142 protein-coding genes, 5 tRNA genes and 3 pseudogenes are annotated in these 183,056 nt (G+C 69.9%); 56 read left to right on the top strand and 94 right to left on the bottom strand.

Going from position 1 to position 183,056, the window contains the following annotated elements:
* Positions 1-149: 149 nt before the first annotated feature.
* From AB0D12_RS13730 to hrcA, 4 genes are all read right to left on the bottom strand, one after another.
* Positions 150-893 (bottom strand): 16S rRNA (uracil(1498)-N(3))-methyltransferase, encoded by a 744-nt coding sequence (locus AB0D12_RS13730; RefSeq protein WP_362680910.1) that lies wholly within the window; start codon positions 891-893, stop codon positions 150-152.
* Positions 893-1,963, bottom strand: a complete 1,071-nt coding sequence (locus tag AB0D12_RS13735; protein ID WP_362680913.1) for a nitronate monooxygenase — start codon at positions 1,961-1,963, stop codon at positions 893-895. Before AB0D12_RS13735 ends, AB0D12_RS13730 begins: the two co-directional genes overlap by 1 nt.
* A gap of 243 nt (positions 1,964-2,206) precedes the next feature.
* Complete coding sequence (dnaJ, locus tag AB0D12_RS13740; protein WP_362680916.1) at positions 2,207-3,343, bottom strand: molecular chaperone DnaJ; 1,137 nt, start codon at positions 3,341-3,343, stop codon at positions 2,207-2,209.
* Positions 3,344-4,366 carry a heat-inducible transcriptional repressor HrcA gene (hrcA, locus tag AB0D12_RS13745; protein WP_327323543.1) on the bottom strand — a complete coding sequence of 341 codons (1,023 nt, stop codon included), beginning with the start codon at positions 4,364-4,366 and terminating at the stop codon, positions 3,344-3,346.
* Positions 4,367-4,572: 206 nt separating this feature from the next.
* Here hrcA and AB0D12_RS13750 point away from each other — a divergent pair, with 206 nt between their 5' ends.
* A complete protein-coding gene (locus tag AB0D12_RS13750) occupies positions 4,573-5,307 on the top strand; it encodes an MBL fold metallo-hydrolase (RefSeq protein WP_362680920.1) in 735 nt (244 codons plus the stop codon).
* 10 nt (positions 5,308-5,317) lie between these two features.
* Positions 5,318-6,139 (top strand): DUF3097 domain-containing protein, encoded by an 822-nt coding sequence (locus AB0D12_RS13755; RefSeq protein WP_362680923.1) that lies wholly within the window; start codon positions 5,318-5,320, stop codon positions 6,137-6,139.
* A 208-nt stretch (positions 6,140-6,347) separates the two neighbouring features.
* On the opposite strand, the gene hemW is transcribed toward AB0D12_RS13755, so the two are convergent.
* Together hemW and AB0D12_RS13765 are read right to left on the bottom strand one after the other, a co-directional pair.
* A complete protein-coding gene (hemW, locus tag AB0D12_RS13760; protein ID WP_362680925.1) occupies positions 6,348-7,580 on the bottom strand; it encodes a radical SAM family heme chaperone HemW in 1,233 nt (410 codons plus the stop codon).
* A gap of 136 nt (positions 7,581-7,716) precedes the next feature.
* Entirely contained in the window at positions 7,717-9,678 is a 1,962-nt protein-coding gene (locus tag AB0D12_RS13765) for an ATP-binding SpoIIE family protein phosphatase (protein ID WP_362681288.1), read from the bottom strand.
* 240 nt (positions 9,679-9,918) lie between these two features.
* Between AB0D12_RS13765 and AB0D12_RS13770 the strand changes: the two genes are divergently transcribed.
* Both AB0D12_RS13770 and AB0D12_RS13775 read left to right on the top strand, forming a co-directional pair.
* The gene (locus AB0D12_RS13770; RefSeq protein ID WP_362681291.1) at positions 9,919-14,049 is read left to right on the top strand and encodes a HAMP domain-containing protein; all 4,131 of its coding nucleotides are present in this window, start codon (positions 9,919-9,921) and stop codon (positions 14,047-14,049) included.
* A 7-nt stretch (positions 14,050-14,056) separates the two neighbouring features.
* Positions 14,057-14,641 carry a response regulator gene (locus AB0D12_RS13775; RefSeq protein WP_362680928.1) on the top strand — a complete coding sequence of 195 codons (585 nt, stop codon included), beginning with the start codon at positions 14,057-14,059 and terminating at the stop codon, positions 14,639-14,641.
* 128 nt (positions 14,642-14,769) lie between these two features.
* Here the strand turns inward: AB0D12_RS13775 and AB0D12_RS13780 are convergent, their stop codons facing one another.
* Together AB0D12_RS13780 and lepA are read right to left on the bottom strand one after the other, a co-directional pair.
* Complete coding sequence (locus AB0D12_RS13780; RefSeq protein WP_362680931.1) at positions 14,770-16,659, bottom strand: AMP-dependent synthetase/ligase; 1,890 nt, start codon at positions 16,657-16,659, stop codon at positions 14,770-14,772.
* Between the two features lie 292 nt (positions 16,660-16,951).
* Positions 16,952-18,817, bottom strand: a complete 1,866-nt coding sequence (lepA, locus tag AB0D12_RS13785; protein WP_362680934.1) for a translation elongation factor 4 — start codon at positions 18,815-18,817, stop codon at positions 16,952-16,954.
* 204 nt (positions 18,818-19,021) lie between these two features.
* On the opposite strand from lepA, the gene rpsT reads away from it, so the two are divergent.
* Positions 19,022-19,288 (top strand): 30S ribosomal protein S20, encoded by a 267-nt coding sequence (rpsT, locus tag AB0D12_RS13790; protein ID WP_326649855.1) that lies wholly within the window; start codon positions 19,022-19,024, stop codon positions 19,286-19,288.
* A gap of 232 nt (positions 19,289-19,520) precedes the next feature.
* On the opposite strand, the gene holA is transcribed toward rpsT, so the two are convergent.
* The gene (gene holA / locus AB0D12_RS13795) at positions 19,521-20,516 is read right to left on the bottom strand and encodes a DNA polymerase III subunit delta (protein WP_362680937.1); all 996 of its coding nucleotides are present in this window, start codon (positions 20,514-20,516) and stop codon (positions 19,521-19,523) included.
* A 129-nt stretch (positions 20,517-20,645) separates the two neighbouring features.
* Here holA and AB0D12_RS13800 point away from each other — a divergent pair, with 129 nt between their 5' ends.
* Positions 20,646-20,888 (top strand): hypothetical protein, encoded by a 243-nt coding sequence (locus tag AB0D12_RS13800; RefSeq protein ID WP_362680940.1) that lies wholly within the window; start codon positions 20,646-20,648, stop codon positions 20,886-20,888.
* Between the two features lie 41 nt (positions 20,889-20,929).
* Here AB0D12_RS13800 and AB0D12_RS13805 read toward each other — a convergent pair whose 3' ends face one another.
* The 6 genes from AB0D12_RS13805 to leuS form a co-directional block, all read right to left on the bottom strand.
* Positions 20,930-21,721 carry an arylamine N-acetyltransferase gene (locus AB0D12_RS13805; RefSeq protein ID WP_362680943.1) on the bottom strand — a complete coding sequence of 264 codons (792 nt, stop codon included), beginning with the start codon at positions 21,719-21,721 and terminating at the stop codon, positions 20,930-20,932.
* A gap of 230 nt (positions 21,722-21,951) precedes the next feature.
* Positions 21,952-24,540: a ComEC/Rec2 family competence protein gene (locus AB0D12_RS13810; protein ID WP_362681294.1), complete on the bottom strand. Its 2,589-nt coding sequence runs from the start codon at positions 24,538-24,540 to the stop codon at positions 21,952-21,954.
* A gap of 5 nt (positions 24,541-24,545) precedes the next feature.
* Entirely contained in the window at positions 24,546-25,577 is a 1,032-nt protein-coding gene (locus AB0D12_RS13815; RefSeq protein WP_362680946.1) for a ComEA family DNA-binding protein, read from the bottom strand.
* 142 nt (positions 25,578-25,719) lie between these two features.
* Positions 25,720-26,565 carry a DegV family protein gene (locus tag AB0D12_RS13820; RefSeq protein ID WP_362680949.1) on the bottom strand — a complete coding sequence of 282 codons (846 nt, stop codon included), beginning with the start codon at positions 26,563-26,565 and terminating at the stop codon, positions 25,720-25,722.
* Positions 26,566-26,643: 78 nt separating this feature from the next.
* Complete coding sequence (locus tag AB0D12_RS13825) at positions 26,644-27,480, bottom strand: hypothetical protein (RefSeq protein WP_362680952.1); 837 nt, start codon at positions 27,478-27,480, stop codon at positions 26,644-26,646.
* A gap of 118 nt (positions 27,481-27,598) precedes the next feature.
* Positions 27,599-30,457 carry a leucine--tRNA ligase gene (gene leuS, locus AB0D12_RS13830; RefSeq protein ID WP_362680955.1) on the bottom strand — a complete coding sequence of 953 codons (2,859 nt, stop codon included), beginning with the start codon at positions 30,455-30,457 and terminating at the stop codon, positions 27,599-27,601.
* Between the two features lie 561 nt (positions 30,458-31,018).
* Between leuS and AB0D12_RS13835 the strand changes: the two genes are divergently transcribed.
* Positions 31,019-32,452 carry a hypothetical protein gene (locus AB0D12_RS13835; protein ID WP_362680958.1) on the top strand — a complete coding sequence of 478 codons (1,434 nt, stop codon included), beginning with the start codon at positions 31,019-31,021 and terminating at the stop codon, positions 32,450-32,452.
* The gene (locus tag AB0D12_RS13840; protein WP_362680962.1) at positions 32,449-34,044 is read left to right on the top strand and encodes an NADH-ubiquinone oxidoreductase-F iron-sulfur binding region domain-containing protein; all 1,596 of its coding nucleotides are present in this window, start codon (positions 32,449-32,451) and stop codon (positions 34,042-34,044) included. The genes AB0D12_RS13835 and AB0D12_RS13840 overlap by 4 nt, the downstream gene beginning before the upstream one ends.
* A gap of 64 nt (positions 34,045-34,108) precedes the next feature.
* Here AB0D12_RS13840 and AB0D12_RS13845 read toward each other — a convergent pair.
* The 10 genes from AB0D12_RS13845 to AB0D12_RS13890 all read right to left on the bottom strand — a co-directional run bounded on the left by AB0D12_RS13845 (position 34,109) and on the right by AB0D12_RS13890 (position 39,336).
* Positions 34,109-34,181 (bottom strand) — tRNA-Ala (locus tag AB0D12_RS13845).
* 165 nt (positions 34,182-34,346) lie between these two features.
* Positions 34,347-34,580, bottom strand: coding sequence for a hypothetical protein (locus tag AB0D12_RS13850; protein ID WP_147986417.1), 234 nt, complete (start codon positions 34,578-34,580; stop codon positions 34,347-34,349).
* Between the two features lie 3 nt (positions 34,581-34,583).
* Entirely contained in the window at positions 34,584-34,748 is a 165-nt protein-coding gene (locus AB0D12_RS13855; RefSeq protein ID WP_362680965.1) for a hypothetical protein, read from the bottom strand.
* 363 nt (positions 34,749-35,111) lie between these two features.
* A tRNA-Ala gene (locus AB0D12_RS13860) sits at positions 35,112-35,184 on the bottom strand.
* Between the two features lie 105 nt (positions 35,185-35,289).
* Positions 35,290-35,952, bottom strand: coding sequence for a histidine phosphatase family protein (locus AB0D12_RS13865; protein WP_362681297.1), 663 nt, complete (start codon positions 35,950-35,952; stop codon positions 35,290-35,292).
* Entirely contained in the window at positions 35,949-36,380 is a 432-nt protein-coding gene (rsfS, locus tag AB0D12_RS13870) for a ribosome silencing factor (protein ID WP_362680968.1), read from the bottom strand. Before rsfS ends, AB0D12_RS13865 begins: the two co-directional genes overlap by 4 nt.
* Positions 36,381-36,499: 119 nt before the next feature.
* Complete coding sequence (locus AB0D12_RS13875) at positions 36,500-38,221, bottom strand: LCP family protein (RefSeq protein ID WP_362680971.1); 1,722 nt, start codon at positions 38,219-38,221, stop codon at positions 36,500-36,502.
* Positions 38,222-38,240: 19 nt separating this feature from the next.
* Entirely contained in the window at positions 38,241-38,864 is a 624-nt protein-coding gene (nadD, locus tag AB0D12_RS13880) for a nicotinate-nucleotide adenylyltransferase (protein ID WP_362680974.1), read from the bottom strand.
* 37 nt (positions 38,865-38,901) lie between these two features.
* The gene (locus AB0D12_RS13885) at positions 38,902-39,063 is read right to left on the bottom strand and encodes a hypothetical protein (RefSeq protein WP_326649869.1); all 162 of its coding nucleotides are present in this window, start codon (positions 39,061-39,063) and stop codon (positions 38,902-38,904) included.
* A 108-nt stretch (positions 39,064-39,171) separates the two neighbouring features.
* Positions 39,172-39,336, bottom strand: a complete 165-nt coding sequence (locus AB0D12_RS13890; RefSeq protein WP_362680977.1) for a hypothetical protein — start codon at positions 39,334-39,336, stop codon at positions 39,172-39,174.
* 110 nt (positions 39,337-39,446) lie between these two features.
* Between AB0D12_RS13890 and AB0D12_RS13895 the strand changes: the two genes are divergently transcribed.
* The gene (locus tag AB0D12_RS13895) at positions 39,447-40,613 is read left to right on the top strand and encodes a M48 family metallopeptidase (RefSeq protein WP_362680980.1); all 1,167 of its coding nucleotides are present in this window, start codon (positions 39,447-39,449) and stop codon (positions 40,611-40,613) included.
* Here the strand turns inward: AB0D12_RS13895 and AB0D12_RS13900 are convergent.
* The 12 genes from AB0D12_RS13900 to rplU all read right to left on the bottom strand — a co-directional run bounded on the left by AB0D12_RS13900 (position 40,598) and on the right by rplU (position 55,793).
* Positions 40,598-41,674: a hypothetical protein gene (locus tag AB0D12_RS13900; RefSeq protein ID WP_362680982.1), complete on the bottom strand. Its 1,077-nt coding sequence runs from the start codon at positions 41,672-41,674 to the stop codon at positions 40,598-40,600. The two genes, AB0D12_RS13895 and AB0D12_RS13900, sit on opposite strands and share 16 nt — an antisense overlap.
* Before the next feature lie 89 nt (positions 41,675-41,763).
* Positions 41,764-42,375 carry a hypothetical protein gene (locus AB0D12_RS13905; protein ID WP_362680985.1) on the bottom strand — a complete coding sequence of 204 codons (612 nt, stop codon included), beginning with the start codon at positions 42,373-42,375 and terminating at the stop codon, positions 41,764-41,766.
* 331 nt (positions 42,376-42,706) lie between these two features.
* Positions 42,707-43,999 carry a glutamate-5-semialdehyde dehydrogenase gene (locus tag AB0D12_RS13910; RefSeq protein WP_362680988.1) on the bottom strand — a complete coding sequence of 431 codons (1,293 nt, stop codon included), beginning with the start codon at positions 43,997-43,999 and terminating at the stop codon, positions 42,707-42,709.
* A 64-nt stretch (positions 44,000-44,063) separates the two neighbouring features.
* Positions 44,064-44,582, bottom strand: coding sequence for a hypothetical protein (locus AB0D12_RS13915; protein WP_327323571.1), 519 nt, complete (start codon positions 44,580-44,582; stop codon positions 44,064-44,066).
* A gap of 133 nt (positions 44,583-44,715) precedes the next feature.
* Positions 44,716-45,843 carry a glutamate 5-kinase gene (proB, locus tag AB0D12_RS13920; protein ID WP_327323572.1) on the bottom strand — a complete coding sequence of 376 codons (1,128 nt, stop codon included), beginning with the start codon at positions 45,841-45,843 and terminating at the stop codon, positions 44,716-44,718.
* 353 nt (positions 45,844-46,196) lie between these two features.
* Positions 46,197-47,255 carry a glycosyltransferase family 2 protein gene (locus AB0D12_RS13925; RefSeq protein ID WP_362680992.1) on the bottom strand — a complete coding sequence of 353 codons (1,059 nt, stop codon included), beginning with the start codon at positions 47,253-47,255 and terminating at the stop codon, positions 46,197-46,199.
* A 140-nt stretch (positions 47,256-47,395) separates the two neighbouring features.
* Positions 47,396-49,567, bottom strand: coding sequence for a hypothetical protein (locus AB0D12_RS13930; protein WP_362680995.1), 2,172 nt, complete (start codon positions 49,565-49,567; stop codon positions 47,396-47,398).
* Positions 49,568-49,701: 134 nt separating this feature from the next.
* Positions 49,702-51,201, bottom strand: a complete 1,500-nt coding sequence (locus AB0D12_RS13935; protein WP_362680998.1) for a bifunctional cytidylyltransferase/SDR family oxidoreductase — start codon at positions 51,199-51,201, stop codon at positions 49,702-49,704.
* A gap of 188 nt (positions 51,202-51,389) precedes the next feature.
* Positions 51,390-53,471 carry a glycosyltransferase family 4 protein gene (locus tag AB0D12_RS13940; protein ID WP_362681001.1) on the bottom strand — a complete coding sequence of 694 codons (2,082 nt, stop codon included), beginning with the start codon at positions 53,469-53,471 and terminating at the stop codon, positions 51,390-51,392.
* Positions 53,472-53,644: 173 nt separating this feature from the next.
* Positions 53,645-55,081: a GTPase ObgE gene (gene obgE, locus AB0D12_RS13945; RefSeq protein WP_362681004.1), complete on the bottom strand. Its 1,437-nt coding sequence runs from the start codon at positions 55,079-55,081 to the stop codon at positions 53,645-53,647.
* A 119-nt stretch (positions 55,082-55,200) separates the two neighbouring features.
* Positions 55,201-55,458: a 50S ribosomal protein L27 gene (gene rpmA / locus AB0D12_RS13950; protein ID WP_327323578.1), complete on the bottom strand. Its 258-nt coding sequence runs from the start codon at positions 55,456-55,458 to the stop codon at positions 55,201-55,203.
* A gap of 14 nt (positions 55,459-55,472) precedes the next feature.
* On the bottom strand, positions 55,473-55,793 hold the full coding sequence (gene rplU, locus AB0D12_RS13955; protein WP_108148675.1) for a 50S ribosomal protein L21: 321 nt from the start codon (positions 55,791-55,793) through the stop codon (positions 55,473-55,475).
* 310 nt (positions 55,794-56,103) lie between these two features.
* On the opposite strand from rplU, the gene AB0D12_RS13960 reads away from it, so the two are divergent.
* Positions 56,104-57,945, top strand: a complete 1,842-nt coding sequence (locus AB0D12_RS13960) for a hypothetical protein (RefSeq protein ID WP_362681007.1) — start codon at positions 56,104-56,106, stop codon at positions 57,943-57,945.
* 54 nt (positions 57,946-57,999) lie between these two features.
* The gene (locus AB0D12_RS13965) at positions 58,000-58,602 is read left to right on the top strand and encodes an acyltransferase (protein ID WP_362681010.1); all 603 of its coding nucleotides are present in this window, start codon (positions 58,000-58,002) and stop codon (positions 58,600-58,602) included.
* Between the two features lie 93 nt (positions 58,603-58,695).
* Here the strand turns inward: AB0D12_RS13965 and AB0D12_RS13970 are convergent, their stop codons facing one another.
* Positions 58,696-59,754 (bottom strand): hypothetical protein, encoded by a 1,059-nt coding sequence (locus AB0D12_RS13970; RefSeq protein WP_362681012.1) that lies wholly within the window; start codon positions 59,752-59,754, stop codon positions 58,696-58,698.
* Between the two features lie 466 nt (positions 59,755-60,220).
* On the opposite strand from AB0D12_RS13970, the gene wecB reads away from it, so the two are divergent.
* The 3 genes from wecB to AB0D12_RS13985 all read left to right on the top strand — a co-directional run bounded on the left by wecB (position 60,221) and on the right by AB0D12_RS13985 (position 64,985).
* Positions 60,221-61,324, top strand: a complete 1,104-nt coding sequence (wecB, locus tag AB0D12_RS13975; protein ID WP_362681015.1) for a UDP-N-acetylglucosamine 2-epimerase (non-hydrolyzing) — start codon at positions 60,221-60,223, stop codon at positions 61,322-61,324.
* A gap of 167 nt (positions 61,325-61,491) precedes the next feature.
* On the top strand, positions 61,492-62,847 hold the full coding sequence (locus AB0D12_RS13980; RefSeq protein WP_362681018.1) for a glycosyltransferase: 1,356 nt from the start codon (positions 61,492-61,494) through the stop codon (positions 62,845-62,847).
* A complete protein-coding gene (locus AB0D12_RS13985) occupies positions 62,844-64,985 on the top strand; it encodes a glycosyltransferase family 1 protein (protein WP_362681021.1) in 2,142 nt (713 codons plus the stop codon). Before AB0D12_RS13980 ends, AB0D12_RS13985 begins: the two co-directional genes overlap by 4 nt.
* A 124-nt stretch (positions 64,986-65,109) precedes the next feature.
* Here AB0D12_RS13985 and galE read toward each other — a convergent pair whose 3' ends face one another.
* The 19 genes from galE to AB0D12_RS14080 all read right to left on the bottom strand — a co-directional run bounded on the left by galE (position 65,110) and on the right by AB0D12_RS14080 (position 93,243).
* Positions 65,110-66,090 carry a UDP-glucose 4-epimerase GalE gene (gene galE, locus AB0D12_RS13990; RefSeq protein WP_362681024.1) on the bottom strand — a complete coding sequence of 327 codons (981 nt, stop codon included), beginning with the start codon at positions 66,088-66,090 and terminating at the stop codon, positions 65,110-65,112.
* A 136-nt stretch (positions 66,091-66,226) separates the two neighbouring features.
* On the bottom strand, positions 66,227-67,510 hold the full coding sequence (locus AB0D12_RS13995) for a nucleotide sugar dehydrogenase (RefSeq protein WP_362681027.1): 1,284 nt from the start codon (positions 67,508-67,510) through the stop codon (positions 66,227-66,229).
* Positions 67,507-69,135, bottom strand: a complete 1,629-nt coding sequence (locus AB0D12_RS14000) for a glycosyltransferase (protein ID WP_362681030.1) — start codon at positions 69,133-69,135, stop codon at positions 67,507-67,509. The genes AB0D12_RS13995 and AB0D12_RS14000 overlap by 4 nt, the downstream gene beginning before the upstream one ends.
* A gap of 11 nt (positions 69,136-69,146) precedes the next feature.
* Entirely contained in the window at positions 69,147-70,160 is a 1,014-nt protein-coding gene (locus AB0D12_RS14005) for a Gfo/Idh/MocA family oxidoreductase (RefSeq protein WP_362681033.1), read from the bottom strand.
* A complete protein-coding gene (locus tag AB0D12_RS14010) occupies positions 70,157-71,275 on the bottom strand; it encodes a DegT/DnrJ/EryC1/StrS family aminotransferase (protein WP_362681036.1) in 1,119 nt (372 codons plus the stop codon). The genes AB0D12_RS14005 and AB0D12_RS14010 overlap by 4 nt, the downstream gene beginning before the upstream one ends.
* 340 nt (positions 71,276-71,615) lie before the next feature.
* Positions 71,616-75,560, bottom strand: coding sequence for an Rne/Rng family ribonuclease (locus tag AB0D12_RS14015; RefSeq protein WP_362681039.1), 3,945 nt, complete (start codon positions 75,558-75,560; stop codon positions 71,616-71,618).
* 231 nt (positions 75,561-75,791) lie between these two features.
* Positions 75,792-76,571 carry a TIGR03936 family radical SAM-associated protein gene (locus tag AB0D12_RS14020; RefSeq protein WP_362681042.1) on the bottom strand — a complete coding sequence of 260 codons (780 nt, stop codon included), beginning with the start codon at positions 76,569-76,571 and terminating at the stop codon, positions 75,792-75,794.
* Positions 76,572-76,695: 124 nt separating this feature from the next.
* Positions 76,696-77,871 (bottom strand): hypothetical protein, encoded by a 1,176-nt coding sequence (locus AB0D12_RS14025; RefSeq protein ID WP_362681045.1) that lies wholly within the window; start codon positions 77,869-77,871, stop codon positions 76,696-76,698.
* A gap of 132 nt (positions 77,872-78,003) precedes the next feature.
* Positions 78,004-79,929 (bottom strand): TIGR03960 family B12-binding radical SAM protein, encoded by a 1,926-nt coding sequence (locus AB0D12_RS14030; RefSeq protein WP_362681048.1) that lies wholly within the window; start codon positions 79,927-79,929, stop codon positions 78,004-78,006.
* Positions 79,930-79,980: 51 nt separating this feature from the next.
* A complete protein-coding gene (locus AB0D12_RS14035) occupies positions 79,981-81,528 on the bottom strand; it encodes a CYTH and CHAD domain-containing protein (protein WP_362681051.1) in 1,548 nt (515 codons plus the stop codon).
* 168 nt (positions 81,529-81,696) lie between these two features.
* Positions 81,697-82,899: a rod shape-determining protein RodA gene (rodA, locus tag AB0D12_RS14040; protein WP_362681054.1), complete on the bottom strand. Its 1,203-nt coding sequence runs from the start codon at positions 82,897-82,899 to the stop codon at positions 81,697-81,699.
* 3 nt (positions 82,900-82,902) lie between these two features.
* A complete protein-coding gene (gene mrdA / locus AB0D12_RS14045) occupies positions 82,903-85,071 on the bottom strand; it encodes a penicillin-binding protein 2 (RefSeq protein WP_362681057.1) in 2,169 nt (722 codons plus the stop codon).
* A 13-nt stretch (positions 85,072-85,084) separates the two neighbouring features.
* Positions 85,085-85,753 carry a rod shape-determining protein MreD gene (gene mreD / locus AB0D12_RS14050; RefSeq protein WP_362681060.1) on the bottom strand — a complete coding sequence of 223 codons (669 nt, stop codon included), beginning with the start codon at positions 85,751-85,753 and terminating at the stop codon, positions 85,085-85,087.
* Between the two features lie 17 nt (positions 85,754-85,770).
* Positions 85,771-86,784: a rod shape-determining protein MreC gene (gene mreC / locus AB0D12_RS14055; protein ID WP_362681063.1), complete on the bottom strand. Its 1,014-nt coding sequence runs from the start codon at positions 86,782-86,784 to the stop codon at positions 85,771-85,773.
* A gap of 114 nt (positions 86,785-86,898) precedes the next feature.
* Complete coding sequence (locus AB0D12_RS14060; protein WP_326655195.1) at positions 86,899-87,918, bottom strand: rod shape-determining protein; 1,020 nt, start codon at positions 87,916-87,918, stop codon at positions 86,899-86,901.
* A gap of 257 nt (positions 87,919-88,175) precedes the next feature.
* Positions 88,176-88,589, bottom strand: a complete 414-nt coding sequence (gene ndk / locus AB0D12_RS14065) for a nucleoside-diphosphate kinase (RefSeq protein WP_362681066.1) — start codon at positions 88,587-88,589, stop codon at positions 88,176-88,178.
* 64 nt (positions 88,590-88,653) lie between these two features.
* Positions 88,654-89,007, bottom strand: coding sequence for a DUF4233 domain-containing protein (locus AB0D12_RS14070; protein ID WP_327323600.1), 354 nt, complete (start codon positions 89,005-89,007; stop codon positions 88,654-88,656).
* Positions 89,008-89,013: 6 nt separating this feature from the next.
* Entirely contained in the window at positions 89,014-90,504 is a 1,491-nt protein-coding gene (locus tag AB0D12_RS14075; protein ID WP_362681069.1) for a folylpolyglutamate synthase/dihydrofolate synthase family protein, read from the bottom strand.
* 117 nt (positions 90,505-90,621) lie between these two features.
* Complete coding sequence (locus tag AB0D12_RS14080) at positions 90,622-93,243, bottom strand: valine--tRNA ligase (RefSeq protein WP_362681072.1); 2,622 nt, start codon at positions 93,241-93,243, stop codon at positions 90,622-90,624.
* A gap of 135 nt (positions 93,244-93,378) precedes the next feature.
* On the opposite strand from AB0D12_RS14080, the gene AB0D12_RS14085 reads away from it, so the two are divergent.
* Positions 93,379-94,350: a hypothetical protein gene (locus tag AB0D12_RS14085; RefSeq protein WP_362681074.1), complete on the top strand. Its 972-nt coding sequence runs from the start codon at positions 93,379-93,381 to the stop codon at positions 94,348-94,350.
* Positions 94,351-94,426: 76 nt separating this feature from the next.
* Here AB0D12_RS14085 and clpX read toward each other — a convergent pair whose 3' ends face one another.
* The 5 genes from clpX to AB0D12_RS14110 form a co-directional block, all read right to left on the bottom strand.
* The gene (clpX, locus tag AB0D12_RS14090; protein WP_327323604.1) at positions 94,427-95,719 is read right to left on the bottom strand and encodes an ATP-dependent Clp protease ATP-binding subunit ClpX; all 1,293 of its coding nucleotides are present in this window, start codon (positions 95,717-95,719) and stop codon (positions 94,427-94,429) included.
* A 145-nt stretch (positions 95,720-95,864) separates the two neighbouring features.
* Complete coding sequence (locus tag AB0D12_RS14095) at positions 95,865-96,548, bottom strand: ATP-dependent Clp protease proteolytic subunit (RefSeq protein ID WP_327323605.1); 684 nt, start codon at positions 96,546-96,548, stop codon at positions 95,865-95,867.
* A gap of 58 nt (positions 96,549-96,606) precedes the next feature.
* A complete protein-coding gene (locus AB0D12_RS14100) occupies positions 96,607-97,212 on the bottom strand; it encodes an ATP-dependent Clp protease proteolytic subunit (RefSeq protein ID WP_327328313.1) in 606 nt (201 codons plus the stop codon).
* A 239-nt stretch (positions 97,213-97,451) separates the two neighbouring features.
* Complete coding sequence (gene tig, locus AB0D12_RS14105) at positions 97,452-98,864, bottom strand: trigger factor (RefSeq protein WP_362681078.1); 1,413 nt, start codon at positions 98,862-98,864, stop codon at positions 97,452-97,454.
* A 192-nt stretch (positions 98,865-99,056) separates the two neighbouring features.
* Positions 99,057-99,133: transfer RNA gene (locus tag AB0D12_RS14110), tRNA-Pro, on the bottom strand.
* A gap of 154 nt (positions 99,134-99,287) precedes the next feature.
* Here AB0D12_RS14110 and AB0D12_RS14115 point away from each other — a divergent pair.
* Positions 99,288-99,358: transfer RNA gene (locus AB0D12_RS14115), tRNA-Gly, on the top strand.
* Between the two features lie 119 nt (positions 99,359-99,477).
* Here the strand turns inward: AB0D12_RS14115 and AB0D12_RS14120 are convergent.
* Positions 99,478-99,672 (bottom strand): hypothetical protein, encoded by a 195-nt coding sequence (locus AB0D12_RS14120; protein WP_362681081.1) that lies wholly within the window; start codon positions 99,670-99,672, stop codon positions 99,478-99,480.
* Positions 99,673-100,094: 422 nt separating this feature from the next.
* On the opposite strand from AB0D12_RS14120, the gene AB0D12_RS14125 reads away from it, so the two are divergent.
* The gene (locus AB0D12_RS14125) at positions 100,095-101,249 is read left to right on the top strand and encodes an acyltransferase family protein (protein WP_362681301.1); all 1,155 of its coding nucleotides are present in this window, start codon (positions 100,095-100,097) and stop codon (positions 101,247-101,249) included.
* An 82-nt stretch (positions 101,250-101,331) separates the two neighbouring features.
* Here the strand turns inward: AB0D12_RS14125 and AB0D12_RS14130 are convergent, their stop codons facing one another.
* Positions 101,332-101,781, bottom strand: coding sequence for an HD domain-containing protein (locus AB0D12_RS14130; protein WP_362681084.1), 450 nt, complete (start codon positions 101,779-101,781; stop codon positions 101,332-101,334).
* A 64-nt stretch (positions 101,782-101,845) separates the two neighbouring features.
* A pseudogene (locus tag AB0D12_RS14135) lies at positions 101,846-102,241 on the bottom strand (ATP-binding cassette domain-containing protein); the annotation flags it as partial.
* Position 102,242: 1 nt separating this feature from the next.
* Between AB0D12_RS14135 and AB0D12_RS14140 the strand changes: the two are divergent.
* Positions 102,243-102,410 (top strand): annotated as a pseudogene (locus tag AB0D12_RS14140) (XRE family transcriptional regulator); the annotation flags it as partial.
* A gap of 73 nt (positions 102,411-102,483) precedes the next feature.
* Positions 102,484-102,648, top strand: a pseudogene (locus AB0D12_RS14145) (DUF397 domain-containing protein); the annotation flags it as partial.
* On the opposite strand, the gene AB0D12_RS14150 reads toward AB0D12_RS14145, so the two are convergent.
* Together AB0D12_RS14150 and AB0D12_RS14155 are read right to left on the bottom strand one after the other, a co-directional pair.
* Positions 102,645-103,820: an amidase gene (locus AB0D12_RS14150; RefSeq protein ID WP_362681087.1), complete on the bottom strand. Its 1,176-nt coding sequence runs from the start codon at positions 103,818-103,820 to the stop codon at positions 102,645-102,647. The pseudogene AB0D12_RS14145 and the gene AB0D12_RS14150 overlap by 4 nt on opposite strands.
* Before the next feature lie 246 nt (positions 103,821-104,066).
* Positions 104,067-105,212 (bottom strand): PP2C family protein-serine/threonine phosphatase, encoded by a 1,146-nt coding sequence (locus AB0D12_RS14155; protein WP_362681090.1) that lies wholly within the window; start codon positions 105,210-105,212, stop codon positions 104,067-104,069.
* Between the two features lie 106 nt (positions 105,213-105,318).
* Between AB0D12_RS14155 and AB0D12_RS14160 the strand changes: the two genes are divergently transcribed.
* On the top strand, positions 105,319-106,548 hold the full coding sequence (locus tag AB0D12_RS14160) for a GNAT family N-acetyltransferase (protein WP_362681093.1): 1,230 nt from the start codon (positions 105,319-105,321) through the stop codon (positions 106,546-106,548).
* Between the two features lie 284 nt (positions 106,549-106,832).
* Here the strand turns inward: AB0D12_RS14160 and AB0D12_RS14165 are convergent, their stop codons facing one another.
* Together AB0D12_RS14165 and AB0D12_RS14170 are read right to left on the bottom strand one after the other, a co-directional pair.
* Entirely contained in the window at positions 106,833-107,642 is an 810-nt protein-coding gene (locus tag AB0D12_RS14165; RefSeq protein ID WP_362681096.1) for a DNA-formamidopyrimidine glycosylase family protein, read from the bottom strand.
* Entirely contained in the window at positions 107,642-108,130 is a 489-nt protein-coding gene (locus AB0D12_RS14170; RefSeq protein ID WP_362681099.1) for a ribose-5-phosphate isomerase, read from the bottom strand. Before AB0D12_RS14170 ends, AB0D12_RS14165 begins: the two co-directional genes overlap by 1 nt.
* Before the next feature lie 182 nt (positions 108,131-108,312).
* On the opposite strand from AB0D12_RS14170, the gene AB0D12_RS14175 reads away from it, so the two are divergent.
* Entirely contained in the window at positions 108,313-109,830 is a 1,518-nt protein-coding gene (locus AB0D12_RS14175; protein WP_362681102.1) for an amino acid permease, read from the top strand.
* A 153-nt stretch (positions 109,831-109,983) separates the two neighbouring features.
* The gene (locus AB0D12_RS14180; RefSeq protein WP_362681105.1) at positions 109,984-110,568 is read left to right on the top strand and encodes a BBE domain-containing protein; all 585 of its coding nucleotides are present in this window, start codon (positions 109,984-109,986) and stop codon (positions 110,566-110,568) included.
* On the opposite strand, the gene AB0D12_RS14185 is transcribed toward AB0D12_RS14180, so the two are convergent.
* Positions 110,549-111,133 carry a biotin transporter BioY gene (locus AB0D12_RS14185; RefSeq protein ID WP_362681107.1) on the bottom strand — a complete coding sequence of 195 codons (585 nt, stop codon included), beginning with the start codon at positions 111,131-111,133 and terminating at the stop codon, positions 110,549-110,551. The two genes, AB0D12_RS14180 and AB0D12_RS14185, sit on opposite strands and share 20 nt — an antisense overlap.
* A 435-nt stretch (positions 111,134-111,568) precedes the next feature.
* Here AB0D12_RS14185 and AB0D12_RS14190 point away from each other — a divergent pair, with 435 nt between their 5' ends.
* The 3 genes from AB0D12_RS14190 to AB0D12_RS14200 all read left to right on the top strand — a co-directional run bounded on the left by AB0D12_RS14190 (position 111,569) and on the right by AB0D12_RS14200 (position 114,570).
* Positions 111,569-112,996 carry an amino acid permease gene (locus AB0D12_RS14190; RefSeq protein ID WP_362681110.1) on the top strand — a complete coding sequence of 476 codons (1,428 nt, stop codon included), beginning with the start codon at positions 111,569-111,571 and terminating at the stop codon, positions 112,994-112,996.
* A gap of 525 nt (positions 112,997-113,521) precedes the next feature.
* A complete protein-coding gene (locus AB0D12_RS14195; protein ID WP_362681113.1) occupies positions 113,522-114,163 on the top strand; it encodes a superoxide dismutase in 642 nt (213 codons plus the stop codon).
* A gap of 197 nt (positions 114,164-114,360) precedes the next feature.
* Positions 114,361-114,570 carry a hypothetical protein gene (locus tag AB0D12_RS14200; RefSeq protein WP_362681116.1) on the top strand — a complete coding sequence of 70 codons (210 nt, stop codon included), beginning with the start codon at positions 114,361-114,363 and terminating at the stop codon, positions 114,568-114,570.
* A gap of 2 nt (positions 114,571-114,572) precedes the next feature.
* Here AB0D12_RS14200 and AB0D12_RS14205 read toward each other — a convergent pair whose 3' ends face one another.
* On the bottom strand, positions 114,573-115,217 hold the full coding sequence (locus AB0D12_RS14205) for a DsbA family protein (protein WP_327323628.1): 645 nt from the start codon (positions 115,215-115,217) through the stop codon (positions 114,573-114,575).
* 133 nt (positions 115,218-115,350) lie between these two features.
* Between AB0D12_RS14205 and pepN (AB0D12_RS14210) the strand changes: the two genes are divergently transcribed.
* Both pepN (AB0D12_RS14210) and AB0D12_RS14215 read left to right on the top strand, forming a co-directional pair.
* Positions 115,351-117,939, top strand: a complete 2,589-nt coding sequence (gene pepN / locus AB0D12_RS14210; protein ID WP_362681123.1) for an aminopeptidase N — start codon at positions 115,351-115,353, stop codon at positions 117,937-117,939.
* A gap of 543 nt (positions 117,940-118,482) precedes the next feature.
* Positions 118,483-119,514, top strand: coding sequence for a hypothetical protein (locus AB0D12_RS14215; RefSeq protein ID WP_362681126.1), 1,032 nt, complete (start codon positions 118,483-118,485; stop codon positions 119,512-119,514).
* Between the two features lie 13 nt (positions 119,515-119,527).
* Here the strand turns inward: AB0D12_RS14215 and AB0D12_RS14220 are convergent, their stop codons facing one another.
* The 4 genes from AB0D12_RS14220 to AB0D12_RS14235 all read right to left on the bottom strand — a co-directional run bounded on the left by AB0D12_RS14220 (position 119,528) and on the right by AB0D12_RS14235 (position 122,744).
* A complete protein-coding gene (locus tag AB0D12_RS14220; protein WP_362681129.1) occupies positions 119,528-120,697 on the bottom strand; it encodes a serine hydrolase domain-containing protein in 1,170 nt (389 codons plus the stop codon).
* A 120-nt stretch (positions 120,698-120,817) separates the two neighbouring features.
* The gene (locus tag AB0D12_RS14225) at positions 120,818-121,288 is read right to left on the bottom strand and encodes an NUDIX domain-containing protein (RefSeq protein ID WP_362681132.1); all 471 of its coding nucleotides are present in this window, start codon (positions 121,286-121,288) and stop codon (positions 120,818-120,820) included.
* A 92-nt stretch (positions 121,289-121,380) separates the two neighbouring features.
* Positions 121,381-122,274, bottom strand: a complete 894-nt coding sequence (locus AB0D12_RS14230; protein ID WP_362681135.1) for a pyridoxamine 5'-phosphate oxidase family protein — start codon at positions 122,272-122,274, stop codon at positions 121,381-121,383.
* Between the two features lie 14 nt (positions 122,275-122,288).
* The gene (locus AB0D12_RS14235; RefSeq protein ID WP_362681138.1) at positions 122,289-122,744 is read right to left on the bottom strand and encodes a VOC family protein; all 456 of its coding nucleotides are present in this window, start codon (positions 122,742-122,744) and stop codon (positions 122,289-122,291) included.
* A gap of 117 nt (positions 122,745-122,861) precedes the next feature.
* Here AB0D12_RS14235 and AB0D12_RS14240 point away from each other — a divergent pair, with 117 nt between their 5' ends.
* The 9 genes from AB0D12_RS14240 (at position 122,862) to AB0D12_RS14280 (ending at position 135,399) form a co-directional block, all read left to right on the top strand.
* On the top strand, positions 122,862-123,407 hold the full coding sequence (locus tag AB0D12_RS14240) for a CGNR zinc finger domain-containing protein (RefSeq protein WP_362681141.1): 546 nt from the start codon (positions 122,862-122,864) through the stop codon (positions 123,405-123,407).
* 316 nt (positions 123,408-123,723) lie between these two features.
* Entirely contained in the window at positions 123,724-127,050 is a 3,327-nt protein-coding gene (locus AB0D12_RS14245) for a S8 family serine peptidase (RefSeq protein WP_362681144.1), read from the top strand.
* Between the two features lie 183 nt (positions 127,051-127,233).
* On the top strand, positions 127,234-128,262 hold the full coding sequence (locus AB0D12_RS14250) for an aspartate-semialdehyde dehydrogenase (protein ID WP_362681147.1): 1,029 nt from the start codon (positions 127,234-127,236) through the stop codon (positions 128,260-128,262).
* A 195-nt stretch (positions 128,263-128,457) separates the two neighbouring features.
* A complete protein-coding gene (gene pepN / locus AB0D12_RS14255) occupies positions 128,458-131,043 on the top strand; it encodes an aminopeptidase N (protein WP_362681150.1) in 2,586 nt (861 codons plus the stop codon).
* Positions 131,044-131,228: 185 nt separating this feature from the next.
* Positions 131,229-132,665 carry an ATP-binding protein gene (locus tag AB0D12_RS14260; RefSeq protein WP_362681153.1) on the top strand — a complete coding sequence of 479 codons (1,437 nt, stop codon included), beginning with the start codon at positions 131,229-131,231 and terminating at the stop codon, positions 132,663-132,665.
* Positions 132,662-133,078: a roadblock/LC7 domain-containing protein gene (locus AB0D12_RS14265; RefSeq protein WP_362681156.1), complete on the top strand. Its 417-nt coding sequence runs from the start codon at positions 132,662-132,664 to the stop codon at positions 133,076-133,078. The genes AB0D12_RS14260 and AB0D12_RS14265 overlap by 4 nt, the downstream gene beginning before the upstream one ends.
* On the top strand, positions 133,075-133,434 hold the full coding sequence (locus AB0D12_RS14270; protein ID WP_362681158.1) for a DUF742 domain-containing protein: 360 nt from the start codon (positions 133,075-133,077) through the stop codon (positions 133,432-133,434). The genes AB0D12_RS14265 and AB0D12_RS14270 overlap by 4 nt, the downstream gene beginning before the upstream one ends.
* Complete coding sequence (locus AB0D12_RS14275; protein WP_362681161.1) at positions 133,415-134,035, top strand: ATP/GTP-binding protein; 621 nt, start codon at positions 133,415-133,417, stop codon at positions 134,033-134,035. Before AB0D12_RS14270 ends, AB0D12_RS14275 begins: the two co-directional genes overlap by 20 nt.
* A 266-nt stretch (positions 134,036-134,301) precedes the next feature.
* The gene (locus AB0D12_RS14280) at positions 134,302-135,399 is read left to right on the top strand and encodes a selina-4(15),7(11)-diene synthase (protein ID WP_362681164.1); all 1,098 of its coding nucleotides are present in this window, start codon (positions 134,302-134,304) and stop codon (positions 135,397-135,399) included.
* A 36-nt stretch (positions 135,400-135,435) separates the two neighbouring features.
* Here the strand turns inward: AB0D12_RS14280 and AB0D12_RS14285 are convergent, their stop codons facing one another.
* The 6 genes from AB0D12_RS14285 to AB0D12_RS14310 all read right to left on the bottom strand — a co-directional run bounded on the left by AB0D12_RS14285 (position 135,436) and on the right by AB0D12_RS14310 (position 142,308).
* Positions 135,436-136,350, bottom strand: a complete 915-nt coding sequence (locus AB0D12_RS14285) for a LysR family transcriptional regulator (protein WP_362681167.1) — start codon at positions 136,348-136,350, stop codon at positions 135,436-135,438.
* Between the two features lie 104 nt (positions 136,351-136,454).
* Complete coding sequence (locus tag AB0D12_RS14290; RefSeq protein ID WP_362681170.1) at positions 136,455-138,194, bottom strand: sel1 repeat family protein; 1,740 nt, start codon at positions 138,192-138,194, stop codon at positions 136,455-136,457.
* Between the two features lie 67 nt (positions 138,195-138,261).
* Positions 138,262-139,212 (bottom strand): DMT family transporter, encoded by a 951-nt coding sequence (locus AB0D12_RS14295; RefSeq protein ID WP_362681173.1) that lies wholly within the window; start codon positions 139,210-139,212, stop codon positions 138,262-138,264.
* A 316-nt stretch (positions 139,213-139,528) separates the two neighbouring features.
* Positions 139,529-139,759: a hypothetical protein gene (locus tag AB0D12_RS14300; protein WP_362681176.1), complete on the bottom strand. Its 231-nt coding sequence runs from the start codon at positions 139,757-139,759 to the stop codon at positions 139,529-139,531.
* A gap of 20 nt (positions 139,760-139,779) precedes the next feature.
* Positions 139,780-142,116, bottom strand: coding sequence for a 4-alpha-glucanotransferase (gene malQ / locus AB0D12_RS14305; protein WP_362681179.1), 2,337 nt, complete (start codon positions 142,114-142,116; stop codon positions 139,780-139,782).
* Complete coding sequence (locus AB0D12_RS14310; RefSeq protein WP_362681304.1) at positions 142,117-142,308, bottom strand: hypothetical protein; 192 nt, start codon at positions 142,306-142,308, stop codon at positions 142,117-142,119.
* Positions 142,309-142,561: 253 nt separating this feature from the next.
* Here AB0D12_RS14310 and AB0D12_RS14315 point away from each other — a divergent pair, with 253 nt between their 5' ends.
* Positions 142,562-145,510 (top strand): beta-N-acetylglucosaminidase domain-containing protein, encoded by a 2,949-nt coding sequence (locus AB0D12_RS14315; protein ID WP_362681182.1) that lies wholly within the window; start codon positions 142,562-142,564, stop codon positions 145,508-145,510.
* A gap of 466 nt (positions 145,511-145,976) precedes the next feature.
* On the opposite strand, the gene AB0D12_RS14320 is transcribed toward AB0D12_RS14315, so the two are convergent.
* On the bottom strand, positions 145,977-146,513 hold the full coding sequence (locus AB0D12_RS14320) for an HNH endonuclease (protein WP_142217192.1): 537 nt from the start codon (positions 146,511-146,513) through the stop codon (positions 145,977-145,979).
* Positions 146,514-146,754: 241 nt separating this feature from the next.
* Here AB0D12_RS14320 and AB0D12_RS14325 point away from each other — a divergent pair, with 241 nt between their 5' ends.
* On the top strand, positions 146,755-147,819 hold the full coding sequence (locus AB0D12_RS14325; protein ID WP_362681185.1) for a mechanosensitive ion channel family protein: 1,065 nt from the start codon (positions 146,755-146,757) through the stop codon (positions 147,817-147,819).
* 56 nt (positions 147,820-147,875) lie between these two features.
* On the opposite strand, the gene AB0D12_RS14330 is transcribed toward AB0D12_RS14325, so the two are convergent.
* Both AB0D12_RS14330 and AB0D12_RS14335 read right to left on the bottom strand, forming a co-directional pair.
* A complete protein-coding gene (locus tag AB0D12_RS14330) occupies positions 147,876-148,556 on the bottom strand; it encodes a LamG-like jellyroll fold domain-containing protein (protein ID WP_362681188.1) in 681 nt (226 codons plus the stop codon).
* The gene (locus tag AB0D12_RS14335; RefSeq protein WP_362681191.1) at positions 148,553-148,945 is read right to left on the bottom strand and encodes a hypothetical protein; all 393 of its coding nucleotides are present in this window, start codon (positions 148,943-148,945) and stop codon (positions 148,553-148,555) included. The genes AB0D12_RS14330 and AB0D12_RS14335 overlap by 4 nt, the downstream gene beginning before the upstream one ends.
* 428 nt (positions 148,946-149,373) lie before the next feature.
* Here AB0D12_RS14335 and AB0D12_RS14340 point away from each other — a divergent pair, with 428 nt between their 5' ends.
* The 15 genes from AB0D12_RS14340 to AB0D12_RS14410 all read left to right on the top strand — a co-directional run bounded on the left by AB0D12_RS14340 (position 149,374) and on the right by AB0D12_RS14410 (position 169,771).
* Entirely contained in the window at positions 149,374-151,161 is a 1,788-nt protein-coding gene (locus tag AB0D12_RS14340) for a D-glucuronyl C5-epimerase family protein (protein ID WP_362681194.1), read from the top strand.
* Between the two features lie 186 nt (positions 151,162-151,347).
* Complete coding sequence (locus AB0D12_RS14345) at positions 151,348-152,562, top strand: ROK family transcriptional regulator (protein WP_362681197.1); 1,215 nt, start codon at positions 151,348-151,350, stop codon at positions 152,560-152,562.
* 62 nt (positions 152,563-152,624) lie between these two features.
* Entirely contained in the window at positions 152,625-153,962 is a 1,338-nt protein-coding gene (locus AB0D12_RS14350; protein ID WP_362681200.1) for an ABC transporter substrate-binding protein, read from the top strand.
* Positions 153,963-154,095: 133 nt separating this feature from the next.
* Complete coding sequence (locus AB0D12_RS14355; RefSeq protein WP_362681307.1) at positions 154,096-154,977, top strand: sugar ABC transporter permease; 882 nt, start codon at positions 154,096-154,098, stop codon at positions 154,975-154,977.
* 5 nt (positions 154,978-154,982) lie between these two features.
* Positions 154,983-155,879 (top strand): carbohydrate ABC transporter permease, encoded by an 897-nt coding sequence (locus AB0D12_RS14360; RefSeq protein WP_362681203.1) that lies wholly within the window; start codon positions 154,983-154,985, stop codon positions 155,877-155,879.
* A 6-nt stretch (positions 155,880-155,885) separates the two neighbouring features.
* The gene (locus tag AB0D12_RS14365; RefSeq protein WP_362681206.1) at positions 155,886-157,151 is read left to right on the top strand and encodes a 6-phospho-beta-glucosidase; all 1,266 of its coding nucleotides are present in this window, start codon (positions 155,886-155,888) and stop codon (positions 157,149-157,151) included.
* Complete coding sequence (locus AB0D12_RS14370; protein WP_362681209.1) at positions 157,142-158,125, top strand: BadF/BadG/BcrA/BcrD ATPase family protein; 984 nt, start codon at positions 157,142-157,144, stop codon at positions 158,123-158,125. The genes AB0D12_RS14365 and AB0D12_RS14370 overlap by 10 nt, the downstream gene beginning before the upstream one ends.
* A 97-nt stretch (positions 158,126-158,222) precedes the next feature.
* On the top strand, positions 158,223-158,918 hold the full coding sequence (locus AB0D12_RS14375) for a phytanoyl-CoA dioxygenase family protein (protein ID WP_362681212.1): 696 nt from the start codon (positions 158,223-158,225) through the stop codon (positions 158,916-158,918).
* 354 nt (positions 158,919-159,272) lie between these two features.
* Positions 159,273-160,547 (top strand): hypothetical protein, encoded by a 1,275-nt coding sequence (locus AB0D12_RS14380; RefSeq protein WP_362681310.1) that lies wholly within the window; start codon positions 159,273-159,275, stop codon positions 160,545-160,547.
* An 11-nt stretch (positions 160,548-160,558) separates the two neighbouring features.
* Positions 160,559-161,569, top strand: coding sequence for a glutamate ABC transporter substrate-binding protein (locus AB0D12_RS14385; RefSeq protein WP_362681215.1), 1,011 nt, complete (start codon positions 160,559-160,561; stop codon positions 161,567-161,569).
* 44 nt (positions 161,570-161,613) lie between these two features.
* A complete protein-coding gene (locus AB0D12_RS14390) occupies positions 161,614-162,930 on the top strand; it encodes a hypothetical protein (protein WP_362681218.1) in 1,317 nt (438 codons plus the stop codon).
* Positions 162,931-162,980: 50 nt separating this feature from the next.
* The gene (locus AB0D12_RS14395; RefSeq protein WP_362681313.1) at positions 162,981-165,602 is read left to right on the top strand and encodes a tetratricopeptide repeat protein; all 2,622 of its coding nucleotides are present in this window, start codon (positions 162,981-162,983) and stop codon (positions 165,600-165,602) included.
* Positions 165,603-165,605: 3 nt separating this feature from the next.
* Complete coding sequence (locus AB0D12_RS14400; RefSeq protein WP_362681221.1) at positions 165,606-166,988, top strand: PP2C family serine/threonine-protein phosphatase; 1,383 nt, start codon at positions 165,606-165,608, stop codon at positions 166,986-166,988.
* Positions 166,989-167,074: 86 nt separating this feature from the next.
* The gene (locus tag AB0D12_RS14405) at positions 167,075-168,433 is read left to right on the top strand and encodes a VWA domain-containing protein (protein WP_362681224.1); all 1,359 of its coding nucleotides are present in this window, start codon (positions 167,075-167,077) and stop codon (positions 168,431-168,433) included.
* A gap of 60 nt (positions 168,434-168,493) precedes the next feature.
* Positions 168,494-169,771, top strand: coding sequence for an FHA domain-containing protein (locus AB0D12_RS14410; protein WP_362681227.1), 1,278 nt, complete (start codon positions 168,494-168,496; stop codon positions 169,769-169,771).
* Here the strand turns inward: AB0D12_RS14410 and AB0D12_RS14415 are convergent.
* Positions 169,768-170,787: a methyltransferase domain-containing protein gene (locus AB0D12_RS14415; RefSeq protein WP_362681230.1), complete on the bottom strand. Its 1,020-nt coding sequence runs from the start codon at positions 170,785-170,787 to the stop codon at positions 169,768-169,770. The genes AB0D12_RS14410 and AB0D12_RS14415 overlap by 4 nt on opposite strands.
* Positions 170,788-170,971: 184 nt before the next feature.
* On the opposite strand from AB0D12_RS14415, the gene AB0D12_RS14420 reads away from it, so the two are divergent.
* Positions 170,972-171,376 carry a globin gene (locus tag AB0D12_RS14420; protein WP_327323664.1) on the top strand — a complete coding sequence of 135 codons (405 nt, stop codon included), beginning with the start codon at positions 170,972-170,974 and terminating at the stop codon, positions 171,374-171,376.
* A gap of 77 nt (positions 171,377-171,453) precedes the next feature.
* Here AB0D12_RS14420 and AB0D12_RS14425 read toward each other — a convergent pair whose 3' ends face one another.
* The 3 genes from AB0D12_RS14425 to ettA are packed head-to-tail and all read right to left on the bottom strand — an operon-like array spanning position 171,454 to position 174,240.
* Positions 171,454-172,128 (bottom strand): hypothetical protein, encoded by a 675-nt coding sequence (locus AB0D12_RS14425; RefSeq protein WP_362681233.1) that lies wholly within the window; start codon positions 172,126-172,128, stop codon positions 171,454-171,456.
* Positions 172,125-172,568 carry a thioesterase family protein gene (locus AB0D12_RS14430; protein WP_362681236.1) on the bottom strand — a complete coding sequence of 148 codons (444 nt, stop codon included), beginning with the start codon at positions 172,566-172,568 and terminating at the stop codon, positions 172,125-172,127. The genes AB0D12_RS14425 and AB0D12_RS14430 overlap by 4 nt, the downstream gene beginning before the upstream one ends.
* 7 nt (positions 172,569-172,575) lie before the next feature.
* Positions 172,576-174,240, bottom strand: coding sequence for an energy-dependent translational throttle protein EttA (gene ettA / locus AB0D12_RS14435; protein WP_362681239.1), 1,665 nt, complete (start codon positions 174,238-174,240; stop codon positions 172,576-172,578).
* A gap of 217 nt (positions 174,241-174,457) precedes the next feature.
* Between ettA and AB0D12_RS14440 the strand changes: the two genes are divergently transcribed.
* The gene (locus AB0D12_RS14440) at positions 174,458-174,964 is read left to right on the top strand and encodes an amino acid permease (protein WP_362681242.1); all 507 of its coding nucleotides are present in this window, start codon (positions 174,458-174,460) and stop codon (positions 174,962-174,964) included.
* Positions 174,965-175,174: 210 nt separating this feature from the next.
* Here the strand turns inward: AB0D12_RS14440 and AB0D12_RS14445 are convergent, their stop codons facing one another.
* The 4 genes from AB0D12_RS14445 to AB0D12_RS14460 form a co-directional block, all read right to left on the bottom strand.
* Positions 175,175-176,524: an LAETG motif-containing sortase-dependent surface protein gene (locus AB0D12_RS14445; RefSeq protein ID WP_362681245.1), complete on the bottom strand. Its 1,350-nt coding sequence runs from the start codon at positions 176,522-176,524 to the stop codon at positions 175,175-175,177.
* Between the two features lie 307 nt (positions 176,525-176,831).
* On the bottom strand, positions 176,832-177,248 hold the full coding sequence (locus AB0D12_RS14450; RefSeq protein WP_362681248.1) for a single-stranded DNA-binding protein: 417 nt from the start codon (positions 177,246-177,248) through the stop codon (positions 176,832-176,834).
* A 98-nt stretch (positions 177,249-177,346) separates the two neighbouring features.
* The gene (locus tag AB0D12_RS14455) at positions 177,347-179,095 is read right to left on the bottom strand and encodes a GTP-binding protein (RefSeq protein ID WP_362681251.1); all 1,749 of its coding nucleotides are present in this window, start codon (positions 179,093-179,095) and stop codon (positions 177,347-177,349) included.
* 5 nt (positions 179,096-179,100) lie between these two features.
* Positions 179,101-180,702, bottom strand: a complete 1,602-nt coding sequence (locus AB0D12_RS14460; protein ID WP_362681316.1) for a dynamin family protein — start codon at positions 180,700-180,702, stop codon at positions 179,101-179,103.
* A gap of 318 nt (positions 180,703-181,020) precedes the next feature.
* Here AB0D12_RS14460 and AB0D12_RS14465 point away from each other — a divergent pair.
* Positions 181,021-181,093, top strand: a tRNA-Arg gene (locus tag AB0D12_RS14465).
* Between the two features lie 201 nt (positions 181,094-181,294).
* Here the strand turns inward: AB0D12_RS14465 and AB0D12_RS14470 are convergent.
* Both AB0D12_RS14470 and AB0D12_RS14475 read right to left on the bottom strand, forming a co-directional pair.
* Positions 181,295-182,686 (bottom strand): site-specific integrase, encoded by a 1,392-nt coding sequence (locus AB0D12_RS14470; RefSeq protein ID WP_362681254.1) that lies wholly within the window; start codon positions 182,684-182,686, stop codon positions 181,295-181,297.
* Positions 182,686-182,883, bottom strand: a complete 198-nt coding sequence (locus tag AB0D12_RS14475) for a helix-turn-helix domain-containing protein (protein ID WP_362681257.1) — start codon at positions 182,881-182,883, stop codon at positions 182,686-182,688. The genes AB0D12_RS14470 and AB0D12_RS14475 overlap by 1 nt, the downstream gene beginning before the upstream one ends.
* Positions 182,884-183,056 lie beyond the last annotated feature (173 nt).

The raw sequence follows: 183,056 nt of genomic DNA on the forward strand, positions 1-183,056 counted from the left end.
TCGGCACGGGCGACCAGGGCTCGGGCGTGTCCTAGCGAGGCAGCCGCCGCTTCAGGACCAGCGGCCGGTACGGCCCAGCAGCAGCGCCGTGGCGGCGGGCGGCACGGGCGACCAGGGCTCGGGCGTGTCCTAGCGAGGCAGCCGCCGTTTCAGGACCAGCGGCCGGTACGGCCCAGCAGCAGCGCCGTGGCGGCCGTGCCCGCGGTCGACGTGCGCAGCACGCTGCGCCCGAGCCGGAACGGCTTCGCGCCCGCCTCGGCAAATGCCGCCAACTCCTCCGGCGACACGCCCCCTTCGGGCCCGACGACCAGCACGATCGAGCCCTCGGCGGGCAGCTCCGCGGTGGCCAGCGGCTCGGCGCCCTCCTCGTGCAGCACTGCCGCGAAGTCGGCTTCGGCCAGAAGTGAGGCAACCTGCTTGGTCGTTGCGGCGTCCGCGACCTCCGGGAAGCGGAGCCTGCGCGACTGTTTGCCCGCCTCGCGCGCCGTGGCCCGCCACTTGGCGAGGGCCTTGGCGCCCCGCTCGCCCCTCCACTGCGTGATGCAGCGGGCGGCGGCCCACGGCACCACGGCGTCCACGCCGGTCTCCGTCATGGTCTCGACGGCGAGTTCGCCGCGGTCGCCCTTGGGGAGGGCCTGGACGACGGTGATACGAGGCGTGGGTTCGGGCTCCGTCGGGAACTCGAACGGCTCGACGATCAGCCGGTCCTTGCCCTCCGTCCGCAGCACAACACCGGCCGCGCCGCGCCCTCGCCCGTCCGTCAGCACGATGTCCTCACCGGACTGCAGCCTGCGTACGGAGACGGCGTGCCGTCCCTCGGGCCCGTCCAGGGTGAGGATCGCGCCAGGACCCACGCCCTCCAGCGAGTCGACGACGAATACGGGCGCGGTCATCACGCACCGCCCAGAGCCAGCGCGGCCCGCGCGGAGTCCAGTTCGGCGGCGAGTACCTCGACGAGCTGACCGGCGGGCAGCTCGCGCGCCATCCGGTGGCCCTGTCCGGCCCAGAGAGCCATGCCCTGCGGGTCGCCCGCCTTGGCCGCGGCCTTGCGCAGGCTGCTCGTCAGATGGTGCACCTGGGGGTAGGCGGCGGGGGCGTACGGACCGTGTTCCCGCATGAAGCGGTTGACGAGGCCGCGGGCGGGCCGCCCGGAGAAGGCGCGGGTGAGTTCGGTGCGGACGAACAGCGGATTGGTCATGGCCTGCTTGTGCAGCACATTGGCGCCGGACTCGGGACAGACCAGGAACGCGGTGCCGAGCTGCGCGGCGCTCGCACCGGCCGCGAGCACGGCGGCGATCTGGCTGCCGCGCATCAGTCCGCCGGCGGCGATGACCGGCAGCTGCACGGTCTCGCGGACCAGCCCGATGAGCGAGAGCAGCCCGATCCCGGAGCCGTCGGCGGCGGGGTCGTCCCGGTGCGTGCCCTGGTGGCCGCCGGCCTCGATGCCCTGCACGCACACGGCGTCGGCACCGGCCCACTGCGCGGCCTGCGCTTCCTCGGGCGTGGTGACGGTGACCACGGTGAAGGTGCCGGCCTTCGCGAAGGAGTCGAGCACATCGCGGGTCGGACAGCCAAAGGTGAAGGAGACGACAGGAACGGGGTCGTCGAGGAGGATCGCGAGCTTTGCCTCGTAGCCGTCGTCCCGTCCGCTGTCGGGGTCGCCGAGAGGCGTCTCGTACCAGGCGGCCTCACCGGCGAGCTGCTGCCGGTAGACACCGACGGCGGCGGGGTCGGCGGTGTTGGGCTGCGGCATGAAGAGATTGACGCCGAAGGGCTGACCGGTGAGCCCGCGGATCTGTTTGACCTCCTGGTACATGCCGTCCGCCGTCTTGTACCCGGCGGCGAGGAAGCCGAGCCCACCTGCGTCGGAAACGGCGGCGGCGAGCTGTGGACAGGAGGCGCCGCCCGCCATGGGGGCCTGCACGATCGGATACCGGCAGAGATCGCTCAGTGCGGAGGACATGCAGGCATGGTGCCATGTTGCTCGCGCGCGACCGAATCGGGCGTTCCGGGGGCCGTACGCCCTCCGGGGGTGTCCTCAAGCGCCGGACGGGCTTAAAAATCAGCCCCTCCGGCGCTTGAGAGCGGGGCTTGGGGCGGAGCCCCAACAAGAGCCTCGCCGGGCGGGAAAGTTCAGCCCCGCCGGCGATTGAGGCGCGGGGCCCGGGGCAAAGCCCCGGAAACGGGCAACCCGCGCCCTCAACGGCTACCGCCCGTTGAACGCGTCCTTCAGGCGGGAGAACAGCCCCTGCTGCCCCGGCTGGAACTGCCCCGTCGGCCTCTCCTCGCCGCGCAGCTTCGCCAGATCCCGCAGCAGCCGTTCCTGGTCCGCGTCCATCTTCGACGGCGTCATCACCTCGACGTGCACGATCAGATCGCCGCGGCCGCCGCCCCGCAGATGCGTGATGCCACGCCCGTGCAGCGGGATCGACTGGCCGGACTGTGTGCCCGGCCGGATGTCGACGTCCTCCATGCCGTCGAGCGTCTCCAGCGGGCACTTCGTGCCCAGCGCCGCCGCCGTCATCGGGATCGTCACCGTGCAGTGCAGATCGTCGCCACGCCGCTGGAAGACCGCGTGCGGCAGCTCGTGGATCTCGACGTACAGATCACCCGCCGGTCCGCCGCCCGGGCCGACCTCGCCCTCGCCCGCGAGCTGGATGCGCGTGCCGTTGTCGACGCCCGCCGGGATCTTCACGGTCAGCGTCCGGCGCGAGCGGATACGGCCGTCACCGGCGCACTCCGGGCACGGCGTCGGCACGACCGTGCCGAAGCCCTGGCACTGCGGGCACGGCCGCGAGGTCATGACCTGGCCCAGGAAGGACCGCGTCACCTGCGAGACCTCACCGCGTCCGCGGCACATGTCGCAGGTCTGCGCCGAGGTCCCCGGCGCCGCGCCCTCACCCGAACACGTCGTACAGACGACAGCCGTGTCGACCTGGATGTCCTTCGTCGTACCGAAGGCCGCTTCGTTGAGGTCGATCTCCAGCCGGATCATCGCGTCCTGGCCCCGTCGCGTACGCGACCTGGGGCCCCGCTGCGACGCCGTACCGAAGAACGCGTCCATGATGTCGGAGAAGTTGCCGAAGCCACCGGCTCCGAATCCGCCCGCGCCTCCGCCGCCCGCCTGGGACAACGGGTCTCCGCCGAGGTCGTAGACCTGCTTCTTCTGCGGGTCCGACAACACCTCGTACGCGGCGTTGATCTCCTTGAAGCGCTCCTGCGTCTTCGGGTCCGGATTCACATCCGGGTGAAGTTCACGCGCAAGCCGGCGGAAGGCCTTCTTGATCTCGTCCTGCGATGCGTCGCGGCGTACGCCGAGTACGGCGTAGTAGTCCGTGGCCACTTACGACTCCGCCAGGATCTGTCCGACGTAACGTGCCACTGCGCGTACCGCTCCCATCGTTCCGGGGTAGTCCATGCGGGTCGGTCCGACCACGCCGAGTTTGGCAACTGCCTCGTCGCCCGAACCGTAGCCGACCGCGACCACGGAAGTGGAGTTGAGGCCCTCGTGTGCGTTCTCATGACCGATACGTACGGTCATGCCCATGCCCGAGTCCTTGGCCTCGCCGAGCAGCTTGAGGAGCACCACATGCTCCTCGAGCGCTTCCAGCACCGGCCGGATGGTCAGCGGGAAGTCGTGCCCGAAGCGGGTGAGATTGGCCGTGCCGCCGATCACCAGCCGCTCCTCCGTCTCCTCGACCAGCGTCTCGAGCAGGGTCGCCAGCACCGTGGACACAGTGCCGCGGTCCTCCGTCTCGAAGGAGTCGGGCAGCTCCTGCACCAGGTGCGGCACATCCGCGAAGCGGCGCCCGACGATCCGGCTGTTGAGCCGGGCCCGCAGGTCGGCCAGCGAGGCCTCGCCGAACGGCGCGGGGCAGTCGATCATGCGCTGCTCGACCCGTCCGGTGTCCGTGATGAGCACGAGCATCAGCCGGGCGGGCGCGAGGGACAGAAGTTCCACATGCCGGACCGTGGACCGCGTCAGCGAGGGGTACTGGACGACGGCGACCTGCCGGGTCAGCTGCGCGAGCAGCCGTACCGTACGGCCCACGACGTCGTCCAGGTCGACGGCTCCGTCCAGGAAGTTCTGGATGGCGCGGCGCTCGGGCGCCGACAGGGGCTTGACGCCCGCCAGCTTGTCGACGAAGAGCCGGTAGCCCTTGTCCGTCGGGATGCGGCCGGCGCTGGTGTGCGGCTGGGCGATGAACCCTTCCTCTTCCAGCACCGCCATGTCGTTACGGACAGTAGCCGGGGAGACACCGAGCTTGTGCCGCTCGGTGAGGGCCTTGGAGCCGACGGGCTCCTCGGTGCCGACATAGTCCTGGACGATGGCGCGCAGCACCTCGAGTCTGCGTTCGCTGAGCATTTGCGCACACCTCCAGCCGTGGTTCCTTGTGGTGACTGCGTGGTGACTGCTTGGCACTCGTCATGTCCGAGTGCCAGCACTCCCCCGAGCCAGTGTACGGCTGTGGGGTACGCCCCTAGCAAGGGCCGTCCTGCAGGGCAGTCCTGCAATCGCGGCCGACCACGGTACCTCGCGACACCGCTGGTCCTTGCCGATAGCGTCGCGGTATGGACGTCAGTTGGGAAGACTTCGGCTGGGAGCGGTTGGCCGACGGGGTGGGGCGTCGGCGGCTGCCTGTCTGGGACGCGACCGTTGGGCTGGTCGCCGGTGAGGACCGTGTCCTCATGTACGACACGGGTTCGACACTCCGTGAGGGCGCCGAGCTCCGCACCCAGGCGCAGGCGCTGCTGGGCGGCCGCCGAGTGACGCATATCGCACTGAGTCATCCGCACTTCGACCATGTACTGGGGACCGCGGCGTTCTCCGGGGCCGAGGTGTTCGGCGCGGTCGGCGTCGACGATCTGATGAGGCGGGAGCGGGACGAGATCCGCGGCACGGCCGTACGGCACGGGGTCCCGGTGAAGGACGCCGCGGAGGCCGCCGATCTGCTGGTACTGCCGCACCATCTGGTGTGCGGGGAGTGGACGCTCGAGCTGGGCGGCCGCCAGGTGCTGCTGGCCAATGTCGGACCCGGTCACTCGGGCCACGACCTGGCGCTGCTGGTGCCGGGCGAAGGCCCGGGCAGCCCGGAGGTGGTCTTCTGCGGAGATCTGGTGGAGGAGTCGGGCGAACCGCAGGCGGGCCGGGACGCGATCCCGTCCCGCTGGCCGGCGGCGCTGGACCGGCTGCTGTCGCTGGGCGGCGAGGACGCGGTGTATGTCCCCGGGCACGGGGCGGCGGTCGACGCGGCTTTTGTACGCGCGCAGCGGGATTCGTTGGCGGAGCGCTTCGGCGTGTCGTAGCGTCGGCCAAATGCGCAGCTACAGCCCGGATCTGACGCCTCCTTGGAAGAAGCAGCAGCCGGCCCCGGAGGTCCCTGCCGAGTCCGACCTGGTCGTGGAGGAGGTCACGACGGGTTTCTGCGGTGCGGTGATCCGTACCGAGAAGACAGCGGAGGGCCCGACAGTCACGCTCGAGGACCGCTTCGGCAAGCACCGGGTGTTCCCGCTCGTCCCGCGGGGTTTTCTGCTGGAGGGCCGGGTGGTCACCCTGGTCCGCCCCTCGGCGACGGCCCCGGCCCGCCCGGCGCGTACGGCCTCCGGCTCGGTCGCGGTCCCGGGGGCACGGGCGAGGGTCGCGCGGGCGGGCCGCATCTACGTGGAAGGCCGCCACGACGCCGAGCTCGTCGAGCGGGTCTGGGGTGACGATCTGCGGATCGAGGGCGTGGTCGTGGAGTACCTGGAGGGCATCGACGACCTCCCGTCGATCGTCAAGGAATTCACACCGGGGCCGGACGCGCGCCTCGGGGTGCTGGTGGACCATCTGGTCCCCGGCTCGAAGGAGTCCCGTATCGCGTCCCAGGTCTCCAGCGACCACGCCTTGATCGTGGGCCACCCGTACATCGATGTGTGGGAGGCGGTGAAGCCGTCCTCGGTGGGCATCCGGGCGTGGCCGTCGGTGCCGCGCGGCCAGGACTGGAAGACGGGAGTCTGCCGCGCACTGGGCTGGCCGGAGAACACGGGAGCGGCGTGGCAGCGGATTCTGTCGGGCGTGCGGTCCTACAAGGACCTGGAGCCGGAGCTGCTGGGGCGAGTGGAGGAGCTGATCGACTTCGTGACGGCTCCGGGGGTGTGACCGGGGCTCCGCCCCGGACCTCGCGCCTCAATCGCCGGCGGGGCTTGAGTTGCCGGTCCGGCGAAATGTAGGCCCGTCCGGCGATTGAGGACAGGCCCGAAGGGCGTACGGGGGTCTGGGGCGGGAGCCCCCCACGCGCGGCGGAGCCGCACATCGGCACAGCCGGAAGGGGCGGGTAGGGGAACAGGCCCCGCAGGGCCCACCCCCGTCAGTCCACCAGGTCGCGTACCACCGCGTCCGCCAGCAAGCGGCCCCGCAGCGTCAGTACGGCCCGTCCCTCCTTGTACGGCCCCGGCGCCAGCAGGCCGTCCGACAGGGCCCGGCCCGCCGCCGCCAGGCCCGCCGGGCGCAGGAGCTCCAGCTCGCAGCCTTCCCGGAGCCGGAGCTCCAGCAGGATCCGCTCCACCCGGCGGTCCTCCGCCGAGAGGAGCTCGCGGCCCGCGCCCGGCGAGCGGCCCTCCGCCAGCGCCGCCGCGTACGCGCCCGGGTGCTTCACATTCCACCAGCGCACCCCTCCCACATGGCTGTGGGCTCCGGGGCCCGCGCCCCACCAGTCCGCGCCGCGCCAGTACAGCTCGTTGTGCAGGCACCGGCCCGCCTCGGTCGTGGCCCAGTTGGAGACCTCGTACCAGTCGAAGCCCGCGTCCCCGAGCACCGAGTCCGCGATCAGATACCGGTCCGCGTGGACGTCGTCGTCGGTCATCGGGACCTCGCCGCGGCGGATCCGCCGCGCAAGCTGCGTGCCTTCCTCGACGATCAGTGCGTACGCCGAGATGTGATCCGGACCCGCGCCCACCGCGGCCGCCAGGGAGGCGCGCCAGTCGTCGTCGCTCTCGCCGGGCGTGCCGTAGATCAGGTCGAGGTTCACATGGTCGAAGCCCGCAGCCCGCGCCTCCGCGACGCACGCCTCCGGACGGCCCGGCGTATGCGTACGGTCCAGCACCTTCAGCACATGCTGCCGCGCGCTCTGCATCCCGAAGGAGATCCGGTTGAAGCCGCCCTCCCGCAGCTCGGCGAGATACGCCGGGTCCACCGACTCCGGGTTCGCCTCGGTCGTGATCTCCGCACCGTCCGCGAGCCCGAACTCCTCGCGGACCGCGTCCAGCATCCGGACCAGATCCGAGGCCGCCAGCAGCGTCGGCGTACCACCTCCGACGAACACCGTCCGTACCTGCCGCGGGTCGTCGCCCAGGACCTTGCGGGCGAGGCGGACCTCCTCCGCGACCATCGCGGCGTAGTTGTCCCGGGAGGCGAGCACGCCGCCCGAGCCGCGCAGCTCGGTCGCCGTGTAGGTGTTGAAGTCGCAGTAGCCGCAGCGCGTCGCGCAGTACGGCACATGCAGATAGAAGGCGAGCGGCCGGTCCCCGGCGCCCGTCAGGGCGGACGCGGGCAGCGACCCGTCCTCGGGCATGGGCTCACCATCGGGCAGTACGGAAGGCATGCCCCCCATTGTCCGTCACCCCGCGGGTGCCCCGGGACGGCCACCGCACCGGGTGCCGGGACGACCACCGCACCGGGTGCCGGGCCGACCACCGCGCCGGGTGCCGGGACGGCCATCCCGCCGGCTGCCGGGACGGCTACCGCGCCTGGAGCACCAGCAGCGCCAGATCGTCCTCCGGCGGCGTCTCCCCGAACTCGTACACCACCTGCTTGATCCGCTCCGCGACCCCTTGCGCGGTCAGGCCCGCGCAGCCGGCGAGCACGCGGGCGAGCCCGTCCTCGTCGTCGAACATCCGCGACCCCGAGCGCCGCTCCGTGACCCCGTCCGTCACGCAGAGCAGGGTGTCGCCTGGCTCCAGGTCGAAAGTCTGGCTCTGGTACGCGACGTCCTCGACGACCCCGAGCAGCACCTGCGACTCGGCCGCCGTGACCACCCGGCCGTCGGGCCGCAGCAGCAGCGGCAGCGGATGCCCGGCGCTCGCCAGGGTGCAGCGCACACCTCCGCCGACCCGGGGCGAGGGCACGAGCTCGCCGTAGAGCAGGGACAGGAACCGCGCCTGCGGACCCTCCGGCACGCCCTGACCGCCCGCTGCCGCGACCATCAGCGCGGCTGATTCCGCCGCCTCCATCGCATCGTCGAGGAGCAGTCCGTTGAGCCGGTCCAGCACCTGGCCGACCTGGTACCCCTCGCGGGCGAGCAGCCGCAGCCAGGGCCGGGCGAGGCCGGTGACGACCGCGGCCTCGGGTCCGCTGCCCTGGACGTCGCCGAGCATGAAGCACCAGCGGCCGCCGGAGCCGGCCGGGAAGATGTCGTAGAAGTCGCCGCCCGCGACGCCGTCGTCGCTGGGCTCGTACACCAGGAACCGGTCGACGCCCGGGATCTGCCCGACCTTGCCGGGGAGCAGACCGCGCTGCAGAACGCGGCTGATGGTGGCCTGCCGGGTGTACTGGCGGGCCGCGCTGATCGCGAGAGCCACCCGGCGTGCGAAGTCCGCGATCAGCGCGGTCGCTTCGTCGGGTGCGCGTGCGAGGCCGTACCGCGCGATCAGCAGGGTGCCGAGCCCGCGTCCGCCCGCGGCGAGGCGGTATGCGACGGCCGTGCCCTCGTCGGCGCCCGGTTGGCCGTCACCGGGCCAGGGGATGGGTACGGGGCCGTTGCCCGCGGTCTCGGGCAGCAGCAGCGGCGGCTCCTTGTCCAGGGTCTCGCGCAGCTGCTCCGTAAGGGACTCGTCGCTGTGCCAGACCCGGGCGAGCCGCTGCGCGGTCCCCGCTCCGCCGCCCGTGCCCCATCCCGATCCCGGCCGTCCCGACTCGCTGTCCAGCCAGATCGCGCACCAGTCGGCGAGCCTCGGCACCAGCAGCTGCCCGGCGAGCGCCGCGACCATGTCCTCGTCGAGCTGTCCGGCGAGCAGGTCGGAGGCCTCGGCGAGGAAGGAGAGGGCGCCCCGGCTGATCCAGTCGGAGTCCTCGCGCACGGTGCGCCGGGGCGACGGGGCGAGGATCTCGGCGGCGCGCAGTCCGCGCTGCAGCGCGGGTTCGGCGCCGGGGAGCGGGCAGGTGTCCCAGCCGTCGACGGGGAGGCGGGCCCAGATGGTCTTGAGGCCGGGGCGGTAGGTGATGCCCCAGCGCTCGGCGAGGGCGGCGACGAGATGGAGGCCGCGGCCGTACTCGGGCGTGCCGGAGCGTTCCTCGGCGCCGTGCGGTTCATTGCGTACGGCCCTGGCCGGATGGTGGTCGGAGACTTCGAGTACGAGGGCGGCGGGCTCGCCGTCCGCCGACTCCTCCAGCCGGCAGAGGAGTTCGACGGTGGTGCCCGCGTGCACGACGGCGTTGGTCACGAGTTCGTTGACGATGAGTACGGCGTCGTCGGCGAGCCGGTCCGTACTGTGACTGCCCGGCGGGCAGCCCCCTGACCCGCGGCAGAAGGCGCAGGTGGCGAGCATGCCGAGGTTGGTCCAGTCGGCGATGGCGGCGCGCACGAAGCGGCGCGCGGCGGACGGTGCGAGAGGGTTGCCGGGCAGGCTGGTGCGAGCGACTGAACGCGCGTCATCCCAAAGCGGGTACAACGGTGTTGTGCGGTGAACGGTCTCGCGCTGCATCGGAAGGGACCCCACTGTGCGGCTCCTGGTCGGTTCTGGCAATGCGCCGCTTATGACACCGACAGAGTGACAGACTGAGCCTGCCCATAAGCGTCGAGTCACCGAAGTGGGCGGATTATGAACAGAGACAGCGCGTTGCCGTCAGCTCAGCCGGCTTCCCGGCTGCCTGCGGTGTCCTCCCCGCCCTCTGCCGACGGCGGCTGGATCCGCACCTCGGAGCTGCGCCCACTGCTGGCCGCGATGACGACCCTGCGCGACGGGGACTTCCATGTGCGGATGGCGGAGGTCCATGAGGGCATTCCCGCCGAACTGGCGGCGATGTTCAACCAGATCGCCGTGCGCAATCAGCACTTCACGGATGAGCTGTCGCGGGTCCGCAGGGAGGTCGTACGGCACGGACGGCTCGACGACCGGCTGTCGGCCAGCCCCGGCCAGGGTGCCTGGACCTCCGCTGTCATCAGTACGAACACGCTGCTGGACGCCCTGGTGGTGCCCGCCGCGAACGCCACCCGTGTGCTGGACGCGGTGGCCGGCGGCGATCTGACCCAGCGGGTCGATCTGCACGACGGCAACCGTCAGTTACGCGGCGATCTGCGCCGGCTCGGCCGTGCGGTGAACAAGATGGTCGACCAGCTGTCGCTGTTCACCAGCGAGGTGACGCGGGTGGCCCGCGAGGTGGGCACGGAAGGCCGGCTCGGCGGACGCGCCAAGGTTCAGGGCCTTTCCGGCAGCTGGCGGGACGTCACCGAGGCGGTCAACACCATGGCCTCCCGGCTGACCGCGCAGGTTCGGGACATCGCCGCGGTGACCACGGCCGTGGCCCGCGGCGATCTGACCCGTACGGTCACGGTCGAGGCGACCGGCGAGCTCCTTGAGCTGAAGCTGACCGTCAACACCATGGTCGACCAGCTCTCGGCCTTCGCCGACGAGGTCACGCGGGTGGCCCGCGAGGTGGGCACGGAAGGCCAGCTGGGCGGCCGCGCCCAGGTCCGCGGCGTGTCCGGCGTCTGGAAGGACCTCACGGACAACGTCAACTTCATGGCGTCCAACCTGACCAGTCAGGTCCGCAACATCGCGCAGGTCACCACCGCCGTCGCCAACGGCGACCTCTCCCAGAAGATCACCGTGGACGCCCAGGGCGAGATCCTGGAGCTCAAGTCGACGATCAACACCATGGTCGATCAGCTCCTGGCCTTCGCCGACGAGGTGACCCGGGTCGCCCGCGAGGTCGGTACCGAAGGCAACCTCGGCGGCCGCGCCCAGGTCCGCGGCGTCTCCGGCGTCTGGAAGGACCTCACCGAGAACGTCAACTTCATGGCGGACAATCTCACTTCGCAGGTCCGCAATATCGCGCTCGTGTCGACGGCCGTCGCCCAGGGCGACCTCGGCAAGAAGATCACGGTCGAGGCGAAGGGCGAGATCCTCGAGCTCAAATCGACCATCAACACCATGGTCGACCAGCTCTCCGCCTTCGCCGACGAGGTCACCAGGGTCGCCCGCGAGGTCGGTACCGAAGGCAACCTCGGCGGCCAGGCCCAGGTCCGCGGCGTCTCCGGCGTCTGGAAGGACCTCACGGACAACGTCAACTTCATGGCGTCCAACCTGACCAGTCAGGTCCGCAACATCGCGCAGGTCACCACCGCCGTCGCCAACGGCGACCTCTCCAAGAAGATCACCGTGGATGCGCGCGGCGAGATCCTGGAGCTGAAGGACACCGTCAATACGATGGTGGAGCAGCTGCGCGCCTTCGCCGACGAGGTCACACGCGTGGCTCGCGAGGTGGGTACCGACGGCCGGCTGGGCGGCCGCGCCCAGGTCCTCGGTGTCACCGGCCTGTGGAAGGACCTCACGGACAACGTCAACTACATGGCCGACAACCTCACTTCACAGGTGCGGAACATCGCCCAGGTGGCGACGGCCGTGGCGCAGGGCGACCTCTCCAAGAAGATCGACGTGGACGCGCGCGGCGAGATCCTGGAACTCAAGACCACCATCAACACCATGGTGGACACGCTCTCCTCGTTCTCCTCCGAGGTCACCCGGGTGGCCCGCGAGGTCGGCTCCGAAGGCCAGCTCGGCGGCCAGGCTCGGGTCGAGGGCGTGTACGGCACCTGGAAGCGGCTGACGACGAACGTCAATGAGCTGGCGCTCAACCTCACCACCCAGGTCCGCGCCATCGCCGAGGTGGCGTCCGCCGTCGCCCAGGGCGACATGTCCCGGTCGATCACGGTCGAGACGCGCGGTGAGGTCTCCGAGCTGAAGGACAACATCAATCTGATGGTGTCCAACCTCCGCGAGACCACCCGCGCCAAGGACTGGCTGGAGTCCAATCTCGCCCGCCTCGCCGGTCTGATGCAGGGCCACCGCGATCTGATGGAGGTCGCCGACCTGATCCTGCGCGAGCTCACCCCGCTGGTGAACGCGCAGTACGGCGCGTTCTTCCTGGCGGACCCGGACGCCGACGGCACTCCGCCCCGTACCACCTCCACCACCAAGGGACTGGCCTTCATCGCCGGTTACGGCTCGGCCCAGTCGGCCACCATAGACACCACCGGCATGCCGGGCCACGGTCTGGTGCGCCAGGCGGCCCTGGAGAAGAAGCGGATCCTCCTCGAGGAAGCACCGCCGGACTACATCAAGATCAACTCCGGTCTTGGCGAGGCGTCACCGACAAGCGTCGTCATCATCCCGATCCTCTTCGAGGACAAGCTGCTCGGCGTCATCGAACTGGCCTCCTTCTCCCGCTTCTCCGACGTCCACCTGGCCTTCTTCGACCAGTTCGTGAACACCATCGGCGTCGCCATCAACACCATCATCGCCAACTCCCGCACGGAGTCACTGCTCGGCGAGTCCCAACGGCTCGCGGTCCAGCTCCAGGAGCGCTCCGACGAGCTCCAGCGCCAGCAGGGCGAACTGCAGCGCTCCAACGCCGAGCTGGAGGAGAAGGCCGCACTGCTCGCGACCTCGTCGCAGTACAAGTCGGAGTTCCTGGCGAACATGTCGCACGAACTGCGCACGCCGCTGAACTCCCTCCTCATCCTGGCCCGGCTGCTCTCCGACAACCCGGACGGCCATCTCTCCGACCAGGAAGTGCAGTTCGCCACCACCATCCACCGCTCCGGCTCCGACCTGCTCCAGCTGATCAACGACATCCTGGACCTGTCGAAGATCGAGGCCGGACGGATGGACGTACGCCCGAAGAAGCTGCCGCTGATCAAGGTGCTCGACTATGTCCACGCCACCTTCCGTCCGATCACCCTCGACCGCGGGCTGGCCTTCGAGGTCGCGGTCGGCGAGGACGTACCGCGCGAGATGTACTCCGACGAGCAGCGGCTCCAGCAGATTCTGCGCAATCTGCTCTCCAACGCCATCAAGTTCACCTCCTCCGGCTGCGTCGAACTGAGGGTGAAGCGGGTCAAGGACCCCGACGACAAGGTGCTCAAGGGCATCGACGACCTGATCGCCTTCGCTGTCGCCGACACCGGCATCGGCATCGCCCCGGAGAAACTCCCGGTGATCTTCGAGGCATTCCAGCAGGCCGACGGCACGACCAACCGCAAGTACGGCGGAACGGGCCTCGGCCTCTCCATCAGCCGGGAGATCGCGGGGCTGCTCGGCGGCCGCATCATCGCGGAGAGCGAGCCGGGCCGCGGATCCACCTTCACGCTGTACGTCCCCGTCCTCTACCCCGGCCATGCCGACGGCGAGAGCGACGGCTCCCACGACGGCCACGACATCCAGGACCTCCACGACGTCCATGGCATCCATGACATCCCGCTGACCGCGCCCGAGCGGCACCACAGCGAGCATGTGCCGCGCCCGGCCCTCGAGGACGGCTGGCCCACGACGACCAAGCTGGAGGAGTGGAAGTCGGGCCGGGCGGGCCGGATCCTGCCGGGCCGCCGCGTACTCATCGTCGACGACGACATCCGCAATGTCTTCGCGCTCACCCATGTGCTCGGCAGAGTGGGCATGCCTGTGCTGTACGCGGAGAACGGCCGCGAAGGCATCGAGACCCTGGAGCGCAACCCCGACGTCGAACTGATCCTGATGGACATCATGATGCCCGAGATGGACGGGTACGAGACGATCGAGGCCATACGGCGCAGCCCGCTCTGGACCGACCTCCCGATCATCGCCCTCACCGCGAAGGCGATGCCGGGTGACCGCGAGAAGTCGATCGCGCAGGGCGCCAACGACTACGTGCCGAAACCGGTCGACGTGGACCGTCTGCTGACCGTCGTCTGTTCCGTGCTGGATCCGAAGGGCGGAACGGCCGGGCCGGACAGTGCGCCTCCGGCCGAAGAACCTGCGATATCGGGGCAGCCGGTCGGCGATGGGGAGCCGGCTGCCCCGCCGACGATCACGTGAGGACACGATGAGCACAGAGGCACCCACCGCCGACCCCGCGAGCATCCTCCTGGTGGACGACATGGAGGACAATCTCGTAGCCCTCGAGGCAGTCCTGGGGTCCCTCAACGAGCCTCTGGTCCGGGCACGTTCCGGGGAGGAGGCGATGAAGGCGCTGCTGCGGCGGACGTTCGCGGTGGTCCTGCTGGATGTGCGGATGCCCGGCATGGACGGCTTCGAGACGGCGTCCAACATCAAGCGCCTCGACCAGACGAAGGACGTCCCGATCATCTTCCTGACCGGGACGCAGGCCGACAGCGGCTTTGCCTTCCGGGGCTACGCCACCGGGGCGGCGGACTTCCTCACCAAGCCCTTCGACCCCTGGGTACTGCGCGCCAAGGTGAGTGTGTTCCTCGAACTGCACCGCAAGAACCGCCAGTTGGAGCGGATGCTGGCACAGGACCAGGAGCAGCTGGGTCAGATGTCCCAGCGGCTGAGTGCGATCGAGAGCGAGCTGGACAGGAGCGGCTCGAACGATATGCCGGAGGTGCGGGTGCAGCTGACCCGGGTGGAGGAGATCCTGAGGGACCTGCGCCGCGGGCGGAGCCAGTAAGCCCCCGTACACCTCCGGGAGTGTCCCCAATCGCCCGACAAGGCCTGGATTCCCGCCCGTCGGGCGGGAATCCAGGCCTTGTCGGCGTTTGAGGCGCGGGGCCCGGGGCCCGGGGCGGAGCCCGGTTACTACGCCTCGCGGGAGCCTGCGTACATGTCCTCGATGAGGTCCTTGTACTCGCGCTCGACGACCGGCCTCTTCAGCTTGAGGCTGGGCGTCAGCTCGCCGTGCTCGATGTCCAGGTCCCGCGGCAGCAGCCGGAACTTCTTGATCGTCTGCCAGCGCTGAAGCCCTTCGTTGAGCCGCTTCACATAACCCTCGATGAGCTGCTCGGCCCGCTCGGTGGCGACAACCTCGGCGTACGTCTTTCCGTCCAGGCCGTTCTCCTTGGCCCAGCCGAGGATGGTCGGCTCGTCCAGCGCGATGAGCGCGGTGCAGAAGTTACGGTCCGCGCCGTGCACCAGGATGTTGGAGACGAACGGGCACACCGCCTTGAACTGGCCCTCGACCTCGGCCGGCGCGATGTACTTGCCGCCGGAGGTCTTGATCAGGTCCTTCTTGCGGTCCGTGATGCGCAGGTAGCCGTCATCGGACAGCTCTCCGATGTCGCCGGTGTGGAACCAGCCGTCGGATTCGAGGACTTCGGCCGTCTTCTCGGGCAGCCGGTGGTAACCCTCCATGATCCCGGGGCCGCGCAGCAGGATCTCGCCGTCGTCGGCGATACGCACCTCGGTGCCGGGCAGCGGCTTGCCGACAGTGCCCGTGCGGTACGCCTCGCCCGGGTTGATGAAGGACGCCGCACTGGACTCCGTAAGGCCGTAGCCCTCGAGGATGTGGATTCCGGCGCCGGCGAAGAAGTAGCCGATGTCGGGCGCAAGCGCCGCCGAGCCGGAGACCGCGGCGCGCAGCCGGCCACCGAATGCCTCGCGCAGCTTGGAGTAGACGAGCACGTCGGCGATCTTGTGCTTGGCGGTGAGTCCGAAGGGCGCGGAGGCCGAGCCCGTACGGCGGAAGTTGTCCTGCGCGGCCTTGGCGTACTCGCGTGAGACACCGGCCGCCCACTGGAAGATCTTGTACTTGGCGCCGCCGCCGGCCCGTGCCTTGGCCGCGACTCCGTTGTAGACCTTCTCGAAGATCCGCGGCACGGCCGCCATGTAGGTCGGCTGGACCACCGGCAGATTCTCGATGATCTTGTCCACCCGGCCGTCGACGGCGGTGACATGACCGACCTCGATCTGCCCGGAGGTCAGCACCTTGCCGAAGACATGGGCGAGCGGCAGCCAGAGGTACTGCACGTCGTCCTTGGTGATCAGCCCGGTCGCGGCGGTCGCCTTGGCCAGGTAGGACCAGTTGTCGTGCGGCAGCCGGACGCCCTTGGGCCGGCCCGTGGTGCCCGAGGTGTAGATCAGCGTCGCCAGCTGGTCGGGCCTGATCGCCTCGACCCGCTCCTTGACGGCGTCCGGGTGCTTGGCGAGGTACTCCGCGCCCCGGGCCTCCAGGTCGGCGAGCGAGAGCACCCAGCCCTCGGGGTCGCTCTCGTCCGGCTCGACGCCCGTCGCGTCGATCACCACGACATGCTTCAGCTCCGGCAGGTCGGCCCGCCGCTCACGCGCCTTGGCCAGCTGGGAGGCGTCCTCGGCGATCAGCACCCGGCTCTCGGAGTCGGAGAGGATGTACGCCGACTCCTCGGCGTTGGTGGACGGGTAGATCGTGGTGGTCGCGCCGCCCGCGCACATCACGCCGAGGTCGGCGAGGATCCAGTCGACCCGGGTGGAGGAGGCGAGCGCGACGCGCTCCTCGGCGCGTACCCCGAGGTCGATCAGTCCGGCGGCAATGGCATAGACCCGCTGTGCGGCCTGCCCCCAGCTCAGGGACTTCCAGTCATCGGGCCCCTGGCCGGTGGCGGGGGCCACCGGATAGCGGTAGGCCTCGGCGTCCGGCGTAGCCGCCACGCGCTCGGTGAAGAGACTCGCCACAGAGGGCGGTCGGTTCTCGATCAGGGTCATTGTGGCGCTCACGACATCCTCCGGGCCTGCGGGCAGCACTGCACGAGTGGCTGTTGTTTAACTGGCGAGTAACCATCGAGCCGTGCTCAGGGTAGAGGGCACGGGACCTGCGCGTAAGGGGCTACGGGCTGCCGCTTGATAACGAACGGCACGCTCGGCCACTGGCTGGGAACCACCGGTCGGTGCATCCCTCATCTATCGGGTGATGCGTCCGTATCTAACGGGTAATGCGTCCGCAGACACGCGAAAAGCGCCCGTCCGGACCCCGGGCGGGCGCCTTCGCTTGTCGGCTGCGACGGTGCGGCTACTTCTTGGCCTTGCCGCTGTCGTCGCTGGACAGCACGGCGATGAAGGCTTCCTGCGGGACCTCCACGCTGCCGACCATCTTCATCCGCTTCTTGCCTTCCTTCTGCTTCTCCAGCAGCTTCCGCTTACGCGAGATGTCACCGCCGTAGCACTTGGCGAGGACATCCTTGCGGATGGCGCGAATGGTCTCGCGGGCGATGACGCGCGAGCCGATCGCGGCCTGGATGGGCACCTCGAAGGCCTGCCGCGGAATCAGCTCCCTGAGCTTGGCGACGAGCCGCACGCCGTACGCGTACGCCGCGTCCTTGTGCGTGACGGCGGAGAAGGCGTCGACCTTGTCGCCGTGCAGCAGGATGTCGACCTTGACCAGGCTGGCGGCCTGCTCGCCGGTGGGCTCGTAGTCGAGGGAGGCGTAACCGCGCGTCTTGGACTTCAGCTGGTCGAAGAAGTCGAAGACGATCTCGGCGAGCGGGAGGGTGTAGCGGATCTCGACCCGGTCCTCGGAGAGGTAGTCCATGCCGAGCAGCGTGCCGCGGCGGGTCTGGCAGAGCTCCATGATCGAGCCGATGAACTCGCTGGGCGCGAGAATCGTGGCCCGTACGACCGGCTCGTGGACATCGGAGATCTTGCCCTCGGGGAACTCGCTCGGGTTGGTGACGGTGTGCTCGGCACCGTCCTCCATGACCACGCGGTAGACCACGTTCGGCGCGGTGGCGATCAGATCGAGACCGAACTCGCGCTCCAGGCGCTCGCGGATCACGTCCAGGTGGAGCAGGCCGAGGAAGCCCACGCGGAAACCGAAACCGAGAGCGGCCGAGGTCTCCGGCTCGTAGACCAGCGCGGCGTCATTGAGCTGAAGCTTGTCGAGGGCGTCGCGCAGCTCGGGGTAGTCCGAGCCGTCCAGCGGATAGAGGCCGGAGAACACCATCGGCTTGGGGTCCTTGTAGCCGCCCAGCGCCTCGGTGGCGCCCTTGTGGAGGGAGGTGATCGTGTCACCGACCTTGGACTGACGCACGTCCTTGACGCCGGTGATGATGTAGCCCACCTCGCCGACGCCGATGCCGTCGGCCGGGGTCATCTCCGGGGACGAGACGCCGATCTCCAGCAGCTCGTGGGTGGCGCCGGTGGACATCATCCTGATGCGCTCGCGCTTGTTGAGCTGCCCGTCGACGACTCGTACGTAGGTCACCACACCGCGGTACGAGTCATAGACGGAGTCGAAGATCATCGCGCGGGCCGGCGCGTCGACCACGCCGACCGGGGCGGGGACGTCGCGGACCACGCGGTCCAGCAGGGCCTCCACGCCGACGCCGGTCTTGGCCGAGACCTTGAGGACGTCCTCCGGCTGGCAGCCGATGAGGTTGGCGAGCTCCTCGGAGAACTTCTCCGGCTGCGCGGCCGGCAGGTCGATCTTGTTGAGGACCGGGACGATCGTGAGGTCGTTCTCCATCGCCAGGTAGAGGTTGGCGAGGGTCTGCGCCTCGATGCCCTGCGCGGCGTCCACCAGCAGGACGGTGCCCTCGCAGGCCGCGAGCGACCGGGAGACCTCATAAGTGAAGTCCACGTGGCCCGGGGTGTCGATCATGTTGAGGATGTGGGTCGTGTTCTTACCCTCGCCCTCGGTGGGCGACCACGGCAGCCGGACCGCCTGGGACTTGATCGTGATGCCGCGCTCGCGCTCGATGTCCATGCGGTCGAGGTACTGAGCGCGCATCTGCCGCTGATCGACCACACCGGTCAGCTGGAGCATCCGGTCGGCAAGCGTCGACTTGCCGTGGTCGATGTGCGCGATGATGCAGAAATTGCGGATCAGCGCCGGGTCGGTACGGCTCGGCTCGGGCACGTGGGTAGGAGTCGCGGGCACGCAGGGTCCTGATTCTTGAGACGCCGGGGCGTCTCGTCTCGGGCGATGTCGGATCGATACGTAGCCTCCATCGTCCCACGGGAACGGGACTGCGCCCGGTTTGGGCCGCTGGAGGGGCGGCTGGTAACGTGGACAGCTGTGTCTCGTGCCCTCTCAAGTACGGGACGCAAACTCAAAGATCATCGAACCTGAAAAGGCTCTTTCGTGGCGAACATCAAGTCCCAGATCAAGCGGAACAAGACGAACGAGAAGGCGCGCCTGCGCAACAAGGCCGTCAAGTCGTCGCTCAAGACCGCGATCCGCAAGGCCCGCGAGGCTGTCGCCACCGGCGACGTCGAGAAGGCCACTGTGGCCGTCCGTGAGGCGTCGCAGAAGCTCGACAAGGCCGTCTCCAAGGGTGTCATCCACAAGAACGCCGCCGCCAACAAGAAGTCGGCGCTGGCCATCAAGGTTGGCTCCCTCCAGGGCTGAGCTCTTGACTGATCGCCGGTAGGGATCCAGCGGGCCCTCTCTCCCGCTCCTTCCCGGCACCCCGCGCCGCACACCGAACGCGTTCGCCACGCGGGTGCGGCGCACAAGGCTTGAACCGTGAGGCCCCGGTGACCGTCCTTCCCCAGGACGGCCACCGGGGCCTCTGGCGTGCCCGGCCTGCGGTGGCGGCCCGGCGCCCGAGAGCGGGGAGGGGCAAGGCCGCCCGCAGGGTCTACCGCCCCGACCGCGCCGCCCGCGCAACCGCCACGACCGCCTTCTCCAGCGCGTACTCCGGGTCGTCGCCGCCGCCCTTCACGCCCGCGTCCGCCTCCGCGACCGCGCGCAGCGCCGCCGCCACCCCGTCCGGCGTCCAGCCACGCATCTGCTGGCGGACCCGGTCGATCTTCCACGGCGGCATGCCCAGCTCACGGGCGAGGTCGGCGGGCCGCCCGCCGCGGGCCGAGGAGAGCTTGCCGATCGCCCGCACACCCTGCGCCAGCGCGCTGGTGATCAGGACCGGCGCGACCCCCGTCGACAGCGACCAGCGCAGGGCTTCCAGCGCCTCCGCCGCCCGGCCCTCCACCGCTCGGTCGGCGACATTGAAGCTGGAGGCTTCGGCGCGGCCCGTGTAGTACCGCCCGACGACCGCCTCGTCGATGGTGCCCTCGACGTCCGCGGTCAGCTGGGAGACCGCGCTGGCCAGCTCTCGCAGATCGCTGCCGATGGAGTCGACCAGCGCCTGGCACGCCTCGGGCGTCGCGGACCTGCCCAGCGCGCGGAATTCGGACCGTACGAAGGTGAGCCGCTCGGCCGGCTTGGTGGTTTTGGGGCAGGCGACCTCACGGGCACCCGCCTTCCGGGCCGCGTCCAGCAGGCCCTTGCCCTTCGCACCGCCGGCGTGCAGCAGGACGAGGGTGATCTCCTCTGCCGGAGCGTCGAGATAGGCCTTGACGTCCTTGATCGTGTCGGCGGAGAGGTCCTGCGCATTGCGCACGACGACGACCTTGCGCTCGGCGAAGAGCGAGGGGCTGGTCAGCTCGGCAAGGGTGCCGGGCTGAAGCTGGTCGGAGGCGAGGTCGCGTACGTCCGTGTCGGCGTCGGCAGCGCGGGCCGCCGCCACCACCTGCTGCACGGCACGGTCGAGGAGCAGGTCCTCCTGGCCCACGGCGAGTGTGACGGGGGCGAGGAGGTCGTCGGGCGAATTCTGCTGGCTTGGTTTGCGGATCATCGCGGTCCAGCATCCCACGGGGCACTGACACTCCCGCGCGTACCGGGATTCTCGTACTCGGGATCGCCGTACTCGGGATCTCCCCCTACTCGGGATTCCCGTACTGGGGACGTACCGGAGAATGGACCGGTGAATGACGCGAGACATGTACTGGTGCTGCCCGACCGCGACGCCGCCGAGGAGGTGGCACAGGAGCTGGCGGGCCGCTTCGGGGTGGCCGAGGAGCCCCAGCTCCTACGCGATGCGCTGGCCGGCGAGGACGACGCCGAGGACGCGCAGTGGCTGGTCGTCGTGGAGGACCCGAAGGCCCGCCTCGACCCCGCGGCGCTGGACGATTTCGCCGCGGAGTACGAGGGCTGGCTGGAGGCCTAGCGCCCTGGCTCGGCGCGTCAGCGCGTCAGCCGTTCAGCCCGTCAGCTCGGCCGGCTCGGGGCGGACGGCAACCGGTCGAGTACCAGCCCGAAGTGGTCGCGGTAGGCCGCCAGGACCGCGGCATCGTCGGCCAGCGGCTGCTCATGGCGCTCACCGTGCTCGGTGGTGACCAGTTTGCGGCCGCTGAGCGTGATCCGGCCCTTGGCGGTGAGCCGGGAGCAGACGAGGGACCGGGGGAAGTGCGAGGCGGGCGAGGTGCGGTGCCACCAGGACCCCGCCTCGAAGTCGGCCAGGACGCGGGGCCGCGTATCGAGGCGGAACTGCGGTTTGCCGTCGCGGTAGACGTCGAGATCGCCGTACTCCGTGGCCTCAGCGATCCGGAACGTACCGGCCGGGTCCCGCTGATCGCCCCGCTCGTCGAGCGCGAGGGGGTGCTGGGTGTGGTCGCCGAACCCGACATCGGCCAGCCAGGGGCCGGAGGAGTCCGCTGTCTCGACGCGCAGGGCGAGATGGTCGTACGGGATGCCGAGCCGCCCTTCGTCACCGAAAGCACGTGCCTGGAGGAGGGTGACCTTGAAACCCAGCTCCCGCAGCAACACGGCGAATGCGCCGTTGAGTTCGTAGCAGAAGCCGCCCCGTCGGGCATCCACGATCTTGGCGAGGAGCGCCTTCTCCTCGAGCACGATGTCCTCGCCGAGATGGATGGAGAGATTCTCGAACGGGACTGTCCGCAGGTGCCGCAGCTGCAGATCGCGCAGAGCGGCGGCGTCGGCGCGCTCCGGGCGGGTGGCCCCGATTCGGCGGAGATAGGCATCCAGGAGATTGGCGTCCATGAAATGAGTCTGGCGCGACGTCGGACCGCGCGCCATGGACCGCAGGTCCTAGGCCTGTAGGCCGAGGCGCCTGGGGCGGATACGCCGCTGGCGTGCGGTCCACGACCGATGAGGAGCGGGAGCGGCGGCGGCCGCCCGACGCGGCGGCCTGGAGCCGACGTGCGGCCGGGAGCGGCGCAGGCGGGAGCAGCGCAGGCGGGACGAGGTACGCACTTTGCACAGCCACCCGCTCAGAAGGGCGGCGGGTCCGGCCCGCTGCCCTGGCCCCTCGGCACGGCCCGCAGGTCCGCGCCGCCTCCGGTGACCGCGATCGCCCCGTCAGTGTCCGTGCGCAGCACCACCGCTCCCCCGGTCCGGAGCGCGTCGACGGTACGGGGCGACGGGTGACCGTAGAAGTTGTTCCGGCCGCAGGAGATCAGCGCCAGTCGCGGGCGCACATTCCGTAGCAGGCCGGGGTGTTGGTGGGCGGAGCCGTGATGGGCGACTTTGAGGACGTCGACTGGCGGGAGTGCCGGGTGGGTCGACAACAGCCCTCGCTGGGCAGGGGGTTCGAGGTCGCCGAGGAGCAGAAGGGTCGGGCCGCCGACGATTCGCACCAGCAGTGTGACGCTGGCGTCATTGGGGCCGTCGGGAACGAGCGAGGAGGCGCGGGTCGGACCGGGGCCGGGGGCTGCCCTGGGCCACAGCACCTGCCAGGCGAGCCGCCCGACCCGGCGCCGCTCCTCGGGTCCCGCGCGGATGACGGGTACCCCGGCGGCGGCCGCCGTTCTCCGTACGAACGCGCTCTGCTCCCGCGGCTCGTCGAACGTCGTCGTCTGGACCGCGCCGACGGCCCTCCCTCTCAGCAGCCCGGGCAGCCCTCGGACATGGTCGGCATGGAAATGCGTCAGCAGGATCAGCGGAATCCTGGTGATGCCCAGGTCCCTCAGACAGCGGTCGGCGAGCTCCGGGTCGGGCCCCGCGTCCACGACCACGGCCGCGCCCTCGCCCGCCGCGAGCACGGTGGCATCCCCTTGCCCGACATCGCACATCACGAACGTCCAGCCGGGCGGCGGCCAGCCGGTGACGACCCTGGTGAGCGGGGCCGGGCGCAGCACGGCGAGAAGGAGCAGCAGCGCGCAACCGACTGCTGCCCAGGGATGGCGCGGCAGTCGGCGCGCCACCAGCACGAGCAGGGCCGTGACCGTGGCGAGCAGCAGACCGCCGCGCCAGCCGCCCGGCCAGCCCGCCTGCGCCCCGGGCAGCGCCGCGCCGGTACGGGCGACGGAGGCGATCCAACCGGCGGGCCATCCCGCGCAGCGGGCGAGCACCTCGGCGACCGGTATGGCCAGCGGCGTCACTGCGAGCGCCGCAAAGCCGAGGACCGTGGCCGGGGCGACCGCCAGCTCGGCGACGAGATTGCAGGGGATGGCCACCAGACTGACCCTGGCGGCGAAGATCGCCACCACAGGAGCGCACACGGCCTGGGCCGCGGCAGCGGCGGCCAGCGTTTCGGCGAGCCGCGGCGGCACCCGTCGCCGTTGCAGCGCCGCGCTCAGGCCGGGGCCGATGGTGAGCAGGGCACCGGTGGCCAGCACGGAGAGCAGAAAGCCGTAACTGCGCGCCAGCCATGGGTCGTACAGGACGAGCAGCAGTACAGCGGCGGCCAGCGCGGGAATGAGCGATCGGCGGCGCCCGGTGGCAATGGCGAGCAGTGTGATGAGCCCGCACCCGGCCGCCCGCAGCACGCTTGGCTCCGGACGGCACACGACCACGAAGGCGAGTGTGAGCGCCCCGCCGATCAGCGCGGTCCCGCGCAGCGTGATGCCCAACCTGGGCGCGAGGCCGCGCCGTTCGGCCAGCAGGGCGGTGCCCGGCGGCCCGATCAGCAGGACGAGCACGATAGTCAGGTTGCTTCCCGACACGGCGAGCAAGTGCGTGAGGTCGGTCGCCTCGAAGGCGTCGTGCAGGTCGGGCGCGATCCGGGAGGTGTCGCCGACCACGAGCCCGGGCAGCAGGGCGCGGGCGTCGGGGTCGAGCCCGTCTGTCGCCTCACGCAGTCCCGCCCGGAGGCCTCCGGCCGTGCGCTGGAGCGCGGTCGGCGGGCCGGTGATCCGCGGCGGCCCGCCGCCCTGCGCCCTCAGTACGGCGGCGAAACGGTCGTCCGCGTTCAGTGGGGGCGCGAGCCGGCCTGCCAGCCGCAGTCGGGTGGAAGGCAGCAGCCGCTGCCACTGCGCGCCGGGCCCCGGGGACGAAACGGACCCGCCGGAATCGCCCGAATCACCCGGCTTCCGCGACGGCACAATCACCAGGACAGGCGTCCGGATCGCCGTGACCGCGCCGCCCGGAGCCGTGACCCTGGTCGCCTCACCGTCCAGCACGATCGATGTGGCCGCCATATGGTCACCGCGGATCCGGGGCCGAGTCGTTCGCGGATCGGAGGTGACCGTCAACTCGACGGTGACATAAGCGTACTGATCCGCCAGGGCGGGAAGCGGCCCCCTGCGCAGATCCGCGCCGTGCAGCCCGGCCGAGGCCGCTCCTGCCGCGGCGCACAGCAACAACGCCGCCACGGCAGTGGCGTTGAGCCCACGCCCACGGACCCTCATGACCGCGCCTACGGCACGCACCACCGCCGGAGCCAGCAGCACGGCCGCCACGACGAGGCAGGCCGTCACACCCACCGCCGTCCACCAACCCGGCGCCCCCACCGCGAGGGCCGCCGCGACCCAGGCCGCCAGGGCCGGCGGCACCAGGCGCAGATCGGCCGGACCCTCCTGCCGCGGATCGGACGCCCCAAGCCGATGACCCGACGCGGCATGAACCACCGGGCGCGTCATGTCCGTCATAGCCGTAGCAGGGTCTGGAGATCCGCGAACCGGCGGTCGCCGATCCCATTGACCTCGCGGAGTTCGTCGACGGACCGGAACCCCCCGTGCCGGGTGCGGTAGTCGACGATGTGCTGCGCCAGTACGGGACCGACCCCGGGCAGGGTGTCGAGCTGCTCCACGGTCGCCGTGTTGAGGCTCACCGGCCCCGCGGCCTGCGCGCCACCCGTGCGAGGGCCCGTGCCCAATCCGGTCGCAGGCGGTCCTGGCGGTGCAGGCCCGCCCACCACCACCTGCTCACCGTCCATGAGGACCCGTGCCCGGTTGAGTCCGGACAGGTCCGTGCCGGCCCTGACGCCTCCTGCCGCTCGCAGCGCGTCGGTGACCCGGGATCCGGCGGGCAGTTGGTGCACCCCCGGCCGACGCACCTTGCCGCTCACATCGACGACGATCCGCCCGCCGGGCCCGGTGTCGGACGGCGATGGCCCCGGCGAAGGCCGCGGCTCCGGAGAGGCCGCACTCTGCTGGACCAGCTCCGGAGCGCGTACGGTCTGCGGTCGGGCCGCCCAGAAGTGCTGGGCCGCGAAGACCGCGGCGACCACGAGGACGACGGACAGTGCGGCGAGAGCCCTGGGTTCGAGCCCGCACCTGAGCTGCACCCACAACGGCAACCGCTCCCGCAGCGCAAGCCCCGCCCACCGCCGGGTGTCCGCCCCCGTACCGGTGGCTGCCCCAGCGCCTGCCCTTGCCCCGGTGTCGACATCCACACGCGAGCGCGCGACAGCCGCGTCGAGCCCAGTGCCCGCACCGCGCGGCGCACCCTCGAACAGGGCATCCGCGCGGCGGCGCAGGGCTGTGGTCGAAGCGGCGGACAAGCTTCTGCCGCGCCGTCGGCCCGGGTGGCGTAAGCCGCGGCTCGGGCCGCGATCCGGACCGCGGCCGGGTCCTGAGCCGCGGCTTGGTGCTGAGCCGCGGCCGTGACAGGCGCGGCTGTCCGAGGCCGGGGCGCGGCCCGGGCCACTGGTTGCGGAGCCTGATCGGAGAGCCATGCCACAGGACGGTAGGCATATCCGTCCGAGCCCGCTGAGCAGGCCCAATTTCCGTGGACAGCCCACCCGTTGTGGATAACTCGCTCACCCGCAGAGGCGACAGCGGCGCCCATCAGCGCGCAGCAGCGCCCCTCAAACCGCCTCAGCGGGGCGAGACCACGGCCCCCAACAGCCCCGGCCCCGTGTGCGCCCCGATCACCGCACCCACCTCGCTGACGTGCAGATCGACCAGGCCGGGCAGCCGGTCACGCAGCCGCTCCGCGAGCGCGGCGGCCCGCTCCGGCGCGGCCAGATGGTGCACCGCAATGTCCACCTGGCTCGTACCCGCCCGGTCGGCGACAATCTCCTCCAGCCGGGCGATCGCCTTCGAAGCCGTGCGCACTTTCTCCAGCAGCTCGATCCGGCCGCCGTCCAGCTGCAGCAGCGGCTTCACCGCGAGCGCCGAGCCCAGCAGCGCCTGCGCGGCCCCGATACGGCCGCCGCGGCGCAAGTAGTCCAGTGTGTCGACGTAGAAGTACGCGGACGTGCCCGCGGCCCGCTTCTCCGCGGCGGCCACCGCCTCGTCCAGCGTGCCGCTCGCCTCCGCCGCCTCAGCGGCCGCGAGCGCGCAGAATCCCAGGGCCATCGCGACCATCCCGGTGTCCACCACCCGCACCGGCACCGGAGCGTCCTTGGCGGCCAGCACAGCGGCGTCGTACGTCCCCGAGAACTCCGCCGACAGATGCAGCGATACGATCCCCGTCGCACCGGCCTCCGCGCACCGCCGGTACGCCTCGGCGAACACCTCGGGGCTCGGCCTGGATGTGGTCACAGGCCGTCGCTTCTGCAATGCCAGCGCCAGCGAGCGTGCCGAGATCTCGGTGCCCTCCTCGAGCGCCTGATCACCGAGTACGACGGTCAGCGGCACTGCGATGATGCCGTGCCGCTCCATCGTCGGCGGCGGCAGGTAGGCCGTTGAATCGGTGACGATAGCGACATGGCGGGACATGAGCGGGAGGTTACCCGTCGGGGCCGCCGTACGGCAGCCCGGCCCCTTGCCAATGGCCGCGTCGCCCCGGCCGATGGATCAGTTCGTGGTCTCCGGACGGGCCTTCTTCTGCCAGGGATAGGCGGTCTGCTGCCGGGGATCGCGCGCTGTGATCGCCTGCGGCTGTTCGGCCACAGTGTGCCCGGGCCCGGCCTCGGACCCGGCCCCCGACTCGGCCCGGGTCCTGGCCACCGACTCCGGCCAGGTCTGCTCGGACGCGACACCATGGCCCGCTGCGTCCGCTCCGGCCCCGGCGGTCCGCCCCGCCTCCGGCCAGGACCCCGGCTCCGCGGCGTCCGGCACATCCGGCATCTCGGCGCCCGGCACACCCTCACCCGACCAGTGCCGCAGCGCCCCCGCCTCCACATCGATCTGCATGCTCAGCGCATCCAGATCGTCGTCCGCGAACTTCCGTGCCCGGTCCCGCGCCGCCCAGCGCAGCGACTCGGCAGAGCGCGTGATCCGCTCCGTACGCTCGCGCAGCCCGGGCAGCATTGAGACCACGGTCGCCCGGTCCGGCTCGCGCTCCAGCCGCTTGAGTTCGTCGTCGAGCTCATGACCGTGCGCACTCAGCCGCCGGAACAGGTCCAGCGACTCGGAGAGCGAGGCGTCCTCCGCCACACCCGCGTGCAGCGCGTCCTGCGTCGCCCTCATCGACGTACGCAGCGACAGCCGCAGCTGCGCCAGCTCGCCGGCAGCGCCGCCCTGCCCATAGCTCTTCGCCCGCAGCGTGGTCTCCTCGACGGTGCGGCGCGCCTGCGCGACCGTGCGCTCCACACGCCGCTTGGCCGCGCCGACCACCTTCACGCTCACGTACACCCCCAACGCCACAAAGGCGACGAAAAGCAGCGCCAGAATCAGTATCGCGGCTTCCATGAGCGCCCCTCCGGCGTCGGATGTTGTCCTTCCACGGTAAACGGAACGGGCAGGCCGGGGGTTCCATCGGAACCCCCAACCTGCCCGTAGGGGAAACCCCTGTGAGACTGGCCGGACCCTAGGCGGGCACGATGTTGACCAGCTTCGGCGCCCGCACGATCACCTTGCGGATGCCCGCGCTGCCCAGCGCCGCGACCACTGCGGCATCATTCAGCGCCAGCGCCTCCAGCTCCTCGTCCGAAATGGACGGGGAGACGTCCAGCCGCGCCTTCACCTTGCCCTTGATCTGCACAACGCATGTCACTGACTCGTCCACGACATACGCCGGGTCGGCGACCGGGAAGGCCTGGTGCACGACCGAGTCGGTGTGCCCCAGCTTGTGCCACAGTTCCTCGGCGATGTGCGGGGCCAGCGGGGCGATCAGCAGCACCAGCCGCTCCGCCACGCTCCGCGCCAGCGGGCCGCCCACCTTCGTCAGATAGTTGTTCAGCTCGGTGATCTTGGCGATGGCGGTGTTGAAGCGCAGGGCCGCCAGGTCCTGTCCGGCGCCGTCGATCGCCTTGTGCAGCGCACGCAGCGTCGCCTCGTCGGGCTCGGTGTCGACGACCGTGACCTCACCGGTCGCCTCGTCGACGACATTGCGCCACAGCCGCTGCAGCAGGCGGTACTGGCCGACGACGGCGCGGGTGTCCCACGGCCGCGAAACATCCAGGGGGCCCATGGCCATCTCGTACAGACGCAGCGTATCCGCGCCGTACTCGGCGCAGATCTCGTCCGGAGTGACGGCGTTCTTCAGGGACTTGCCCATCTTGCCCAGCTCGCGCTTGACGCTCTCGCCCTCGAAGTAGAACTTTCCGTCCCGCTCCTCGACGTCGGCGGCCGACACCGGGAAGCCGCGGCTGTCCCGGTAGACGTACGCCTGGATCATGCCCTGGTTGTACAGCTTGTGGAACGGCTCGACCGAGGAGACGTGCCCCAGGTCGAACAGCACCTTCGACCAGAACCGCGCGTACAGCAGGTGCAGTACAGCGTGCTCGGCGCCGCCGACGTACAGATCGACGCCGCCGTGCGGCTGGCCCTCGCGCGGCCCCATCCAGTACTGCTCGATCGCCGGGTCGACCAGCTTCTCGCTGTTGTGCGGGTCCAGGTAGCGCAGCTCGTACCAGCACGAACCCGCCCAGTTGGGCATGGTGTTGGTCTCCCGGCGGTAGCGCTTGACGCCGTCGCCGAGGTCCAGCTCCACATTGACCCAGTCCTCGTTGCGCGACAGCGGAGTCTCGGGCTGAGTGTCCGCGTCGTCCGGGTCGAACGTACGAGGGGAGTAGTCGTCGACCTCCGGCAGCTCCAGCGGCAGCATCGATTCGGGCAGCGCGTGCGCGATGCCGTCCTCGTCGTAGACGATCGGGAAGGGCTCGCCCCAGTAGCGCTGCCGGCTGAACAGCCAGTCCCGCAGCCGGAAGTTGACCGTGCCCTCGCCGATGCCGCGCTCGGTCAGCCATTCGGTGATCTTGGCCTTGGCCTCGGCGACGCCCAGGCCGTCCAGCGAGATCTCGTCGTTGGCGGAGTTGATCGCCGGGCCCTGTCCGGTGAAGGCCTCGCCCTCCCAGCCGTCCGGCGGCTGGACGGTACGGATGATGGGCAGTTCGAAGGCCTCGGCGAACTCCCAGTCACGCTCGTCCTGTCCGGGGACGGCCATGATGGCGCCGGTGCCGTAGCCCATCAGGACGTAGTCGGCGACGAAGACCGGGATCTGTGCGCCGGTGACCGGGTTCAGGGCGTAGGCACCGGTGAAGACGCCGGTCTTGTCCTTGTGTTCGGTCTGCCGCTCGACGTCACTCTTCGTCTGGGCCTGCTTGCGGTACGCGGCAACAGCCTCGGCCGGAGTGGCGGCACCGCCGGTCCAGGCCTCCTTGGCGCCCTGCGGCCACTCGGCCGGGACGATGGAGTCGATCAGCCCGTGTTCGGGGGCCAGCACCATGTAGGTGGAGCCGAACAGCGTGTCGGGGCGGGTGGTGAAGACCGTGACCTTCGCGCCGTCCTGGCCGCCGACCTGGAAGTCGACGCGCGCGCCCTCGCTGCGCCCGATCCAGTTGCGTTGCTGCAGCTTGATGGCCTCGGGCCAGTCCAGCGCGTCCAGATCGTCCAGCAGCCGGTCCGCGTAGGCGGTGATGCGCATGTTCCACTGGCGCAGCTTCGCCTTGAAGACGGGGAAGTTGCCACGCTCGGAGCGACCCTCCGAGGTGACCTCCTCATTCGCCAGTACGGTGCCCAGGCCCGGGCACCAGTTGACGGGCGCGTCGGAGGCATACGCCAGCCGGTAGCCGCTCAGCACATCGGCGCGCTCGGCGGCGCTCAGCTCGCTCCACGCGCGCGTGCCGGGCGTCGGACGCTCACCGCTCTCGAACTGGGCGACCAGCTCGTCGATCGGGCGGGCCTTCTGTGCGTCCTCGTCGTACCAGGAGTTGAAGATCTGGACGAAGATCCACTGGGTCCACTTGTAGTAGTCCGGGTCGATCGTCGCGAACGACCGGCGCTTGTCGTGACCCAGGCCCAGCCGGCGCAGCTGGACCTTCATGTTCTCGATGTTGGCTTCGGTGGACACCCGCGGATGCGTGCCGGTCTGCACGGCGTACTGCTCGGCCGGCAGGCCGAAGGCGTCGAAGCCCAGCGTGTGCAGGACGTTGTGGCCGGTCATGCGCTGATGGCGGGCGAAGACGTCAGTGGCGATGTAGCCCAGCGGGTGCCCGACGTGCAGGCCGGCGCCCGAGGGGTAGGGGAACATGTCCATGACGAACTTCTTGGGCTTGGCCGCCAGGGCGGCGTCCCCGGCCAGTTCACCGCTCGGGTTCGGCGCTTCGTACGTGCCCTTGGCGTCCCAGACGTCCTGCCAGCGTGCCTCGATGTCGGCGGCCATGGCAGCCGTGTAGCGGTGCGCTGCTGCCACCTCTGCGGCGGCAGCGGAATTCGTCTCGCTCATGATCCTTAAAGCTCCATCGATCGTCTCTGCCAGCGGATTCGAAAACGAAAAAGCCCCTCGCACAGGAGGGGACGCCGCGCCGATTCCAACCGGATCTTTCATCCGTCGGGACTGATCAGCGCGGCTCGCTAAGCAGAAGGCGTACGGCACGCATAGCAGCAGAGTACCGCAGCGACCGAACCGCCCGCACGACTCCGCTTCGGCGGTCGGTGGAGGGCGAGCGGCAAGGACCGGCGCCACCCGGCGGCCACACGCGACCCCGCCCACCCGAGCTGCCGATCCGACTCCCGGGCGACCCTCGGCGACCGCTCCGTCACCCATTGCACCTCTTCACGCCCCCGGCGCACGCCCCGCGTCGAACCCCGGCGCACACCGCGAGGCGCATCGGTTCGCGTCGCGAGGCACACAAGTTACTCGGCGTATCCCCCCTATCCGGGGCAACCTCAGAGTCAGTTGTCTGTGGTTCCGCTCTCTAAACGCTCAAACCACGAACCACTCGGTATGGGTCGACTTAGCATGCGTCAACGGGACCGTATTTCCCGCACCATTCGGAGTCGCCCCATGAACCCTCGCAATCGCAAGAGCCGTTCGTCCCCCGCACCGAGCGCCGGGCTCAGCCGCCAGGCCCAAGGTGGCCTGACCGCAGCGGCATTGGTACTCATACCCTTGCTCGCCGTCGGCGGGAGTGACAGCTTTCGTGCCGCGCTCGACTTCACCACCGGGGTTTTGTCCCTGTTGTGCCTGACCTCGTCCGTGGCGTGGGGTCTGATCGCCACCGACAGGCTGCTGCTTTCCACCCGGCACCGCCTTGTTGCCCAGGCCGTCCACCGGAGCACCGCGGTGGCCTCGCTCGGCTTCCTCCTGCTCCACGTGACCGTCAAGGTCTCGCTTGGACACGTGGAATTGATCGGCGCGCTGATCCCGTTCGGACTCGGCGTCACCGGTACGTCCGCCCTGATCGGCTTCGGCTCGCTGGCCGGCTTCCTCATGATCGTCGCAGCGACGACAGGGGCGCTGCGCAGCGCCCTCGCGGCCAACGTCCGGGTGGCGGGCCGCTGGCGGCCGCTGCACATGCTGGCCTACCCGGCCTGGAGCTTCGCCCTCGTGCACGGGCTGTACACCGGCCGTCCCGCCGCGACCTGGGTGGTCACGATGTACTGCCTGGCACTCGCCGGCGTCGCAGCAGCCGTCGCGGTACGGACGCTGCCACGGCCTGTACAGCGACGCATCGCCAACAAAGTTCTTTCGCTGACCGGCTCGGACGACGACAGGTCGCGGGCGGACGAGAGGGCACAGCGCGATCTCGGCGTCTCCCCGCTCCCCGGCGCAAGCGGAGTGACCGCACCGGCGGGCCTCAACCGTATGAACGGCATTCCCTCGCAGCGCGCCTACGAGGCGGAGTTCCAGCGCGAGACCCCGCTCGGCCAGTCGCGTGCGCAGCCCCCACGGCTCTCCGCCCCCTCGCCGCAGCTCTACGAGGCCCCGCCGCCCCCGGAGACGGATCCCCTCGGCAGCAGTGGCGTCGGCCCCGGCCCCGGCATTTCCGCCGCGTACCGGGCGGTGTCCCTCGCCGGCGACCAGACGGCCCCGCTGGCAGAACGCATCCTGATGACGGACGAGATCCCTGTCGTCTCGGAGTCGGGTCCCCCGCCCGGCGCCTGGCCCACACCGTCACCGCCGCCGCCCGCGCAGGCCGTCCCGTCCGCGCCGCCGGTGCCGCCCGCATACGAGCCCCCCGCTCAGCCGGCCTACGAGCCGCCGCCCTCGTACGACGCACCCCCCGCGTCGTACGACACACCCACCGCTCCGTACGCGGCCCCCTTCGCGTACGACCCCTCATCCGCCTACGACCCCTCAACACCGTACGAAGCACCTTCGTCCCCGTACCAACCCGGCACCGCCGATGCGTACGACGAGACGGCGCAGATGCCCGGGCCTCTCTTCCCGCCCCCGGCCGGGGAACCCTGGCACGCGCCCGCAGGAGACCGACCGTGAACACCCCCCTTCCTGATGTCCCCGAGGTCCGCGTCGTCGGCCTTCCCCAGCTGACGCAGGGGTTCGATCTTGTCGAGCGACTCGACCTCCCCATGCATCTCAAGGTGCACGGCCCTCTTGAACCGATGACCGGCGAGCGGCTCGCCCAGCTCGCCGACGACATATCCCTGCGCGGCCGCGGCGGCGCGGGCTTCCCCTTCGGGCAGAAGCTGCGCGCCGTAGCCAAGTCCGCCATCCGACGCGGGGTGCGGCCCGTCGTCGTGGTCAACGGCAGTGAGGGCGAGCCCGCCTGCCGCAAGGACACCGTGCTGCTCAACCGCGCGCCCCATCTGATCCTCGACGGCGCCCTGATCGCCGCCGAAGCGCTCGGTGCGCGCACCCTGGTCGTCGCGGTCACCCGTAACTCGACGGAGATCTCCATCCGCGCCGCCCTGGCCGAGCGCGGACTCTCCGACCGGCGCGGGCAGCAGCTGCGCGCGCGGGTCGTACGCACCCCCGAGCGCATGGTCTCCGGCGAGGCCTCCTCCGTCATCCGCGCCGTGAACGGCGGCCCCGCGCTGCCGCCCGGCCGCCGTGAGCGCGCCTCCGACACCGGCGTCGGCGGGGCCCCGACCCTGCTGTCCAATGCGGAGACGTTTGCGCAGCTCGCCATCGGCGCCCGTATCGGCGCCCGCCGCTACAGCCACACCGGCCTGGAGACTGAGCCCGGCACCGTCATGCTGACGATCTCCGGGGCGGTCGCGCGCCCGATGGTCGTCGAGGTCCCCACGGGCGTGCCGCTGCGGTACGTGCTGCAGCTGGCGGGCGCCCCGCCGCTCCCCCAGGGCGTCCTCACCGGCGGCTACCACGGCAACTGGATCGACGCGATGGCCGTCAGCGAGGCGCTCGTCTCACGTGAATCGCTGGCCTCCCTGGGCGGCGCGCTGGGCGCCGGCGCGATCCTGCCGATCGGCCCCGAGACCTGCCCGCTGGGCGAGGCGCTACGGGTGGCCAACTGGCTCGCAGCCGAAACGGCCGGCCAGTGCGGTCCCTGCAAGCTCGGCCTGCCCGCGGCGGCCGGCGGCCTGTCCGACGTCATGAACGGCGGCGGCCCGGCCGCCCTGGAGGCGCTGCGCGAGGTGACCCAGGCCGTGAAGGGCCGGGGCGCGTGCAAGCACCCCGACGGCTCGGCGCGCTTCTTTGCCTCGACCCTGTCCGCCTTCACGGACGATCTCGCCGCCCATGTGCTCCACGGCGGCTGCGGACGCGAGACGACCGGCGTGCTGCCGCTGCCCGAGCCGGGCTACGAGGAGGCGGTGGAGTCGATTCCGAGCGGCGAGAAGATCTTCATCGACTGGACGCTCTGCCAGGGCCACGGGCTCTGCGCGGACATCATCCCCGAGCTGATCCGGCTCAAGCCCGACGGCTTCCCGTCGGTGGCCGACGCGGTCGTCCCCACGCATCTGCGGGGGAGTGCGCAGCGGGCCGTACGCCGGTGCCCCGCGCTGGCGATGCGTATCGAGCAGTCTCCGGCCGACCGTGCGCCCGCGCCCGCCGGCCGGCCGGCGCTGCCCAGCAGCAACCGCAAGGCCCTTGGCAGCGGCCGCGGCTGACGGACACACAAGGAAGCGGGCCATCCGATCCGGATGGCCCGCTTCCTTGTGTCTACTGCTTCTGTGGAGCTAAGGAGAATTGAACTCCTGACCTCCTGCATGCCATGCAGGCGCTCTACCAACTGAGCTATAGCCCCTTGCGGTGTGCCGCCTTGATCGGAAGTTTCCCCTTGGCGACGTCGACAACATTAACGGTCACCCCGGTCCATCGCCAAATCGTTTCGGGTCTGCACGAACAAGGCCGGTAACGTCCCACTTCGGGACCATGGCTGTGACCGTGACTGTCACTGTGGCCGTGTCGCTCATGCTGTGGCGAACGAATAGAACCGCTTCAACGTGCAGTGCTCATCGAGGAGACGGCCGTAGATCGGCTCCCCCTCGAGCTCGCGGTAGGTCTCGATGGGGTCGCCCTTTATGATCAGCGCCCGCGCGCACTCCTCGCACCAGTACTGGTACTCGGGATTGACCGGATCCATGTCCCTGACGATCGGCGTACCACCGCCGCACCAGTCGCATTTCCGCCTGTGTGCACCCATCACTCAGCTCCAGCTGTGGCCGCAGGCCGTGCACACGTAGGAAACCCCGCCATTGTCGCCGAGGACTTGGGCGACATGGGCCGATCCGCAGGACGGGCAGCTGAGAGAAGCACGTACCTCCGCCGTGGCAAGCAGGTCATCGGCCTTCTCGCTCCTGCTGGCGGACATTGTGCTCTCCCTCCCGTCCTCGCCGGTGTCCCCTCCGGCCGTCCGATTCTGCCATGGCCACGCAAGAGGGTCAGCGGCGTTTGCGTACGAGACCAGCCACCGCGCCCAAGATCGACGCGGCTGCGAGCGCCGGGGCGCACACCCACAGCGCATCGGCGGACCCATACGCCCCGGGTACTGTCTGCCGATTCAGGAAGAGTGTGCCGAATGCGGCGACGCCGATCACCTGACCGAACGGAGCGTGCCTGCCCGGCAGCGGCGCCGGTGGCGAGGACCGCGGAGTAGGCGCCGAGCGCCCGCTGGCCGGAAGGCCGGCCGGGAAACGCGAAATCCCGCCCTCTGACGAGGACGGGATCCGGATTGTGGAGCTAAGGAGAATTGAACTCCTGACCTCCTGCATGCCATGCAGGCGCTCTACCAACTGAGCTATAGCCCCGCGTGTTCTTCGCGCTCCGCGCTGCGAACAAGAAGAACTTTAGCCTGCGACCTGCCGGAAAGCGAAATCCGGGGGTGCGGGGCCGAACGGCGGGCCCGGCCGGGTTCAGTCGTCGTCGCCGAGGACCGGTTCCGGCAGCGTGCCGGCGTTGTGCTCAAGGAGCCGCCAGCCACGCGCGCCCTCGCCGAGCACCGACCAGCAGCAGTTGGAGAGGCCTCCGAGGCCCTCCCAGTGGTGGGCCTCCAGGCCCAGCAGCCGGCCGATCGTGGTGCGGATCGTGCCGCCGTGGCTGACCACGACGAGCGTGCCGTCCTCGGGGAGCTTCTCGGCGTGGTGCAGCACCACGGGAGCAGCCCGGTCCGCGACCTCGGTCTCGAGCTCACCGCCGCCGCGGCGCACGGGCTCGCCGCGCTTCCAGGCGGCGTACTGCTGGCCGTACTGCGCGACGATCTCCTCGTGCGTCAGGCCCTGCCAGGCGCCCGCGTAGGTCTCGCGCAGGGCAGCCTCGTAGGTGATGTCGAGCCCGGTGAGCTCGGCCAGCTCGCCGGCCGTGGCCGCCGCCCGCTTGAGGTCGGAGGCGAGAATCACATCGGGCCTGAGCGAGGCGAGCAGCCGGGCGGATCGGCGCGCCTGAGCGACACCGGTCTCGGTCAGCGCGATGTCCGTGGTGCCCTGGAAGCGGCGCTCCAGGTTCCAGGCGGTCTGGCCGTGCCGCCACAGGACGACGCGGCGTCCCGTGGCGCGCTCGCGGCTGTCTCTGCCGTTCAGCTCAGCTCACCATCCGGGTCGCCGGCGAGCTGCGCGTGCTCCTCTGCCTTGCCGCGGGTCTTCAGGGCGTCCTCGGGGAGAGGAAGCTCGGGGCAGTCCTTCCACAGCCGCTCCAGGGCGTAGAAGACCCGCTCCTCGCTGTGCTGGACGTGCACGACGATGTCGATGTAGTCGAGCAGGATCCAGCGGGCGTCGCGGTCGCCCTCACGGCGCACCGGCTTGGCGCCGAGCTCCTTGTTCAGCCGCTCCTCGATCTCGTCGACGATCGACTTGACCTGGCGGTCGTTGGGCGCGGAAGCGAGCAGGAAGGCGTCGGTGATCGACAGCACATCGCTGACGTCGTACGCAATGATGTCGTGCGCGAGCCGGTCGGCGGCCGCCTGGGCGGCGGCGTTGACGAGCTCGATGGAGCGATCCGTGGCGGTCACAAGCAGGCTTTCGTCGGCGGTCGGGAACCCTTCAAGGGTCTCACGGACCGCCGACAGCCCATGCCGCGTTTATTTGGGACCCGATGGGTCGCCTGTTTCGGACCTGATGGGTCGCCCTGTCACTGGACCTCGTAGTCCTTGCCGAGGACGACCGAAACGTCGGCGTTGGTGACGGCTTTGCCCTTCTCGACCGCGCTCGCCGGCAGACCCAGGGTCTTGGCGACCTCGACCGCCTTCGCCTTCTGCGTCACGTCTCCGTAGGTGACCTTCGATGTCGTGACGGTGGCATCGGCCTTGCCGCCGTCGAGGACGGAGTAGCCACCGTTGACCAGGTCGATCCGGGCGGACTCCGTGGCTCTCGTGGTCCCGGTGGCGTTCTTGACGCCCACGCGGATGGCCGCGCCCTTCTCCGGTGCGGTGACCGTGCCGCCCAGGACGTCCTTGACGACGCTGTTGGCGGTCTGCTCGGTGAGCGTGCCGTCCTGCTGGACCGGAAGCACGGCTGTCTTGTAGTCGCCGCCCTTGGCGTGCTCGGCGAGTTTCGCCAGCGAGGCGCCCAGATCGCTCTCCCGCAGCGACGGGTCGAGGATCTGCGCCAGTGTCTCGACGGTGACGGTCGCCGCCTTCGGGTCGTCGGGGAACTTCCGCAGGACGCCCTGCATGACCTGGCCGAAGCGCTGCAGCTGCTTCGCCTCGGCCTCGCCGGGCCCGAGGTAGGTGGCGTACGCGACGGCCATCCGTCCGTTCAGAGTCTGGTTCTCGCCCTTCTTCACCAGCGGCGCCTCGCCCTTCTTCGCGCCGGGCACCTCGGTGTCCGTGGTCAGGTCGATGGTGCCGACCAGCTCGACCAGGTTCTCCAGAAACGGGGTGTCGAGCCGCCAGGTTCCGGTGATCTTGGCACCGAGGAGTGTGCCGACCGCCTCACGGGTGCCCGTCGAGCCGTCGTCCTCGACGGACTTGCCGAGCGTGGTGGCGGTGCCGTCGTCGTTGGCGATGGAGAGCGAGTTGGGGAGCAGGACGGTGGTGCCCTGCTTGGTGGTGGCGTTGTTGACGAGGAGCGCCGTGGAGGTGCCCTTTTTCTTGGTGTTGTGCAGATGCACCACGATCACGTCCCGCTTCTGCGGTCCGGTCGCCGTGCTGCTCTTCTTGTCCGCGTCCGACAAGCCGGGCAGCTTGCCCGCGTACCAGAGGTAGCCGACGCCGCCCACGACGACCAGCGCCAGTGCGACGACGAGCGCGACGACGCGGTTGCGGCCGCGGCGCTTGGCCTCCTCGCGCCGCTCGGAGCGGCTCTCGGTGAACTTCAGCCAGTCGATGACGTCTTCGGAGTCCTCGTCGGGCTCCTCGATGAAAGAGAACTGCTCGGTGCGGTGGTCACGGTCGGCGGCAGGGCGGCGCTGCTCCGGCACGGCAGCCGGTTCGGACGCCTGCGGGCGCGACTGCGCCTGCGGCTCGGCCGGGGCCTGCTGCTGCGGGATGTTCCACTGCTGGGTGGTGTCGACGGCCGCGGGCTGCGTGCCCGTGTCGTAGCTGTACCCGTCGTAGCCGTATCCCTGGTCCTGGCTCTGCCCTGGGGGCTGCGGCTGCTGGTAGTACGGGTCGTACTGCTGAGGCCGCTGGGACTGGCCTGCCTGCGGCTGCTGCTGCGCGTACGGGTCGTAGCCGTACCCCTGCCCTTGCCCCTGTTCGGGAGCCTGCGGTTGCTGAGGGTGCTGGGGCTGCTGCTGTGCGTAGGGGTCGTACTGCTGGGGCTGCTGATACACCGGTTGCCCGTACTCGTCGTAGCCGATGATCTGCGGCTGCTGGTAGTACGGGTCGTACGGGTTCTGCTGGTCGTTCACCGGTGCCCCTCTCCGTGGCTCACTCGCCGCGGTACAACTGGCGCTTGTCGATGTAGCGCACCACACCGTCCGGCACCAGATACCAGACCGGATCGCCGTTGGCGACCCTAGCCCGGCAGTCGGTCGACGAGATGGCCAGCGCCGGAACCTCCACCAGAGAGACCCCGCCCTCGGGCAGCCCGTCGTCCGTCAGGTCGTGCCCCGGCCGGGTCACACCGATGAAATGGGCGAGTGAGAACAGCTCTTCCGCGTTCCGCCAGCCGAGGATCTGCGAGAGCGCGTCGGCTCCCGTGATGAAGAAGAGATCCGCGTTGCTGTTGAGGGAGCGCAGGTCCCGCAGCGTATCCATCGTGTAAGTCGGCCCGGCGCGGTCGATGTCGATACGGCTCACCGAGAACTGCGGGTTGGACGCGGTGGCGATGACCGTCATGAGATAGCGGTCCTCGGCCGGAGACACCACCTTGTGGCTCTTCTGCCACGGCTGCCCGGTCGGCACGAACACCACTTGGTCGAGGTGGAACAGGGCGGCCACCTCGCTGGCGGCCACCAGGTGTCCATGGTGGATCGGGTCGAACGTCCCGCCCATCACGCCGATTCGACGCTTGCCGGAACCGGAACCGGTAGGCACTTCCTGCTCTCCCATGCGTGCAGAGCCTACTGGCACGACGTTCGGCTCCGACTCAGCGGTCGCGGTTGAAGCGCGTGGTGATCCACAGCAGCAGGAGCAGCGCGAAGAGCGCGCCGCCACCGGTGAGGTAGGGGCTGAGGCTTGGGTGGTTGCCACCGTGCTCGGCGCCCTCGGCAAGAGTGACCAGGTTGGCGGCGGTGCTGGTGAGGCTCATCTTCAGCGGAACCTATCGATCGGGAGTCCGGGAGCCGGAGCTCGGGAATCGGAGCGGAGAGACTTCGCGCACATCGTATGCGGGCCGCCCGGGCACGCTCACGCCGACTCAGTCGTTGTGGTTTTCGTCGCTGCCGTTTCCTCGGTAGCCACGCAGCAGGAACCAGGCGAGCAGAGCTGCTCCGGCGATCGAGGCGATCAGCAGGACGCGCAGCGTGTTGCCCAGTCCCTGCTGCGCGGCTGCGGCGGCGAGCAGTGCGGCGGTGTCCGGCATGTCGGGTGTCCTCCTCGGTTATCCACAGCCCCCGCCACACCGTAGCCCCAGCACCTACGCTGGGGTCCGTCAGGGGGACGAGCAGGGACTCGCGCCAACAGGGGGCATTGATGACCGAAAGCAATCACGAGAACGTTCCGAGCAGGCAGCGCAAGCGCTTCCCGGGCATCTCTTCACGGGCGTACGAACATCCCGCGGACCGCTCGGCGTTGGTGGCCCTGCGCAAGCTCAGCGGCTTCGACACCGTCTTCAAGGCACTGAGCGGACTGCTGCCCGAGCGCAGCCTGCGGCTGCTCTACCTCTCCGACTCGGTGCGGGTGAGCGACGCGCAGTTCGCGCATCTCAACACCATGCTGCGGGACGCCTGTTACATCCTGGATCTGGAGAAGGTCCCGGCGATGTATGTCACGCAGGACCCGCGGCCCAACGCCATGTGCATCGGCCTGGACGAGCCGATCATCGTGGTCACCACCGGGCTGGTGGAGCTGCTCGACGAGGAGGAGATGCGGGCGGTCGTCGGACACGAGGTGGGCCACGCCCTCTCCGGCCACTCCGTCTACCGCACGATTCTGCTCTTCCTCACCGGTCTGGCGCTGAAGATCGCCTGGATCCCCCTCGGCAACGTCGCGATCATGGCGATCGTCACCGCGCTGCGCGAGTGGTTCCGCAAGTCGGAGCTCTCGGCGGACCGTGCCGGGCTACTGGTCGGCCAGGACCTGCAGGCGTCGATGCGCGGCCTGATGAAGATCGCCGGCGGCAATCACCTGCACGAGATGAATGTCGACGCGTTCCTGCAGCAGGCCGAGGAGTACGAGGCGGCCGGCGATCTGCGCGACTCCGTGCTGAAGATTCTGAATCTCCTCCCCCGCTCGCACCCGTTCACCACGGTGCGCGCCGCCGAGCTGAAGAAGTGGGCCGCGAGCCGCGACTACCAGCGGATCATGGACGGTCACTATCCGCGGCGCACGGAGGACAAGGACACCTCGGTGTCCGACTCCTTCCGCCAGTCCGCCTCGCACTACGCCGGCACCGTCCGCACCAGCAAGGATCCCCTGATGAAGCTGGTCGGTGACATAGCCGGCGGCGCGGGCGACCTGGGCGGCAAGCTGCGCGGCAAGTTCACGGGCGGAGGTGACAGCGGCGGCAGCGCCAGTGGTGGGAGCTCCGGCGGGAGCACCGGCGGCGGTGGCAGCAACGGCAATGGCAGCGGTCCTGCGAACGACAACGACAGCGGCGAGGGTGGCAAGGACGGTCAGAGCGGTCAGGGCAAGGGCTGAGCACCGGGCGACAGCGCCCCGCAGAGCGCCGCGGTGGCCTGGCCCGTCGCGTAAGGATCGGTGCCCGCCGGACCGTCCGCGCTCGCCCGCTGGCCGGCCAGCAGCGGGCGCAGGGTGCCTGACGCGTCCGCCGAGCAGGCCTGCGGTCCGGCCTGGACATAGCTGCCCAGCAGCTCGACCCGGTGCTGGCGCAGATCCTCGCGGTCGAAGCGGAAGTGCAGTTCACGGCGGACGGTGAACAGCGAGGCCTCGTTCGCCTGTGGGCCGCTCGCCGCGACCGGCCGCAGCGCATAGGCGAAGGTGTGGTCCGACGTCACCTCCAGGGCGTCGGGTCCCGCCTCGGCGACGGTGAGCGTGCCCTGCACCCGCACTCGGGGGTCGGCCAGCGCGACCTTGGCGGGGTCGTAGCGCACCAGCCAGCCGGTGGCGGCGTGGCGGCCGTCGCCGGCCGGAGAGGAGATGCTCCGGTCGAACTGCTCCAGCTGGGCCGGGTCGAGCAGCAGCCGCACGGGCCGCACAGCACCGCCGGTAAGCACATCGGGGTCCAGCGAGGACTCGACGAGGTAGTCCTTGGCGGTGGTCAGCGCGGTCAGTACCTGGTCCTCCGAGAAGTTCTTGGTGCGCCGGGCGCCGGGAAGCGTGATGCCCGCCGCGCCGACCCGGAACTGCGCGGCGGGGCTGTGCGCATAGAGGTCGGCGGGGGTACCCCCCGGGACCGGGCCCTGCGGCGCGAGCGGGATCATCGTGATACGCAGCGGCTCCACCTGTTTGAACTGCGGAACCTGGTAGGGGTGACGGACGCCGAGGTAGATCGCGGTTCCGAAGGCCATGGCAACCAGCAGGACGAGCAGCAGGACCTGCCTCGAGCCGCGTCTGCGGCCCCAGGCGGGGAGGCTGCGTACGGCCTGTGCGTGCTCGCCCATCCGCTCCTGCGCGGAGAATTCCTGCAGCCGGGCAGCCCGTACGAACGATTCGTCGAAGACGACGGATCGGTACTCGTCCTCACCACCGCCGGGGAGTCCCTCGGGTGTCCCCTCAGGCGGGTCTCCGCGCCCAGCCATACTTTCAGGGTAGGTCCGGCAGGGCCCTGGTAAACGCGCTGGTACGCGACAAACTCCGACGAGTTCTTACGCGGTCGTTCAGCGGCTGTTCAGGGGGTGCGCGGAGTGGCGGAGACAGCCGGCGCGGTGTACTCCGCAGAGGCAGAGGGTCCACCGACCCGGCCGGTGGCGGAGCCGCTCGACGGCGTGGAGTCGACGCCGGTCGTGGCGGGCGGCGGCACTCGGTCCTGGCGGTTGCCGGCGGCCCCTCGGTACACCGCGGTGAAAGCCAGGGCGACCATGCCGATGCCCATCACCAAGGCCAGGATCCAGGCCACCGGGCGGTGCCAGCGGGCGCTGCCCCGGTAGGGGCGCAGGGCGCCGCCGTGGCGTCCGTAGGGCCCGCCGTACTCGCCGTCCGCGGCCTCGTCATCGTCGTCGTACGCGCGCTCGCGGCCGTATTCGCCGCCCGGGCCGTAGCCGTCGTCGTAGCGCTCGTCGTCGGCCGCTCCACCGCCGTATCCGGCCCGTGCGGCCTCGGCCTCGGCGCGCGCCTGCGCGGCGGCCAGGAGCCGCTCGACGGCGGTCGGTTCATGGAACTCGGCGGCCCGTACGAAGTCCTCGTCGAACACCACGGAGGCGAAGTCCTCGTCCGCGCCCCCGCGGTCGTCGTCGGGCTCCCAGCCGTCCGGGAACGGCCTGCCCCCCACGTCGTCCGGCACGCTTTCAGAGTAGACCTGGCCGGTCGGTTTCGGCAGACAGAGTCCGAAGTCTCCCGGCCCACATCCGCCACAGGGACACAAAGGGACGGTGACTACCGGTTCACCGGAGGAAACCCACCACCCACCGCAACCCACCACGCCCCCGGCCCACGGGTCACCACAGGGGCGGTGACCACCGGTTCGCCGGAGGAAACCCACCACCCACCGCAACCCACCACGCCCCCGGCCCACGGGTCACCACAGGGGCGGTGACTACCGGTTCACCGGAGGAAACCCACCACCCACCGCAACCCACCACGCCCCCGGCCCACGGTCACCACAGGGGCGGTGACTACCGGGTGTGACCGTCGCCTGTCACGATGTACTTCGTCGAGGTCAGCTCCGGCAGGCCCATGGGCCCCCGCGCGTGCAGCTTCTGCGTGGAGATCCCGATCTCGGCGCCGAATCCGAACTGGCCACCGTCCGTGAAACGCGTGGACGCGTTCACCGCGACCGCCGCGGAGTCCACCAACTGGGTGAAGCGGCGGGCGGCCGGCTGCGAGGTGGTCACGATCGCCTCGGTGTGCCCGGAGGACCAGAGCCGGATGTGGGCGACAGCGGCGTCGAGCGAGTCCACGACGGCGGCGGCGATGTCGTACGAGAGGTACTCCGTCTCCCAGTCCTCGGCCGTGGCCGCCACGACCGTGGCCTTGGAGGCGTCGGCGTACTCCAGCACGCGCTCGTCGCCGTGCACGGTCACTCCGGCCTCGGCGAGCGCGTCCAGGGCGCGCGGCAGGAAGTCGGCGGCGATGTCCTGGTGGACCAGGAGCGTCTCGGCCGCGTTGCAGACGCTCGGCCGCTGAGCCTTGGAGTTGATCAAGATGTCGACGGCCATGTCGAGGTCTGTTTCGGCGTCCACGTACACATGGCAGTTGCCGGTGCCGGTCTCGATGACCGGGACGATCGACTCCTCGACGACCGTACGGATCAGGGCGGCGCCGCCGCGCGGGATGAGTACGTCGACCAGGCCGCGGGCGCGCATCAACTCCCGTACGGATTCCCGGCTCTCACCGGGCACGAGCTGTACGGCGTCGGCCGGCAGACCGGAGCCGCCGACCGCGTCCCGCAGGACCTTCACCAGGGCGGTGTTGGAGGAGTAGGCGGAGGAGGAACCGCGCAGCAGGACGGCGTTGCCGGACTTCAGACAGAGCGCGGCGGCGTCCACGGTGACGTTCGGGCGGGCCTCGTAGATGATCCCGACGACGCCGAGAGGCACGCGCACCTGGCGCAGATCGATGCCGTTGGGCAGGGTCGAGCCGCGCACCACCTCGCCGACCGGGTCGGGTAGTGCGGCCACGTCCCGTACGTCGGCGGCGATGGCCCGTACCCGCTCCGGGGTCAGGGTGAGGCGGTCGATGATCGACTCGCTGGTGCCGGCATCACGGGCGCGCGCGATGTCCTCGGCGTTGGCCGCGACGATCTCGCTGGTACGGACCTCGAGCGCGTCCGCGATCGCCAGCAGAGCGTCGTCCTTGGCCGACCGCGGCAGCGGCGCGATGTCGGCGGCAGCGCCACGGGCCCGGTAGGCGGCCTGGGCGACCGGGGAGAGGTTGTCGTACGGCGAAAGCGGCGAGAACGTCGTCATACCCGCAGGGTAGTGCGCGCCCCGCGGGCGTCCCTCACGTATCCCGCACTGCGAGACAGAAGCCTCAGAAGGGGTGCACGCCCACCGGGGCGGCGGGCGGCGGGCCGTAGCCCTCCGCGATGCGCTGGTGGTACGTCTGGCGGTCGATGACCTCCAGGCCCACGATCTCCCACGGCGGCAGCTTGGCGCTCGATCGGTGCTCACCCCACAGCCGCAGCGCCACCGCCGCGGCATCGTGCAGGTCACGCGCCTCTTCCCAGTAGCGGATCTCCGCGTGGTCGTTGGCGTACCGGCTGGTCAGCAGGAAGGGATGGTCGTGCGCGAGCTGCTCAAGACCGCGCCTGACCTCCTTCAGCGGGGCTTCGGCGCCGGAGACGCTGAGCGTGATGTGCCACAGCTTGGACAGCACGTGCTCTTCGCCGTACGTGTCCGTGCCCGCACCCGTCTCCTGATCCTCTTCGGCGTCGCCGAAGTCGGCGCCCGCTCCGACGCTGGTCAGGGCTCTTTCCTCGCCCACGGCCCTACGGGCGTGAGGGATGCCCCCCGTCCCGCGGGGCACATCCCCTGGGCGCGCTCGTCTCACCGGCGGCCTCCTGTTGCATGTGTTGTCCAGCTGTACCCCCGCCATACCCCCGCAACAAAGTTGACCAGTCCGGGACGGAACGTGGGGCGGTTTTGGTGAAGGTCTCTGCCAGAAGACTGGTCTTTCAGCCGATTCAGGAGTGCAGGACGACCAGATCGTCCCTGTGTACGACTTCCCGCTCGTACGCCGGGCCCAGTTCCTGCGCCAGCTCCGGGGTGGAGCGGCCGAGCAGCTGCGGGATCTCCTTGGCGTCGAAGTTGACGAGCCCGCGGGCCACGGCGTGGCCGGCGGTGTCGCGCAGCTCGACCGGGTCGCCGGCGCTGAATTCGCCCTCGACCGCGGCGATGCCGGCCGCCAGCAGAGACTTCTTGCCGTGCACCACGGCCCGTACCGCACCGTCGTCCAGGATCAGCGCGCCCTGCGGGGTGGAGGCGTGCGCGAGCCAGAGGAGCCGGTCGGCGGAGCGGCGTCCGGTGCCGTGGAAGTACGTACCGGTGGCGCGGCCCGCGAGGGCGTCGGCGGCGCGAATGGCAGAGGTGAGGACGACGGGGACGCCGGCGGCCGCCGCGATCCTGGCGGCCTCGACCTTGGTGACCATGCCGCCGGTGCCGACGCCGGCCTTGCCCGCGCTGCCGATCTGTACGTGTGCGATGTCGGCCGGGCCGCGTACCTCCTCGATCCGCGAGGTGCCGGGCTTGGACGGGTCCCCGTCGTACAGCCCGTCGACGTCCGAGAGAAGGACCAGCAGATCGGCCCGTACGAGATGGGCGACGAGCGCGGCGAGACGGTCGTTGTCGCCGAAGCGGATCTCGTCCGTCGCCACGGTGTCGTTCTCGTTGACGACGGGGACGGCGCCCATGGCGAGCAGCTGGTCCAGGGTGCGGTAGGCGTTGCGGTAGTGGGCGCGGCGGCTGGTGTCGTCGCCGGTGAGGAGCACCTGGCCGACGCGTACGCCGTAGCGCGCGAAGGAGGCGGTGTAGCGGGCGACGAGCAGGCCCTGGCCGACGCTGGCGGCCGCCTGCTGGCGGGCCAGGTCCTTGGGGCGGCGGGCCAGGCCCAGCGGCGCGAGGCCTGCGGCGATGGCACCGGAGGAGACCAGCACTATCTCCTTCTCGCCGCCGCTGCGGACCTTGGCGAGCACGTCGACGAGGGCGTCGACGCGGTCGGCGTCGAGTCCGCCTGCGGCGGTGGTCAGGGAGGACGAGCCGACCTTGACGACGATCCTGCGGGCCTGTGTTACCTGCTGTCTTGCCACTGTCACAGGGCCGAATCTATGTCAGGGCCCGTGGTGGGTGCTCGGCCATTTCACTCGCTGGACAGTGCGGCCGAGGGTCAGGGAGGGCGCCCCGGCCCCGGACCGCACAACCGACCGGTCGTCAAAGCTCCCTCCCGCGAGGTCCATTACACCCGAACCGGAATGAACAGCCGTCCAGCGCACCGGCCTTGGCGGCGCGGCGACCAAAGACTGACTCAACGTGGCTCTGAAAACGTGGAGTTGACGAAGATATGAACCAGGTCGGTGTAAGCACCACAGTTTCCTCGCCGAATGTACGCCGGTGACCGGCCGCCGGGAAACCGGACGGCGGAAGACCGGGCCGCGGGACCCGTACGGCGTTACGCCGCCGTACGGGTCCCGCGCAGCCGCCGCCGTACCTCCCGGCGCAGCCGCCGCACCACCCGCCGGGCGAAGGACACCTTCCGCGGCGGCGCGGCGGGCGCGAGCAGCGCCTCCTTCAGCAGATCCGCCCGCCCCTCGGCGACACAGGCGAGCCGCTGCCGGTCCCTGCCGCCCAGCCGCCGCGCCACTCCCGGCGTCCAGTACTCCTCCATCAAGGGCGCGGCCAGCTCCATCTTGTGGCGCAGGATCTCCTCGCTCTGTTTCAGCACAGCGGGACCGAACTGCGGCAGCAGCGTCACCACGAACGGCCTGATCATCAGCTGGTCGCGCCGCGCGCCCGGCGGTTCGTGGGCGGCGATCAGCTCCATCAGCCGCTGCGCCGAGTGGAAACGCAGCGTGTAACTCCCGCTCTTGGTCACATGTTTGCCGTCGTCCCGGCCCACCAGGTAGTAGCAGGTGTAGTCGGCGACGACGGAGACGCCGTTGCCCCGCATATACGCCTCCATCGTGAACAGCGCGTCCTCGCCGGTCCGCATGGTCTCGTCGAAGCGCATGCCCAGTCGTACGAGCAGCTCGCGCCGGAACAGCTTCTGCGCACTCAGCGTGAACTTGACGTTGGAGGTATGGATGTCGGCGTGCTCGAGGTTCTGGGCCCACATCGACTTGGCGGCGTTGCGGTTGACGCCCTCGACCTTGCCGAGCACCACATCCGTACCGGCGCGGTCGGCCATCGCCACCAGCCGCTCCAGCGCCTCTTCGCCGAGGTAGTCGTCCGCGTCGAGGAAGAACACATAGCGGCCGCGGGCCAGTGAAAGACCGACATTGCGCGGGCCGCCGGGGCCGCCGGAGTTGGCCTGCCGCAACACCCGCATCGGGATCTTGCTCGCGGCCGCGAACTCCTCCAGGTACTCCCCCGTACCGTCGGTGGAGCCGTCGTCGACGGCCACGATCTCCATCCGGTCCGCACCGATGGTCTGCGCCTCGACCGACTCCAGACAGCGGACCAGATAGGGCATGGCCTCATAGGCCCCGATGATCACGCTGACTTCGCACATGGACACTCCGACAGTCTTACGCGGTGGAAAGTCGCGCCATGGTGCCCGGCGCATGTGTCACCTGCGTGTCGGATGCGACACGGCCCGGAAACTCGCCTGCGAGGGCGAATTTCCGGGCCGTCAAGAGAGGCGCCGACCCGTCAGTGCGCCACCGGGGCCTCGGCTCCGGTGGGCTCGGCTCCGTCGGGCTCGATGCCGTTGGGCTCGATGCCGCCCGGCGCGACGCCATTGGGCTCTACGCCACCGGCGTCGGCCTCACGGTCGAGCTCGCCCAGGAACTGACCGCCGATGCGCTGCTCCACAGCGACGTTGCGCGCCTCGGCCTTGTCCGTCAGCGCCCGTACCGCCGCGTTGAACCGCTCGATCGAGGTCGACTCGTCGGAGCCGAGCAGATACTCCTTGAGCTCACGCCGGGCGTCCGCCTGCCGGTCGGCGGCCGGGTCGGCCACCGCGTCCAGCAGTTCGCCGATCTCCTCCCCGCTGTTGGAGAGGATGACCGCGGCCCGTACGGCGGTGTTCTGCCGCTGGAACTCCTCGATGCCCAGCTCGGCGGAGTCGGTGACGGCGTACGGCTTGCCGCTCGCGATGAAGTCCGAGACCACGCTGGAGATGTCGGAGACCATGCCGTCGGCCTGGTTGAAGCAGTCGTACAGCTTCGGCTCGGAGCCCGTGACGACCTTGTGCTCCCACCAGCCGAAGGAGCGCCAGTACGCGTCGTTCCACTCGGCCCGCAGCTTCTTGATCTCGGCGAGGCGCACCGGGTCGGCGAGCGAGACCCGCGACTTCTCCGACTCGTCCCCGCCCGCGCGGCCCGGCGCGGCCAGCGCGGCCAGTCGGGCCTCGATACGGGTCAGCTCGGCCCGCGCCGCGGCCTGACCGGACTGCGCGGCGGCGGCTTCCTTCGCCCAGCGCGGGTCGGCGGCGCGCTCGGCGCCCGCGGCCTGCACCAGCGCGGTGATCCGCGCGTGGACGGCCTTGGCCTTCTTGTTGCGGATACCGGTGAAGGGGTGCGGCTTGTAGATGACGCGGACCGGCTTCTCGGCCTCCAGCAGCCGCCGGACGATGTTCTCGCCGGCCAGGAGCAGGGAGGTGTTGCCGGGGTTGTCGTCCCAGCCCTCCCAGGTGGGGGCGTACAGGATGGTCGGCATGTCGTTCTTCGGGGTGCCGGTCCAGGTCTCTATCGGGGCCAGCTGCGGCCGTCCGACCTCGACGATGTCATCGTCGCGCACGCCGACGTCGGCCAGCGCGTAGCGGTCGCGGCCGGCCCGGCCCGCGGTCCACACCTCGTCGTACACCTTGGAGAAGGGGTTGACGCTGGCGAGCTTGTCGCTGTCGCCGTGGCCGATGAAGACGTGCTTCATGGTCGGGACGCGCAGCATGTGGATGTTCTTGCCGACGTTGGCCGGGTACAGCGTCACCCGGACCATGGAGAGGTCGAGGTTCATCAGATGCGTGCCGCCGGGCACACAGATCACCGGCACGGAGGTCGGGGCGAGCTTCGACACCAGGCTGCGCTCACGCATGAGGATCAGCGGCCGGCCCTCCACGTGCTCCAACGTCTCCAGCCACATGTTGACCTGGTAAGCGGACTCGTCGGAGCCGGAGAAGTAGAGCACGACGGTCGGCCGGTACTCGCGCAGCCAGGTGCTCACGGCCTTGAGTACGGCGGGCGCGCCCGGCACCCTGCGCTTGCGGCGCAGATACGGCACGAGGACGGCCGTGTAGATCAGTCCGAGAGCGAGGGTGGTGGCGACGCCCGCGTATCCGATGACGTCCTCGCCGGTCCCGGCGGCGATCACCACACCGGCCATGGCAGGGATGTCGAGGTGGAGCATCTTCTCGCCGGAGCGGCGCAGCAGCGCCTTCGGCGGGGCGTCCGGGATGCGTACGGCGTGCAGGTCGACGTTGCGGGTGACGACCGGCATGGTGCGGCGCAGCCGGATCAGGGTCGCCAGGGCACCCTGCGGCGCCTGGAGACCGTAGAAGACCAGGAAACCGGCGACAGCGGCATAGAAGAGCGGGGTGTCCGCCAGGTTCTCCCGGGCGAGCAGCAGGACCAGCAGCAGCTCACGCAGCAGGAAGCGGATCGGCAGGCCGATCCGGACCTTGTTGAGGCGGTTGACCAGGTAGCTGCCCTTCTGGTGCAGATACCAGTCCGCCACATAGGTCACGGCACCGGCAGCCGCGAAGAACCAGATGTTCGGGATCAGCGCGGCGATCATGACGCACGGATAGCCGAGTCCCATCAGAGCTGCCGCAGCCAGCTCTGACAGGCTGCCTACGCGTGCCAGACGAATGGCGGTCGAAATCACGAAGAACCTGCTCCAAGGGTGCCGGTTGTTTCACTTTTGGCGGGAATTGTGAAGGTGGGGCTTCACGAACTCGGGCCTCCACTCTCGCCTCACGGCGAAAACAGAGGCCCGAAAAGTAATTTAATGGGGGATTATTACACATCTTCCTCGCGGTCCAGGACCGCCGCGAGCGCCTGCTCGAAGCCCGAGGCCTCGCTCGCCTCGCGGGTCGGATCCTGCTGCCGCACATCGATGACATGACCGGTCAGTTCGGAGAGCAGCACGTTCAGAGAGGACCGCGCCACAGCTTCGGAGGAGAGCAGCGAGCCCTCCGGCTCCGTACCGAACGCCTTGGTCCGCATCGGGGTGGCCGTGCGCTCCGGATTGACGCAATTCACCCGGATTCCCTCGCTCGCCCATTCGTCCGAGAGTGCCTGGGTGAGATTCACCATGGCCGCCTTGGTGGACGAGTAAAGGCTGTATTCGGCGCGGCCGCGCGTGTAACTGGAGGAGGTGTAGAGCAGCAGCTGGCCCTTGGTCTCCGCGAGGTATTTGTATGAGGCACGCGCAATCTGCACCGGCGCCAGGTAATTGACGTTCAACGCCTCCTGGATGGTGATGTTGTCCGTCTCGGCCAGCTTGCCGATGCGCAGCACGCCCGCCGTGTTGATGACGTAGTCGATACGGCCCGTCTCGGAGTACGCCTTGGAGAGCGCGTCGTCCACATGCTCCGGGTTCTCGACGTGGGTGCCGGTGGTGGAGCGACCCAGCGCGTACACCTTGGCGCCGTACTGCCCGGCCAGCGCGGCGATGTCGGCACCGATGCCGTACGAACCGCCGAAGACCACCATCGTCCTGCCGGACAGCAGCTCGCGGTAGGCGGCCTCGTCGGCCTGGCGCGGGGCGGCGGTGGAGGCCAGCTGGAAGAGCTTGTCCGCGATGAAGACGTCGACCGGCTGGGTCACCTTCATGTTGTACTCGTCGCCCGCGACGACATGGATCGGCACGTCCGGCAGATACCTCAGCACCACCGAGCAGTCGTCGGTGGCCTGGAAGTTGGGGTCGCCGGCGGCGATCTCGTACGCCCGGCGGATTGTGGAGAGCTTGAAGGCCTGCGGCGTCTGGCCGCGGCGCAGCCGGGAGCGGTCCGGGACGTCGGTGATGAACTCGCCGTCCCCACCGTGGGTGCGGGTCACGATGATCGTGTCGGCGGAGGGGATGGCGACATCGACGGCCTGGTAGCGGTCGAGGGCGTCAACACAGTCCTTGATCACACGCTGCGACAGAAGCGGACGCACTGCGTCATGGAAGAGGACGTTGCGGTCCTCACCCTCCGCGAGCCCCTCGCCGAGAGCCTCGATGGCGCGCTCGGTGGTCTCGTTACGGGTCGCGCCGCCCTCAATGACCTTGCTGACCTTGGTCAGCCCGGCCTTGGCGATGATCTTCTCCACATCGGGCACAAACCCCGGCGCCATCAGCACAATCACGTCGTCGACCGACTCCGCCTGCTCGAAGATCGACAGCGTGTGCTCGATGACGGCCTTGCCGGCGATCTTCAGCAGCTGCTTCGGGATCGCCAGTCCCACGCGCTGGCCGGTACCACCGGCGAGCACGACTGCTGTGGTGCGGGGCTTGGCTTCGTGCGGCACAGACACAGACGACCTACCTTGCGATGAGTGGGAGACGGGGCGATGGTCGCACTCTCCGTGACCGTCCCGCAAGGCGGGCTTGGGGTGCTCCACACCTCCGCGATACGGGAAGTTCACCCTGTGGCCAGGGAGATGACGGCGACCCGTCCCACCCCCGGGGTGACTGACGCCACAGTTGTCAACGGTGCGCTCGGCTACTTGATCGGCTTGTCGACAACGTTCAGTACAAGATCGTTGGAAGCACTGTAGAAGACCTTGATCGTGACGCGCTCCTGGGGCCTGCCCCGCAGCTTGCGGGCCACCGCCCGCACCGCGGCAAGCGGTCTCTTCTTCAACAGCTCGGTGCCGGGATACGGGACGAGGGACCCCTTCTCCACGACATCGTCCAGCACCCGGCCCGGCCTGACCGGCTCGGCGTCGGGTGCATACCGCAGCCACAGGTCCCAGACGTCGTGCGCGGCGGTCTGGCGGGCCGCCGGTGCCGCGCACGGAACGGTGACCCGGAAGCCGTTGCTTCCCTCCCGGCCGACCGGGAACGTCAGCTCGACCGGGTCCTTGCCGCGGCGGCGCAGCAGCAGCACCGGGTCGTCGGCCAGGGTGCCCCGGCCGAGCAGCCGGCCGGTGAGCATGATCTTCCGGTCGGCGAGCAGGATGTCGCCGACCTCGGCGTGGACCGGTCTGGCCCAGGAGCGCAGCGAGAGCACTCCCTGTTTCACATACGGGACGAGCTGGCGGACTGCCGCGCCGGCCACCACGCGGTCCGCGGCCCGCATGGCGCCGCGCTGGTCGACGGCACGGGTCGCGAGCGCCACCCGCTCACCCTCCGGCAGCTCCACATGGCAGGTCCAGACACCCTCGGCGAAGTCCGCACCGGCCGGGACAGTCGCCCGGCCCTCGGCGTCGAAGGCGAAGGCCCGCTCCTCGACCTTCGCATCCTGGTGCGTACAGACCAGCCGCAGTCCGGCGCCCCGGCCCGGCCTCAGGCCGTCCTGGGCCTCCGGGCTCGGGGGAAGAGGGAGCAGGGTGACGCCCAGCTCGCCGTCCTGGCCCAGCACACAGTCGGCGACGGGAGCGAACTCCTCGCCGTCCCCGTTCGCGGAGGCGATGCGCGGGGCAGCCCCGCGCGAAGCGGTGGCCGCGCCGAGCGCGGCGAACAGCTCCTCGTACTGCTTGGCGACCGGGCCCGGGTCGAAGCGCCGTGCGTTGCGCAGTGCGGCCGCACCCATCCGGCGGCGCAGATCCTCGTCGTCGATGAGCTTCAGCAGAGCACCGGCGATGGCGTCGACGTCACCGACGGGGACCAGCAGCCCGTCCACGCCGTCCTCGATGATCTCCCGCGGACCGTAGTCGCAGTCGGTGCTGACCACCGGCAGACCACAGCGCATGGCCTCCACGAGCGTCATGCCGAACGACTCGTGGCGGGAGGTGGAGACGGCGATCGCGCCCTTGACCCACTCCGGTTCGATGGGTGAGCGGGGCCCCATGAGATGGGCTCTGTTGTAAAGGCCCAGTTCGTCGATGCGCCTGCGGAGCCGGTCCTTCTGGTTGCCCCAGCCGCAGATCCGCAGCGTCCACTCCGGCCGGACGGCGGCGACCTTGGCGAAGGCCTCGATGAGTACCTGGTACTGCTTCTCCGAAGCCAGCCGTCCCGCCGCCACCACGGTCGTGCCCGAGGTGTCGGAAGGCGCGACCATCGGCTCGGGCACGCTGTTCGGAATCGCGAGCACGCGGGTGTCGGGCAGCGGCATCTGCTCCCGGTAGGAGGCCGCGTCCCCCTCGGAGACCGTCACGAAGGCGTCGAGCCGGGCGAGATGGTCGTACATCTCGGCGCGCAGCTCGGGCTTGTGATGGTTGTGCGTCATGTGCTCCTGGCCGATGAGCACGGCACGCTCCGGCGCGAACTGCGCGACGTACGCGACCAGTCCGGGCCGGGTCCCGATGATCACATCCGCGTCCGACCCCGCGTAGTGGGCCTGCACCCGCTCGTCGCTGAGCTTGCTGTACTCCTTGTAGCGGGCATCGTTCTTCGGGAAGAGCTCGGCGGGCTGCAGCTGGAGCGGGTGCTTCTTCTCGTTCGTCGGGGAGGACGGACGCGTGTCCACGAGCGATACGACGCTGATGCGGGGGTCTATGGCGAACAGCGCGATGTCCCGGTGCCGGAAGACCGAGACGATCTCCACCTCATGCCGGTCGGCGAGCTCCTCCGCAAGGTTCAGCGTGGTGCGGATGGTCCCGCCGATGCCGTAAATCGTGTGGATGAGGAAGGAAATCTTCATCAACGCTCCGTTCCGTCTACCGGGACACTTCGTCCCGCCCCCGCGTACAAGACGGTCATTGGGGGCGGGAGGTTGCGCGGCAGTACGCATGGATACGGACCGGACTCATGGGGGCGACTCGGCCTCACGCCGCGCCGCCCCGCGCTTGTTCTTCCAGAACGGGTCGAACTCGTCTAGAACGGGTCGAACTCGTCGTACTCGCGCTGCGACTCGTCCCGCTCCGCGTCACGGTCCCGGCGACGCTGCTCAGCAGGCCGCGGGGCCTCCAGACGGTGGTCCTCACCACGGCGGCCGAGCATCTCCGCGCCGGCCATCATCGTCGGCTCCCAGTCGAAGACGACGGCGTTCTCCTCGGGGCCGATGGCCACGCCGTCGCCGCCTCGGGCACCGGCCTTCATCAACGCGTCCTCGACACCGAGACGGTTGAGGCGGTCCGCGAGGTAACCGACGGCCTCGTCGTTGCTGAAGTCCGTCTGGCGCACCCAGCGCTCCGGCTTCTCGCCGCGCACCCGGAAGATGCCGTCCTCCTCCTGGGTGACGGTGAAGCCCGTGTCGTCGACGGCCTTCGGGCGGATGACGATCCGGGTCGCCTCCTCCGCCGGCTTGGCCGCGCGCGCCTCGGCGATGATGCCGGCGAGCGCGAAGGAGAGTTCCTTGAGTCCCGTACGGGCGATCGCCGAGATCTCGAAGACCTGGTAGCCGCGCTCCTCGAGCTCCGGGCGGATCATGTCCGCGAGGTCCTGGCCGTCCGGAATGTCAATCTTGTTGAGGACGACGAGCCGCGGCCGGTCGTCGAGACCGCCGTACTGGCTGAGCTCGGCCTCGATCACATCGAGGTCGGAGACCGGGTCCCGGTCGGACTCGAGCGTCGCGGTGTCCAGGACGTGCACCAGCACCGAGCAGCGCTCCACATGGCGCAGGAACTCCAGACCGAGGCCCTTGCCCTGGCTGGCGCCCGGGATCAGGCCGGGGACGTCGGCGATGGTGTAGACGGTCGAGCCCGCGGTGACGACGCCCAGGTTCGGTACGAGCGTCGTGAACGGGTAGTCCGCGATCTTCGGCTTGGCGGCGCTGAGCACCGAGATCAGCGACGACTTACCGGCGCTCGGGTAGCCGACCAGCGCCACATCGGCGACGGTCTTGAGCTCCATGACGACGTCACGGGCCCCACCCGGCTCGCCGAGCAGCGCGAAACCGGGGGCCTTGCGGCGTGCGGAGGCCAGCGCGGCGTTGCCGAGGCCGCCGCGGCCGCCCTGGCCCGCGATGAAGGTGGTGCCCTGGCCGACCAGGTCGGCGAGGACATTGCCCTGCTTGTCGAGGACGACGGTACCGTCGGGCACGGGCAGGACCAGGTCCTGGCCGTCCTTGCCGGAGCGGTTGTCGCCGGCGCCGGGCTGGCCGTTGGTGGCCTTGCGGTGCGGGCTGTGGTGGTAGTCGAGCAGCGTGGTCACCGACTGGTCGACGACCAGGATGACGTCACCGCCACGGCCGCCGTTGCCGCCGTCGGGGCCGCCGAGCGGCTTGAACTTCTCCCGGTGAACGGAGGCGCAGCCGTGGCCTCCGTTACCCGCGGCGGCATGCAGCTCGACGCGGTCCACGAAGGTGGTCATGGGTGTGCCTCCAGTTACGTACGGAATGTCTATCTAGTAACAAGCGAAAGGCGGACCCGCTTCCCGATGCCGGGAAGCGAGGTCCGCCTCACGAAGAAAACCGCTCTACAGCGACCGAATTACTCGGCGACCGGAACGATGTTCACGACCTTGCGGCCGCGGTGGGTGCCGAACTGCACCGCACCGGCGTTCAGCGCGAACAGGGTGTCGTCGCCACCGCGACCGACGCCCGAACCCGGGTGGAAGTGGGTGCCGCGCTGGCGGACCAGGATCTCACCGGCGAGAACGACCTGACCGCCGAAGCGCTTCACGCCGAGCCGCTGAGCATTGGAATCGCGCCCGTTCCGAGTGGACGATGCGCCCTTCTTATGTGCCATGTCTCCTCAGTCCCTTACTTCGCAGCCGCGGGGATGCCGGTGACCTTGATCGCCGTGTACTGCTGGCGGTGACCCTGGCGACGGCGGTAGCCGGTCTTGTTCTTGTAGCGAAGGATGTCGATCTTCGCGCCCTTGTGGTGGTCCACGACCTCGGCCGTGACCTTGATGCCGGCCAGCACCCACGGGTCGCTGGTCACAGCGTCGCCGTCGACAACGAGCAGGGTCGAGAGCTCGACCGTGTCGCCAACCTTGGCGGTGGGAATCTTGTCAACCTCAACGATGTCGTCGACAGCAACCTTGTGCTGGCGACCACCGCTGCGCACGATGGCGTACACGCGGACTCTCTTTCGCTCGGAACGGATCCCCTGATGCCAGCCGCTCGCACAGGCCGAAGCCTGCGGCGATCCGGAAGGATGAGTGGCCTCTCCCGGCCGGCAGAACCAGCGGGAGGGAGTTGCTCAGGGGTGGCTGTGCATGGAAACACGCCGAGGGTCAAGGTTACGGGCGCCCGGGCAAGGGGTCAAACCGGGGTCGGCGCTCCCATTGCCCCGGCCATTACCCCTGCCGCAACCCCTTGGTAAGCGGCGGTTCCTGCCTGTTCAATGAGCGCTCGTGTCCTTTCGTTCACTGATCACCCTGCCTCGTATGCTCCGTCACGGCTCGTCCGTGGGCGCGGATCTGCCGCCGGACGAGGCCGTGAGCGTCGATTCCGTCGCCGAGCCCGCGCTGCGGGCCGCGCTGGCAGCGGCCGCCGCGGGCGACGCCGGTCCCGCCCGCGAGCTGCTCGCCGAGACCCGCCTCGACGCGCAGTGGGAGCGGCGCAGTGTCTGCGTCTCGGAACTGGCCGAGCACGCGCTGCGGAGCCCCGGCTGGCTGGAGGCGTGGCTGGCCGAGTCCCCCGAGGATCCCGACGCGATGCTCGTGAAGGCGGATCTCTGCATCCAGCAGGCCTGGGAGATACGTACCGGCTACCGCGCCAGGCATGTCTCCGAGGACCGGTTCCGGGCCTTCTTCACGCTCCTCGACGACGCCATTCCGGTGATCGCCGCCGCGGCCGAGCTGAACCCCACCGACCCGGTGCCGTGGGAGGTCGCTCTCACGCACGCACGCGGCATCCAGGCGCCGCGCGATGTGTTCGACGCGTACTGGGCGGAGGCCGTCGCCCGCGCCCCGCACCACTACGGCTGCCACGCCACCGCCCTGCAGTATCTGTGCGACAAGTGGTACGGCTCGCACGAGGAGATGTTCGCCTTCGCGGAGCAGGCCGCCGAAGGTGCGCTGCCCGGCTCGAAGCTGCACGCGCTGCCGCTGCTCGCCGCCGTGGAGTACGAGGTCGTGTCCGACGACTCCACCGAGAACGGCCCGATCGACCGCGCCCGGATCGGAGCGGCGATCGACCGCGCCCTGGAGCTCTCCGGCTGGTATGCGCCCGGCGACCCGGAGGCCGCCGGGTTCCGCAATCACCTCGCCCTCATGCTGATCTTCGCCGAGCGCTGGGCCGAGGCACTCGACGTCTTCCGGGCGATCGGCGTGCATGCGCGCGAGTACCCGTGGGCGTACGTCGGTGAGAGCCGCAAGGAGTTCCTGGAGTTCCGTCTGGGTGTACGGATGCAGGTCGCGTCGCAGACCCCGTTCTTCGGGCACCCGCCGCGGCCCGCCACGCCGGCGGCGGCACTCTCCGCAGGCCCCGCCGTCCCCACACCGCGCTCGCTCGCGATAGCCGCGGCCCCGCCCCACGAGGTCGCCGAGGCGGCGCTGATGTGCGGTGTCTCGCTCCGTATCGCCCCGGCCCCGTCCCCGACCCCGACCCGTATGAGTTACGTCGAACTCGTCCCCGACCCCTCCCCCGGCAGACGCGCGACCCTCGCGACCGGCGAGGAGATGCTGACGGCGGCCGCCGACAACTTCACCACCGGCGAGAAATGGCCCGCCCTGGTCCTGCGCCGCACCGCCGACCGCTACGGCTTCACTCTGTTCCACAAGGGCAAGGCACTCGCCTCCCATCTGTGGGACCCGGCCGCACCGGTCACCGACCACGCCGAGGCCACCGCCACCGCGCAGGCCATCGCCGCCGTTTTCCCGGTGCCCGACCCACGCCGGCTGGTCACGCTGCTGCGCGGCACGGACAGCCCGGCCCGGCGCCAGTCCGAGCTGGTGGCAGCGCTCGGGCTGCCGCCGGTCCCGGACGGCTTCGGCGAGCGCGGCGAGATCCTCGAGAGCCTGCCGGGAGCCCAACTCCTCGCCCGCCGCGGGGTGTTCAAGGGGATCAGGGACACCATGTCGACCGACCTGGGCTCCCCCGCCCTGCCGGTCCGCCACCCGGCCCGCTGGTGGGTCCTGCGCATTCTGGGCCTGCTGCTCTTCGTCCCGGCGGCGGTGTACGCCTGGTGGTCCCCGGACGTGGGCTGGTACCGCACCATCGCCCCGACGGTCGCCGCGCTCTACCTCGCGGCCCAGCTGCGGAAGGCCCGGGCCCACAGCCGGTGAGCCTCGCCGGGCCGTATGCTCGCCGGGCGAAGCCGCGCACCGGAAGGCAGAGAAGTGAACTACAGGGTCCAGCCCACCGCCCAGGTCGACGAGACCGCCGAGATCGGCAACGGGAGCAGCGTCTGGGAGCTCGCCCAGATCCGCGAGGGCGCAAAGCTCGGTGAGGGCTGTGTCGTCGGCCGCGGCGCCTACGTCGGCACCGGCGTGCAGATCGGCGACAACGTCAAGCTGCAGAACTACGCCCTCGTGTACGAGCCCGCGGAGCTCGGCGACGGCGTCTTCGTCGGCCCCGCCGTGGTGCTCACCAACGACCACAACCCGCGCTCCGTCGACCCGGACGGCAAGCAGAAGCGCGGCGGCGACTGGGAGGCCGTGGGCGTCAAGGTCGCCGAGGGCGCCTCGCTCGGCGCGCGCTCCGTGTGCGTGGCGCCGGTACGGATCGGACGCTGGTCCATGGTCGCCGCGGGCGCCGTCGTCACCAAGGACGTACCGGACTTCGCGCTGGTCGTCGGTGTGCCCGCCCGCCAGATCGGCTGGGTCGGCCGGTCCGGTGTCCGCCTGGTGGAGCGGGCCGGCGAGTCCGGTGTCTGGGAGTGCCCGCAGACCGGCGCGGTGTACGTCGAGAAGGACGGCGTCCTCGGCGAGCAGGCGGTCTGACAACGTTCCGGCCGCCGGTCCTGCCGGCGGCCGAACCGGACTCCGGGTTCCGCCTGAGCGAGGCCGGAACCGGACCCCCGGACCCCGGTCCCCCTAGGCGCGGGTCCAGGCCTCCAGGGCCAGCCCCGACTCGTCCTTCTGGCGGGTCACCCGCAGCGTCCCGTCCGTACCGAACGCTGCCATCACCACCCGCCCCCTGGCGTCGATCGCCAGCGCGGGCACGCCCACGCACGGCTCGCCCGTCAGGGTCCAGCTGACGCCGCTGGACTCGTCCTCCGTCGGATAGGCGGCGAGGGCCGGACGGCCGGTCTCGGCGTCACGGTGGGCGAGGATCGTGCAGTCGTGGCCGTCGACCGGGGTACGCAGCAGGGCGACCGGGCCGGTGCCCGCACCGTCACCGAGAGCGGCCGGAGTCTTGTCGGACTCGCGCCAGGCGCGGACCGTGCGGTCGCCGGCGTCGTGCCAGAAGTGGGTGAGCCGGTTGCCACCGGTGCGCTCGGCGGTGAGCGAGTCGGCAGCGGCCGAGGCCGGGACGTCCTCGGCGCGCTCGAACTTGACGCCCGCCTCCAGCTGCTTCCAGCGCATGATGTGGTCCGCCGTGGGAGCGAGGAGTTCCATCAGGCCGTCGGCCGTGATCGAGGCGGAGACCGTACCGGATGCTCCGCTGCCCTTGAAGTCGGCCCATTTGTTCCACTTGCCCGAAGGCACCTGGCTGCGTCCGCAGACACCGCCGCCCGCGTTGCGTACGAACACGTGCAGTGAACCTTCCGCGTCCACCACTGCCGACGGCAGGCCGATCTGCTCGGCGAGGTCGGGGTCGTTCGGGTACGGGCTGCCGAGCGGATACCAGTCACGTATCGCCAGACCCGACTGGTACTGCAGGGCGTACACCACATCGGTACCGGTCCGGCCGTCCGCGAGACGCTTGCGCCGCAGGCCCACCAGGTGGACATAGCCGTCGGCGCCCTGCGCGAGGCAGAGATACGGCAGTAGGCCGGGGGCGGGGAGCAGATCGGGTGCGGACCACTCCGGGCCGCCGGGACGGGTCTCGGTCCAGCGCAGCACACCTTCGGCGGTCGGGGCGTACGCGGTGAGCATGCCGTCCTTGCCACGCAGCAGCCAGCCGGTGGTGGGGGCGAGGGAGGTGTCCACGGGAGGTGTTCTGCCGGCCTTGCTACTCGGCGGCGCATCCGTACGACGCGCAGATTTCCGTCCGGACCAGACCGCCATGGCACACCGTCGACTTTCCCGTGACCGCCCCGCGAAACTTGCGCGTCGATAGTACGACAGCCGCAGTACGGCATCCGCCCCGCGCGGACAGGCCACAGGAGCGCCCGGCCGCCCCGCGGCTCGTTCACAGAATCGTTATCCGAGTACTCGTCGCACAGGTGGGACGTCCTGACGATGGGCTGGAAAGCACCGACTTCCCTGCGACGGCCGGGCCGCGAGCCTGCTCACCTCGGCGATTGCCTACCATTGGGTAGAGCACCCCCGGGCGCGTGTGCCGCACCGGGCTGTCCCGCCGCACCGGCTGTGGCGCGATCGCGCGGGGTGTCGGCCAGCAGTATGAGACCGTGACACGCCCCGCCAGTGACCTGACCCAGAAGAAGAGTGTTCAGTGAAAGTCATCAGCATCGTCGGTGCCCGTCCTCAATTGGTGAAGCTCGCACCCATCGCGGCCGCGTTCTCCGAGACGGAGCACGAGCACTTCATCGTGCACACCGGGCAGCACTACGACGCCGACCTCTCCGACGTCTTCTTCGACGGACTCGGCATCCCGGACCCGGATGTCCACCTCGGTGTCGGCTCCGGCAGCCACGGCGTCCAGACCGGTTCGGTGCTCACCGCGCTCGACCCGGTCCTCGAGCGCGAGCAGCCGGACTGGGTCCTCGTCTACGGCGACACCAACTCCACGATCGCCGGTGCGCTGTCGGCCGTGAAGATGCACCTCCCGGTCGCGCACCTCGAGGCCGGCCTGCGCTCCTTCAACCGGCGTATGCCGGAGGAGCACAACCGCGTGCTGACCGACCACTGCGCCGACGTCCTGCTGGCCCCGACCGAGGAGGCCATGCGCCACCTCGCCGACGAGGGCCTCAAGGACCGCGCCGTACTCGCCGGTGACGTCATGGTCGACATCTGCCTGCGCATCCGCGACGCGGTCCTCGCCGGCGAGCACGCGGCGCCCGCGCTGCCCGAGGGCATCGACCCCTCGAAGCCGTTCCTGCTGGCGACCCTGCACCGGCCCGACAACACCGACGACCCCGAGCGCCTCGCCGCGATCATCGGCTCGCTGGCCAAGCTGCCGGTGCCGGTGGCGCTGCTCGCGCACCCGCGCCTGGTCGCGCGCGCCGAGCAGCACGGCATCGACCTCGCGCAGGGCTCGGTGCACGTCGGCCGCCCGCTGCCGTACGCCGGTCTGGTCGCCGCGGTCCTGGCCTCGACCGGTGTCGTCACCGACTCCGGCGGTCTCCAGAAGGAAGCCTTCCTCCTGGAGCGGATCACCACCACGATCCGTCCCGAGACCGAGTGGGTGGAAACCGTGGACACCGGTTGGAACGTCTTGGTTCCCGACCCGCACGAGCTCTCCGCCGACGAGTGGGCCGCCACCGTCACCCGCGCGGTTCCGACGGCCGACCCGGGTACGCCGTACGGCGACGGACGAGCCGCGCAGAATGTTGTCCGGATCATGGAACAGTGGAAGGGGGGCAGCCGGCGCGCGTGACGGACACAGGGCTTCACAGGGGGCCCGAATCCGTACATGTCACCGTGCTAGCGTCACCGTTTATGTCAGCGTCTCCCAGGTCCGGGCTGCCCTCAGAAAGCACTCGGCCTCATGTCATCTATCTCGCCATCGGCTTCCCGCCGGCTGCGAAGAGCAGCGCATACCGCATGCGCGAGACGGCGAACCAGTTCTGCAAGGCGGGCTGGGATGTCACCGTCGTCAACATCGCCCAGGAGTCCTGGGAGCGGGACTCGGGCGTTGACCTCACGCTCCTCGAGCAGGTCGACCCCCGGGTGAAGATCGTCGAGCTGCCGCTTTCCCGCGAGGACCTGGAAACGGACATCCGCCTCTACGGGGAGGAGCGCGCGCTCAACCCCAACAAGTGGGTCACGCAGCTGCGCAAGCGGCAGCAGAAGCCGTTCCCCGAGCCGAACTTCGGCGAGTGGCGCGGCGCGCTCGAGAAGGCCGTGCTCGACATTCACCAGGAGCACCCGGCGGACCTGCTCGTGGCCAGCTGCGTTCCGTATGTGAACCTCGCTGCGGCCTGGAAGCTCTGGGAAGAGGCCCGCGTTCCGTACGCGGTGGACTTCCGCGACGGCTGGTCCATCGACGTGATCACCGGCATCGAGGCCTTCACCAAGGACTCGGAGCTGGGCCACTGGGAGCAGAAGGTCCTCGACAACGCGGTCTCGCTGTGGGTCGTGAACGACCCGATCGCCGACCACTACCGCGCCCGCTACCCGGAGATCGCCTCCCGCGTCGAGGTCGTACGCAACGGTTACGACGCCGACAGCTCGCCCGGCCGGGCGCACAACCCGGACCCCGAGTCCGGTCTTGTCTTCGGTTACCTGGGCACGGTCAACTTCACGCCCGCGCACCTGGAAACGGTGCTCAACGCCTGGCGTGCCGCCCGTGAGCGGGAGCCGCTGCTCGCCAACGCACGCTTCGAGGTACGCGGCCACATCGGCAACGGAGCGGGCCGCGAGGCCAACAAGCACTCCGAGATGCTCAAGCAGGCCGAGGCCGACGGCGTCTCCTTCGGCGGGCCCGCCGCCAAGGCCGAGGTCTCCTCCATCTACGCCCGCTGGGACGCGATGGTGCTCATCCTGATCGGCGGTCGCTATGTGACCTCCGGCAAGGTCTACGAGTACATGGCCACCGGCCTGCCGATCGTCTCGGCGCACGTCGTCGAGCACGACGCCTCGAACGTCCTGCAGGGTCACCCCCTGTGGACCGGCGCCGTGGGTCTCGACGAGGAGGGCCTGGCGGAGTCCTTCGTCAGGGCGGCGCACATGGCCGTCGAGACGAGCGACGAGGTGCACGCGGAAGCGATGGCGCACGCCGACCAGTTCACCCGCGAGGCGCTGATGTCCGTCGCCGTGAAGAACCTGGTCAACCGGCTCGCGGCGGACCACGGCGGGCCTGCCGCGCTTCCCGGAGCCACCATCTCCCAGTCCGCCGGAACCGCGGATGTGGACAACCGCTCCCCGAAGTCGATCGTCGCCGGAGGTCCCACCCCGTGACCGATGTGCTGCTTGTCGCCGCCTCCCAGCCGCAGCTCGGCGTGCTGGCCGGTGCGGTGCAGAAGTTCCGCGCTCTCGGCGCCAGCGTCTACCTGGCCTGTGCCTTCGACGCAAAGGGCTGCCAGGAGGAACTCGACCGGCTCGAGCTGGACGGGTACCACCAACTGCCGTACGGGATAGGGCATCTGAGCACCTCCACGCGGCGCAAGCTGAAGAAGGTGCCGCACAGTCGGCGGCTGTGGGTCCAGAGCCGTCGCAACGTCTGGCTGCGCCGGCACGGGCTGGGCGCGCAGCAGCTCGTCGCGCTCGACGCGAACGCCGTGTACACGGTCTGGCGGCTGGCCCAGTACAACACCGGCGCCGGTGCCTCCTTCGGTATCGCGCCGGCTCTGAGGGCTCTGGAGAATCCGCGTGTCCCGGGCCGTCCGTCCGCGGTTGCGACCAGGCGGAAGGCACTCGTGCCGCCGCCGGCGCTGCTCGCCAGCGATGTACGCCGCCAGGCCAAGGCGCTGCCCCAGACCATGCTGCGTACGGCCACCGCACGCCCCGTGATGCGCAGCTCCGTCGGCGCCCGGCTGTGGCGCACCGCCCTCGGCGCGCCCGGTGTGCCCGCCAAGGTGCGGGCCGCGCTGTCCCGCCAGGTGGCGGAGGGCATGCGCTGGGCCGGCCGGCCCGGTGGCGCGACGCTCGCGCTGACCACCGCCGCGGGGCGCATCTCGGACCGGAAGATCAGGACCGGGCTGCTGGACGAGGCGGTCAAGACCGAACTCAACAAGGGCATCGCACCGCGTGCTCTGGACCGTACGGTCAACGAGCTGCTGGCCTCCGCGGACGAGTACTACAAGGCCGGTGACCCGGCTGCGGCGGCGTCCACGCTGGACCGTGCGCTCGTTCTCGGCTTCCACCGGGTCGTTCACATCGACCAGTTGAGCTCTCCGCTGGCCGCCGACCCCGAGGCCTTCTCCGCGCCGGTGCACCGCTCGGCGGTCATGAAGAAGATCGTGGATCCGCGCGGCAGGAAGACTCCCGCCGCCACGCCACCGGCCGACCGGCCGCTGCGGCTGCTGGTCACCACGAGCGCCAACGACAACTTCCTGAAGCTGATCCTGTCCCACTACGAGGCCCACCAGGGCGTCGAGGTCCGCTACCTGGACCTGGCGGCCAGCCCGGCCATGAAGCGCCTCTCGTGGGCCGGCCGGCGGATGATAGAGAACCGTCTCGGGGGCGACGCCCTCTACGCGGAGCAGGTCGAGACGCTCATGCGGCCCCATCTGGACTGGGCCGACACGGTGTTCCTCGACTGGTGTGTGGCACCGGCCGTGATGCTCACGACGATCGACCCGGGCGACACCCGGATCGTCGTCCGGCTGCACAGCTACGAGGCCTTCACCCGCTGGCCGCACCTGGTCGACTTCTCGCGTGTGGACGACCTCGTGTACGTCGCGGACCATGTGCAGGACCTGACGACCTCGCTGGTTCCGCAGCTGCGCGGTCCGCAGGCGCCGCGTACGCACATGCTCGACAACGCCATGGACCTGAGCGCCTTCAACCGCGCGAAGTCGGCCGACGCCCGTTTCAACCTCGGGCTCATCGGTATCTCGCAGGTCGCGAAGGACCCGCTGTGGGCCATCGACGTACTGCAGCGGGTGCGCAAGGCGGACGAGCGCTACCGGCTGCTGCTGGTCGGCAGCGACATGGACCGCCAGACCAGCCGCGCCACCAAGGACTACCTCGCGGAGTTCGAGAAGCAGCTGGCGCCGCTGGAGGAGTCCGGTGCGGTGGTACGTCTCGGGCCGACCGACGATGTGCCGTCCGCGCTCACTGAGATCGGCACGATCCTCAGCTCCTCGGTGCGTGAGGGCTGCCACGTCGGGCTGATGGAGGGCGCGGCGAGCGCCGCCGTCCCCGTCGTCCGCGACTGGCCGTTCTACGCCGGGCGCGAGCACAGCGCCCGGACGCTCTACCCCGAGGGCTGGGTCGTCGGCTCTCCCGAGGAGGCCGCGAAGCGCATCCTCGAGACCACCGCGACCGAGGAGAGCTGGCGGAACGCGGGCAAGCTCGCCTCCGAGCATGCGCTCTCCGCGTGGGACTGGCCCGTGGTGAGCCGGCGCTTCGACAAGCTGCTGCTCGGCGAGTAGGACAGCGCGCGTACGAAGGAAGGGCCCCCGGGAATCCCGGGGGCCCTTCCTTCGTACAGGCAGTGAATCTGCGCGGCCGATCTGCGCGGTGGACCTGCGCGGCCGATCTGCGCGGTGGACCTGCTCAGCCGCGCGCCTCCGGGTGGCGCAGGCACCAGCCCGCCCAAGCCGATGTGACCATCGCGCGCACGTCGTGGCGCGCCTGCCAGCCCAGCTCCTCACGGATCCGGTCGGCCGCCGCCACGACCCGTGCGGGGTCGCCGGGACGGCGCTCGGTGACCACCGGCTTGAGGTCTTCCCGACCGGTGACGTCCTGGATGGTGGTGACCATCTCGGCGACCGAAACGCCTTCGCCGCGGCCGATGTTGAGGATCAGCGAGGCCGAGGCGTCCTCGGCGAGCCGCCGCGCCGCCGCGACATGGGCGGAGGCGATGTCCTCGACATGGATGTAGTCGCGGATGCAGGTGCCGTCGGGCGTCCGGTAGTCATCGCCGAAGATACGCGGCGACTCGCCGGCCGTGAGGCGCTCGAAGACCATCGGCACCAGATTGAAGATGCCGTCGTCACCGAGTTCGGGCGAGGCGGCGCCCGCGACGTTGAAGTAGCGCAGTGAGGCCGTCGCCATACCGTGTGCTTTGCCGACGGCTGTGACCAGCCACTCGCCGGCCAGCTTGGTCTCGCCGTACGGGCTCATCGGCAGGCACGGCGTCTGCTCGGTGACCAGGTCGACATCGGGCATGCCGTAGACCGATGCGGAGGAGGAGAACAGGAACCGGCGCACATCGGCGTCGGCGGCCGCGGCCAGAACGGTCCGCAGCCCCTCGACGTTCTCGTAGTAGTAGTGCAGCGGCAGCGCGACGGACTCGCCGACCTGCTTCTTGCCCGCGAGATGCACGATGCCGGTGACGGAGTGCTCGCGCAGGACGCGGTCGACCAGCTCACGGTCGAGTACCGAGCCCACCTCCAGCGGGACTCCGGCGGACAGCCGCTCGGTGCTGCCCGTGCTGAGGTCGTCGAGGACGACGACACGCTCGCCGCCGTCGGTCATCGCCTTCACCACGTGCGAGCCGATGTATCCGGCGCCGCCAGTAATCAACCAGGTCATGGGGAAACCCTCTGCAACTCGGCCCTGCCCCACCAACTACGCGGGGCAGGGCCTTCGTCTCGTAGATCAGCCATCAATTGAGCAACCCCCGCGAGAGCCTCCGCGGGAGCGGCGCCGGTCAGGCGCGGTGGCAGCGTCAGCCGCCGATGACGACGCGGCGGACGCCTTCCCAGCGCGCCGGGTCGGTGGTGCGCCGGCCGTCGACCAGGACGCGGACGTCCGGCAGGTCGGTGGCGGCCAGCTCGCGGTACTCGGCGTGGTCGGCCTGCAGGATCGCGGCGGTGACGACCTGGCCCTCGTGCGGAGTGAGGTCGTGCGCGGCCAGCTCCTCGGAGGTGTACATCGGGTCCGACACGAAGGGGACGGCCCCGCGCGCCTTGAGGGCCTCGACGGTCGGGAAGACGCCGGAGAAGGCCGTCTCCTTCACGCCGCCGCGGTAGGCGGCGCCGAGCACCAGCACGCCCACGCCGTCCAGGTCGCCGTAGGCGGCGGCCAGCAGGTCGACGGCGTACTCCGGCATGGCGGCGTTCGCCTCGCGCGCCGAGCGCACGACGGTGGCCTCCGGGTCGTTCCACAGGTACATCCGCGGGTAGATCGGGATGCAGTGGCCGCCGACCGCGATACCGGGCTGGTGGATGTGGCTGTACGGCTGCGAGTTGCAGGCCTCGATGACCTTCTTGACGTCGATGTCGTTCTTGTCGGCGAAGCGGGCGAACTGGTTCGCCAGGCCGATGTTGACGTCGCGGTAGGTGGTCTCGGCGAGCTTCGCCAGCTCCGAGGCCTCGGCGGTGCCCAGGTCCCAGACGCCGTTCGGCTGCGCCAGGTCCGCGCGCTCGTCGAAGTCGAGCACCTGCTCGTAGAACTCCACACCGCGCTGCGTCGAGGCCTCGTCGGTGCCGCCGACGAGCTTGGGGTAGCGGCGCAGGTCGGCGAAGACACGGCCGGTGAGGACGCGCTCCGGCGAGAAGACCAGGTGGAAGTCCTTGCCCGCGGTGAGGCCGGAGCCCTGCTCCAGCATCGGGGCCCAGCGGGTGCGGGTGGTGCCGACCGGCAGGGTGGTCTCGTACGAGACGAGGGTGCCGGGCTTGAGGCCGGCGGCGATCGCCTTGGTCGCGGAGTCCATCCAGCCGAAGTCCGGCACGCCCTCGGCGTCCACGAACAGCGGGACCACGACCACGACGGCGTCGGACTCGGCGACGGCAGCCGCGGTGTCGGTGGTCGCGGACAGCAGCCCGGCGCCGACGGTCTCCTTGAGCAGACGGTCGAGGTCGTGCTCGCCGGGGAAGGGCTCGGTGCCGGCGTTGACCAGCTCGACGACCTTCTCGTTGACGTCGGCGCCGATCACCCGGTGGCCCTTGGCGGCGAACTGCACGGCGAGCGGAAGCCCGATCTTGCCGAGCGCGACTACACAGATATTCATCGGGATACTTTCCTCTTCAACCGGACCAGCAGGGGTCGCACGCGCGACCACCATCTTTGCGCGGGCGGGAACAGCAGACCGGTCTGGATGACCATCCGGCCCTTGGGATTCACGCGCGCCGCCACTCGATACGGGGTGCCACTGCGCCAGCGCCGGGCGAGCGGCATCGGCAGATCCTTGCCGCGCACCGGGATCTCGTACGTCCAGCCTGCGACATCCACATAGAGGCGCACGCCGAGCGAGGCCTGGCGGGGCTGGATCGGAATCCGCGCACGGACGACCGTGCCGGCGCCGTCAGCAGTGACTTCCTGAGTGAACTCCCCCACGGGTGCGGGGAGTTCATGGCCGGCGGGCAGCCTGCGGGCGCCGGCCTTGTCCGCGCTCTTGGGCATCGCGCCCTGGACGAGCCGGACGACGGCCGAGTCGGTGTCACCGGTGAGCCCGGTCCGTACCGCCAGCGCCAGGGACAGATCGTCGCCGTTCTGCTCCCACTCGGCCGAGACCAGCTCGGTCCGGGCCGAAAGCCGGCCGGGCACCGATTCCCCGACCACCTCGAAGACCCGGTCGGGGAGATCCATCGCGGGGTCCCTGAAGCCCGGGTAGAGCGCGAAGGCCCTGTCGTCCTCCAGGCGGAACGGCGGCGCGCCGTTCTCCTCCTCCGCCACGATCGCCGCGACGAGCTCGTCCACCGCGCCGCGCCTGGCCAGGGCGAGCCTGACCCGTCGCATGACCGGCAGCGAGTCGCTCAGACCGTCCGTGAGGTACTCGTCGGCCAGATCGGCGATACCGGCGCACACCTCGCGCCTGGTCTGCGGGTCGAGCGCCGGGAAGTCGCCCTGGATGAGCTTGGAAAGCTCCCAGGTGAAGTGGCGCTTGAAGACGAAGTCCCGCTGCGGTCCCGCCTCGATCAGTCCGGCCGCGTGCTTGAGGATCTTCGCGGTGCAGCCGAGCCGGGCGAGATGATTCGCCCGGTAGGTGATGTTGCTCGCGTCCCCGCGCTTGACCGCGTAGTAGTACGTGTAGTCCGCGAGCACCGAGATCTTCCGGGCCCGGACACACGCCTCGATGGTGAACGGCTGGTCGCTGCCGACCGGCAGGTCCTCGGGGAAGCGCAGGTGGTACTTCTCCACCAGCTCACGGCGGAAGAGCTTGGTGTTGGCCAGCGTGAACGGCAGTGCCGAGTCGTACAGGCTGACGTCCGGGTCGCTCTTCTTGAACAGCGCCTGATGGACATAACGGCCGTTGGTGCCGACCATCTTGCCGACCACGACGTCGGATTCGTGCTTCTCAGCACAGGCCACCATCCGCTCCAACGCCTCTTTGCCGAGGTAGTCGTCGGAGCCGATGAAATACACGTAACGTCCGGTGGCCACGTCCAGCGCCGTGTTGCTGGGCGCGGCGGGGCCACCGGAGTTCGCCTGGTGTATCACCTTGACGGTGTCCGGGTACTTCTTGGCGAAGCGGTCGAGCTCCGCTCCGCTGTCGTCCGTGGAACCGTCGTCGACGGCCACGATCTCGAGCCTGTCCAGGCCAATGCTCTGCCCGACAAGAGAGTTAAGGCATTCCGTCAGATACGGCATCGTGTTGTACACGGCGACGACGACGGTGACATCAGGACTGGTCAAGGCTCCTCGCCCTACTGGGCCGCGGCGTGCGCGGAGAGATCGACGGTGATGCCGAGGGAAGCGGATTCCAGCACCGCGGCCGCCACTTCGACCGTACGAAGGCCTTGGCGGAGCGTGCAGATGTCCTGGGACTTGCCGAGGACCGCGTCGCGGAAGAGCTCGTGCTCGACCAGCAGCGGCTCACGCTTCGGGATGGCGTAGCGGATCATGTCGCCCTCGGCGACACCGCGGAAGGCCTGCAGGGCCTCCCACTCGGTGGCCTGGGCGGCGTTGGAGTAGAAGGTCAGGTCGGCGGTGAGGGTGTCCGCGATGAAGCAGCCCTTCTCACCGGTGACCGAGGTGAACCGCTCCTTGAGCGGGCTCAGCCAGTTGACCAGGTGGTTGACCATGGTGCCGTCGGAGAGCTGACCGACCGCGGAGACCATGTCCTCGTGCGGACGGCCCGACTTGGAGACCGTACGGGCGGAGATCGAGGTGTACGTCTGGCCCGTCACCCACCCGGTGAGGTCGATGTCGTGGGTGGCGAGGTCCTTGACCACGCCGACATCGGCGATGCGGTGCGGGAAGGGGCCCTGGCGGCGGGTGACGACCTGGTAGACGTCGCCGAGCTCGCCGGCCTCCAGGCGCTGGCGCAGCGAGCGCAGCGCGGGGTTGCAGCGCTCGATGTGGCCGACGCCGGCGACCAGGCCGCGCGACTCGAAGGCCTCGACGAGGCGGCGGGCGCCTTCCACGGTGTCCGCGACCGGCTTCTCGACCAGCGCACTGACACCGGCCTCGGCGAGCTTGAGACCGACTTCCTCGTGCAGGGCGGTCGGGCAGGCCACGACGGCGTAGTCGATGCCGAGCGCGATGAGCTCCTCGACGGTCGACAGCACAGGGGCGCCCTGCCCCCAGCCGTTCTTGTCACCCATCGGGTCGACGACGGCGACAAGCTCGACGCCCTCGAGACCGGCGAGTACGCGGGCGTGGTGGCGGCCCATCGAGCCGAGGCCGATCAGGCCGGCTCGCAGTCCCCGGGTGGTCACAGATTCTCTCCAAGATCGTTCACGGCGGCGGCGATGCGCTCGAGGTCCTCCGCGGTCAGCGAAGGATGCACCGGCAGCGAGACGACCTCGGAGGCCGCGCGCTCGGTCTCGGGCAGGTGCCAGTTACGGCCGGCTTTCTGGTCCGGCTCCCAGTACGGCTTCAGCCGGTGGATCGGGGTCGGGTAGTACACGGCGTTGCCGACGCCCGCCTCGGTGAGCTTCGCCATCGCGGCGTCGCGGTCCCCTGTGATCCGGATCGTGTACTGGTGGTAGATGTGGCGCGCGCCCTCGGCGACCGTCGGGGTCTGCACGTTCGGCGCCGTGATGTGCTCGGTGAGGTACGCGGCGTTGGCGATGCGCTGCTCGGTCCAGCCGCCCAGCTTCGACAGCTGTACGCGGCCGACGGCGGCGGCGACGTCGGTCATCCGCATGTTGGCGCCGACGATCTCGTTGGCGTACCGCTGCTCCATGCCCTGGTTGCGCAGCAGGCGCAGGGTGCGGGCGACCTCGGCGTCACCGGTGGAGATCATGCCGCCCTCGAGGGAGTGCATGTTCTTGGTCGGGTAGAAGCTGAACGTGCCGCCGGAGCCGAAAGCGCCGACCGGGGTGCCGTTCAGCGCCGCGGCGTGCGCCTGGCAGGCGTCCTCGACCACGGCCAGCTTGTGCTTGGCGGCGATGGGCATGATCTTGTCCATCGCGGCCGGGTGGCCGTAGAGGTGCACCGGCATGATCGCGGCGGTGCGCGGAGTGATGGCGGCCTCGACCGCCGCCGGGTCCAGGCCGTAGCTGCCGGGCTCGATGTCGGCGAAGACAACGTCGGCACCGACCAGGCGGACCGCGTTCGCCGAGGCGGCGAACGAGAACGAAGGAACGATTACTTCGTCACCCGGGCCGATACCAAGTGCCAGCAGAAGGAGGTGCAGTGCGGAGGTACCCGAGTTGACGGCCACGCAATGGCGCCCCTCGACCAGCTCCGAGAAGCCCTCCTCGAATGCCGCCACTTCCGGGCCCTGTACGACCCTGCCGGAACGCAGTACGCGTACCGCCGCCTCGATCTCTTCCTCACCGATCACCGGGCGGGCAGCGGGAATGGGCTGCTGGTTGCTGCTCGTCATGGACGTCCTCCTTGAACACCGCTGAACTCTTTATGGCAGAGGATCAGGGGCCGTGCGGACGTCTCACGAGGCCGCGCAAACCCCTCCGGCGCGAAGCCGACGCCCTACCGAGGATTCTGGGACCGGTCTTGTCCCGAACCGGGCCGGTCACCCACCGTAGTGTCCGGAACGGGACCACACCCGGCAGCGACCGCCGTCACATTATCAGGGATTACCTAGCGAATTTCAGGGCTGTTAACGCAGCACCGCATCGATTCGGCGACAAAAACCACGTCCCACCCCGCGGGCTGCGGGGTGGGACATGATCCGTTCACTGAAGCCTCATCAACTGTTCAGCTGTTCAGCTGTCGGTCGATGCCGACACCGACGACAGCGTCTGCTGCTCGGCGGCCGCGGTCTTCTTCGCCGTGGCCTTCTTGGCGGTCGTCTTCTTCGCCGCAGTCTTCTTGGCCGCCGTCTTCTTGGTGGCAGCCTTCTTCGCGGTGGCCTTCTTGGCGGCCTTGCGGGCCGTCTTCTTGGCCGGAGCCTCGTTCTCGGTCTCCGCGGTCTCCGCTGTCCCGGCCTCCGGCTCCGCCTGCGACTCGTGCGTGGCGGGGACCACGACGACCGCGGCCTCCTCCGCGCCCGAGGGCGAACCGGCGGGAGCGGTGACCTTGCGGGTCACCCGGCGCCGCGCACGCGGCGGAACCGCGACGGGAGCCTCCTCGGCTGCGGGAGCCTCGACGGGCGCCTCGGCCTTGGCCTCGGGCGCGGCTGCGGTCTCCTTGACCGTGGTCTCCACGACCGTCGGCTCCGACGTCGCCGGGGAGCCGGCCGGAGCCGTCGCCTTACGGGTCGCCCGGCGGCGGGTACGGCCCGTCGGGGCCGCCTCCTCCGCGGGCGCCGCCGGCTCGGCGACCGGGGCCACGGACGTGACCTCCGGGGCCTTCGGCTCCTCGGCCACGGGCTGGGCGACCGTTACCTCCGCCGCCTTGACCTCCGCGGCCTTCGGCGCACCGGCCGGAGCCGTCGCCTTACGGGTCGCCCGGCGGCGGCCACGCCCGCGCGTCGCGGCGGCCTCCGCCTCCGCGGCGCTGCTGTACAGCTCCTCGTCCGGCACGAACTCGGGCTCCGCCAGCGCCACCGGGGCAGCCACCTCGGCGGCGATCTCCGCCTCGGTCTCGGCCTCGGCCTCGACGACGGCCTCGTGCTCGAGCTCGTGCACGTGCTCCGCGCCGCCGCGGCCGCGCTTCTTGGAGCGCTTGCCGCCGCCACCGCCACCGGCGGTGGTCGGCTGCTCCATGTGCACGATCACACCGCGGCCGTTGCAGTGGACGCAGGTCTCGGAGAAGGACTCCAGCAGACCCTGGCCCACCCGCTTACGGGTCATCTGGACCAGGCCCAGCGAGGTGACCTCGGCCACCTGGTGCTTCGTACGGTCGCGGCCCAGGCACTCGAGCAGCCGCCGCATGACCAGGTCCCGGTTGGACTCCAGCACCATGTCGATGAAGTCGACGACGACGATGCCGCCCAGGTCGCGCAGCCGCAGCTGGCGCACGATCTCCTCGGCCGCCTCCAGGTTGTTCCTGGTGACGGTCTCCTCGAGGTTGCCGCCCTGGCCGGTGAACTTCCCGGTGTTGACGTCGACCACGATCATGGCCTCGGTCTTGTCGATCACCAGCGAGCCACCGCTCGGCAGCCAGACCTTGCGGTCCAGCGCCTTCATCAGCTGCTCGTCGATGCGGTTCGACGCGAAGACGTCGACCTCGCTGGTCCACCGCCGCAGGCGGTCGACCAGGTCCGGCGCGACGTGCGAGACATACCCGTGAATGGTGTCCCACGCCTCGTCACCGCTGACGATGACCTTCGAGAAGTCCTCGTTGAAGATGTCGCGGACGACGCGGACGGTCATGTCCGGCTCGCCGTAGAGCAGCGTCGGGGCATTGCCGCTCTTGGACTTCTTCTGGATGTCCTCCCACTGCCCCTGCAACCGCTCGACGTCGCGGCGCAGTTCGTCCTCGCTCGCGCCCTCGGCGGCGGTACGCACGATGACGCCCGCGTCCTCGGGGACGATCTTCTTGAGGATGGTCTTCAGACGCGCACGCTCGGTGTCGGGCAGCTTGCGGCTGATACCGGTCATCGAGCCCTCGGGCACATAGACCAGGTAGCGGCCGGGCAGCGAGACCTGGCTGGTCAGGCGGGCGCCCTTGTGGCCGATCGGGTCCTTGGTCACCTGGACGAGGACCGACTGGCCGGACTTCAGCGCGACCTCGATACGGCGCGGGCCGTTGGCCATGCCCAGCGCCTCGAAGTTGACCTCGCCGGCGTACAGGACGGCGTTGCGCCCCTTGCCGATGTCGACGAACGCGGCCTCCATGGACGGCAGTACGTTCTGCACCTTGCCCAGGTAGACATTGCCGACGTACGAGGTCGCCTCCTCCTTGTTGACGTAGTGCTCGACGAGCACGTTGTCCTCGAGGACACCGATCTGGGTGCGCTCGCCGCTCTGCCGGACGACCATCACACGCTCGACGGCCTCACGGCGGGCCAGGAACTCGGCCTCCGTGATGATCGGCACCCGGCGGCGGCCCTGCTCGCGGCCCTCGCGGCGGCGCTGCTTCTTCGCCTCCAGACGGGTCGAGCCCTTGATGGACTGCACCTCGTCGGACGGCTCGTCGCTCTTGGCACGCGGGGCGCGCGGCTCGCGGACCTTGACGACCGTACGCTCGGGGTCGCCCGAACCCGTCTCGTCCTCGGGCCCGGAGTCACCGCTGCGGCGACGCCGGCGACGCCGGCGACGGCTGCTGCTGGTGCCGGCGGCCGAGGGGGTCTCGGTGTCGCCCTGCTCCTCGTCGTCCGCGGCTTCCTCGTCGTCCTGGATGTCCTCGGCGGCGGCCTCGTCGGCCTCCTCCGAGGTCTCGTCTGCGTCGGCGGGCTCGCCACGGCGACGGCGACGGCCACCACGGCGGCGACGACGCGACGGGCGGTCCTCGAACTCGTCCGACTCATCGGCCTCACCGGCCTCGGCGGCCTGCTCGGACTCGGTCTCCGCCTCGGGCTCGGCCTCCTGCGCCACGGGCGCCGGGGCCTCGACGGGCTCGGCGGGCTCGCCACGGCGGCGGCGACGGCGACGTCCGGCGGGCTCGGCGGGCTCGGCGGCGACGGGCTCAGCGACCGGCTCGACGTACTCCTCGTCCTCCTCCGGCTCCGCCCCCACGGCAGCGGCGGCGGCCGCGGCGGCCGTCTCCGGGGTCTGGAACATCGGCTCGGTGAACACCGGGGCCTGGAAGACGGCGACGGCGGGCCGGGTGGCGCGGCGGCCACGCGCGGGCGCCTCGGCCTTCTCGGCCTCCTCGGCCTTCTCGGCCTTCGGCTGGGCGGTGAACTCGGGCGAGACGGCACGGCGGCGCGTACGGCCCCGTGTCGCCGCCTTCGCGGCGGCCGCGACCTCGGCCTCGTCCGCGGCAATCTGTGCCACCACGTCCTGCGGCAGGCTCTCGCCCGCGTCGGCGACGCCGTTCTCGTCGGCCTGCGGGGCGCCGGCGGGCGCGGTGGCCTTACGGGTGGCGCGGCGGCGGCTACGGCCCGTGGGGGCCGCCTCCTCCGCGGGCTCGGCGGTCTCCGCGGCCTCGGCAGTCTCCATAGCCTCGGCGGCCTGCGGCGCACCGGCGGGCGCGGAGGCCCGGCGGCGGGCACGGCCACGCGGCTCGGGGGCCTCGGCCGGGGTCTCGGCCTCGTCCTCGGCGGCGGGCACGGCTTCGGCGACCGGCTCGGGCGCGGTGGCCTTACGGGTCGCACGGCGGCGGCTACGCGGGGCAGCGGCCTCGGCCTCGGCCTCGGACACCTCGGTGGCGGGAGCCTCGGCCTCAGCGGCCTCCACCGGCTGCGGCGCACCGGCGGGCGCGGTCGCCTTACGAGTCGCACGACGGCGGCTACGCGGCGCGGCGGCCTCGGCCTCGGACACCTCGGCGGCGGGAGCCTCGGCCTCAGCGGCCTCGACCGACTGCGGCGCACCGGCAGGCGCGGTCGCCTTACGAGTCGCACGACGGCGCGTACGCGGCGCGGCGGCCTCCGGCTCGGCGCTCTCGGTGCTCTCCACGGCCGCTGCGGCCGGAGCGACGCTCTCAGTGACGTCAGCAACGTCAGCGACGTCCGTGGCTTCCACGGCGTCCTTGGTACCCGCGGCCGCGGTCGGCGGTCCTGCGGGACGCGACGCGGCGCGGCGCCTGCGGCGCGGCGGCAACGTGTCGCTCGGGGAATTGTTCTCTGTGTCTCCGGCAGTGCCGGATTCGTTCGGCTCGAGCATGCGGGCGGTTCTCCCGTCACGCTCCCGGGCGCCACGCCTGATTCCGGTCCGGCCACGGCCCGCGTGATGTGCGCGGAGCCGCCGTCCGGGGCGCGGGCGCCGCACGGGAGCTGATGTATGGCTCGCCGGTTCCCTACGCGATGTACGTACGGCCTGGCGAAAGTCTCCTGTCAGTGCGCGGCCCGACCCAGGTGGCTCCCGAGTACCAGGGCTGCGCTACAACGACTGCCCTTACGCGGCGGGACCTTCCGGCGCCGTCGCGGCGGCTGTTCCGGCGGCCGTGGGTGTAGCGGCCAGAACTGCCTCGCGGTCGGGCGCGAGCGGGTCGGTCACCGTGCCGGACTCCTCGTCGAAGAGCCCCTGCGCCAGCCTGGTCACCGCTGCGGGGACCGGCGGCGCCAGGTCGGCCACAGCTCGGAGACCGGACAGGACGTCGTCGGGTCGCACAGCAGGTGTCACGTGCCGAACAACCAGCCGCAGTATCGCACAGGGCCCGTCCCCCGACCTATCAGCCTGGAGATGGAGCGCCTGCAGCTCCGCCACGGCACCTCGTGCGTCGAAGGTCCGCATGCCGTTCTTCGTCCTCCGCTCGACCTCGACGGTCTCGGCGGAGAGGAAGCCGGAAACGGCCTTCTCGGCGTCCTCGACGGGCACGCCGTCGAGCCGCAGCTCCCACACGGATGCGGTGAGCCGGTCGGCGAGACCCGAGGTGCGGGCCTGAACGGCGTCGGTGATGTCGAGCCCGCCGGGCAGCGACTCGTCGAGCAGCTCACGCAGCTCGTCCGGGTCGCGGTGCTCGGTGAGAGCGATCTCCAGGTATTCGGCCTCGCTGCCCGTGCCGGTGGGTGCGGCATTGGCGTACGAGACCTTGGGGTGCGGGGTGAAGCCCGCCGAGTACGCCATGGGCACCTCGGCACGGCGCAGAGCGCGCTCGAAAGCACGCTGGAAGTCGCGGTGGCTGGTGAACCGGAGGCGGCCGCGCTTGGTGTAGCGCAGTCGGATGCGCTGCACTGCCGGTGCGGGCGGCGGGCCTTCGGGCTGTCGCTTGCCCAGTGGTTCTTCTCCTCGGTGCGGGGAGGGCGCGGGTGGCGCGCCCACCCTCGGACGTGCGGGTGTTCCTTGGGGGCCGCCCGGCTCACCCCTGCTGGTGCAGGGAGATCTCGGGGTCGGCCGCCACGCCGGGAACAGTCGTTGTGCTACCCAGCGTACGCGCCTGCCGCACTACCGGTTCCACGGGCTTCGAGGCCGGTGACGCGCCGACGAGCGCCCGCCAGGCGTCGCGCCGCGCCTGCCGCACCGTTTCAGCGGCCGACCGGAGCGCGGCCCGCGCCGCCCGGCCCGCCTCGACCGCGGCCTTCTTGACCGGACGCCAGACGCCGTCGCGCACCGCGTGCCCCACGGGGGTGCAGACGTACTGGTAGAACGAGCGCACCGGCCGCGCGACCAGGTTCCGGGCGAGCCACTTGACGGCCCGGCCGACGGCGCGCGAAAGGTGTCCGGCGATGCTCCAGGCGACGCCGATCGCGTCGGCGATCTCCCGGCCGACCGGAGCGAGGACATGGCGGTACAACCAGGCGACGGGCGTGACGAGCAGCGTCACAACGAGCCAGACGACCGCCGTCCACACACCGCGGCACACGGTGCTCACGAGCCAGGCGGTGCCGTGGCCGAGCGGGGTGAACAGCTGCCGGTAGATCCACACCAGCGGAACCACCAGCCCGTACATCACCACCGGCACCAGGACGTACCGCCACAGCGCGACCCACGGCCAGATGAAGAACGCCCTGCCCAGCCACGCAAGCACCGCGGCGATGCCGTGCCCGGCAGGTGTGAGCAGCCGGCGGTAGATCCAGCGCGCGGGCGCGAGAAGCAGATGCTCCACGAGCCAGGCGATGCCGTGGCCGAGCGGGGTGAACAGCTGCCGATAGATCCACACCAGCGGCACCACCAGCCCGTACATCACCACCGGCACCAGGACATGCCGCCACAGCGCGACCCACGGCCAGACGAAGAGCGCCTTGCCGATGAAGGCCGCGAGCCATGCCAGACCGTGTCCGATCGGCGTGAGGACGGTTTCGTACACCCAGGCAAGCGCCCGGCGGAGCGGTCGCAGCAGTATGCGGTCGGCGGCGAGCGCGCAGACGACGAGAACGTCCCAGACCATCCGCACGGGAAGCACGACGAGCAGCACCACGATCCGCACCGGAATCCGGATGACCGTGGTCAGGCAGCCGGGGCCGGGCTGGTAGTGCGCGGGGGCCTGATGACTCCCGTAGGTCTGAGGCGGCTTCTCGAACTCCATGTCAGACATGACGCGCTACAGCCCCGTCCGGATCCAGTACCTGCGCTTTTTGAGGCATGGCCGGATTGTGCCGGGGACACACGAAGGCCCGGCCACGGGGTATCCCAGGGCCGGGCCTTCGCGCAGGTGCTGCTTCAGGTGTTACTTGACGACCGTCAGCGGCAGCAGTTTCTTGCCGGTCGGGCCGACCTGGATATGCGTGTCCATCTGCGGGCAGACACCGCAGTCGAAGCACGGCGTCCAGCGGCAGTCCTCGACCTCGGTCTCGTCCAGCGAGTCCTGCCAGTCCTCCCAGAGCCAGTCCTTGTCGAGACCGGAGTCCAGGTGGTCCCAGGGCAGGACCTCCTCGTACGTGCGCTCACGGGTGGTGTACCAGTCGACGTCCACCCCGAATTCGGGCAGCGTCTTGGCGGCGCACGCCATCCACCGGTCGTACGAGAAGTGCTCGCGCCAGCCGTCGAAGCGGCCGCCGTCCTCATAGACGGCGCGGATGACGGAGCCGACACGGCGGTCACCGCGCGAGAGCAGGCCCTCGACGATGCCGGGCTTGCCGTCGTGGTAGCGGAAGCCGATCGAGCGGCCGTACTTCTTGTCGCCGCGGATCTTGTCGCGCAGCTTCTCCAGACGCGCGTCCGTCTCCTCCGCCGACAGCTGCGGGGCCCACTGGAAGGGCGTATGCGGCTTGGGCACGAAGCCGCCGATCGAGACAGTGCAGCGGATGTCGTTCTGGCCGGAGATCTTGCGGCCCTCGGCGATGACCTTGACCGCCATGTCGCCGATCTGCAGCACGTCCTCGTCGGTCTCGGTGGGCAGGCCGCACATGAAGTACAGCTTCACCTGACGCCAGCCGTTGCCGTACGCCGTCGAGACCGTGCGGATCAGGTCCTCTTCCGAGACCATCTTGTTGATGACCTTGCGCATGCGCTCGGAGCCGCCCTCGGGGGCGAAGGTCAGACCGGACCGACGGCCGTTCCTGGTCAGCTCGTTGGCGAGGTCCACGTTGAACGCGTCGACACGGGTGGACGGGAGGGACAGACCGACCTTGTCCTCCTCGTACCGGTCGGCAAGGCCCTTGGCGATGTCGCCGATCTCACTGTGGTCCGCGGAGGAGAGCGAGAGCAGGCCGACCTCCTCGAAGCCGGTCGCCTTCAGACCCTTCTCCACCATGTCGCCGATGCCGGTGATGCTTCGTTCCCGCACAGGGCGCGTGATCATGCCGGCCTGGCAGAAACGGCAGCCGCGGGTGCAGCCGCGGAAGATCTCGACCGACATCCGCTCATGGACGGTCTCGGCGAGCGGCACGAGGGGCTGCTTGGGGTACGGCCACTCGTCGAGGTCCATCACCGTGTGCTTGGACACACGCCACGGGACACCCGACTTGTTCGGGACGACGCGGCCGATCCGGCCGTCGGGCAGGTACTCGACGTCGTAGAAGCGCGGGACGTAGACATTGCCGGTCTTCGCGAGGCGGAAGAGGACTTCCTCGCGCCCGCCCGGCCGGCCCTCGGCCTTCCAGACGCGGATGATCTCGGTCATGTCGAGGACGGCCTGCTCACCGTCGCCGATGACCGCGCAGTCGATGAAGTCCGCGATCGGCTCGGGGTTGAAGGCGGCGTGGCCGCCCGCGAGCACGATCGGGTCGTCGACCGTACGGTCCCTCGACTCGAGCGGGATGCCCGCGAGGTCCAGGGCGGTGAGCATGTTGGTGTAGCCGAGCTCGGTGGAGAAGCTCAGCCCGAAGACGTCGAAGGCCTTCACGGGACGGTGCGCGTCCACGGTGAACTGCGGGACCTTGTGCTCGCGCATGAGCTCTTCGAGGTCCGGCCAGACGCTGTAGGTGCGCTCGGCGAGCACGCCCGTACGCTCGTTGAGTACCTCGTAGAGGATCATGACGCCCTGATTGGGCAGTCCGACCTCGTACGCGTCCGGGTACATGAGTGCCCAGCGGACATCGCAGGCGTCCCAGTCCTTGACGGTGGAGTTGAGCTCTCCACCGACGTACTGGATCGGCTTCTGGACGTGCGGGAGAAGCGCTTCCAGGCGTGGGAAGACCGACTCGACAGGCATCTGGTGTCTCTCGTGAGCGGGCAGGGGTGACCATCAAGCCTACCCCGAGGCTCAGTGGCTCAACGCCGCGCGAAGATCTTCGTCCGAAGCCTTCTGCCAAACCTCGGGCAGCTCCCGCTCCCGCTCGGCGGCCTGCGCCTCCTCGTGGCCGTACAGCAGTCCCCAGGTGAAGGCCGACTCCCCGGCCGCATGCGCCTGGATCCCGAGATCCCGCAGCGCCTCGCGGGCGACGACGCTGTCCTGGTGGTCGCCGAGCACCGCTTGCACGTCCTTCATCCGCTTGGCGAACCGCTTGGCGGGCTTGCCGAGCGCGGGGGTCGCCGCCTCGCCCGCGTACCGGGCGCGCTTGGCGGCCTTGCGGGCGTCGTGCATCGCCAGGTCGCGTTCGTGTCCCGGGGGGAGCGCGAGGGCGTGGTCGACCCGGGCGGCCAGCCGGTCGTAGCCCTTGAGGACGGCCTTGGGGATGACCCTGGCGGCCGTGCCGAACGCGGCCTTCAGCAACGGAGGGTCGGCGAGCAGTGTGTCAAGCGAATCGAGCAGCGCGAGGTACCGCTTGCTGTCGAGTACGGCAGTGGCCTTGCGGCGCGCGCCCGAGCCACGGGCGACGGTCCAGATACGCAGCCGCCCGCGCACCGGGCCGAGCAGCAGCGTCCTGGGCAGGGCGTCGATCCGGGTGCGCAGCCGTTCGGTGAGCACCTCGTGGTCACGGGCGACGCCCAGCTCACCGGCCAGCCATTTGAGCTCCTCGCCGATCGGGTCGGTGACGGTGCGATCGATGATCTTGCGGTACGTCTTGAACGCGCTGCGCAGCCGCCTGGTGGCGACCCGCATCTGATGGACGGAGTCGGGCAGATCGCGGCGCACGGCCGGGTCGTACGCGAGGATGGCGCCGGCCTGTTCCCGCAGGTAGGCGAGGATGTAGTCGCCTGCGTTCGCGGGCTCTTCGGCGGAGGCGGGGGCCGTCGGCTCCGCGGCCGCTTTCGCGTCCTTGCCCTCCTTGGGGGCCGTCTCCGCCAGGGCCCTGGCCAGCTTGGACGGCCACTGGGCCGGGCGCAGGCCCGCCTTGCGGAGCTTCTTGTCGACCACGTCGAGGAGCGCCGGGTCCGCATCGTCGGCGAGCTCGACCTCGATCTCGTCCCACTGCGCCGTGCGGCCGCCGTCCGTGAGGCGTTCCGCGCGCACGCCGTCCCTGCTGAGCTCAGCCAGCGGGGCACCGTCCGCGTCGACCAGATGGTGGATGTGCCGCGAGGACCGCAGGCGCACCACGGGGACGAGTTCGGCGTCCCGGGTGCGGGCCCGGGCCAGACTCTGCAGGACATGCGGGACCGCATCGGACAGCGGCGCGGTGATCTCGTCCCTCACACCCGGTGCGACGGGGAGCTTGAGGTGCCAGCCCGCGTCCGTCCCGCCCGTTCTGCGGCGCAGGGTGATGGAGGCGGCGGCCAGGCGCAGGTCTGCCGTGTCGTAGTAGACGGCGTCGAGCTCGGCGACGCCCTTGTCGTGGACGGCCGAAACGCCGGCCACCCGGGTCAGGTCCGGCAGCCCGGTGTCGGGGGTGGCTTCGTACTTCCGCTCGATCTCGCGCTTGGTGTCCGCCATGAACCGAACTTAGTCGTCGAAGCTCGTTTGCGGCAGACCCACTCCGCGACCGCACTGTCCTCAACACCGTCCTCAACCGGCGGACGCGCTTGCTGTGCTGTGCCCTCGAGCGCCGGGCAGGCGTGAGCCGTCCGGACTACGCGGTTGCTGGACTACGCGGTTACCGGGCTACGCAGTTATCGGCCGCTGCACCCGGATCGACTGCAGCAGTCCGATCGCGATCCAGACCGCGAACATCGAGGTGCCTCCGTACGACACGAACGGCAGCGGCAGACCCGCCACCGGCATGATGCCGAGCGTCATCCCGATGTTCTCGAAGGCCTGGAAGGCGAACCAGGCGATGATCCCGGCGGCGACGATCGTGCCGTACAGCTCGGTCGTCTCGCGTGCGATACGGCAGGCGCGCCACAGGACGACGCCGAGCAGCAGCAGGATCAGGCCCGCACCCAGGAAGCCGAGCTCCTCGCCCGCGACCGTGAAGACGAAGTCCGTCTGCTGTTCGGGGACGAACTGGCCGGTGGTCTGGGAGCCCTTGAACAGACCTGTGCCGGTCAGTCCGCCGGATCCGATCGCGATCCGCGCCTGATTGGTGTTGTAGCCGACACCGGCAGGGTCGAGCTCCGGGTTGGCGAACGCCGCGAAGCGGTTGATCTGGTACTCGTCCAGCAGTCCGAGCGCGGTGACCAGGACGGCACCGATGGCTCCGGCGGTGATCAGACCGAGGATCCAGCGGTTGGATGCGCCGGAGGCGAGCAGCACTCCGAGCACGATCACCGCCATCACCATCACCGAACCGAGGTCCGGCATCAGCATGACGATCGCCATCGGCAGGGCCGCCAGGCCCAGCGACTTGGCGACCGTGCGGTGGTCCGGTTGCACCAGGTCACCGGCGTCGACGCGCGCGGCCAGCATCATCGCCATCCCCAGAATGATCGTGATCTTCACGAACTCCGAGGGCTGCAGGGAGAAGCCGCCGCCGATCACGATCCACGCGTGCGCGCCGTTGATCGTCGCGCCGAGCGGGGTGAGGACAAGCAGGACGAGCAGTACGGACAGCCCGTACAGGACCGGGACCGCGCCGCGCAGGGTGCGGTGCCCGAGCCAGATCGTGCCGACCATCAGCGCGAAGCCGATACCGGTGTTGAGGGCGTGCCGGAAGAGGAAGTAGTACGGATCGCCCTGGTTGAGCTCGGTGCGGCCGCGCGTCGCGGACCACACCAGCAGCGCGCCCACGAAGGAGAGCGCGAGCGCCGAGAAGAGCATCGGCCAGTCGAGCCTGCGCACCACGGAGCCGCGGGCGGAGAGCTGGGACCACAGACCTCCGCGCTCGGGCCCGTAGCCGGAGACGGAGAAGCCACTCGAGCCGGCCATGTCTCAGTCCCTCCGCGCGGGCGGGCCCGCGAGCTGCTGAGCCTCGGCCGGGGGCTCCTGCTTCTCCGGCTCGTACGGCTCGATCTTCGGTGCGTCGATCGAACCGTCCGCCCCGATCTTCGGAAGCGCCTTCTGCGGCTCGGGCAGCAGTGCCTTCTTCAGGTCCTGGCCGCCCTTCTCGTCGAGTCCGTACATCGCCTCGTAGATCTTGCGTACGGCGGGACCCGAGGCGCCGGATCCCGTACCGCCCTGGGCGATCGTCATGATGATCGTGTAGTCCTTGGTGTACGAGACGAACCAGGAGGTCGTCTGCTTGCCGTAGACCTCGGCGGTACCCGTCTTGGCGTGCATCGGGATCTTGTCCTGCGGCCAGCCGCCGAATCGCCAGGCGGCGGAACCGCGGGTCGTGACTCCCGCGAGGGCTTCGTCTATCTGGTCCCGGGTCCGGGCGTTCATCGGCAGCTTGCCGTGCGAGGTGGGCTTGATCTCCTGCACGGTCTTGCCGTCCGCGCTGATGACGGCCTTGCCGATGGTGGGGTTGTGCAGCGTGCCGCCGTTGGCGATGGCGGAGTAGATGGTGGCCATCTGGATCGGGGTGACGAGCGTGTCACCCTGGCCGATCGAGTAGTTGACGGAGTCACCCGCTCGCATCCGGTTGCCTTCGAGGCAGTTCTCGTACGCGATCTTCTCGACGTAGTCGCCGTTCTTCTTGCCCTGCTTGCACCAGCCGTCCTTGTTGGCCTCCCAGAAGTTCTGCTTCCACCGGCGGTCCGGGACGCGGCCCTTGACCTCGTTGGGGAGGTCGATGCCGGTCTCCTTGCCGAGGCCGAACTGGTGAGCCGTCTTGTAGAACCAGTCGTTCGTGCGCTTCTTGGGCTTGATGCCGCCGTCCTTCTGCCATTCCCGGTGGGCGAGGCCGTAGAAGACGGTGTCGCAGGAGACCTCCAGGGCCCTGCCGAGGGAGATGCTGCCGTAGCCCTTGGACTCGAAGTTCTTGAAGACCTGGCCACCGACGGAGTACGAGCTGGGGCAGGGGTAGCCGCCGTCGAAGGGGTAGCCGGCGTTGACCGCGGCCGTCGACGAGACCACCTTGAAGATCGAGCCGGGGGCGGCCTGGCCCTGGATCGCGCGGTTCAGCAGCGGGTAGTTGGAGGTCTTGCCGGTGAGCTTGGCGTAGTCCTTGCCGGAGATGCCGCCGACCCAGGAGTTGGGGTCGTATGTCGGCTGCGAGGCCATCGAGACGATCCGGCCGGTCTTGTTCTCCATCACCACGACGGCGCCGGCGTCGGCCTTGTAGTTCTTGTCGGTGTTCTTGTCGAACTCCAGGCGGGCGGCCTTCATCGCGTTGTGGAGCTCGTACTCGGCGACCGACTGAACGCGTGCGTCGATGGACGTGACGAGGTTGGCGCCGGGCTGGGCCTTGTCCCTGGCCGCCTCGCCGATGACCCGGCCGAGGTTGTCGACCTCGTAACGGGTGACGCCGGCCTTGCCGCGCAGCTCCTTGTCGTAGGTGCGCTCGATGCCGGAGCGGCCGACCTGGTCGGAGCGGAGGAACGGCGAGTCGGTGTCCTTGGCCTTGGTGATCTCCTCGTCGGTGACGGGCGAGAGATAGCCGAGGACCTGCGCGGTGTTGGTCTTTCCGGGTCCGGTGTAGCGGCGTACGGCGGTGGGCTCGGCGGTGATGCCGGGGAAGTCCTCGGCGCGCTCGCGGATCTGCAGGGCCTGCTGGGTGTTGGCCTCGTCGGTGACCGGGATCGGCTGATAGGGCGAGCCGTTCCAGCAGGGCTGCGGGGTCTTGGCGTCGCAGAGCCGGACCTTGTCCAGGACGTCCTTCGGCTTCATGCCGAGGACACCGGCGAGCCGGGTGAGGACGCCTTTGCCGTCGTCCTTCATCTTCATCAGCTCGGTGCGCGAGGCGGAGACGACAAGGCGGGTCTCGTTGTCGGCGAGCGGGATACCGCGGGAGTCGAGGATCGAGCCGCGTACGGCGGGCTGGACGACCTGCTGGACGTGGTTGTTCTTCGCCTCGTCGGTGTACTCCTGGCCGTTGCGGATCTGGAGGTACCAGAGGCGTCCGCCGAGGGTGAGGAGGAGGGAGAAGACAAGTACCTGAATGATGACGAGCCGGATCTGGACCCGGGGGGTCCGCCCGGTCTCCGGAATGTTGCTCACGCTGCCCCCTCGATCACAGTCGCTTGACTCCCTTGATACGCCCGGCCCTTGCCACCCTGGCCCGGGTCACCTTCACCCGCAGCCCGCGCTGTTTGCCGATACGCAGGCCCGTGCCGGAGCTGTTCCAGCGCGCGGCGACATCGCCGCCACCGCCGCTGCTCTGGCTCTCGCCGAGCGGATCGTTCTCGGAGCGTCTGGCCAGCGCCATGATCAGCGGCACGGTGAACGGCGCGAGCAGCAGGTCGTAGACGGCGGCGGTGAACAGCAGGCTGCCGAGGCCCACATGGCGGGCCGCGGTGTCGCCGACGAGGGCGCCCACGCCCGCGTACAGCAGTGTCGATCCGATGGCGGCGGCGACGACCGCGATCATCGGTGCGGTGGCGGACCTGAGCTGGCCGCTGTCGGGGCGCACCAGGCCGGCGAGGTAGCCGATCACGCAGAGCACGAGCGCGTAGCGTCCGGCGGCGTGGTCGGCGGGCGGGACGAGGTCGGCGAGCAGTCCGGCGCCGAAGCCGATGAACGCGCCGGCCATGTGCCCGTACACAAAGGCGAGTCCAAGGACGACGAGCAGCAGCAGATCGGGAACGGCGCCGGGGAGCTGGAGGCGGGCGAGGACAGAGACCTGGATGACGAGGGCGACCACGACGAGTGTCGTGGAGAGCAGCATCCGGTTGAAACGCATGAACGGATCAGCTCCTACTACTCGACATCGTTCTGGCCGCCGGCGTTGTCCGGGTCCTGGCCATTGCCGTCAGCTGTGGCGCCGACGTTGCCCTGGGCCTGCTCGCCACTGTCGCCGTTCGGCGACGGGGTGACCGTCACCGTGACGGTCGGAGTGGGCTTGGGCGCGGCGGGCTTGGACGGCAGGACCGTGTCACGCGGATCGGACCTGGGCGCCTGGACGACGACGCCGACGATGTCGAGCTGGGTGAAGCCGACGAAGGGGCGGACATAGATGTTCCTGGTGAGGGAGCCGCCGGAGGGGTCGACACGGACGACCTCGCCGACCGGGACACCGGGCACGAAGGGCTTGGCGCCCTGCGAGCCGAAGGTGACGAGCCGGTCGCCGTTCTTCACCTTGGCCTTGCCGTTGAGCAGCTGGACGGAGAGCGGCCGGTCGCCCTGGCCGGTGGCGAAGCCCAGTTCGTCCGTCTTCTCCATCCGGGTGCCGACGGTGAAGTCCGGGTCGTTGGCGAGCAGTACGGTCGAGGTGTTCGGCCCGACGGTGGTGACCCGGCCGACGAGTCCGTCGCCGTTGAGGACGGTCATATCGCGCTTGATGCCGTCGTTGGAGCCGATATCGATGGTCACCGTCCAGGAGAAGCCCTGGGCCGCTCCTATGGCGATGACCTCGGCGCCCTTGATGCCGTACTGGCCGGCGCCCGCCTTCTTGAGCATGGTGTCGAGTTCGCGCACCCGGTTGCGGTTGCGGTCGTCGCTGCCGAGTCTCTGCTTCAGCGCGGCGTTCTCCCGCTCCAGCTCGCTGATGCGGTCATGGCGCTCGCCGGAGTCCCGTACGGCCCCGATGGCGTTGCCGATCGGTTCGACCGCTGTCGCGACGCCGTTCTCGACGGGTCCGAAGACCGTGGCGGCGGCCTGCCGGGCGCCGTCGACCGGTGACTCCTCGCCTCCGCGGATATCCACCGTGATCAAAGCGAACGCGATGGCGATCAGCAGCACCAGGAGCAGCCGGCTCTCTCGTGTGTCCCTCACGTGCGGCGGCCGTGCCTTCCTCGTAGGAATGTTGATGTCTGTATATCAACGATCCGCCGTACGGGTTGGCAGGCCCCGTACGGCGGATTCGTGGGTCTCCGCGAAGAGACACGACTAGCGCCGGGGCTGGGCGTCCAGTACCTGCTGGAGCGCCTCGAACTCCTCGACACACTTGCCGGCTCCGAGGGCCACGGAGTCCAGCGGATCCTCGGCGATATGGATCGGCATTCCGGTTTCGCGGCGCAGCCGCTCGTCGAGACCGCGCAGCAGCGCGCCGCCGCCGGTGAGGACGATGCCGCGGTCCATGACATCCCCGGAGAGCTCGGGCGGGCACTTGTCGAGGGTGGTCTTCACGGCGTCGACGATCGCGTTGACCGGTTCCTCGATCGCCTTGCGGACCTCGGCGTCGGAGATCACCACGGTCTTCGGCAGACCTGAGACGAGGTCACGGCCGCGGATCTCGGTGTGCTCGTCCTTGCCCATGTCGAACGCCGAGCCGATGGTGATCTTGATGTTCTCGGCGGTCCGCTCGCCGAGCAGGAGCGAGTACTCCTTCTTGATGTGCTGGATGATCGCGTTGTCCAGCTCGTCGCCGGCGACGCGGATGGACTGTGCTGTGACGATTCCGCCGAGTGAGATGACGGCGACTTCGGTGGTCCCGCCACCGATGTCGACGACCATGTTGCCGGTGGCTTCATGAACCGGGAGTCCCGAGCCGATGGCCGCGGCCATCGGCTCCTCGATGATGTGCACCTGCCGGGCGCCCGCCTGCGTCGACGCCTCGATGACCGCGCGGCGCTCAACACCCGTGATGCCGGAGGGCACACAGACGACGACGCGCGGACGGGCGAGGTACCGACGCTTGTGGATCTTCAGGATGAAGTAGCGGAGCATCCGCTCGGTGATCTCGAAGTCGGCGATGACGCCGTCCTTCAGCGGCCGGACGGCAACGATGTTGCCCGGTGTCCGCCCGATCATCTTCTTCGCCTCGGCGCCGACCGCCAGGATGCCGCCCGTGTTGGTGTTGATGGCGACGACGGACGGCTCGTTGAGGACGATCCCCCGGCCTCTGACGTACACCAGCGTGTTGGCGGTCCCGAGGTCGACAGCCATGTCACGGCCGATGAACGACATGTTGTTCCCCATGAGGATGCGTCTGGCCTTCCCAAATCGAGCGTTGATGGCTTTTCAGGATGGCGAGGTGGGTGCGCTGTGGCGTGGAGGCTTCCATCGTAGTGCCGCCTGCACGGACACCGCGCGGTGGACCACCTCTCTATTAGGTGACGAGGTGTCGGAGCGATGCGTTCCCGCAATACTCGCCCATATGCCTGGGGGCGACCGAAATTACTTCGGTCGCCCCAGGTCATGAGCGCTGTATGGCTGACGCCCAATCAGGAAAGTCCGGGGAAAAAAATCTTGAGTTCCCGAATGGCGGACTCCTCGGAGTCCGAGGCGTGAATGAGGTTCTCCCGGACGATCGTGCCGAAGTCACCGCGAATGGAACCGGGCGCGGCGGCAATGGGGTCGGTCGGGCCCGCCAGCTGGCGTACGCCCTCGATGACCCGCTCGCCGTCGACGACCAGCGTGACGACCGGGCCGGAGGACATGAACTCGACCAGCGGCTCGTAGAAGGGCTTGCCCTCGTGCTCACCGTAGTGCTGCTCGAGGGTTTCCCGGTCGAGAGTGCGCAGCTCCAGCGCGCTGATGGTCCAGCCGGCCTTGGCCTCGATACGGCCGATGATCTCGCCGATCAGGCCGCGGCGTACGGCGTCGGGCTTGAGCAGGACGAGCGTGCGCTGGCTCACGGTACGAGCTCCTTCACATACGGATTCAAGAGTTCAGAGGCTACAGGGCCGAACGAGTTGTCGATTACGCAGCGTCAGGTTCCGAGGAGGCCTGAGCGGCCCAGGACGCCTTGGCCTCGTCGATCTTGCGGCCGTAGTGGACCGAGGCCCACCACAGCGCCGCGAAGACCGCCCCCAGGAAGAACATCGTCGGCACCACGAAACCGCTCACGATCAGCGCGATCTGCAGCGCCCAGCCGAGCTGCACCCCGCCCGGTCGGCCGATCATCCCGCAGAGCAGCACCGAGAGCAGCATCCCGACGCCGCAGACCGTCCAGACCGTCGCCATCGAGAGGTCGTCGAACTTCATGGCGACCAGACCGGCAAAGCCGATCACGAAGAATTCGCCGATCAGAGTGGATGCACAGAGCGTACGCATCAGTTGTCAGGACCTTCCCAGGAGCAGCCGGGCCTCGCCGACCGTGATCACGGAGCCCGTCACCAGGACGCCGGCACCCGCGAACTCGGACTCCTCCTCGGCGAGCGTGATCGCCGCCTCCAGCGCGTCGTCGAGACGCGGCTCGACGACCACCCGCTCGTCGCCGAAGACCTCCACGGCGACCGCCGCCAACTCGTCGACGTCCATCGACCGATGGCTCGAGTTCTGTGTGACGACGACCTCGGCGAAGATCGGCTCGAAGGCCTCGAGGAGCCCTCGGACGTCCTTGTCCCCGCTGGCGCCGACCACACCGATCAGCCGCGAGAAGCCGAACGACTCGGTGATTCCGTCGGCGCTCGCGCGGGCACCGGCCGGGTTGTGCGCGGCGTCCAGGACGACCGTCGGGCTGCGGCGCACGACCTCGAGGCGGCCGGGCGAAGCCACCGAGGCGAACGCCCTGCGGATGGTGTCCATATCCAGTGTGCGGGCCTGCTCGGCGCCGATGCCGAAGAACGCCTCGACCGCGGCGAGCGCCACCGCGGCGTTGTGCGCCTGGTGCGCCCCGTACAGCGGGAGGAAGATCTCCTCGTACTCACCGCCGAGCCCGCGCAGCGTCACCTGCTGGCCGCCCACCGCGACTTCGCGGGAGACCACGCCGAATTCCATGCCCTCCCGGGCGACCGTGGCGTCGACCTCGACGGCCTTCTTCAGCATCACCTGCGCGGCGTCCACCGGCTGCTGCGCCAGGATCACCGTCGCGCCCTCCTTGATGACACCTGCCTTCTCGGCGGCGATCTCGGCGGGCGTGGTGCCGAGCCGGTCGGTGTGGTCCAGGTCTATGGGGGTGACAACGGCGACGGACCCGTCGATGACGTTCGTCGCGTCCCAGCTGCCACCCATGCCGACCTCGACGACCGCGACATCCACGGGCGCGTCGGCGAAGGCGGCGTACGCCATGCCGGTCAGCACCTCGAAGAAGGAGAGCCGGAACTCCTGCGCGGCGTCGACCATCTCGATGCACGGCTTGATTTCGTTGTAGACCTCGATGAAGCGCTCGGCCTCGATCGGGGCGCCGTCCAGGCTGATCCGCTCGGTGATCGACTGGATGTGCGGCGAGGTGTATCGGCCGGTGCGCAGATCGAAGGCGGAAAGCAGGGCCTCGATCATGCGGGCCGTGGAGGTCTTGCCGTTCGTACCGGTGATGTGGATCGAGGGGTACGCGTGCTGGGGCTCGCCCAGCACATCCATCAGCGCCGCGATCCTGGCGACCGAGGGCTCCAGCTTGGTCTCGCCCCAGCGCCCGGCGAGCTCCTGCTCCACCGCGCGCAGCGCCTTGTCCACCTCCGGGTCTGCGGGCCGGGCGGGCACGAGGTCACCCTGGGGAGAACCGGCCTGCGCGCGCAGGGTACGGCTGCCGGCCTCGATCACCGCCAGGTCGGGGTCACGATTGGTCTCGGCGTCGACGATCTCTTCGAAAGGGTCCGGCTGCTCACTCACAGGACCAGTCTACGGAGGCGGAGTGACAGGACATCCGCGCCCTGTCCTCGGCAGCGTGCCGCCACGCGAGAGGCCCCGGGGAAACCCCGGGGCCTCTCGTACGTGTCCCGCGTGCCGCTACGCCTCCGGCAGGCTGTTCAGCTGCGCGATGATCCGAGCGATGTCCTCCTCGGCCTTGGCCAGGCGCGTACGGATCTTGTCGACCACGTTGTCCGGCGCCTTGGCGAGGAACGCCTCGTTGCCGAGCTTCGCCTGTGCCTGCGCCTTCTCCTTCTCGGCCGCGGCCAAGTCCTTCGCCAGCCGCTTGCGCTCCGCGCCCACATCGATCGTGCCGGACAGGTCCAGCGCGACCGTGGCCCCCGCGACCGGGAGGGTCGCCGTGGCACTGAAGCCCTCGCCCTCCGGCTGCAGCCGCAGCAACTGCCGGATCGCGGCCTCGTGCGGCGCCAGCGCGGTGCCGTCGAGGGTGAGCCTGGCCGGGACCTTCTGGCCGGGCTGCAGCCCCTGGTCGGAACGGAACCGGCGGACCTCGGTGACGACCCGCTGGACCAACTCGATCTCCCGCTCGGCCGCCGCGTCCCGGAAGCCGCTGTCGCCGGGCCAGTCGGCGATGACGACGGACTCCTTGCCGGTGAGCGTGGTCCACAGCGTCTCGGTGACGAACGGGACGATCGGATGCAGCAGCCGCAGCGTGACGTCGAGGACCTCGCCGAGGACGCGGCCGGAGACGCGCGCCTGCTCGCCGCCCGCGAAGTACGTGGTCTTGGACAGCTCGACGTACCAGTCGAAGACCTCGTCCCACGCGAAGTGGTAGAGGGCGTCGGACAGCTTCGAGAACTGGTAGTCCTCGTAGTACGCGTCGACCTCGGCCACCGTCGCGTTGAGCCGGGAGAGGATCCACCGGTCGGCCGCCGACAGTTGCTCGGTGGGCGGCAGTTCGCCTTCCACCGTCGCGCCGTTCATCAGCGCGAAGCGGGTCGCGTTCCAGATCTTGTTGGCGAAGTTGCGGGAGGCCTGGACCCAGTCCTCGCCGATCGGGACGTCCACCCCCGGGTTGGCGCCACGGGCCAGCGTGAACCGCACGGCGTCGGAGCCGTAAGTGTCCATCCAGTCCAGCGGGTTGACCGCGTTGCCGAAGGACTTCGACATCTTCTTGCCGAACTGGTCGCGGACCATGCCGTGCAGGGCGATGGTGTGGAACGGCGGAGTGCCGTCCATCGCGTACAGGCCGAACATCATCATCCGGGCGACCCAGAAGAAGAGGATGTCGTACCCGGTGACCAGGACGGAGTTCGGATAGAACTTCTCGAGGCTCTCGGTCTGTTCGGGCCAGCCGAGGGTGGAGAAGGGCCACAGGCCGGAGGAGAACCAGGTGTCCAGAACATCGGTGTCCTGGGTCCAGCCCTCGCCCGTCGGCGGCTGCTCGTCCGGTCCGACGCAGACGACCTCACCGTTCGGCCCGTACCAGACGGGGATGCGGTGACCCCACCACAGCTGGCGCGAGATGCACCAGTCGTGCAGGTTGTCGACCCAGCCGAAGTACCGGGACTCCATCTCCTTCGGGTGGATGTTCACCCGGCCGTCGCGGACCGCGTCGCCCGCGGCCTGGGCGAGCGGGCCGACCTTGACCCACCACTGCATGGACAGCCGCGGCTCGATCGTCGTCTTGCAGCGCGAGCAGTGGCCGACGGAGTGCGTGTACGGGCGCTTCTCGGCCACGATCCGGCCCTCGGCGCGCAGCGCGCCGACGATCGTGGAACGGGCCTCGAGCCGGTCAAGACCCTGGAACGGGCCGTGCGCGGTGATGACCGCGTGCTCGTCCATGATCGCGAGGTTGGCCAGTCCGTGCCGCTGCCCGATCTCGAAGTCGTTCGGGTCGTGGGCGGGCGTCACCTTGACGGCGCCCGTGCCGAACTCGGGGTCGACGTGCGTGTCGGCCACGACGGGGATCCGGCGGCCGGTGAGCGGCAGCTCGATCTCCGTGCCGACGAGGTGGGCGTAGCGCTCGTCATCGGGGTGGACCGCGACCGCGGTGTCACCGAGCATCGTCTCGGCGCGGGTCGTCGCGACAACGATCGACGCGTCGCCCTCTCCGTAGCGGATCGAGACCAGTTCACCCTCGTCGTCCTGGTACTCCACCTCGATGTCCGAAATGGCTGTCAGGCAGCGCGGGCACCAGTTGATGATGCGCTCGGCGCGGTAGATCAGCTCGTCGTCGTAGAGCTTTTTGAAGATCGTCTGGACGGCCTGGGAGAGACCCTCGTCCATGGTGAAGCGCTCGCGGCTCCAGTCGACCCCGTCGCCGAGGCGGCGCATCTGACCGGAGATCTGTCCTCCGGACTCCGCCTTCCACTGCCAGACGCGCTCGACGAACGCCTCGCGGCCGAGGTCGTGGCGGGACTTGCCTTCCTTCGCCAATTCGCGCTCGACGACGTTCTGGGTGGCGATACCGGCGTGGTCCATGCCGGGCTGCCACAGCGTCTCGTACCCCTGCATCCGCTTGCGGCGGGTGAGGGCGTCGATCAGCGTGTGCTCGAAGGCATGGCCCAGGTGCAGGGAGCCGGTGACGTTCGGCGGGGGGATGACGATGGTGTACGGCGGCTTCTCACTCTTGGGGTCGGCCGCGAAGTAACCGCGCTCTACCCAGCGCTCGTACAGCTTCCCCTCTACCTCGGCCGGCGCGTACTGGGTCGGCAGTTCGGGGTTGCTGGCTGGCTGCTGCTGAGCGTTCTCGGTCACGGGCTCAGTTTAGAGGTGTCACGGGGCCGTACTGAAACGGGAATCTTCAGTAACGGTGTGACCCCTGCCGCCCCATGCCGATGGCCGTTGGGCCAGGATGTTCGAACGACATAAGTATCTGGAGGGAACGCAGCAATGAGCTACAACCAGCCGGGCCCGTACGGCGGCCAGCCTCAGCAGCCCGGACCGTACGGTCAGCCGGGTCCCTACGGCCAGCAGCCGCCGCAGGCCCCGCAGCCCGGTTACGGGTACCCGCAGCAGCAGCCTCCGCAGCCCGGCTACGGATACCCGCAGCAGGCCCCGCAGGGCGCTCCGCCGCAGCAGGGCCAGTGGGGCCAGCCTCAGCAGCCGGGCCCGTACGGCCAGCAGCCCCAGTACGCCGGCGGCCAGGTGCCGCCCCCGCCGGCCGCGCCGAAGAAGAAGACGGGCCTGATAGTGGTGGCCTCGGTCGTGGCGCTCGCGGTGATCGGCGGCGGCGCGTATCTGCTGCTGGGGGGTGGCGGCGGCAACAGCGACGTCTCGGCCGACACGAAGGGGTACAAGCTCACCCCTGCGGCGTCGGTCGACGAATACAAGAAGGACAAGGACACCCCTAGCTCTCTCTCCGACAAGGAGAAGAAGAAGGCAGAAGCGCTCGGGGTCAAGAACCCGGCGCAGGCCGGCGCGCAGTACAAGTCGGCCGGCGCCAGCTCCCCCCTGGAGGGGAAGATCGTCAACCTCACCGGGCTGTGGGGCGAGATCGCCGACCCGGAGAAGGCGGTCGACGGCTACTTCGCGAGCATCAAGGAGGGCGACGAGAAGGACGGGGACGTCTCCGTCGAACTCATCGGCAGCCCCACCTCGGTCAAGCCTTCCGGTTTCGAGGGCGCTCTGATGAAGTGTCAGAACGCCAAGCTCAAGGCGGAGGGTGACGCGGCCTCCTCGTCGGCCAAGGGCCCGAAGGAGTTTGAGATCCCGATTTGCGTCTGGGCCGACTACAGTACCGTCGCCGCCGTGAACGTCATCGACGCGGCGCAGATGCTGGGCTCAGGCGGCAAGCCCGTCCCGCAGGACCAGGTCGCCGAACTCGCGGCCAAGCTGTACAAGACCTCGCGCACCAAGGTCTGATTCTCCGAGCCCAACACGAAGGGGCGCCCGGCCAGTTCAGCTGACCGGGCGCCCCTTCGGCGTAAGTACGTAACCGCTACGCGGACTTCTCGTGGCGCCCGTCGTTCTTCACGATCCGCGGCTCCCGCGGCACCAGCGTCGGGTTCACGTTGTTGTGGACCACGTCCTCCGTGATGACGACCCGGGCCACATCCTTGCGGGACGGGACCTCGTACATCACCGACATCAGGACTTCCTCCATGATGGCCCGCAGACCACGCGCACCCGTCTGGCGCAGGATCGCCTGGTCCGCGATGGCCTCGAGCGCGCCGCGCTCGAAGTCCAGCTCCACGCCGTCCAGTTCGAACAGCCGCTGGTACTGCTTCACCAGCGCGTTCCGCGGCTCCACCAGGATCTGGAGCAGCGCCTCGCGGTCCAGGTTGTGGACCGAGGTCAGGACGGGCAGGCGGCCGATGAACTCCGGGATCATCCCGAACTTCACCAGGTCCTCCGGCATGACCTCCTGGAACTGGTCGCTCGCCTCGATCTCGCGCTTCGAGCGGATCGTCGCGCCGAAGCCGATGCCCTTCGCGCCCGCACGCGACTCGATGATCTTCTCCAGGCCGGCGAAGGCGCCGCCCACGATGAAGAGCACGTTCGTCGTGTCGATCTGGATGAATTCCTGGTGCGGATGCTTCCGGCCGCCCTGCGGCGGGACGGAGGCCGTCGTGCCTTCCAGGATCTTCAGCAGCGCCTGCTGGACACCCTCGCCCGAGACATCGCGGGTGATCGACGGGTTCTCGCTCTTGCGGGCGACCTTGTCGATCTCGTCGATGTAGATGATCCCGGTCTCGGCCTTCTTGACGTCGTAGTCGGCCGCCTGGATCAGCTTCAGCAGGATGTTCTCGACGTCCTCGCCGACGTAGCCCGCTTCCGTCAGCGCCGTCGCGTCGGCGATGGCGAACGGAACGTTCAGCATGCGCGCGAGCGTCTGGGCCAGCAGCGTCTTGCCGGAGCCCGTGGGGCCCAGCAGGAGGATGTTGGACTTGGCCAGTTCGATCGCGTCGTCCCGGCCCTGCGCGCCGCCGTTCTCACCGGCCTGGACGCGCTTGTAGTGGTTGTAGACCGCTACCGAGAGGGCCTTCTTCGCGGGCTCCTGCCCGACGACGTACCCCTCGAGGAACTCGTAGATCTCGCGCGGCTTGGGAAGTTCCTCCCACCGCACCTCGGAGGTCTCGGCGAGCTCCTCCTCGATGATCTCGTTGCAGAGGTCGATGCACTCGTCGCAGATGTACACACCGGGGCCTGCGATGAGCTTCTTCACCTGCTTCTGGCTCTTTCCGCAGAACGAGCACTTGAGCAGGTCGCCGCCATCACCGATGCGTGCCACGAGGTGCTTCCCCTTCGCCTGGGAGCAGCTTGGTTCAGCCGACTCCTGGTGCCTCATATCCGACGGTACCTTGCCTGGCCCCCCGTTCGGGCCCCCCTTGGCACGGTTCACATTGTCGTGCACCACACCAAGGGGGCCGGAGCGGTCAGGCGGCCGCTGCAGCCGTGCTCTTGCGGGTCGAGACGATCTGGTCGACGAGGCCGTACGCGAGGGCGTCCTCGGCGGTCAGGATCTTGTCGCGCTCGATGTCGTCGCGGATCTTCTCGATCGGCGTGGTGGAGTGCTTGGCCAGCATCTCCTCGAGCTGCGTCCGCATCCGCAGGATCTCGTTGGCCGCGATCTCCAGGTCGGAGAGCTGCTCACGGCCGGTCTGCGAGGACGGCTGGTGGATCAGTACGCGCGCGTTCGGCAGGGCCATCCGCTTGCCGGGGGTACCGGCGGCGAGCAGCACGGCCGCGGCGGAGGCCGCCTGGCCCATGCAGACCGTCTGGATGTCCGGCTTCACGAACTGCATCGTGTCGTAGATGGCGGTCAGCGCGGTGAAGGAGCCACCGGGGCTGTTGATGTAGATCGAGATGTCCCGGTCGGGGTCCATCGACTCCAGGCACAGCAGCTGCGCCATGACGTCGTTGGCGGAGGCGTCGTCGATCTGCACGCCGAGGAAGATCACGCGCTCCTCGAAGAGCTTGGCATACGGGTCGTATTCGCGCACGCCCTGCGAGGTGCGCTCCACGAAGCGCGGGACGACGTAGCGGTTGTCCACCTGCGGGCCGGTGTAGAGGCCGCTGGCGGAGGCGCCGGAGAAGTTGCTCATGTCGGTGTTCACCATCCTGGTGGCGTTCTGCGGGCTGGGGAGACTGGGGGCACTGACTGCCAGGCGCAAAGGCTCAGGCGCCGGTGCCGCCGCCGCCCGGAACGCCCGATGCGGAGGCCATGATGTCGTCGATGAGGCCGTATGCCTTGGCCTCGTCAGCGGTGTACCAGCGGTCGCGGTCACCGTCGCGGATGATCGTCTCGACGGTCTGACCGGAGTGCTGAGCGGTGATCTCCGCCATGCGCTTCTTCGTACGGAGCAGGTACTCGGCCTGGATCTTGATGTCCGAGGCGGTACCGCCGAGGCCGGCCGATCCCTGGTGCATGAGGATGTCTGTGTTGGGGAGCGCGAAGCGCTTGCCCGCGGTGCCGCCGGTCAGCAGGAACTGGCCCATCGAGGCGGCCATGCCCATACCGATCGTGACCACGTCGTTCGGGATGTACTGCATGGTGTCGTAGATCGCCATGCCGGCCGTCACCGAGCCGCCGGGGCTGTTGATGTAGAGGTAGATGTCCTTGTCCGGTTCGGCGGCAAGGAGCAGCATCTGCGCCGTGATCTTGTTGGCGATGTCGTCGTCGACCTGCTGGCCGAGGAAGATGATGCGCTCGCCGAGCAGCCGGTTGTAGACATGGTCGCCGAGGCCTCCACCGATGGACGGCTCACCCGCGGCGTTAGGCATCAGATTCGTCACGTATCCACCTGCTCGTCTCTGACGGCTCCGGCCGTCTCAGCGTCTTCGTACTGGGGCGGGGACTCCCCTGCCCTCGTATTCATGGACCCTAACGCGCTGGTAGGCGGGCGCCATCCCGCTTCCCGAACTGTTCGCTCGGAGCGCAAGGTGACAGGGGTCCGTATGTACGACGGCGGGCCCCGGGCGCATGGTGCGTCCGGGGCCCGCCGTAGGGCTCAGCGCGAGGCTCAGGCCTCGGTCTTCTCCGCGGCCGCGTCGCCTTCGTCGTCAGCGTCGTCACCCTCGACAACGGCCTCGACGGTCTCGGCGGCGGTCTCGGTCTCGTCCTCTTCGTCCTCGAGGTCGACGAGCTCACCGTTGGTGTCGACGACCTTGGCGGCCTCGACGACCACGGCGAGCGCCTTGCCGCGGGCGACCTCGCCGACGAGCATCGGCACCTGGCCGCCTTCGACGACGGCCTGGGCGAACTGGTCGGGGCTCATGCCGGAGGAGGCGGCACGCCGCATGAGGTGCTCGGTGAGCTCCTCCTGGTTGACGTTCAGCTTCTCCTTGTTGACCAGCTCGTCGAGGATGAACTGGGTCTTGATGCCCTTGATCGCCTGCTCGGACGTCTCGGCGTCGAACTCTTCCTCGGTCTTGCCCTGGATCTCCAGGTACTTGGCGAGGTCGATGCCCATCTGACCGAGCTGGTGGTGCTCGAGGTTGTGCTTGCGGGTCTTGACCTCGTCCTCGAGAAGCTTCTCGGGGATCGGGACCTCGGCCAGCTTCAGCAGCTCGTCCAGGACGCGCTCCTGGGCCTGGGTGGCCTGGTCGTACTGCTTCATGTTCTCGAGGCGCTTGCGGCTGTCCGCACGCAGCTCCTCGAGGGTGTCGAACTCGCTGGCCATCTGCGCGAAGTCGTCGTCGAGCTCGGGGAGCTCGCGGGCGGTGACGGCGGTGACCTTGACGGTGACCTCGGCCTCCTTGCCCTCGGCGCTGCCGCCCTTGAGCTCGGAGGCGAAGGTGGCCTCGCCGTCGGCCTCCAGGCCGGTGACGGCCTCGTCGATGCCGTCGAGCAGCTCGCCGGAGCCGATCGTGTACTGGACGCCGCTGGCGACGCCGTCCTCGAGGACCTCGCCGTCGACCTTGGCCTCGAGGTCGATCGTCACGACGTCGCCGTCGGCGGCGGCGCGCTCGACCGGGTTGGTGGAGGCGAAGCGGCCGCGCAGCTCCTCGACCGCCTTGTCGACGTCCTCGTCGCTGACCTCGACCGCGTCGACGGTGACCTCGATGCCGGAGTAGTCCGGGATCTCGATGACCGGGCGGATGTCGACCTCGGCGGTGAAGGCCAGCGTCTCGCCGTCCTTCAGCTCCGTGATGTCGACCTCGGGCTGGCCGAGCGGGTTCAGCGAGGCCTCGTTGACCGCCTCGGTGTAGAACTTCGGGAGGGCGTCATTGACAGCCTCCTCCAGCACCGCACCACGGCCGAACCGCTGGTCGATCACTCGGGCCGGGATCTTGCCCTTACGGAAGCCCTTGACCGTGACCTGCTGGTTGATCTTCTTGTACGCCGCGTCGAGGCTGTCCTTGAGCTCCTCGAAGGGCACCTCGACAGTGAGCCGAACCCGAGTCGGGTTCAGGGTCTCCACGGCGCTCTTCACGGTTCGGTCTCCTTGGTGGATTCTGGGGTTCTGCTGCGTCCGCCGCACTGGAGGCGGCTCAGCGGATCGGCCCTGCTTCTCGTCGGACTCGCCGGCTTTCGTCGGACTCGTCAGACACACGGGCACGCAGCTTGCATAGTAGCCGCAAGCAGGATGAGCCCCACAATGCGATCTTGAAGACGATCGTGGTGATGGTCGGGGTGGCCGGATTCGAACCGACGACCTTCCGCTCCCAAAGCGGACGCGCTACCAAGCTGCGCCACACCCCGTCGGTGCGACACGTAGGGTACATGCCCGCAGGCTGTGAGGCTGCCGCATTCTCCGGCAGGGGTTGCGGGGCGGAATGGGGTGTGCGGCACCGGCCCCGGACCCGCTACGATGCTCTTCGTAACCGCGGCCCTCGTGACCTGCGGTGCGGTGCTTGCGGGCGTAGCTCAATGGTAGAGCCCTAGTCTTCCAAACTAGCTACGCGGGTTCGATTCCCGTCGCCCGCTCTCGAAGGCCTCAGGCCCGGTTCGGTGGTTGACCACCGAACCGGGCCTGAGGCGTTTTCGCTGATTTCCCTGAGGCGTCGCCGCCGCGGGAGCAGTCGGCCGACTCGGGCCGACTCAGGTCAGAAGTTGATGTTGTTGATCGTCTCGGCCAGCGAGTCGAGGAATTTGTTGATCGACGGCGCCATGCCCGTCGAGGCGAGGAAGAAGCCGAACAGCACCGCGACGATGGCGGGTCCGGCCTTGAGGGAGCCGCCGCGCATCAGCACCACGAGGATGATCGCCAACAGCAGCACCACAGACAGTGAAATGGCCACAACTGATCACACCCTCGGTCGGTCCACCTTGCCGGCCCGGGAGCGTGCAGCCCAGCACACCCCCGCCACGACCATGTTGCCACCAACAGCCCCATACATGCTCCCCGCTGACGAATCATCGACGACGGGATCACGCCAACCGCACGCCTGTGCACGCCTCGTGGCGAAGGGGCGACTCGGCCGTAGGGGCGAAATACGGGACGGAATTCGGCCTGATCGTTTCCATGCCCCCACAACTCGGTCACACGAAATTCGACAGCGCGCGGTGAGGAAATTCACCCCACCGTAAGCCCGTGACGAAATGCACCATTTAACGGGGATTAATTGGTGCATATGGTGCGGTTGGTGCCCGTGTCAGATTCGAATGGGAGACGGGCGGAAGGGTTTTACTAAATGGAATGGACGAGGCTAAGGTGCCTCAGATGTTCCACGCTCCGCACGGATATCAGAGGGCCCCGCTCCCCCCGGGCCGGGAGTCGGAGCCCGTCCCTACGACGCAGCAGGCACGCACGCCTGTTCGTGACACGCCTGGCGAGAAGTCCACCCCGAAGTCCACCAGGCGAGACGCATACTTCGACAACGCGAAGTATCTGGCCATCGTGCTCGTGGCGGTGGCGCACGCATGGGAGCCGGTGATGGACGGCAGCCGCGCCTCCCGGGCGCTGTACCTGCTCGTCTACACCTTCCATATGCCGGCCTTCATCCTCATCTCCGGCTACTTCTCGAGAAGTTACACCGGCCGGCCCGACCAGCTCAGACGTCTGCTGACCGGGATCGCCGTGCCGTACATCGTCTTCGAAGTGGTGTACTCCCTCTTCAGACGGTGGGCCCAGCACGCCCCCGAGCAGCCGATCAGTCTGCTCGACCCCTTCTATCTGACCTGGTTCCTGGCCGCTCTGTTCATCTGGCGGCTGACCACTCCGCTGTGGCGGCTGATCCGCTGGCCGCTGCCGGTGGCGCTCGCGATCGCCTCGCTCGCCGCGATGACGCCGAACATCGGAGCCGACCTCAACCTCCAGCGCGTGCTGCAGTTCCTGCCGTTCTTCGTGCTCGGGCTGATCCTGAAGCCCGAGCACTTCCAGCTGGTGCAGCGGCGGGAGGTGCGGCTGCTCGCGCTGCCGCTGTTCGCCGGGGCGGGCCTCTTCGCGTACTGGGCAGCTCCCCGGATGAACTTCAGCTGGCTCTACCGCTCCAGCAGCGCCCAGGAACTGGGTGTGCCGTGGTGGACGGGGATCGCCATGACCCTCGCGTTCTTCGGATGCGCAGTGCTGCTGACGGCCGGGTTCCTGGCCTGGGTGCCGCGGCGCAGCACCTGGTTCACGGTGCTGGGCGCCGGCACCATCTGCGGCTATCTGCTGCACGGACTGCTGATCAAGGCCGCGGACTACGGACATGTGTTCGAGACGTACACCTGGCTGAGCGACCCGGGCGGCGAGATCTTGCTGACGTTCATCGCGGCGGCCGTGGTGACGCTGCTGTGTACGCCGCCGGTGCGGCGGGCGATGCGGTGGGTGACCGAGCCGGAGATGTCGTGGGCGTTCCGGCGGGACACGACGGAGCTCGGTCCGCGACGGTGAGCCGGCCTGTCCTGATTCAGGCCGTCTGATCCACCCGGGTCCGCTTGAATGCCGCCTGAATGCCGCCTGAATGCCGCCTGAATCAGGACAGGCCCAGCAGCCCGCGCACCTTCCCGTACTTCGCGGTCAGCCGGGTCCTCGTCGCCTCGTCGAGGACCGCGAGCCGCGCCGGGTCGGCGTTGTGCGCCAGATCGGCCTCCTTGACCAGACGGGCGCCGGGAGCGGCCAGAATGCGCCTCGTGTAGTCCTCCAGGTCCTCGCCCTTGCGCTTGGTGAGTGCCAGGACCATGTCCTTGACCGACTGCGGCAGCGCGGCGGCCTCCAGCCACTCCCGGGACAGCGCGTCGTCCTCGACGGAGTCGTGCAGCCAGCCGGCCGCGATCTGCGCGTCACTGCCGCCCCGGGCACGTACGCCTTCCGCGACGGCGGCGAGATGCTCGGTGTACGGGCGGTCCGCCTTGTCCGTCTGGGCTGCGTGGGCCTCGCGGGCGATCGCCTCGACCTCGGAGAGCGTGAGATATGGCATGGGCACGACTTTACGGGTGCCTGCCGCGGGGCCGCCCCGGCCGTTCGGAGACGAACGCAGGAACGAACAATTACGCAGCTGCTCCGGCAAAGGCGGGGGCTGTCAGGGACGTCATACGGGCGGCGATCTGCGCGGCGCTCGCGCGCGGCAGGCTGTCCGCAATCGCGTCGTCCGCGAGGAAAAGCACACGGTCGGCGTACGCGGCGGCCGCCGGGTCATGGGTGACCATGACAACGGTCGCGCCGAGGCGGTCCACCGCGGAGTGCAGCAGCGCGAGGACTTCGGCCGCGGTGGTGGTGTCCAGCGCGCCGGTCGGCTCGTCGGCGAAGACGACATCGGGCCGAGTGACCAGCGCACGGGCGATCGCGACCCGCTGCTGCTGGCCGCCGGAGAGTTCCGCGGGACGGCGCCTGGCCTTGTCGGCGAGGCCGACCTGGCCGAGTACGTCGGCGGCCCGACGGCGGTCGGCAGGTCATGTGACCGCCAACCCCGAAGCGGTCAAGGAGGGTTCACTCCATTACGCTCGCTTGCAGGCCGCAGCCCTCTCCGTGGAGGATTCGGCGGCACTGCTCAGCCGCGTGATGGAGGAGCGATATGGGCACGAGCCGGAACCTGACGAACGCGGCATGGCGTAAGTCCAGCTAGAGCGGGACCAGCGGAGGCGACTGCGTCGAGTGCGCCACCCTCGGCGACACCGCCTGGCGCAAGTCGTCCTACAGCGGAAGCAGCGGCGAGTGCGTCGAGGTCGCCTCCTGCCCCTCCGCCGTCGCCGTGCGCGACTCCAAGAACCCCGAGGGCCCCGCCTTCGCCGTCCCGGCAGCCGCCTTCGCCGCGTTCGTCACGGCCGCCGTTGACGGCGAGTTCAGCAGCTAAGCAACGCCCGCCAGTTCGAGCAGCGCCCGGTCACTCCCCCGGCCTGCGATCACGGCCAGCCCCACCGGCAGTCCGTCCATCGACATCCGGGGCAGCACCAGAGACGGCAGGCCCGCGCCGCTCGCCAGGCAGGTGAGGCGGAACGTCGCCTGCCTGGTGACGGCCTTCCGCTCGGGGTCCTCATCGATCAGGGGCGCGGGGCCGCCCGCCGCGGGAAGCAGCAGCACCGCGTCCTCGGGGAGAGCCACGCGCAGTTCGCGGGCGGTCCGGTGGACCACCGCCTCCGCCGCGGCCCGCTCCTCCGGGGACACCGCTGCCGCACGGGCGAACCGGGCCTCGACCCCCGGCCCCAGCGTGCCGGGGTGCGCGCTCACCCAGGTCCCGTCGCACTCCCATACCTCCGCGCCCTGAGCCGTAGCAAAGGCCGCTGCCCTCTCCCCCGGGTCGCCGCCCAGGGACGGCACTTCCTCGATCCGCAGGCCGAGCCGTTCGGCCAGGTCCGCGGCGGCAGGGCCGAAGGCCTCCCGTACCCCGTCGTCGGCGAGTGCGACAAGGTCGGCCGCCACCAGGGCCGTACGGAACGGGCGTTGACCTTCACCAACCCCCGCAGGCAGGAGTACGTCGCCCAGCTGCGCCAGCGTGGCCGCGTCCCGGGCGAGCCAGGCGACGGTGTCGAAGGAGGGGGCCAGCGGCAGCATGCCCGTGGTGGGGACCAGGCCGTGGGTGGGCCGCAGGCCGTAGAGGCCGCAGTACGACGAGGGGACCCGGATCGATCCGGCGGTGTCGCTGCCAAGTCCGGCGTCGGCCTCGCCGAAGGCGACCGCGGCGGCCGGGCCGCTGGAGGACCCGCCGGGGACGCGGCCGGGTGCGGCCGGGTTGGGCGGGGTGCCGTAGTGCGCGTTCGTGCCGTTGAGGCTGTAGGCGAATTCGTCGGTCTGCGCGATGCCGGTGATGTCGGCGCCGGCGTCGAGCAGGGCGGCGACGGCCCAGGAGTGCGCGGGCTGTGGTTCGGCCTCGGCGAGGCGGGCGGGGTTGCCGGCGCCCAGCCGATGGCCCGCGACGGCGTGAACGTCCTTGACGGCGAGCCGTACACCGTGGAGCGGACCGGTGCCGGATCCGGCGACCAGCGGGGTGCCGCGCTCGCGCCAGACCGTGCTGTCTGTCGTGGCCATCAGGGCTCCTTGGGATGCGGTCGTGGCGTCCAGCATCTCTTGAACCTGTCCGTCGTGGACGACGCACAGCCTTCGGCCGTGTCCTCAATCGCCGGACAGGCTAGAAGTGCGCTCCCCAGGACACGGTCATGGCATCCATGCATCTCCTGACCCTGTCCGTCGTGGACGACGCACAGCCTTCGGCCGTGTCCTCAATCGCAGGACCGGCTGGATTCCAAGCCCGTCCGGCGATTGAGGACAAAACGCTTACGCCTCGCGGCACAGAAGCAGCAGCGCCCGGTCGTCGTTGACGTCCTTCGCCACCGCCTCGATCAGATGCCAGGCCGCGCCCTCGAAACCCGAGGCCACATACCGGTCGGCCTCCCCGGTGAGGCGGTCGATGCCCTCGCTGATGTCGCGTCCCGACGCCTCCACCAGGCCGTCCGTGAAGAGCATCAGTACGTCGCCGGGTCGCAGGGAGCCCTTGACCGGGTCGAACTGCGCCGCGTCGTAGACACCGAGCAGCGGGCCGTCGGTGTCCTTCTCCTCCCAGCGGCCACTTCCCGCGTGCAGTTGGAGCGCGGGCAGATGGCCCGCCGACAGCAGCTCGTAGTCGCCGGAGTCCAGGTCGAGGACGAGGTGGATCGAGGTCGCGAAGCCCTCGTCCCAGTCCTGGCGGAGCAGATAGCCGTTGGCCGCGGGCAGGAAGCCGTGCGGCGGGAGCGAGCCGAGCAGGCCGCCGAACGCGCCGGACAGCAGCAGCGCACGCGAGCCCGCGTCCATGCCCTTGCCGGAGACGTCGGTGAGGACGACCTCCAGGGTGCGGCCGCCGTTCGTACGGGCCGCGACCACGAAGTCGCCGGAGAAGGACTGGCCGCCCGCCGGGCGCAGCGCCATCTCGTGGTGCCAGCCCTTCGGCAGCTTCGGCAGAGCGCTCTGTACCCGGATGCGTTCGCGCAGGTCGAAGAGCATTGTTCCGCCGCGTCGCCAGGGCACGCCGACTCTCGCCCGGAACTGCGCTATGAGCAGACCGAAGAAGCCGCAGGCCGCGACGGTCAGTACGGTGCCCGGGGTGACTCTCGCCGGGCCTTCGGTGTACGGGCCGAGCACGACCGACTCGATGATCAGGGCCGTCGCCGCCGCCGCGTACAGACCGAGCAGGCTCGCCGGGCGGAGGAGAAGACCGCCGGCCACGATCGGCAGGACCAGCGCCGCCGGGGAGACCCAGACGGGGACCACTATCGAGCCCCATGTGAAGGCCGGAATGGTCAGCAGCAGCCCGGCGAGAGCAATCCAGTCCGAGCCGTCGCCGCGGAAGTAGTCGACTCCGGATTTGCGCAGCGCGATACGTGCCCGGTGCACCGCTTTCCGCAACCGGGCCGTGAACGAGTCTGCTGCAGAGGTACGGGCCATTGCCGTGGACCCTATCCACCCGGTCGCCTCCCGCGCAGGGGGACCCCTGTGACAATGCGTTCGAAATCGGGTCGCCCCGATGACGTAGCCCTGGTAGGCATGGCATATGACGACAGAGCTGCGAGTGCTGCGTCCGTCCGAATGGGACGACTGGTACAGGAAGTTGATGCTCGCCTTCGGCGGAGCCGGGGAGACCCCGGAGGAGCGCGATCTGTGGGATTCGCTCACCGAGCACGCACGCTCGATCGGGGTCTGGGACGGCGACGACTGCGTGGGGACGGCCGGAGCGTTCTCGTTCGGGGTCTCGGTCCCGGGCGGCGCGACGGTGCCGGCCGCGGGCGTGACGATGGTGAGCGTGGCGGCGACGCATCGGCGGCGCGGTGTGCTCACCTCGATGATGCGCCGCCAGCTCGACGACGTACGCGGCTGGGGCGAGCCGCTCGCCGTGCTGACGGCCTCCGAGCCGGAGATCTACGGACGCTTCGGCTACGGGATCGCGACGCAGCAGATGTCCGCGCAGATCGACACGGTCCAGGCGCGTATCAACGTTCCGGAGGGCGCCGACGCGGTTCGGCTGCGGTTCGCGAAGGTCGAGGATGTCGCGCAGGAGTGCGAGGCGGTGTACGTCCGCAGCATCGGTTCACGGCCGGGCATGCTCGCCCGCAAGCCGGGCTGGGAGCGGCTGCCTCTGCTCGACCCGCCGGGCGATCGTGACGGCGGCTCGGCGATGCTGTGCGTGGTCGCCGAGCGGGAGGGCGAGATCGTCGGCTTCGTCCGCTTCCACAACAAGGCGGAGTGGGAGCCGCGCGGCCCGAAGGGCACCATTGTGCTGCGGCACATCGAGGCGCTCGACCCCGTGACATACGCCGTTCTGTGGCGCTTCCTCTTCGACATCGACCTGACCGTGCAGGTCGTGGCACGCAACCGGCCCGTGGACGATCCGCTGCTGCACCTGGTCAACGATGTGCGGCGGTGCGAGGTCCGGGTGCGGGACGGGCTGTTCGTACGGCTGGTGGACCTGGGGGCGGCGCTGGAGGCGCGGACGTACCAGACGCCGCTGGATGTGGTCTTCGACGTCGAGGACGCCTTCTGTCCGTGGAACACCGGGCGCTGGCGGCTGACCGGCGACAGCAAGGGCGCGTCGTGCAAGCGGACGGACGACGAGGCGGATCTGGCGCTGTCCGTACGGGAGTTGGGGGCGGCGTATCTGGGCGGGGTGTCGCTGACGGCGCTGGCGGGGGCGGGGCGGGTGCGGGAGCTGCGGGCGGGGGCGGTTGCCGAGGCGTCGACCGCGTTCGGCAGTGACCTGGCGCCCTGGCTGCCGCACGGCTTTTAGTTCCCCACCCGGGGCTCCGCCCCGGACCCCGCGCCTCAAACGCCGGCGAGGCTGGGTTTCGGGGGTTCGGCTCCCGGGAACCCGCGCCTCAATCGCCGGCGAGGCTCTTGTTGGGGCTCCGCCCCAAGCCCCGCTCCTCAAACGCCGGCGAGGCTGAGATCTTCCGCCGACGCCGGGTTTCCCGGCCGAGGGGCTGAACTGTCCCGGAACCCAGCCCGTCCGGCGATTGAGGACACGGCCGAAGGCCGTACGGGGTCTGGGGGCTTGCCCCCAGACCCCGGGAGCTATCCCCGCTGGCACGCCTCGCACCAGAAGAGATTGCGTGCGGCGAGACCGGCGGTGCGGATCTCGCCGCCGCAGACATGGCAGGGCATCTGTGCCCGGCGGTAGACGTAGACCTCGCCACCGTGGTCGTCGACGCGCGGCGGGCGGCCCATCGCCTCTGGGGTGTGCTCGGGGCGGACGGTGTCGATGCGGTTGTTCCGTACGCCCTCGCGCAACAGCTCCACGAGGTCCGTCCAGATCGCGGTCCACTCGGCGCGGCGGAGGTCCCGGCCGGCGCGGTAGGGGTCGATGCCGTGCCGGAAGAGGACTTCGGCGCGGTACACATTGCCGACGCCCGCGATGACCTTCTGGTCCATGAGCAGCGCGGCGATGGTGGTACGGGAGCGGGAGATACGGGCCCAGGCCCGGTCCGGGTCCTGGTCGGCGCGCAGCGGGTCGGGGCCGAGGCGGTCGTGTATCGCCTGCTTCTCGCCGTCGGTGATGAGTGCGCAGGTGGTGGGGCCGCGCAGATCGACGTACGCGGTCGGGCCGGCCAGCCGCAGCCTGACCGTGTCGGTGGGCGGCGGCGCGGGGACGTCGCCGAAGTTCACCTTGCCGAAGAGGCCGAGGTGGATATGGACCCAGCCGAGCGGGCCGAAACCGAGGAAGAGGTGCTTGCCGTGCGCCTCGGTGGTCTCCAGGACCTGACCGTCGACCAGCGCCGCACTGCCGGAGAACTTCCCCTGCGGGCTGGACGCCCGCACAGACCGGCCGCCGAACCTCTCGAAGTGGTCGGCGGCCAGTCGGTGGATCGTGTGCCCCTCGGGCATCAGCCCTGCTGCGGGTGGTGCGCCGGGATCGCGGGGAGCTCGCCGGTCTTCTCGTACTCCGAGAGCATCTCGATGCGGCGGGTGTGACGCTCCTCACCCGAGTACGGCGTAGTGAGGAAGATCTCGACGAACTTGGTCGACTCCTCCGCCGTGTGCATCCGGCCGCCGATGGCGATGACGTTCGCGTTGTTGTGCTCGCGACCGAGAGCGGCGGTCTGCTCGCTCCAGGCGAGTGCCGCGCGCACCCCCTTGACCTTGTTCGCGGCGATCTGCTCGCCGTTGCCGGAGCCGCCGATCACGATGCCGAGGCTCTCCGGGTCCGCGACCGTCTTCTCCGCGGCACGCAGGCAGAACGGCGGGTAGTCGTCCTGGGCGTCATAGATGTGGGGACCGCAGTCGACGGGCTCGTGGCCATGGGCCGTGAGCCACTCGACGAGGTGGTTCTTGAGTTCGAAGCCGGCATGGTCGGAGCCGAGGTACACGCGCATGTTCCGAGTGTGGCACGCGAGCGCCCGGGTAGCCGTCAGCGGGGTCAGGACCCATACGGGTCGTTCGCCTCCGCTTATCTCCTGGACCTAACGATCCGGAGACGGGACTTCACACATCAGGAGTCGCGGGTTTGAATGCGGGGGCTCGTAACCCGAGTGCTCTCGAACCTAAGGATTCGTCCATGACCTCGCAGCAGACCCTTACGAAGGAAGGCGAGCAGGCCGGTACGACCGGTAAGCCGCAGTCCTCCGACGGTCTCCAGGCCGGACTCAAGAACCGGCACCTGTCCATGATCGCCATCGGCGGTGTGATCGGCGCCGGCCTGTTCGTCGGCTCCGGTTCCGGTATCGCCGCGGCCGGCCCGGCCATCCTTCTGTCGTACGCACTCGTGGGCGCACTGGTCGTCTTCGTGATGCGGATGCTCGGTGAGATGGCCGCCGCCAACCCGACCTCCGGCTCCTTCTCCGCCTACGCGGACCGGGCGCTCGGCCGCTGGGCCGGGTTCTCGATCGGCTGGCTGTACTGGTTCTTCTGGGTCGTCGTGCTCGCGGTCGAGGCGACAGCCGGCGCGAAGATCCTCGAAGGCTGGGTGCCTGCGGTTCCGCAGTGGGGGTGGGCACTGATCGTGATGGTGGTGCTGACGGCGACGAATCTGGTGTCGGTGTCCTCGTACGGCGAGTTCGAGTTCTGGTTCGCGGGCATCAAGGTCGTCGCGATCGGCGCGTTCGTGATCATCGGCCTGCTCGCCGTCTTCGGAGTGCTGCCGGGCTCGGACAACGCCGGTGCGGGCTTCGCACACCTCACCGATGCCGGCGGATTCATGCCGCACGGTGCGGGCGCGATCCTGACCGGTGTGCTGATGGTCGTCTTCTCCTTCATGGGCAGCGAGATCGTGACGCTGGCGGCCGGTGAGTCGGAAGACCCGCAGCGGGCCGTCACCAAGGCCACGAACAGCGTGATCTGGCGGATCGGCGTCTTCTACCTGGGCTCGATCTTCGTGGTGCTGACGCTGCTGCCGTGGAACGACAAGTCGATCGTCGACAAGGGCTCGTACGTCGCCGCGCTCGACTCGATCGGCATCGCGCACGCCGGCGAGATCATGAACGTGATCGTGCTGACGGCGGTGCTTTCGTGCCTCAACTCGGGGCTGTACACCGCCTCGCGGATGGCGTTCTCGCTCGGCCGGCGCGGCGACGCGCCCAAGGCCTTCGCGCGGACGAACTCCCGGGGTGTGCCGCAGGTGGCCATCCTCGGCTCCGTGGTCTTCGGCTTCCTCGCCGTGTTCTTCAACTACAAGTGGCCGGACACCGTCTTCGCGTTCCTGCTGAACGCCTCCGGTGCGGTGGCGCTGTTCGTGTGGCTGGTCATCTGTGTCACCCAGCTGAGGATGCGCGGGATCATTCAGCGCGAGATGCCGGAGAAGCTCGTCGTCCGGATGTGGCTCTTCCCGTATCTGACGTGGCTGACCATCGCGATGATCACGTTCGTACTGGGCTACATGGTCTACGACGGCGGCGACGCGCGTAAGCAGGTGCTGCTGTCGCTGCTGGTGGCGGCGCTGGTGATCGCGTTCGCGGTCGGGCGCCAGATGTTCAGGCCGAGCGTGTCGGCGGTCACGGCCGAGTCTGCGGTTTCGGCTGATGATGTCGATGCCGACGGCGCCCAGAGCGGTGTGCAGGACGCGGTCACCCGGTCGTAGGTGGTCAACACGCAAGGGGGCCCGCAGCCGTCGGTGGCTGCGGGCCCCCTTGCGTGTCGCCCCGGATCCTGACCCAAACCTGACGGCAGATGTCAGGTTATTGAGACACGCTCTCCGTGAAAGCCGCCAAGGAACGAACGGAGGGCCCTCTTCATGCTTCCCACCGCCGAGACCACCTTCCGCCCTGGTGACACCGGCTACGAGGACGAACTGGCCGGATTCCAGACGGGGTTCAGCCGGCGGCCGACGCTGATCGTCGGTGCGGCCGACGCCGAGGAGGTGCGCTCGGCAGTGGCGTACGCGGCCGGGCACGGGCTGCCGGCCGGCGTGCAGGCCACCGGTCATGGGCTGCCGGGAGCCGCCGACGGCGGGGTCCTGACCGGGCCCGGTGCGCCGGTGATGTCCGTGGTGCAGATCAACCATCTGGGCGGGGCGCTGGAGCGGGAGCCGAAGACTCCGAACGCGGTGCCGTTCCGCGACGCGCGCTATCTGGTGCGGGTGCTGAATCCGCTGGACGGCCCGGACCTGGACGCGGTCCGCGCCCTGCACGGGCGGGCGTTCGGGGTGCTGGAGCCGCTGACCGTGGGCCGCTCGCTCAACTTCGCCTTCGGCGGCGGGGACCGTACGCAGGGGCTGTACGACGCCGAACGGCTGGAGAGGCTCGCCGGGGTCAAGTCGCTGTACGACCCGGCGAACCTCTTCCGGCAGAACTACAACATCAGCCCCGGCGGCCGATGAGCTTCCAGGCGGTGGGCAGCGCGCCCATCGCCAGGGCGGCCTTCAGAGCGTCGCCGATGAGGAACGGCACCAGGCCCGCGGACACTGCCTGACCCATCGTCATCCCGGTGGCCAGGGCCAGGTACGGGACGCCGACCGCGTAGATGATCACGGAGCCGGCCACCATCGCGCCCGCGGTGCGCAGCACGGAGCGGTCGGCGCCGCGGCGCGCGAGGGCGCCGACGACCGTGGCGGCGAGCAGCATGCCGAGGATGTAGCCGAAGGACGGCATCGCATAGCCGGAATCGCCCTCCGCGAACCACGGCATGCCCGCCATGCCGACCACCGCGTAGAGCGCGAGGGAGAGGAAGCCACGGCGGGCGCCGAGCGCGGTGCCGACGAGGAGCGCGGCGAAGGTCTGGCCGGAGACCGGGACCGGCGAGCCCGGGACCGGGACGGTGAGCTGGGCCGCTATGCCGGTGAGTGCCGCACCGCCGACGACGAGCGCGATGTCCCGGGTACGGGAGGCGGGCAGCAGGTCGGCGAGGACCGCTCCGGGACGGGAGGTGACGGAAGCAGTACTCATCGGGACTCCGCGGAGGTGAGGGCAGGTAAGGACACGGCGACGCTATCTCGCGGTGATCGCTCGATCACCATCAGCCGCCGACAAAGGCCGACGGAGCGCTTTGGTGGGGATCAAACAAAAGCCGCCCGTCATACGCGAGTTGGCGTGATGCTCGTCACTGAGGTCGGAGCGGAGTGGGACCGTTTTGCGCGGAGGGACGGACTCCGGAGAGACTGTGGAGTCCCGCCAACCCGGCTGCCGCAGCGCTCCTGGTCGCGGCGGGACGCGCGGGACGTGTGCGACGCATGCGCGACGTTTGCGACGCTGTGACGACGTGCGCAAGTGTTCACCTTGTGTGAGCATCGTGCCCGTATAGCGGACATACGTTCCTCGTAAGCGGGTCCCATGCCCAGACTGGTCCGCTCCCCCGTCTCAGCGACTGAACAGGGCACGCCCATGTCTCGGACCTCCGCGCCTGCGCCCGTCGACCAGCAGGCCGACGCTTCGCTCTCGCACGGACTCAAGCAACGCCATCTGTCGATGATCGCCCTTGGCGGTGTGATCGGCGCCGGACTCTTCGTCGGCTCCGGCGCCGGCATCGCCGCGGCCGGCCCGTCCATCGTCATCGCCTATGCGATATCCGGGCTGCTCGTCATGCTCGTGATGCGCATGCTCGGCGAGATGTCGGCGGCGAACCCGGCCTCCGGCTCCTTCTCGGTGCACGCCGAGCGGGCGATCGGCCCCTGGGCGGGCTTCACCGCGGGCTGGGCGTTCTGGTTCCTGCTCTGTGTGGCCGTCGGCCTCGAGGGCATCGGCGCCGCGAAGATCATGACCGGCTGGCTGCCGGGCACACCGGAGTGGGCCTGGGTCGCCCTCTTCATGCTGGTGTTCTGCGGTACGAACCTGGCGGCGGTGAAGAACTTCGGCGAGTTCGAGTTCTGGTTCGCGGCGCTCAAGGTCGGCGCGATCGCGCTCTTCCTGGGCATCGGCGTGCTGGCGATCCTCGGCATCCTGCCGGGCACCGACGCGCCCGGCACCGCCAACCTCACGGGCGACGGCGGCTTCATGCCGAACGGCTCCGAAGGCCTCGTCGTGGGTCTGCTCGCCTCGGTCTTCGCGTACGGCGGCCTGGAGACGGTCACGATCGCCGCGGCCGAGTCCGAGCACCCGGTCCAGGGCGTCGCCAAGGCCGTGCGTACGGCGATGTGGCGCATCGCGATCTTCTACATCGGCTCGATGGCCGTCATCGTCACGCTGGTCCCGTGGGGCGACCCGAAGGTCGTCGAGAAGGGCCCGTACGTCGCGACCCTCGACCACCTGGGCATCCCTGGTGCCGGCCAGATCATGAATGTGGTCGTGCTGGTCGCGCTGCTCTCCGCGATGAATGCCAACGTCTACGGCGCCTCCCGCATGGCCTGCTCGCTGGTGGCCCGCGGCCAGGGCCCGAAGGTGCTCGGCAAGGTCTTCAGCGGTGTGCCGCGCACTGCCGTACTGGTCTCCTCCGTCGTCGGTTTCGCGTGTGTGCTGCTCAGCTACTGGCGGCCCGACGATGTCTTCATGTGGCTGCTCAACATGATCGGCGCGATCATCCTGGTCGTGTGGATCTTCATCGCCGTCTCCCAGCTCCTGCTCCGTCGCCGGATCGAGCGCGAGGCACCGGAGAAGCTGGTGGTGAGGATGTGGCTGTACCCGACGCTGACCTGGGTCGCGCTGGCGGGCATGGCGACGGTCTTCGTCCTGATGGCGCGCGAGGCGGACACGCGTACGCAGCTGTACTACACGGGTGGGCTGACGCTGGCGCTTGCGGCCGTGGGCTATGTGCGTCAGGTGAGGGCGGCGCGGGGCGGAGTGGAGCCGGTGGACGCGGAGCCGAGCGACGCGTGAGGGGTGACCGGGGCCGTCCGGTGGCCGGTTCGTCCTCAAACGCCGCACGGGCTCAGACTGCCGGACCCGCTTGAGCTTCCGCCAGGTCGGCGATCGGACGCGGTGCCCCCGGGCCGACTCACGCCGTCCGGTGGCCGGTTCGTCCTCAAACGCCGGACGGCTCAGACTGCCGGACCCGCTTGAGCTTCCGCCGAACGGGCTTGAGATTCCGCCGGGTCGGCGATACGGCGCAGCGCATTGGACCCCCGGGCCGCCACGGCCCGGGGGTTCTCCGTGTCCGGGAAGCATCGTCCGTGCTTTTCGACGTCGCGCGCCCTCTATCCACACCGCACGGCATATGACAATCTCGCCTCCCCGCTCCGCTCGCCGCGCCTCCGCCTCCCCGCGAACCAGGCGCGCGAGCGGATCGGCGACAGCCTGACGACCACCTGGAGTCCTAGGACCATCGCCTGATCACCCCCCGGCCCTCCTGCTGCTAGCGTGCACCTGCATAAGATATGCAATAAGCACCCGGAGGGACCGGACATGGCCATGTACACGCTTCCTGAACTTCCCTATGACTACGCGGCGCTCGAACCGGTCATCAACCCGGAGATCATCGAGCTCCACCACGACAAGCACCACGCCGCCTACGTCAAGGGCGCCAACGACACGCTCGAGCAGCTCGCGGAGGCGCGCGAGAAGGAAGCCTGGGGCTCGGTCAACGGCCTGGAGAAGAACCTCGCGTTCCATCTCTCCGGCCACATCCTGCACTCGATCTACTGGCACAACATGACCGGCGACGGCGGCGGCGAGCCGCTGGAGAAGGACGGCGTCGGCGAGCTCGCCGACGCGATCGCCGAGTCCTTCGGCTCCTTCGCCGGCTTCAAGTCCCAGCTGACCAAGGCCTCCGCGACCACGCAGGGCTCGGGCTGGGGCGTCCTCGCATACGAGCCGGTCAGCGGCCGTCTGATCGTCGAGCAGATCTACGATCACCAGGGCAATGTCGGCCAGGGCTCGGTCCCGATCCTGGTCTTCGACGCCTGGGAGCACGCCTTCTACCTTCAGTACAAGAACCAGAAGGTGGACTTCATCGAGGCGATGTGGAAGGTCGTCAACTGGCAGGACGTGGCGAAGCGTTACGCGTCAGCCAAGCAGCGCGCGAACAACCTTCTGCTCGCTCCGTAGCGCCGCCGCCGTGGCGCCGTCGCCGTAACGCCACATGGTCGTCCTGCTCGTGATCGTCTTCTCAACCTTCACCTGCAGGCGGATGAAAAGGGGCGGCCCCCGCGAGGATGTGACTCGCGGGGGCCGCCCTGTTTTGTGCTGTCGCTCCCACTTCGCCTCGGTCTAAACTCCCCGCCACCGACTGACGAGGGGGCGCCATGCCGAGGACCATGTGGTGCGACACCTGCAAGTCCGACGAGACTCACCGCCCGTTGAACGACGCCGAGAAAAAGTGGGCCAGGGACCGCACCGCCAGGAAGTACGTCGGCGACTTCTGGCTGTGCACCAAGCCGGCCTGCCGTAATCTCCGCACCGGCGGGAACAAACGTCCGTTTCCCGACCCCGTACGGCTGCCCGTGCCGGAGTGAATTCAGTCGAAGATCGGGCCCTGCGTACGCGTGCGCTTGATCTCGTAGAAGCCCGGGATGGACGCGACCATCAGCGTGCCGTCCCACAGCTTCGCCGCCTCCTCGCCCTTCGGGGCGGGAGTGACGACCGGGCCGAAGAAGGCGATCTGCTCGCCGTTGCTGCCGGGAACCGCGATGACCGGCGTGCCGACCTCCTGGCCCACCTTGTCGATGCCTTCCTTGTGCGAGGCGCGCAACTCGGTGTCGTACGCGTCGGAGTCGGCGTACTCGATCAGCTCCGCCGGCAGGCCGACCTCCTCCAGCGAGGCCACTATCGCCTCACGGGTGGCGCCCTCGCCGCGGTTGTGGAAGCGGGTGCCGAGCGCGGTGTAGAGCTTGCCGAGGACCTCGTCGCCGTACTTCTGCTGCGCGGCGATGACGACGCGGACCGGGCCCCACGCCTGCTTCATGCCCTCGCGGTACTTCTCCGGGAGCTCGTCGAGCTTGGGCTCATTCAGGACGGCGAGGCTCATCACATGCCAGCGGACCTCGACGTCGCGGACCTTCTCCACCTCGAGCATCCAGCGGGACGTCATCCAGGCCCAGGGGCACAGGGGGTCGAACCAGAAGTCGGCCGTGATCTTGCCGGGCTTGCCGTTCTCGGACATGTCTCTCCTCGTTAGCACGTCGCGTGTGCCTAGAACGGGCAACGCCACCGCTCGCCCGAGGATTCCCTGATACCGCGTGCCAGGTGCACATGGGAGGATCGGTGCTGTTCGAACGAGACACGAAGGAGTGCCCGTGCCCGGTGAGAATCTGTCCCGCGACGAGGCCCGTCAGCGGGCCGAGCTGCTGTCCGTCGACGGGTACGAGGTCGCCCTCGACCTGCGTTCGGCGGTCGGGGAGGCCGCGGAGGACTCCGGGCCGCGCACATTCCGTTCGGTGACGACGATCCGCTTCCGTTCCGCACAGCCGGGCGCCTCGACCTTCGCCGATCTGCTGGCGCCCGCCGTGACGGCCGTGACGCTGAACGGCGAAAAGCTGGACCCGGCCGCCGTCTTCGACGGCTCGCGGATCGCGCTGGACGGCCTCGCCGCGGAAAACGTGCTGGTCGTGGACGCGCAGTGTGCCTACAGCCGTACGGGCGAGGGGCTGCACCGCTTCATCGACCCGGAGGACGGCGAGGTCTACCTGTACACCCAGTACGAGCCGGCCGACGCGCGCCGTGTCTTCGCCACATTCGAACAGCCGGACCTGAAGGCGCCGTTCCGACTGGAGGTGACCGCGCCCGACGGCTGGACGGTCTGGAGCAACGGCACGGGCGCGCCCGACGGGGACGGGGTGTGGCGGTTCGCCGAGACCAAGCCGATCTCGACATACATCACCGCGGTCGTCGCCGGTCCGTACCACTACGAGACCGACCTCTACACCCGGACGTTCGACGACGGTACAACGCTGGAGATCCCGCTCGGTGCGATGTGCCGCAAGGGGCTCGCCAGGTACTTCGACGCGGACGACATCTTCCTGGTGACGAAGCAGGGCCTGGACTTCTTCCACGACCACTTCGACTACCCGTACCCCTTCGGGAAGTACGACCAGGCGTTCGTGCCCGAGTACAACATCGGCGCGATGGAGAACCCCGGGTGTGTCACCTTCCGCGAGGAGTTCATCTTCCGCGGGAAGGTGACACAGGCGTCGTACGAGCGCAGGGCCAACGTCATCCTGCACGAGATGGCGCATATGTGGTTCGGCGATCTGGTCACCATGCAGTGGTGGGACGACCTGTGGCTGAAGGAGTCGTTCGCGGACTTCATGGGCTCGTTCTCGCTGGTGGAGGCGACCCGGTTCAGCAACGGCTGGGTGACCTTCGCCAACAACCGCAAGTCGTGGGCGTACCGCGCCGATCAACTGCCGTCCACGCATCCGATCACGGCCGACATCCATGACCTGGAGGCCGCGAAGCTCAACTTCGACGGGATCACGTACGCGAAGGGCGCGTCCGTGCTGAAGCAGCTGGTCGCGTACGTGGGGCGCGAGGCGTTCCTGGAGGGCGCGAGGCGCTACTTCAAGCGGCACGAATACGGGAACACGCGCCTCGGCGACCTGCTGTCGGTGCTTGCGGAGACGTCCGGGCGGGACATGGTGGCGTGGTCGCAGTCCTGGCTGCAGACGGCCGGCGTCAACTCCCTCACCCCGGTGGTCACGTACGACGCCGGCGACAGGATCACTCAGCTCGCGGTGGTCCAGGAGGCGGCCGAGTCGCATCCCGAGCTCCGGCCGCACCGGGTGGCGGTGGGGCTGTACCGGCGGTCGGGCGGGGAACTGGTGCGGTACGCGCGCGCCGAGGCGGACGTCGCCGGGCCGCGGACCGTCGTGGACGGGCTGACCGGGGCGGAGCGGCCGGACCTCGTGCTGGTCAACGACGAGGACCTGACGTACTGCAAGATCCGCTTCGACGAGGGCTCGCTGGCGACGCTGCGGGCACATCTGGGCGACATCACGGACCCGCTGGCGCGGGCGCTGTGCTGGTCGGCGCTGTGGAATCTGACCCGGGACGCGCTGATGCCGGCGCGGGACTTCATCGATCTGGTGCTGCGGTTCGCGGGGCGCGAGTCGGACATCGGTGTGCTGCAGATGCTGCACGCGTGGGCGCGGTCGGCGCTCCAGCACTACGCGGCGCCCGAGTGGCGCGAACAGGGCGGGCGGCTGCTGGCGGAAGGCGCGCTGCGCGAACTGCGGCTGGCCGAGCCGGGCAGCCAGCACCAGCTGACGTGGGCGCGGTTCTTCGCGACGGCGGCGACGTCGGCGGCCGATCTGCAGCTGCTGCGGGGCCTGCTGGAAGGTACGGCGAAGATCGACGGCCTGGAGGTGGACCAGGAGCTGCGCTGGGCGTTCCTGGAGCCGCTGGCCTCGCACGGGGTGGCGGACGAGTCGGTCATCGCGGACGAGCTGGCCCGCGACGACACGGCCTCGGGCAAGCGCCACCAGATGCGGTGCCTGGCGGCACGGCCGTCGGCGGCGGTGAAGGACCAGGCGTGGGCGCAGGTCGTCGAGTCGGACACGCTCTCCAACGCGCTGGTGGAGGCGACGATTTCGGGCTTTGTGCAGGCGGGGCAGCGGGAGCTGCTGGCGCCGTACGCGTCGAAGTACTTCGAGGCGATCGAGCGGGTGTGGGCGGACCGGTCCATCCAGATCGGCATGGACGTGGTGAAGGGCCTGTTCCCCGGCCTGCAGGACGACGAGGGGACGCTGGCGGCGACGGACGCGTGGCTGAACGGCCACGCGGGCGCGCCGCCGGCGCTGCGGCGTCTGGTGCTGGAGGCACGGGACGACCTGGCGAGGGCGCTGCGGGGACAGGCGTGCGACGGGGGCGCGGGGGCGGGTGCCTGAGGGGTCTTCACCCCACCCCCCTTCCCGTAACCGGGGGCAAGCCCCCGGACCCCCGGGTGGGACGTGAGGGACGAGGCCCCCCACGTCCCCTGGCGGGATGCGGCAGCTTCGCGCCGCCACGTGGCTGGCGGCCGGTCCTCCCCGGCTCGGCATGCCCCGGCATCGCAGGGCGGTCCTCCCCGGCCCGGCGTGCCCCCGGCATCCCGGGCACTCAGCGTGAGGCAAGCCCTCATCCACGGGTGGGACATGGGTGACGAGACCCCCCACTCCCCCGGCGGGATGCGACAGCTTCGCGCCGCCACGTGGCTGGCGGCCGGTCCTCCCCGGCTCGGCATGCCCCGGCATCGCAGGGCGGTCCCCCCCGGCTCGGTGTGCTCTCGGCATCCCAGGGTGCGGGGGCAGGCGGGCGGCGGGGGTGTGCTCGGTATGAAGTGGCTCTTTTCGGCAGTCGAACGCCCGTACTTTAGGACGGGCTTGTCCAGATTTGTCAACGAGCTTGTAACAGCGGTTAGCGGGCCGTCCCAGCGCGGGAGTCTCCCGGACATGAAACACAACACCCCGCTTTCCCCCCTCCCCCTGAGCCACCTCGCCGACGTGCAGCGGCGCGTGCTGTCCGTCGCGCAGCTGCGCGCCCACGGCGTCTCGGCCGCCCGGACCACCGCCCAGTGCCGGCCCGGCGGGCCCTGGCAGCTGCTGCTGCCCGGTGTGTACCTCCTGCACCCCGGTCCGCCGACCAGCGAGGAGCGGCTGCACGGCGCACTGCTGTACGCCGGGCGGCCGGTCTTGCCCGCACAGGCCGGGCCGGACAAGGCCGACGACGCGACCCGGTACGGCGAGGCCATGATCACCGGACTCGCCGCGCTCGCCCTGCGCGGATTCGCGGCCGCTCCGCCGCTGCTCTCGCTCGAGCGGATCGACGTCCTCGTGCCCCGCACCCGGCGGCTGCGGTCGACCGGATGCGCCCGGCTGGTCCGGGCGCACGCCCTGCCGCGACCGGAAGTGATCACCGGTCTGCCCGTCGCACCTGTGCCGCGCGCCCTCGCGGACGCCGTCGCGGAGCTTCCCGACGCCAAGGCCGTACGCCGGCTGCTCACCGAGGCGGTACGCGGCGGGCACTGCGAACCCGCCGCCGTCGTCAAGGAGTTGAACCGCGCGCGGCTGCTGAACCGGCCCCATGTGGTGGACGCCGTCGACTCACTGCTCGCCGAGGGGCGGGCGCTCGCCGAGGACCGGCTGTACGAGCTGGTGCGCACCGGCGGACTCCCCGACCCCGTCTGGAACGTCGACCTGCGCCTCCCCGGCGGCCCCCACCTTGGCGGAATCGACGCCTACTGGCCCGAGCAGGCCGTCGCCGTCGAGCTGGACACCCGCGCGCCCCGCCACGACGAGGACGCGCTGTGGACGGAGTACGCCCGCAAGCGCGAGCATCTGGAGCGGCTCGGCATCACCGTCGTACACATCACGCCGAAGAAGCTGCGGGAGTCACTGGAGCAGCAGGCGACCGTGGTCCGTACGGCGCTGATGGCGGCAACCGACCGCGACCCGGCGGCGTATGTGGTCGTGCTGCCGCGGTGAGCCGCCAACCTGGTCAGCCGCAGAACTCCGCCTCGACGACCGCCTCGCTGTCCCCCGCCCAGTCGCCGTTGAAGTTCAGCGCCAGCGAGTGGCTCCCGTCCCGGGTGATGAGCGCCTCGGACGCGGAACCGTGAATTCCGCCTCCGTGGCCCCAGACCTCGGTGCCACAGCTCGTCGTGTGCCGCATCAGGCCGAGACCGTAGCGGTTGTACGGCTCCTTCGGGTCCGTCGGGACGGTCGTGGTCATCTCCCGCAGTTGCCGCTGCGGCAGCAACTCGCCCTTCAGCAACGCCCGGTAGAAACGTTGCAGATCGGCGGAGTCGGAGACCATCTCGCCCGCCGACCCGGCGGCCGACGGGTTCAGTTCGGTCACGTCATGGATCTTCGCCTTCGGGTCCTCGGACAGCTTCGAATAGGCCCGGCCGCTGGGGCGCGGCATCCGGGCCTCGGTCCCGGGCACGGAGGTGGCGCGCAGCTGGAGCGGGCGCAGGATCCGGCGCTCGATCTCGGACCCGTACGGACGCCCCGTCGCCCGTTCGACGACCATTCCGGCGAGGATGAAGTTGGTGTTGGAGTACTTCCAGGCCGTGCCGGGGGTGAACTCGGGTCGGTGGCCCATCGCGAGCTCCACCAGCTGCCGCGGCGTCCAGGTGTCGTAGCGGTGCTGGAAGAAGCCGTCGCCGAAGACCTTCTCCAGGAAGCCCGGGTCGCCGGTGTAGTTGTAGATCCCGCTGGTGTGGTTGAGAAGTTGCCTCAGAGTGATCCTGCGCCCGTCGTGGCCGTTGCCGCGCACCACACCGGGGAGCCACTGCTCCACGGTGTCGTCCAGGCTCAGTCTGCCTTCGGCCTCCAGCTGGAGCACGACCGTGGCGACGAAGGTCTTGGTGATGGACCCGACGCGGAAGCGGTCCTGCGGCAGACGCTCGCGCCCGGTCCGCAGGTTCGCCACGCCGGCCGTGCCGCTCCAGGTGCCGTCGTGGTCGCGCGCCTGGGCAACGACTCCGGGCACTCCGTCGCGGACGGCGGCCTCGATCGCCCGCTGGGTGCTGCGGTGGGTCCCGCCCGTCCCGCCCGTCCCGCTGTCCGCGGCGGCGGGGTTCACCAGGGCGGCAGCGGCCAGGGCTGCCACCGCCACCGCTCCCGTCAACGCCGCCCGGACCGTACGCACCGTACGTAATGACATGCCAGTCCCCTGTCTTCCGCTGCTCTCTCAGTGCTCTTCGACCGCTTTACGGCTGCGGTCGGCTGAGGGGACTCGGGCGGAGGGTGCGGCGTTGCCCGGGGTGGAAGAGTTGAGCGGCTATCAGCCTTTTCCGGCGATCCGGCCCACCGGGGGCCGCGAGCGCCACAACGCAAGACCGACGTCGACAAGTTCGACCCGCTCCAGACCTGTCACCGCGTCCAGCGGATGCCACGCGGCGAGGTCCGTGGACCCGTCCGTCTCATGGCGCAGCTCCCCGCCGGCGATCCGGCCCTCGTAGACGATGCGCAGCCCCTGGAAGTCGGCGAACGCACCGAGCTTGCGCGGGTACTGGCGGCGGATGGTGTCGATGCCGAGCAGCGCGGTCATTTCGGACGCGTACCCCGTCTCCTCCTCGACCTCGCGGACGACCGTCTCGAGCGGGTCCTCCCCGTGGTCCATGCCGCCGCCGGGCAGCGTCCACTTCTTGACGCCGTCGCGGGCCACCCAGCGGGCGAGCAGGATCTGTTCCGCCCGTACGCACACGGCGTAGGCCGCAACTCGCAACTCCCTGTTCCGCAACTGCCTGTTCATGCGGTGAGGGTAGAGGTACGGACACCGACGGACTTCGGACGGGCACGTTTCGGCCGGGCGGGTCGCAGGCGGGCGGGTTTCAGAGGGGCGGGTCAGACGGGCGGGTTGGCGGGCGAGTACTCGGGGACGGACCAGCGCAGCGGGCTGGCCGCCTCGGTCTCGACGACCTGCTCGACGGTGAACCGGGTGGTGCGGCCCGCATCGGAGTAGTCGGTGCGCGCGGTACCGGCGAGCTGGAGCGTGGTTCCGGTGCTCCAGTCGAGGAAGAGCATTCCGGCGCGGGGGTCCCTCTCGAGGTTGCCCAGCGTCAGGAACATTGCATTGCCCGGATAGTCCTGCCAGCTCAGCGTCGCGGGCGAGGTGACCTGCACAAAGCCGGGGTTGCCACCGCGATGACTGGCGTCGACGCCTTCCGGCGTGCCGGTGGCGATGAAGAAGGTGTCGGCTGCGCGAACGAACTCCTCCTGGTCAGAGGTGAGGTGTCCGCCACGCCGGGCGTCGCCGGCCAGGTGCCCGCCGTCCGGGCCGACTGCGTACAGCTCCCGCTTCTGCAGATACTTCGGGCAGTTGGCGAAGACCCGCTCGGCCTCGATCGCAAGGCCGCGCGCCGACGGGCGGGCCGTACCGTCCAGCCGCATCCGGCGGCGGGTGCGCGGGTCGAGCGCGATCGTGCCGACGGGCAGTGGGCCCGCGGCGAGGGCGCCGGCGAGCGGGTCGCCCTGGTGGACGCTGCCGGCGACCGAGATGGAGTGCGCCCCCGTGGCCCGTACGAAACCGGGCGGGCCGGTGAGCAGCGAGGCCCACATCCGGCCCGCCGCGTCCGCAGCGCCGAGCACCAGCATGGGCTGGAGGCCCAGGAAGGCGGCGGCGACCGGCTTGATGCCGTCGCCGATGGAGCGACCTACGTGCGCGGCCTGGTCGGATACGCCGACGCGCCGCTGCACGGCGAGCGAGCCATGATGGTACGGCTCCTGGTACGGGTCCACGGTGGCCAACTCCCTTAGAAGAAACCGCAGGTGGGCGCCGCCACGGTCGGTACGGGAGCGCCCTCGGCGCCCGAGGGGGCGTAGATCTCGAGACGGGTGCCGTCCGGGTCGTGGAAGAAGATCCCGCCGGAGGCCGCGCCCTCACCGTGGGCGACCACGCCCTCGTGGGCGAAGTCGACGCCGAGCGTCTTCAGCCGCGCCTCCGCCGCGCGGACCTGCTCGATGGATTCGGCCTCGAAGGCGAGGTGGTGCAGCCCGGCGAGCGCGGGCGCGTACGCCCCGTCCGCCTGCTGCCAGAGCGTGAGGACGAGCTGCCCGTCCCGGCCGAGGAAGGCGAAGCGGCGGCCTTCGTCCTTGCCCTGCCCGAGTACGTCGAAGCCGAGGACGTCCCCGTAGAAGGGGAGCGAACGGTCGAGATCGGTGACATTGAGGCCGATATGGCCGGTACGCAGAGCGCTGGTCGCCGTCATGGCACACCTTCCGGAAGTCGATACGAGCTAACCACTTAATTCGACTTTAGAGGTTAGAATCGAGCGGGTCAACCGGTCACGTACTCTTGAGGGGTTAGCTACGGGAGGAGCCCAGGGATGCCCGCCATGTCCGATCCGCGGCCGCTCACCGGCGAGCCGGTCTCCCTCGACCTGCTCAACACCCGGTGGATGCGGGACGACGTACGCCAGGACCTGCTGACCGGGGTCGACGGGCTGCACATCTGGCTGACGGCCAACGGCCTCGCGGAACGGTTCACCGCGGACGCGGCCACCCTGGAGCGGACGGTGACTGCCCGCGACGCGCTCGCCGCCCTCGTCGACAGCCCCGGCGACCCGGCCGCGGCCGCCCGCGTCGACGAGGTGCTCGGCCATGGGCGCATCCGCGCCAAACTCACCGCGGACGGTCCCGGCGAGGAGGCGGAATTCGCGGACCCGGCCTGGGGTCCCGGCTGGACCGCCGCCCGCGGCCATCTCGATCTGCTGCGCACCGCGCCCGACCGGATCCGCGAATGCGCACATGAGGCGTGCATCCTGCACTTCTTCGACACGTCACGGAACGGCACGCGCCGCTGGTGCTCCATGGCGGTGTGCGGCAACCGCGCGAAGGCGTCGCGGCACTACGCCCGCATCCACGAGGACTGAGGCCGGCGCCGGCGGGTCCCGGCGGCAGGTCCCGGCGGCAGTGTCCTGACCGCGGGTCCCGGCGGCAGGTCCCGGCCCAGTGTCCTGACCGCGGGTCCCACCCGCAGGTCCAACCACGGGTCCCACCCGCAGGTCCCAACCACGGGTCCCGGCCGGAGAAGCACCCAATTGTCCCGCATGGCGTATCCGTCGCAGTGGCGGATCTGCGCCATGACCGAGTCCCGTCGCTGCCAACCCTCCACAAACCCCTGTCACTTACGAAAGGCTGAGCGGTCATCCGGCACCGAATTCCGGACCCTACCTTTCACATACAGGGATGCTGATGACCCCCGAATCCCAGAGCTCCATTCCAGGGCGCTCCGTACCAGGTCACAGACGCGTGGCCCGTATAGCGGCCGCCGCGTCGCTCGTGACCGCACTGATCGCCGCAGGCGCCGCACCTGCCTTCTCGGCCGCGCCCGCCGACGATCCGGCCGGCACCTCCGGCGTCAAGGCCAAGTCCTCCTCCGACAAGCTCGGTTCGGCCGACGCCCAACTTCTCGCCCAGGCCGAGGCCAAGGGCGAGAAGAGCGTCACCGTGATGGTCGCCACCGCACCCGGCGCGACCGAGCAGGTCGTCGGGCAGCTGGACGCCGTCCAGGGCGCCGTCGTGGGCAGGACGTTCGACCAGCTCGGTTACGTACGGGCCACCCTTCCCACCGCCAAGGCGGAGGCCGCGCTGAAGGCGGCCGCCAAGCTCTCCAGCGTCCACGGCATCGATCTCAAGCACGAGGTCAAGCTGGACGACCCGACCCCGGCGGCAGACACCACCAAGGCCGCGGGCACCGCGGGTACGCAGGCCGCGAACTACCCGGCGCCCGGAAAGAACACCCCGGCGAAGAACCCGTACAACCCGTCCTTCGAGACCGGCGCGGTGGACTTCGTCAAGCAGCACCCCAAGGCGGACGGCCGGGGCGTGACGATCGGCATCCTGGACTCCGGTGTCGACCTCGGCCACCCCGCGCTGCAGAAGACCACCACCGGCGAACGCAAGATCGTCGACTGGGTCACCGCGACCGACCCGGTGGCGGACGGCGACGGGACCTGGCGCCGGATGTCGCTCGACGTCAGCGGGCCGACGTTCGCCGTCAACGGCCGTACGTACTCCGCCCCGGCGGGCGCGTACAAGTTCAACCTCTTCGCCGAGGCCGCCACCAAGGGCGGCGACATGGCCGGTGACCTCAACCGGGACGGCGACACCACCGACGTCTGGGGCGTGCTGTACGACCCGGGCACCCGGACCGCCACCGTCGACCTGGACAATGACGGGAACTTCTCGAACGACACCGTGATGAAGCCGTACAAGAACGGCTTCCAGATCGGCCACTTCGGCAAGGACAACCCGGCGACCGACGTCGTCGAGCAGATCCCGTTCGTCATCGAGGTCCGCAAGGACGTCGTCTACAACGACGCGGGCGCCAAGGCCGACTACGTCAACATCGGCGTCATCGAGAGCGAGCACGGCACCCACGTCGCCGGCATCACCGCCGCCAACAGCCTCTTCGGCGGCAAGATGAACGGTGAGGCGCCCGGCGCCAAACTGGTCTCCTCGCGCGCCTGCACCTGGAGCGGCGGCTGCACCAACATCGCGCTCACCGAGGGCATGGCCGACCTGGTCATCAACCGCGGCGTGGACATCATCAACATGTCCATCGGTGGTCTGCCCGCGCTGAACGACGGCAACAACGCCCGCTCCGAGCTCTACACCCGCCTCATCGACACCTACGGCGTCCAGCTGGTCATCTCGGCCGGCAACGAGGGTCCGGGCACCAACACCATCGGCGACCCGGGCCTCGCCGACAAGGTCATCTCCGTCGGCGCCGCCATCTCCAAGGAGACCTGGGCCGCCAACTACGGCTCCGCGGTGACCAAGAAGTACGCCATGCTCCCCTTCTCCTCCCGCGGGCCGCGCGAGGACGGCGGCTTCGCGCCGATCATCACCGCGCCCGGCGCCTCCATCAACACCACCCAGACCTGGCTGCCCGGCAGCCCGGTCGCGGAGGCGGGCTACCAGCTCCCGGCCGGCTACTCCATGCTGCAGGGCACCTCGATGTCCTCGCCGCAGGCCGCGGGCGCGAGCGCACTGCTGCTCTCGGCCGCCAAGCAGCGGCACATCGAGCTGACCCCGGCGAAGCTGCGCACGGCGCTGACCAGCACCGCGCACCGTATCCCCGGAGTGCAGGCGCATGAGCAGGGCTCCGGCCTGATCAACATCGTGGACGCATGGGACGCCATCGAGGACGGCGCCACCGCCCATGAGTACAGCGTCAAGGCCCCGGTCGACACCGCGATCGACTTCGCGCTGAAGACCCCCGGCTTCGGCACCGGCCTCTACGACCGCGAGGGCGGTCTGAAGGCCGGCCAGAAGAAGTCCTACGACGTCGTCATCACGCGGACGACCGGCCCGGACCGCCCCGTGCGGCACGAACTGGACTGGAAGTACAACGACGGCACCTTCGACCTTCCCGGCAGCGGCGCGGTCACGCTGCCGCTGAACACCCCGGTCACCGTCAAGGTCGAGGCCAGGCCCCGGACAGCCGGTCTGCACAGCGCGATCCTGGAGGCGGACGACCCGCGCACCGAGGGCGTGGACAAGCAGATCATGACGACCGTGGTCGTCTCCAAGGAGCTCGCGAAGCCTGCGTACACCTTCTCGGCGTCCGGCTCGGTGCAGCGCAACAGCTACAAGTCGTACTTCATCACGGTGCCCGAGGGCGCGAAGAACCTCGAGGTCGCGCTCGGCGGTCTGGCCGCGAAGAGCCAGACCCGGTTCATCGGCATCCACCCGTACGGCGTGGGAGTCGAGGACAGCTCGACGATCTTCTGCTACCCCAATTACAACAATCCGGCGAACACCTGCCGTCCGGACTTGCGCTCGTACCCCGAGCCGACCCCGGGCGTCTGGGAGATCGAGGTCGAGTCGCGGCGTACGTCTCCGCTGCTCGACAACCCGTACAAGCTGGACGTCAGCCTGCTGGGCGCGTCCTTCGACCCGGCCGTCAAGACGCTCCCCGAGGCGAAGGTCGGTACGCCGGCCCCTGTCGAGTGGAAGGTCACCAACGGCTTCGCCGCGATCGACGGCAAGCTCGCGGGCGGTTCGCTGGGCTCGGCCAAGGTCGCCCGTCCGTCCATCAAGAACGGTGAGTCGCAGGAGTCGACCGTCACCGTCGGTGAGGGCGTCGAGCGTCTCGACGTCGCCATCGGCGGGGTCTCCGACACCGGCGCCGACCTGGACCTGACCGTCCTGCTGAACGGTGTCCAGGTCGGACAGTCGGCGGACGGCGACTCGGAGGAGGCGGTGAGCCTGCTCAAGCCGGCCGCCGGCACCTACACCATCGTGGTCGACGGCTACTCCGTCCCGGCCGGGACCACCGAGTACAACTACCGCGATGTGTTCTTCTCGCCCTCGCTCGGCTCGGTCAAGGTCGACTCGACGAAGCCGGTCAAGCTCGCCAATGGGGCGTCGGCGCAGGTCAGCGCTGAGGTTCTGGTGGGCGGCCCGGCTCCCGAGGGACGTCAGTTCTTCGGCGAAGTACAGCTGCTGAACGCCCACGGCACGGCCGCGGGCGCCGGCAGCGTGGTGATCGAGAAGGTCACTCCGTAACGGTGTGATGTGACGGCGCGAGCCGTACGACGGCGGGGCGGGCGCTCTTCGGAGCACCCGCCCCGTCGGCATGTCCTGTCTCACACGTCCCGAAGCCCGGACAATGGATTGGACAAGCGGACCCAGGTCATACGCATCATGGGCAGGCTGCCCGCGTCGTATGCACAGACAGAAGGAGTCACCGTGAGGGTCGGAATCGTCGGAGCCACCGGTCAGGTCGGCGGAGTCATGCGCAAGATCCTCGCCGAGCGAAAGTTCCCGATCGACGAGCTTCGTCTGTTCGCCTCCGCCCGGTCGGCCGGATCCACCCTCGAATGGGAGGGCCAGGAGATCACCGTCGAGGACGCGACCGCCGCCGACTACTCCGGTCTGGACATCGTGCTCTTCTCGGCCGGTGGCGCGACCTCCAAGGCGCTCGCCGAGAAGGTCGCCTCGCAGGGCGCCGTCGTGATCGACAACTCCTCGGCCTGGCGCCGTGACCCCCAGGTGCCGCTGGTCGTCTCCGAGGTCAACGCGCACGCGATCAAGAACCGGCCCAAGGGCATCATCGCCAACCCGAACTGCACGACGATGGCAGCGATGCCGGTGCTGCGCCCGCTGCACGAGGAGGCCGGTCTCAGCGCGATGGTCGCCACCACCTACCAGGCCGTGTCCGGCTCGGGTCTGGCCGGTGTCGCCGAGCTGCACGCGCAGGCCTGCCAGGTCTCCGAGGCCGCCGACCAGCTGACCTTCGACGGCGGCGCGGTCGACTTCCCCGAGCCCCGCGTCTACAAGCGCCCCATCGCCTTCAACGTCCTGCCGCTGGCGGGCAACCTCGTCGACGACGGCTCCTTCGAGACAGACGAGGAGCAGAAGCTCCGCAACGAGTCCCGCAAGATCCTGGAGATCCCCGAGCTCAAGGTCTCCGGCACCTGCGTGCGCGTCCCGGTCTTCTCCGGCCACTCGCTGCAGGTCAACGCCCGCTTCGAGCGCCCGATCAGCGTGGAGCGCGCGTACGAGCTGCTGAAGGACGCCCCCGGCGTCGAGCTCTCCGAGATCCCGACCCCGCTCCAGGCGGCCGGCAAGGACGCCTCGTACGTGGGCCGCATCCGCAACGACGAGACCGTGGAGAACGGCCTCGCGCTGTTCCTCTCCAACGACAACCTCCGCAAGGGCGCGGCGCTGAACGCGGTGCAGATCGCGGAGCTGGTCGCGGCGGAGCTGCGCGCGTAGCGGTCGTGTCCTCAATCGCCGGCGGGGCTGAGTCTTTCAGCCCCGCCGGCGATTGAGGCGCGGAGTCCGGGGCGGAGCCCCGGCTCCGCCGCACTGCGCCGAACCGCGCCCCGCGGCACCCGCATTAAGGCGGGCAGCCGCACCTCGCCCCGTGGAAGGATGGCCACAAACGTCACGAACCGAGGAGATGACAGCGTGCCTGGCACGAATCTGACCCGCGAAGAGGCACAACAGCGGGCGCGCCTGCTGACCGTCGACTCGTACGAGATCGACCTCGACCTGAGCTCGGCGCAGGAGGACGGCACCTTCCGGTCCGTGACCACCGTGCGCTTCGAGTCCGCCGAGGACGGTGCGGAGACCTTTATCGACCTGGTCGCCCCGGCCGTCCACCAGGTCGTGCTGAACGGCAAGGCGCTGGATGTCGCCGCCGTTTTCCGGGACTCGCGGATCGCGCTGCCGCATCTGTACGCGGGCCCGAACGAGCTGACGGTGGTCGCGGACTGCGGGTACACCAACACCGGTGAGGGACTGCACCGCTTCGTCGACCCGGTGGACCAGCAGACTTACCTCTACACGCAGTTCGAGGTGCCGGACGCGCGCCGCGTCTTCGCCTCGTTCGAGCAGCCGGACCTGAAGGCGACGTTCCAGTTCACCGTGAAGGCTCCCGAGGGCTGGACGGTCGTCTCGAACTCCCCGCTGCAGCAGGCGGAGGGGGCGGAGCCCAAGGACAGTGTCTGGCGCTTCGAGCCGACGCCGCGGATCTCCACGTACATCACGGCGCTGATCGTCGGTCCGTACCACTCGGTCCACAGCAGCTACGAGAAGGACGGCCAGTCCGTTCCGCTCGGTGTGTACTGCCGCCCCTCGCTCGCCGAGTTCCTGGACTCCGACGCGATCTTCGAGGTCACGCGGCAGGGCTTCGACTGGTTCCAGGAGAAGTTCGACTACGCCTACCCCTTCGCAAAGTACGACCAGCTCTTCGTGCCGGAGTTCAACGCGGGCGCGATGGAGAACGCGGGCGCGGTGACCATCCGCGACCAGTACATCTTCCGCTCGAAGGTGACGGACGCGGCGTACGAGGTGCGTGCGGAGACGATCCTGCACGAGCTGGCCCACATGTGGTTCGGCGACCTGGTCACCATGGAGTGGTGGAACGACCTGTGGCTGAACGAGTCGTTCGCCACGTACACCTCGATCGCCTGCCAGGCGTACGCGCCGGGCTCGAAGTGGCCGCACGCCTGGACGACGTTCGCGAACTCCATGAAGACCTGGGCGTACCGGCAGGACCAGCTGCCGTCGACCCACCCGATCATGGCCGAAATCCGCGACCTCGACGACGTTCTCGTGAACTTCGACGGCATCACGTACGCCAAGGGCGCGTCGGTGCTGAAGCAGCTCGTCGCGTACGTCGGCATGGACGAGTTCTTCCAGGGCGTGCAGGCGTACTTCAAGGCGCACGCGTACGGCAACACCCAGCTGTCCGATCTGCTGGGCGCGCTGGAGGAGACCTCCGGCCGTGATCTGAAGACCTGGTCGCAGAAGTGGCTGCAGACGGCGGGCATCAACATCCTGCGCCCGGAGATCGAGATCTCCGAGGAGGGGTACGTCACGTCCTTCTCCGTACGCCAGGAGGCACCGGCCCTGCCCGCGGGCGCGAAGGGCGAGCCGACCCTGCGCCCGCACCGGATCGCGATCGGCTGCTACGACCTCGACGAGAACGGCAAGCTGGTCCGTACGAACCGGATCGAGCTGGACGTGGACGGCGAGCGCACGGATGTGCCGTTCCCGCAGAACACCCGCCGTCCCGCGGTGATCCTGCTCAACGACGACGACCTTACGTATGCAAAGGTCCGGCTCGACGAGGAGTCGCTGCGGATCGTGACCGAGCACCTCGGTGACTTCACCGAGTCGCTGCCGCGGGCGCTGTGCTGGGCCTCCGCCTGGGACATGACGCGCGACGGCGAGCTGGCCGCGCGGGACTATCTGTCCCTGGTCCTCTCCGGCATCGGCAAGGAGTCGGACATCGGCGTCGTGCAGTCGCTGCACCGCCAGGTGAAGCTGGCGATCGACCTGTACGCGGCACCACAGTGGCGCGAGACGGGGCTGACGCAGTGGACCGAGGCGACGCTGGCGCATCTGCGCGCGGCCGAACCGGGCAGCGACCACCAGCTGGCGTGGGCCCGCGCCTTCGCCGCGACCGCGCGGACGCCGCAGCAGCTCGACCTGCTGCAGGCGCTGCTCGACGGTACGGAGTCCATCGAGGGCCTGGCCGTGGACACCGAGCTGCGGTGGACGTTCGTGGAGCGGCTTGCGGCGGTCGGAGTGCTCGACGAGGAGGAGATCGCGGCGGAGTACGAGCGGGACAAGACGGCGGCGGGCGAGCGCCACGCGACCACGGCGCGCGCAGCCCGGCCGACGGCGAAGGCGAAGGCGGAGGCCTGGGCCTCGGTCGTCGAGTCCGACAAGCTGCCGAACGCCGTTCAGGAGGCGGTCATCGCGGGCTTCGTCCAGACCGATCAGCGCGAGCTGCTCGCCCCGTACACGGAGAGGTTCTTCGCGGCGGTGAAGGGCGTGTGGGAGTCCCGCAGCCATGAGATCGCCCAGCAGATCGCGGTCGGGCTCTACCCCTCGCTCCAGGTCTCGCAGGACACGCTGGACGCGACGGACGCCTGGCTGGACTCGGCGGAGCCGAATGCGGCGCTGCGGCGGCTGATTTCGGAATCGCGCGCGGGCGTCGAACGGGCGCTGAAGGCGCAGGCGGTGGACGCCGCGGCTGCGTAGCCGTTGCCGTTGCCGTAACAGCACAGAAGGGGCGCCCCGGGCCGTACGGTCCGGGGCGCTCTCGTGTTTCCAGGGCGCGAACTTCCCGCCAATTTTGTGACCCCCCGTCAACCTCCGTTCTCCGACGCCGATATGCTCCGTGCCCGTCGTCATATGATCTTTCTCGTTCGATTCTGAGGATGCTGATGGTTCGACAGGGAACGTCGACCGGAAATCCGCGGCCCCTGGCCAGCTTCGGCTGGCTGCTACCCGTCGCCGTGACCGTTGCGGCCACGGCCGCAGCCGTCTCCCTGGTCTCCGCGTCGGCCCGCACCGCCGTGCTCTGGATCGGTGTCGCGGCGGTCGTCGCGGTCGCCGTCGCCTGCGCCTGCGCCGAGGCCGCACGCCGCGGCAGGGTCATCGAGGAGCTCCACGGCAGACTCGCGGAGCGGGAGGCTGCGCTCTCGCGGCAGCAGGCCGAGACCGCACGCCTCGCCGGCGAGCTGCTGCCCCAGGTGGTGGGGCAGCTGCGCAAGGGCGAGTTCCCCGAGGACGTACTGGACGCGCTCGACGCACCGGCAGAGCACCGGGCGGTGCTGCGCTCGGTGCTCGACGCCGTCGTCGCCGAGGAGGACCTGCGTGAGTCCGCGCAGCGCGCCTTCGTGAACATCGCACGTCGAGTTCAGGCCATCGTGCACCAACAGGCCCAGGAACTCCGTGAGATGGAGGACCGGCACGGCAAGGCTCCGGAGGTCTTCGGCGATCTGCTCCGCATCGACCACGGCACCGCGCTGATCGGCCGGCTCGCCGACTCCATCGCCGTACTCGGCGGCGCGCGGCCCGGCCGCCAGTGGAGCAAGGCCGTACCGCTCTACAGCGTGATGCGCGGCGCGATGTCGCGGATCATCGACTACCAGCGGGTGGAGCTGCACTCGGTCTCCGAGGTCGCCGTCGTCGGCACCGCCGTCGAGCCGCTGATCCACGCGCTCGCCGAGCTGCTCGACAACGCCACCCGCTACTCGCCGCCGCAGACCAGGGTCCATCTCACCGCCGTCGATGTGCAGTCGGGCATCGCCATCGAGATCGAGGACGGCGGCGTGAGCATGAGCGAGGAGGCCCGCAAGCGGGCCGAGCGCATGCTCCGCCAGGCCCAGCAGGGCATCGACGTCAACGACCTGGGCGAGACGCCCCGCCTCGGCCTCGCCGTGGTCGGCCGACTGGCGCAGGTGTACGGCTTCCAGGTCTCGCTGCGCTCCTCGGCGTACGGCGGTGTGCGCGCCGTCCTCGTCGTCCCGCAGGAACTGATCACCACGGCCGCTTCGGCGACCGGCCTCGCGCACGGCATCGGCACCGCTTCCGGCCCCCGCCCGGCCGACCGGCCCCTCGAGGAGCGGCTGCCCAGGGCGGTCACCGGGCCCATGACAGCAGACGACGAGGTCCCGATCGTGACCGAACGGACCATGACAGGTCTGCCGCAGCGGCGCCGCAAGGCCCGCGTCACCGCACCGGCCGCCGCCGACACCGCCGCCGCGCCCGAGCCGGAGCACTCACCCCCGGTACAGCCGGGCATGTGGCTGTCCGCCTTCCAGAGCGGGCTGTCCGGTGAGCCCACCCAGACGAGCAAGGGGAACACGCAGCCATGATTCAGCAGCAGTCCAACCAGACCAACATGGACTGGATGCTCAAGGACCTGGCCGAGGGTGTACCACAGACCAGGAACGTGGTCGTGCTGTCCGCGGACGGACTGCGCATGGCCCAGTACGGGGCGGACACCGACACCGCCGACCGGCTGGCGGCCGCGTGCGCGGGACTGCAGAGCCTGGCGGGTGCCGTCGCGAGCGAACTCCCGCACAGCAACGGGCAGATGCATCTCGTCGTCATCGAGATGAACGGCGGTTTCTTCTACCTGATGGCGGCCGGCTCGGGTGCCTATCTCGCCGTACTGGCCGACGAGGGCGTCGACGCCGGGCTGATGGGCCACCGGATGCGCGATCTGGTGCTGCGGATCGGAGAGCATCTCAGCACGCCGCCGCGGCGCGAGGGACAGACCGCGTGAGCAACCCGGGCGGGGACTGGGAAGAGAGCAGTCCCGAGCGGCTCTACGTCATCACCGGCGGCCGCAGCGGCTCCTCCGCGCCCACCACTCTCGACCTGGTCACGCTGATCGTCGCCAGGTCGGGCCCCCGGCCCGGAGTCCAGCCCGAGCACGCAGCGATCATCCGGCTCTGCCAGGCGCCGCTTTCGGTGGCCGAGCTCTCCGCGTATCTGAGCCTTCCGGTGAGTGTTGTCACCGTGCTGCTCAGCGATCTGCTGGCCGACAACCAGGTGATTGCCCGCGCACCGGTCCAGGCCGCCCAACTCCCCGACCGCGCTTTGATTGAGGCAGTGATCGATGGACTTCAGAAGCTCTGAGCAGGCCGTGGGGCCGCGGAGCGAGGACGTGCTGCCCGAGACGGCCACCGCCGCCGTCAAGGTGGTCATCGTGGGCGGCTTCGGCGTCGGCAAGACGACCCTGGTCGGCTCGGTGAGCGAGATCAGACCGCTGACGACCGAGGAGACCATGACCCAGGCCGGGGTCGGGGTCGACGACATCCAGGGCGTGGAGCGCAAGACCTCGACGACCGTCGCCATGGACTTCGGCCGCATCAGCATCAACGAGGAGCTGGTGCTGTATCTCTTCGGCACCCCGGGTCAGGAGCGCTTCTGGTTCCTGTGGCGCGGCCTGTTCGAGGGCGCGCTGGGCGCGGTGGTGCTGGTCGACACCCGACGGCTCGAGGTCAGCTTCGACGTCATCGGGCGGCTGGAGGAGCGCGGTGTGCCCTTCGTGGTCGCCGTCAACTCCTTCCCCGATGCGCCGGGTTGCTCCCTCGACGATGTGCGCGGTGCCCTCGATCTGCCGGCGGAGGTACCGGTCATCGGCTGTGACGCGCGCGAGCGCGCCTCCAGCCGGGACGTGCTGGTGACGCTGATGCGCTATCTGCAGTCCCTCGCCACGCAGCCGGAGGCGTCCTGACCACGCCGGAGGCCGGACTCACGCCGGCTCCGGGCTGAGCTGCCACGGCAGGGCCCTGGGGCGCCCTGTCCGCAGCTCCTGGTGGAGGTTGCTCTTCCGTTCCAGCCGACAATGTCGACGCGCTGCCCGATAGCTGGGGGATTGTCCTGTTGGAATCAGCCATCACTGCTCAGTACGATGCGTGATAGTTGATCACTAAGGGGTGCCCGTGGCGCATGTTACGACAGTGACAACGCGTCGCACCCGGCATGGAGAGGTAGGCAGACGTGGAGCCTGAGTTGGCAGTTCCGCCGATCTTCTCTCCCATCCCACCGGCGATCCATCCGCGCCATGCGGATATAGACGTACAGACAGCGGCCTGGGCGGAAACGTTTCGCATAGGGTCCGACGAGCTGCGCGGCAAACTCGTCGTGCAGGACATCGGCACCTTCTCCGCCCGGATCCTGCCGGAGGGCCGCGAGGAAGTCGTCTCCCTCCTCGCGGACTTCGTTCTCTGGCTCTTCGGCGTGGACGACGGGCACTGCGAGGAGGGCGAACTCGGCCGACGGCCGGGCGATCTGGCAGGACTGCTGCACCGGCTGCTGCGTATCGCGCAGAACCCGGAAGCCCCCATGCTGCTGGACGACCCGCTGGCCGCCGGGCTGCGGGATCTGCGGCTCAGGGTCAGCCGGTACGGCACAGCGGGACAGACGGCCCGCTGGGTGGACGCACTGCGGGAGTACTTCTTCTCGGTGGTGTGGGAGGCGTCCCACCGCCGCGCCGGCACAGTGCCCGATCTGAACGACTACACCCTGATGCGGCTGCACGACGGCGCGACGTCGGTGGTGCTGCCCCTGCTGGAGATGGGGCACGGCTACGAGCTCCAGCCGCACGAGCGGGACCGCACGGCGGTGCGCGCCGCGGCCGAAATGGCGTCGTTCGTCATCACCTGGGACAACGACATCTTCTCGTACCACAAGGAGCGGAGCGGGCCGGGCTACTTCCTCAACGTCCTGCGGGTGCTGGAGCAGGAGAACGGGCTCAGCACCCGCCAGGCCCTGACCACGGCGATCGCCCAGCGGGACCGGGTGATGTGCCTCTTCATGCGCCTGAGCGACTATCTGTCGGAGCAGGGCAGCCCGCAGCTGCGCCAGTATCTGCAGAGCCTCGCGTCCTTCATACGCGGCGCGCAGGACTGGGGCATCAGCTCCGTGCGGTACACCACGCCGGACGACCCGGCCGGCAGCCCCACGGTGTTCCGCGACACCCCCACCGACGACAGCCCCGAGCCGCTGGACATCCCGGCGATCGCATGGTGGTGGGACCTCCTGCCGTGCGGCACCACTTCCCCCGGCCGGTACCGGCCGGTCCAGCGAACTTCCTAGCTCCCGGGAGGGCGGGGCCACCGCGAAGCCGTCCGCTCACCCCACCCGCGCCGCCGCGACCTCCCGCAGCGCACCCAGCACGCGCCCCACGCCCGGCGCCTCCTCCGCCCCCCGACGTACCGCCGCCACCACATGCCTGCGCGGCTGGTCCGCGCTCAGGACCCGCATCGCCACACCCGTGCGCCCGCCCCGTTCCACCGCCGCCATCCGCGGAACCAGCGCGACGCCCATCTCCGCCTCCACCATCGCGAGGATCGCGGTCCAGCCCGCCGCCGAGTGCGCCTGTTCCGGTACGAAACCCGCCGCCTCGCACGCCGCAAGGGTGATCTCCGACCACGGCCCGCTGCCCCCGAAGATCCACCGCTCGCCCGACAGATCGGCCAGCCGCAGCCCCGCCTCCGCCGCCAGCGGATGCCCGGCCGGCAGGGCGACGTCCAGCGGGTCGGCCAGCAGCGGTACTCGGCTGAACCTCGGGTCGCGGGCCGTCGGCGCGTGCGCCGCCAGCGACAGCGCCAGATCCACGTCTCCGTTGGCCAGCAGCTCGTACGCCTCCGCCGCCTCCGCCTCCCTGACCCGTACCTCCAGCGCCGGATGCGCCGCTCGCAGCTGCCGCACCGCCGGAACCACCAGCGCGGGCACGGCCGTCGAGAACGCCCCCACCCGCACCTCCCCCGCCTCGCCCCGCAGATATCCGGTCAACTCCGCGTCTGCTCGCTCCAGTTGAGCGAAGACAGCCGCCGCGTGACGCAGCACCAGATGCGCCGCGTCGGTGAGCCTGACCCGCCGTCCATGCGCCTCGAGCAGCGGTACGCCGAGCTGCTTGGCCAGGTTGGAGAGCTGCTGGGACACGGCCGACGGGGTCATCAGCAGCGCTTCGGCCGTGGCTGTCACCGTCCCCCGCTCGCTCAGCGTGCGGAGGATCTGCAGCTTCTTGATGTCCCACTCGGTCATGCCCGCAACTTATCCGGCAGCATCCGAAGCCATCCGGTGCTGTCCTTATCCGGCGCAGCCGGCACCATCCGGCGCTATCGGGCGCCGGCCGGCACCATCCGGTGCTATCCGGCCGCCAGCGCCGCCTCCGCCGCGGCCAGCTCCTTCTCCGGGTCCGCCATCCGGGCGAGGACATCCAGATCGTCCTGGCTGTAGCGGCTGCGCACACCCTCCTGCCAGCTCTCCGCCGCGCAGCGCAGCGGCTCGATCGCGTCCGCGTGGCGGCCCATCCGGTGCAGGACGAGCCCGTAGTAGCCGGCCGCCTCGGTGCCGTACGCGTACTCCTGCCCTTCCTCCCAGGCCTTTCGCAGATACGGTTCGGCCTCCGCGTACGCGCCACGCTGCGCCTTGAGTCTGCCCGCGAGCATCGCGTTCAGCGGCGCGCCGCCCTCGGCCGCACGGACGTACCAGCGCTCGGACTCCTGGTAGTCCTTGTGGTGCTCGGAGAGCCAGCCCATCTGGTTGCAGGCGTCGTGGTGACCGGTCTCGGCGGCGTGCCGGTACCAGTGGTCGCGGAGCACGGGCCTGCGCAGCTCGCTGTAGAGCTCCGCCAGGTCGTACGCCGCCTCCGGGTCACCGGCCCGCGCCGCGGGTTCGATCCACCGGACCATATGACGCGCGGCCGCGCCGCCCCACTCGCCGAGGATCTTCCCGTACGCGTACGAGGCCTGGACGTCACCCGCCTCAGCGCGCCCGCGCAGCCCCGGCAGCCTGCGCAGGTCCTTGCCGGGCGCCACGCCGTCCGCGCGCAGCCGGGCGATCCGCGCCAACTGGTCGGCGACGTCCTCGTCGTCGTCACCGATCTCGCGGAACCAGCGCTCCGCCTCCTCGAAGCGCCGCTGCCGCTTGCAGAGGATGCCCAGGTTCCACTGCCCGGACTGGTGCCCGTCGGCGGCCGATGCGGCGTACCAGCGTTCGGCCTCGGCGAGTTCACCGCGCTGTTCCTGCAGTACGCCGAGGACGTACGCGGCACCCTCGTACCCCGACTCATGTGCCTGGACGAGGAGTTGACGGGCCGCGGTCCAGCGGTCGTCCGCGCCGGCCGTCTCCGTCTCCGTCTCCGTCTCCGTCTCCGTCTCCAGGAAGATGGCGTGGTCGACGCGGGCGGAGGCGCTGAGGGCCGCGGCCCTGCGGTAGTACGTCTCGGCCTCGACGGCCAGCCCGGGATAGTCCCGGAAGTGGTCGCCCATCTCGAAGAGCGGGCGGAGCGCCTCACGCGCGGCCTCACCGTCGCCTTCCGCTCCGCCCGCCGCCTCCGCTGCTTCCGCTTCCGCGGCCGCGAGACCCGCGGCGACCTGGTCGAAGTCCCCCCGTATGGACTCGAAGAGCTGCACCCAGCGGAAGACGGCGATATCGCCGATGTCCACGTTGTCCATCAGGAACTTGGGAGCCTCGTCCAGCCTGCCCTCGGCCGCGAGGTGCTTGCCGAGTTCGATCTTGCAGTCGAGGTGGCCCAGTTCCCAGCCACGCCGGAACCACTCGGCGGCCTCCGGGTTCCCGTCCTCCTGGAGCAGGACGCCGAGCCCGTACGCGCATCCGGCGTGCCGCTCGGCGGCGGAGCGGTAGAGCCGGTCGGCCTCCGCGCGGTTGCCGCGGATCTTCCGGTACCGGGCGAGGGTGTAGGCGGAGAACGCGTCCCCCGCGGCCACCGCCCGCTCCCAGTACGGAATGCCTTCGTCGACGTGTCTGCGGAGGACGAAGAAGTCGGTGTGCCTGCGGGCTGTCTGCGCGTCTCCCGCGAGCGCGGCGGCGACGAGCCCCTCACCGTGGTGCCGGATGTCCTGGGTCGGATCCTGTTGTGCCATGCGCATGATCGTTCCAGGCACCGCCAACGCTCTGCCAACAGGCCCCTGTTCGGCCTACGCTGTGCGGCTACCGCTTCCTGGCCCTGCCTGCCGCACCGCCCGAAGCCCCCAGCATCACTCCACCGAGGATCAACACCATGCACAGGATCTGCGTCGGACCGGTCGGCTCACCCAGGAGGACGAAGGAGAGCACCGCCACACAGACGGGCTGCAGGTAGTAGACGACTCCGGCCCGTGCCGCGCCGAGCAGCGCGATCGCCTTGTTCCAGGAGAAGAAGGCGACCGCGGAGGAGAAGACGCCGACGTACACCAGCGGTCCGACCGTCCCGACCGTTGGCTCGAAGCCGCCCCGGAGGGCCAGGCCGGCACCGAACGCGGGAGCCAGCATCAGCGTGCCGAGCACGAACGTGGTGAAGAGGAAGGCGAGTCCGCCGATCTCGGCGGGACGGCGGCGCAGCAGTGCGCTGTACGAGGCGAAGCTGAGCGCCGCGGCGAACATCCACAGGTCACCGGCAGCGAAGTCCAACGACAGGGATCCCTTGCCGACCAGCAGCAGAACTCCCGTGCAGGCGACCGCCATTCCGACCGTACGGCGCACTCCCAGCCGCTTGCCGCCGAGGCGTTCGTACAACGCCATCAGGACGGGCGAGGCGGCCATGATCATGCCCATGTTGCCGGCCGGAGTGGAGAGACCGGCCTGGTTGACGAGGGTGTTGTAGACGGTGACGCCGAGCAGCGAGGCGAGGGTGAGGTAACCCAAGTGGCGTCGTATCAGCGCTCGTTGCCGCCAGGTCTCGGGTGCGGCGAACGGCGCGACGGCGACGATCGCGACGATCCAGCGCCAGAAGGCGGCCTGCACGGGCGGTACGGAGTCATGAAGGGCACGAGAGGCGACGAAGCTCCCCGACCAGACGACCGTCGCGACGGCGGCGAGCAGGAGCCCGAGGCCGGAGGCCTGGCGCACCTTCTCCGCCGGGGTTGTCGCCTCACTGCTGCGGACGCGGTCCAGGACTGCCATCGGTATACCCCTCGCCTCTCTCCCCGCCGGGGGATCTCTCGGTTGCGCGAGCTACCGTCGCACCGGCGGAACGCTTAGGTCCATCGAATACTTTTAACGATTACTTGAAGGAAAACTGAAAGGTTTGGGCGGGCGTGCCCGTGGACCGGTACCGGCCGGGTTCGTTCGCCATGAGGGATCGCGCGCGCCGTGGGGGCCCGCGCGCGCCGTGGGGGCCCGCGCGCGCCGTGGAGGCCCGCGACATGCCAAGGGCGCCCTCGGGTGCGTACACACCCCAGGGCGCCCTGGAAGAACCGTTCGGGCTACAGGGAGCCGGTCAGCTCGGCTTCCTGGACTTGTCGAGGACCATCACCAGGCCCGCGATCACCGCGAAGAGAGCGAGCGGCGCCACGACATAGAGGCCGACCGTTTCGATCACGCTCAGGCCCGGGCCCGGGTCGTCGCCGTCGTCCGGGGTCAGCGCGAGCGCCGGCGACGACAGGAGCAGCATCATCAGCGTCGTACCGGCCGCGACGGCGCCGGCGCGCAAAGCGTTCTTCTTGTCCACGGTGCCAACGTAGCGAACGGCTATCCCGGGCGCGCGTCCGGGGGTGCCGTACGGGCACGGGGCCCGCACCCGGGCCCCGCACCGGCCCCGGAGACATCCCCACGGCCGTCCCCGGGACGGAAGACGTCCGCGAAGACGCCCATCAGCGCGTGCAGCCGGGGCGAGGCGGCCAGCTCCTCCAGCGTGAGGGGATGGCCTTCGGCGTCCGCGACGGGCAGCCGCCAGTTCGGGTACTGGTCCCAGGTGCCCGGCAGATTCTGCGGGCGCCGGTCACCCACTGCGTCCGGCAGCCAGACGCCGACCATCCGGGCGGGCGTACGCAGCAGAAAGCGGTAGACCGCGCGGATCCGGCCCTCCTCGTCGCCGCTGCCCTCGGGCAGCAGACCGAGGCCGCCGAGCAGGCCGAGCCACTCGGCGACATCCCCTGCGTCCTCCGTGCACTCCTGCTCCAAGGAACGGGTCAGCAGGCCGAGGCGGTGGCGCAGCGCCACATGCTCGCCGGTCAGCCGGGCCGCCGTGGACGGCAGATCGTGAGTGGTCGCGGTGGCCACACATCCGACGCGCCACTCCTCGGGCGGCAGCGGACGGCCCGTGCCGGCCCAGTCGCGCTCGAACCAGAGCACGGAGGTGCCCAGCACGCCGCGGCGCGTCAGCGCCTCGCGCACACCCGGCTCGACCGTGCCGAGGTCCTCCCCTATCACGACGGTGCCCGCCCGGTGAGCCTCCAGGACGAGCACCGCGAGCATCGCCTCGGCGTCGTAGCGGACGTATGTGCCGTCGGTGGGCGGGCTGCCCTCCGGGACCCACCAGAGGCGGAACAGGCCCATCACATGGTCGATACGCAGCGCGCCCGCGTTGCGGAGGAGTCCGCGCAGCAGCCCTCGGTACGGGGCGTAACCGGACGCGGCCAGCACGTCCGGGCGCCACGGGGGCAGGCCCCAGTCCTGGCCACGGGCGTTGAAGGCGTCCGGCGGGGCACCGACCGACATCCCGGCGGCAAAGGTCTCCCGCTGCGCCCAGGCGTCCGCGCCGCCCGGGTGCACGCCGACGGCCAGGTCGTGGACGATGCCGACGCCCATACCCGCGTCGCGCGCCGCCTGCCCTGCGGCGGCCAGCTGCCGGTCGGTCATCCAGGCGAGCCTGCTGTGGAAGTCGACCCGGTCCATCAACTCGTGCCCGGCGCGGACGGTCTCGGGCGAGCGCGGGTCCTGCAGTTCCACCGGCCAGGTGTGCCATTCGGGGCCGTGCACCTCGGCGAGGGCGCACCAGGTGGCGTGGTCCTCCAGGGCCTGGCCCTGCTCGGCGAGGAAGTCGCAGTATGCGGCGCGGCGTCCGGGCCCGAGCGGGATGCGGTGCACGATTTCCAGGGCTTCTCGCTTCAGCTCCCAGACCGCGTCCCGGTCGATCAGCGCGCCCTTCCGCAGAACGGATTCGCGCAGCCCGGCGCCCTTGTCACGGAGCTCCTCCAGCCGCTGCCCGTCCCGGGCGCCCGCGTACGCGTATTCGGGGATGTCCTCGATGCGCAGATGGACGGGGTCGGGGAAGCGGCGCGAGGACGGCCGGTACGGGGAGGGGTCGGTGGGGGTGCCGGGTACGGCCGCGTGCAGCGGGTTCACCTGTACGAAGGAAGCCCCGAGCGACCGTCCGGACCAGGTGGCCAGCTCGGCCAGATCGCCGAGGTCGCCCATACCCCAGGAGCGGGTGGAGAGCAGGGAGTAGAGCTGTACGAGAAAGCCGTGCGAGCGGCCTTCGGGCTGCGGCACCCGGGCGGGCGCGACGACAAGGCTGGACCGGGCGACCCGCCCGTCCGGAGCCTCGGCCGACAACTGATGAACGCCATACGGAAGTTGCTGCCAGGGCTGGGGGCCCTCGGGGGCATCCCCGGCCCCGCCGGAGACGACCGGCGCCGAGGGTGCGGGTTCGCTGCGCGCCGCGTCGGGCACGGGGACCTGTTCCGCATCGCCGCGTAAGGCGGCCTCTTCCACCTCGCCGCGCAACGAGGCCTGATCCGCATCGCCGTTCGCCGCGGCAGCCGCAGGCTCCCGCGTCAGCCACTCCACCGCCGCGCCCTGTTCCGTCTCGACCCGCAGGGTCGTACCCGCGGGGAGCTCCGTCAGCGCCGCCGGAACCTCGCCGCTCGCGCTCCAGAGCACGACCGTCGGCGGCAGCAGCCGACCCGCGGCGGCGGCCTCGGCGCGGCTCAGGGCATCACGAACCCCCGACGCGGTGGACGCGTCGACGCCGAGTGCGGCGAGGACCGCGACGACCGTCGCGTCGGGGACCGGGACGGTGACGCCCTCGGAGGGCGCGTAGGAAGTGGCGACTCCATGCAGTGCGGCGAGCCGGGCAAGGCCCATTCAGACTCCTGGGGACTCCACGCCGCCGGCCGTGCCGTGGGCCGTCGGCTCGCTGGTGAGAGGTGCACTGTCGGTGAGCGGCGGTTCACTGGTCAGTGGGGCGGCGTCGGCGAGCGGGGGTTCGCTGGTCAGCGGGCCGGGACCCGGGACCTGTTTGGACAGGGCGGACAGCAGAAGGTGTGCGGCGGCCACGGTGGTCACTCCAAGCGGACGGTAGTGGGACATCAGCAGCCCTACCCAGCGGGCGCGGCCGCAGACGTACACGATCAGTCAACGTGTTCCGTGTCACATTCCGTTCCCTGCGTGGGAGTTGAATCAAATCAATCAAACCGCCCATCACATAAGTCAAAAGGTGCACAACGGCCACTCGCATTGACACCCTCACTGTGGTGGTGGTGGGCTCGAAGCCGACCGGAGCGACAGGGGAGACTGAGGGGAGACGGGTGTGCGGCTCGCGCGCGGGAGGCGTACTGCGACAGCCGTCGCGGTCGCTGTCATCGGCAGCCTGCTCGGCGGCGCGCACGGCGCGGTCGCCGCCCCGGACGACCCGGGCTCCCCCGCCACCACCGCGCAGGACCCCGAGGGTGAGGCCGCGCTGCCCTCCGTCTGGCCACGACCGCAGACAATGCGGGCGGCTGGATCGGCCGTTGCGCTGGGTGAGGAAGTGACTGTCGTCGCGGACCGCGACGCCGATCCGTACGCCGTCGAGCGGCTGACGGAGCTGCTGCACGCGTCCGGCGTACGCACCGTGCACACCGCACTGCCCGGCCGCGGCCCCGTCCTGCGCATCGGCGGCACCGGCGCGTGGGACGCGCTGCGCGCCCTGCGCGCACCCGAACGCACCGATCTCCCCTCCGGCGGCTACCGGCTCGCGGTCGGCCAGGTCCAGGGCCGGGACACCGTCGCGCTCGACGGCGTCGGTGAGGACGGCCTCTACCACGGCGTCCAGACGCTGCGGCAGCTGATCGTCCGGCAGACCGTCGCGGGAGCCGACCGGCGGACCGTCGCCGGAGTACTCGTACGCGACTGGCCGGGCACGGCCGTACGCGGCATGACGGAAGGTTTCTACGGACAGCCGTGGAGCCATCAACAGCGGCTGGCACAGCTGGACTTCATGGGTCGTACCAAGCAGAACCGCTATCTGTACGCGCCCGGTGACGACCCCTTCCGGCAGGCCCGCTGGCGCGAGCCGTATCCCGCGGCCCAGCGAGCGGAGTTCCGCGAGCTCGCCGAGCGCGCGCGCCGCAACCACGTCACGCTCGCCTGGGCCGTCGCGCCCGCGCAGGCCATGTGTCTGGCCAAGGACGGCGACGTCAAGGCGCTGAAGCGCAAGATCGACGCGATGTGGGCGCTGGGTGTACGCGCCTTCCAGCTGCAGTTCCAGGACGTCAGCTACAGCGAGTGGCACTGCGACGAGGACGCGGACGCCTTCGGCTCGGGCCCCGAGGCGGCGGCCAGGGCGCAGGCGCGCGTGGCGGGAGCGGTGGCGCAGCATCTGGCCGACCGGCATCCGGAAGCCGCGCCGCTCTCACTGATGCCGACGGAGTTCTACCAGGACGGTGCCACCGACTTCCGGCGGGCGCTCGCGAGCGAGCTGGACGGCCGGGTCCAGGTGGCGTGGACGGGTGTCGGGGTGGTGCCGCGCACCATCACAGGCCGCGAACTGGCCGGTGCCCGGGAGACGTTCAAGCATCCGCTGGTCACCATGGACAACTACCCGGTCAACGACTACGCGCAGGACCGGATATTCCTCGGCCCTTACACGGGCCGCGAGCCCGCCGTGGCGACCGGCTCCGTCGCGCTGCTCGCCAACGCCATGGAGCAGGCCTACGCGTCCCGCATACCGCTGTTCACCGCCGCCGACTACGCCTGGAACCCGAAGGGCTACCGCCCCGACGAGTCCTGGCAGGCCGCGATCGACGATCTCGCGGGCGGCGATACGAAGACCCGCGAGGCCATGCGCGCGCTGGCCGGCAATCACGCCTCTTCGATACTCAGCCCCACCGAGTCCGGTTATCTGCAGCCGCTGCTGAAGGAGTTCTGGCAGTCGCGCACGACGACGGACGCGGCGGCCAGGGACCGGGCGGCGGCCTCGCTGCGCGCCGCGTTCACCGTGATGCGCGAGGCTCCGCAGCGGCTGACACGGCCGGCCGACGGCCGTCTCGACGATGAAGTGCGGCCGTGGCTGGAGCAGTTGGCGCGGTACGGCCGGGCCGGCGAGCTCTCGGTGGACATGCTGCAGGCGCAGGTGCGCGGCGACGGCGCGGCGGCCTGGCGGGACTCGCTGGCCCTGGAGCCGCTGCGCACGGCCATCAGGGCAAGCCAGGCGACGGTCGGCAAGGGCGTACTGAATCCGTTCCTGGACCGGGCCGCGAAGGAGTCGGCGATCTGGACGGGTGCGGACCGCTTCGCGGACACGGCCGGCGAGGACACGGTCCGGCTGGACCGGCCCAGGCCCGTCGCCTCGGTGTACACGATGACCGAACCGTCCGCGGGGGCCACGGGCTCCGGCGGCCGGGTGGAGGCGCATGTCCCGGGCCAGGGCTGGCGCACGCTCGGCCCTCTCTCCGCCGGCGGCTGGACCGAGACCGACGCGAAGGGCCTGCGGGTGGACGCGGTGAGGGTCGCGGCGGGCGGGGACGATCCCGTCGCCGTACGGTCCGTGGTGCCGTGGTTCGCCGACGAGCCGCCGGCCGGCCTCGATCTCGTACGCGGCGAGGCGGACGCCGAGATCGGCGGCGGCCCGCAGCGCGCGGGCGTCCGGCTGACCGGGCGGCGGCCCGCCGAGGTGCGCGGCGAACTCACCGCGAAGGCTCCGGCCGGCATCAAGGTGAGGGTCCCGAAGCAGACGACGGTGCCGCGCGGGCAGCGTACGACCGTGCCGGTCGAGGTGACCGTCCCGGCGGGCACACCGGCCGGTGAGTACCGGGTGCCGCTGTCCTTCGCGGGCCAGGAGCGCACGCTGACGGTGCGTGCCTATCCGCGCACCGGGGGCCCCGACCTCGCACGCACGGCAGGCGCCGCGGCCGCCTCGTCGGGCGACGAGACGGCCGACTTTCCGCCGTCGGCGGCGCTCGACGGCGACCCGAAGACCCGCTGGTCCTCGCCCGCCGAGGACGGCGCCTGGTGGCAGCTGGAGCTGAAGCAGCCGGCCCGGGTCGGGCAGGTGGTGCTGCACTGGCAGGACGCGTACGCGACGAAGTACCGCATCCAGGTCTCCGCCGACGGCCGCACGTGGCGGACGGCCGCGACGGTCAAGGACGGCGGGGGCGGGCGCGAGAGCGTGCGTATGGACGCCAGGGACACCCGCTTCGTCCGCGTCCAGGGCGACGCGCGCGCCACCCAGTACGGGTACTCGCTCTGGTCGGTGGAGGCATACGCCGTCACAGGGTGAACGGCGCCCCCGAAGCCCTGCCCGGCCCCTCCGCCCCGGCGAGCGAGCCGAAGGGGCGCGCGGCTGTCGAAAACGGAGAACGCGCGGCGCCCGCGAGGGACGAGCGGTCCAGCACGGCCGACCGTCGACAGACACTCAAGGCGCCCCAGGCCCCTGCCCAGCCCGCGACCCCCACCGCCCGGCGAGCGAGCCGAAGGGGTGCGCGGCTGTCGAAAACGGAGAACGCGCGGAGGCCGCGAGGCACGAGCGGTCCAGCACGGCCGACCGTCGACAGACACTCAAGGCACCCCGGCCCCCGCCCAGCCCGCGACCCCCACCGCCCGGCGAGCGAGCCGAAGGGGCGCGCGGCTGTCGAAAGCGGAGAGCGCGCGGAGGCCGCGAGGGACGAGCGGTCGAGCACGGTCGACCGTCGACAGACGCTCAGGGCGCCCCGGAGGCGAGCCGAGCCCCAAAAAAAGAGGGGACCTCAGGCAGAGATGCCGTCGATCCGGGCCATCGCGTCGTCCGCGCCGTACGGCTGCAGGTATGGCAGCCAGCGCGGGTCCCTATGCCCGGTCCCGATGATGCGCCACGCGAGGCCGCTCGGCGGAGCGGGATGCTGGTGCAGCCGCCACCCCAGCTCCCGCAGATGCCGGTCCGCCTTGACATGGTTGCAGCGGCGGCAGGCCGCCACCACGTTGTCCCAGGCGTGCTGTCCGCCACGGCTGCGCGGAATGACATGGTCGACGCTGGTTGCGACGCCACCGCAGTACATACAGCGCCCGCCGTCGCGGGCGAAGAGTGCTTTGCGGGTAAGCGGAACGGGCCCCCGGTAGGGGACCCGCACGAACCGCTTCAGCCGTACGACGCTGGGTGCGGCGATGACACGGGTCGCGCTGTGCATGAAGGCGCCGGATTCCTCGAGGCAGAGGGCCTTGTTCTCCAGTACGAGGATGAGCGCGCGGCGAAGCGGTACGACGCCGAGGGGCTCGTACGACGCATTGAGGACCAGAACGTGCGGCACGGTGGATGCCTCCTTGTACGCCGGCGGCGCGTGGCTCGCGCCGGGACGATCTGCTCTTCAGTGTCTCCTCATGCCAGGTCCGAGCGCCACCACGTGCGGGTAACGGGCTCGAAGTGTTTTGCAGCACACCCGCTTCATCCCCGGGTGAGCCTCGTCTCTCCCTCGAACACCGCGCCCGAGCACACCGGATGCCCCGTTAGGGTGGTTGGTCTGCCACCCGCTATGCCTGGAGGTTCCGCTCGTGTCCTGGTCCGTCCTATTGGTCGCCGATCCGTCATCCGAGCCCGGCTCGCTCGACGAGGCCGCCAAGCAGGCAGGAGACGCCGCAGGCTGGGTGGAGCAGAACTGGTCCACCTGGCTGAACACCAGCCTGCGCATCGCGCTGATCCTGGTGGTTGCGCTGGTGCTGCGCATGCTGCTGCGCCGCGCCCTCACCAAGCTGATAGAGCGGATGAACCGCTCCGCCCAGGCGGTGGAGGGCACGGCTCTCGGGGGCCTGCTGGTCAACGCCGAGCGCCGCCGTCAGCGCTCGGAGGCCATCGGATCCGTACTCCGCTCGGTCTCGTCCTTTGTGATCCTCGGCACCGCGGGCCTGATGATCCTCGGCGCCTTCAAGATCGACCTGGCCCCGCTGCTCGCCTCCGCCGGTGTCGCGGGCGTCGCGATCGGCTTCGGCGCCCGGAACCTCGTCACCGACTTCCTCTCCGGTGTCTTCATGATCATGGAGGACCAGTACGGCGTCGGCGACAGTGTGGACGCGGGTGTCGCCTCCGGCGAGGTGATCGAGGTCGGCCTGCGCGTCACCAAACTGCGCGGCGACAGCGGCGAGATCTGGTACGTCCGCAATGGCGAGATCAAGCGCATCGGCAACCTCAGCCAGGGCTGGGCGACGGCCTCGGTCGACGTCATGGTCCGCTCCTCGGAGAACCTGAACCAGGTCAACTCGGTGATCAGCGAGGTCGCGGACGACCTGGCGAAGGCCGAGCCGTGGAACGAGCGGCTGTGGGGCCCGGTGGAGGCGCTGGGTCTGAACGAGGTGCTGCTGGACTCGATGACAGTGCGGGTCGCCGCGAAGACGATGCCGGGCAAGGCACTGGGCGTGGAGCGGGAGCTGCGCTGGCGGATCAAACAGGCCTTCGACAGGGCGGGCATCCGCATCGTGGGCGGCCTGCCGCCGGTGCCGGAGGAGGCCGCGTCGGCAGACCCGACGGCGGGAATGGCGGCGCCCTCGGCGTACGGGTCGGCGACTTCGCCGCAGTCACTGGCGGCGACGCCGCTGGCGTCTCCGGCGAACGTGGCGAAGTAGGCCTACGCACAGGAACGGGCCCCTGCCATGCGGCGGGGGCCCGTTCCATGTCCGCGTCAGCCGGCCGCGCCCGATTCCAGTTCCTGGGCGAGTCCGTTCGCCGTCATCGCACCGGTCCAGATACGCAGCCGGTCCAGACCGCCGGGGAGGTAGTGGTCCATGGTCCCGCCGTCGGCACCGCGCCCCACGGCCAGCTCTCCCGTGCCCTGCGCCTGCGACGTGCGCCCGGCATGGGGGTTCTCGTTCTGCGGGCTGTTGCCGATGTAGAGCTTGAGCTTGCCGGATGCATCCGGCTCACCGGACGTGGTCGCAGCCGCGTCGTACATACCCGAGACATGGATCGGGGTGTCGAATTCCGACGGTTCCATGATGTTGTCCGCCTGAACCACGACCCGCTCCGTCACCTTGCCTGCCGCGTCCACCACGGTCTTCTCAAAGCTCCAGACGCTGACGTCCTGGTCGATCTTCCGCAGCACCAGGGCCCATGACGATTCGTCCGCGAGCTTCTGACCGGCCGCGATGGCGCGGTAACCGGATGGCTTGGCAGCCCACCCGGCACTGTCGACACGGACCCTGGCCGAGATCGTGAACGAGCCGGTCTCGTCCATCGCCGACCCAGGCGTCGCGGCATATCCCTGAATTCCGTCGAGGACCAGCTGACGCCGCCCGGACTCGTCCGCCCGAAGCTGCGCACCCTCTCCCGACAGAGTCAGGCCGGGCTTGGCGTAACCGCTCACGTCCTTGATCTCACTGCCAGTGGAGAGCCCGGCGTTCCAGTCCGCTGTACTTCCAGAACCTGAGTGCCCGCAACGGTGGGCACCACGGCGTACGGCGGCGGCTCGGCCCAGCTGACCTCCGTGGCTCCGGGCTCGGTCTGCAACCTCACTCGGTAGCCCGCGACGTCGGTCTTCCCCGTCTCCGGATCGATGTCCGCCGCGTTCGGGCGGAACGTGAACATCCCGGCCAGCCCAGGCTCGCCCTGCCCAGCGCAGTCATTCGCCGTGCACTCCGTGTACGGCCCCTCGCTGGTGATCCGGGGTGCAAGGGGCACCGGATCGTCGGCCGGATCGCTCACTGCCCCGAAGGCCGGTGTCGAAAGCACCCCCATCAGGAGCGTGGCACCCACCATGGCACCCTATGCGCGAGCGCCTCTCCATCTGTGTTCAGGCATGACTGTTTCCCCCTCCATGAGCCTCCCCAGGCCCTTCCTGGAACGGACAACTGCATGAGGCCCGTCGGCGCACCCCAGTCCCAGAAGCGGAGCTGATCGATCAGTTGATGCAGGCATGGGGTCCCGCAGCGCTTCAGTAAGCCGAGCTGGGAGAAAGCGGAGCTGGAAGACGTCGCCTCGCGGGTCGTCGAGTAACGCCCCCGCACGACCGAGCAGTTCGGCACCCATTCCGGTTGAGCACCCGCCCCGCGGGCAGCCCCGCCCAGCCCCGCTCTTCGTGATCACCCCCACGCCTGGCGTCACGTCAGATCGGACTACTACACGTTTGTGTACTCCTGGGCGCGCCGGCATCACGACTCCCTCATGACTCGCGTTCTTCAGTCATGCCAGGACAGAGACGTGCCGACATCGGCCGCAGACGCTTCATCCGTGTGGCCGGAGGTACCGTCGCCGGTGCCGCCGTGGCGGGCGGGGGGACCTTCACCGCCATGGCCGCCGGGGTGTTCAACACTCCCGAGCCGGACCTCTTCGGCGGGATGCCGAGGTCGCTCGCGCTGAGCCTCCCAGGGGCACCGGGGGTACCGGGCGGCGATCAGCCGCCGCCGGCGCCGCCACCCCTGCCGCCGCTGCCGGATCAGCTCGCCGAGGGCACTCTCTCCAGGCCCGGCGCCCTGGTGGACATTCCGTACGCCGATGAGCCGGTGAACCCGCAGGCCGTCGAGAACTCCGTACCGACGGCCCTGCCGTTCCAGTTCAACAAGTCCGCCTACAGGTGCGTCACCGACCTGCCCGAGGCGCTGCGGCCGTGGCGGGACCGTCCGACGGCCTGGGCCAATGTCACGCCCGACAACAACCACACCTATCTCGACTCCAAGGGCGTCATCCAGTACCGGCCCAACAGGACCGCGGCCGGATACGACCAGCCCGTCACCCAGATCCAGTTCGGTCTGGGCTGTCTCACCGGCTACCGCACCGACAGGGACCCCGCCCGCAGGGCTCTGTTCCTCAAGCGCGCCAAGGCGCAGGCGGACCGTCTGATCGAGAAGCGGGTGGAGGCTCGCGGCGCCTGGTACTTCCCGTACCCCTTCGACTTCGCGCACCCGACGCACAACGGCGTCGTCTACAAGGCACCCTGGTACTCCGGCATGGCGCAGGGTGAGGCGATCAGTCTCTTCATCCAGCTCTCCCAGCTCCACGGGATCACCGAGCAGGAGCGCACAACCTACCGGGCGGCCGCCGACGGTGCCTTCGCCTCGATGCTGCGCGCCGACGACGCCAAGCCGTGGGCGGTGAACAGGGACAAGAACGGATACCTGTGGATCCAGGAGTATCCGATCAACGCCCCGGGCACCTCGGACTACACCTACAACGGCATGATCTTCGCCATGTTCGGGCTCTGGGACTACTTCCAGGCGACCGGCAATCCGCTGGCGGAGCAGCTGTACGACGGTTCGCTCACCACGATCCGTGATCACTTCCCCCGGCTGCGCAACGCCCGCTGGTACTCGTACTACTGCGACACTCACCGCATTCCGGCGCCGACGTACCACCAGCACCACATCAACCTTCTGCGGCAGCTGCATTGGCAGACCGGCAGCCCCACCATCGCCAACCGGCACGACCAGCTGATCGACGACTTCCCGGCGTACGGCCTGCGCTCGGGGTCCGTCGCGGCCATCGCCGCCGGCACACACACCCTCTACGCGCTCGACACCCTCGGCGCGGCGGACAGCTTTGGCTGGTCCGCCTCGAAGGCCGACAGGCAGCTGGCCACGAAGAAGGTGACCTTCGCCAAGGCCACCCAGGCTCCGGTCAACGTACGCCGCCGCATCATGGGCCGCGGCATCTACTACCGGATCAACGCCGGTTCGTACGCCGGCTGGTGGATCGGCGAGGCGTTCCCGAAGGTCTTCCTGCGCGGTGAGTACGTCTCCACGACCTACCGCCCGCAGCGCAACGCGACCTTCCCCGCAGGCGTGGAGATCACCTGCGTCAAGTTCGGCGCGAACGGGACCACCGGCTCCACCAAGACCGTGAAGTTCGCCAAGGAGTCCAACGCCCCGTTCGACCGCAGAGCCGTCGTGAACGGCAGGCCCATGGTCCGGATCACCGCCGGTGGACTGAAGGGATACTGGGCACCCACCGCGCAGGTGCTCACCGACGGGCGCTGACACCGGCCGCAGATCTGCCGCAGACTGCACACGCTCGGCGCCTCCGCAGGTAACGCTTTGGTTGCCTCGGAGGCGCTGGCCATTGACGCCCGGCTGACGTGCGGCTTACTTTTCCTCTCACTGGTTAGGAAACTTTCCTAACAGTGCAGCGGGGAAGTCCGCAGTCGAAAGGCAGGTGCATCCGTCGTGGCCGGAACCACACCCGGAACCACACCCGGTACACCGCGCGTACTCCGGGCCATGAACGATCGGGCCGCACTCGACCTGCTGCTTGAGCACGGGCCCCTGTCACGTACGAAGATAGGGAAGCTTACCGGCCTCTCCAAGCCCACCGCATCCCAACTGCTGGCGCGGCTCGAGTCCGCCGGGCTCGTCGTCGCCACCGGGACCACCGAAGGCCGGCCCGGGCCCAACGCCCAGCTGTACGCCGTCAACGCGCGGGCCGCCTTCGCCGGCGGGCTCGATGTGACCCCGCACCGGATCCGCGCCGCCGTCGCCGACATCACCGGCGCCACTGTCGGAGAGTTCGAGCTGCCGACCCCGGGGCGGCGAGCCGAGAGCGTCGTACGCCAGGTCACCGAGGCGCTCGACGGGGCCGTGAAGGCCGCCGGGCTCACCCGCTCCGATGTGCACCGGCTGGTCATCGGCACACCCGGCGCCTTCGACCCGTCCACCGGGCGGCTGCGGTACGCATCCCACCTGCCCGGCTGGCACTCCCCCACCCTCCTCGACGAACTGGCCGCGGTGCTGCCGATGCCCGTCGAGTACGAGAACGACGTCAACCTCGTCGCGGTCGCCGAGCAGCGCCTGGGGGCCGCGCACGGTCATCAGAACTTTGTGCTGCTGTGGAACGAGGAGGGCCTCGGCGCCGCCCTCGTCATCGGCGGCCGGCTGCACCGCGGCTTCACCGGTGGTGCCGGTGAGGTCGGGTTCCTGCCGGTGCCCGGCACACCTCTCGTGCGGCAGGTGACCAAGGCGAACAGCGGTGGCTTCCAGGAACTGGCCGGTGCGCAGGCGCTGCCCCGGCTGGCGCGCGAGCTCGGTGTGGACGGCGTCGCGCACGGTCCGCACGCCGAGGTCGCCACCGAGCTGGTCTCCCGGGCCGCCGGTGCAGAATCGGGGCCGTACCGGCAGCTCCTCGACGCCTACGCGACCGGTCTCGCCACCGGTCTCGCCTCCATGGTCGCCGTACTCGACCCCGAACTCGTCGTCCTGTCCGGCGAGGTGATCGCCGCAGGCGGGGAGCCGCTGCGCGCACGCGTACAGGCAGAGCTCACCGAACTGGCCGCTTCCCGGCCCCGTCTCGTACTCGGTTCCGTACGGGAACACCCGGTCCTGCGCGGGGCGTTGGAGAACGCCCTGGCCACCACGCGGGACGAAGTCTTCGACACCTCCCGCTGAAAACCAGCACACCTCCCCCGTTCGACCCCAGGCCCCTCCACCCGCCACAGGGAGACACCGCCATGCCCACACGCACCCGGAAGACGGCCGCCGCGCTCGCCGCGACCGCCGCGATATCCCTGTTGGCCTCGGCCTGTACGGGGTCGAACGAGAACGCGGCGACCGACGACCCCAACAAGGACGTCACGATCAACTTCTGGCACGGCTGGAGCGCGCCCGGCGAGGTGAAGGCGATCCAGGACAACGTCGCCCGGTTCGAGAAGGCGCACCCGAACATCAAGGTGAAGGTCACCGCCAACATCACCGACGCCAAGATCCAGCAGGCGCTGCGGGCCGGCGGCTCCAAGGCACCCGACGTGGTGTCCTCGTTCACCACCGACAGCGTCGGCAAGTTCTGCACCTCCGGCTCCTTCGTCGGCCTCAAGCCGTTCCTGGACAAGTCGAAGATCGACCCGGCGAAGGTCTTCCCGAAGACGCTGCTCGACTACACGCGGTTCGACGGCAACCAGTGCACACTGCCGCTGCTCAACGACGCGTACGGGCTGTACTACAACAAGGACGCCTTCAAGGCCGCCGGGATCACCGCCCCGCCGAAGACGTGGAGCGAGTTCGAGAAGGACGCCGAGAAGCTGACCAAGCCCAAGGGCGACAGCTACTCGCAGGTCGGCGTCATGCCGACCTACCACGGCTACGAGACCACCCCGATGCACTACGTGTCCCAGTGGGGACCGACGTACTTCGACGCCGACGGCAAGTCCAACGTCGCCAAGGATCCGGCCTTCTCCAAGATGCTCACCTTCCAGAAGGGTCTGATCGACAAGCTCGGCGGCTTCCAGAAGCTGGAGAAGTACCGCAACACCTTCGGTGACGAGTGGGGCGCCAAGCACCCCTTCCACACCGGCCAGGTCGCCATGCAGCTCGACGGCGAGTGGCGGCTCGGTATGGCCAAGGAGGCGGGCGCCAAGTTCGAGATCGGCACGGCGCCGCTGCCCGTCGCCGACGACCAGGTCGCCGACTACGGCAAGGGCTACCTCTCCGGCACCGTCATGGGCATCGCGGCCACCAGCCAGAAGCAGAACGCGGCGTGGGAGCTGCTGAAGTACATGACCACGGACACCGACGCGGTCGTGGCCTTCTCCAACGCGATCCACAACGTGCCGTCCACGCTGGAGGCGCTCAAGTCGCCGAAGCTGAAGATCGAGCCCGGGTTCAGGACCTTCATCGAGATCGCGGAGCACCCGAAGTCGAACACCACCCCGGCACAGGCCGACGGCGGTGCGTACCAGGTGACGTTCCAGGACTTCGGCTACCAGTACGAGAAGGGCTCCGTGAAGGATCTCAAGGCCGGTCTGGAGAAGACCGCCCAGCAGATCGACACAGACATCGCGAAGGCGAAGTAGTCCTCCCATGAGCACCAGCACAAGCGTGCGCACGGGGACGGGCACGGACAGGGACAGGGGCACGGGCAGGAGCACCAGCAGGCACACCCTGCGTTCGAAGCGCCGCCGGTCGGCGCTTCGGACAGCGGCCTTCATGTCGCCCTGGCTGATCGGCTTCAGCGTCTTCTTCGCCTATCCCCTGATCTCCACCGTCTACTTCTCCTTCACGAAGTACGACGGCATCCGCCCGCCCTCCTTCAACGGCCTGGACAACTGGTCGTACGTCTTCAGCGACTACCGGCTGTTCTGGCCTGCCATGCAGAACACCCTCTGGCTCGTCGTGGTCATGGTCACCTGCCGGGTCGTGTTCGGTCTCGGCATCGGACTGCTGATCACCAGGATCAAGACCGGGGCCGGGCTCTTCCGTACGCTGTTCTATCTGCCCTACCTGGCCCCACCGGTCGCCGCGACGCTCGCCTTCGTCTTCCTCCTCAACCCGGGTACGGGGCCGGTCAATTCGGTCCTCGACTCGATCGGGCTGCCGACCCCCGGCTGGTTCACCGACCCCACCTGGTCGAAGCCCGCCCTCACCTCGCTCGCCCTGTGGGGCATCGGCGACCTGATGGTGATCTTCATGGCCGCGCTGCTCGACGTACCGAAGGAGCAGTACGAGGCGGCGGAGCTGGACGGGGCCTCGGCCCGGCAGCGGTTCCGCTTCGTGACCCTGCCGAACATCATGCCCATCGTGATGTTCGCCGTGGTCACCGGCGTGATCCAGACCATGCAGTACTACACACAGCCCCTCGTCGCGGGAAAGGTAGCCTCCGGCATCATCGGCGGCTCGGGCCAGCAGTTCGAACCCGGCTACCCCGACAAGTCCACACTGACCCTCCCCCAGCTCGTCTACGACCTCGGCTTCCAGCGCTTCGACTACGGCTCCGCGTGCGTGATCGCGCTTGTGCTCTTCGCCCTCGCCATGGCCTTCACCGCGCTGCTGATGCGCCGCCGTGGCGGCCTCATCCAGGCAGGTGACTGACCGTCATGACTCAAGTCCTGACCGCCCCCACGGCATCCGAGACGATCTCCCGGTCCCCCGCCGCCCGCTCCGCGCGCCGCAAGGCCCTGCTCCAGTGGGTCGCGGTGCACTCGCTGGGGATCGCGGCCGCGCTCTTCTTCGTGCTGCCGTTCGCCTTCCTCTTCCTGACGTCGGTGATGAGCGACCAGCAGGCGCTCACCCGCGATCTGTGGCCGCAGAACTGGGAGTGGAGCAACTACGCGGACGTCTGGAACACCCCGGGGTTTCTGACCTGGTGGAAGAACACGCTGCTGTACGCGGGCCTTGGCACCGTCCTCACGGTCGCCTCCTCGGTCCCCGTGGCGTACGCCCTGGCCAAGTTCCGCTTCCGCGGCCGCCAGCTGTCGCTGATGCTGGTCATCTCGATGATGATGCTGCCGCAGCAGGTGACCATCATCCCGATGTATCTGTTCTGGGCGAAGCAGTTCGACTTCTCCGGAACGCTCTGGCCGCTGATCATCCCCATGGCGTTCGGCGACGCGTTCTCGATCTTCCTGCTGCGCCAGTTCCTGCTGACCATCCCGAACGAGTATCTCGACTCGGCGAAGGTCGACGGCTGCGGTGAGTTCCGCACGCTGATCAAGGTGGTGCTGCCGATGGCCAAACCGGGCATCGCCGCCGTCGCGCTCTTCCAGTTCTTCTACGCCTGGAACGACTACTTCGGCCCGCAGATCTACGCCTCGGAGAACCCGGCCGCGTGGACCCTGTCGTACGGCCTGGAGTCCTTCAAGGGCGCGCACCACACCGACTGGAATCTGACCATGGCCGCGACCGTACTGGTCATGGCCCCCGTGATCCTCGTCTTCTTCTTCGCCCAGAAGGCGTTCGTCGAGGGCGTCACACTGACCGGAGTGAAGGGCTAAGAACTGATGAAGCTCGCAGTCGTGGGTGGCGGATCCACCTATACCCCTGAGTTGATCGACGGCTTCGCCCGGCTGAGGGACACCCTCCCGATCAGTGAACTGGTCCTCATCGACCCGGCGGCCGACCGGCTCGAGCTGGTCGGCGGTCTGGCGCGGCGGATCTTTGCCAGGCAGGGACACGACGGGAAGATCGTCACCACCTCGGACCTGGACGCGGGCGTCGCCGACGCCGACGCGGTGCTGCTGCAACTGCGCGTCGGCGGGCAGGCGGCGCGGAACCAGGACGAGACCTGGCCGCTGGAGTGCGGCTGCGTCGGACAGGAGACGACGGGGGCGGGCGGCCTCGCCAAGGCGCTGCGTACCGTCCCGGTCGTCCTCGACATCGCCGAGCGGGTGCGCCGTACCAATCCGAACGCCTGGATCATCGACTTCACCAACCCGGTGGGCATCGTGACCAGGGCGCTGCTGCAGGCCGGTCACAAGGCCGTCGGTCTGTGCAATGTCGCCATCGGCTTCCAGCGCAAGTTCGCGGGGCTCCTCGAAGTCACCCCGGCCGACATCCACTTGAACCATGTGGGCCTCAACCACCTGACGTGGGAGACGGGTGTGCGGCTCGGCGGTCCCGAGGGCGAGGACGTACTGCCGAAGCTGCTGGCCGGACACGGTGACGCGATCGCCGACGATCTGCATCTGCCGCGTGCGGTGCTCGACCGGCTCGGTGTCGTCCCCTCGTACTACCTGCGCTACTTCTACGCGCACGACGAGGTCGTACGGGAGCTGAAGACGAAGCCTTCGCGGGCCGCCGAGGTCGCGGAGATGGAGAAGCAGCTGCTCGAGATGTACGGCGACCCGGCGCTCGACGAGAAGCCGGAGCTGCTCGCCAGCCGCGGCGGCGCCTTCTATTCGGAGGCGGCCGTGGACCTGGCGGCCTCGCTGCTGGGCGCGGGCGGCAGCCCGTACCAGGTGGTGAACACCGTCAACAAGGGCACGCTGTCCTTCCTGCCGGACGACGCCGTTATCGAAGTACAGGCCGCCGTCGGCCCGCAGGGCGTGACACCGCTGCCCGTGCCCGAAGTCGACCCGTTGTACGCGGGGTTGATCGCCCAGGTGACGGCGTACGAGGACCTGGCGCTGGAGGCCGCCCTCCGCGGCGGCCGCGGCCGCGTCTTCAAGGCCATGCTGTCGCATCCGCTGATCGGCCAGTACGAGTACGCCGAAGCGCTCACCGACAAGCTGATCGCGCACAACCAGGAGCACCTCGCGTGGGCGTGAACGCCGCAGTCCTCGCCATCGACGCGGGCAACAGCAAGACCGACATCGCCTTCGTCGGCGACGACGGCTCGGTCCTTGTGTCGTCCCGCGGGCCCGGCTTCCAGCCGCCGAAGGTCGGCGTCGGGGCGGCGCTCGATGTGCTCGGCACGACCGTCGGGGAGGCGCTGGCGAAGGCACGCGCCCACGGCGCTGCCATCGACGGCGTCGAGCATGTGTCGGCCTGTCTCGCCAATGCCGATCTGCCGGTGGAGGAACGGGAGCTGACGGCCGCTCTGCACGCCCGCGAGTGGGGCCGTACGACCGAGGTGCGCAACGACACCTTCGCCATACTGCGCGCGGGCGTCGACGAGCCGCGGGGTGTCGCGGTGGTGTGCGGCGCGGGGATCAACTGCGTCGGCATGCTGCCGGACGGCCGTACCGCCCGCTTCCCCGCGATCGGCAAGATCTCCGGGGACTGGGGCGGGGGCTCGGGGCTCGCGGAGGAAGCGCTGTGGTTCGCGGCGCGGGCGGAGGACGGCCGCGGCGAGCCGACGGCCCTGGCCCGTACGCTGCCCGCGCACTTCGGCCTGGCCTCCATGTACGCGCTGATCGAGGCGCTGCATCTGGAGCACATCCCCTCGGCGCGCAAGCATGAGCTGACCCCGGTCCTCTTCGCCACCAGCGCCGAGGGCGATCCGGTCGCCCGCTCGCTGGTGCACCGGCTCGCGGAGGAGGTCGTCGCCATGTCCACGGTGGCGCTCGCCCGTCTCGATCTGCTCGACGAGGAGGCGCCGGTGCTGCTGGGCGGCAGCGTCCTCGCGGCACAGCACCCGGAGCTGGACGAGCACATCGGCAAGCTGCTCGCGGCCAAGGCGCCGAAGGCGGTCATCGAGGTGGTGACGGCCCCGCCGGTGCTGGGCGCCGCGCTGCTGGGGCTCGACCACATCGGGGCGTCGCCGGAGACCCGCGCCCGGCTGCGCGCGCACTACGCATAGCGCATAGCGGGACGGCAGGACGGCGGGAAAACGGGACGGCGGGACGGCGGGAAAAACGGGATGCGTCGCCCATGTGCCCGGTATGAGGATCGGGGGCATGGGCGACGCATTGCGTGAACGGTTCGAGGCCGACGGATTCGTGAAGCTCGAAGGGGCCTTCCCGGCGTCCGTGGCGCGGGAGTGCACCGACCTGCTGTGGGCCGAGACGGGGTGCGATCCGGACGATCCGGCGACCTGGACCCGGCCGGTGCACTGGGTGTGGGGCATGGCGCAGGAGCCGTTCATACCGGCCGTGAACACCCCTGTGCTGCTTGACGCGTTCGACCGGCTGGTCGGTCCCGGGCGGTGGGAGCCGCGGTACTCACTGGGGTCGTTCCCACTGCGCTTCCCGCACGAGGAGGAGCCCGACGACGCCGGCTGGCACATCGAGGGCAGCTACCAGCCGGAGGGAGCGAGCACGTACTACGCCAACCACCGTTCCAAGGGGCGGGCGTTGCTGATGCTGTTCCTGTTCAGCGAGGTCGGCGAGAGGGACGCGCCGACCCGGATCCGGATCGGTTCGCACCACGACATCCCGGCGCTGCTCGCTCCGTACGGTGAGGAAGGCGTCTCGATCATGGAGATCGGCCCGGCGATCGACGCGGCGTCCGCGCACCGCGAGACGGCGTACGCGACGGGCCGGCCCGGCGACGTCTTTCTCTGCCATCCCTTCCTGGTGCACGCCGCGCAGCCGCACCACGGCACGCGGCCCCGTTTCATGGCCCAGCCTCCGCTGTATCCGGCCTCCGCCTAGACCCCGGGCGCGGGTTCCGGCATCCGTGCAACGGGAACCGATCAAGGCGCTGAAGCGTATTCATGGTGGGGAGAACGGTGGGGAGAACGGCCTGGCAGGATCCTGAATTGCTGCGACAGCAACAAGATCCAGTCAATCGTGCTGTGAATGTCAGTCACTGCGGCCATACTGCTGACCGGGAGTCGTCCCCCACCCGCCGGGGGGCGGGCCGACGTCAGCGACCGAGGGGGAGGTCACGTGACATACCCGCCGACTGCGCGCACCGCGCCCCAGGCGGCTGCGGCGTATGCGCCGGCACAGCCGCCGGCCCAGCCACCCGCCCACCGCGGCGCATGGGCCGAGGGCAAGGAGCGGCTGCGTACTGCCGCGACGACCGAGCCCGGCCGGCTGCAGATCATCGGGGCCGTGCTGGCCGCGCTGGTGGTGGCGTTCGGCGCGGTGACCGCGTTCGAGATCTCCGACCGGGCGGCCGCGGCCGACGATGTGGTGAGCCGCAGCCAGCCGCTGAGCGCGGACGCCGCCTCCATCCACCGCTCACTGGCCGACGCGGACGCCGCGGCGGCCAATGGCTTCCTCGCGGGCGCCGAAGAGCCCCGCGCCATCCACGAGCGGTACGAAAAGGACATCACGGCCGCGTCCCGCCTGCTCATCAACGCCGCGGCGAATACCGACAGTTCGACCGAATCGGGCCGCGAGATAGCGACACTCAATGAGCAGCTGCCCCGCTACACAGGCCTGATCGAGCGTGCCCGCGCCAACAACCGGCAGGGCCTGCCGCTCGGCGGCGCCTATCTGCGGTACGCGAACCTGAAGATGTCGACCGAGCTGCTGCCCGCCGCCGACAAGCTCTACAAGGCGGAGACGGCGCGACTCGGCCAGGACACCGGCGACGCGCGCGACTGGCCGTTCGCCTCGCTCGGTCTCGGCGTACTGGCGCTGGCCGCGCTCGCCTGGGCCCAGCGGCGCAACTACCGGCGTACGAACCGCATGTTCAACCACGGGCTGCTGGCCGCCACAGCGGCCTCGACGATCGTCATCCTCTGGCTGATCGTGGGGCACACAGTGGCCCGCACCGAGCTGCAGGCCGCCATGGAGCGCGGACAGGATTCCCTGAAGACTCTCAACACCTCCCGGGTGCACGCGCTGCAGGCCCGTGCCAACGAGAACCTGACACTGGTGGCACGAGGCGCAGTCCTCACCCCGGACGGCAAGAACGACCAGTACGAGTTCAACTACAAGAACCGCATGGACGCCGTCGTTCTCACGCTCAAGGGAGCGAAGGACCTCGCCGACGACCCCGAGGGTCGCGGCCCTGTCGCGGACGCCACCACGGCCGTGGCCGAGTGGCGCACCCGCCATCAGAAGGCGCGCAACACCGACAACGACGGCGACTACGAAGGAGCCCTGCAGCAGACCATTGGGGCGAAGGGCTCCACGGGCCAGTCCTTCGACACGGTGGACGCGGCGCTGCGCCAGGCGATCGACCATGAGCAGCACGAGTTCACGGCGTCCGCGGAGTCCGGGCGCGGGGCACTGGCCGGGCTGCCGATCGGCGCCGCCGCGCTGGCTGTGCTGGGCGCGGCGGGAGCCGTTCTCGGCATCAACCGCAGGCTTTCGGAGTACCGGTGAGAGGGGGCTCGATGACGGTTGCGAGGAGCAGGTTCCGTGGCTGGGGCGGCGTCGCGGGGATGGCCGCAGCCTGTGCCCTGACCGCCGCCGCCACGCTGCTGCCGCTGTCCCACGGTGCTGCGGACAACGCCGGGTCGGTGCTGGCCGGCCAGGGTGTGGCCTCGGCCCGGCCCGCCAAGGCGGACGACTGCGAGACGCCCGAGGCCTCGCTGCCGTCGTCGGCCGCCGGCGGACCGAACATCGACACGATCGTGCAGCGGGGCAAGCTGATCGTCGGCGTCGACCAGAACAGCTACCGCTGGGGCTATCGCAACCCCGCCTCCGGCGGTCTCGAGGGCTTCGACATCGATCTCGCGCGGGCGATCGCCCAGGACATCCTCGGCAGGCCGGACGCCATCATCTTCCGCGCCATACCGACCAACCAGCGCATACCCGCGCTGAACAACGGCACGGTGGACATCGTCGTCCGTACGATGACGATCAACTGCGCCAGGATCAAGCAGGTCGCGTTCTCCACCGCGTACTTCCAGACCGGCCAGCAGGTGCTCGCGCCCAAGGGTTCGACCATCACCGGGTACAACAAGTCGCTCGCCGGGAAGAAGATCTGCTCGGCGGAGGGCTCGACGGCGTACGACGCGCTGGTGAAGAACTCCTTCGGAGCGACGTTCAAGGACGAGCACGACGGGCAGCCGCAGGACGAGGAGCAGTTCACTGTGCCCAACCAGCTGGACTGCCTGGTCCGGCTCCAGATGGGCCTCGTCGACGCGGTCGTGACGGACGCCGCCCTCGCGGCCGGCCAGGCGGCGCAGGACCCCGCGGTCGAGCTCAAGGGCGGCAAGCCCTTCACCACCGAGTTCTACGGCGTCGCCACCAAGCTCGGCAACGACGACCTGGTGCGCCGGGTCAACAAGGTGCTCGACGACTACCGCAAGGGCCCCTGGACGGAGGCGTACAACAAGTGGCTGGTGGCCGATCTGCCCGGGATAACCGGGCCGCCGGCGCCCAAGTACCGCACCGGCTGACCTACGAACGACTAGTCCTGGCAGGAAGAGCGGAGAGGTGATCGATGGGCGTCGCGGGATCCACCGGGCCGGTGATGGACCGGGACGAGGTGGACCGTGCGCTGACGCGGCTCGGCGCGGAGCACGAGGCGATCGAGACGTCGCTCCTCGCCCTGCAGGACCACGCGGGCCGCAGGCTCCTCGAAGGTGCCGGGCTGACGGGCGTCACCAAGGACCGCTGGGCCTCCACCGAGCAGGCGATAACGCTGCTGTGGGGGTACTTCGACGCGTACACCGCCGCCCTGAACGACACGCGTGAGCTGCGCGCCAGGCGGCGCTGGCCCAGTCGCGAGGACCTGGTGGAGCTGACCGACCGGCTGCGCGGCCGCAGCGTCACGATCGCCAGCTCCGCCGCTCACCCGGCTCCCTCGATCACCGGACCCGCCAAGCTCTCCGAGCAGTTCACGCTCGAGGAGCTGGTGGCCCGGATGAACGAGCTGTACGCGAGTTCGCTGGACATGGTGGTGACGGCCGACTCGGTGTGGTCCGCGCTGCCCGCCCGGATAGACCTGCTCTCCGCCGAGCTGCAGCGCACCCGCTCGCTCGCGCACTCCGTCGGCGTACGGCCCGGGGAGCACCCGGCCGGCGACGAGCTGGAGTCGATCACCCACGAACTGTCCACGATGCGCGCCCAGGTCATCTCCGACCCGCTGGCCTTCTGGCGGTCCGCGCCCGGCAGTTCGGCCCCGGGCGGCGGCCGGCCCGACACCGACCGCTACGACCGGGCGGCACGGGCCCTGGAGGACATCCGCCGGGAGATCGAGGCGGTGCTCCAGGTCCGGCAGGACTCGGAGGCGCGGCTGCTCCGGCTGCGCGATGTGCTCTCGCGCGCCGACCGGACGCTGACCGAAGCGCGTTCGGCGCGCGGCGAGGTGCTGGCGAAGATCGCGGCATCCGAGGTGCCCGCGGTCAGCGGGCCGCCGACCGTACTGCAGGAGCGGCTCGCCACCGCCGCCGAGTACCGCAGGTACTCCCAGTGGCACCGGCTCTCGCCGCTGCTGGAGTCCCTGGAGCGCGAGGCCGAGGACGAACTGCTGCGCGCCCGCGAGTCGTTGACCGCGGTCACGGCGCCGCTCGCGGTCCGCGCCGAACTGCGCGGCCGGCTGGACGCGTACAAGGCGAAGGTGGCCAGGCACGGGATGGCGGAGGATCCGCTGCTGATCGAGCGGTACGACGCGGCCCGCCGGATGCTGTGGAGCGCGCCGTGCGATCTGCGGGTCGCAGAGCAGGCAGTGCTGCGCTATCAGCAGGCCGCCGCGGAAGTACTGGTCCCGAAACAGTCCGGACCGTCCGGGCCCAATGACCGCAGGGGGGATTCGTGAGCGAGGACAAGCAGTGTCAGCGCCCCGGTTGTGAGGGCTCCTACGAGGACATGGGCAGCGGTGAGCTGTACTGCGACACCTGCGGTCTTGCGCCCGTCGTCTCGCCCACCGGCATGGTCGCCTCGCAGCCCACCGGCATCACAGGCGGCGGCCGGGGCAGCAGTTCCGCACGGAGCAGTTCGCGCTCCTCGCGGGCCTCGTCGCGCTCGTCGACCTCGCGCCGTTCCGTCTCCGGCCGGCTGTCGCGTTCGCTCTCCGGCAGCAGCACATCGTCCCGTTCGGTCTCGGTGCGCAGCTCCGGCACCAACTCCGGCGCGTCCGGCCGCAACCGCCTGGGAGCCGGCCTGGTCTCCGTGCCGGAGGTGCCGCGCCCCGATCCGCGCTCGGCGGTGATGGAGAACCCGGAGGTCCCGGAGCGGAAGCGGTTCTGCTCGCGCTCCGACTGCGGGGCCGCGGTGGGACGTTCGCGCGGTGAACGGGCCGGCCGTACGGAAGGTTTCTGCACCAAGTGCGGGCACCCGTACTCCTTCGTGCCGAAGCTGAGCGAGGGCGACATCGTGCACGGGCAGTACGAAGTCATGGGCTGTCTCGCCCACGGCGGCCTGGGCTGGGTCTATCTGGCGGTGGACCGCGCGGTGTCCGACCGCTGGGTGGTGCTGAAGGGTCTGCTGGACACGGGCGACCAGGACGCGATGGCGGCGGCCATCTCGGAGCGCCGCTTCCTCGCGGAGATCGAGCACTCCAACATCGTCCGGATCTACAACTTCGTCGAGCACCTCGATCAGCGGACCGGCTCTCTCGACGGGTACATCGTCATGGAGTACGTCGGCGGAAAGTCGCTGAAGGAGATCGCCAACGACCGGCGCGGCGCGGACGGCAAACGCGACCCGCTGCCGGTCGAGCAGGCGTGCGCGTACGGCATCGAGGCGCTGGAAGCGCTCGGGCATCTGCACAGCAGAAACCTGCTGTACTGCGACTTCAAGGTCGACAACGCCATCCAGCAGCAGGATCAGCTCAAGCTCATCGACATGGGCGCGGTCCGCAGGATGGACGACGACGAGTCCGCGATCTACGGCACGGTCGGCTACCAGGCGCCGGAAGTCGCCGAGGTCGGCCCGTCGGTGGCTTCGGACGTGTACACGGTCGCGCGGACGCTGGCCGTGCTGACCTTCGACTTCCAGGGCTACACCAATGTGTTCGTGGACTCCCTGCCCGACCCGGAGAACATCCAGGTCTTCCGGACGTACGAGTCCTTCTACCGGCTGCTGGTGCGCGCGACGGACCCGGATCCGGCGCGGCGGTTCGCCTCGGCGCAGGAGATGGCGGAGCAGCTGACGGGCGTGCTCCGGGAGGTCGTGGCGATTCAGACGGGTCGCCCGCGGCCTTCGCTGTCCACGCTGTTCGGCCCGGAACTGCGGGTCACGGACACGCAGTTGTTCGCGGAGCTGACGGGGGACGTGTCGCAGCTGGGCGCGCGGGTGGTGCAGCCTTCGGGCCGCGGGCGCGCCAAGCGGACGGCGGCCAGGAACGGTTCGGCCGCGGTGGCCGGCTCGGCAGCGATGGGCGCCGGTCCGGCGGCCCACCCCTGGGGCGCCGGAAGCGCCGGAATCCCGGGCGCCGGAGTCGCCAACCCCTACGCGTCACCGGCCGCCGCGATCCCCGCGCCACGTGCGGAGGCCCTCGGCGCCCCGCCTGCCGGCCTGTCCCTCGCACCGCATCTCGCGGTGCTCGACACCCGGGCGACCTCGCTCGCGCTGCCCGTGCCGCGCGTCGACCCGAACGACCCCAACGCCGGCTTCCTCGCCGGCCTCATGGCCTCCGCGCCCGCCGAGCTGATCGCCGCGCTGCACTCCGCGGCCGCCAGTTCCCCCGAGACCCGGCTGCGCGAGCTGCGCGCCCGTCTTGAGATGCGCGAACTGGACTCCGCCACCAGGGCGCTGGCGACACTGGAGAGCCGGCATCCCGACGACTGGCGCGTCGTCTGGTCCCGCGGTCTCACCTCGCTGGTGACCGGTGAGAACGAAATCGCGGCGCTCTCCTTCGACGCGATCTACGACGCGTTCCCCGGCGAGCCCGCGCCCAAGCTGGCGCTGGGCGTCTGCGCCGAGGTACTCGGCCAGCTGGACAACGCCGCGGAGTACTACCGTCTCGTGTGGACGACCGACCCGAGCTATGTCAGCGCCGCGTTCGGCCTGGCCCGGGTGCAGATCGCGGCGGGCGACCGGGCCGGAGCCGTACGGACGCTGGAGTCGGTACCCGAGGCGTCGATCCACTACACAGCGGCGCGGGTCGCGGCCGTGCGGGCGAGGCTGCGGCGACGCGCCGCGCACGACCCCCTGATCGACGACCTGACGGCGGCCGCGGCGCAGGTGGACGCCCTGAAGGACTTCGGTCTGGACGCAGTGCGCCGTGAGCAGTTGTCCACAGAAGTACTCGGGACGGCTCTCGACTGGGTACTCTCCGGAAGTCCCGGAGCCCAGCCGTCCGTACCGACCGCACCGAACATACAGAGCGCAGCGACCGTGCTGCTCGGCAGCGAACTGGACGAGCGCGGCCTGCGCTTCGGGCTGGAACGCTCCTACCGGGTGCTCGCCCGGCTCGCCCAGCGCGGCGAGGAGCGGATAGACCTGGTGGAGCGGGCGAACCGCTTCCGCCCCCGGACGTGGGTGTGATTGATGTCGTCGCAGAAGCAGCATCAGCTGGCCACCGGGGCGACATGCCCCAGCTGCGAGGAACCGCTGGAGACGGGTGACCTGTTCTGCGGTGCGTGCGGGTACGACCTGTCGGCCGCGCCCGCACCCCGGGACGACCATCCCACCGTCGCCATCGGCACTCCCGTCGAGTGGCCGGCGGCCACCGGGACGGACACCTCGGGTACGCCCGCGCCGGTACATCTGCCGGACGATCTGGCGGGTACGGACTCGGGCGGCGGTCAGCTGTCCGCATCGGCCGTGCGGTACGACGATCCGCCCGGCCATGAGGCGTCCGCCGACGCCAGTGCCTCATCGAGCGGCGACTTCGAGCTGGCCGCGCCCGATGCGGGCACCGCCGTGGCCGCCGACCCGCGCGCCGTCGACCCCGCCACTCCTTCCGCGCCCGGCACTCCTTCCGCGCCCGGCACCAAGCTCTGTGTGGCCTGCCGCGCCGGCCATGTCGACACCGACGGCTACTGCGAGAACTGCGGCCACGCGCAGCCCCGCGAGCGCGATCACATGGAGCAGGAGCTGGGCTCGGTCGCCGCCGTCAGCGACCGCGGGCTGCGCCACCACCGCAACGAGGACTCGTTCGCGGTCTCCTGCACGGCTCTGCCGGACGGCTCACCCGCCGTCGTCGCGATCGTCTGCGACGGGGTCTCCTCGGCGACCCGCCCCGACGAAGCCTCGGAGGCCGCCGCGAGCGTCGCCAACGAACTGCTGCTGGAGTCACTGCCGCGCGGCACGCACCCCCAGCAGGCAATGCACGAGGCGATCATCGCCGCCTCCGAGGCGGTCAACTCCCTTGCCGTGGACCCCGGTCAGGCCGAGGCCATGGAGCACGATCCGCACCGCCATCAGAACGCACCCGCGTGCACGATCGTCGGCGCGGTGGCCGCCGCCGGTCTGCTGGTCATCGGCTGGGTCGGCGACAGCCGCGCCTACTGGGTGCCCGACGACCGCAGCGGCCCGCCCGCCCGGCTCACCGAGGACGACTCCTGGGCCGCCCAGATGGTGTCGGCCGGCCTGATGAGCGAGGCGGAGGCGTACGCCGACGAGCGCGCCCACGCCATCACGGGCTGGCTGGGAGCCGATGCGTACGAACTCGAGCCGCACACCGCCTCCTTCAAGCCCGACAGGCCCGGTGTGGTCGTGGTCTGTACGGACGGCCTGTGGAACTACGCGGAAGGCGCCGAGGAGATGGCCCGGGCCATCCCGGTGGATGCCGCGGACCGGCCGCTGCACAGCGCGCAGGTACTGGTCGGTCATGCGCTCGACGGCGGCGGCCACGACAACGTAACAGTGGCCGTCCTGCCGTTCGCCGTGCCGCACCAAGGGGCAGGATCGGCCTACAACAAGGCTTGAGCCCCGATATGTCCGGCGAGCCGTCGCCCGCGGGACACCCGTGTCCTCTTCTCGCCGCCTCAGTGGAGCCTCAAGGAGCCGATCAGATGGCCAATTTCTCCAAGTCCCAGGTGCCGCAGTTCTCCGTCGAGGTGTACCAGAACGAATTTCTGCCGGAGGGCGGCCGCGAGGTCAACGCGATCGTCACGGCCGCCGCCACCGGAGGCGGCACCAGCGGCGGGGCGCCGCTGGCGGGAGCGTCGTCCTCCCCCTCGTACATACCGGGGCAGGCACCGAGCGCCGCTGTGGTGATCATGGTCGACTGTTCCGGCTCCATGGACTATCCGCCGACCAAGATGCGCAATGCGCGTGATGCCACGGCCGCCGCCATCGACACGCTGCGCGACGGTGTCGCCTTCGCGGTGGTCGCCGGTACGCATGTGGCGAGCGAGGTCTATCCCGGAGGCGGCCGGCTCGCGGTCGCCGATGCGCAGACCCGCGGCCAGGCCAAGGAGGCCCTGCGCCGGCTCAGCGCGGGCGGCGGCACCGCGATCGGCACCTGGCTGCGGCTGACCGACCGGCTGCTGGCCTCCTCCGACGTCCCGATCCGGCACGGCATCCTGCTCACCGACGGGCGCAATGAGCACGAGTCCCCGGAGGACCTGCGGTCCGCCCTGGACTCCAACGCGGGCCGCTTCACCTGCGACGCCCGCGGAGTCGGCACGGACTGGGAGGTCAAGGAGGTCACCGGCATCGCATCGGCGCTGCTCGGCACGGCCGATATCGTCGCCGACCCGGCCGGGCTGGCCGCGGACTTCACCAGCATGATGGCGAACGCGATGGGTAAGGAGGTCGCGGATGTGGCGCTGCGGCTGTGGACGCCCGTCGGCGTGGAGATCAAGTTCGTCAAGCAGGTGGCGCCGACGGTCGAGGAGCTGACCGGGCGGCGTACGGAGGCGGGGCCGCGGGCCGGGGACTATCCGACCGGTTCCTGGGGCGACGAGTCCCGTGACTACCACGTGTGCGTCCAGGTGCCGGAGGCGGGCATCGGTCAGGAGATGCTGGCGGCCCGGGTCTCGCTGATCATTCCGGCGGCGGACGGCGGCGCTCCCGAGGTGCTTTCGCAAGGGCTCGTCAAGGCGGTGTGGACGGACGACATGGTGGCGTCCACCTCGATCAATCCCCAGGTCGCGCACTACACGGGGCAGGCCGAACTGGCACAAGTCATCCAACAGGGGCTGGATGCCCGTAAGTCGGGCGACTTCGACGGCGCGACCGCCAAACTGGGCCGTGCGGTACAGCTCGCGGCCGACTCGGGGAACGAGGACACTGCGAAACTCCTTTCGAAGGTGGTGGACGTCGTCGATGCGGCGACAGGTACTGTGCGACTGAAGGCGAAGGTCGCGGAAGCCGACGAGATGACCCTCGAAACGCGCTCCACCAAGACGGTTCGTGTGAAGAAGTAGCAGCAGAAACACTGATGTGAACGGCCCTGGGGCCGAACGAGGAGAGGGGGAAGCGCCGACATGCCGACATGCCCGAACGGACACCAGTCGGGTTCCGACGACTGGTGCGAGGTCTGTGGCCACCGCATGGCCGGTCCTGGCGCTCCCGCGGGTGCCGTTCCGCCGCCGCCTCCCCCGCCGCCGGCCTACGGCTACCCGGGCCCCGGCGATCCGAACGCCACCGCCCAGGCCGAGCTCTGCCCGCAGTGCCGCACCCCGCGCGAGGCCATGGCCCCGTTCTGCGAGGAGTGCCGGTACAACTTCCTCACGCACACGGCGACGTCGTACACCCCGGTCGCTCCGTCCCAGCAGCCCCCCGGGCTGAACCTTCCGCCGGGCTTCCAGTCCCAGCCGGCGCAGGCGTCGGCACCGCTGCCGCCCCCGCCCCCGCCCCCGCACCTTCAGCAGCCGCATCAGCAGCATGATCCGTACGACTACCAGAGCTCGCGGCCCTCGCAGATGAACCGGCCGGCCGAGCCGCTGACGAACGAACCGCCGGCCCAGCAGCAGCCGTACCAGCAACAGCCGGGTCCCCCGGCCCCGCCGTCCTTCCCGCAGAATCCGTTCCCCAACCCGCAGGCGCAGCCCGGCCCGCCGGCGCCGCCCGCGTACCAGCAGCCTGCTCCGCCCGCGTACCAGCAGCCTGCTCCGCCCGCCCCGCCGCAGCCCCAGCAGACGGGCGGTGGCGACGACTGGATGCTGTCCCCGCCCTCGCAGCCCCAGGCACTACAGAGTCCGCATGCGCCGCAGCAGCCGGATTCGTTCCGGCAGCCGGGGGATCCCTTCCAGCAGCAGCCGATGCCGCAGCAGTACGCCCAGGAGCAGGGCCGACCTCAAGGCCAGCAGCAGGGCCAGCAGCCCGGCCAGCAGCAGCCGCCCCAGTACCAGACCCCCGCGGGCTGGACCGCCGTCATCGCGCCCGACCGTGAGTACTTCCTGGCGATGATGCAGCGCAGCGGCCCCGAGGCCACCGGCCTCAATCTGCCCGCGTACTCGCCCGAGCAGCACCTGCCGCTCACCGGGAACCAGATCGCCATCGGCCGCCGCCGGCACTCCACGGGCGAATCCCCCGACATCGATCTGTCCGTACCGCCGGAGGACCCGGGCGTCTCGCACCAGCACGCGGTGCTGGTCCAGCAGCCCGACGGTTCCTGGGCCGTTGTCGACCAGAACTCCACCAACGGCACCACGCTCAACGGCGCCGAGGACCCGATCCAGCCCTATGTGCCCATCCCGTTGAACGACGGCGACCAGGTCCATGTCGGCGCCTGGACGACCATCACCATCCGGCGCGGCTAGGGCGCTCCCTGGCGGCCCGCCGCGGCGGCCCAGCCGGTCGGGCGTCCGAGCGGCCAGGCGTACGGCCCTTCGGGGTCGTCCAGCCAGGCCCACTGGTGGTCCCCGCTGACCGTGACCCCGAACCGGTCTCGCTGTGGGCGCCGCTCGCGCTCCCACAGCGAGAGGGCCTCGTGCGGATCGAGGCTGCCCGCGGTCAGGGTCAGCAGGAAACGGAAGAGGTCGTTCTCGATCGCGCGCCTCGGCAGCCCGCCGATATGTCCCTCCCGCGGCAGCTCGCGACCGCGCAGCGGCACGAAGTACGCCGACGTGCGCAGAAAGTGGCCCTCCGCACTTCTGCCGCCGCTGCCGTCACGCATCCGCAGCGCGATCAGCCCGGTGGAGAGCGGAGCCAGGATCCGCGCCCCAGGGCTGCACTGCGGCAGCCAGTCGAACGGCACCGACGGCAGCGTGCAGGTCGCGATGATGCGGTCGAAGGGAGCGCGCGCCGGGCAGCCGCGCGCACCGTCGCCGGTGGCGACAGTGGGGTGGTGGCCGGCGGCTGCCAGATGCGACCGCGCCGATTCGGTGATCTCCGGGTCCAGATCGACGGTGGTCACCAGGTCGTCGCCGAGCCGGTGCGACAGCAGCGCGGCGTTGTAGCCGGTGCCCGCGCCGATCTCGAGTACGGCGTTCCCGTCCTCGACATCGAGCTCCTCGAGCATCCGGGCCATCAGCGAGGGCTGGCTGCTGGAGGAGAGCAGCTCACCGTCGCGCACCCGGGTGGCGAGCGGCCCGTCCGCGTACGCACCCCGCAGCCAGCGCTCCCGCCGCGCGGGATCCGGGTCCTCGCACCACAGGCGTTCGTACGCGCCCGCCCGGCTCCCGTAGTAGTACGGCACGAACAGATGCCGCGGCACCTCTTCGAACGCCGCCCGCCAGGCCGGGTCGGTCAGCCCGCCGCCCGCCACGATCTCCCGCACCAACAACCGCCGCGCCTCGGCGGCGGGCTCGGCGAACCGGTCCAGGTGCACAGCCATGCCTCCACTCTCCTGCGCCACCGCCCCCTGGGCGAGCACCCGATCGGGGGTGGTCCTAGGGCTGGAGTCCTCGGCCGGTGCGTCTGAGACGATGGACGGGTGCTGCACTTCCCGGGGGCTACCCCCGGACCCCCGGCCGACACCCCTCGGGGCTGACCAGAGACACATTGCGAGGCTTATTCACGTGAACGAGATTCCGCGCGGCACCGTTCAGGAGCAGACCTTCTACGAGCAGGTCGGCGGCGAGGAGACTTTCCGGCGGCTCGTCCACCGCTTCTACCAGGGCGTTGCCGAGGACCCGGTGCTGCGGCCGATGTACCCGGAGCAGGATCTGGGACCGGCCGAGGAACGGCTTGTTCTCTTCCTGATGCAGTACTGGGGCGGTCCGCGCACCTACAGCGAGCACCGCGGCCATCCCCGGCTGCGGATGCGGCACGCGCCGTTCACCGTCGACCGGGCCGCGCACGACGCCTGGCTGAAGCACATGCGCACGGCTCTCGACGAGCTCGGACTCTCGGAGGAGCACGAGCAGCAGCTGTGGCATTACCTCACCTATGCCGCGGCAACGATGGTGAACGCCGCAGACTGACACCTCTGACCGAACACCGCGCTCCGGCCCGCCAAGCGGGGAGCGGAAGATGTCCGCTCACCGCTTCCGGGCGTGGGTCAACCGAGCCTGGTGGGGGTCACGCTCAGTCCGCCTAGACCGGACGTGCGTACGGCGATCGACCCGAAGGGCGTACGCAGTCTGAGCCAGCCGCCCGCGGACAGCAGCGCGACCGGGACCCCGGGTCGCAGAAAGCCGAGCGACTGGGCGGCGTGCAGGGCACGCAGCGGCAGTCCGGTGCCGGCGACGGTGCGCGCCCAGATCTCGTGCCCGATCCGGTCGCGCTCGGCGCGGGTGCGGCGCTCGGCGGGCAACTGCTCGTCACGGGTGCGGAATTCGGCGACGGCGGCGGCGACCGCGCCGCGCATCGTATTCACTTCGGGGAGTCCGGAGATCTCTCGCCAGCCGCCACGCGGCGGCAGCACACCGGCCCATGGCGGACCGGTGACGGCGGCGGGCACGGTGAACTCCGCGCCGTCCTCAGCGCCGATGCACTCCAGCAGTTCGCCAGCGGAGACGGTGACATCCAGCTCGACGGGGTCGCCGAGCCGTGCCGTACGGATCGCGAGCACCTCGAAGGAGGGCGGACGCCCGAAAACGGCAAGCGCGCCGGCCCAGGCCTGGAGCCTGACCGCGGCGGCGCGGTCGTAGTGGATCAGCCGGGCGAGGAAGGCGGCGAGATCCTCCGCCTCCCTCGCATCGGCGAAGTGCAGACTCCGCACGGGCACGGTCATGCTGCGAGAGCACCCTCGCCGGCGCCGTCCAGGTACTTCTGGAGGAAGGACTTCTCCTCCGCGCTGATCCGGCGCGGGCGCTCGGCGCCGAGGTCGTAGGGCACGACGACGGTGGAGGCCCGCACATAGACCTGCGCCGAGGGGCCCTCGGCGTCCTTGACCTCGTACGCGATGGTCAGCGACGCCGCGCTGATCTTCGTCACCCACAGCTCGATGACCACCGGCTCGTGCCGGTGGACCAGCGGCCGCTTGTAGTCGATCTCGTGCCGGGCCACGACGGACCCACCGGAGAACGACGGGGAACCGTCCCCCGGCGCCAGCCGGAACATGAAGTCGATCCGCGCCTCTTCCAGATACCGCAGGAAGACAGCGTTGTTGACATGCCCGAAGGCATCCATGTCCGACCAGCGAAGGGGACAGCGGTAGATGTACCGGGCCATGTGCGACTCAGCCCCGGGTCAGCTTCTTGTAGGTGGCACGGTGCGGACGGGCCGCGTCCGCACCGAGGCGCTCGACCTTGTTCTTCTCGTACGACTCGAAGTTGCCCTCGAACCAGAACCACTTGGACTCGCCCTCGTACGCCAGGATGTGCGTGGCGACACGGTCGAGGAACCAGCGGTCGTGGGAGACGACCACAGCCGCACCGGGGAACTCGAGCAGAGCGTTCTCCAGCGAGGAGAGCGTCTCGACGTCGAGGTCGTTGGTCGGCTCGTCGAGGAGCAGCAGGTTGCCGCCCTGCTTCAGGGTCAGCGCCAGGTTGAGGCGGTTGCGCTCACCGCCGGAGAGGACGCCGGCCGGCTTCTGCTGGTCCGGTCCCTTGAAGCCGAACGCCGACACATAGGCGCGCGACGGCATCTCGACCTGGCCGACGTTGATGTAGTCGAGCTCGTCGGAGACGACGGCCCACAGCGTCTTCTTGGGGTCGATGTTGGCGCGGCTCTGGTCGACGTAGGAGATCTTGACGGTGTCGCCGACCTTGATCTCGCCGGAGTCGGGGGCCTCGAGGCCCTGGATCATCTTGAACAGCGTGGTCTTGCCGGCGCCGTTCGGGCCGATGACACCGACGATGCCGTTGCGCGGCAGCGTGAAGCTGAGGTCGTCGATGAGGACCTTGTCACCGAAGGCCTTGGAGAGCTTGTCGACCTCGACGACGACGGAGCCCAGACGCGGGCCCGGCGGGATCTGGATCTCCTCGAAGTCCAGCTTCCGCATCTTGTCGGCCTCGGCGGCCATCTCCTCGTAACGGGCGAGGCGGGCCTTGGACTTGGCCTGCCGCCCCTTCGCGTTGGAGCGGACCCACTCGAGCTCTTCCTTGAGCCGCTTGGCGCGCTTGGCGTCCTTCTGGCCCTCGACCTTGAGACGGGACTGCTTGCTCTCGAGGTAGGTGGAGTAGTTGCCCTCGTAGCCGATGGCGCGGCCGCGGTCGAGCTCCAGGATCCAGCCCGCGACATTGTCGAGGAAGTACCGGTCGTGGGTGACGGCGACGACGGTGCCGGCGTACTTGGCGAGGTGCTGCTCCAGCCACTGCACGGACTCGGCGTCGAGGTGGTTGGTGGGCTCGTCGAGGAGGAGCAGGTCGGGGGCCTCGAGCAGCAGCTTGCAGAGCGCGACGCGGCGCTTCTCGCCACCGGAGAGGTTGGTGACCGCCCAGTCGCCGGGCGGGCAGCCCAGCGCGTCCATGGCCTGCTCGAGCTGGGCGTCGAGGTCCCAGGCGTTGGCGTGGTCCAGGTCCTCCTGAAGCTTGCCCATCTCCTCCATCAGCGCTTCGGAGTAGTCGGTCGCCATCAGCTCGGCGACCTCGTTGAAGCGCTTGAGCTTGCCCATGATCTCGGCGGCGCCGTCCTGGACGTTCTCCAGCACCGTCTTGGACTCGTCGAGCGGGGGCTCCTGGAGGAGCATGCCGACGGTGTAGCCGGGCGACAGGAATGCGTCACCGTTGGACGGCTGCTCAAGGCCGGCCATGATCTTCAGCACGGTGGACTTACCGGCGCCGTTGGGGCCGACCACACCGATCTTCGCACCGGGCAGGAAGCTCAGCGTCACGTCATCGAGGATGACCTTGTCGCCGTGCGCCTTGCGCGTCTTGCGCATCGTGTAGATGTACTCAGCCAAGAGAAACCGTCCGGCAAGAAGTGGGTGGGCAGATACACCCCATCTTGCCTGACCGCCACCCCGGGAACGAAACCAGTAACGCCGGGGGTCCCTGACCTGGCTCTTCCGGTTTCATTCCTGCAGTTGATCTGTCACTGCCGGGCGCCGGTGGTCAGCACCGATCCGCCTCGCACGGCCCACCAGGCGGCCCGGCCCGGGCTTCGCGCAGATCCATCTCGTGGGTGCACACCTCACAGAGAGGACGCTGCTGGCCGCGATCACGTTCGCGTTCTTCGGCGCTGGGATCGTGGTGATGGTCGCGTGCTCGCGGCTCATTTTCGCGATGTCGCGCGACTCACGCTTCCCTGCCCACCGGCTGATGCGGCGGGTCAACCCGCGCACACATACGCCAATCCCGGCGACGATCCTGATCTTCGTCCTGGGAGTCATCCTGATGGTCGCGCTGCCGGGCGCCGCGCTTCTGGAGCTGATCACGGCATCGACGATCATCCCGGCGATCGTCTACGGCTCGACGATCGTCCTCTACTTGGCGGTGCGCAGCGGGTTGGATCGGAAGAAGGGCGCGTTCGACCTCGGGCGCTTCGAGCTGCCGGTCGCGATCTGCGCGCTGGTGTGGACGCTCGTCGCGCTTTTTGTGCTGGTGGCACCCCGGGAGGCGCTCGTCTCCGTCGTGATCGTGGTCGGCTTGCTCCTCGCGGGCGGGCTGTTTTTCTCTTCATGCTGAAATTCGACCGCGAGGCGCTGGAGGCTGAGCCCGGAGACGTGAGCGCCTTCAAGCAACCGAGCCGAAGGGTGTGGTGGCGCGTGCGGGCGATTCCGGCTGCGAGGCGGCGCGTCGAAGCGGCGGATCAGAAGCGCCGACGGAAACGGCCCCGGTAAGCGCGGGCATACCGGGGCCGTCATCAGCGCAGCGTCACGTTGCGCGTATACGTGCTCACTCCTCGGTGCCCGCCGCCTTCTTCTTGCGGAGGAAGAAGACCGAGCCACCGCCGATGACGACCAGCGCGATCGCGATGCCCGCGATCATCGGGGTGGCGCTCGAGCTTCCGGTCTCGGCGAGGTCACCCTCGAGGCCCGCGGAAGCGCCGCCGGCCGAGGCCGGGCTGAGCTGGGACGAGGCGGTGTCCGTCTCCGGGGCCCCGGTGCCGGTGGTCTTGCAGTCCAGTACGCCCTTGAAGTTCTTCTTGAAGCCGTCGGGCCCGGTGATGGTGAAGTCGTACGCCTGGTCCTCGGCGACCGGCAGGGTGACGGTCCTGGATGCGCCGGCCGGGATGGAGTGCTTGAAGCCCATCAGCTCGAAGGTGAACGGAGCGTCACCCTTGTTGGTGGCGGTGATGTCGACGCCACCCTTGGCGCAGTTCTTCTTCGCGGAGAGCGCCGGTATCGCGCCCGCCTTCGCCCAGGTGGCGGTGGCGTCCGCGGAGACCGTGGTCTCGCTTGAGCCGGCCAGGATCTGGGTCTGGCTCTTGGTCGCTCCGGCGAACGCCCGGCCCACCGGCACGGAGGTGGTGGTCTGGGCGGTCAGCGTCGCCGATGCGTCGGCGGCGCCGGCCGGGACGTCGAAGTACAGCTGGGCGCCGTTGACGGCGGCGGTGACGGGCTTGCCGGCCGCGTCGGTGATCTTGATGCCGCTGGCGGCTGCGTCGGCCGGCGGGTTCACGGTGACCCGGTCGGCGTCGGTGCGGACCGTGACGGGGCCGAGCCGGCCGCCCGCCAGGCCGGAAACCGCATTCGGCTCCAGGCTGAACGAGGCCTTGGGCTCCGCGACGTCCGTGGCCGCCTTCTCGAGCCAGTCCGCGAGCTTCTCCGCCGCCGGGTCCAGCGCCTCGACGTCCGCGTCGTCCGAGTAGCGCCAGATGGCGACCTGGGTGCCGGCCGCCGCAGTCCTCTCGGAGAGCGGCCCGGTGCCCGCGTCCTTGGCCAGCGCCGCCAGGTCGTCGATCTGCGGGTAGGAGTGCTGCAGGATCCAGCGGATCCTGCCCGCGTTCTTGTTGCCGCCGAGCGACGTCTGGTTCCAGGGGGTCTCCAGGTACTTGGCCTGGTCCTGGGTCGGGTTGCGGATGTCGATGCAGTACGTCTTCAGCCGCCCGCCGCCGTCGACGGTCATCTCGAACACCCCGGCGGGGATCTCGTGATTCTTGCCGTTCGTGTGGAGCACGGCCCGGTCGTAAGTCTTCAGCCCGTCAAGAGTGGCGACCGCGCCCCCCTGGTGCTGAACGCCGTCGTCGTCGGCGGCGGCCGCACCCGCGCCGGCCATGGAGCCCGTCGCGATGAGGCCCGACATCAATGCCGCGACAGTAAGACGACGAGCGGCGCCCCGCCTGCGTACAGATGACGCAGAGAACACAGCAAACACAGAATTCCCCTCCGGACGAGGCCTTTTTCGCGTGTGGCGCGTGGGGGGAGTGCCTCGTCTGCAGACTCAAGTGCCCCGTGAGTACGCGGAAATCCTAGAGACGCCGCGCACCCCAGTCCCCCGTCATACCGTCAGACAACCATTCCGACTCGGAATCGTTATCGCCGCCCGCCACCCGGCCGCCCATCACTGCCGTTTCACCGTTTCTGACTCGACAAATCTCCACAACTCCAGGTCAGGACACGGGTGTCGGCGTCTGCACCCCCTGTGGACGTTCCGTCAGATTCGGTTCCGCCTTTACCACTCGCCGGAATGCAGACGTCCCCCGCGTCAGGTCGTGTCCCACCGCCACCGCCTCGATGTCCACGAACGTCCTCCGCTTCCCGTCCCGCTCTTCCTCCCGCACCTTCAACCGTCCATGGACGAGAAGAGGTTCACCGACAGACACGGATCCGGCGAGATTCGCGGCGAGCGTCCGCCAGGCGAAGACCGTGTAGAAGCTGGTGTGTCCGTCCGTCCAGCTCCCGCTCTGCCGCTCCCACCGTCTCGGCGTCACCGCAATGCGGAATCGCGCCACCCCTCCCGACGCCGATTCCCGGTACTCCACATTCGTGGCGACATTGCCCACCACCGTCACCATGGTGTCGTTCACCGCGGCCACCTCCCCGTCCGGTTGTTGCACTGACCGGTCTTCTCTCCGACCGATCTCCATGCTGGACCGGACAGGAAGATCCCGCCGACGCCTGTGGACTAGCGCAGCAGTGTGGACAACTTCGTCACCCCCGGCCCGGAGACGGTCGCGTACCGCTCCCGTACCTCCTCGTACCGCATGAGCTCCGTCACGACCGGATCGAGCACCTTCGCCCGCCCGCACCCAGCGGCCGCCTCCTGCAGCCGTCGCTCCGCCTCCTGCCCGTACCGGCGCGCCGGTCCCCGGGCCGCCGCCGCGCACGCCCACTCCACCAGCGGCCCGCCCACGATCCCCGCGAGCATCACCAGCGCCGGCGGCACCAGGCCCGGCTCCAGTACGCCAACGATCTGGCCCACCAGCCACAGCCCTCCGTAGACCTGGAGCAGGGTCATCGCCGCCTGCGCCAGCACCCCCACCGGCCACCACGCGGCACGCGGCGGCCGACCGCTCATCGACCGTGCCTCGCGCACCGCAAGTTCGTCCAGCGCCTCGGGCAGCCCCTCGGCCCCGCGAAGCGCAGCCTCACGCACCGCCTGCCCCCACGGCCCCGGCAGCCCCTGTGCCGCCTCGTCCGCGACCGTACGCACCGCCTGCTCGACCCGCTGCCGTGCCGTGAGTTCGTCCTCCACCGGGGCCGCGGCCTCCAGCAAGCCACTCCCCCGCATACGGGTGCGCTCGTACCAGCGCCACAGCCGCAGCCACGGCGTCCCGCACGCCCGGCTCGCGTTCCTGCGCCACTCGCGCTCCGCGGTCTCGCCCGCCGCCTGCGCGCCGACCGCCTCCGCCAGCCGTGCGGCGAAGTCCTGGCGCGAGCGCTCGCCGAGGCCGGTGCGCCCGTCGGCGATGTACACCGTACGGAGCTTCGCGGCGGCCGCGTCCACATCCGCGGACAGCCGGCGAGCGGCGGCGTTCTTCTCCTGCACGAACTTCCCGATCAGCTCGCGCAGTTCACCGACACCGGTGCCGGTGAGAGCCGAGAGCGCGAGCACCGTCGCGCCGGGCTCACCGTGTTCGCCGAGCGCGATGCCGTCCTCGTCGAGGAGCCGGCGCAGATCGTCGAGTACCTGGTCGGCGGCCTCGCCCGGCAACCGGTCCACCTGGTTGAGCACCACGAAGGTGATCTCCGCGTGCCCGGCGAGCGGCCGCAGATACCGCTCGTGCAGCGCGGCGTCCGCGTACTTCTCCGGGTCGACGACCCAGATCACCGCGTCCACCAGTGCCAGTACCCGGTCCACCTGCTCCCGGTGTCTGACCATGGCCGAGTCGTGGTCGGGCAGATCGACGAGGACGAGCCCGTACAGCTCCTCGTCGCCGCCGGCGAGCGGTCTGCGCCGCAGCCGCGGCGGGATGGCGAGCCGGTCGAGGAGACCGGCCGAGCCCTCCGACCAGGTGCAGGCGATGGGCGCGGATGTGGTGGGCCGACGCAGCCCCGTCTCCGAGATCGGCACCTCGGCGAGCGCGTTGAACAGCGTCGATTTCCCGCTCCCCGTAGCGCCCGCGATGGCGACGACGGTGTGCCGCGAGGAGAGTCGCTGCCGGGCGGCCGCCTCGTCCAGGACCCGTCCCGCCTCCGCGAGGGTCCTGCCGTCCAGCCGGGTCCGCGACAGGCCGATCAGTTCGCGCAGCGCATCCAGCCGGACCCGCAGCGGCCCGACATAGGCACCGCCGATCGGCACATGCGTCTCGGCCAGGAGGTCCTCGTCCGGTTCGCTCTCGGGCTCCTCGTCCCGGCCGCCGGCCCGCCGGGCGATCAGCCCGTCGTCCCAGCGGTCGGCGGCCTCGTTCTCGTCGTCAGTGATGGCGGTCACCGCGGTCACCTCTCCTTCTGCAGTACGGACAGCGCGGCGATCAGCTCGGCCTGCGGTTCAGGCGTCAAATCGAGTGCGTCGAGGGGTGCGAGGCGGCGGTCTCGTTCGCTGTGCAGTACGTCGTCGATGTACGTCGTCACCAGCTCGCCGCCCTTGTCGCGCAGCCGCAGGGCGCCCTGGGCCCCGATCCGCTCGGCGAGCCGCTCCCCCGCGCTGCGGGCCCGGCGCCCGCCGAGCAGCGTGGCCGCGAGGAGCGCGGCCACCGTCTCGGGGTCGGACGCGGCGGTCCGCTCCAGCCGGCGTACCTCTTCCTCGGCCAGCTCCTCCAGGACCCGCCGCCAGCGGCGTACGGCGATGCCGATCCGCTCTCCCGACTCCAGGTCCCGGCGCCCCTGGACGGTGAGCGCTCCCGCGGCCGGCTCGCGCCGCCAGGCCTCCTGGACATGCTCTTCGGCGGCGGCGACGGCGCACTGGAGCAGCGCCGAGAGACTGGCGACCAGGGAGTCCAGCAGTTCGCCCGCGGAACTGTCGCGCGGAAAGCTGCGCCAGCGGGTCCGCGCGTCCCCGGCGAGCACGGCACCGGCCCGGAGCCGCTGGCGCACCCGTTCGCCCTCCTTCTCGTACGCCTCCTCGACCGCTCCGGTGAGCCGTACGGCCGCCGTGTACTGGGCGGCCACCGCGCCCGCGAGCGCGGGCATCCGCGCATTGAGCGAGTCGATCACGCCCGCCGCGGTACGCCCCACGGCCTGCTGTCTGGCCGCGGGGTCCTGCGCCCGTTGGGCGAGCCAGCTGAAAAGCGGGCTGACGGCGGTGGTGGGCAGCAGTCCGTTGCCGCCGCCCGCCGACTCGGGCAGCTCCGGAATGGTGAACCGCGGCACCTCGCCGAGGCCGGCCTTCGTCAGCAGCGCCGCGTACTGCCGCGACACGTCCGTGATGACCTGGTGCGGCACCCGGTCGAGCACCGTCACCAGCGTGGCGTCGTACTCCTTCGCGGTACGCAGCAAATGCCACGGCACGGCGTCGGCGTACCGCGAGGCGGTAGTGACCATCACCCAGACATCGGCGGCGCAGATCAACTCGGCGGCCAGCAGCCGGTTCTCCACGACGAGCGAGTCGATGTCGGGGGCGTCGAGCAGCGCGAGCCCGCGGGGCAGCGTCGCGGCGGTCTCGATCCGCAGCGAGTTCTCCTCCTGGGCCTCGCGCACGCCGTCGTCGGGTCCTTCGGTCTCGTCCTGCGGCGGCAGCCATACGCGGGTGAGCTGGGGCAGCACGCGCATCCCGGCGAACCAGTGGTGATCGTCGGGGTGGCATACGAGCACGGGCGTACGCGTGGTGGGCCGCAGCACGCCCGCCTCGCTGACCCGCCGCCCCACAAGGGAGTTGACGAGGGTCGACTTCCCGGCCCCGGTGGACCCACCGACGACCGCGAGGAGCGGCGCTTCGGGCTCCTTGAGCCGGGGCACGAGATAGTCGTCGAGCTGTGCGAGCAGCTCGGTGCGCGTCTGCCGGGCACGCGGAGCGCCGGGAAGAGGGAGGGGGAGACGCACGGCGGCGACACGGTCGCGGAGGGCGGAGAGTGCGTCGATCAGCTGAGGCCGTACATCCAAGGTCACCACATGCGAAGAATGCCCAACTTTGGCTGCTTTTTGAAGCGTATGGGGCTCTCTGCGCGCCGATCGGACAGACGGGACAGACGGGATGAGTGGGGCGCAGCCATAACGAGTGCACAACACCCGTGATGTGAGACGTCAAAAGCGGTGCGGGAATCGCACCTGCCTGCGATTATCGGTTCGCTTCACCGAACCTCCACATCGTGCCACGCAGGTGAAGCAACCGGGCCAAGGCGATCGGAGCCCTATCCTTGTGTCCGGCAAGGTCACGGAACCACCCGACCCGGGGCTCCAGGCCACCGAGGCCACCATTCGGCCCCCGTAGCTCAGTGGATAGAGCAGGCGCCTTCTAAGCGCTTGGCCGCAGGTTCGAGTCCTGCCGGGGGCACACAGCCCGCACAACCGACAGACCCTCCACCCCGGAGGGTCTTTTTGCTGGTCAAAGGCACCATAGCGGGCTGAGGGTAGCGGACACGTAAGCGCCGGACCGCCCTCTGATGATCACGAGGATGGTCCGGCACTGTCCGGCTGTCACCGGGTTTCCGCGGGTGGTCCTGTCGAATACGTGTCGAAGTTTTCGCGGGGTGGTTCAGCGATCTTCCGTCAGGTCGGGGAGGTCTCCCCCGGCCTCGATCCGCTTCTGGTGGTCCCTGAGCTGACCGGAAATGCACCGGGCATACGTGGCGAGCAGGACAGGGACACTGTTGCCCGCCCATTCGGCGACCTGCGCCGGCGGGATGCCGGAGTTGAGCCACGTCGTCAGGCAGGTGTGCCGCAGGTCGTACACGCGCTTGCCGAGCGGGGACGCGAACTCTTCCAGCGTGAGGGCTTCCTGCCGAGCGCTTCGCCAGGCGCGGCGGAAGACCGAGCCAGAGAGAATGTCCCCGTTCTCCCCCGGGAAGAGCAGATCTCCAGGCTTCAGCCCCTCCGCCGCGATGTGGTCACGCAGGATGCGGGTAAGCGCCGGCCGACATGGCACGACGCGGGTGTCGTCCTTGGCCCTGCCCTTCAGTCCACGCTCCTCGTGGACCTCGCCGGAGTCAGTCCACTGCTTCCCCACCTCAGGCTGTGCGGTGTGGAACAGCAGCTCGCCCCACTGGTCCTCCTCGTCCTCCGCTGGCAGCCGCGCGTCCACGACCCGCATAGCCACGGCCTCCTCTGGCCGCGGGCCCACGTAATACAGCGTGGCGAAGAAGGCGTGCAGCCGCCGCCCACCGCGAGGACGGCGCCAGATCCAGCCCAGGAGAGCTGCAGCGTGGACCGGATTGATGAGCGACCGTTTGTCCACCGCCGACGACGTCTTGGGCGTAGTGCCTCTTCCCTTCGGAAGAGGATTCGAGCGCAGGGTGCCGTGCTTCACCGCGTACTCCATGGCGACGTTCAGGATCCGGCGGTTGCGCTTGACGGACGAGGCCGCCGCGGTCGAGCCGTCCAGCCTGGTCGCGAGGACGTGCAGCACATCGTCGACCTTCCGCGGGTCCTCCCAGGCCGCCATGGACTCGGTATTGCGCTCCACCCACCGCAAGATCGTGGACACCTCGGGCGGGGCCTCATCGCGCCGGTTGCTGTTGAAGGCGTACTCGCGCAACGCGGTCCGTACATCGATAGGGGCGAAGCGGCTGGGCAACGGCGTACGGAGGAAGGCCAACGTCGTCGTCATGAGCGCCTTGGCGACGTTCTTGCGGCTGTTACCCGATGTGCGGCGCCATTGAGCGTCTGTGAACTGCAGCGCGAAGGTGTACCAGTTGACCGCACTCGCCCCGGACTGATGCGAGACCGGTCGCCCTGTGGCCAGGCTGAAAGCTTCACCGCGGCGCGTGGCGGACACGAGCTCAGAGCGGAAGGAGTCAGCCAGGGCGGACGTTCCAAAGGTCTCACGGTGGGGCTTGCCGGCGACTACCCAGCGCACGGTGTGCGTGGTCTTACGCTTGCCCTTGTAAGTCAGGATCTTGTGGATTCTGACGTCGAACGTCGAGTTCATCAGACCCCGTCCTCCCGATCGTCGAGCCAGTGATCCAGCGCAGACCGGCGAACCCTCAGATCACCGTTCGGGAGCTTGATGCAGCGCGGGGCACGCTTCTTGGCGCGCCAGTCGTAGAAGGTCGACCGGGAGATCCTCAGCTCCTTGCACACCTCAGCGAGCGTGAGCATGCCGTTCGATCGGACTACGGTTGTCATCACGGCCCCTCTGAGGCGCCCCGAAGTTCTCGGACAGCGGTCCCCATAGGATCGAAGTCCAGAACGGCGGAGAGAGCACGTGGCACAGAAGCGTAGGAAGTTCAGTCCTGAGTTTCGGGACGAGGCGGTCAAGATGGTGGTCGTGGAGTCCCGCCCGATCGCCGAGGTCGCCC

Origin of the sequence: Streptomyces sp. NPDC048479 (genome assembly GCF_040651435.1) — a bacterium.
Taxonomy (GTDB): domain Bacteria; phylum Actinomycetota; class Actinomycetes; order Streptomycetales; family Streptomycetaceae; genus Streptomyces.

What these genes read in the sequence shown, in the direction of transcription:
- AB0D12_RS13730 (WP_362680910.1), bottom strand. Translation starts at nt 893, where the DNA reads ATGACCGCGCCCGTATTCGTCGTCGACTCGCTGGAGGGCGTGGGTCCT.
- AB0D12_RS13735 (WP_362680913.1), bottom strand. Translation starts at nt 1,963, where the DNA reads ATGTCCTCCGCACTGAGCGATCTCTGCCGGTATCCGATCGTGCAGGCC.
- hrcA (WP_327323543.1), bottom strand. Translation starts at nt 4,366, where the DNA reads ATGCTCAGCGAACGCAGACTCGAGGTGCTGCGCGCCATCGTCCAGGAC.
- AB0D12_RS13750 (WP_362680920.1), top strand. Translation starts at nt 4,573, where the DNA reads ATGGACGTCAGTTGGGAAGACTTCGGCTGGGAGCGGTTGGCCGACGGG.
- AB0D12_RS13755 (WP_362680923.1), top strand. Translation starts at nt 5,318, where the DNA reads ATGCGCAGCTACAGCCCGGATCTGACGCCTCCTTGGAAGAAGCAGCAG.
- hemW (WP_362680925.1), bottom strand. Translation starts at nt 7,580, where the DNA reads ATGCCTTCCGTACTGCCCGATGGTGAGCCCATGCCCGAGGACGGGTCG.
- AB0D12_RS13765 (WP_362681288.1), bottom strand. Translation starts at nt 9,678, where the DNA reads ATGCAGCGCGAGACCGTTCACCGCACAACACCGTTGTACCCGCTTTGG.
- AB0D12_RS13770 (WP_362681291.1), top strand. Translation starts at nt 9,919, where the DNA reads ATGACGACCCTGCGCGACGGGGACTTCCATGTGCGGATGGCGGAGGTC.
- AB0D12_RS13775 (WP_362680928.1), top strand. Translation starts at nt 14,057, where the DNA reads ATGAGCACAGAGGCACCCACCGCCGACCCCGCGAGCATCCTCCTGGTG.
- holA (WP_362680937.1), bottom strand. Translation starts at nt 20,516, where the DNA reads ATGATCCGCAAACCAAGCCAGCAGAATTCGCCCGACGACCTCCTCGCC.
- AB0D12_RS13805 (WP_362680943.1), bottom strand. Translation starts at nt 21,721, where the DNA reads ATGGACGCCAATCTCCTGGATGCCTATCTCCGCCGAATCGGGGCCACC.
- AB0D12_RS13810 (WP_362681294.1), bottom strand. Translation starts at nt 24,540, where the DNA reads ATGACGCGCCCGGTGGTTCATGCCGCGTCGGGTCATCGGCTTGGGGCG.
- AB0D12_RS13815 (WP_362680946.1), bottom strand. Translation starts at nt 25,577, where the DNA reads ATGGCTCTCCGATCAGGCTCCGCAACCAGTGGCCCGGGCCGCGCCCCG.
- AB0D12_RS13820 (WP_362680949.1), bottom strand. Translation starts at nt 26,565, where the DNA reads ATGTCCCGCCATGTCGCTATCGTCACCGATTCAACGGCCTACCTGCCG.
- AB0D12_RS13825 (WP_362680952.1), bottom strand. Translation starts at nt 27,480, where the DNA reads ATGGAAGCCGCGATACTGATTCTGGCGCTGCTTTTCGTCGCCTTTGTG.
- leuS (WP_362680955.1), bottom strand. Translation starts at nt 30,457, where the DNA reads ATGAGCGAGACGAATTCCGCTGCCGCCGCAGAGGTGGCAGCAGCGCAC.
- AB0D12_RS13835 (WP_362680958.1), top strand. Translation starts at nt 31,019, where the DNA reads ATGAACCCTCGCAATCGCAAGAGCCGTTCGTCCCCCGCACCGAGCGCC.
- AB0D12_RS13850 (WP_147986417.1), bottom strand. Translation starts at nt 34,580, where the DNA reads ATGGGTGCACACAGGCGGAAATGCGACTGGTGCGGCGGTGGTACGCCG.
- AB0D12_RS13855 (WP_362680965.1), bottom strand. Translation starts at nt 34,748, where the DNA reads ATGTCCGCCAGCAGGAGCGAGAAGGCCGATGACCTGCTTGCCACGGCG.
- nadD (WP_362680974.1), bottom strand. Translation starts at nt 38,864, where the DNA reads ATGGGAGAGCAGGAAGTGCCTACCGGTTCCGGTTCCGGCAAGCGTCGA.
- AB0D12_RS13885 (WP_326649869.1), bottom strand. Translation starts at nt 39,063, where the DNA reads ATGAGCCTCACCAGCACCGCCGCCAACCTGGTCACTCTTGCCGAGGGC.
- AB0D12_RS13890 (WP_362680977.1), bottom strand. Translation starts at nt 39,336, where the DNA reads ATGCCGGACACCGCCGCACTGCTCGCCGCCGCAGCCGCGCAGCAGGGA.
- AB0D12_RS13895 (WP_362680980.1), top strand. Translation starts at nt 39,447, where the DNA reads ATGACCGAAAGCAATCACGAGAACGTTCCGAGCAGGCAGCGCAAGCGC.
- AB0D12_RS13900 (WP_362680982.1), bottom strand. Translation starts at nt 41,674, where the DNA reads ATGGCTGGGCGCGGAGACCCGCCTGAGGGGACACCCGAGGGACTCCCC.
- AB0D12_RS13910 (WP_362680988.1), bottom strand. Translation starts at nt 43,999, where the DNA reads ATGACGACGTTCTCGCCGCTTTCGCCGTACGACAACCTCTCCCCGGTC.
- AB0D12_RS13925 (WP_362680992.1), bottom strand. Translation starts at nt 47,255, where the DNA reads ATGTGCGAAGTCAGCGTGATCATCGGGGCCTATGAGGCCATGCCCTAT.
- AB0D12_RS13940 (WP_362681001.1), bottom strand. Translation starts at nt 53,471, where the DNA reads ATGAAGATTTCCTTCCTCATCCACACGATTTACGGCATCGGCGGGACC.
- obgE (WP_362681004.1), bottom strand. Translation starts at nt 55,081, where the DNA reads ATGACCACCTTCGTGGACCGCGTCGAGCTGCATGCCGCCGCGGGTAAC.
- rpmA (WP_327323578.1), bottom strand. Translation starts at nt 55,458, where the DNA reads ATGGCACATAAGAAGGGCGCATCGTCCACTCGGAACGGGCGCGATTCC.
- AB0D12_RS13960 (WP_362681007.1), top strand. Translation starts at nt 56,104, where the DNA reads ATGCTCCGTCACGGCTCGTCCGTGGGCGCGGATCTGCCGCCGGACGAG.
- AB0D12_RS13980 (WP_362681018.1), top strand. Translation starts at nt 61,492, where the DNA reads ATGCGCGAGACGGCGAACCAGTTCTGCAAGGCGGGCTGGGATGTCACC.
- galE (WP_362681024.1), bottom strand. Translation starts at nt 66,090, where the DNA reads ATGACCTGGTTGATTACTGGCGGCGCCGGATACATCGGCTCGCACGTG.
- AB0D12_RS13995 (WP_362681027.1), bottom strand. Translation starts at nt 67,510, where the DNA reads ATGAATATCTGTGTAGTCGCGCTCGGCAAGATCGGGCTTCCGCTCGCC.
- AB0D12_RS14010 (WP_362681036.1), bottom strand. Translation starts at nt 71,275, where the DNA reads ATGACGAGCAGCAACCAGCAGCCCATTCCCGCTGCCCGCCCGGTGATC.
- AB0D12_RS14015 (WP_362681039.1), bottom strand. Translation starts at nt 75,560, where the DNA reads ATGCTCGAGCCGAACGAATCCGGCACTGCCGGAGACACAGAGAACAAT.
- AB0D12_RS14025 (WP_362681045.1), bottom strand. Translation starts at nt 77,871, where the DNA reads ATGTCTGACATGGAGTTCGAGAAGCCGCCTCAGACCTACGGGAGTCAT.
- AB0D12_RS14030 (WP_362681048.1), bottom strand. Translation starts at nt 79,929, where the DNA reads ATGCCTGTCGAGTCGGTCTTCCCACGCCTGGAAGCGCTTCTCCCGCAC.
- AB0D12_RS14035 (WP_362681051.1), bottom strand. Translation starts at nt 81,528, where the DNA reads ATGGCGGACACCAAGCGCGAGATCGAGCGGAAGTACGAAGCCACCCCC.
- rodA (WP_362681054.1), bottom strand. Translation starts at nt 82,899, where the DNA reads ATGGCCGGCTCGAGTGGCTTCTCCGTCTCCGGCTACGGGCCCGAGCGC.
- mreD (WP_362681060.1), bottom strand. Translation starts at nt 85,753, where the DNA reads ATGCGTTTCAACCGGATGCTGCTCTCCACGACACTCGTCGTGGTCGCC.
- AB0D12_RS14060 (WP_326655195.1), bottom strand. Translation starts at nt 87,918, where the DNA reads ATGTCGTTCATCGGCCGTGACATGGCTGTCGACCTCGGGACCGCCAAC.
- AB0D12_RS14070 (WP_327323600.1), bottom strand. Translation starts at nt 89,007, where the DNA reads ATGCGTACGCTCTGTGCATCCACTCTGATCGGCGAATTCTTCGTGATC.
- AB0D12_RS14085 (WP_362681074.1), top strand. Translation starts at nt 93,379, where the DNA reads ATGAGCTACAACCAGCCGGGCCCGTACGGCGGCCAGCCTCAGCAGCCC.
- AB0D12_RS14095 (WP_327323605.1), bottom strand. Translation starts at nt 96,548, where the DNA reads ATGGTGAACACCGACATGAGCAACTTCTCCGGCGCCTCCGCCAGCGGC.
- AB0D12_RS14100 (WP_327328313.1), bottom strand. Translation starts at nt 97,212, where the DNA reads ATGCCTAACGCCGCGGGTGAGCCGTCCATCGGTGGAGGCCTCGGCGAC.
- AB0D12_RS14125 (WP_362681301.1), top strand. Translation starts at nt 100,095, where the DNA reads ATGTTCCACGCTCCGCACGGATATCAGAGGGCCCCGCTCCCCCCGGGC.
- AB0D12_RS14150 (WP_362681087.1), bottom strand. Translation starts at nt 103,820, where the DNA reads ATGGCCACGACAGACAGCACGGTCTGGCGCGAGCGCGGCACCCCGCTG.
- AB0D12_RS14155 (WP_362681090.1), bottom strand. Translation starts at nt 105,212, where the DNA reads ATGGCCCGTACCTCTGCAGCAGACTCGTTCACGGCCCGGTTGCGGAAA.
- AB0D12_RS14160 (WP_362681093.1), top strand. Translation starts at nt 105,319, where the DNA reads ATGACGACAGAGCTGCGAGTGCTGCGTCCGTCCGAATGGGACGACTGG.
- AB0D12_RS14165 (WP_362681096.1), bottom strand. Translation starts at nt 107,642, where the DNA reads ATGCCCGAGGGGCACACGATCCACCGACTGGCCGCCGACCACTTCGAG.
- AB0D12_RS14170 (WP_362681099.1), bottom strand. Translation starts at nt 108,130, where the DNA reads ATGCGCGTGTACCTCGGCTCCGACCATGCCGGCTTCGAACTCAAGAAC.
- AB0D12_RS14175 (WP_362681102.1), top strand. Translation starts at nt 108,313, where the DNA reads ATGACCTCGCAGCAGACCCTTACGAAGGAAGGCGAGCAGGCCGGTACG.
- AB0D12_RS14180 (WP_362681105.1), top strand. Translation starts at nt 109,984, where the DNA reads ATGCTTCCCACCGCCGAGACCACCTTCCGCCCTGGTGACACCGGCTAC.
- AB0D12_RS14185 (WP_362681107.1), bottom strand. Translation starts at nt 111,133, where the DNA reads ATGAGTACTGCTTCCGTCACCTCCCGTCCCGGAGCGGTCCTCGCCGAC.
- AB0D12_RS14190 (WP_362681110.1), top strand. Translation starts at nt 111,569, where the DNA reads ATGTCTCGGACCTCCGCGCCTGCGCCCGTCGACCAGCAGGCCGACGCT.
- AB0D12_RS14195 (WP_362681113.1), top strand. Translation starts at nt 113,522, where the DNA reads ATGGCCATGTACACGCTTCCTGAACTTCCCTATGACTACGCGGCGCTC.
- AB0D12_RS14200 (WP_362681116.1), top strand. Translation starts at nt 114,361, where the DNA reads ATGCCGAGGACCATGTGGTGCGACACCTGCAAGTCCGACGAGACTCAC.
- AB0D12_RS14205 (WP_327323628.1), bottom strand. Translation starts at nt 115,217, where the DNA reads ATGTCCGAGAACGGCAAGCCCGGCAAGATCACGGCCGACTTCTGGTTC.
- AB0D12_RS14215 (WP_362681126.1), top strand. Translation starts at nt 118,483, where the DNA reads ATGAAACACAACACCCCGCTTTCCCCCCTCCCCCTGAGCCACCTCGCC.
- AB0D12_RS14220 (WP_362681129.1), bottom strand. Translation starts at nt 120,697, where the DNA reads ATGTCATTACGTACGGTGCGTACGGTCCGGGCGGCGTTGACGGGAGCG.
- AB0D12_RS14225 (WP_362681132.1), bottom strand. Translation starts at nt 121,288, where the DNA reads ATGAACAGGCAGTTGCGGAACAGGGAGTTGCGAGTTGCGGCCTACGCC.
- AB0D12_RS14235 (WP_362681138.1), bottom strand. Translation starts at nt 122,744, where the DNA reads ATGACGGCGACCAGCGCTCTGCGTACCGGCCATATCGGCCTCAATGTC.
- AB0D12_RS14240 (WP_362681141.1), top strand. Translation starts at nt 122,862, where the DNA reads ATGCCCGCCATGTCCGATCCGCGGCCGCTCACCGGCGAGCCGGTCTCC.
- AB0D12_RS14245 (WP_362681144.1), top strand. Translation starts at nt 123,724, where the DNA reads ATGCTGATGACCCCCGAATCCCAGAGCTCCATTCCAGGGCGCTCCGTA.
- AB0D12_RS14260 (WP_362681153.1), top strand. Translation starts at nt 131,229, where the DNA reads ATGGTTCGACAGGGAACGTCGACCGGAAATCCGCGGCCCCTGGCCAGC.
- AB0D12_RS14265 (WP_362681156.1), top strand. Translation starts at nt 132,662, where the DNA reads ATGATTCAGCAGCAGTCCAACCAGACCAACATGGACTGGATGCTCAAG.
- AB0D12_RS14275 (WP_362681161.1), top strand. Translation starts at nt 133,415, where the DNA reads ATGGACTTCAGAAGCTCTGAGCAGGCCGTGGGGCCGCGGAGCGAGGAC.
- AB0D12_RS14285 (WP_362681167.1), bottom strand. Translation starts at nt 136,350, where the DNA reads ATGACCGAGTGGGACATCAAGAAGCTGCAGATCCTCCGCACGCTGAGC.
- AB0D12_RS14290 (WP_362681170.1), bottom strand. Translation starts at nt 138,194, where the DNA reads ATGGCACAACAGGATCCGACCCAGGACATCCGGCACCACGGTGAGGGG.
- AB0D12_RS14295 (WP_362681173.1), bottom strand. Translation starts at nt 139,212, where the DNA reads ATGGCAGTCCTGGACCGCGTCCGCAGCAGTGAGGCGACAACCCCGGCG.
- malQ (WP_362681179.1), bottom strand. Translation starts at nt 142,116, where the DNA reads ATGGGCCTTGCCCGGCTCGCCGCACTGCATGGAGTCGCCACTTCCTAC.
- AB0D12_RS14340 (WP_362681194.1), top strand. Translation starts at nt 149,374, where the DNA reads ATGCCAGGACAGAGACGTGCCGACATCGGCCGCAGACGCTTCATCCGT.
- AB0D12_RS14350 (WP_362681200.1), top strand. Translation starts at nt 152,625, where the DNA reads ATGCCCACACGCACCCGGAAGACGGCCGCCGCGCTCGCCGCGACCGCC.
- AB0D12_RS14355 (WP_362681307.1), top strand. Translation starts at nt 154,096, where the DNA reads ATGTCGCCCTGGCTGATCGGCTTCAGCGTCTTCTTCGCCTATCCCCTG.
- AB0D12_RS14360 (WP_362681203.1), top strand. Translation starts at nt 154,983, where the DNA reads ATGACTCAAGTCCTGACCGCCCCCACGGCATCCGAGACGATCTCCCGG.
- AB0D12_RS14365 (WP_362681206.1), top strand. Translation starts at nt 155,886, where the DNA reads ATGAAGCTCGCAGTCGTGGGTGGCGGATCCACCTATACCCCTGAGTTG.
- AB0D12_RS14375 (WP_362681212.1), top strand. Translation starts at nt 158,223, where the DNA reads ATGGGCGACGCATTGCGTGAACGGTTCGAGGCCGACGGATTCGTGAAG.
- AB0D12_RS14385 (WP_362681215.1), top strand. Translation starts at nt 160,559, where the DNA reads ATGACGGTTGCGAGGAGCAGGTTCCGTGGCTGGGGCGGCGTCGCGGGG.
- AB0D12_RS14390 (WP_362681218.1), top strand. Translation starts at nt 161,614, where the DNA reads ATGGGCGTCGCGGGATCCACCGGGCCGGTGATGGACCGGGACGAGGTG.
- AB0D12_RS14395 (WP_362681313.1), top strand. Translation starts at nt 162,981, where the DNA reads ATGGGCAGCGGTGAGCTGTACTGCGACACCTGCGGTCTTGCGCCCGTC.
- AB0D12_RS14400 (WP_362681221.1), top strand. Translation starts at nt 165,606, where the DNA reads ATGTCGTCGCAGAAGCAGCATCAGCTGGCCACCGGGGCGACATGCCCC.
- AB0D12_RS14405 (WP_362681224.1), top strand. Translation starts at nt 167,075, where the DNA reads ATGGCCAATTTCTCCAAGTCCCAGGTGCCGCAGTTCTCCGTCGAGGTG.
- AB0D12_RS14410 (WP_362681227.1), top strand. Translation starts at nt 168,494, where the DNA reads ATGCCGACATGCCCGAACGGACACCAGTCGGGTTCCGACGACTGGTGC.
- AB0D12_RS14415 (WP_362681230.1), bottom strand. Translation starts at nt 170,787, where the DNA reads ATGGCTGTGCACCTGGACCGGTTCGCCGAGCCCGCCGCCGAGGCGCGG.
- AB0D12_RS14425 (WP_362681233.1), bottom strand. Translation starts at nt 172,128, where the DNA reads ATGACCGTGCCCGTGCGGAGTCTGCACTTCGCCGATGCGAGGGAGGCG.
- AB0D12_RS14430 (WP_362681236.1), bottom strand. Translation starts at nt 172,568, where the DNA reads ATGGCCCGGTACATCTACCGCTGTCCCCTTCGCTGGTCGGACATGGAT.
- AB0D12_RS14445 (WP_362681245.1), bottom strand. Translation starts at nt 176,524, where the DNA reads ATGTCGGGCCTCATCGCGACGGGCTCCATGGCCGGCGCGGGTGCGGCC.
- AB0D12_RS14470 (WP_362681254.1), bottom strand. Translation starts at nt 182,686, where the DNA reads ATGAACTCGACGTTCGACGTCAGAATCCACAAGATCCTGACTTACAAG.
- AB0D12_RS14475 (WP_362681257.1), bottom strand. Translation starts at nt 182,883, where the DNA reads ATGACAACCGTAGTCCGATCGAACGGCATGCTCACGCTCGCTGAGGTG.